At 71.6% G+C, this 190346-nt stretch carries 170 protein-coding genes, 3 tRNA genes and 2 pseudogenes (1 of these 175 running past the window's edge); 104 read left to right on the top strand and 71 right to left on the bottom strand.

Annotated elements, in window-relative coordinates; genetic code table 11:
* Positions 1–271 precede the first annotated feature (271 nt).
* The 7 genes from AB0B97_RS08865 (at position 272) to AB0B97_RS08835 (ending at position 6978) form a co-directional block, all read left to right on the top strand.
* A complete protein-coding gene (locus tag AB0B97_RS08865) occupies positions 272–1534 on the top strand; it encodes an LCP family protein (RefSeq protein ID WP_357491821.1) in 1263 nt (420 codons plus the stop codon).
* Positions 1535–1762: 228 nt separating this feature from the next.
* Positions 1763–2725 carry an LCP family protein gene (locus AB0B97_RS08860; protein WP_357492096.1) on the top strand — a complete coding sequence of 321 codons (963 nt, stop codon included), beginning with the start codon at positions 1763–1765 and terminating at the stop codon, positions 2723–2725.
* Positions 2726–2783: 58 nt separating this feature from the next.
* Entirely contained in the window at positions 2784–3119 is a 336-nt protein-coding gene (locus AB0B97_RS08855; RefSeq protein ID WP_039905019.1) for a rhodanese-like domain-containing protein, read from the top strand.
* A 10-nt stretch (positions 3120–3129) separates the two neighbouring features.
* Positions 3130–3918: a glycerophosphodiester phosphodiesterase family protein gene (locus tag AB0B97_RS08850; protein WP_234582634.1), complete on the top strand. Its 789-nt coding sequence runs from the start codon at positions 3130–3132 to the stop codon at positions 3916–3918.
* Between the two features lie 159 nt (positions 3919–4077).
* Complete coding sequence (locus AB0B97_RS08845) at positions 4078–5532, top strand: ATP-binding protein (RefSeq protein WP_357491819.1); 1455 nt, start codon at positions 4078–4080, stop codon at positions 5530–5532.
* Between the two features lie 61 nt (positions 5533–5593).
* Positions 5594–6028, top strand: coding sequence for an ATP-binding protein (locus AB0B97_RS08840; RefSeq protein WP_234582698.1), 435 nt, complete (start codon positions 5594–5596; stop codon positions 6026–6028).
* Between the two features lie 62 nt (positions 6029–6090).
* The gene (locus tag AB0B97_RS08835; RefSeq protein WP_357491817.1) at positions 6091–6978 is read left to right on the top strand and encodes a DUF5926 family protein; all 888 of its coding nucleotides are present in this window, start codon (positions 6091–6093) and stop codon (positions 6976–6978) included.
* An 18-nt stretch (positions 6979–6996) separates the two neighbouring features.
* Here the strand turns inward: AB0B97_RS08835 and AB0B97_RS08830 are convergent, their stop codons facing one another.
* Positions 6997–8214 (bottom strand): arginine deiminase, encoded by a 1218-nt coding sequence (locus AB0B97_RS08830; protein ID WP_234582637.1) that lies wholly within the window; start codon positions 8212–8214, stop codon positions 6997–6999.
* Positions 8215–8381: 167 nt separating this feature from the next.
* On the opposite strand from AB0B97_RS08830, the gene AB0B97_RS08825 reads away from it, so the two are divergent.
* The 5 genes from AB0B97_RS08825 to pheA all read left to right on the top strand — a co-directional run bounded on the left by AB0B97_RS08825 (position 8382) and on the right by pheA (position 11871).
* A complete protein-coding gene (locus AB0B97_RS08825) occupies positions 8382–9122 on the top strand; it encodes a hypothetical protein (protein WP_234582638.1) in 741 nt (246 codons plus the stop codon).
* Between the two features lie 168 nt (positions 9123–9290).
* Complete coding sequence (locus tag AB0B97_RS08820; protein ID WP_357491814.1) at positions 9291–9749, top strand: hypothetical protein; 459 nt, start codon at positions 9291–9293, stop codon at positions 9747–9749.
* 75 nt (positions 9750–9824) lie between these two features.
* Entirely contained in the window at positions 9825–10214 is a 390-nt protein-coding gene (locus tag AB0B97_RS08815; RefSeq protein WP_357491812.1) for an ACT domain-containing protein, read from the top strand.
* Positions 10215–10280: 66 nt separating this feature from the next.
* A complete protein-coding gene (locus AB0B97_RS08810; RefSeq protein ID WP_357491810.1) occupies positions 10281–10904 on the top strand; it encodes a hypothetical protein in 624 nt (207 codons plus the stop codon).
* 10 nt (positions 10905–10914) lie between these two features.
* Entirely contained in the window at positions 10915–11871 is a 957-nt protein-coding gene (gene pheA / locus AB0B97_RS08805; RefSeq protein WP_357491808.1) for a prephenate dehydratase, read from the top strand.
* Positions 11872–11944: 73 nt separating this feature from the next.
* Here pheA and AB0B97_RS08800 read toward each other — a convergent pair whose 3' ends face one another.
* From AB0B97_RS08800 to AB0B97_RS08790, 3 genes are all read right to left on the bottom strand, one after another.
* Complete coding sequence (locus AB0B97_RS08800; protein WP_234582643.1) at positions 11945–12667, bottom strand: AIM24 family protein; 723 nt, start codon at positions 12665–12667, stop codon at positions 11945–11947.
* A gap of 194 nt (positions 12668–12861) precedes the next feature.
* Positions 12862–13209, bottom strand: a complete 348-nt coding sequence (locus tag AB0B97_RS08795) for a metallopeptidase family protein (protein WP_234582699.1) — start codon at positions 13207–13209, stop codon at positions 12862–12864.
* 196 nt (positions 13210–13405) lie between these two features.
* The gene (locus tag AB0B97_RS08790; RefSeq protein WP_007453754.1) at positions 13406–13837 is read right to left on the bottom strand and encodes an OsmC family protein; all 432 of its coding nucleotides are present in this window, start codon (positions 13835–13837) and stop codon (positions 13406–13408) included.
* Positions 13838–14011: 174 nt separating this feature from the next.
* On the opposite strand from AB0B97_RS08790, the gene AB0B97_RS08785 reads away from it, so the two are divergent.
* The 3 genes from AB0B97_RS08785 to AB0B97_RS08775 all read left to right on the top strand — a co-directional run bounded on the left by AB0B97_RS08785 (position 14012) and on the right by AB0B97_RS08775 (position 16630).
* Positions 14012–14737, top strand: coding sequence for a hypothetical protein (locus tag AB0B97_RS08785; RefSeq protein ID WP_357491806.1), 726 nt, complete (start codon positions 14012–14014; stop codon positions 14735–14737).
* Positions 14738–14996: 259 nt separating this feature from the next.
* On the top strand, positions 14997–15818 hold the full coding sequence (locus AB0B97_RS08780) for an HAD family hydrolase (RefSeq protein WP_357491804.1): 822 nt from the start codon (positions 14997–14999) through the stop codon (positions 15816–15818).
* Positions 15818–16630, top strand: coding sequence for an HAD family hydrolase (locus AB0B97_RS08775; protein WP_357491802.1), 813 nt, complete (start codon positions 15818–15820; stop codon positions 16628–16630). Before AB0B97_RS08780 ends, AB0B97_RS08775 begins: the two co-directional genes overlap by 1 nt.
* A 9-nt stretch (positions 16631–16639) precedes the next feature.
* On the opposite strand, the gene AB0B97_RS08770 is transcribed toward AB0B97_RS08775, so the two are convergent.
* Positions 16640–17242, bottom strand: coding sequence for a bacterial proteasome activator family protein (locus AB0B97_RS08770; protein ID WP_234582647.1), 603 nt, complete (start codon positions 17240–17242; stop codon positions 16640–16642).
* 84 nt (positions 17243–17326) lie between these two features.
* On the opposite strand from AB0B97_RS08770, the gene AB0B97_RS08765 reads away from it, so the two are divergent.
* Together AB0B97_RS08765 and AB0B97_RS08760 are read left to right on the top strand one after the other, a co-directional pair.
* Positions 17327–18124: an alpha/beta hydrolase gene (locus AB0B97_RS08765; RefSeq protein ID WP_357491800.1), complete on the top strand. Its 798-nt coding sequence runs from the start codon at positions 17327–17329 to the stop codon at positions 18122–18124.
* 79 nt (positions 18125–18203) lie between these two features.
* Positions 18204–19391 (top strand): ABC transporter substrate-binding protein, encoded by a 1188-nt coding sequence (locus tag AB0B97_RS08760; protein WP_357491798.1) that lies wholly within the window; start codon positions 18204–18206, stop codon positions 19389–19391.
* Between the two features lie 75 nt (positions 19392–19466).
* On the opposite strand, the gene ddaH is transcribed toward AB0B97_RS08760, so the two are convergent.
* A complete protein-coding gene (gene ddaH, locus AB0B97_RS08755; protein ID WP_357491796.1) occupies positions 19467–20300 on the bottom strand; it encodes a dimethylargininase in 834 nt (277 codons plus the stop codon).
* A 59-nt stretch (positions 20301–20359) separates the two neighbouring features.
* Here ddaH and AB0B97_RS08750 point away from each other — a divergent pair, with 59 nt between their 5' ends.
* Positions 20360–20821 carry an Lrp/AsnC family transcriptional regulator gene (locus AB0B97_RS08750; RefSeq protein WP_234582651.1) on the top strand — a complete coding sequence of 154 codons (462 nt, stop codon included), beginning with the start codon at positions 20360–20362 and terminating at the stop codon, positions 20819–20821.
* Between the two features lie 60 nt (positions 20822–20881).
* A complete protein-coding gene (locus tag AB0B97_RS08745; protein ID WP_357491794.1) occupies positions 20882–21838 on the top strand; it encodes a zinc-binding dehydrogenase in 957 nt (318 codons plus the stop codon).
* Here the strand turns inward: AB0B97_RS08745 and AB0B97_RS08740 are convergent.
* The 3 genes from AB0B97_RS08740 to AB0B97_RS08730 all read right to left on the bottom strand — a co-directional run bounded on the left by AB0B97_RS08740 (position 21835) and on the right by AB0B97_RS08730 (position 23931).
* Positions 21835–22938, bottom strand: coding sequence for a YbjN domain-containing protein (locus AB0B97_RS08740; protein ID WP_234582653.1), 1104 nt, complete (start codon positions 22936–22938; stop codon positions 21835–21837). The two genes, AB0B97_RS08745 and AB0B97_RS08740, sit on opposite strands and share 4 nt — an antisense overlap.
* Positions 22939–23068: 130 nt before the next feature.
* Positions 23069–23332 carry a DUF6457 domain-containing protein gene (locus tag AB0B97_RS08735; protein ID WP_234582654.1) on the bottom strand — a complete coding sequence of 88 codons (264 nt, stop codon included), beginning with the start codon at positions 23330–23332 and terminating at the stop codon, positions 23069–23071.
* Positions 23329–23931, bottom strand: a complete 603-nt coding sequence (locus tag AB0B97_RS08730) for an NTP transferase domain-containing protein (protein ID WP_357491792.1) — start codon at positions 23929–23931, stop codon at positions 23329–23331. The genes AB0B97_RS08735 and AB0B97_RS08730 overlap by 4 nt, the downstream gene beginning before the upstream one ends.
* A gap of 288 nt (positions 23932–24219) precedes the next feature.
* Here AB0B97_RS08730 and fdhD point away from each other — a divergent pair, with 288 nt between their 5' ends.
* Positions 24220–25086 (top strand): formate dehydrogenase accessory sulfurtransferase FdhD, encoded by an 867-nt coding sequence (gene fdhD / locus AB0B97_RS08725; RefSeq protein WP_357491790.1) that lies wholly within the window; start codon positions 24220–24222, stop codon positions 25084–25086.
* A gap of 129 nt (positions 25087–25215) precedes the next feature.
* On the opposite strand, the gene AB0B97_RS08720 is transcribed toward fdhD, so the two are convergent.
* Complete coding sequence (locus tag AB0B97_RS08720) at positions 25216–26262, bottom strand: DUF4192 domain-containing protein (protein ID WP_357491788.1); 1047 nt, start codon at positions 26260–26262, stop codon at positions 25216–25218.
* Between the two features lie 152 nt (positions 26263–26414).
* Here AB0B97_RS08720 and AB0B97_RS08715 point away from each other — a divergent pair, with 152 nt between their 5' ends.
* The 5 genes from AB0B97_RS08715 (at position 26415) to AB0B97_RS08695 (ending at position 33117) form a co-directional block, all read left to right on the top strand.
* A complete protein-coding gene (locus AB0B97_RS08715) occupies positions 26415–27329 on the top strand; it encodes a fructosamine kinase family protein (protein ID WP_357491786.1) in 915 nt (304 codons plus the stop codon).
* A complete protein-coding gene (gene moaA, locus AB0B97_RS08710) occupies positions 27326–28339 on the top strand; it encodes a GTP 3',8-cyclase MoaA (protein WP_357491784.1) in 1014 nt (337 codons plus the stop codon). The genes AB0B97_RS08715 and moaA overlap by 4 nt, the downstream gene beginning before the upstream one ends.
* A 3-nt stretch (positions 28340–28342) precedes the next feature.
* Entirely contained in the window at positions 28343–28597 is a 255-nt protein-coding gene (locus AB0B97_RS08705) for a MoaD/ThiS family protein (RefSeq protein ID WP_234582666.1), read from the top strand.
* A gap of 13 nt (positions 28598–28610) precedes the next feature.
* Positions 28611–29861 (top strand): metallophosphoesterase, encoded by a 1251-nt coding sequence (locus AB0B97_RS08700; RefSeq protein WP_357491782.1) that lies wholly within the window; start codon positions 28611–28613, stop codon positions 29859–29861.
* Between the two features lie 61 nt (positions 29862–29922).
* Complete coding sequence (locus AB0B97_RS08695; protein ID WP_357491780.1) at positions 29923–33117, top strand: UvrD-helicase domain-containing protein; 3195 nt, start codon at positions 29923–29925, stop codon at positions 33115–33117.
* Between the two features lie 33 nt (positions 33118–33150).
* On the opposite strand, the gene AB0B97_RS08690 is transcribed toward AB0B97_RS08695, so the two are convergent.
* Together AB0B97_RS08690 and AB0B97_RS08685 are read right to left on the bottom strand one after the other, a co-directional pair.
* Positions 33151–33786 carry a prepilin peptidase gene (locus AB0B97_RS08690; RefSeq protein WP_357491778.1) on the bottom strand — a complete coding sequence of 212 codons (636 nt, stop codon included), beginning with the start codon at positions 33784–33786 and terminating at the stop codon, positions 33151–33153.
* Between the two features lie 109 nt (positions 33787–33895).
* Positions 33896–34873, bottom strand: coding sequence for an EamA family transporter (locus AB0B97_RS08685; RefSeq protein WP_357491776.1), 978 nt, complete (start codon positions 34871–34873; stop codon positions 33896–33898).
* Positions 34874–35362: 489 nt separating this feature from the next.
* On the opposite strand from AB0B97_RS08685, the pseudogene AB0B97_RS08680 reads away from it, so the two are divergent.
* From AB0B97_RS08680 to AB0B97_RS08670, 3 genes and pseudogenes are all read left to right on the top strand, one after another.
* Positions 35363–35833: pseudogene (locus AB0B97_RS08680) on the top strand (flagellar basal body protein FliL); the annotation flags it as partial.
* A gap of 324 nt (positions 35834–36157) precedes the next feature.
* Positions 36158–36613: a hypothetical protein gene (locus AB0B97_RS08675; RefSeq protein WP_357492093.1), complete on the top strand. Its 456-nt coding sequence runs from the start codon at positions 36158–36160 to the stop codon at positions 36611–36613.
* A gap of 133 nt (positions 36614–36746) precedes the next feature.
* Complete coding sequence (locus AB0B97_RS08670) at positions 36747–37988, top strand: ATP-binding protein (RefSeq protein ID WP_357491774.1); 1242 nt, start codon at positions 36747–36749, stop codon at positions 37986–37988.
* A gap of 21 nt (positions 37989–38009) precedes the next feature.
* Here the strand turns inward: AB0B97_RS08670 and AB0B97_RS08665 are convergent, their stop codons facing one another.
* Positions 38010–38558 (bottom strand): N-acetyltransferase, encoded by a 549-nt coding sequence (locus tag AB0B97_RS08665; RefSeq protein ID WP_357491772.1) that lies wholly within the window; start codon positions 38556–38558, stop codon positions 38010–38012.
* Positions 38559–38692: 134 nt separating this feature from the next.
* Here AB0B97_RS08665 and AB0B97_RS08660 point away from each other — a divergent pair, with 134 nt between their 5' ends.
* Together AB0B97_RS08660 and AB0B97_RS08655 are read left to right on the top strand one after the other, a co-directional pair.
* On the top strand, positions 38693–39238 hold the full coding sequence (locus AB0B97_RS08660) for a DoxX family protein (RefSeq protein ID WP_234582674.1): 546 nt from the start codon (positions 38693–38695) through the stop codon (positions 39236–39238).
* 215 nt (positions 39239–39453) lie between these two features.
* Entirely contained in the window at positions 39454–40899 is a 1446-nt protein-coding gene (locus AB0B97_RS08655) for a glycosyltransferase 87 family protein (protein ID WP_357491769.1), read from the top strand.
* Positions 40900–40903: 4 nt separating this feature from the next.
* Here the strand turns inward: AB0B97_RS08655 and AB0B97_RS08650 are convergent, their stop codons facing one another.
* The 5 genes from AB0B97_RS08650 to AB0B97_RS08630 all read right to left on the bottom strand — a co-directional run bounded on the left by AB0B97_RS08650 (position 40904) and on the right by AB0B97_RS08630 (position 46971).
* A complete protein-coding gene (locus AB0B97_RS08650; protein WP_357491767.1) occupies positions 40904–41332 on the bottom strand; it encodes a molybdenum cofactor biosynthesis protein MoaE in 429 nt (142 codons plus the stop codon).
* Complete coding sequence (locus AB0B97_RS08645) at positions 41329–42585, bottom strand: molybdopterin molybdotransferase MoeA (RefSeq protein WP_357491765.1); 1257 nt, start codon at positions 42583–42585, stop codon at positions 41329–41331. The genes AB0B97_RS08650 and AB0B97_RS08645 overlap by 4 nt, the downstream gene beginning before the upstream one ends.
* 74 nt (positions 42586–42659) lie before the next feature.
* A complete protein-coding gene (locus tag AB0B97_RS08640; RefSeq protein ID WP_357491763.1) occupies positions 42660–43130 on the bottom strand; it encodes a MogA/MoaB family molybdenum cofactor biosynthesis protein in 471 nt (156 codons plus the stop codon).
* Entirely contained in the window at positions 43127–43618 is a 492-nt protein-coding gene (moaC, locus tag AB0B97_RS08635; RefSeq protein WP_234582679.1) for a cyclic pyranopterin monophosphate synthase MoaC, read from the bottom strand. Before moaC ends, AB0B97_RS08640 begins: the two co-directional genes overlap by 4 nt.
* A 260-nt stretch (positions 43619–43878) precedes the next feature.
* Positions 43879–46971 (bottom strand): BTAD domain-containing putative transcriptional regulator, encoded by a 3093-nt coding sequence (locus AB0B97_RS08630; protein ID WP_357491761.1) that lies wholly within the window; start codon positions 46969–46971, stop codon positions 43879–43881.
* A gap of 532 nt (positions 46972–47503) precedes the next feature.
* On the opposite strand from AB0B97_RS08630, the gene AB0B97_RS08625 reads away from it, so the two are divergent.
* From AB0B97_RS08625 to AB0B97_RS08605, 5 genes are all read left to right on the top strand, one after another.
* On the top strand, positions 47504–50032 hold the full coding sequence (locus AB0B97_RS08625; protein WP_357491759.1) for a bifunctional diguanylate cyclase/phosphodiesterase: 2529 nt from the start codon (positions 47504–47506) through the stop codon (positions 50030–50032).
* A gap of 99 nt (positions 50033–50131) precedes the next feature.
* A complete protein-coding gene (locus AB0B97_RS08620) occupies positions 50132–51472 on the top strand; it encodes a glycosyltransferase 87 family protein (protein ID WP_357491757.1) in 1341 nt (446 codons plus the stop codon).
* Positions 51473–51513: 41 nt separating this feature from the next.
* Positions 51514–52146 carry a phosphoribosyltransferase family protein gene (locus AB0B97_RS08615; RefSeq protein WP_357491755.1) on the top strand — a complete coding sequence of 211 codons (633 nt, stop codon included), beginning with the start codon at positions 51514–51516 and terminating at the stop codon, positions 52144–52146.
* A gap of 22 nt (positions 52147–52168) precedes the next feature.
* Positions 52169–52552 carry a zf-TFIIB domain-containing protein gene (locus AB0B97_RS08610; RefSeq protein ID WP_234582683.1) on the top strand — a complete coding sequence of 128 codons (384 nt, stop codon included), beginning with the start codon at positions 52169–52171 and terminating at the stop codon, positions 52550–52552.
* Positions 52553–52664: 112 nt separating this feature from the next.
* Complete coding sequence (locus AB0B97_RS08605) at positions 52665–53342, top strand: maleylpyruvate isomerase N-terminal domain-containing protein (protein WP_234582684.1); 678 nt, start codon at positions 52665–52667, stop codon at positions 53340–53342.
* 16 nt (positions 53343–53358) lie between these two features.
* Here AB0B97_RS08605 and AB0B97_RS08600 read toward each other — a convergent pair whose 3' ends face one another.
* Positions 53359–57576 carry a replicative DNA helicase gene (locus AB0B97_RS08600; RefSeq protein ID WP_357491753.1) on the bottom strand — a complete coding sequence of 1406 codons (4218 nt, stop codon included), beginning with the start codon at positions 57574–57576 and terminating at the stop codon, positions 53359–53361.
* Positions 57577–57857: 281 nt separating this feature from the next.
* Here AB0B97_RS08600 and AB0B97_RS08595 point away from each other — a divergent pair, with 281 nt between their 5' ends.
* Positions 57858–59384 (top strand): hypothetical protein, encoded by a 1527-nt coding sequence (locus AB0B97_RS08595; protein WP_357491751.1) that lies wholly within the window; start codon positions 57858–57860, stop codon positions 59382–59384.
* 81 nt (positions 59385–59465) lie between these two features.
* On the opposite strand, the gene rplI is transcribed toward AB0B97_RS08595, so the two are convergent.
* The 4 genes from rplI to rpsF form a co-directional block, all read right to left on the bottom strand.
* Positions 59466–59912, bottom strand: coding sequence for a 50S ribosomal protein L9 (rplI, locus tag AB0B97_RS08590; protein WP_007453817.1), 447 nt, complete (start codon positions 59910–59912; stop codon positions 59466–59468).
* A gap of 14 nt (positions 59913–59926) precedes the next feature.
* Complete coding sequence (gene rpsR / locus AB0B97_RS08585; protein ID WP_007073789.1) at positions 59927–60166, bottom strand: 30S ribosomal protein S18; 240 nt, start codon at positions 60164–60166, stop codon at positions 59927–59929.
* A gap of 41 nt (positions 60167–60207) precedes the next feature.
* Positions 60208–60741, bottom strand: coding sequence for a single-stranded DNA-binding protein (locus AB0B97_RS08580; protein WP_234582687.1), 534 nt, complete (start codon positions 60739–60741; stop codon positions 60208–60210).
* A 90-nt stretch (positions 60742–60831) separates the two neighbouring features.
* Positions 60832–61122, bottom strand: a complete 291-nt coding sequence (gene rpsF, locus AB0B97_RS08575) for a 30S ribosomal protein S6 (protein WP_007453836.1) — start codon at positions 61120–61122, stop codon at positions 60832–60834.
* Between the two features lie 640 nt (positions 61123–61762).
* Between rpsF and AB0B97_RS08570 the strand changes: the two genes are divergently transcribed.
* Positions 61763–62554 (top strand): deoxyribonuclease IV, encoded by a 792-nt coding sequence (locus AB0B97_RS08570; protein WP_357491749.1) that lies wholly within the window; start codon positions 61763–61765, stop codon positions 62552–62554.
* Complete coding sequence (locus AB0B97_RS08565) at positions 62551–64842, top strand: hypothetical protein (protein ID WP_357491747.1); 2292 nt, start codon at positions 62551–62553, stop codon at positions 64840–64842. The genes AB0B97_RS08570 and AB0B97_RS08565 overlap by 4 nt, the downstream gene beginning before the upstream one ends.
* Before the next feature lie 7 nt (positions 64843–64849).
* Here AB0B97_RS08565 and AB0B97_RS08560 read toward each other — a convergent pair whose 3' ends face one another.
* The 3 genes from AB0B97_RS08560 to AB0B97_RS08550 all read right to left on the bottom strand — a co-directional run bounded on the left by AB0B97_RS08560 (position 64850) and on the right by AB0B97_RS08550 (position 70140).
* On the bottom strand, positions 64850–66358 hold the full coding sequence (locus AB0B97_RS08560; protein WP_357491745.1) for a glycosyltransferase 87 family protein: 1509 nt from the start codon (positions 66356–66358) through the stop codon (positions 64850–64852).
* Positions 66359–66586: 228 nt separating this feature from the next.
* Positions 66587–69487: a transglycosylase domain-containing protein gene (locus AB0B97_RS08555; RefSeq protein WP_357491743.1), complete on the bottom strand. Its 2901-nt coding sequence runs from the start codon at positions 69485–69487 to the stop codon at positions 66587–66589.
* A gap of 197 nt (positions 69488–69684) precedes the next feature.
* On the bottom strand, positions 69685–70140 hold the full coding sequence (locus AB0B97_RS08550) for a DUF5318 domain-containing protein (RefSeq protein WP_357491741.1): 456 nt from the start codon (positions 70138–70140) through the stop codon (positions 69685–69687).
* Positions 70141–70315: 175 nt separating this feature from the next.
* On the opposite strand from AB0B97_RS08550, the gene AB0B97_RS08545 reads away from it, so the two are divergent.
* The gene (locus tag AB0B97_RS08545; RefSeq protein ID WP_074315526.1) at positions 70316–70954 is read left to right on the top strand and encodes a PadR family transcriptional regulator; all 639 of its coding nucleotides are present in this window, start codon (positions 70316–70318) and stop codon (positions 70952–70954) included.
* Positions 70955–70977: 23 nt separating this feature from the next.
* A complete protein-coding gene (locus AB0B97_RS08540; protein ID WP_234588668.1) occupies positions 70978–72057 on the top strand; it encodes an inositol-3-phosphate synthase in 1080 nt (359 codons plus the stop codon).
* Between the two features lie 166 nt (positions 72058–72223).
* On the opposite strand, the gene AB0B97_RS08535 is transcribed toward AB0B97_RS08540, so the two are convergent.
* On the bottom strand, positions 72224–72703 hold the full coding sequence (locus AB0B97_RS08535) for a methylated-DNA--[protein]-cysteine S-methyltransferase (protein WP_357491738.1): 480 nt from the start codon (positions 72701–72703) through the stop codon (positions 72224–72226).
* Between the two features lie 40 nt (positions 72704–72743).
* Positions 72744–73166 carry a hypothetical protein gene (locus AB0B97_RS08530; RefSeq protein ID WP_357491736.1) on the bottom strand — a complete coding sequence of 141 codons (423 nt, stop codon included), beginning with the start codon at positions 73164–73166 and terminating at the stop codon, positions 72744–72746.
* A gap of 86 nt (positions 73167–73252) precedes the next feature.
* Between AB0B97_RS08530 and AB0B97_RS08525 the strand changes: the two genes are divergently transcribed.
* Both AB0B97_RS08525 and AB0B97_RS08520 read left to right on the top strand, forming a co-directional pair.
* Complete coding sequence (locus AB0B97_RS08525; protein WP_357492091.1) at positions 73253–73774, top strand: hypothetical protein; 522 nt, start codon at positions 73253–73255, stop codon at positions 73772–73774.
* Positions 73775–73802: 28 nt separating this feature from the next.
* Entirely contained in the window at positions 73803–75350 is a 1548-nt protein-coding gene (locus AB0B97_RS08520) for an SPFH domain-containing protein (protein WP_234588674.1), read from the top strand.
* 143 nt (positions 75351–75493) lie between these two features.
* On the opposite strand, the gene AB0B97_RS08515 is transcribed toward AB0B97_RS08520, so the two are convergent.
* A complete protein-coding gene (locus AB0B97_RS08515; protein WP_357491733.1) occupies positions 75494–77542 on the bottom strand; it encodes a S8 family serine peptidase in 2049 nt (682 codons plus the stop codon).
* Positions 77543–77750: 208 nt separating this feature from the next.
* Complete coding sequence (locus AB0B97_RS08510) at positions 77751–79208, bottom strand: CCA tRNA nucleotidyltransferase (protein ID WP_234588678.1); 1458 nt, start codon at positions 79206–79208, stop codon at positions 77751–77753.
* Positions 79209–79334: 126 nt separating this feature from the next.
* Here AB0B97_RS08510 and murJ point away from each other — a divergent pair, with 126 nt between their 5' ends.
* From murJ to AB0B97_RS08475, 7 genes are all read left to right on the top strand, one after another.
* Positions 79335–81092, top strand: coding sequence for a murein biosynthesis integral membrane protein MurJ (gene murJ / locus AB0B97_RS08505; RefSeq protein WP_357491731.1), 1758 nt, complete (start codon positions 79335–79337; stop codon positions 81090–81092).
* A 446-nt stretch (positions 81093–81538) separates the two neighbouring features.
* Complete coding sequence (locus AB0B97_RS08500) at positions 81539–83146, top strand: protein kinase family protein (RefSeq protein ID WP_357491729.1); 1608 nt, start codon at positions 81539–81541, stop codon at positions 83144–83146.
* A gap of 43 nt (positions 83147–83189) precedes the next feature.
* On the top strand, positions 83190–83894 hold the full coding sequence (gene sigM, locus AB0B97_RS08495) for an RNA polymerase sigma factor SigM (protein WP_357491727.1): 705 nt from the start codon (positions 83190–83192) through the stop codon (positions 83892–83894).
* Complete coding sequence (locus tag AB0B97_RS08490; RefSeq protein WP_357491725.1) at positions 83891–84880, top strand: hypothetical protein; 990 nt, start codon at positions 83891–83893, stop codon at positions 84878–84880. The genes sigM and AB0B97_RS08490 overlap by 4 nt, the downstream gene beginning before the upstream one ends.
* 182 nt (positions 84881–85062) lie before the next feature.
* Complete coding sequence (trxB, locus tag AB0B97_RS08485; protein ID WP_234588684.1) at positions 85063–86013, top strand: thioredoxin-disulfide reductase; 951 nt, start codon at positions 85063–85065, stop codon at positions 86011–86013.
* 31 nt (positions 86014–86044) lie between these two features.
* Positions 86045–86368 (top strand): thioredoxin, encoded by a 324-nt coding sequence (trxA, locus tag AB0B97_RS08480; protein WP_007453873.1) that lies wholly within the window; start codon positions 86045–86047, stop codon positions 86366–86368.
* 170 nt (positions 86369–86538) lie between these two features.
* A complete protein-coding gene (locus AB0B97_RS08475; RefSeq protein WP_234588685.1) occupies positions 86539–87702 on the top strand; it encodes an N-acetylmuramoyl-L-alanine amidase in 1164 nt (387 codons plus the stop codon).
* Between the two features lie 13 nt (positions 87703–87715).
* Here AB0B97_RS08475 and AB0B97_RS08470 read toward each other — a convergent pair whose 3' ends face one another.
* The gene (locus AB0B97_RS08470) at positions 87716–88381 is read right to left on the bottom strand and encodes a GNAT family N-acetyltransferase (protein ID WP_234588686.1); all 666 of its coding nucleotides are present in this window, start codon (positions 88379–88381) and stop codon (positions 87716–87718) included.
* 283 nt (positions 88382–88664) lie between these two features.
* Between AB0B97_RS08470 and AB0B97_RS08465 the strand changes: the two genes are divergently transcribed.
* Both AB0B97_RS08465 and AB0B97_RS08460 read left to right on the top strand, forming a co-directional pair.
* Positions 88665–89978, top strand: coding sequence for a PLP-dependent aminotransferase family protein (locus tag AB0B97_RS08465; RefSeq protein ID WP_234588687.1), 1314 nt, complete (start codon positions 88665–88667; stop codon positions 89976–89978).
* A gap of 7 nt (positions 89979–89985) precedes the next feature.
* Complete coding sequence (locus AB0B97_RS08460; RefSeq protein ID WP_234588688.1) at positions 89986–90987, top strand: D-alanine--D-alanine ligase; 1002 nt, start codon at positions 89986–89988, stop codon at positions 90985–90987.
* Positions 90988–91078: 91 nt separating this feature from the next.
* Here the strand turns inward: AB0B97_RS08460 and AB0B97_RS08455 are convergent, their stop codons facing one another.
* The 9 genes from AB0B97_RS08455 to rpmH form a co-directional block, all read right to left on the bottom strand.
* A complete protein-coding gene (locus tag AB0B97_RS08455) occupies positions 91079–92086 on the bottom strand; it encodes a hypothetical protein (RefSeq protein WP_357491721.1) in 1008 nt (335 codons plus the stop codon).
* Between the two features lie 1469 nt (positions 92087–93555).
* Entirely contained in the window at positions 93556–94587 is a 1032-nt protein-coding gene (locus AB0B97_RS08450) for a ParB/RepB/Spo0J family partition protein (RefSeq protein WP_357491719.1), read from the bottom strand.
* A gap of 27 nt (positions 94588–94614) precedes the next feature.
* The gene (locus tag AB0B97_RS08445) at positions 94615–95934 is read right to left on the bottom strand and encodes an AAA family ATPase (protein ID WP_357491717.1); all 1320 of its coding nucleotides are present in this window, start codon (positions 95932–95934) and stop codon (positions 94615–94617) included.
* A gap of 255 nt (positions 95935–96189) precedes the next feature.
* A complete protein-coding gene (gene rsmG, locus AB0B97_RS08440) occupies positions 96190–96900 on the bottom strand; it encodes a 16S rRNA (guanine(527)-N(7))-methyltransferase RsmG (RefSeq protein WP_357492089.1) in 711 nt (236 codons plus the stop codon).
* A gap of 203 nt (positions 96901–97103) precedes the next feature.
* Positions 97104–97718, bottom strand: coding sequence for a R3H domain-containing nucleic acid-binding protein (locus AB0B97_RS08435; RefSeq protein ID WP_357491715.1), 615 nt, complete (start codon positions 97716–97718; stop codon positions 97104–97106).
* A gap of 213 nt (positions 97719–97931) precedes the next feature.
* On the bottom strand, positions 97932–98918 hold the full coding sequence (gene yidC / locus AB0B97_RS08430) for a membrane protein insertase YidC (protein WP_357491713.1): 987 nt from the start codon (positions 98916–98918) through the stop codon (positions 97932–97934).
* Positions 98915–99208: a membrane protein insertion efficiency factor YidD gene (yidD, locus tag AB0B97_RS08425; RefSeq protein ID WP_007453899.1), complete on the bottom strand. Its 294-nt coding sequence runs from the start codon at positions 99206–99208 to the stop codon at positions 98915–98917. Before yidD ends, yidC begins: the two co-directional genes overlap by 4 nt.
* On the bottom strand, positions 99205–99621 hold the full coding sequence (gene rnpA / locus AB0B97_RS08420) for a ribonuclease P protein component (protein ID WP_357491711.1): 417 nt from the start codon (positions 99619–99621) through the stop codon (positions 99205–99207). Before rnpA ends, yidD begins: the two co-directional genes overlap by 4 nt.
* A 34-nt stretch (positions 99622–99655) precedes the next feature.
* Positions 99656–99793: a 50S ribosomal protein L34 gene (rpmH, locus tag AB0B97_RS08415; protein ID WP_007453904.1), complete on the bottom strand. Its 138-nt coding sequence runs from the start codon at positions 99791–99793 to the stop codon at positions 99656–99658.
* A 630-nt stretch (positions 99794–100423) separates the two neighbouring features.
* Between rpmH and dnaA the strand changes: the two genes are divergently transcribed.
* The 5 genes from dnaA to AB0B97_RS08390 all read left to right on the top strand — a co-directional run bounded on the left by dnaA (position 100424) and on the right by AB0B97_RS08390 (position 106945).
* Positions 100424–102271 (top strand): chromosomal replication initiator protein DnaA, encoded by a 1848-nt coding sequence (gene dnaA / locus AB0B97_RS08410; RefSeq protein WP_357491709.1) that lies wholly within the window; start codon positions 100424–100426, stop codon positions 102269–102271.
* A gap of 795 nt (positions 102272–103066) precedes the next feature.
* A complete protein-coding gene (gene dnaN / locus AB0B97_RS08405) occupies positions 103067–104200 on the top strand; it encodes a DNA polymerase III subunit beta (RefSeq protein ID WP_234588696.1) in 1134 nt (377 codons plus the stop codon).
* Positions 104201–104240: 40 nt separating this feature from the next.
* Positions 104241–105113 (top strand): phosphogluconate dehydrogenase (NAD(+)-dependent, decarboxylating), encoded by an 873-nt coding sequence (gnd, locus tag AB0B97_RS08400; protein ID WP_357491707.1) that lies wholly within the window; start codon positions 104241–104243, stop codon positions 105111–105113.
* A 16-nt stretch (positions 105114–105129) separates the two neighbouring features.
* Positions 105130–106263, top strand: a complete 1134-nt coding sequence (recF, locus tag AB0B97_RS08395) for a DNA replication/repair protein RecF (protein WP_357491705.1) — start codon at positions 105130–105132, stop codon at positions 106261–106263.
* On the top strand, positions 106253–106945 hold the full coding sequence (locus AB0B97_RS08390; protein WP_357491703.1) for a DciA family protein: 693 nt from the start codon (positions 106253–106255) through the stop codon (positions 106943–106945). Before recF ends, AB0B97_RS08390 begins: the two co-directional genes overlap by 11 nt.
* A gap of 9 nt (positions 106946–106954) precedes the next feature.
* Here AB0B97_RS08390 and AB0B97_RS08385 read toward each other — a convergent pair whose 3' ends face one another.
* Positions 106955–107182, bottom strand: a complete 228-nt coding sequence (locus AB0B97_RS08385; RefSeq protein WP_234584447.1) for a hypothetical protein — start codon at positions 107180–107182, stop codon at positions 106955–106957.
* Between the two features lie 89 nt (positions 107183–107271).
* On the opposite strand from AB0B97_RS08385, the gene AB0B97_RS08380 reads away from it, so the two are divergent.
* Entirely contained in the window at positions 107272–107772 is a 501-nt protein-coding gene (locus AB0B97_RS08380; RefSeq protein WP_357491701.1) for a MarR family transcriptional regulator, read from the top strand.
* Here the strand turns inward: AB0B97_RS08380 and AB0B97_RS08375 are convergent.
* On the bottom strand, positions 107757–108311 hold the full coding sequence (locus tag AB0B97_RS08375) for a hypothetical protein (RefSeq protein WP_234584449.1): 555 nt from the start codon (positions 108309–108311) through the stop codon (positions 107757–107759). The genes AB0B97_RS08380 and AB0B97_RS08375 overlap by 16 nt on opposite strands.
* Before the next feature lie 521 nt (positions 108312–108832).
* On the opposite strand from AB0B97_RS08375, the gene gyrB reads away from it, so the two are divergent.
* The 6 genes from gyrB to AB0B97_RS08345 all read left to right on the top strand — a co-directional run bounded on the left by gyrB (position 108833) and on the right by AB0B97_RS08345 (position 114854).
* Positions 108833–110776, top strand: coding sequence for a DNA topoisomerase (ATP-hydrolyzing) subunit B (gene gyrB / locus AB0B97_RS08370; protein WP_234584450.1), 1944 nt, complete (start codon positions 108833–108835; stop codon positions 110774–110776).
* Positions 110777–110906: 130 nt separating this feature from the next.
* Positions 110907–113429: a DNA gyrase subunit A gene (gyrA, locus tag AB0B97_RS08365; RefSeq protein WP_234584451.1), complete on the top strand. Its 2523-nt coding sequence runs from the start codon at positions 110907–110909 to the stop codon at positions 113427–113429.
* A 4-nt stretch (positions 113430–113433) separates the two neighbouring features.
* Complete coding sequence (locus AB0B97_RS08360; RefSeq protein WP_234584452.1) at positions 113434–114339, top strand: DUF3566 domain-containing protein; 906 nt, start codon at positions 113434–113436, stop codon at positions 114337–114339.
* Positions 114340–114491: 152 nt separating this feature from the next.
* Positions 114492–114565, top strand: a tRNA-Ile gene (locus tag AB0B97_RS08355).
* 42 nt (positions 114566–114607) lie between these two features.
* On the top strand, positions 114608–114736 hold the full coding sequence (locus tag AB0B97_RS08350) for a DLW-39 family protein (protein WP_007453934.1): 129 nt from the start codon (positions 114608–114610) through the stop codon (positions 114734–114736).
* A 42-nt stretch (positions 114737–114778) separates the two neighbouring features.
* Positions 114779–114854 (top strand) — tRNA-Ala (locus AB0B97_RS08345).
* Here the strand turns inward: AB0B97_RS08345 and AB0B97_RS08340 are convergent.
* The 3 genes from AB0B97_RS08340 to AB0B97_RS08330 all read right to left on the bottom strand — a co-directional run bounded on the left by AB0B97_RS08340 (position 114825) and on the right by AB0B97_RS08330 (position 116665).
* Positions 114825–115124, bottom strand: a complete 300-nt coding sequence (locus tag AB0B97_RS08340) for a tyrosine-type recombinase/integrase (protein ID WP_357491697.1) — start codon at positions 115122–115124, stop codon at positions 114825–114827. The genes AB0B97_RS08345 and AB0B97_RS08340 overlap by 30 nt on opposite strands.
* Positions 115125–115152: 28 nt before the next feature.
* A complete protein-coding gene (locus AB0B97_RS08335) occupies positions 115153–115812 on the bottom strand; it encodes a hypothetical protein (RefSeq protein WP_357491695.1) in 660 nt (219 codons plus the stop codon).
* 124 nt (positions 115813–115936) lie between these two features.
* Entirely contained in the window at positions 115937–116665 is a 729-nt protein-coding gene (locus AB0B97_RS08330) for an LPXTG cell wall anchor domain-containing protein (RefSeq protein ID WP_357491693.1), read from the bottom strand.
* Between the two features lie 114 nt (positions 116666–116779).
* Between AB0B97_RS08330 and AB0B97_RS08325 the strand changes: the two genes are divergently transcribed.
* Positions 116780–117109, top strand: a complete 330-nt coding sequence (locus AB0B97_RS08325) for a hypothetical protein (RefSeq protein ID WP_357491691.1) — start codon at positions 116780–116782, stop codon at positions 117107–117109.
* Positions 117110–117147: 38 nt separating this feature from the next.
* Positions 117148–117456: a hypothetical protein gene (locus AB0B97_RS08320; RefSeq protein ID WP_357491689.1), complete on the top strand. Its 309-nt coding sequence runs from the start codon at positions 117148–117150 to the stop codon at positions 117454–117456.
* A gap of 12 nt (positions 117457–117468) precedes the next feature.
* On the opposite strand, the gene AB0B97_RS08315 is transcribed toward AB0B97_RS08320, so the two are convergent.
* The 3 genes from AB0B97_RS08315 to AB0B97_RS08305 are packed head-to-tail and all read right to left on the bottom strand — an operon-like array spanning position 117469 to position 123292.
* Entirely contained in the window at positions 117469–117927 is a 459-nt protein-coding gene (locus AB0B97_RS08315) for a hypothetical protein (protein ID WP_357491687.1), read from the bottom strand.
* A 9-nt stretch (positions 117928–117936) separates the two neighbouring features.
* Positions 117937–118773, bottom strand: a complete 837-nt coding sequence (locus AB0B97_RS08310; protein ID WP_357491685.1) for an MBL fold metallo-hydrolase — start codon at positions 118771–118773, stop codon at positions 117937–117939.
* A gap of 49 nt (positions 118774–118822) precedes the next feature.
* Positions 118823–123292, bottom strand: coding sequence for an HAD-IC family P-type ATPase (locus AB0B97_RS08305; RefSeq protein ID WP_357491683.1), 4470 nt, complete (start codon positions 123290–123292; stop codon positions 118823–118825).
* Positions 123293–123454: 162 nt separating this feature from the next.
* Here AB0B97_RS08305 and AB0B97_RS08300 point away from each other — a divergent pair.
* The 6 genes and pseudogenes from AB0B97_RS08300 (at position 123455) to AB0B97_RS08275 (ending at position 127632) form a co-directional block, all read left to right on the top strand.
* Positions 123455–123771, top strand: a pseudogene (locus tag AB0B97_RS08300) (hypothetical protein).
* Positions 123772–123829: 58 nt separating this feature from the next.
* Entirely contained in the window at positions 123830–125218 is a 1389-nt protein-coding gene (locus AB0B97_RS08295; RefSeq protein WP_357491681.1) for an MFS transporter, read from the top strand.
* Between the two features lie 52 nt (positions 125219–125270).
* Positions 125271–125924, top strand: coding sequence for a GAP family protein (locus AB0B97_RS08290; protein ID WP_357491679.1), 654 nt, complete (start codon positions 125271–125273; stop codon positions 125922–125924).
* A 64-nt stretch (positions 125925–125988) separates the two neighbouring features.
* On the top strand, positions 125989–126768 hold the full coding sequence (locus AB0B97_RS08285) for an NAD(P)H-binding protein (RefSeq protein WP_357491677.1): 780 nt from the start codon (positions 125989–125991) through the stop codon (positions 126766–126768).
* A gap of 37 nt (positions 126769–126805) precedes the next feature.
* A complete protein-coding gene (locus AB0B97_RS08280; RefSeq protein WP_234584465.1) occupies positions 126806–127000 on the top strand; it encodes a hypothetical protein in 195 nt (64 codons plus the stop codon).
* Between the two features lie 83 nt (positions 127001–127083).
* The gene (locus AB0B97_RS08275; RefSeq protein ID WP_234584466.1) at positions 127084–127632 is read left to right on the top strand and encodes a YbaK/EbsC family protein; all 549 of its coding nucleotides are present in this window, start codon (positions 127084–127086) and stop codon (positions 127630–127632) included.
* A gap of 52 nt (positions 127633–127684) precedes the next feature.
* On the opposite strand, the gene AB0B97_RS08270 is transcribed toward AB0B97_RS08275, so the two are convergent.
* From AB0B97_RS08270 to AB0B97_RS08245, 6 genes are read right to left on the bottom strand one after another with little or no spacing between them, the layout of a single operon-like run.
* Positions 127685–128320, bottom strand: coding sequence for a DsbA family oxidoreductase (locus AB0B97_RS08270; RefSeq protein WP_357491674.1), 636 nt, complete (start codon positions 128318–128320; stop codon positions 127685–127687).
* A 20-nt stretch (positions 128321–128340) separates the two neighbouring features.
* Positions 128341–128769: a SufE family protein gene (locus AB0B97_RS08265; RefSeq protein ID WP_234584468.1), complete on the bottom strand. Its 429-nt coding sequence runs from the start codon at positions 128767–128769 to the stop codon at positions 128341–128343.
* Positions 128770–128794: 25 nt separating this feature from the next.
* The gene (locus AB0B97_RS08260) at positions 128795–129220 is read right to left on the bottom strand and encodes a CBS domain-containing protein (RefSeq protein ID WP_357492087.1); all 426 of its coding nucleotides are present in this window, start codon (positions 129218–129220) and stop codon (positions 128795–128797) included.
* Between the two features lie 57 nt (positions 129221–129277).
* Complete coding sequence (locus tag AB0B97_RS08255; protein WP_357491672.1) at positions 129278–131047, bottom strand: proline--tRNA ligase; 1770 nt, start codon at positions 131045–131047, stop codon at positions 129278–129280.
* Positions 131048–131100: 53 nt separating this feature from the next.
* Positions 131101–132279: a hypothetical protein gene (locus tag AB0B97_RS08250; protein ID WP_357491670.1), complete on the bottom strand. Its 1179-nt coding sequence runs from the start codon at positions 132277–132279 to the stop codon at positions 131101–131103.
* Positions 132165–133304, bottom strand: coding sequence for a transporter substrate-binding domain-containing protein (locus AB0B97_RS08245; protein ID WP_357491668.1), 1140 nt, complete (start codon positions 133302–133304; stop codon positions 132165–132167). Before AB0B97_RS08245 ends, AB0B97_RS08250 begins: the two co-directional genes overlap by 115 nt.
* 238 nt (positions 133305–133542) lie before the next feature.
* On the opposite strand from AB0B97_RS08245, the gene AB0B97_RS08240 reads away from it, so the two are divergent.
* From AB0B97_RS08240 to AB0B97_RS08225, 4 genes are all read left to right on the top strand, one after another.
* Positions 133543–134310: an SGNH/GDSL hydrolase family protein gene (locus AB0B97_RS08240; protein ID WP_234584472.1), complete on the top strand. Its 768-nt coding sequence runs from the start codon at positions 133543–133545 to the stop codon at positions 134308–134310.
* 2 nt (positions 134311–134312) lie between these two features.
* Positions 134313–134759: a hypothetical protein gene (locus tag AB0B97_RS08235; protein WP_357491665.1), complete on the top strand. Its 447-nt coding sequence runs from the start codon at positions 134313–134315 to the stop codon at positions 134757–134759.
* Positions 134760–134957: 198 nt separating this feature from the next.
* Positions 134958–137015 carry a hypothetical protein gene (locus tag AB0B97_RS08230; RefSeq protein ID WP_357491663.1) on the top strand — a complete coding sequence of 686 codons (2058 nt, stop codon included), beginning with the start codon at positions 134958–134960 and terminating at the stop codon, positions 137013–137015.
* Positions 137016–137130: 115 nt separating this feature from the next.
* Positions 137131–138033 carry a sulfurtransferase gene (locus tag AB0B97_RS08225; RefSeq protein ID WP_234584475.1) on the top strand — a complete coding sequence of 301 codons (903 nt, stop codon included), beginning with the start codon at positions 137131–137133 and terminating at the stop codon, positions 138031–138033.
* A 49-nt stretch (positions 138034–138082) separates the two neighbouring features.
* On the opposite strand, the gene AB0B97_RS08220 is transcribed toward AB0B97_RS08225, so the two are convergent.
* From AB0B97_RS08220 to AB0B97_RS08210, 3 genes are all read right to left on the bottom strand, one after another.
* Positions 138083–139264, bottom strand: coding sequence for a hypothetical protein (locus tag AB0B97_RS08220; RefSeq protein WP_357491661.1), 1182 nt, complete (start codon positions 139262–139264; stop codon positions 138083–138085).
* Entirely contained in the window at positions 139261–139818 is a 558-nt protein-coding gene (locus AB0B97_RS08215) for a SigE family RNA polymerase sigma factor (RefSeq protein WP_234584477.1), read from the bottom strand. Before AB0B97_RS08215 ends, AB0B97_RS08220 begins: the two co-directional genes overlap by 4 nt.
* Positions 139819–139886: 68 nt before the next feature.
* Complete coding sequence (locus tag AB0B97_RS08210; RefSeq protein ID WP_234584478.1) at positions 139887–140468, bottom strand: TetR family transcriptional regulator; 582 nt, start codon at positions 140466–140468, stop codon at positions 139887–139889.
* Positions 140469–140575: 107 nt separating this feature from the next.
* On the opposite strand from AB0B97_RS08210, the gene AB0B97_RS08205 reads away from it, so the two are divergent.
* Entirely contained in the window at positions 140576–141733 is a 1158-nt protein-coding gene (locus AB0B97_RS08205) for an FAD-dependent oxidoreductase (protein WP_357491658.1), read from the top strand.
* Positions 141734–141750: 17 nt separating this feature from the next.
* Here AB0B97_RS08205 and AB0B97_RS08200 read toward each other — a convergent pair whose 3' ends face one another.
* Positions 141751–143007 (bottom strand): MFS transporter, encoded by a 1257-nt coding sequence (locus AB0B97_RS08200; protein ID WP_357491656.1) that lies wholly within the window; start codon positions 143005–143007, stop codon positions 141751–141753.
* Positions 143008–143128: 121 nt separating this feature from the next.
* On the opposite strand from AB0B97_RS08200, the gene AB0B97_RS08195 reads away from it, so the two are divergent.
* The 5 genes from AB0B97_RS08195 (at position 143129) to AB0B97_RS08175 (ending at position 151125) form a co-directional block, all read left to right on the top strand.
* A complete protein-coding gene (locus AB0B97_RS08195; protein ID WP_357491654.1) occupies positions 143129–144916 on the top strand; it encodes an HSP90 family protein in 1788 nt (595 codons plus the stop codon).
* 2 nt (positions 144917–144918) lie between these two features.
* Positions 144919–147804, top strand: a complete 2886-nt coding sequence (locus tag AB0B97_RS08190) for a hypothetical protein (protein ID WP_357491652.1) — start codon at positions 144919–144921, stop codon at positions 147802–147804.
* Positions 147805–147919: 115 nt separating this feature from the next.
* Positions 147920–148519, top strand: coding sequence for a TetR/AcrR family transcriptional regulator (locus AB0B97_RS08185; protein WP_357491650.1), 600 nt, complete (start codon positions 147920–147922; stop codon positions 148517–148519).
* 142 nt (positions 148520–148661) lie between these two features.
* Positions 148662–149999 carry a biotin carboxylase N-terminal domain-containing protein gene (locus tag AB0B97_RS08180; protein ID WP_357491648.1) on the top strand — a complete coding sequence of 446 codons (1338 nt, stop codon included), beginning with the start codon at positions 148662–148664 and terminating at the stop codon, positions 149997–149999.
* 205 nt (positions 150000–150204) lie between these two features.
* The gene (locus AB0B97_RS08175; protein ID WP_357491646.1) at positions 150205–151125 is read left to right on the top strand and encodes a hydroxymethylglutaryl-CoA lyase; all 921 of its coding nucleotides are present in this window, start codon (positions 150205–150207) and stop codon (positions 151123–151125) included.
* Between the two features lie 54 nt (positions 151126–151179).
* Here the strand turns inward: AB0B97_RS08175 and AB0B97_RS08170 are convergent, their stop codons facing one another.
* Positions 151180–151752, bottom strand: coding sequence for a snapalysin family zinc-dependent metalloprotease (locus tag AB0B97_RS08170; protein ID WP_357491644.1), 573 nt, complete (start codon positions 151750–151752; stop codon positions 151180–151182).
* 162 nt (positions 151753–151914) lie between these two features.
* On the opposite strand from AB0B97_RS08170, the gene AB0B97_RS08165 reads away from it, so the two are divergent.
* The 3 genes from AB0B97_RS08165 to AB0B97_RS08155 all read left to right on the top strand — a co-directional run bounded on the left by AB0B97_RS08165 (position 151915) and on the right by AB0B97_RS08155 (position 157510).
* Positions 151915–153447 (top strand): acyl-CoA carboxylase subunit beta, encoded by a 1533-nt coding sequence (locus AB0B97_RS08165; RefSeq protein WP_357491642.1) that lies wholly within the window; start codon positions 151915–151917, stop codon positions 153445–153447.
* A 77-nt stretch (positions 153448–153524) separates the two neighbouring features.
* A complete protein-coding gene (locus AB0B97_RS08160; protein WP_357491640.1) occupies positions 153525–154673 on the top strand; it encodes an acyl-CoA dehydrogenase family protein in 1149 nt (382 codons plus the stop codon).
* Positions 154674–154819: 146 nt separating this feature from the next.
* Complete coding sequence (locus tag AB0B97_RS08155) at positions 154820–157510, top strand: helix-turn-helix domain-containing protein (RefSeq protein ID WP_357491638.1); 2691 nt, start codon at positions 154820–154822, stop codon at positions 157508–157510.
* Positions 157511–157939: 429 nt separating this feature from the next.
* Here the strand turns inward: AB0B97_RS08155 and AB0B97_RS08150 are convergent, their stop codons facing one another.
* Complete coding sequence (locus AB0B97_RS08150; protein ID WP_357491636.1) at positions 157940–158446, bottom strand: MarR family transcriptional regulator; 507 nt, start codon at positions 158444–158446, stop codon at positions 157940–157942.
* Positions 158447–158545: 99 nt separating this feature from the next.
* On the opposite strand from AB0B97_RS08150, the gene AB0B97_RS08145 reads away from it, so the two are divergent.
* The gene (locus tag AB0B97_RS08145; RefSeq protein ID WP_357491634.1) at positions 158546–159127 is read left to right on the top strand and encodes a YceI family protein; all 582 of its coding nucleotides are present in this window, start codon (positions 158546–158548) and stop codon (positions 159125–159127) included.
* Between the two features lie 285 nt (positions 159128–159412).
* On the top strand, positions 159413–160891 hold the full coding sequence (locus AB0B97_RS08140; protein ID WP_357491632.1) for a glutamate--cysteine ligase: 1479 nt from the start codon (positions 159413–159415) through the stop codon (positions 160889–160891).
* A 45-nt stretch (positions 160892–160936) separates the two neighbouring features.
* Here AB0B97_RS08140 and AB0B97_RS08135 read toward each other — a convergent pair whose 3' ends face one another.
* Complete coding sequence (locus AB0B97_RS08135) at positions 160937–162472, bottom strand: hypothetical protein (RefSeq protein ID WP_357491630.1); 1536 nt, start codon at positions 162470–162472, stop codon at positions 160937–160939.
* Positions 162473–162594: 122 nt separating this feature from the next.
* Between AB0B97_RS08135 and AB0B97_RS08130 the strand changes: the two genes are divergently transcribed.
* Both AB0B97_RS08130 and AB0B97_RS08125 read left to right on the top strand, forming a co-directional pair.
* Positions 162595–163293, top strand: a complete 699-nt coding sequence (locus AB0B97_RS08130; RefSeq protein ID WP_357491628.1) for a PASTA domain-containing protein — start codon at positions 162595–162597, stop codon at positions 163291–163293.
* A gap of 165 nt (positions 163294–163458) precedes the next feature.
* A complete protein-coding gene (locus AB0B97_RS08125; RefSeq protein ID WP_357491626.1) occupies positions 163459–164286 on the top strand; it encodes a PASTA domain-containing protein in 828 nt (275 codons plus the stop codon).
* A 7-nt stretch (positions 164287–164293) separates the two neighbouring features.
* Here AB0B97_RS08125 and AB0B97_RS08120 read toward each other — a convergent pair whose 3' ends face one another.
* Entirely contained in the window at positions 164294–164734 is a 441-nt protein-coding gene (locus tag AB0B97_RS08120) for a hypothetical protein (protein WP_357491624.1), read from the bottom strand.
* Between the two features lie 96 nt (positions 164735–164830).
* Positions 164831–165115 (bottom strand): hypothetical protein, encoded by a 285-nt coding sequence (locus tag AB0B97_RS08115; RefSeq protein WP_234584496.1) that lies wholly within the window; start codon positions 165113–165115, stop codon positions 164831–164833.
* Between the two features lie 626 nt (positions 165116–165741).
* Between AB0B97_RS08115 and AB0B97_RS08110 the strand changes: the two genes are divergently transcribed.
* From AB0B97_RS08110 to AB0B97_RS08100, 3 genes are all read left to right on the top strand, one after another.
* Complete coding sequence (locus AB0B97_RS08110) at positions 165742–166617, top strand: helix-turn-helix transcriptional regulator (protein ID WP_234584497.1); 876 nt, start codon at positions 165742–165744, stop codon at positions 166615–166617.
* The gene (locus tag AB0B97_RS08105) at positions 166587–166808 is read left to right on the top strand and encodes a DUF397 domain-containing protein (protein WP_007454112.1); all 222 of its coding nucleotides are present in this window, start codon (positions 166587–166589) and stop codon (positions 166806–166808) included. The genes AB0B97_RS08110 and AB0B97_RS08105 overlap by 31 nt, the downstream gene beginning before the upstream one ends.
* A gap of 211 nt (positions 166809–167019) precedes the next feature.
* A complete protein-coding gene (locus AB0B97_RS08100; protein ID WP_234584498.1) occupies positions 167020–167421 on the top strand; it encodes a hypothetical protein in 402 nt (133 codons plus the stop codon).
* Here AB0B97_RS08100 and AB0B97_RS08095 read toward each other — a convergent pair.
* Complete coding sequence (locus tag AB0B97_RS08095; RefSeq protein ID WP_357491621.1) at positions 167389–167988, bottom strand: hypothetical protein; 600 nt, start codon at positions 167986–167988, stop codon at positions 167389–167391. The genes AB0B97_RS08100 and AB0B97_RS08095 overlap by 33 nt on opposite strands.
* A gap of 216 nt (positions 167989–168204) precedes the next feature.
* On the opposite strand from AB0B97_RS08095, the gene AB0B97_RS08090 reads away from it, so the two are divergent.
* A complete protein-coding gene (locus tag AB0B97_RS08090) occupies positions 168205–169761 on the top strand; it encodes a S8 family serine peptidase (protein WP_234584500.1) in 1557 nt (518 codons plus the stop codon).
* Positions 169762–169829: 68 nt separating this feature from the next.
* Here the strand turns inward: AB0B97_RS08090 and AB0B97_RS08085 are convergent, their stop codons facing one another.
* The 3 genes from AB0B97_RS08085 to AB0B97_RS08075 all read right to left on the bottom strand — a co-directional run bounded on the left by AB0B97_RS08085 (position 169830) and on the right by AB0B97_RS08075 (position 171899).
* A complete protein-coding gene (locus AB0B97_RS08085) occupies positions 169830–170651 on the bottom strand; it encodes a WecB/TagA/CpsF family glycosyltransferase (RefSeq protein ID WP_357491618.1) in 822 nt (273 codons plus the stop codon).
* The gene (locus tag AB0B97_RS08080) at positions 170633–171748 is read right to left on the bottom strand and encodes an NAD-dependent epimerase/dehydratase family protein (protein WP_357491616.1); all 1116 of its coding nucleotides are present in this window, start codon (positions 171746–171748) and stop codon (positions 170633–170635) included. The genes AB0B97_RS08085 and AB0B97_RS08080 overlap by 19 nt, the downstream gene beginning before the upstream one ends.
* Positions 171749–171813: 65 nt before the next feature.
* Positions 171814–171899 (bottom strand) — tRNA-Leu (locus AB0B97_RS08075).
* 207 nt (positions 171900–172106) lie between these two features.
* Here AB0B97_RS08075 and AB0B97_RS08070 point away from each other — a divergent pair.
* Genes AB0B97_RS08070 through AB0B97_RS08035 form a run of 8 tightly spaced genes read left to right on the top strand, consistent with a single transcriptional unit; the run spans position 172107 to position 181832 of the window.
* Positions 172107–172895, top strand: coding sequence for a DUF3662 and FHA domain-containing protein (locus tag AB0B97_RS08070; protein ID WP_007454122.1), 789 nt, complete (start codon positions 172107–172109; stop codon positions 172893–172895).
* A gap of 6 nt (positions 172896–172901) precedes the next feature.
* Positions 172902–173387, top strand: a complete 486-nt coding sequence (locus AB0B97_RS08065) for an FHA domain-containing protein (RefSeq protein ID WP_007454124.1) — start codon at positions 172902–172904, stop codon at positions 173385–173387.
* On the top strand, positions 173384–174850 hold the full coding sequence (locus AB0B97_RS08060) for a protein phosphatase 2C domain-containing protein (protein WP_357491614.1): 1467 nt from the start codon (positions 173384–173386) through the stop codon (positions 174848–174850). Before AB0B97_RS08065 ends, AB0B97_RS08060 begins: the two co-directional genes overlap by 4 nt.
* A 30-nt stretch (positions 174851–174880) precedes the next feature.
* Positions 174881–176371, top strand: coding sequence for an FtsW/RodA/SpoVE family cell cycle protein (locus AB0B97_RS08055; RefSeq protein ID WP_234584504.1), 1491 nt, complete (start codon positions 174881–174883; stop codon positions 176369–176371).
* On the top strand, positions 176368–177873 hold the full coding sequence (locus AB0B97_RS08050) for a penicillin-binding transpeptidase domain-containing protein (protein ID WP_357491611.1): 1506 nt from the start codon (positions 176368–176370) through the stop codon (positions 177871–177873). The genes AB0B97_RS08055 and AB0B97_RS08050 overlap by 4 nt, the downstream gene beginning before the upstream one ends.
* A gap of 1 nt (position 177874) precedes the next feature.
* Positions 177875–179290 carry a protein kinase gene (locus AB0B97_RS08045; RefSeq protein WP_357491609.1) on the top strand — a complete coding sequence of 472 codons (1416 nt, stop codon included), beginning with the start codon at positions 177875–177877 and terminating at the stop codon, positions 179288–179290.
* Positions 179287–181110: a Stk1 family PASTA domain-containing Ser/Thr kinase gene (gene pknB / locus AB0B97_RS08040; protein ID WP_357491607.1), complete on the top strand. Its 1824-nt coding sequence runs from the start codon at positions 179287–179289 to the stop codon at positions 181108–181110. Before AB0B97_RS08045 ends, pknB begins: the two co-directional genes overlap by 4 nt.
* A gap of 14 nt (positions 181111–181124) precedes the next feature.
* Complete coding sequence (locus AB0B97_RS08035) at positions 181125–181832, top strand: ElyC/SanA/YdcF family protein (RefSeq protein ID WP_357491605.1); 708 nt, start codon at positions 181125–181127, stop codon at positions 181830–181832.
* Between the two features lie 15 nt (positions 181833–181847).
* On the opposite strand, the gene AB0B97_RS08030 is transcribed toward AB0B97_RS08035, so the two are convergent.
* Genes AB0B97_RS08030 through AB0B97_RS08015 form a run of 4 tightly spaced genes read right to left on the bottom strand, consistent with a single transcriptional unit; the run spans position 181848 to position 185215 of the window.
* The gene (locus AB0B97_RS08030) at positions 181848–182498 is read right to left on the bottom strand and encodes an aminodeoxychorismate/anthranilate synthase component II (RefSeq protein WP_357491603.1); all 651 of its coding nucleotides are present in this window, start codon (positions 182496–182498) and stop codon (positions 181848–181850) included.
* A gap of 2 nt (positions 182499–182500) precedes the next feature.
* The gene (locus AB0B97_RS08025; RefSeq protein WP_234591570.1) at positions 182501–182794 is read right to left on the bottom strand and encodes a hypothetical protein; all 294 of its coding nucleotides are present in this window, start codon (positions 182792–182794) and stop codon (positions 182501–182503) included.
* A gap of 4 nt (positions 182795–182798) precedes the next feature.
* Positions 182799–184415, bottom strand: a complete 1617-nt coding sequence (locus AB0B97_RS08020) for a class E sortase (protein ID WP_357491601.1) — start codon at positions 184413–184415, stop codon at positions 182799–182801.
* The gene (locus AB0B97_RS08015; protein ID WP_234588926.1) at positions 184412–185215 is read right to left on the bottom strand and encodes a DUF881 domain-containing protein; all 804 of its coding nucleotides are present in this window, start codon (positions 185213–185215) and stop codon (positions 184412–184414) included. The genes AB0B97_RS08020 and AB0B97_RS08015 overlap by 4 nt, the downstream gene beginning before the upstream one ends.
* A 222-nt stretch (positions 185216–185437) precedes the next feature.
* Here AB0B97_RS08015 and AB0B97_RS08010 point away from each other — a divergent pair, with 222 nt between their 5' ends.
* The 4 genes from AB0B97_RS08010 to AB0B97_RS07995 form a co-directional block, all read left to right on the top strand.
* Complete coding sequence (locus tag AB0B97_RS08010) at positions 185438–185701, top strand: cell division protein CrgA (protein WP_007454145.1); 264 nt, start codon at positions 185438–185440, stop codon at positions 185699–185701.
* Positions 185702–186012: 311 nt separating this feature from the next.
* Positions 186013–188211, top strand: coding sequence for a (Fe-S)-binding protein (locus tag AB0B97_RS08005; protein ID WP_357491599.1), 2199 nt, complete (start codon positions 186013–186015; stop codon positions 188209–188211).
* A 108-nt stretch (positions 188212–188319) separates the two neighbouring features.
* Positions 188320–189642: a hemolysin family protein gene (locus tag AB0B97_RS08000; RefSeq protein WP_357491597.1), complete on the top strand. Its 1323-nt coding sequence runs from the start codon at positions 188320–188322 to the stop codon at positions 189640–189642.
* A protein-coding gene (locus AB0B97_RS07995; protein WP_357491595.1) for a hemolysin family protein crosses the window boundary here: on the top strand, positions 189635–190346 show its 5' portion. 290 nt of this gene lie beyond the right edge of the window; 712 of the gene's 1002 nt are visible here — the first part of the coding sequence; its start codon is at positions 189635–189637; the stop codon falls past the right edge of the window. The genes AB0B97_RS08000 and AB0B97_RS07995 overlap by 8 nt, the downstream gene beginning before the upstream one ends.

Below are 190346 nucleotides of genomic sequence, written 5' to 3'. Positions count from 1 at the left end.
GTACCTGGCCTTGTCGGCCGTCACTATGGGGTTCTGGTTAAAGTCTAACCCGCCTAAGAACTCCGATGGGGGCTGTGCGCTGGGGTGGACCGCGTCGCCGGCGACGCGGTCCACCCGGAGCCGAGAGGGCCTCGCCTTTACGGTCATCACGTGGCGCCGATCGCCCGGTTGACAACGCCCGGCGACCGAGTCGAGCCCAGATGAACTCGCAAACTCGAATTGATGTACGTACAGTAGGGCCGCCCCCTCCTGATCACGAGCTGGAGCACGCATGCCGGTTCAGGCCAGCCGTCGCCCTTCGTCCCCCGGAGCCGCAGCCCCGAGCGGCCGGATCGCCGCGTCCATTCCCGCGCAGCCGGGCCCTTCAGGTGGAGGGCCGGGCGGTCGCCCGCCGGGCGGCGGCGGCAACGGCCGGACGGGCGGCAAGGGGCCGGCGAAGAAGCGGCCCAAGCGCAAGGATCCGCTCTGGGCCCGACTGACCGTGATCTTCGGTGCGGTGCTGATGCTCAGCAGCGGAGTGGCGATCGTCGGCAGCAAGGTGCTGATCGGCCAGGCGACCGGGGACATCGCCCAACGCAACCTGCTCGGTGATGCCGGCAAGACCGACGCGGAGGGCGGCGCGAGCCTCGACGGCCCGATCGACATGCTGCTGCTCGGCGTGGACGCGCGCGAGCGGTGGGCCGCCGACGACGTCCGCTCGGACAGCATCATCATCCTGCACATCCCGGCCTCGCACGACCAGGCGTACCTGATCTCGATCCCCCGGGACACCGAGGCGCAGATCCCGCCCTTCAAGAAGAGCGGCTTCGCCGGTGGCACCGACAAGATCAATGCCGCGTTCCAGGCCGGCGCCCGCAACGGCGGCGGCTGGGAGGGCGGCGCCCAGTTGATGGCGCAGACGATCAAGCGCCTCACCGGGGTCAGCTTCGACGGCGCGGCGATCATCAACTTCGGTGGCTTCAAGAACGTCATCGACACCCTGGGCACCGTGAAGATCTGCGTGAGTCACGAGGTCAAGTCGAAGCACATGTCGTTCGTCGACGGCAAGCCGATGTGGAACGCCGACGCCAAGAAGACCGGCAAGCAGATGACCCCGGTGGTGCACAAGAAGGGCTGCCAGGAGATGGAGGGCTGGGCCGCCCTCGACTACGCGCGGCAGCGCTACGGGCTCCCCGGCGGCGACTACGACCGTCAGCAGAACCAGCAGCAACTGATCAAGGCGATGGCGCGCAAGGCCACCGACGGCGGCATGCTGACCAACCCGGCCAAGCTGAACCAGTTGATCAAGGCGGCCGGCAAGGCGTTCGTCCTGGACACCGGCGGCGTGCCGATCGAGAACTTCATCTTCACCATGCGTGGGGTCACCGCGAACGAGCTGACGATGTTGAAGACCAACAACGGCAGCTTCAACGGCAACAGCAACAACCGCGAGGCGTTGAACGAGGAAACAATGCAGATGTTCGAGGCGGTCAAGCAGGACAAGCTCGCCGAGTTCGTCTTCTCCCACCCCGAGGTGATCTCCGGCCGCAAGTGACGGCCGCCGCGTCGCCTGAGGCGGCCGCCGCCTCAGGCCGCGCCGTCACCCGAGGCTGTGTCGCTTGAAGTCGCGGAAAGCCCGGCAACCGGTCCGCTACCGACCGTAGCCTGACGTGAGCAGGTTTCACGTATCGGCTGCGGGGAGGCGGTCACGTCCAGGTGGGGGCGGAACGCAGCGGACCGGGCACGCCCGGCCGCGCCCCGCCGCACCCGCTGGTCACGCGTCCTGCTCGGCGTCGGCCTGGCCCTCGTCCTGCTGGCCGGGCTCGCCCTCATCGGGCTCAAGACGCTGACCCACCGGTACGACCGGACGGTGACCAAGGAACAGCTGCTCGACGCCGACGCCCGCACCGACCGGACCGACCTGGACGGGCCGCTCAACTACCTGCTCATCGGCACCGACCGACGTGCCGGCAGCAGCGAACCGGACCAGCGCTCGGACACCATCCTCATCGTGCACGTGCCCGCCGGACGGCGGGAGGCGTACCTGGTCTCCATCCCGCGTGACCTGCTGGTCTCCATCCCACCCGCGAACGGCTTCGGCGGCGGTCCAGACAAGATCAATGCGGCGTACGAGCACGGCGGCGGCGGGCAGGCCGGCACCCGACTGCTCTCCGTCACCCTGAACCGGCTCACCGGCATCCGCTTCGACGGCGCCGCCCTGATCGACTTCTCCGGCTTCCGGAAGGTGATCGACCTCCTCGGCGGGGTGCAGATGTGCGTGGACACCGAGGTCCGCTCGATCCACACCAACCGCGTCTTCCCCACCGGCTGCCAGCGGATGGACGGGGCGCAGGCGTTGGACTACGTGCGGCAGCGCTACGACCTGCCCAACGGCGACTTCGACAGGCAGCACCACCAGCAGCAGCTCTTGAAGGCGATGCTGGACAGCGCCGGCAACGCCGACCTGCGCAACAACCCCGTCAAACTGGACCAGGTGCTCCGCGCGGTCGGCGGCTCGTTGACCGTCGACACCAACGGCGTACCCCTGGAGGACCTGCTCCTCGCGCTCCGCGCGCTGCCGCCCGACGGGATGCACGGCGTCCAGGTGCCGTCGTCACCGCAGACCATCGACCAGGTCTCGTACGTGGTGCTCGACAACGGCGGCAACGGGCTCTTCGAGGCCGTCCGGGGGACCCGCGTACCGGCCTGGGCGCAGGCCAACCCGCGCTGGGTGACCCGGTTGTGACCGTACCGACGGCCGGTTCGGTGCCGATCCGGCCCGCGAGGATCTAGTGTTGCTTCCTGTGTTCGGACCCCAGGTTCCCACCGTGCCCGTGACCGAGATCGCCGACGACACCTACCTGCTCGACGTGCGGGAGGCCGACGAATGGGCGGCCGGCCACGCACCCACCGCCCACCACCTGCCGATGATGGAGCTGCCGGCGCGGCTGGCCGAGGTGCCCACCGACCGGGACGTGGCAGTCATCTGCCGCTCCGGTGGCCGTTCCGCCCAGGTCGTCGCCTACCTGGTCAACAACGGCTGGGAGCAGGTGCGGAACGCCGACGGCGGGATGCGCCAGTGGGCAGCGGTCGGCCGTCCGGTGGTCGACGCGAACGGGCAGCCCGGCCAGGTCATCTGAGGCGGCCGGAATGGGCGGGCCTCTGGTCTTCGCGCACCGCGGCGCCTCGTACGACCTTCCGGAGCACACCCTCGCCGCGTATCTGCGCGCCCTCGACGAGGGTGCCGACGGGCTGGAGTGCGACGTCCGGCTGACCCGGGACGGGCACCTGGTCTGCGTGCACGACCGGCGACTGGACCGCACCAGCAACGGCCGTGGTCTGGTCAGCGCGCGTACGCTCGCCGAGCTGGACGCGCTGGACTTCGGGTCCTGGCATCCGGGCAGCGCGCCGAGCGGCGACCTGCCGCCGGACGAGTCGCACACCCGGCTGTTGACGCTGGCCCGGCTGCTCGACGCGGTGCTCGCCGCCGGGCGGCCGGTCCGGCTGCTGGTGGAGACGAAACACCCGTCCCGCTACGGCTCGAACGTGGAGCGGCGGCTGGTCGACCTGCTGCGGCGGTACGGGCTGGCCGACCCTGCGCCGGACGACCCGGTCCAGGTCACCGTCATGTCGTTCTCCCCGCTGGCGGTGCGACGGGTCCGGGAGCTGGCCCCCGCGCTGCCCACGGTGCTGTTGCTGGAGGTGCTGCCGCCCTGGCTGCGGCTGGGCCGGCTGCCGTTCGGCACCCGCATCGCCGGGCCGGGCATCGGCCTGGTCCGGGCCCGACCGCGCCTGCTGCCCGCGCTGCGCGCCGCCGGCAACCAGGTGTACGTCTGGACGGTCAACGAGCCGGCCGACCTGGAGCTGGTGCTGGCCGAGGAGGTGGACGGGATCATCACCGACCGACCAGCGCACGTCCTGGCCCGCCGGGACCGCTGAACGGCCCTCGACGCCGAGCTGGCCGTTCAGCGTGCCGACCCCCGGCAGCGCCGGCACCTTACGCCTGCGCGACAACGCCGAGCTGGCCGTTCAGCGCGCCGACCGCCTGCGCGAGAACCGGGGGTGCCGAAAGCCGGACCGGCGGGGCAGACTCGGCACATGCCGGAGCGTATCGATTTCCCCGCTCTCCTCGCCGGCCAGGCCGCCGTGATCGAGATGATCAATTCTGGGGACGCGGGCCTACCGGTCCTCACCCAGCTCCTTCTGGTGACCCAACCGGCGCTCGGCGCGACCGGAATGGCGTTCGTCGAGTTCGGCCCGACCGGCGGCCGGGTGATCGCGGCCACCGGCGCGGCGGAGTGGGCGCTCGGCCGACCGCTCGCGGTGGACGACCCGGACACCGTCTGCCTTCTCTCCGGGCCACGGGTGAGCCAGGTCCGGGTGACCGAGCTCAACGGCAAGCTCGCCGCCGAGCTGGCCGGCAGCGGGTTGCGCCGGATGGTGGTGTCCCGGGCCGAGATCGGCGGTCACACCGTCGGCAGCCTGCACGCCCTCTACCCGGGCGACGACGACCCGGGCGCCGAGCAGCAGGGGGTGCTCGCCTACCTCGCCTCGTGCATCGCGCACATGTACGGCGACCAGAGCGGACTGCCGGTGCACGGCGACGGGCCGGTGGTGGCGGCGCTCGCCGACGGGTTGGCGGTGGTCGACCGCGACGGCCACGTCCGGCTCTGGAACCCGGCCGCCGCCCAGGTCACCGGCCGGACAGCGGAGCAGGCGCTGAGCGGCCCGCTGCCGTTCCCGTTGCCGCCCTCCGGCCAGGTCCGTGACCACCGGCTGCCGGACGGACGCTGGCTGCGCATCACCTCCGGCGACCTGCCCGGCCCGGGCGCGCTGCGGGTGGTCACCTTCCGCGACATCACCGACCAGCAGCGCCGCGATCACGACCGGGAGCTGTTCGTCGCGGTCACCAGCCACGAGCTGCGTACGCCGGTCACCGTCATCAAGGGGTACGCGGACACCCTCACCGACCACTGGGAGTCGCTGACCGAGGGCGACCGGCGACAGGCCGCCCGGGTGATCGGGCAGCGCGCCAACGAGCTGGCCCGCCTGGTGGACCGACTGCTCTCCTCGGCGGCCGAGGCGGGGCCGGGGGACGACCCACCGACCCCGTTCGACCTCGGTGAGGCGTTGCGCGCAGCCACCGTGGACCTGCCGGCGGATCTGCGGCACCGGCTGACGCTGCGCATCCCGGCCGACCTGCCCAAGGCGCTCGGCCACCGGCCCAGCCTGGCCACCGTGCTGACCGAGCTGGCGACCAACGCCGGCAAGTACTCACCGCCGGGCTCCCCCATCGAGATCACCGCCGGGGTGGACGGCCAGTTGGTCGCGTTCCGGGTCAAAGACCGGGGCATCGGCATCCGGCCGGAGCACGTGGAGCGGGCGTTCGACAGGTTCTGGCAGGGCGAGTCCGGCGACCGGCGCGGCTACCCGGGAGCGGGGCTCGGCCTCTATCTCGTCCGCCGGATCGTTGAACAACAGAATGGATGGGTATCCCTACGTCCGAGGACCGACGGCGGTACGGTCGCAGAGGTGCGGCTACCGCGCGGTTGACCGACGGTGGCGCGACGTGGAGGCGACGGTGGCAGCGGCAGTGAGGGATCGGGCGTGGTGCGTGGTGGTTCCCCACCACCCCGCCGGCGCACGGCTGGCACGACACCGGCTCGCCGGCGACCTGGCTGACGTCGTGGCCCCGGCGCTTCTCGCGGATCTGATCGCGGTGCTCGCCGAGCTGGTGGGCAACTCGGTCCGGCACGCCCGACCGCTGCCCGGCGGCGTGGTCCGGGTGGCGTGGCGGCTGCGGCCCTCGGCCGAGGGCCCCCGGATCCAGTTGCGGGTGACCGACGGCGGCGCGGGCACCAGCCCGCGGATCCGCACGGCCAACCCGGACGCCGCGGACGGGCGGGGTCTGCACATCGTGGCCGGCCTGGCGACCCGCTGGGGCGTCGAGCGGGACGGCATGGGCCAGCGCGTGTGGGCGGAGTTCGATCCACCCCGCACCTCGCGGCCCACCGCGCCCCCGCGTTCCGGCCTGGTGACGGCCGGCTGACATCGTCGGGCCGGGTGGGTCCGGCCCACGGTGGGACCGGCGGGGCCTTAGGCTGTGACGCCGTGAGCAAGCGTCGAAAGAGCCAGCGAACCGCCGCCGACACCGCGCCCCGGAAGGACAAGGTGCGCGACGTCTTCGTGCCGCGACCGTTCGAGGGGCTGGCCGACGAGGTCGAGTGGATCGCGCTGCGCGAGTTGGTGCCCGCCGCGTCCGCGCCGCTGCGGCTGGCGCCGGCCCTCGTCGAGGAATTCGGGGAGCGGTCGGTCACGCTCGCCACGGTGCTGCCGATGGCCGCGCCCGCGGTGAGCAAGCCGGACGGCCGGGTGCTCATCGGTCTGCAACGCCACCAGCAGTCCGGCGACGTCTCCCGGGACCTGGCCGAGGCGCTGCTCTGCGCGCTGCGGGCCGAGCCGGGCGGCCAGGTGTCCGTACCACCGCTGCCCGGTCCCGGGCCGCGTCTGCAGGACATCCTGGTGGACGGCCCGCTGGAGGTCACCATGCACGACGGGTTCGAGTTCTGGCTCGACCCCGGCGCGACCGACGACCCGAGCGTCCAGGCGTCGCTGGAGCGGGCGAACGCCGCCATCTACCCGACCGTGCGGATGACCGTCGCGAAGGCCGCGTACTGGTGCCGGGTCCCGGAGAAGTCGCACGTGCGCTGGGTGCTGCCGGACGACGAGGACGCCGCCCTGGACGCGCTGGCCCGCCTCGGCGCGGCCGGCACGCTGACGCTCGGCGAGCAGACCAAGTTCGCCGGGATGTTCCGCGCGCACGGCCGGCTGGTGCCGGTGTGGGACCTGCCCGAGGAGGCTCCGGCCGCCGAGTGGGAGGACCCGGTCGCGCAGTTCGCCAAGCGGTACGCCGAGGCGCTCGCCACCACCGAACCGCTGGACGCCGCCGGCCGGCGGGCCCGCCAGGGGCTGCTCGGCCGCCAACTCACCCTGCGCTGATCCCGGCTCGCTGCCCGTTCACCCGTTGACGGGCAGCGGGTCGCGGACGATCGGGCAGGACATGCAGCGCGGGCCTCCCCGGCCGGAGCCCAGCTCCGAGCCGGCGATCGGGATGACCTCGATGCCGGCCCGCTCCAACTGCGCGTTGGTCTCGGTGTTGCGCTCGTAGCCGACGCAGAGCCGGGGTGCCAGGGCGAGGGTGTTGTTGCCGTCGTCCCACTGCTCGCGTTCCGCGGTGACCGGGTCCAGGCCGGTGTCGATGACCCGGAGCTGGTCCAGGTCCATCGCGTCGGCGGCGGCCCGCAGGAAGGGCGCCGGGCCGTCCACGCGCGGGTCCTCGCCGTCCGCGCCGGCGATCACGGTGTACGCCGAGAGCGTGCTGGCGATGTTCGGGTACATCAGCACCGCGTCGGCGTCGACCATCGTGCACACGGTGTCCAGGTGCATGGTGGCGCGCTTCTGCGCGATCGGCACCACCAGGATGGTGTGGGCCAGCCCGGCGGCGAAGACCTGCCGGCCGAGGCGTTCGGCGCCGGCCGGGGTGGTCCGCTCGCCCACCCCGACCGCCAGGACGCCGGGTGCGAGCAGCAGGACGTCCCCGCCCTCCAGGTGCTCCAGGTTGGGGCGGTAGACGAACTGGGTGCCGGCGAAGCGTGGATGGTGGCGGTAGATGGCGTCGGTCAGGGTGGTCTCCCGGCGTCGGGCCGGCATGGCCAGGCTGGTGACGCCGACCCGGTCGCCGATCCACAGCGACGAGTCCCGGGTGAACAGCAGGTTCGGCAGCGGGTCGATGACGAAGTCGTGCCGGTCCATCAGGGTGTAGACCAGGCCGCCCGGCCGCTCCGAGCTGATCCGCAGTTCCTCGTGGGCGAGCCCGGCGGTGAGCACGTCGGCCAACGCGACCGGGTCCAGATAGGCGAGGTGGTCGGCGACCCGGGCGCGGAGCGTGTCGCCGAGGCGACGGGAGCGCAGCACCTCCTCGGTCAACTCGGCGCGGGCGTCCTCGACGGCCAGCGTCTCGGCCAGCAGGGTGGCCAGGTAGAGCACTTCGACCCCGCGCTCGCGCAGCGCGGCGGCGAACGCGTCGTGCTCCTCCTGGGCGCGGCCGACCCAGGGGATCGCGTCGAACAGGAGCGAGTCGTTGTTGCGGGGGGTGAGCCGGGCCAGTTCCGGGCCGGGCCGGTGCAGCAGCACGGTGCCGAGCCGGCCGACTTCACTGTCGACGTAGTGGGTCACCCCCGCAGCGTAGGGCAGGGTTTGGCGGCATCCGAGAAAAGAACTGTGGATGAATATGGCATTCATCCACAGTCACTCCGGCGCTCCGGCTTGCCGAACACCCACAGTGGCAACGTAGGGTAGTGAGGACATAACTTCGAGGGACCTTTTGCCGGAGGTCGACGACGATGACTGTCTTTCCCGCACGACGAGCCGTACCGACCGCCAGGGCACTGCCGCCCATCGCGGTGCCCCACCCCCGCGTCGAGTCGCCCGGGGCTCTGGAGCCGGTCCGTCCCACACCGCTCGAATGGGCCCGCCGCCGCCGTGCCGAGCGGGGCGCCCGTCGACTGGAGGCGGCCGGAGCACGAGCGCTCGGCCAGCTCGACCATCTCGGGCCGGCCTGGCACGTCATCGAGTGGCCCCGCACCGACGTGGCGGACGTCCTGCTCGACCGCACCCAGGACGACCGCGCCGGGTTCCTCGCCATCGGGCCGAGCGGCCTGTTCGCGGTGACCATCGCCGACCACGGCCGGGCCCGGGTGCTCGTCGCCGGGGACGTCGTGCAGATCAACGGCAAGCGGCCTCCGTACGTCACCGAGGCCCGGCGGGACGCCAGGCGGGCCAGCAAGGCCCTCTCTGACGCGGTGGGGCTGACCATCCCGGTGACGCCGGTGCTGACCTTCGTGGGCTCCGGCGTGATCAGCGTCTACGGCCTTCCGAAGGACTGTCTGATGGCCACCCACCGAGAGCTGGATCGGCTCCTCGTGGCCGGTGGCAGCCGGATAAGCCCGGCCACGGCCGAGAAGCTGTCCCGGGTGGCACAGCACCCGAGCACCTGGCTGAACGGCACGTACCGTCCATCGGCCGACTACCGGTGGTACGACGAGGGCCGAACGGCCGCTGACAAGCCGGCCCACCGCCGGTAACGTCACCGGCGACGCCACGCGGCCCCGGTCCCCCACCTACCCCACCGGCTCCCGCGCCGTCGCCGGCCGCCCCGGTTCGAGCTGTGCGGTTCGGTGACCTGGTGCGCTCGGTGATTCCGTCGGCGACCGGCTAGCGTGGACAGTCCGTCGGTGGACATAGGAGGCGCGGTGGCCCACGTCGAACTCTCGCTCTCGGAAGTGTTCGTGCCGTCGGCGCGGGCCTCGACAGAGCTGGGGTCCGACAATGTCGGCCAGTGGTCCTCGACGGTCGGCCGGGCCGATGAGCCCTGCCTGCTGATCGACGCCGACACCCGGGTCGTGGCCATCTCCACCGCCGGCTGTGAGCTGCTCTGTCTGGGTGACCCGGCCGGCCTGATCGGGCGACCGCTGCTCGACGGCGGGCTGCGCCTGCTGGATTTCACCGCCAACCGGGGCGAGCTGACCGAGGCCGAGATCGACAAGATCCCGCCCCTGCTGGCGCTCTCCTCCGGCCGCCTCGCCCGTGGGCTGCTGCGGGTGCAGGCCGCCTCGGCGGACAGCTCCGACGCGACGGTCGACGCAATCTCCACCCCGATCCTCACCGACGGCGCCGTGGCCGGCTCGCTCACCTTCTTCTCAGAGGTCTGACCTGCGGCGCAATGTGTCGTTCGCCGCACGCGCCGATGGCGGGACGGTCCCACACCCACGCCGTAAGGTGCCTTCATGCTCAATATCGATCTGCTGCCGGGGGAGTACGCCGTGTGCCGGTTGAGTGCCGGCACCGTCCTGCCGGCCGCACTGTCGAGTGAGCTGGGCCGCGCCGACGTGGTCACGGTGAGCTGGACCGCCGACGGGATCTCGGTGATCTGCCCTACCGACCGGGTGCCCGCCAAGGCAGTGGTGGAGACCACCTGGCGTTGCCTGCGCGTCGTCGGCCCGCCGGGCGTGGACGGCACCGGCACACTGGCGGCGCTGGTCGACCCGCTCGCCGCGGCCCGGGTCAGCGTGGTCACGTTCTCCACCTTCGACACCGACTACGTGCTGGTGCCGACCGTCCGGTTGACCGAGGGCAGGGCCGCCCTGGAGCGTGCCGGGCACCGCGTCCTCGGCTGAGCTTCACCCGGCCGACCACTCGCCCTACGATGGGCTCGGCCACCCCGGCCGCAACGACGTTTCCCGATGTCCGAGGATCGGCCCGTGCCGTTCACCCCGCCCCGCCACCCGGCTCCCCCGACCCGGGCGACAACCGCCATCACGTCCGTGGCGGTTCGTGCGCTGCCAGTGGCCGGGGCCCTGCTGGCGCTCCTGGCCATCGGGGCGCTGGCCGGCTGCGGCGCCCCTCCCGAGCTGCACGACCCGGCCGGGCTGCCCACCGGCGCCGGCACCCCGACGGCACCCTCCTCGACCGGCGTCCCGACGGGCACGCCGTCCACCGTGCCAAGCGCCCCACCGGCCGTGACCCCGTCGGCCAGCCGGGAACCGGGCCTGGTCGCGACGGCCTGCCGGAACGGTCCGACCGGGCAGCGGGTGGTGCAACTGCTGAAAGGCCGGGCCTCGGTGCTCCCGGACAACGTGCGGGTCCGGGTCCGCACCGGGCCGCTGTGCGCCGCCGACTGGCAGTACACGGTGCTGGAGGTGACCGGGCACGAGGAACTTCAGGTTGTCACCCGGGGTCGGCCCGCCGCCCCGGAGCTGGTCACCGCCGGCACCGACGTGTGCACCATCGAGGTCCGCGCCACCGGGCCGGCCGGGATCCGTACGCTCGCCTGCGATGACGATCCGGCGGCCCGGCCGGGTGCGTAGTCTGGTCGACATGCCCGGAACACCGCCCACGCGTTTCGTCTACCTCGGCCCGGAGGGCACCTTCGCCGAGCAGGCCCTGCGCACCGTTCCCGCCGCCGAGCGTGGCACCCGGACTCCGGCCCGCAGCGTCGGTGAGGCACTGGACAGCGTCCGGGCCTCGGATGCCGACGCGGCGCTGGTGCCGCTGGAGAACTCGATCGGCGGGGCGGTCGGCGTCACCCTGGACGAGATGGCCGAGGGCGATCCGCTGGTGATCACCCGGGAGGTGATCCTGCCGGTCGAGTTCGTGCTCGCCGCGCGAGCCGGCACCGCGCTGTCGGCGATCCGCACGGTCGCGGCGCACCCGCAGGCGTCCACCCAGTGCCGGGGCTGGCTGCGTGACCACGTCCCCGACGCCGTGGTCGTCGACGTGCTCTCCAACGGCGCGGCTGCCGCCGGCGCGGGTTCCGGCGAGTACGACGCGGCGATCTGCGCGCCGATCGGGGCGGCCCGACACCGACTCGCCCTGCTCGCCGACAAGATCGCCGACCACCCCGACGCCGTGACCCGTTTCGTCCTGGTCTCCCGCCCCGGGACGCCCCCACCGCCGACCGGCGACGACCTCACCTCGCTGGCCGTCTACATCGCCCACGACCGGGTCGGCGCGCTGCTGTCGGTGCTGATGGAGCTGGCCGTCCGCGGCGTCAACCTGACCCGGATCGAGTCCCGCCCGACCGGCGAGGCCCTGGGCCGGTACGTCTTCTTCCTCGACTGCACGGGCCACGTGGCCGACGTACGCCTGGGCGAGGCGTTGCAGGGGCTGCGCCGGGTGTGCGCCGACGTCCGCTTCCTGGGGTCGTACCCCCGGCATCGCTGGGTCGACGCGGCGGGCGAGCGGCAGGTGCCCGCGCCGGCAGGCCTCTCGGACGTCGACTACGCCGACGCGGCAGCCTGGCTGGCCCGGCTGCGCACCGGCGAGTTGAGCTGACCGGCCGAGCAGGCGCGCAACACGCGTACGGGCGCCCCGGTGCGACCGGGAGCGCCCGTACCCGCGTCGGTGGTCAGCTCAGCAGACCGCCGAGCAGACCGCCCTCCTGCTGCTGCTGACCGCTGCCCATGACCGGGGGCTCCTCGGACGGCTGCACCACCACGAAGCCCTGACCGGCGAAGCTCATCGTGAACGACTCGCCGGTGCGCCGGCCCAGCAGCGTGCCGAGACCCAGCTGCTCAGCCCGGTGGTAGCCGGTCTGGAGGTTGGCCGACCAGCAGACGGCGGCCTGCGGGTCGACGTACGTCGGGGCGTCCACGTTGAGGACCACCGGGGTGCCCTTGGTCGTGATGGCGATCCGGCCGTAACCGCTGAACACGCAGTTGAACAGGCCGGACGAGGAGGCCATGCCGGCGCCGCCGACCATCCTGATGTCGTACTGGAGGGTCGAGTCGAAGGCCAGCACGCTGGAACCGTTGATGGAGAGCGCGTCGCCCGGCTCCAGGTCGATGATGTGCACGTCCTTGGCCAGCTCGGCGAGGAAGACGTCACCCTGGCCGGTGACCTTCATCAGCGGGACGCCCTCGCCGGTGAGCTTCTGCTTGAGGAACTTGCCGAGCCCACCCGAGCCCAGCGCCTGGAACTGCACGTTGCCCTGGTAGGCGACCATCGACCCGACCCGGGCCATCGCCTCGCCGTTGAGCTCGATCTTCAACATCTTGGAGTTCTGTAGCCGCATGCCGGCCTGCGCGGACTCCTTCTCCAGATTCTCCGCCGAGAACAGCTCGCTGCGCATGAAAGGTGCCTCCTGAAACGGTCGCGGTAGCTGCACCGACGGTAGGCGACCAGGGCAACCAGGGGCCATCGGCCGAGCGGCGTGCCGCGCTCGGGCGTGGCGGTGAGCAGCGGCCGGTCGCCGTGTGCGGCCAGGGAATCGCCGTGTGCGCCGGGGGTCGCCGTGTGCGGCCGGCGTCGCGGTTAACGCCGGGGTCAGCCCCAGCCCAGCGCGTGCAGTCGCGCGTCGTCGATGCCGAAGTGGTGGGCGATTTCGTGCACCACTGTCACCGCGACCTCGTCGACGACGTCCTCGTCGCTGTCGCAGATCCGCAGGATCGGACGGCGGTAGATGAAGATCCGGTCCGGCAGCACGCCGGAGTAGTCCCAGCCCCGATCGGTCAGCGCGTGCCCCTCGTAGAGGCCGAGCAGGTCGGGGTCGGTGTGCGGTGGGTCGTCCTCGACCAGGATCACCACGTTGCTCATCAGGCCGAGCAGTTCCTCGGGAACTTCGTCGAGGGCGTCAGCCACCAGCTCCTCGAAGCGCTCGCGAGTCATGTCCACCGGCACGGCGTCCATTCTGCCCGACGTCGCACCGGTCGGCCGGCTCACGCTCGGCCACGGCCAGGGCCGCGCTCGGCCACCCAGGCCGGGGCCGCGCTCGGCTGGCCCAGGCCGGGGCCGCGCGTTCACGAAAGAGAGCGGCCGCCCGGGAGCCGGGCGAGGCCCCTTCCGTGAACGTGCGGCGTACGTCGCTGGGTCAGGAAGCCAGGCGAGCGGTGAGGGTGATCTCGGCGCCCGGCGAGAGCAGCCGGGAGATCGGGCAGTTGGCCTTGGCGGCCTCGGCGAGCTTCTGGAACTCCGCCTCGTCGACCCCGGGCACCTGGCCGACGGTCTCCAGGTCGATCCGGGTCACGCTCATCCCGGCGTCGGTCTTGTCCAGGTGGACCTTGGCGGTGGTCTCGACCGAGGTGGGCGTCGAGCCGGCGTCGGCGAGGGCCTTCGAGAACGCCATCGAGAAGCAGCCCGCGTGCGCGGCGGCGATCAGCTCCTCGGGGTTGGTGCCCTCACCCTCCTCGAAGCGCGACTTGAAGGAGTAGTTGCCGGACAGGCCGCCCTTACCGGTGCGGACGGTGCCGGAACCCTCGGTGAGATTGCCCTGCCATTGTGCGGAAGCGGTACGGATAGGCATGAGGAGAACGCTAGCCGAAACGTGCCTCCCGAGCGACCGACCGGCACCGACGCCTGCCGTGCGATCCCCGTCACCCTGGCGGGAGGCGCGACGCGGGCGGCTTCGGCAACGGCACCAGCGCGGCCCTCTGTGCCATGATTCGACGCAGGCCCGCGACCGGCGGAAGGATGGCCGATGTCCGAGGAGCTGCCCATCCCACGGCAGGGCGACCCGTCCGACGGGTCGGCCGTGATCGAGTTCGGTGGCGACGAGCCCGCCACTGGAAGCCGCCGCCTCGGCTGGTCCCTGGCGGGTATCACCCGGGACCCCCGTCTGCCCCTGCTGCTCGCGGGGCTCGGCGCGGTGGCGGGGGTGGCCTCGCTGCTCGGCGAGTGGCTGGTGATGACCCTGCCGAACGGCGGCCCGGTCGGTTCCACCTCGATCGACGTGCCCGCCGGCGTGTCCGACATCGGCGGCTTCGGCATCGGCTACCTGGTCGGTCTGCTCGGGCTGGTCTGCACCGTGGCGCTGGCGCTGCGGGGCACGGCGGCCGTCCGGCCGAACGCCCGACTGGTCGGGTTCACCCTGAGCGGGGCGCTGCTGGCACTGCTGGTCGCGGCGACGGCGACGCTCGACGACCCCGGTCAGCGCAACTTCTTCTACGAGTCGGAGGACAACTTCCGGGTCGAGTACGGTCGCGGCCTGGTGATGGCGTTCGTGGCCTGCGTGCTGCTCGCCGCGGCCCTGCGGCTGGCCCCGAACACGCCGGCGGAGGACGACGGTTCCGCGTCCACGAGGGGACAGGGCTGGCACCGTCGGCACCTCGCCCCGGTCGAGAGGGAGGACGGCCCGCCCGCCCCGGCCGACCTGACCGTGACCGCAGCGCCCCCCTTCGCCCGCCCCCAACACCCCACCCCCTAACCCCTGACCCTGCACGAACCCCTCCCAACCGCGCCGATCTTGCACTTTCTGTCGGGACAGAAGGTGCATTGCACCGCAGATCGGCGACCGAAAGTGCAAGATCGCCGGGGGCTGGGGGGCGGGGCTGGTGTTGGTGCCCGATTCGCCTGGAAGACATGGTTCGGGCCCGTTTCCCGAGGTACGGTTGCTGCCCGCCGTCACGCCGGGCCTCGCTTTCCTGGCCAGGGCAGGTGCGACGGCGGCGGGCGAAGGAGGAACGATGACCCGCCCAGGACTGCCCAAGCTGATCGCGACCGACCTCGACGGAACGCTGGTCCGCAGCGATGACACAGTCTCCGCGTACACCCATGGGGTGCTCGACCGGGTGCGGGCCGCCGGCATTCCGGTGGTCGGCGCGACCGGCCGCGGCCCCCGACTGACCGAGCTGACCCGCAACGACATCCGGGCCGCCGACTTCCTGGTGATGGCCGGCGGTGGACGGGTGGTCGACCAGAGCGACCCGACCGGTCCGGTGGTGCTGCGCGACGAGCGGCTGCCCGCCGAGGTGCTGGCCCGGCTGCTCGCCGACCTGGAGGCCGAGGTCGGTCCGCTGACCGTGATGGTCGAGGCGTCCGACGAGCACGACGCCCCCCTCTGGGGCGACTACCACGAGAGCTGGCCCTACCAGGACCGGTTCGAGGCGCGCAGCCGCGCCGAGTGCCTCTCCTGCGACGTGATCAAGGCGTTCGCCCGCACGGCCGACCACCACGTCGACGAGCTGCTCGCGGTGGCCCGCCGGATCGTCCCGCCGCAGGTCGCCACGCTCACCCAGGCCGGGCTCGGGTTCATCGAGATCTGCCCGCCCGGCGTGGACAAGGCGACCGGGCTGACCGTGGTGGCGCAGAGCCTGGGGGTCGACCCCGCGGAGGTCCTGGTCTTCGGCGACATGCCCAACGACCTGCCGATGTTCGAGTGGGCCGGCTGGTCCCGGGTCGCGGTGGCCAACGCGCACCCGACGCTGCGGGCCGCCGCCGACGAGGTGACCCTGCGCAACGACGACGACGGGGTGGCGGTGTACCTGGACCGGCTACTGTCCCGGTGATGCGAGACACCCCTGCGCTTGTCGCCACCGACATCGACGGCACGCTGATCCGCGACGACCGCACGCTCAGCCCGCGCACCGCCGACGTGCTCGCGCGGATCACCGCGCGAGGCACGCCTGTCGTCCTGGTCACCGGCCGTCCGGTCCGCTGGCTGAAGATGGTGTACGACCAGCTGGCCGCTCCGCTGCCGGCGGTGTGCGCCAACGGCGCCGTCGTCTATGACCCGGTACGCGACGAGGTGCTGCGCGCCGATCCGCTCGCGCCGCAGCACCTGGCGGAGGTGGCCGAGCGGCTACGCGCCGAGGTGCCCGACATCAGCTTCGCGGTGGAGATCCTGGACAGCCGGGAGATGCGGCACGAGGCGCACTACCCGCTGCGCTGGGACGCCGACCACGACCGGATCCGCCCGGTCGAGACGCCGGAGGAGCTGCTCTCGCTTCCTGCCGTGAAGCTGCTCGCCCGAGCCGGGGAGCAGGACCCGGACACGTTCGTCGAGCTGATCGGCGCGGCGGTGGCGGGGCTGGCCGAGGCCACGCACTCGTCGTACTCGGGCCTGGTGGAGATCTCCGCGGCCGGGGTGACCAAGGCGGCCGGGCTCGACTGGTACTGCGACCGGCTCGGTGTGGCCGCGGCGGACGTGCTGGCCTTCGGCGACATGCCGAACGACGTGCCGATGCTGAGCTGGGCGGGGCGCGGTGTGGCGGTGGCCAACGCGCACCCCGCCGTCCTCGCGGTCGCCGACGAGGTGACCGGGGCGAACTCCGAGGACGGCGTGGCGGCGTACCTGGAGAAGGTCTTCGGGGTGGACTGACCGGCCAGGTCAGAGGTACTGGCCGGTGTTGTGGCCCTCACCGCCGCCCGGCTGGCCGATGCCCGGCATCCCGGGCACCACGCCGCCGGGGCCGCTGGGCAGCGCCTGCCGCCCGCCGCGCATCTGCTCCAGCTGGACCCGCGCGGCCATCTGCTGGGCGACCAGGGCCGCCTGGATGCCGTGGAACAGGCCCTCCAGCCAGCCGACGAGCTGGGCGTGCGCGATGCGCAGCTCGCTCTCGCTCGGGGCCTTGTCCTCGGTGAAGGGCAGCGAGATCCGCTCCAGCTCGTCGCGCAGCTCGGGGGCCAGACCCTCCTTGAGCTCGACGATGGACCGCTCGTGGATCTCGCGCATGCGGTGCCGGCTGGCGTCGTCCAGCGGGGCCGCCTTGACCTCCTCCAGCAACTGCTTGATCATGCTGCCGATCCGCATCACCTTGGCCGGCTGCTCTACCAGGCGGGTCGGGTCCTCGCCCTGGCCCTCGTCGGTCTGCATGGTGCCGATCGGCCGGCCGTCCGGACCGACCACCACCACGGTGCCGGAGTGGCCGGAGTCGTCGGGGCCGGGCTGGTCGTTCTGCTCAGCGGAGCGCGCTTCGGTCATGGGGTCCATCTTTACCCAGTGGGCGCGGCCCATGCCGCCCGGGACCGACTCCCAGGGCCGAACCACCCGGGCGGGGCGCGCTACGGTCGCGCCATGCCTGCCGACCCACGCGCCGTGCTGACCCGGCCCGCGCCCGAGCCGGACCTGACGGTGGCGTACGGCGACCACCCGGACCAGGTGGCCGACCTGCGCCGCCCGGCCGGGGTCGGCCCGGCCCGGCCCCTGGTCGTCGTGGTGCACGGCGGTTTCTGGCGGGCCGAGTACGACCGCCGGCACACCGGCCCGCTGGCCGCCGCGCTCGCCGCCGAGGGCTACCCGGTGGCGCAGGTTGAATACCGGCGTACGGGGCAGCCGGGCGGCGGCTGGCCGGGCACGTTCACCGACGCGCTGGCCGGCATCGCGGCCCTGCCGGGGCTGGCCACCGAGGCGCTGCCCGGTCGGGTCAGTGGGGCCGCGCCGATCCTCATCGGTCACTCCGCCGGTGGCCACCTGGCGCTGTACGCGGCGGCCACCGCGCCGTCGACGGTGAGCGGGGTGCTCGCCCTGGCCCCGGTGGCCGATCTCGCGGCAGCGCACCGGCTGGATCTGGACTCGGGTGCGGTGGCGGCGCTGCTCGGCGGCGGCCCACACGACTTCCCGGACCGGTACGCGGCGGGCGATCCACGATCGTTGGTACCGATACGAACACGCACGGTAGTCGTACACGGCTCTGCGGACCTGCAGGTGCCGGTGGCGATGAGCCAGGACTTCGTCGCGGCGGCTCGTGCCGCAGGATCCGATATTTCCCTTGTCGAGCTGCCCGGATGTGAGCATTTCGGGCTGATCGACCCGGAGTCTGCGGCGTGGCCCCGGGTGCTCGCTGTGTTGCGGTCCCTGCACGATGATCACTAGCCATTGACGCAGCGTCGCGGAGCAGGTAGAACGCCGGAGGGGCGATGTTCTGCCCTGCAACGCTCCTGGAAGGAACTCGGTGTCGCAGATGAATCGCAGGCGGGCGCTCCAACTGTTGGGCGCGCTCGGAACGGCCGGGTTCGCCGCCGCGTGCGGCTCCGACACCGACGGCAAGCCGGCCGCCGCCAAGAGCCCGATCAGGATCGGTCTGATCGCACCGAAGGCCGGCGGCTTCAAGTCCATCGGCGACGACATCACCAACGGCTTCCAGCTCTTCCTCGACCTGCACGGTCAGCAACTGGGCGGGCATCCGGTCGAGCTGCTGACCGCCGACGAGGGTGACAACGCCAAGACCGGCAAGGCCGCCGTCGACCAACTGCTCAAGCAGAACGTGCTGGCGCTCACCGGCGTGGTCAACTCGGCGGTGATGGTCGGCATCCGCGACACCGTGGAGGAGGCCCGGGTCCCGCTCATCGGCTCGAACGCCTCGCCGAGCAGCCTGCAGAGCGTCGTCTACATCTGGCGTACCTCGTACGTGCTGGACGAGGCCGGCCGGGCGCTGGGCCGTTACCTGCGCGACCAGCTACCGACGAACGGCCGGATCGCGATCATCGTGCCGGAGAACGTGGGCAGCCCGGACGTGGTGCGGGGCTTCCGGCAGGAGTTCGGCACCTCCGACGCGCGCATCGCCGACCCGGTGACCTACACCAGCCCGACCACGACGCCGGGCAAGGCCACCTACGTGGCGGACATCGAGAAGGCGCTGCGCAAGAAGCCGACCGCCGTCTTCTGCTTCTTCGCCGGCTCGGCCGCCGTGGAATTCATCAAGCAACTGCGCGACCAGTTCACCGGGCCCGTCTACGCGCCCGGCTTCCTCACCGAGGGCACCGTGCTGGAGAGCCTGGACCGGGACGCGCTGGGCATCCAGACCGCGCTGAACTACTCGGCCGACCTGAACAACACGTCGAACCGCGTCTTCGCCTCCGCCTACCGCAAGAAGCACCAGACCACGCCGACCACCTACGCGATGGCGTCGTACGACGCGGCGCAGGTGCTCGACCAGGCGATCCAGCTGACCGGCGGGTCGCCCACCCCGCAGCAGGTCAACCTGGCGCTCGGCAAGATCGGCCAGATCGACAGCCCGCGCGGCATCTGGCAGTTCAACCAGCCGCGTACCCCGCAGCAGAAGTGGTACCTGCGCGAGGTCCAGCGCGACGGTCAGGTCATGTCGAACGTGCTGATCAACGAGTTGGCCACGCTCGGCTGAACGCCCACCAGAAGCAACAGCAGGGGCCGGTCTCCGACGGGAGGCCGGCCCCTGCCGTACGCGGCAGTGTTCGGGTCAGTGCCGCAGTTCGGCGATGCAGCACTTCACGCTGCCGCCGCCCTTCTTCAGCTCGGCCAAATCGACCGGCACCGGGTTGTAGCCGGCGGCCTTGAGCTTGCCGGCCAGCCGGGTGGCCTCGCTGTTGAGCACCACGTTCGCGCCGTCGCTGACCAGGTTCAGTCCGAAGGCCATCGCGTCCTCGTCGTCGGCGATCACCGCGTCCGGGAAGAGCTGGGTGAGCACCCGCTGACTGGCCGCGGAGAACGCGCCCGGGAAGTAGACGACGTTCGTGTCGTCGAGAGCGGCGAGCGCCACGTCCAGGTGGTAGAAGCGGGGGTCGATCAGGCGCAGCGACACGACCGGCCGGCCCAGCGCCTCCTGCGCCTCGGCGTGCGCCGGGATCTCGGTGCGGAAACCGTGCCCGGCCAGGATGAGCCCGCCGTGCGCCTCCGGCACGTACGCGAAGTCACCCTCACCCTCGTTGGTCTCGCTCGGCGCGACGAACCGCCAGCCCTGCTCCTCGTAGAACGCGTGGTGCGCGGCGGCCTCGCCGGCCCGCTGCTCGTGCTTGAACCGTGCCCCGTAGACGCTGCCGTCGACCACGAAGGCGCCGTTGGCGGCGTACACCATGTCGGGCAGGCCGGGCTCCGGCGTGAGCAGGTGCACCTCGTGGCCGAGGCCGACCAGCGTCTCGCGCAGGCGGTCCCACTGTTTGACGGCCAGTTCCCGGTCCACGGAAGTGGTCACGTCCATCCACGGATTGATCGCGTACTCGACCGCGAAGTGCTCGGGCGAGCACAAGAGATATGTCCGCTTTCGCGAGACTCGCTGCTGGTTCACGGTCACCAAGAGTAGGTACCGTTGAACTTTGGTAACAGCCACAACCATTGCTTCCCAGAGGCGGAACGTTGCAGATAGACGCCGTTGACCAGCGGATCATTGCGTTGCTCGTCGCCGACGCCCGCGCGTCGTACGCCGACATCGGCACCCGGGTGTCACTCTCCGCCCCCGCGGTCAAGCGCCGGGTGGACCGACTGCGCGCCACGGGGGTGATCAGGGGATTCACCGCCGTCGTGGACCCGGCGGCCGTCGGCTGGACCACCGAGGCGTTCGTCGAGCTGTTCTGCGCCGGTCGGACCACCCCGGCGCAGATCGGCGTGGCCGTCCGCCGGCACCCGGAGGTGGTCGGCGCGTACACCGTCTCCGGCGAGGCGGACGCGCTGGTGCACCTGCGGGCCGCCGACATCGCCCACCTGGAGACGGCGCTGGAACGGCTGCGCGCCGAGTCCTTCGTGACGTCCACCCGCAGCACCATCGTGCTGTCCCGGCTGGTCGAGTCCCCCGGCGTCGGGCCGTCCACCGGGGCTTGACCTCAAGCGCGGTTCAGGTGTTGGACTCGTGGCGGCCTGGCACGACACGAGGGGGACTCCATGCGGGCGATCTGGTTACGTGAATTCGGCGGTCCCGAGGTGCTGACGCCCGGGCCGGCGCCGGACCCGACGCCCGGCCCCGGCCAGGTGCTGATCGACGTCGCGCACGCGAACATCACCTTCATCGAGACGCAGCTACGCTCCGGTCGACCCGGGCCGTACCAGGTCACCCCACCGCTGATCCCCGGCAACGGCGTCGGTGGGGTGATCGCCGCAGTCGGGTCGGACGTCGACCCGGCGCTGACCGGGCGCCGGGTCGTCAGCGCCACCGGTGGCTCCGGCGGGTACGCCGAACGGGCGGTGGTGGACGCGTCCGCGCCCTTCGAGGTGCCGACCGGGCTGGCGCTCGACGACGCGGTGGCCCTGCTGGCCGACGGACGGACCGCCACCCTGCTGGTCGAGGCGGCCGGCGTCCAACCCGGCGACCGGGTGCTGGTGGAGGCGGCGGCGGGCGGCGTGGGCAGCCTGCTCGTGCAGCTCGCGGCGCGCGCCGGCGCACGGGTGATCGGTGTGGCCGGCGGCGCACGCAAGGTGGACCTGCTGCCCGGCCTCGGCGCCGACCTGGCGATCGACTACCGCCTCCCAGGCTGGGCCGACCAGGTCCGGCACACGATGGGTGGAGTCGACGTGGTGTTCGACGGCGTCGGCGGGCCGACCGCCCGGACGGCGTTCGAACTGCTGGACCCGGGTGGCCGGATGGTCAGCTTCGGGTTGGCCAGCGGTTCGTGGTCGCCGGTCTCGGCCAAGGACGCCGCAGCCCACCAGATCACGCTGGTCCGCACCGACGTGCCGCCCGCACGCATGCGGGCGTACACCGATCAGGCGCTCGCGGACGCGGCGGCCGGCCAGCTCCGGCCGCTGATCGGCCAGCGCTTTCCGCTGGAACGCGCCGCCGACGCGCACGCCGCCATCGAGGCGCGCGCGACGGTCGGCAAGACCCTGCTGGACGTGCTCTAGAGGTACATGCCGGTGCGGTGCTCCGACTCGTCGCGCCGGACCGGCTTGTCGCCCTCACCGAAGAACCGCTTGCCACCGAACTCGCCGTGCAGGCGGTCGTCCAGCTCGTCGGCGAGGCCGGTCATCACCTGCACCGCCAGCATGAGGTGGGTGGCCTGGAAGTTGCGGCCGAAGACCGGGATGGACGCCCAGACCGTGTCGTCGGCGCAGTAGAGGCGACCGATCGGCATCCGGTTGGTCAGCTCCGACAGCTTGACGTAGAGCCGTTCGGTCGGCTCGACCTCGGTGAGCACCGGCGAGAAGACGTCCACCAGGGATGGATCGTCCCGCACCCGCACGAAGACCATCGCCGAGCCGGCCCGGATGGTGATGTCGCCGTCCGAGTCGATCTGCAACCGCTCGGCGTCGGACTTCAGCATCGTCGACACGACGGTACGGACGCGATCCGCCAGATCGAGCACGTCGTCCCGCTCGACCTGCGCGGCGGCCGCCTCGGCCAACGCCTCCTGGAGGTCACCCTCGACGTCGGCGTCCGGCCCGAACTCGCTGCGCGCGGTGCCCAGCGGCCCCACAGTCAACGGCTCACCCTCGGCGTCGTGCACCAGGTAGACGAGGAAGGCCGGGTGCGGGGCGCCGTACACGTCGCGCAGCGTGCGGGACAGCAACGGGGCGATCCGACCGGCCTCCGCCGTCGTACCGTCCAGCCCGAACGAGCCGCCGGAGCCGGCCACCACCCCGGGCGGGGACCAGCCCAGCGCCACCATGTCCGCCACCGCGGCACGGTCCAGCCGGAAGCCCTGCGGCAGGGCGGCGTTGCCGACGGCCCGAGCGGAGAGCCCGCCGTCGCCGGTCACGTCGACGCTGATCGAGTAGACGGCGTCCCCCGTACCGGAGGCGGTGGGGTCGAGGGTCAGTTCGAGGTGCGCGCCGGCGGGCAACTCCCGCAGCCGCACGGCGAGCATCCGGGCGAACTCCCGCCACGCCTCCGTCACCTTGGCGCGCAGGTCGGTGGTGCTGGGCTCGTCGAGCAGGATCGACTCCGCCGGCTCGGATGTGCCGTCGGGCTCACCGTCCGGCGCCGAGGGGTGGTCAGCCGTCATGATCGCCTCCGTCCGTCCCGATCACCCTACCCACGCCGTCCGGGCGTCGAATCAGCCCGGACCGGGATCGGACACCACAGTCCTCGCGTCGTGGAGACGGCCTGGTCGCGGGGGCGCGGCGGTGGGCGGGTCAGGAGGTGGGGTCGTCGGGATCGGCGCCCAACCGGACCGGCCAGTCGGCCGCGAGAGCGCTGAGCCGGGCCGCGGCGTCCGCCGGGTCGGCACCCCTGCCGACAGCCAGTCCGAGCAGGTACGCGGTGACCGGCGCCCCCGGCCGCAACACCTGGTGGGCGACATCGCGGGCCAGGTCCAGCACCGCCGACACGGGCACCTCGGTCGGGTCCAGACCCACCTCGGCACAGGCTGCCGTGACCCAGTCGTCCAGCACCGTCATCGCACCCACTCCTCCGCCCGGCGTACGTCCTCGTCAGTGTCGCAGTCGAACCAGGGCGGCGGACCGTCACCGGCCCACGGCACCTCCCCGACGGCGAGACCGGCCAGCAGCGCCCGTACCGGAGCACCCGCCAGGTTGCCGCCCCGCTCGGCGGCCAGCCGGTTCAGCCCGGCCCGCAGCGCGGCGGCACGCCACACCCCGCAGAGCGACTGCCGCCGGCCGTCCGCATCGACGAAGCACACCCCCTCGACCGATCGCTCCCGGTCGAGGTGGGTCAGCAGGTCGCCGATCGCGGCGCGGGTGAGCAGTGGGAGGTCTGCGGCGAGCAGCGCGACAAGCGTCGTGCCGGGATCGAGCAGTGCCAGCCCCGCCGCCGTCGCGGCGACCGGCCCGCCGCCGGGCGGGTCCTCCCGGGTGACCTGCACCCCGTCCGCGACACCGTCACCCGGGCCGACCAGCACGCGCGGCGCGGCATCGTCCACGGCGGCCAGCACCCGGTCACGCATCGACCGGCCACCGACCGGGAGCGCGGGCTTGTCCACCCCGCCCATCCGTCGGGCGGCCCCACCCGCGAGCACCACGGCGGCGTACGTCCCCATCCGGTCACGGTATCCGGGCCGGGTGCCCGGTGCCGGCGCGCGCTGCCCGGTGCTCCGGTGGCGGCGCGCGCTCCGCGATGCTGGTTGGCCGGTCACGGTGCCCAGCGGGGCCTTGCCGGTGGCCGGTGCCCGGCGGAGCCTCGCCGGTGGCCGGTGCCCGGTGCCCGGTGGCCGGTGGCCGGTGCCCGGCGGGGCCCTGCCGGGTGCCTGATGACCGCCGGGGCCCTGCCGGGTGCCTGATGACGGGCGGCCGTGCGGGTGTGCCGGGCCGGGGTGCAGGATGGCGGGATGGGACGGGCGACTGACCGACGGGGCGTACTGCGGATCGACCTGGACGCGGCGGCCGAGGGGCGGGCGGCCGTCCGCCGGCCGGACACCCTGGCCGTGGAGGAGCCGCTGGAGATCCGGGTCGGCGCGGCCGGCCCGGGCCGGCGAAAGCCGCTCGCCGTCACCATGCGCACCCCCGGCGACGACCTGGACCTGGCGATCGGGTTTCTGCTGACCGAGGGGCTGATCCGCTCGACCGACGATGTGCTGACCGCCCAGCTCTGCGCGGGCGCGGAGACGCCGAACACGTACAACGTGGTGGACGTGGTGCTCGCCCCCGGCGTGCCGGAACCGACCACCGATCCATCCCGGAACTTCTACACGACCAGTTCCTGCGGGGTGTGCGGCAAGGCGAGCATCGACGCGATCCGGACGCGGTCGCTGTTCGACGTCACGGCGGACCCGCTCACCGTGCCGGCCGCGCTCCTCGCCGAACTGCCCGACCGGCTGCGGGCCGCCCAGCGCGGTTTCGACCGCACCGGCGGGCTGCATGCGGCGGGCCTGTTCAGCCCCGCCGGGGAGCTGGTGGTGCTCCGCGAGGACGTGGGCCGGCACAACGCCGTGGACAAGGTGATCGGCTGGGCCGTGCGGGAACGCCGGCTGCCGTTGACCGGGCACCTGCTGCTGGTGTCCGGCCGGGCCAGCTTCGAGCTGACCCAGAAGGCGTGGATGGCGGGCCTGCCGCTGCTGGCCGCGGTGTCCGCGCCGAGCACCCTCGCCGTCGAGCTGGCCGAGGAGGCGGGCATGACGCTTGTCGGCTTCCTGCGCGGCCGAACCATGAATGTCTACGCCGGCCCGCAGCGGATCACTGTCGACCAGCCGGCCTGACGCGGCGATGATCCACACCACATCGCCGATGTTGGGCCATCCAGACGTCCAGACACCCCCACGTCGCCGACCTGCAGTCGATCACCTCTCACGGGGGGCCTTTGCTGGTGGGGACCGGTCGCGCGCGGGTCAGCGGCGACCACGTCGGTTCCGCTTGTGGGGGCGGACCACCCCCGGCATCCCGACCGACGGCCAGCCGTCCAGCTCGGAAGGCGGCACACCGCGTCGGAGCAGGTCGTCCAGGAGCACTGCCAGCGAGTAGTCGGGGTGCAGGCTCAGCGTGCGCTCCAGCGCGACGGCCGCCAGCGCCCCCTGCCCCGCCCGCCAGGCCGCGAAGGCCAGCAGCGCGCCCGGCGCGGCGGTCAGCTCCGGCTCGGCCCGGCGGAACACGTCGGTCCAGAGGGCGATGTCCCGGTCACGACCGTCGGTGCGCTCCCAGGCGTGATCGCGCACCGGCAGGTGACTCAGCAGCATGCTCAACCAGGCCACCTCGTCGTCGTCGAGACGCTCACCGCGCCGCTGCCGGCGTTGCGCCTCGCGGACCGCCGCCACCCCGGCGGTACGCAGCGCCCGCCCGCCGAGCAGGTCACTGGCGGGTGCCTGCTCGACCAGCTCGACCAGTCGCCGTTCCGCCCGCACGGTGGCCGCGTGCAGCGCGTCGCGGGCCGGGCCGTCCACCGGCGACACCTGCGCCACGAGGGCCGCCCGGTCGGGGAGGGCGACCTGACCGGCGAACACGGCCGACGCGGTCACCGGGTTGGCCGTCGGGTCGTAGCGCCGGCCCTCGGGTGGGCAACAGTCGGCCTCGGTGCACAGGTACGACCACCACCGGCCGTCGGTCACCCGCAGCGCGTCGAGCACGTCCACTCGGGCGCCGGTCAGGGCGGCGCGTACGGCGTCCACGCTCGGCGTCACCCGGTCGGGTGGTCCGTAGCCCACGACGGTGGCCGCGTCGGCGCCCTGTCGAGAGATCACTCCGGCCAGGTGTCGGGCACGGTCGACCGCGTCCGTGGACGGTTCGGGCAGGTCGGCGCGGGCGGCGAAGATGATCTGCCGGCCGCGCAGCGCGACCGCGACCACGCTGTCGGCGGGATGGAAGCCGAGCAGGTACGGCACGGCGGCGATCAGGTCGGCGGGCGAGCGGACGGAGAGCTTCGCGCGTTCGGTCGAGGTCATGCAGGAAGGCTGCGTCCGGCCTGCGGAGGCTTCCAGACCCTGTGGATGACACGCAGCTTATCCACAGTTACCGAACGTATTGCCGCAGGTGGACGCGTTCTGATGTGCGCACACGACACCGCCGTGTCATGGGCGGCGGCTACCGTGCGCTGATGGACCTGGCGTACCTGCGCGCTCATCCGGCACACCTGCCGACGTTCCGGACCCATCAGCGACTCCGCGAGACGCCGGTCGCCGGGGGAGACATCTGCGCCGCCGCCCGCCTCACCCTGGACGACGGTCACTCGGTCTTCGCCAAGTCCTGGCCGGAGCGGGCCGACCGGCCGGTGCCCGAGGGCTTCTTCGCCGCCGAGGCCGCCGGGCTGCGCTGGCTGCGGGAGGCCGACGCGATAGGCGTACCCGAGGTGATCGTGGCGTTGCCCGACCTGCTGGCGCTCGACTGGGTGGAGCCCGGCGAGCCGACGCCGGCGGCTGCCGAACGCCTCGGTCGGGAGCTGGCGGCCCTGCACCGGGCCGGCGCACCGACCTTCGGTGCGGAGTGGACCGGCTTCATCGGGGCGCTCGGGCAGGACAACACGCCCGACGACGGTCCCTGGTCGACGTGGTTCGCACGACGCCGGCTCGCCCCCTACCTGCGGCTGTCGGTCGACGGCGGTGCGCTCAGCAGCGCCGACGCCGCGCTGGTCGAGCAGGTGATCGGCCGGGTCGACGAGTTCGGCGGGGACGAGCCGCCCTCCCGCATCCACGGCGACCTGTGGCCGGGCAACGTGCTGTGGGGCGTCGACGAGCGGGCCTGGCTGATCGACCCGGCGGCGCACGGCGGGCACCGCGAGACCGACCTCGCCCAACTGGCGCTGTTCGGCGGCGTCGCGCACACCGATCGGGTGCTTGCCGCCTACCGGGAGAGCTGGCCGCTGGCCGACGGTTGGCGCGACCGGGTGCCGCTGCACCAGCTGCACCTGCTGCTCGTGCACACCGCGCTGTTCGGCGCGGGTTACCGCGATGCGGTCATCGAACTCGCCCGAGCCGCCCTGGGCAGCGTCGAGCGCGCTACGGTCGACCGGTGAGTGTCGCCCCACGAACCGACGGCGTCCTCGTCGACCGGTACGGCCGGGTCGCACGGGATCTGCGCGTGTCCCTCACCGACAAGTGCAACCTGCGGTGTACGTACTGCATGCCGGCCGAGGGGCTGCCCTGGTTGGCCGGGCCGGAGCTGCTCACCGACGAGGAGATCATCCGGCTGGTCCGGGTGGCCGTCGAGCGGCTCGGTGTGACCGAGGTGCGGTTCACCGGTGGGGAGCCGCTGATCCGGCCCGGGCTGCTCGGCATCGTGGCAGCGGTCGCCGCGCTCGACCCCCGCCCACGGGTCTCGCTCACCACGAACGGCATCGGCCTGGACCGGTTGGCGCCCGCGCTGCGTACGGCCGGCCTCGACCGGGTGAACGTCTCGCTGGACACGCTGGACCCGGCCCGGTTCACCCAGCTCACCCGCCGTCCCCGCCTCGACGCGGTGCTGGCGGGGCTCGCCGGGGCGGCAGCCGCCGGGCTCAACCCCGTGAAGATCAACTCTGTGTTGATGCGCGGTGTCAACGAGGACGAGGCGCCGGCCCTGCTCCGCTTCGCGCTCGACCACGGCTACCAGCTGCGGATCATCGAGCAGATGCCGCTGGACGCGCAGCACGGCTGGGACCGCAGCACGATGGTCACCGCCGAGGAGATCCTGACCTCCCTGCGTACCCGTTTCGATCTCAGCCCTGACCCGGCCGAACGCGGCGCGGCACCGGCGGAGACCTGGCTGGTCGACGGCGGCCCGGCCCGGGTCGGCGTGATCGCCAGCGTGACCCGGCCCTTCTGCGGCGACTGCGACCGCACCCGGCTGACAGCTGACGGCCAGATCCGCGCCTGCCTGTTCGCCACCGAGGAATCCGACCTGCGGGCGGCGCTGCGCGACGGCGCGACCGACGACGAGGTGGCACAGCGGTGGCGCACCGCGATGTGGGGCAAGCGCGCCGGGCACGGCATCGACGACCCCACCTTCCTCCAGCCGACCCGGCCGATGTCCGCGATCGGGGGCTGACCCGTGCAGCCGAGACCGCTGACCGTCCGCTACTTCGCCGGCGCGCGCGCCGCAGCCGGCCGCGCCGAGGAGGTCACCGCCGCAGGCCGGTCACTCGACGACCTCACCACCGAGCTGGCCCAGCGCCACGGTGACCGGCTCGCCGCCGTGCTGCGGGTGGCCAGTTTCCTCGTGGACGGCGTCGCCTGTCATGATCGTCGGGCACCCCTGCCGGGCGGGGCCACGATCGATGTCCTGCCCCCGTTCGCGGGCGGCTGAGGGGGGCGCACACATGTTGGCGGTTCTGGGGTTCATGGGCGTCCTGGCGCTGGTCACCGGCCTGATCCATCTCTACCTCTGGAAGCGTCTCATCCGGGACACCACCACGCCGGGTCGCTGGCGGCGGGTCGGCGGGATCGTCGCCCTGGTGCTGGCGGTGCTCGTGCCGGCCACCCTCGTCGGCACGCAGGCCGGCCTGTACTGGCTCGCCTGGCCCGGCTACCTGTGGCTCGCGGTGATGTTCTACCTGCTGGTCACGCTCGTCGTGCTGGAAGTGCCGATGCTTGTCGTCCGGATGGTGCTGCGCCGCCGGGTGACCGCCGCCGAGCCGACCACCGCCGCGCCCGAGCCGGTTCTCGTCGGGGCCGCCGGGCCCGCCGATCCGCCGGCCACCGGCGCCGTCGCGGCACCGGACCACGACCCGGCCCGCCGTCTGCTGCTGGCCCGCGGAGCCGCCATCTTCGCCGGCCTCACCGCCACCGGCATCACGGGGTACGGCGTCCGCACGGCACTCGGCCCGCCCCAACTCGACCGGGTGCAGATCCCCCTGCGCAAACTCCCGCGCAGCATGGACGGCCTGCGCATCGCCACCGTCTCGGACATCCACCTCGGCCCGCTGCGCGGGCGGGCGCACACCGAGCGGATCGTCGCCGCGATCAACCGTCTCGACGCGGACCTGGTCGCGGTCGTCGGTGACCTGGTCGACGGCTCGGTCGCCGAACTGGGGCCGGCCGCCGCGCCGCTTCGCGACCTGCGCTCCCGGTACGGCAACTTCTTCGTCACCGGCAACCATGAGTACTACTCCGGCGTGGAGGAGTGGGTCCAGGAGGTGGACCGTCTCGGCCTACGGGTGCTGCAGAACCGTCGACAGGAGATCCAGGCCCGGGGCGGTGTGCTCGACCTGGCCGGCGTGAACGACCTGAACGCGGACCCGGCGGGCACCGGCCTCGCCGCCGGTCCGGACTTCGCCGCCGCCCTCGGTGACCGCGATCCGAGCCGCCCGGTCGTCCTGCTCGCCCACCAGCCCCTCGCCGCGAAGCAGGCGGCCAGCTACGGCGTCGACCTGCAGCTCTCCGGGCACACCCACGGCGGGCAGGTGGTGCCGTTCAACCTGGTCGTCAAGCTTCAGCAGCCGGTGGTCAGCGGCCTCGGCGAGGTCGACGGCACGAAGGTCTACGTGACCAACGGCGCCGGTTTCTGGGGCCCGCCGGTGCGGGTGGGCGCCAAGCCGCAGATCAGCCTCGTGGAGCTGCGCTCGGCATAGCGGACGTCACGTCCGCGCGTGGCGGAAGGCGGGCCGCGCGGCGGGCGTGACAGGATGCGGCGTGCCCCCGTTCAGCGCCGTACCCCCCGGTGGCCGTTCGCCCTTCGTCGCGGACCTGCACATCCACTCGAAGTATTCGCGCGCGTGCAGCCGTGACCTGACGTTGCCGACCCTCGGCTGGTGGGCGCGGCGCAAGGGCATCGCCCTGCTCGGCACCGGCGACTTCACCCACCCCGCCTGGTACGACCACCTGACCGAGACGCTGCGCCCGGCCGAGCCCGGGCTCTACCGGCTCGCCCCGGAGGCGGAGCGCGACATCGCCCGCCGGCTGCCGCCGCGACTCGCCGGCACTAGCGACGCCGACGCGGTCCGGTTCATGCTGAGCGTGGAGATCTCCACCATCTACAAGCGGGACGACCGGACCCGCAAGGTGCACCACCTCATCTACCTTCCCGATCTGGAAGCGGTGGCCCGGTTCAACACCGCGCTCGGCCGGATCGGCAACCTCGGCTCCGACGGCCGACCGATCCTCGGCCTGGACTCGCGGGATCTGCTGGAGATCACCCTGGAGGCGAGCCCGGACGGTTATCTCGTCCCGGCGCACATCTGGACGCCGTGGTTCTCCGCGCTCGGCTCGAAGTCCGGCTTCGACGCGATCGCCGACTGTTACGCCGACCTGGCCGAGCACATCTTCGCCGTGGAGACCGGCCTCTCGTCCGACCCGGCGATGAACTGGCGCGTCGGCAGCCTGGACGGCTACCAACTGGTCTCCAACTCGGACGCGCACTCGCCGCCGGCCCTGGGCCGGGAGGCCACCGTGCTGACCGCCGAGCGGGACTACTTCGCCGTCCGGGAGGCGCTGCGCACCGGTGACGGCCTGGCCGGCACCATCGAGTTCTTCCCGGAGGAGGGCAAGTACCACGCGGACGGGCACCGGCTCTGCGGGGTCAACTGGTCCCCGGAGCGGACCCGGGCCGCCGGAGGGCTCTGCCCCGAGTGCGGCAAGCCGCTCACCGTGGGCGTGCTCAGCCGCATCGAGGAGCTGGCCGACCGACCCGACGGGCACCGCCCGGCGCACGCCCGGGACGTCACCCACCTGGTGCCGCTCGCCGAGATCCTTGGTGAGATCAACAAGGTGGGCGCCCGGTCGAAGAAGGTCGAGGGGAAACTCAACGAGCTGCTCGCCGCGCTCGGCCCCGAGTTGGAGATCCTGACCACGACGCCGTTGTCCGACATCGCGCAGGCCGGCGGCGACGTGCTCGCGGAGGGCATCGGGCGGCTGCGGCGTGGCGACGTACGCCGGGTGCCGGGTTACGACGGCGAGTACGGCGTGATCACCCTGTTCGACCCGGCGGAGCTGGGCACGGGCGCGGGCACGGCACAGGAGACGCTGTTCGACGTTCCCGTGCCGGCGCAGCGGCGACCCGCGGAGCCGGCGGCCAGGGCCACGGCCAAGCGCCCGGCGGCGGCCAAGGCGGAACCGAAGCGCAAGCCGGCCCCGGCGCCCGCGCCGCCGATCGCGTCGCCACCGTCACCGCACGAGCCGTTCGAGCCGATGCTCTCCGGCATGGAGGAGGTCGGCACCGGCCTGCTGGACCGGCTGGACGCCATGCAAAGGGTGGCGGCATCCGCGCCCGGCGGGCCACTGCTCATCGTGGCCGGTCCGGGCACCGGCAAGACCCGGACGCTGACCCACCGGATCGCGTACCTGTGCGCGGAGCTGAACGTCTTTCCCGAGCACTGCCTCGCGATCACGTTCACCCGACGGGCGGCCGAGGAGCTGCGGCACCGCCTCGACGGTCTGCTCGGCCCGGTCGCCGAGGACGTCACCGTGGGCACGTTCCACGCGCTGGGGTTGACCATCCTGCGGGAGAACGCCGACGCGGCGGGCCTGCCGGCCGGGTTCCGGATCGCCGACGACGCCGAGCGGGCGGCGGCGCGGTCGGAGGCCGGCGACGATGCCGTCGGCTACACGGCGCTGCTGCGCAAGCAGGACCTGGTCGACCTGGACGAGCTGGTGAGCCTCCCGGTGGAGCTGCTGCGGGCCGACCGGAAGCTGGTCGAGCGGTACCGGGACCGCTGGCGGTGGATCTTCGTCGACGAGTACCAGGACGTCGACGAGGTGCAGTACGAGCTGCTGCGCCTGCTCAGCCCCGCCGACGGCAACCTCTGCGCGATCGGTGACCCGGATCAGGCGATCTACTCGTTCCGGGGTGCCGACGTCGGCTACTTCCTGCGCTTCTCCGAGGACTTCACGGACGCCCGGCTGGTCCGGCTCAACCGCAACTACCGCTCGTCCGCGCCCATCCTGGCCGCCGCCGTGCAGGCCATCGCGCCGTCCTCGCTGGTGCGGGGCCGGCGGCTGGACCCGGCCCGACTCGACCCGGAAGCCCCACTGGTCGGGCGGTACCCGGCGGCGTCGGTTGCCGAGGAGGCCGACTTCGTGGTGCGTACCGTCGACGAGCTGGTCGGCGGCCTGTCCCACCGTTCGCTGGACTCGGGCCGGATCGACGGCCGGACCACCTCGCTCTCGTTCTCCGACATCGCCGTGCTGTACCGCACCGACGCGCAGGCCGCCCCGATCGTGGACGCCCTGACCCGGGCCAACATCCCGGTGCAGAAGCGCTCGCACGACCGGCTGCGGGACCGGCCCGGCGTGGCGGCCATCGCCCGCGAGCTGCGGCACGCCGACGGGTTGGCCGGCTCGCTGGCCGCCCGGGTGCGCCTGGCCGGCCAGGTGGTCGCCGAGCGTTTCGCGGTGCCCACCCTGGACGGCGCCGGCAGCACGGTCCGCCCCGACGACGTCCGCTCGGCGGTGGACCTGCTGACCCCACTGGCCCGCCGCTGCGGCGACGACCTGGAGGCGTTCCTGTCGCAGTTGGCCACCGGCGCGGAGGTGGACGCGCTCGACCCGCGTGCCGAGGCGGTCACCCTGCTCACCCTGCACGCCGCGAAGGGCCTGGAGTTCCCGGTGGTCTTCCTGGTCGGCGTCGAGGACGGGCTGCTGCCGCTGCGCTGGCCGGGCTCGACGCCCGACGAGGACGCGGTAGCCGAGGAACGTCGGCTCTTCTTCGTCGGCCTGACTCGGGCGCAGGACCGGCTGTACGTCAGCCACGCCGCCCGAAGGACGCGGCACGGCACCGAACGTGACTGCGCACCCTCGCCGTTCCTGGGCACGATCGACCCGGGCCTGTTCGAGCGGTTCGGCGAAACCGAGCCGCGCCGCCCGAAGGACCGCCAGCTCCGGTTGATCTGAGCGAGCCACCGCACGCGCGACAGTGACCTGGGGTCAGCTCACGAGCGCGGCCAGCCACGTGCCCGCCAGCAGGGCCGGGCCCAGGGGCAGCAGGGTTTCGCGGCGGACCTTGCGCGCCGCCAGCAGGCCGAGGACCAGGGTCCCGTGCAGCAGATGTGGCAGGAGCAGCCCGGTGAGCAGGGCGTCGCGGCCCAGCCAGCCCAGTGGCAACCCGAGGACGGCGGCGAGTTTCACGTCCCCGAAGCCGAGCCGGGATCCCGGCAGCAGGGCCAGCAGCACGTGCGCCGCGCCGGAAACCGCCGCACCGACAAGCGCGCCGACCAACCGCCCGGGAGTGCCGGCCAGCAGGGCCGCGCCGGTCAGGCCACCGAGGGCCAGCAGGCCGGCCGCCGCGACCATCGGGTCGGGTAACCGCAGACAGGCCAGGTCGACCACGGCCAGCACCAACCCCACCGCCGCCACCGCGAGGAGGACCGGCAGCGCCGGATCGTCACCCTGGGCGACGGCGAGCCCCAGGAACACCGCGGCCGCCAACGGCGGACCGAGCCAGGCCCGCGCGTCGCGTCGAGGCCGCGCCGGCAGGGTCGTGAAGCGCCGGGCCACCGGGGGTACGACGAGTCCGACCACCCCACCGACCAACGCCACCCCCACCAGCACCGCTGCCGACATCTGCCGGACGCTACCGGCGGTCGCCCGTCCGCGCCGTCCCCGATCGCGGTTCCGCGCCTGTCCGGCGCGAGCGTTCCGGGCCCGTCCGACCCGGGCGTTCCGCGCCCGTTCAGCGCGAGCGTTCCGCGCCCGTCCGGCGGGGACGTTCCGTGCTCACCACAAGCGCCACCCCGGCGACGATGACCGCCCCGCCGAGCAGCACCCGCGGGGTGATCGGCTCGGCCACCAGCAGCGCCCCGAGCGCCACCGCGACCGCAGGGTTCACGTACGCGTACGTCGAGACCAGCGAGATCGGCGCGTTCTGCAGCAGCCAGACGTACGCGGTGAAGGCCACCAGCGAGCCGGCCACCATGAGGTAGCCCAACGCCAGCCAGGACCGGGTGCTGACCGCCGCCGGGTGGAACTCGCTCAGCTCGCCCCGGCCGGCGGCGACAACTGCCAGCGCCACCGCGCCGGCCACCATCTGGTACACGGTGCCGACGAACGGGTCGGCGGGCACCCCGATCCGTCCGGACAGGAACGACCCGACCGACCACGCGACGGCTCCCGCCACCACCGTCAGCGCGCCGACCAGCGGCACCGCGTCCGCGCTGCCGGCGGGCAGCACCAGCAGGACCAGGCCGACGAAGCCGAACGTGACCCCCGCGAACGTCCAGACTCCAGGCCGGTCGCCGGTGGCGGAGCGCAGCAGGACCACGAGCAGCGGCACGGTCGCCACCAGCAGCGCCGCGATTCCGGACGGCACCGCCACCCCGGGCGGCCCGGACTCGGCGAGCACCACCAGGCCGTTGCCACCGGCGAGCAGGAGCACACCGACAAGCGCGGCGGAGCCGAGCTCCCGACGCCGTACGCGAAGCGCGCCCGGCCCTCGGCGCAACCGCAGCACCACCGCGAGCACCAGGCCGGCGACGGCGAACCGCAGGGCGGCCGACAGCAGCGGCGGCATCGTCTCCACCGCGACCCGGATGGCCAGATAGGTCGAACCCCACAGCAGGTAGACCACGATCAACGCGGTCCAGACCAGGGTGGGCGCGGCGGCGGCGCGGCGGCCGGGCAGGGCGGCGGCGCTCGGTGAAGATGAGCTCATCGGTGGACCACGCTACGGTGACCTCGGAGTCGGCGTCGCGCATTGGTGGCCGGCCTCTCACCACTCGTGCAGGAGGGCGGCATGACGAACTACGGACCACCGGGTGAGGGCTTCCGAGGCCCGTGGCGTGGGCAACGGCCCGACGAGACGCCCGGCCGGCCGCCGCAGCAGCCCTACCCGTCCGGCCCGGAGCCCTACCCGCCGACGGTTCAGTCCTACCCGCCCGCCCCTGCGGAGCGCCCCGGGTCCTACGGCGACGGTCCGTACGGCGGCGAACCGGCGAGGCCCTACGGTGGCGGCCCCTCGTACGGCGGCGAGCGCGGGGCACCGTACGGGGCTGAGCCGTCCGGTGCGCCCTACGGCGGCGGACGGTACGGCGGGGAGACCGAGACGCCGTACGGTGGCGCGTACCGGCCGGCCGAGGCGCATCCCCCGTACGGCGGGGAGCCGTACCGGCCCGACGACGGCCCGTACGGCGGTGACCCCGCACCCGTCCCGCCCCGACGCGGCAGAGGGCCGCTGATCGCTGTGGTGGCCGTCGTGGTGGTGCTGGCGCTGGCCGGTGGCGGCGCGTACTGGTTTCTCGGCCGGTCCGATGACCCTGCCGCTCCGGTGGCCGCGCCGACCGGTTCGGCAGGTGTCGGGGCGCCGAGCGCGGCCGGGACCGAGCCGGCCGAGCCGGTGCCGAGCGCTGCCGCGCCGGAGTCGTCGGCCGACCCGCGGTTCGTCAAGGTCGGCCAGTGTGTGCGCAACGACGGAACGGCCGGCGGCAAGCCCAAGCTGCTGATCAGCGGCTGCGCGGCGAAGTCGTACGAGGTGCTGCGCCGGATCGACGGCGCGACCAGTGGCGAACGCGACGCCGAGGCGAAGTGCGCCAAGGTCGAGGGCTACACCAACTGGTACTTCTTCGACAGCGAGCTGGACACCCTCGACTTCGTCCTCTGCCTGAAGCAGCGCTGACCACCCACCCCTGGGGATGAGATGACGACCAACGGACCATCGGGTGCCGGGCAGCCGGACGACCCGTACCAACGCCCGCCGATCTGGCCCGACGGCCCGTCCCCGGTCGACCCGACCGTCCCCCAGTGGGGCCCGCCGCCACCGCAGTGGGACGCGCCGCCACCGCAGCCACCGCAGTGGGGCCCGCCACCGCAGCCGACGCAGTGGGGTCCGCCGCCGCAGCCCTCGGAGTGGGACGCACCGCCGGGGCCGTTCCCACCCGCCGGGCCCGGCCCCGGCCAGCCGGCGGCGCCGTGGCCTGCGCAGGCGCCCGGCGGGTACCCGATGCCGCCCGCCCCGCCGGCGAAGAGGAACGGCGGCAAGATCGCCCTCATCGTCGCGCTGGTGGTCCTGCTCGTGGTCTGCCCGTGCCTCGGCCTCTTCGGCTGGGCGGCGTTGAAGGCCGCCGACAGCGACAGCGACTCTGCCGCGCCAGCTCCGTCGCTGAGCGTCCCCGTCGTCCCGCCGGGTCTGCCCAGCGACGCCCCGAGCCCCGTCCTGCCGTCCCCGGACGAGGAGGAGTTCGCCAAGGGGGACTGCGTGGTCAACGACGGCAGCGAGGACGACGCGGACCTGCGCAAGGTGCCGTGCGGCCCGAACACCTACCAGGTGCTGCTGCGTATCCCGGCGACCACTGACGGGGACCGGTGCGCGACGCTCGCGCCGCAGGCGACCGCGAACTACGTGCACGACAACGCGATCGACGTGTTCGATTACGTGCTCTGCCTGAAGAAGCGGTAATCCTCACGGAAACTAGGGCTGTCTAGCGTGGAGGCTAGACAGCCCTAGTTTTGTCTCGATGGTCGCAACACGCCGGTAGCCTCATCTATCCATATCTAGCTTCGCAGCTAGAGGGCCCGATATTCTGCGATGCGTGGATCCGGTCCGCAATCCGTACGCTCCCGGCGCCGGGCAGCGCCCGCCCGAACTCGCCGGGCGGGGGCGGGAGCTGGACGTCTTCGACATCGTGCTGGAACGCATCGCCCGCGGGCGTCCCGAACGCAGCCTCATGCTCACCGGCCTGCGCGGCGTCGGTAAGACGGTCCTGCTCAACACCCTGCGTTCCCAGGCGATCAACCGACTCTGGGGCAGCGGCAAGATCGAGGCCCGGCCAGACCAGTCACTGCGCCGGCCGGTCGCCGCCGCGTTGCACATGGCGATCCGCGAACTCGCCCCCCGGCACCGCGCTCCGGACCGGATCGACGCCTTCCTCGGGGTGCTCAAGGCGTTCGCCCAGCGGTCCACACCGACCGGCCGCGCCGGGGCACCGTCGAAGCTGCGCGACCGGTGGCAACCCGGCATCGATGTGCCCGCCGCCAGTGGCCGGGCCGACTCCGGCGACATCGAGATCGACCTGGTCGAACTGTTCACCGACGCCGCCGCCGTGGCCAGTGACGTGGGCACCGGCGTCGCGCTCTTCATCGACGAGATGCAGGACCTCGGCCCGGAGGACGTCTCCGCGCTCTGCGCCGCCTGCCACGAGCTGTCCCAGATCGGCGCCCCGCTGATCGTCGTCGGCGCCGGGCTGCCGCACCTGCCGGCCGTGCTGAGCGCCGCGAAGTCGTACTCGGAACGGCTCTTCCGCTACCAGCGCATCGACCGGCTCGATCGGATCGCCGCCGACCAGGCGCTCTGCGCGCCGGCCGAACGCGAGGAGGTGGAGTACGAGCAGAAGGCGCTCGACCTGCTCTACGAGAAGTCCGGTGGCTACCCGTACTTCGTCCAGGCGTACGGGAAGGCGACCTGGGATCATGCGCCACGGTCGCCGATCACCGCCGCCGACGTCCGGGTCGCCGCCCCCGAGGCCGAGGCCGAGCTGGCGGTCGGCTTCTTCGGCTCCCGGTTCGAGCGGGCCACGCCGGCCGAGCGCGAGTACATGCGGGCGATGGCCACGCTGTCCCTGGTGGAGGGCGAGTCCGGTGCCGCGCCCCGCGACGACATGGACGCCGCGGTGCCCACCTCCGAGATCGCCCGCGCTCTCGGCCGGAAACCGGCCAGCCTGTCCCCGGCCCGCGACGCGCTGATCAAGAAGGGGCTCATCTACTCCGGTGAACGGGGCACGGTGGCCTTCACCGTTCCGCACTTCGGCCGGTACCTGCGCACCCAGCCAACCTGACCGCCGCGCCCGCAGAGGCGTTCAGACCCTCGACCAGGGTGCCGGGAAGACCACCTCGCCGCGCGGCGGCGGACCCTCCTCACTGGTGGACGGCGGCAGCACCAGCGCCTGCCAGGGCTCCCCGAGCCCGGCCCACGGGCTGGTGAGGCCCAGCTCCGCGGCCGGCCCGAAGCCGAAGCGGCGATAGAAGGCCGGGGCACCGAGGACCACGACCACCCGCTCGCTCAGCTCGGTGGCGGCGTCCAGAGCGGCCTGCACCACGGCGCTGCCGTGCCCGACCCGCTGCCGGTGCGGTGCGACCGCCACCGGCCCGAGCGCCAGGGCGGGCGCGACGGCACCGCGATCGGGTCGCACCCGCACCCGGGTGAGCAGCGAGTATCCGACCACCTCGCCGCCGTACTCGGCAACCATTGCCAGCTCGGGCAGCCAGGCGTCGGTGCCGCGCAGGTCATCGACCAGCCCCACCTCCGGCGGCGTCTGCACCTCCGGGCGGGCGAACGCCGAGGCCAGCACCCGACGCACCGGGCCGGCGTCGGCCGGGCCTTCGGGGCGGAGCCGCAGCGTCGTCACCCGCGCGACGTTACCCGTGACGGCCTGTCCATCAGCGATGGTCGCTCGAATCGGCGTGGCGTACGTGCACACCGACCGATCCGGATCCGGCGGTTGCCGGGGTAGCAAACGCCCCGACGGGGTATGACTGATCCATGACGCCCGTACGCTCCCTCGCCCGCGCCATGCTGAGCGGCATCTTCGTGGTCAGCGGGTACCGCAACTTCCGCAACCCCCACCGGCTCGCGGAGACCGCCAAGCCGGTCACCGACCGGGTCGCGCCGCTCCTGCAGAAGGCGCACCCGAACTTCCCCACCGAGACCGAGACGTTGATCCGCCTCAACGCGGCGGTGCAGGTCGGTGCCGGGCTGATGCTGGCCACCGGGCGGTTCAGCCGGCCCGCCGCGCTGGTCCTCGCCGGGACGCTGGTGCCGGTGACCCTCGCCGGGCACCCGTTCTGGAACAACGACGACCCGATCGCCAAGAACAACAACGAGATACACACCCTGAAGAATCTCGGGCTCTTCGGCGGCCTCCTGCTCGCCGCCGCCGACACCGGTGGCAAGCCGGGAATCCGCTGGCGTACGGGTCACCGCATCGGCCACTCTCGACGTTCCATGCAGCGCGCCGTCCGCACCGCCCGCCGCGAGGCCCGGATCGCCGTCCGGTCCGCGGCCACCGCGCGTCGACTCCCCGGCTGACCTGCCTCGATCTGCGTCGGTGTCACCCCCACCCCCCGCTAAGGCCACGAATTACCTGAACCACCCGGTAGGCGTTAACGCGGTGGAAATGTCAAAAACATGTGTGGGATCGGACACGGTCGCATAACGCGGGAGGCACTGACGTGAGGCGCCGTTCTAGGCTCCGTGCAGGACCTGGACGGGTAGGACGACCTTGGTACGGGGGTGGCCACGCCATGCCGACGACTGTCGGTAGACGGGCGGACCGCCTCGCCCCAGTTCAACGCATGACGCGGGGGATCGATCGCAGGAACGTCGTACGGGGCGCCATCGTGGCCGCCGTCGCCTATGCCGCATGGCTCGCCATCGGTGAGTTCGGGCGACCGTACAACTTCTTCGACATGAAGATCTACCACGGTGCGGTGGTGTGGTGGGCGAGCGGTCATGAGCTCTACGAGTTCATCGCGCCCGGCACCACGCTCGGCTTCACCTACCCACCGTTCGCCGGGCTCGTCATGCTGCCCATGGCGCAGCTGCCGATCGACGCGGCGGGGATGGTCAACGCCCTCGCCAGCATCGCGGCGCTGACGCTGGTGCTGGCCGGCCTGCTACGCCCCATCGTGGACCGGCTGGCCTGGCCACTGTGGTTCACCGTGGCGCTGGCGGTGCCGCTCGCGCTCGCCATCGAGCCCAGCCGGGAGACGCTCGGCTACGGCCAGGTCAACCTCCTGCTGTTCGCACTGATCATGGCGGATCTGATCGGGCTGCGGTGGCGCTCGCGCCGAGGCACCCACTACGCCGCGACCGACGGCCCGCTGCTGCGCTTCCTCTACGGTGGCGCCTGGGCGGGCGCCGGCATCGGCCTGGCCACGGCGGTGAAGCTCACCCCCGCGCTGTTCATCGCCTACCTGCTGATCACCCGCCAGTGGCGGGTGGCGGCCACCGCGATCGGCACCACTATCGGCGTGACGATCGGGACCTTCGCGATCGTCGGCGACGAGTCGCGGACGTACTTCGGCAGCGTGCTCTGGCAGACCGAACGGGTCGGCGCCGCCGACATGACGCCGAACCAGTCGCTCGCCGGCCTGCTGGCCCGGCTGTACGACTCGATCGAGACCCCCGGGCTGCTCTGGCTCGCCTTCTCGGTGCTGATCCTGGCGGTGGGTCTGTCCCGGGCCGCCAGCTCCCGCGCCGACGGTGACGAGCTGACCGCGTTCACGCTGGTCGGCCTGACCGCCAACGTGATCAGCCCGATCTCCTGGACGCACCACCTCGTCTGGGTGATCCCGGCGATCATCGTGCTGGCCGACGCCGCCATCCGTCGACGGGAGGCGAGCAGGGGTCTGGGGCAGCGCACCGGTCAGGGCGCGGCGTTCGGTGGCCTGAGCGGGCTCAACGGTCTTCGCCCGCCGATCTGGTATCCGACGCTTACCGGGTTCCGGCACGGTGTCGCCGCCCTCGGCCTCTACCTGCTCTTCCTGATCTCCCCCATCTGGCCGTACGAGCACCAACTGCCGGAGGTGTCGCACTACCAGGACGGCTTGTTCGGGGCGCTGATGGAGAACTCGCTGGCCCTCGCGCTGATCGTGCTGGTCGCGGCGCTGCCCTGGCGGCCCGGCGCCGAGCCGGCGTTCTACGGCGAACGGCTCGCCCGAGCCGTGGCGGTCAACGGCCGCCGCTGAGCGGTCAGGGGCAGTTGACCCATTCCTCGGTGCCGTCGGCGAAGACCTGCCGTTTCCAGATCGGCAGCCGGGCCTTGGCCTCGTCGACGAGCCGGGCGCAGGCCGCGAAGGCCGCGGCGCGGTGCGCGGTGCTCACCGCGGCGACCAGCGCCACGTCACCGATGGCCAGCGGCCCGACGCGGTGCGAGACGGCCACCGCGTAGACGTCGGGGTCGGCGGCGATCTCGGCGGCCACCTCGCGCAGCACCTGCGCGGCGCTCGGGTGCCCCTCGTACTCCAGGCTCACCACCGGACGCCCGTGGTCGTGGTCGCGGACGACGCCCTGGAACGAGACGACCGCGCCGGCCCGGCGCTCGGCGACCGCCGCCTCGTGCGCGGCGAGGTCGAGGGGCTGGTCGGTGACCTCGACGACGGTGATCGCCGGCGCGGTCACGACGCCCGCTCCCCGGGCAGCAGTGGCAACGGCACGATCGGCACCCGATCGCCCTGCGCACCGTTGGTGCCCGGTCGGATGACGGCGAACCCGTCAGCGCCCGCGAGACCGCGCAGCATCGCCGACCCGACGTGCCGCACCGGGTGCGCGGTGCCGGCCGCCCGGTCCAGGCGGACCAGCGCCAGATGGGTGTGGTCGCCGCGCCCGGGCACCGCCTCGGCCAGTGTGGCGTGGAGCAACACCGGCATCGAACGACCCTGGAGCCCGGCGAGCAGCGGCGCGACCAGGGACACCAGCGCGACGATTGCGGACTGCGGGTTGCCCGGCAGGCCGGCGACGAACCGGACCCGTCCGTCGTGATCGGCCAGCCGGGCCAGCAGCATCGGGAAACCGGGCCGGACCGCCACCGTGTTGACCACGTAGTCGGCGCCCAGCGCCTCCAGGGTCGGATGCAGGTGGTCGACCGGGCCGTGCATCGTGCCACCTGTGGTGCAGACCAGGTCGGCGTTGGTCAGCGCCGCGCGCACCGCCGCCACGTGCGCGGGCAGCGTGTCGGCCACCGGGCCCACCACGTCCGAGGGGCGGACGTGGCAGCCGTAGCGACGTAGCCACGCGGGCACCGCCGGGCCCAGCGCGTCGCGCACCCGGCCCGCACCAGGCGGGCCGGCCGTGAGCAACTCGTCACCGAAGACCAGCAGCGCGGCACGCGGCGCCCGCCGGACCCGCAGCGTGTCGTGCCCGCAGGAGGCGGCCAGGCCGATCACCGCCGGGTCGACAGGCGTGCCGACCGGCAGAAGCTCCTCATCGGCGTACGCCTCCTCGCCCGGCTGCCGCCACTCCGGCGTTGGCCGGGGCGTGCCGCTGACCAGGCCGTCCGTGACGGTGGACTCCTCGATGCGCAGCACGGCGGAGGCGCCCTCGGGGACCATGGCCCCGGTCGCGATCTCGACTGTCGTGCCGTCCTCGGTGAGTGGCGCGGGGGTGTTGCCGGCCAGCACACGCCCGACGACGCGCCACGGCCCGCCGCCGCGCACCGCCCAGCCGTCCACGCTGGAGGTGGGAAACGCGGGCAGGTCGGTGCGGGTGGTCAACGGCTCGGCCAGGGTCAGCCCGTCGGTGTCGACCAGCGGTCGGGCGACGGCGGGCAGCGCGGCGGCCAGACCGACCGCGTACACCCGGGACCGCGCCTCCTCCCACCCTGCCGGTGGGGGCGCGACGACCCGGTCCGCGGTTGGTGCGGCTTTCGTGCTCACCGACCGAGCCTATCGGGGCGGACCGACGTCCGTCGGGCCTGGGCGCGGACGGGCGGTGGGCGCCGGCGGACCGATCAGTGGTCGCCGCCGCGAAGTTGGTCGACGGCGTGGCCGAGGATCGGCCCGAGCACTGCCAACCCGTCCCGGGCGCCGCCGGTCGAGCCGGGCAGGTTGACCACCAGCATCCGGCCGGCCACCCCGGCCAGGCCCCGGGACAGGGCCGAGGTGGGCACCCGCTCGCGACTGTGCGACCGGATCGCCTCGGCGATGCCGGGGATCTCGCAGTCCAGCAGAGCGCGGGTCACGTCCGGCGTCCGGTCGGACGGGGTGATCCCGGTGCCGCCGCTGGTCAGCACCACGTCGACGCCGTCGTTGAGGGCGGCCCGCAGGGCGGCGCCGACCGGTTCGCCGTCGGGCACCACGACCGGCTCGTCGACCTGACAGCCCAACTCGCGCAGACCCGAGACGAGCAGCGGGCCGCTGGTGTCGGCGTAGACACCGGCGGCGGCCCGGTTGGACGCGACGATCACCCGGGCCCGGATCACGGCCGGTCCTCCGGCCGGATCCACTCGCCGGTCTTGCCGCCCTCCTTGCGCAGCACCCGGACCGCCTCGACCGACGCCGCCGGATCAACTGCCTTGACCATGTCGATCAGGGCCAGGCCGGCGACCGCGACAGCGGTGAGCGCCTCCATCTCGACGCCCGTCCGGTCCGCCGTGCGGGCGGTGGCGGTGATCTCCACCGTGTCCGCGGTCAACCGCAGGTCGACTGTGACACCGTGCAGGGCGATCGGGTGGCAGAGCGGGATCAGATCCGGAGTGCGCTTGGCCCCCATGATGCCGGCGAGCCGACCGACCGCCAGCGCGTCACCCTTGGGCAACCCGTCGCGGTGCAGCAGGTCGACAACCTCGGGCGTGGTGCGCAGACGGCCCGCCGCGACGGCCACCCGGCCCGTCACCGGCTTGGCGGAGACATCGACCATGCGGGCCGCGCCGGCACGGTCGACGTGGCTGAGCTGCGCGGGTTCGGTCACGGCCGTGAGCCTATCGGTGCGGTACGACGCATCGGCGTTCGGAAGGGGCGGCGGCCCGGCACCCGCCGGGTGCGACAGCGCTCAACCGGACCGCGCCCCTGCCTCGCTGGACCCGCCGCCGAGGTCGCTGGGGGGACCTGACGGCGGGCGCGTGTCGACGACCCGGTTCTGCCCACGGGCAGAACCTCCCCCGTTCGTCGATACGCTCGAAAAGCTACCGGGCCCGGCGATAAGAAATCGATAAGCGACGTTCGCCCAGGTCAACGCCCCACGTCGGCGAGGGCTGAACCCAGTTCGGTGAGGCGGCGCTCGACATCGAGGCGCTCCGGTACGCCCATCCGGCGGAAGATCGCCAACGCCCGCTCCCAGTGCCGCCGAGCCTCGGCCGGGTCGACGGCACTGAAATGCTCCGCCAGGCCCGCCAACGCACGCCCCTGCTCGTGCGGGTGGGCGATCCGCGTCGCCAACCGCAGGGCCTCGCGGTGCATCTCGGCCGCCTCGCGGTCAAGCCCGCGTGCCCGCAGCGTCCGGCCCAACTCGTTCAACGCCGCAGCCTCGATGTGCCGCTCGCCCGAACCGACCGCGAGGGCCCGCCCCATCTCATGCTCCTGCTGGGCCTCCGCCAAACGACCAAGACCGCGGTAGGCGATGCCGAGGTCGAGGCGTACCTCTGCCTCGCCGTATCGGTGGCCGGTGCGGTCGCGAAGCGCCAGCGAGGCCCTGAGGATCCTGATCGCCTGATGGAGGTCTCCCATCCGGGTGCGTACCGCTCCGATATGGCTGAGAGCGTTGAGGACGTGGAACTCGCTCGAGTTGGTTCGGGCCCAGGCCAGGTGACGCCGGTGTATCCATAACGCCTCTTCGTAACGACCCAGTGACGTGAGGGCTATGCCGACATTCGGTAACGCGTTCGGAGCTCCTGCGTTGCCGTAGCCCCGGTAGTCACGCAGCTGTTCCATACCGAGTGCCACTGCCTCGCTCAGATTGCCGCTCCAGTAGTGGACCGGGGCGAGATTGGCCTGGTAGCGAGCCGTGTTCAGCACGTCCCGGGATTCCTTGGAAAGCTCGACCGCGCGGGTCAGGTGTTTCAGGGCTTCCCGGTTGTCACCGGTCCGGACGTAGGCGGAGGCCAGGTAGTTCTGCATCAGCGCCGTCGACTCGACGTTGCCCGTCGCCTCTGCCGCTGCCAGCCCCTGCTGGTGGGTCGTGATGATGTCCTCGAAGTATCCGCGGATGTAGCAGAACCGCCACAGGGCGCGAGCCAGCCGCCAGGCGTGCTCGTAGAAGCCCGACTCATGCGCCGACGCCACCATCGTCACCAGGTCCGCCCGCTCGGCCTCCAACCACTCGACGCTCGGCTCGCCAAGAGCCTCCAGCAGTTCAGGCCTGCCGAATGGAAGGTGACTGACCTGGCTTCCGATGACGACGGGCTCGATGATCTCAGCAATCCGCAGAGCCGCCGCCAGGGTGAAGTCGAGCAGTTGGGCCAGGGCCGACCGGCGGTCCCGCGCCGAATCGACGTACAGGCACAGCTCGACGGAGTATTGACGCATCAGGTCGTGCAATCCGTACTGCCGGGAGTTCAGATCCTCCACCAGGTGCCTGTCGGTGAGGTCGTCGAGAGCCGCGTGGGCTTCCGCCACCGTCAGCCCGGTCAGTGCCGCGACCGCCGTTGGGCTGAACCGGCTACCGGGGTACAGACCCAGAAAGCGGAAGACCCGCTTGGTCGACTCGGGGAGAGGTTCGTAGGAGGCGGCGAACGCGCCGGTGACTGTGCTGTTCTCCCCGGCCAGATGGAGGAGAACCGACGCCGCGCCGGCCATCTGTGCCGCGAGATCCGCCAACCGCCAACCACGTCGGTGCGCCAGCCGGGCGCCGGCCAGCCGAATCGCCAGAGGAAGATGGCCGCACCGTCGGACCACCTCGACCGCTGCTTCCGGCTCGGCGTCGACCCGCTCCCGCCCCACACTCAAGGCCAACAGGTCGACGCCCTCCCGAGACGACATGACCGGCAGGGACTGCGACGCGCCGAGGTCCGGGTGGGTGAGTCGGCGTCGAGACGTCACCAGCACGACGGCGGTGGGCTCGATCGGCAGAAGGGGCAGGATCTGGTCGCTGCTGGCGGCGTTGTCCAGAATGATCACCGACCTTCGGCGGGCCAGCTCGCGTCGCCAGAGTTCCGTCCTGTCGTCGAGGTCAACCGGCACCCGCTCGGGCGGCACCCCAAGCTGGCGGAGGAGGACGACAAGAGCCGACGCCGGTCCAACCAGGTCTTTCTCGCCATGCCCCCGCAGGTCGACGTACAGACGGGCATCCGGGTACCGGTCGCTCAGCCGGCGGGCCAGGTGCACGGCGAGTGTTGTCTTGCCGCTGCCGGCCATTCCGTCGATGACGTGCACGGCCGGGACGCGCTCCTCGACACGCCGTGTCTCCGCCAACAGCCTGGCCACGACGGCGTCCCGACCAACGAAGTCGGTGACCGAACGAGGCAAATGATCCACCACTGGGGGCAACTGCTTCGTCGTCGAGTCACCCGCCGGTGCCGGTGCGGACACAGCGCGGCGCCCAACCGCGCCTTTGCTCGGGCCGGGGACGTCGGGTACCGGGCTCGGCGCCTCGGCGAGGATCCTGCGCCGCAACTTTTCCAGGCTGGCCCCCGGGCTCACTCCCAACTCCGTCATCAGATGCCTGCGAATCTCGTCATACGCGACGAGCGCCTCCGCGTTGTCACCGCGCTCGTGCAGGGCCCGCATGAGAAGGAGGTATGTCGGCTCTCGGAGCGGATGAAGTGCAGTCACCGCCCGCAGTGACGGAATCGCGAGGTCATCCCGCCCGGATCGCAGATGAACCTCGGCGAGGAGTTCCACGGCCAGAAGACGCTCCTCCTCCGCAGCGACGGTTCGAGCCGTCAGGACGGGCCCAAGCGGGACGCCGGCGAGCATGGGACCCTGCCACCGCGCCAGTGCGCGGCCCAACAGTTCCGATGCACGCGAGAGGTCGCCAGCACCCAGAGCGTCCCGGCCAGCGCAAAGCTCGTCCTGGAAGCGGAAGACGTCGATCACATCCGGCCGCAAGGCGAGTCGATAGCCGTTGCCCTGCCGCACGAGAGTCGCGTCCGCGAGCGCTAACGTCTCGAACTCCCGGCGAAGATTGGCCGCATAGGTCCGCACATTCGCCACAGCGGAACGCGGAGGACGATCGGCCCACAGCTCGTCTATGAGGCTGGCCAACGTCACCAACTGGCCTGGCCGGACCGCGAGCATCGCGAAGATTACCCGTTGTTTGGGCGTGCCCAGGTGCAACTTGTGGTCGGCAAGCAGCACCTCCAGGCCACCCAGCAGGTTGATCTCCACCGGCCCTCCGAATTCGCGTCTATCGGTGTCTAGCTGATCACACTGGGGAAGGTTAACGGTGGTCAGAATGCAGGCCAATCCTCCAACGAGACACCTCAAATCCACACCGACCAGACGACGGAGCGCAGATTCTGTCCAACCGGATTGATCGGAGCCCAAACTGACGGATGAGGCTGGACGCGCACCGTCGCCAGACTGTGGGGGGACGGAGCAATGCCGATAGCCTCTCAGCAGCGCGCGCGCAAGCTGCGGATCACCAGTGCAGCACGACCGCGCTCCGCTCAGGTGGCATGGACAGACCGTCACAAAGGCCGCCGGCTTGGCTAATGTTGCGTATACCGACATTTATCGCTACTAAAACTGCCTAACTCCTCTTAGGCTCCCATCACAAGAACGGATCCGGAATACGGAAACGGCCGGACGAGTGGAGGGAGCATGCAATGCGCGGCAGCGACTGGATGTGACAGCGAGGTGGCACCACGCGGTAAGCTCCCGTCGTCAACACGTAACTGTCGGCGACGACAGGAGCTTCATGAGCCGGGTGTCACCGCAGAATCCCAGGACGGATCGACGGCTTTCGCTGCTCGTTGGTCTCGTCGTCGCAATGGCAATCGTTCCCACAGGCCTCGCTGGCACCGACGTGTTGACCCGTCCACCCGCCTCGGTAGGCGACGGGGCGACGATCGTGGCGCTGATCTTCATGACTGCGCTTGGCACGATCGTCATGGCACCCATCCGAATCCGCTCGACCACACATGCCATCACCTGGGTCGAGACGGCGGTCGTCATAGGACTCGCCGTAGCGCCGCCCTCCTGGGTGGTGCTGGCAACGGGGGCCGGCGTCGGTGTGGCGTCAGCCATCATGAAGCTGCCGATGATCAAGGCGGCCTTCGGAGTCAGCAAGAACATTTTGGTGGCCGGCGGGGCGAGTGTCGCCGCACTGGCCGTTGACTGGCAGTGGCCCTCGGCCAGCGTGGTCGATCTGGCCACCCTCCTCGGTGCGATCTACCTGGTAGCGGCACTCCTCGACGACCTGCTCGCAATCCCGGTGATCGCGCTGGCCACCGGGACACCTGTCTCCCGTCAGTTCTTGAACAACCTCGACCTGCGGATCGCCGGCTTCGGCGTGCGGTTCATCGTGGCTGTCTGCACGCTACTCATCCTTCGCGAAGACCCCCGACTACTGCTTGCCGTCCCCCCACTGATGTTGAGCCTGCACCTGGCCTACTCCGCGCGCATCCGAGGCCGCACCGAGCAGCAGGCGTGGCAGCGGCTCGCCCGCACCACCGACGCGCTCAACGTGGTCGACCTGGACGACGTGCTCACCACCGCCGTCACCCAGGCCGCCGAGTTGTTCTCCGCCGACGAGGTCGAGATCGAGCTGCGCGACGGCGGTCGCACCGTTCGGGGCGGCACCGGCGGCATCGCCTTCGACGGGCCGACCGGCACGCCCACCGACGTGGACGGCACCGTCGTGCCCACCCCGCTGGAGGGCCACGACCGCTCCGTCGACGTCGGCATCCTGCGCCTGCGCTTCCGTGGGCCGGTGCAGCTCTCCGAGCGGGAGCAGTACACGCTGCGCACCTTCGCCTCGGCGCTGTGCACGGCGGTCCGCAACGCCCAGGCGTACGCCGAGCTGGCCCGTGTCGCCGACGAGCACGCGTACGCCGCCACCCACGACGCGCTCACCGACCTCGCCAACCGACGGCACCTGCTCGACCAGGGCACCGAGCATCTGAGTGCCCGGCACGCGGACGGGGTGACCGCACTGGTGTTGATCGACCTCAACCACTTCAAGGAGGTCAACGACACCCTCGGCCACGCCGCCGGCGACCAGGTGCTGGTCCAGGTCGCCGACCGGCTGCGACGCGCCGCCGCCTCCAGCGATCTGGTGGCACGCCTCGGCGGGGACGAGTTCGCCGTACTCCTGCGTGGGCTACCGGCCCCCGCGGTGGCCGCGCACCGGGCCGAGACGCTGCTCGCCGCCCTGCACGAGCCGTTCGAGCTGGACGGCATGCGCATCAGCGTCGAGGCCAGCGGCGGGATCTCCGTCGCCCCGGCCAGTGGCGGCATGGCCGAGCTGCTGCGCCGCGCGGACGTCGCGATGTACCAGGCGAAACGAGCCGGCCAGCGGATCTCCACGTACGCCCCGACCCGGGACACCGCAGACCTGAACCGCCTCACCCTCGGCGGCGACCTGCCCCGGGCCGTCGCCGACCACGAGTTCATCGTCAACTTCCAGCCGATCGTGGACCTCGGCACCGGCGAGGTGACCAGCGCGGAGGCACTGGCCCGCTGGCACCACCCCACCCACGGGCTGATCGATCCGCTGCGCTTCCTGGAGGCGGTGGAGCGTTCGGGAATGCTGCCGGCCTTCGCCGAGGCGATCCTCGACCAGGCACTGATCGCCGCGGCCAACTGGCGCGACGCCGGCTTCGACGTACCGGTCGCGGTCAACGTGTCGCCGCGCAGCCTGCTCGACGCACGCTTCCCCGGCTCGGTGCTGGCCCGACTGCGTGCCCACGACCTTCCGCCGGACCGGCTGGTGCTGGAGCTGACCGAGACGTTGACACTCAGCCAGCTCGACGTGGTCGACCGGGTGCTCAGCCGGCTACGCGACGAGGGCGTGCGGTTGGCGCTTGACGACTTCGGCACCGGCTACTCCTCACTCTCCCTGCTCTCCCGGATCCCGGTGCACGAGCTGAAGATCGACCGCAGCTTCGTGACGACCATGGAGAGCTCGGCCGAGGCCGCGGCAGTCATCCGCTCCACCCTCGACCTGGGCCGCAGCCTCGACCTGGCGGTGGTGGCCGAGGGCGTGGAGAGCGAGCCGCAGCGACGTGCCCTCTGGGAGTTGGGCTGCGTGGCCGGCCAGGGCCACCTGTTCGCCCGGCCGATGCCCGCCGGCACCCTGCTCGCCGCGTTGCAGCGCGGGTCGGGCGGCCAACCCGGCACTCTGGCGCCACCGCTGCACGACACCGGCGCGGTGATCCGGCTGAGCCAGACCCGCCGCCAGGGCGGGCGTTCCCGCCCCGACCGCCTTCCGCACCTGCCCGCCTGAGCGGGGCACGGGCACGACATGCCGCCGCCGGTGTGACCGGCGCCGGCCGGAACCCCGCGGACAATCGGGTGAGCAGCGAGGTCTGCCAGACTGGCGCTCGTGATCGCCGACGCCCCGAGCGCCAGCCGCAACCGCTGGCGGACGTTCGACACCGCCGCCGGCGGGCTCGCCCTCGACCTGGGCCTCTACGCCGTGTCGGCCGTCTTCGCGGCGATCACCGCGCTCACGTCGACCCTGCTGCCACACCGCGCCTGGGGTGCGGTCGCCGCCGTCGGCTACCTGGTCGCGACGCTCGCGGTGATCGTTCAACTCCTTTTGCGTCGACGCGACCCGGCGACCCGACTGGCCAGCCTGCCGACCCGCTGGGCGGTGACCGGTCTCGTGTGGGCGAGCACCGCGCTGCTACCCGCGCTCTGGCAGAGCGTCGAGCGGGCCACCGGACGCGCCGACCGCGCGCAGGAGGAGGTGCTGGTCGTCGAGCAGGCCGGCACCCGCCTACTGGAGCACGGCACGCCGTACCTCGGCCGAGACGCGATCGCCGCCCTGCCGGCCGGTGAACAACTGCTCGGATACACGCCGTACCAACCGGGCATGGCGCTGTTCGGCCTGCCCCGGGCACTCGCCGACACCTGGTGGACCGACGCCCGGGTGTGGTTCGCGGTGGGCACGGCGCTGGCGCTCGCCCTGGCCGTGGCCGCCCTGCGCGCCGCACGCGGCACCGCCGGCGGTCCTCTCGTCGGGGCGCACCCGTCCGACGCCGCGCTGCTGCGGGGCGTGCAGGCCGCCACCGTCCTGCCGATCTGCGCGCTCACCCTCGCCACCGGCGGCGACGACATGCCCGTACTCGCGCTCTGCCTGCTGGCCCTCGCCCTCGCCGCCGCCGGTCGGCCCGGCCGGGCCGGCCTCGCGGTCGGACTGGCGGGCGCGCTGAAGCTGTTCGCCTGGCCGATCGCCCTGGTCCTGATCGTCTGGGGTCTGACCAGGCGAGCCGGCGCCCGCGTCGCGGCCGGCGCGATCGGGTTGCCCGTCGCCGCCCTGCTCCCCGCCCTGCTGGTCGACCGCGACGCGCTGACCGAGAACGTGCTGCGCTTCCCGCTCGGGCACGGCCTGGTCACCAGCCCGGCGCAGTCTCCGTTCCCCGGTCAACTGATCGCCGCCACGCTCCCCGGTGGCCGGCTGATCGCCGCCGCCCTGCTGATCGCGGCCGGCGTGGCCATCGCCGTCCGACTCGCGCGCCGCCCGCCGGACACGGCCGCCGCCACCGCGCTGATCTGCGGGTACGGACTCCTCGCCGCAATCGCTCTGATGCCGTCCACCCGATTCGGGTACCTGCTGTACCCGCTGGCCCTGCTCACCTGGGCTCCCGCCCTGCGCAACCCGGCCACCGCACCGACCACCCCGGCGCCCGATCCCGTGCCCGGTCGGGCCACATCGGTCTAACCGGCGGGCGAAACGCCGCCACACGGCGTACACCTGAAGACATGACCACCTACCGCGACCGCGCCGAGGCGGGCCGGGTGCTCGCCGAGCGGCTCACCGCCCTCGTCGGCGAACCGGACACGGTAGTCCTCGGCCTCGTCCGCGGCGGCGTACCGGTGGCCCGCGTCGTCGCCGAACGGCTCGGCGCCCCCCTCGACGTGCTGGTCGTCCGCAAGCTCGGCATGCCCTGGGCCCGGGAGGTCGCCTTCGGGGCGCTCGGCCCGGGCGGGGTGCAGGTGCTCAACGACGCGATGGCCAGCCGTCTCAGCAGCGACGACATCGCCGAGGTCAGCGGCCGCGAACAGGTCGAGTTGGAGCGCCGCGAGCGGCTCTACCGGGGCGGTCGTCCACCGCTGGACCTCACCGGCCGCGTCGCCGTGATCGTCGACGACGGTCTGGCCACCGGCGCGACCGCCCGCGCGGCAGTCGAGGTCGTCCGCCGGCTCGGCGCCCGCCGGGTGGTGGTGGCCGTGCCGGTCGGCGCGCAGGAGGCGTACGAGCTTCTGGCTGCCGAGGCCGACCAGGTCGTCTGCGCGCAGCGCCCTTCGGATTTCGGCGCGGTGAGCGTCTACTACGACGACTTCCACGAGGTCTCCGACGACGAGGTCACCGACGCGCTCACAGCAACCGCTTAGCTCGACCAGGTACCGTCGGGTGATGAATAGCCTCACCTGTCCCAAGTGTCACGGCGAAATGCGTCAATACGAGCGCAGCGGTGTCGTCATCGACCAGTGCGGGGAGTGCCGGGGCATCTTCCTCGACCGCGGCGAGTTGGAGAAGCTGTTCGAGGCAGAGGCCAACTGGAGCCGCCAGCAGGCCGGCGGCCCGCCGCCGCAGCCCGTTCAGCAGCCGGGCGGCTACCCGCCGCCGCACGCCCCGGCGCAGCACCAGCCCGGCTACGGCGCGGTTCCCCCGCCGCCGCCCCCGCCGCCCGTTCACGGCTACCCGCCGGCGCCTGCCTACGGTCAGCAGCACCAGGGCTACCACGGGCACTACCGGCACAAGAAGCGCAAGGGCTTCCTCGACGAGATGTTCGGCTGAGCCCGACCGTCATCCCAGGTGACGGGCCTCTGGGTCACGGCTGTGACTCAGAGGCACGTCACCCGTGGCCCGTAGGTTGGCGGCCAGGGTGCGTTCTGCGAGGCTGCATCGCATGACCGAGATCCGGCCGGACGAGGCTCTCGCCCAGGCGTACGACGGCATCACGGCGGTGGTCGACGGCCTGGACGACGCGCACCTGCAACGAGCGACCCGCTGCCAGGGCTGGCTCGTCGCGGACCTGCTGCTGCACGTGCTCGGCGACGCCCAGCGGGCCCTCGTGGCCCTGGCCAGCCCCGTCGACGGTCCCGCCGACGTGGACGACGTGTCCTACTGGCGCGGCTTCCCGGGCGGCGATGACCAGGCCGCCCGGCACGCCTGGTGGGTGCGCCGGTCGGCGTCCGCCTTCGACCTGCCGATCGGCATCGTCCGCCTCTGGAAGGAGACCGCGCCGGCGGCGGTCCGCGCCGCCGCGTCGGCGGACCCCGAGGGGTACGTCACCACGCAGGGGCACGTGCTCCGCGTACCGGATCTCCTGGCCACCCTGACCACCGAGGCCGTGGTGCACCACCTGGATCTGACGCCGGAGCTGCCGGAAGCGCCGCCACCCGGCCCACTGGCGGTACGGGTCGCCGTCTCCACGATGGACGGCCTGTTGAGCGACGACGCGGTCCGCCCCGCCGGATGGGACGACAACGAGTTTCTCCTGAAGGCCACCGGCAGGATCCCGCTCACCGACCGGGACCGACTGGAGTTGGGTGAGGCGGCGGGCTGGTTCCCCCTGCTCGGGTGACCGATGCGGGTGTCGCTCAGCCGATGGCCATGTCGACGAAGCGGGACAGGTGCAACTGAGCCGCGACCGTCACCGTGTCGGTTGGCCCATTCCGATGCTTGGCAACAATAAAATCCGCCTCTCCCGCCCGCGGCGACTCCTTGTCGTAGTAGTCGTCGCGGTGCAGCAGGATGACAACATCGGCATCCTGCTCGATCGAGTTGTGGGTGGCGATGCCGTTGGCGATGAAGTTGTGCTTCTCAAGCACGGTCGCGTCGAACACCTCCTGCTCACCGATCGACTCGATGGACACGATCGAGTCCCAGAAGATGTCGTTGGTGGCGTGTAGGTCCAGGTCCGCCGCGTCGAGAACGCCAGCAATGGCCGCCAGCCGGGAGCGGCTGGGGGCACGCTTCCAGAGGGTGCTGCCGCAGAATTGGGTACCGATGGCCTTCGCAAACTCGCGGTGGGACATCCCCTGCTCGACCAGGATCTCCTTGACCCTGGCCCACACCTCGCGCGGCACCGTGTCGACGTTTGTGTTGCTGTCCATCGCCTCCAACGAGGCAAGGAGAGCGGCACAACCCTCCGACCGCTGCCCGTGGACGCCAATCTCGCGCAGGAACCTCAACTGGTCGTCGCGGCCGGATATGTCGAGTGTGTACTGCGGACAATGACCCGCTACTGGAACGTCCTTCAGCCGGGCTGTGATGCCGTACCTCAGGAGCAGTCGAGAGATGTCCTCAAGCATTCGTCGGCTCGTGGACGCAAAGTAGACGCGTCCGCCGCGACCTGACTTGTTGACGGTCGCCGACCCGTCCGTCGACCACAGGTGGCGCAGGAATGTAGTGATCTGCTCCTTCGGTAGGCTGAAGAGAGGCGGGGGGAGGAATTTCTCGTGTGATCTGAGGCCGAAGAGCCCCAAGCTGTCCAGCCACTCCGCGATCGGGTTACGTCGACCACGCGCCAGTCGGTAAGGAGCGGGCAGGCGAAGCGTGGTCACTCTGGCCGCCGGGTAGTCGTCACGCACGGCGCTGATCCCGAAATGCTTCGCCGCGTCCGTCACCGCCTGGAGGTTCAGCTCATCGCAACTCGCGTAACGGATCGGCTGCCGGCGCACGAAGGAACCATCGCCGAGGAGATGCGCCAACATGACGACCTCGGCCTCGTCCCACGGCCGGACGGCCATGGGAGGCGGCAGGTGTCGCGGCGTAGCGATGCGGTCTCCCGGCGAGAGTTCGCCCAGGGGCACCCATCCGGTGAATGCTAGGAACGGGTGGTTGGCTGTGGCGTCAATTCGCTTGCCCGAAGCGAGGGTCAAACGGAAGACCTCGCGGGTGCCACTAGGAAAGACGTGGGTCATGGTGCGCGGGGTGTAGCGAAGGCCCTCATCCAGTGCCCAGACCGGGATGTCCTTCGCGCTGTTGGCGAGCAGCTCACCGAGCGTGATCTCGCTGTTGTCGTCCGCCCGTATCAGCCGGGTATCAGCCGTGAGACACCCAGATTCCCGCAAATCAGACAATTGGGGGCGCTTGTCGGTGCGCTGCTCGGGGCCACGGTTCAGCTGACTCACCGCGATGACCGGGCACTCGACCTCCTTGGCGAGCAGCTTCAGGCCACGGGAAAGGTCCGCGACCTCCTGCTGCCGGCTCTCGGTGCGCTTCGGCGAGGTCATCAGCTGGAGATAGTCGACGACGATCATCTTGAGGTCGTGTCGCTGCTTGAGCCGGCGAGCCTTCGCCCGAATCTCCATGAGGTTCATGCTCGGGGTGTCGTCGACGAACAGCGGCGCCTCACTGATCTCACCCATGCACCGGGCCAGCTTGGTCCAGTCGTCGTCGGAGAGCTGCCCGCTGCGCAGCACGTGCAGCGGCACTCGCGCCTCGGCCGAGAGCAGTCGCATGACGATCTCGACCTTGCTCATTTCGAGCGAGAAGATGGCGGCGGCCTGGTTAGCACGAATAGCAGCATTTCGGGCAAAGTCCATACTTGCCGTGCTGTTGTGGGTGGGAATCATCGCCCGGCTGGCCAGGTAGAGATGCTCGGGGTTGTCGACCGTGACGCACCGGACCGGCACACTCGGCACCTGACGTACGTCAACGATGTACCGCGAGGTCGTCCGGACGTCGGAGGTGCTCCGGCGACGTTCGACGTGCGCGTCCTGCTTGCGCTTGAGCCGGAAGACGACGTCGGGGGTGGAGAAGTTCAACGTGTACGCGATCGACGACTCGTTTGTGCGGCCGCGCACCTGCTTGGCGTTGACCGTGCAGCGGTAGCCGAGGCTGACGATGAGTTCGCGTACGTCCTCCGCCAGTCGCTTCGAGGTCGACGTGTACTGCAGGTTACCGGTGGGGGCGACGGTGCCGTCGGTGTCCATCAGGCCAGCCAGCAGCGCCCGGCGCTGCGCCTCGGAAGCGCGTAGGTAGGTATCAGGGATGTGTTTGTCCGCCGCTACCCCGATCTGACGCAGCAGCCCGAGGAAGGAACCGTTGCGGTGCCGGCAGTCCGCACACTTCCTGGTCGCCGGATTTTCACGCAACGCCCTGGTGGATACGCCGCAGTCCACGCAGACGCCGTGCGGCTGAGCAACCGGCGTGGGCCTCAGCAGGATGCTGTAGACCATCGGCCCGCTGGGCCGCACGGCGAAGCCATCCGACTCGACGTGCGTGATCATGTCCGGATCTGCGGTGGTGAAGCGGCTGGCGCCGGTGTGCCCGTCCCCGAGCCATGCCCCCAACGTGTAGGGCGGAACCAGCAGATCGCGTTCCGGGAGTTGGAGGGGGGCGCAGTTCTGTACGGCATGGTTGAGCCGTCGGTCGGCGGTGTCAGTACGCAGCGTGGCCGCGATCTCGGCAGTGGTGACGACGCCATCATGGTCGACCCGGCTGCCTGCGTTGACCTCCCGCTCAGCCCGTTCGAGAAGCGCTGTCACCAGCGGACTGGCCGGGTAGGCGGGCGCAGTCCAGTTCCTCGTCTTGCCGTTGCGGACGATCGGGCGGCTGATCCGGCCGGTCGACCCGACCTGACGCGCGACGGTGTGCAGGACGTGCCGGAACTCCGGCCCGACCTGCTCGAGCGTGTCGAAAAGGGTGATCGGCTGGTTTCCCGCGGCGCCGAGCGTCTCGCGGGCCGCACGCAGGTTGGTCAGCGACGATTCGGGCCAGTGCCGCGTCCGCCGCGCCGGGCTCTGGCGACGGCTCGCTCGGGTGGTCGTCTTCCACAGGTGCTCCGCGTCCGCCACGATGACGGTGCCGTCGGAGAACTCCACCTCATAGCAGGGACGGTCGTGCATCACGTCGAAGGCGCGTGTGACAGTGGTCGGGGAGCCGTCCGCCGCCAGTAGTTGATCGCCCGCCTTGACCTCACCCATCGTGGTCCAGCCGTCAGGGGTCGGCAGAGGGGTGTCGAGCGCGAGCGCCTTGCCCAAACCCGGCCTGCCGGCCACGATGATCAATTGGCCGGCGTGCAGGCCGTTGAGCAGCCGGTCCAGGTCGGTGAAGCCGGTCGGCACACCGGTCATCATTCCGCCCTGCGCACCCACCGCCTCGATCTCGTCGAGCGTCGGCTGGAGCATGTCGGCCAGGATCGCGAAGTCCTCGCTGACCCGCCGTTCGGTGACGTCGTAGACCGCCTGCTGCGCGAGGTCCACGACATCGTCGACGTCGCGGCTGCCGCCGCTGGCGGTGCCGTAGCCGAGTTGCACGATCTTGGTGCCGGCCTCGACGAGCCGGCGCAGCACCGCCCGCTCGCTGACGATCCGCGCGTAGTAGGCGGCGTTCGCGGCGGTGGGCACGCTCGCGATGAGGGTGTGCAGGTAGGGCGCCCCGCCGACACGGACGAGGTCGCCGGAGTCGGCGAGTGCCGCCGCAACGGTGATCGAGTCGGCCGGCTCACCCCGGCCGTAGATGTCCAGGATGATGTCGAAGATGGTGGCGTGCACCGGCCGGTAGAAGTCGTTGGTCTTGAGGATCTCGACGACGTCGGCGATGGCGTCCTTGGAGAGCAGCATGCCGCCGAGGACGCACTGCTCGGCGGCGACGTCCTGGGGCGGGGTCTTGTCGAACTGGCCGTCCCGCTGCACGGGCGGCTGGCCGCCGCCGGGCCGTGACTCCGCCCGCCTGTCGTCGGTGACCGACACGGGTCCCCCCTCCACTGCGTCGGATCCGGTCCCAGCTCTACCGCCGGGGTACGACAGTTCCCTCCGACCAGGCCGGTCGATCGGGGGCCATCGCGCCGGCGGTCGAGGGCCAACCATACGGACCCCGAGGTCAGCGACTCAACAAGCCCGGTGGACGAGCCTCGGGACAACCTGTGGACACCGGTGGACGAGCATGTGCGCAGGGTGTGCACATGCTGTGGACAACGGTTGGGGAATTCTCGGCCACAAGGCTCTGAGCTGCTGAAACGCAGTCCCCAGCCTGTGGAGGAGAATATTTCGGTCGGTTCTGTGACACGATCTTCCCGTACTATCTCCAGCGAACGGCTACACCTGGACAGCGGATTACGCTTTCGGTTCAGAAGGGTCACACTCCGGCCGTGAGTTACCGGGACTGGGGACGCGGGGAGGGCAGCCCGCGCGAGCGCCCGCCGACCGCCTCGTGGGGTGAGCCCATGCTGCCCGCTCCGGTCGCCCCGTACGACGAGGACGCGCGCTATCGCACCTCCAGTCGGCGGCGCGCGCTGGACCGTGGGCAGGATGAGCCGGTCGACGCCTACCTGCCGCGGTGGGCGCTGGAGTCGGGGGTTCGGCACGCCGACGGCGGTGGCCGACACGCCGCGCCCGACGAGGACGAGCCCGACGTCGAGGTCGAGCGTCCGAGTTCCGGGGGCGGCTGGCGAAGCCCCGAGACGGGCGCCCCACGGCGTGCCATCGAGACGGGTTGGCGTGCGCAGCCTGCGATCGGCGCGGGTCCCGATTCGGACCACACCCGGGAGTGGACGCTCGACCGACCGCAGGACGGGGGGTACGCCGGCCGCCGGCGTGCCGACGCGGCGGGCGAGGAGCCGGTCTCCGGCGCGGTCCCGGACCGTCGTCCCCGCCGTGCGCCCGCCGGCCGTCCCCAGGTGATCTGGTCCGGTGGGGATCTGGAGTCCGATCCGGCCGACGGGACGTCCCGTCCGGAGCCGAGCCGGCCGACACGGCGCAGCCGACGGGCGGCGGAGGAGTCCTGGACACGTCCGGCGGTGGATCCGTGGGAACGCGGGTCGGAGCGGGCGGCGGAGCCGGACCCGCCGTACGCGCCAGCCGTGGATCCGTGGGACGCGTCGGGTGTGCACGCGTGGCCGCCGGCCGGGCCGGACGGCACCGACCTGAGCGAGCAGTGGTCGCAGGCGGAGAGCATCGGTGGCTGGGAGCGGTCGGACCGCACCGGCCAGTGGGAACGATCGGCGGTCGAGGACGACCAGTGGGACCGGACGCTCCCACCCCGTTCCGACCGCTTCACGGCCGCCGAGGGGTGGCCGAGCCGGGACAACGGTTTCTGGTCCGGCACGCGGTTGTCCGGGGACGATCCGCGCTGGATGGACACGACGACGTCGGCGCCCCGGTCGCCTGTGGTCGGTTACACCGCTCCACGACCGCGCACTGCTCCCGTACCCCCTGAGGACGCCCGGCGTCGGCCGCCGGTCGGCGCGGCGTCGGTCCGACGGCGGGTGGAGTCCGTGGCGACCGGCGGTTGGGCGCGTCGTCTGGAGGACGACCTGCTCGACCCGGATCCCGGCGGGTCCGTCCGGCCTCTGCTCTACACCGCCGCCTGTTACCTGGTGCCGGCGGTGCTGATCTTCCTGTGGTTGCTGACGTTGGACGGGCAGGCGCCGGCGGGGTGTGTCACCGACATCAGCGGGGGTGGCTGCGACTCCGCCCGGTCACGGGCGTTGGAGTCGCTGCTGGCCGGCTCGCCGCGCTTCGGGTTGGCGCTGGTGAGCAGTCTGGTGGTGGCGGCCCTGCTGCGGCGGGTGGGCACGACGTGGCGGTCGGCCACCATCGCGCTGGCAGCCGCGGTTGTCGGCGGTGGCCTCTCCACGGTGCTGATCAGCGCGGTGACCGGTCAACCGATCGGCTGACGGCGAGCCGTCACACGAGGGCATGCGCGAGGGCCCGCACCGATCGCTCGGTGCGGGCCCTCGTCGTGGTGCAGCTGGTCGTCAGCCCTGAACGACGTTCAGGTTGAACGACGCGGTGACCTCGGGGTGCAGCTTGATCTTCACCGGGTAGGTGCCGGTCGACTTGATGTGACCGGGCACCTCCAGCCGGCGACGGTCGAGGACCGGGCCGCCGGCGCCCTTGACGGCGTCGACGATCTCGGCCGAGGTGACCGAGCCGAAGAGCCGACCGCCGTCGCCGGCGCGGGCCTTCAGGTTGACCTTGAGACCCTCAAGCTGGCCCTTGACCTCGTTCGCGTGGTCGAGGTCGCGGATCTCGCGGGCCGAACGGGCCCGCTTGATGACCGTGACCTGCTTTTCCGCGCCCTTGGTCCAGGCGATCGCGAAGCCCTGCGGCAGCAGGTAGTTACGGCCGAAGCCGTCCTTGACCTCGACGATGTCGCCCGGGGCACCGAGGCCGGACACTTCCTGAGTCAGGATGATCTTCATATCGGTGCCTCCTCTCAGCGGGCCGTTGCGGTGTACGGCAGGAGCGCCATCTCGCGGGCGTTCTTGACCGCGCGGGCGATCTGCCGCTGCTGCTGCGAGGTCACGCCGGTGACCCGCCGAGCGCGGATCTTGCCGCGGTCGGAGATGAACTTGCGCAGCAGCGCCGTGTCCTTGTAATCGATATAGGTGATCCCGTCCTTGTCGAGCGGGTTCACCTTCTTCTTCGGCTTGCGAAGTGCCGCAGCCTTGGCCATTGACCTTGCTCCTGGTTTGCGATCGCGGGCGCTCGGCGCCATTAGAACGGAGGCTCCTCGTCGAAGTTGCCGCCCGAACCGGCACGCGCGGGAGAAGGTGCGGCCGAAGCCCAGGGGTCGTCGAAGTTGCCTCCGCCGCCACCCTGGCCACCACCGCCGCCACCACCGAAGCCGCCGCCACCGCCACCGGAGCGGGACATCTTCTGCACCTTCGCCGTGGCGTAGCGCAGCGACGGGCCGATCTCGTCGACCTCAAGCTCGATGACGGTGCGCTTCTCGCCCTCGCGGGTCTCGTACGACCGCTGACGCAGCCGACCCGAGACGATCACGCGGGCGCCCCGCTGCAGCGACTCGGCGACGTGCTCCGCCGCCTGACGCCACACGGTGCAAGCCAGGAAGAGCGGCTCGCCGTCCTTCCACTCATTGGTGGTCTTGTCCATGAAACGGGGCGTCGAAGCGACCCGGAACTTGGCGACCGCCGCACCGGACGGGGTGAACCGCAACTCGGGGTCATCGGTCAGGTTGCCGATGACCGTGATGGTGGTGTCTCCTGCCATGACCATCTCCTCGCGCACTCAGCGTCTCGTCGTACAGGCTCGCAGAGCCGTACGACAGAGTCGCGGAGGCTGATCCGGGCGAACCGGGTTGAATGCCGGACTGAATGCTTAGCGCATCTCCGGCCGGATGACCTTGGTGCGCAGCACGGACTCGTTCAGCCGGAGCTGACGGTCCAGCTCGGCCACGGCAGCAGGCGTGGCCTGCAGGTCGACGACGGCGTAGATGCCCTCGGCCTTTTTGTTGATCTCGAACGCGAGGCGCCTGCGGCCCCACACGTCCGTCTTCTCAACCGAGCCACCCGCGGTCCGAATCACGTTCAGGTACGTGTCGAGCGACGGGGCGACGGTGCGTTCCTCGAGGCTGGGGTCGAGGATCACCATGATCTCGTAATGACGCAAGACGTGCTCACCTCCTGTGGGCTAAGCGGCCACGGTCCTTCCGTGGCAGGAGGTCGTGCGTCGCTGCCCGCACGTGCCGGGGGAACCCGGCCGGACGCGGACAACCTGACCAGGATACCCGGTCTGGACGATCATGCCCGGGGTGGTCGGGCCAGTGCCCCGGACATGCCGACGGGGGCCCGCCACCCGACCGTCACTGGTCGGTGGCGAGCCCCCGTCAACGAGGCCGCGGAGCGTCCCGTCCGCATTCCTTGGGTGGGACCTGGGGAGGAACGACCACACCGATGAGGTTGGACCGAAGACGCCCCGCGGAGCTTTATCGTGTTGTTATCTGACGATACAACGGCTCTTGTCCCTTGTCGGGGCAAAAGGCAGAATTTTCCGAGATTCTGCGTCGGCGGAGATCTGGTACGTCGAGGGGTCGCCCCCACGGCGCCGGGCCGCGCCGCGGGGATGACCTCGCTCCGGGGCCAACGAGCGCCGACTGCCATGCGCGGCGAACCGCCACGCGCAGCCCCGGGCCCTGCTCGCCGGGTTCCAACCCATCAACGATCGTCGACCGGCCGGGGTGACGCGACGAGCGACGACACCGCACCGGCCGTCGCCGCAGCCGTCGGGGTCGCGACGTAGGCTCGCTGCCATGCGTATCGGAGCCCACGTCGATTCGACCGACCCGCTGGCGGAGGCGACCGCCCGGTCCGCCGACGCCGTGCAGTTCTTCCTCTCCGACCCGCAGGGATGGAAGGCACCCAAGCCGCGGGAGGATGCCGAGCAGCTGCGCGCGGCCGAGGTCGACCTCTACGTGCACGCCCCCTACGTCATCAACGTGGCGACCCTCAACAACCGCATCCGGATCCCCAGCCGCAAGCTGCTGCTCGGGCACGCGACCGCGGCGGCCGAGATCGGCGCCAAGGGCCTGATCGTCCACGGCGGGCACGTCAACGCCGGGGACGACCTGGCGGTCGGCTTCGACAACTGGCGCAAGACCTTCGCGTACGCGGCCGACTCCGGCGGCTTCGGCGTCCCGGTCCTCATCGAGAACACCGCCGGCGGCGACAACGCCTGCGCCCGCCGGCTGGACGCGCTGGCCCGGCTCTGGGACGCCATCGGCGACCACGAGGTCGGCTTCTGCCTCGACACGTGCCACGCGTACGCCGGTGGCGAGGAGTTGCTCGGTCTGGTCGACCGGGTGAAGGCGATCACCGGCCGGATCGATCTGGTGCACGCCAACAACTCCAAGGGCGCGTTCAACTCCGGCCAGGACCGGCACGACAACCTGGACGGCGGGACGATCGACCCGGAGCTGGTGGTGGCCGTGATCCGGGCCGCCGGTGCGCCGGTGGTCGTCGAGACCCCGGGCGGCGTGTCCGGTCAGGCGGCCGACATCGACTTCCTTCGCCAGCAGCTCGGGACGGAGCGCCCGGCCGCATGACCACCGGACAGCCCGGGAACCCCCGGCCCACTCCGACCGACGACGCGCCGAGCCCATCGGCGCCGACGCACGTCGGGGCCCCGCCCGCCCCGCCGTCTCCCGCCAGCGCCACGTCCCGGTCCGACGCGACCGCCGGCACCGACGCGGCCAGCCCGCCCCGCGCCGATGACACGCCTGTCGCCACCGCCGGGGCCGAGGGGGACGCCGCCCCGAACGGCCGGGCAGAACGCGACGCCACGAAGGACGGCATCGTCAAGGTCGGCGGCAGGAAGTCCGCCGCGAAGGGCCGCCGCGCGAAGAACGGCGCGGCCAAGGACACCGCGGCCAAGGACATCGCGGCCAAGGACGTCGCCGTCAAGGACGCCGCGGCCAAGGACGCCGCCGTCAAGGACGCCGCGGCCAAGGACGCCGCCGTCAAGGACGCCGCGGCCAAGGATGTCGATGAAGCCGAGGGTACGAAGGCGGACGACGCCGAAGCTCCGCGCAAGGCCGACGGTGACGCGAAGCCGGTTGAGGCCGAACGCTGGGAGGCGTTCGCCTCGGCGCCGGAGCCGCGGCCCAGCCGACTCAGCCGAGCCGCCCGCGCCGTCGGCCGGTTCCTGGTCCACGAGTGGACCCTGGCGACCCTCGCCTCGCTGACGCTGGCCGTGCTGATGACCTGGCCGACGCTGCGCTACCCGCGCTACACCCTGCCGCAGGACACCTGGGATCCGAGCCTGCAAGCCTGGCAGATGGCCTGGTCCGGGCACATCCTGCTGGCCGACCCGGCGCGACTGTGGCAGTCCAACACGTTCTTCCCGGAGCTGTGGAGCTTCGCGTTCTCCGACACGCTGCTCGGCTATGCCCCGGCCGGGATGCTCGGCAGTGGTCCCCAGGACGCGGTGCTGCGCTACAACATCATGTTCGTGCTGGCGCATGCGCTCGCCACGCTCGGCGCGTACGCGCTGGCCCGGCAGCTCGGCGCCGGTCGGATCGGCGCCGCCGTCGCCGGGGTCGCCTACACCTACGCGCCGTGGCTGCTGGCCCAGGCCGGGCACCTGCACGTGCTCTCCAACGGTGGCATCCCGCTGGCGCTCGCGATGCTCGCGCGGGGGCACGGCTGGTCGCTGCGGCACGGCTACCGGCCGGAGCGGCGGCATGACGGCTGGGTGTACGCCGGCTGGCTGGTGGCGGCCTGGCAGGTCAGCCTCGGCTTCGGCATCGGCCTGCCGTTCGCGTACTTCCTGGCCGCCGCGGTGCTCGTCGTCGCGGTGCTGTTCGGAGTTCGCCGGCTGAGGTCCGGTCGGGCGCTGCCGTTCGGCCGCCGACTCCTCGTGGCCGACATGGTGGGTGGGTTGTTCTTCGCCGGGGTGGGCGTGCTGATGGCGTCCCCGTACTTCATGGTGACCGAACTGCACCCGTACGCCGAGCGGACGATCCGCGACATCAGCATCTTCTCGCCGCCGGCGTCCGGCTTCGTGACCGCACCTGCCGAATCACGGATCTGGGGTGGGTTGCACGAGGGCGCCCGTGCGGCGCTGCCGTGGCATCCCGAGATGACGCTGCTGCCGGGCTTCGTGCTCTACGCGCTGGCCGCCGGTGGGCTGTTCTTCTCGGTCTGGCGGCTACGGCACCGGTTGCTGTTGCTCGTCGGGGTGCTGGTGACGATGGCCTTCGCGATGGGCACCCGCTTCTTCGACGGCACGTTCACCTACGTGCCGCTCTTCGAGCACGCACCGGGCTGGAACGCGCTGCGTACCCCGGGCCGGTTGATGCTGTGGACCACGTTGCTGCTCGCGTTGCTCGCGGCGGGCGCGGTGACCGCCCTCACCGACCGGGTCCGTGAGCTGGCCGCGCAGCGGATCCCGTCCTGGCCGGGGCCGTGGCTGCGGATGGCCACCCTGCTGCCGCTGCTGCTGGTCACACTCGAGGGCCTGAACGCCACCCCGCATCCGGTGGTGCCGACCGAGCCGGCGGCGATGCGCTCGGCTGAGGGACCGATGCTGGTGCTGCCCAGCAACCAGAGCATCGACCAGCACGTGATGCTCTGGTCGACCGACGGGTTTCCGGACGTGGTGAACGGCGGCAGCGGTTTCACGCCTCGGCAGCTCGACGACGTCCGGCGGATCAGCCAGTCGTTCCCCGACCAGAAGAGCGTCGACTACCTGCGGACGTTCGGCGTGCGCACGGTGGTGCTGCTCCGCAGCCAGGTGCCCGGCACCCCGTGGGAGATCACCATCGACGCACCTGTCGAGTCGCTCGACATCACGCGTCAGGACGTCGGCGACGCCGTCGTCTATCGACTCTGACGCTCTCTCACGTGGTGATGGCCGGCTCCGGTTCGGGTTCGGTGGGCGTTGCTCGGCGGCGCCAGCGGTCCAGCCAGGGTGCGTCCGGTGCGCCGTCGAGCACGCCGCCGTCGGGGTCGTCGGCGTAGGTGGCCCGTACGGCGTCCTGCTCGGGGTGCATGATCTCCCGGATGACCAGCACGCACAGGGTCACCACTGTCGCCAGCCGCAGCGTCGAGGCCAGCACGAACACGCCCTCCGGGAAGACCGGGCGGCTGGTCGCCGCGCCGAGCAGCTCACCGTAGAAGGCGACGAAGTAGCAGACCTCGGCGAGCTGCCAGGCCAGGAAGGCCCCCCACTTCGGGCGGGCCAGCACCACCAGCGGCAGCATCCAGAGCACGAACTGCTGGGACCAGACCTTGCTGAAGATGAGGAACGCGGCGACCACCAGGAAGGCGAGTTGGGCGAGCCGGGGCCGGCGCGGCGCCCGCAGCGCCAGCACGGCCACGCCGAGGCAGGCCAGCCCGAAGAGGGCGTACGAGATGGTGTTGAGGGCGGGGATGTTGGCGTTCAACCATTCGAACGGGCCCTGCTGGCCGGGGTCGTTGCCGACCTTGCCGTCGAGATAACGCCCGATGTACCAGAGTGTGCCCCAGTCGATCGGCCGGGTGGTGTTCAGCTCGAAGAACCGGCCCCAGTTGTCGGGGTTGGCCCGGAAGGCGGGCAGGTTCACGAGCACCACGGCCACCGCAGCCGTACCGAGCGCGGTGAGCGCGGCGCGGAGCCGGTTGGCTCGCAGCGCCAGGACGAGGATCGGCCCCAGCAGGAACAGCGGCCAGAGTTTCGCCGCGCCGGCCAGGCCGAGCAGGACGCCGGCCACCGCTGGTCGTCGTCGGGCCCAGGCCAGCAGACCGAACGCCGCCAACCCGATGGCGAGCAGGTCCCAGTTGACGGTGGCGGTGAGCACCAGGGCCGGGGCGAGTGCGAACAACGCGGCGTCCCAGGGTCGTCGGCGCCGCAATGCCAGGATCACCGCCACTGTGGCAATGGCGAGGGCACCGAGCACCAGCGCGTTGAGGTTGTAGAACCACTGGCCCTGGTTGATGCTCGGGTCGCCGTCGCCGATGGCGTGCACCGGAAGGCCCAGCGCCCCCATGAAGTAGCCGGTCAGCACCGGGTATTCCACCGGGTGGTCCCGGTAGGGCACCTTGCCCTCGTTGAGACCCTCGGCGTAGTAGAGGGCGAGGACGTCGGTGTAGCAGAACCGCGTGTACTGGACGTTCTTCTGCCAGGCGCCGTCCTGGCACGGGGATTTCTGCACCCAGTGCAACGCGAGCGTGAGGCAGGCCAGCGCCAGGACGATCCGGACGACGGTCCAGAACCGACGCTCGTGGCCGGCTGGCCGGTCCAGTGCCGTCGCGTGGTCGCCGAGCGGCCCACCGATGGCGCCGGAAAGGCCGCGGACGAACCCGTCGGAGCGGGACGGGTGGTCGGTGGTGCCGGCGTCGTCGATGCCGGGCGTCGACTGGGTGCTCATAAAAAGGCATCCTGCCGTACGACGGGGGGTGCGTGGAACACGCACGTCACAGTCTGGTTCGCCATGACCCATCGACGTCGGAAGCTGTGAGCGTCCGCACGCCGCACCTGAGGGACCGAATCTGGGTGACCTTCGGACGTGCCGTCGCGGGCAGCTTCGCGTACGGAAAACGCCGCCGCCGACCGGACGGGTTCGTCCAGCCGGCGGCGGCGTCGTGCGTGGTGCGGGTCAGTCCCGCGTGGTGGGTGTCAGCCCGGGCAGCAGCCCACCACCGTTTCCGCCATTCCCGGGACCGCCGGGGCCGCCCGGACCGCCGGGGCCGTTGCCGCCGGTGTTGCCGTCGGTACGCGGGCAGAACGGGTTGGTCAGCGGGTCACAGGTCGGTCCGCCCGGCCCACCGGGTTGACCGGGCCCACCCGGCTGGTCCGGGGGCGGCGGCGGAGGTGCTGCCTCACCGTTGCCGGAGTTCGGGTCGCCGATGTTCGCCGCGGCCGGGAAGTCGAGCTTGTCCTTGCCCTTCAGCGCCTCGTTCATGTACCGCTCCCAGATGTCACCCGGGAGGTTTCCACCACTGACCTTGCGCTTGTCCTTGAGGATGAGTGGCTTGCGGTCCTTCACGTTGCCCACCCAGACCGCGGTGGCCAACTGCGGCGTGTAGCCGATCATCCAGGCGTCGCCGTTGTCGGAGCTGTCGCCCTTGAGTTCCCAGGTACCGGTCTTGGAGGCAGCCTTGCGGCCGTCATCGAGCCGGTGGTTGACCGCAGCCGGGTAGTCCTTCAACACCGACGTGACGTCGGCGACCACGTCCTTGTCGATCCGGCGCTTCGAATCGAGCTTCTCGCTGGACACCTTGTCCCACTTGCCGGTGTTCGGGTTCTGCTTCTCCACCGAGTAGAGGAAGTGCGCCTTGTTGTAGACGCCGCCGTTGGCGAAGGTGGCGACGCCGTTGGCGTGGTCCAGCACGGTGATCGGGTACTGGCCGTAGCCGACCACGTTGAAGAACGGGTTGGGCGTGATGTCCTTCGGGTCGGCCTTCGTCAGGTCGTACGCCTTGGCCGGGTTGGTGTCCGTGCGCCACATGGTGGTGACGCCGGCCTGCTTGGCCATGTCGACGACCTTGTCGGCGCCGATCTCCTGGGTGACGTAGTAGAACGGCACGTTCAGCGACTTGAGCGTCGACACCCTGAGCGTGCAGGAGTTGTGGCAGCTCGGGTCATCCGTACCAGCGTTGCTGACCTTGAACTTGGTGCCCTCCGGGGTGAACGCCTTGCCCTTCCACCGGGACTCGAGTGCCTTTCCGGCCTTGAGCGCGGCCGCGAGGGTATAGATCTTGAAGCTCGAGCCTGGTGAGTGGCCGCCGCTGATCGCCCCGTTGGAGTCGGTGTTCTTGCCGGCGTAGTCGGTGCCGGTGCCGTTGTCGCCGCCGTAGTAGGCGACCACCCGCCCGTTCTCCGGATCAACCGAGACCACCGCGGCCATGAGGTTGGACGGCTGATCGCTCAGTTCGGAGCCCTTGGTCTTGCGCTGGGCCGTCTCGACCGCCGCCGCCTGCATCTTGGTGTCGATGGTGGTGCGAATCCGGTAACCACCGGCCATCAACGCCTGCGTGCACAGGGGCTTGGCCTCCGTCACCTGCTCGTCCTTGTCGACGCAGATGCCCTTGTCCCGCATCTCGTCCCGGACGTAGTTGATGACGTTGCCGTACGGCGTGTCGACGCCGTAGTCGAGCCCGACGCCGCCCTTCTTCGGGCTCTTGATGCTCTTCAACGGATATTCGGTGGGCCGCTCGGCCGCACTCAGCCAGCCCTCCTTGACCATGCCGTCGATCACGTAGTTCCAGCGGTCCTGGGCGTCCGTCGGGTTGATCGCCGGGTCGTAGCCCTGGTGCGTCGCGCTGGGCTCCGGTTGCTTGATCAGGGCGGCGAGCACCGCGCCTTCGGCCGGAGTCAGCTTCGACACCGACTTGCCGAAGTAGGTCTGCGCCGCCGCCTCGATGCCGTAGGCGCCGCGGCCGAAGTAGATGACGTTCAGGTAGTGCTGCATGATCTGCGGCTTGGTGTACTCGTCGTTGAGCTTGGAGGCGAAGATCGCCTCCTTGACCTTCCGGCCGTAGGTGTCGTCCTTGAGGTTCTCGATCGCGTTGCGGGCGTACTGCTGCGTGATCGTCGAGGCGCCCTGCTTATCACCGCCGGAGACGTTGTTCCATGCGGCCCGGACGATGCCCTTGTAGTCCACACCGGAGTGCCGGTAGAAGTTGCGGTCCTCGGCGGCCGCGACCGCGTGCTGCACGTACTCCGGGATCTGCTCGATCGTGACCAGCGTGCGGTTCTGGGTACCGACCTTGGCGATGATCGTCTTGTTGTCGAACGCGTAGAGGGTGGTCGCCTGCGGCGGAGTGATCTCGTCTGGCATGACCACGTTCGTCGAGTAGTAGGTGAACCCGACCACGCCGACACCGGCGAGCATGATGAAGACGGCGAACCCGGCGATCAGCAGGTTCATCCGCTTGCGCTTCTTGGCCTTGGCCGCTGCGGCGGGGTCGCCCGCACCACGGCCGCCTCGCCCACCTCGGCCCGGCCCGTTCGGCCCACCAGGACCACCGGGGCCGCCCGGTCCACCGGATACCGGCGAGACGCTCGCCCGAGCGACCGCGGCGCGGCCACCCACCGACGCTGAACCGACGCTGGCCCGGCCCGCCGAGGCGGCGCCGACGGCGGCGGTGCCGACCCGCGCCCGGCCCGCGGGTGCGCCCGGCGCCGGGGAAACCGGCACGGAGGCGCGGCCCGCGCCGGCACGTCCGGCAGCCGCACCCGGCGCCGGCGACACGGGCACCGAGGCTCGGCCGCCGCCGCCCGGCGTGGCCGAACCCACCGACGCGGATCCGGCCGCGGCACCGCCACGTGGCGGCACGGACGCCGAACCACCCACCGACGCGCGACCACCGGCGGCCGGCGGTGTCACAGAGGCACGACCGGGGGGCGCCGCAGGCTCCGAGGCGGACCAGCCGCCTGCCCGGGAGTCACCTCCGGGCCGGCGGTACGCGTCGTCCGCGCCCGGTCCGGGGTCGCCGTTCGGGCCCGGGTACTGGGCCCGCCCGCGCGCAGAACTGGGATCGCCGTACGAGTTCATTCCTCACACCCTGCCGGTCGCGGTGGGGCGCGACTGCGCCGCCACCGGGTTGCCGTGAGTTGTTTCACCCGGGACGCCGGCACGGGGGTGCCGGCTCGCCAAGGTCATTGCCGTATCAATGGGGCCAATCGGACCAACGAGTGGTCGACCGTCCCGGGCGATGTGCACGGCCCCGGAGCCGGTCGAACCAACTGAGATCACCGTTGCGCCTCTCGCCTCCGCCGACCCACGTTCCCGGCGCCCGCCGCGTCCTGCTCGCTGCCGCCAGCACCGTCGCCATCACCCGTGAGACCGTCCCGGCCGAGCAGGTACTGCTCGACGAGATGGTTCCAGTCACAGCCGAGGCACACCTCCACCACGAAGACCTGGAACTCACGTAGCGTCATCGCCAGCACGGGCAGCTCGGCCAGTGTCCGGGCCTGTCCGGCGGACTGCTTGAGTTCGTCCCCGTAAATGTAGTGGACGAGAGTCAGATTCTCGCTGCGACAGATGGGGCATCGACGGTCGGTCGGTTCACCGTGGAACCGGGCAGCGTTCTTCAGGTACGGCGACGCGTCGCACACGTCGTACGTGCCGACCCGGCCGGCCAGGAGCTCACGCAGCACTGCTCGCTTCTGAAGCGAGTAGTCGACGACCTGGCGCTGCGTACGCATGCGGAGAAGGGTACGCGGTCCGGCTCGACGAGGCGACCACGGTAACGATCCGTGACGGAAGGACCCCGGAACGGGGGTTTGCCCTGGCCCACGCGACCCGCTAACGTGCGATGTATCGGTCCGATACATCGCGGCGGTTACCGCTCCGCGCCGGAGGGTAAAGAGAGGGTGGCCCGTGCTCGAATTCGCCATCCTCGGCCTCCTGCAGGAGTCTCCGATGCACGGCTATGAGCTGCGCAAGGAGCTGACCGCCAAACTCGGCGCGATCCGGGCGGCGATCAGCTACGGCTCGCTCTATCCCACGCTACGCAGGCTCCAGGCGGCGGGATGGATCACCGAAGCTGCTGAGACGCCCGCCACCGCCGAGGAGGTTCCCGCGCTGACCAGCCGACGAGGTCGGGTGGTCTACAAAATCACCGCGGAAGGCAAGGAACGCTTCGCCCAGCTGATCGCACAGGCCGGGCCCGAGACGTACGACGACACGGGCTTCGGGGTGCACTTCGCGTTCTTCGCCCGGACCGACCAGGCGACCCGACTCCGCATTCTGGAGGGTCGCCGCCGCAAGATCGAGGAGCGTCGCGAAGGGCTTCGTGACGTGCTGGGCCGGGCGGCCGAGCGCCTCGACGCTTACACGCTGGAACTGCAGCGCCACGGTCTTGATGCCTGTGAGCGCGAGGTCCGCTGGCTGGAGGAGCTCATCGCCAACGAGCGCTCCGGCCGAGCCCCGACGGTCCCGAACATCGGGACAGCCGGCGGCCGACGAGAAGACAACAGCCCGCCTCCGCCTGGAGAGACCAGGAAAGAGCGGCCGTGACAGAAAAGAAGGAGGCAGACGCTATGGGCTCCGTCCGCGTCGCCATCGTCGGTGTGGGTAACTGCGCCTCGTCCCTGGTTCAGGGCGTCGAGTACTACCGGAACGCCAACCCGAACGACCGCGTCCCGGGTCTCATGCACGTCGCCTTCGGCGACTACCACGTCAACGCCGTGGAGTTCGTCGCGGCATTCGACGTGGACGCCAAGAAGGTGGGCATGGACCTCGCGGAGGCGATCGTCGCCAGCGAGAACAACACCATCAAGCTCTGCGACGTGCCGCCGACCGGCGTCACCGTGCAGCGCGGCCCGACCTTCGACGGTCTGGGCCAGTACTACCGCGAGATCGTCGAGGAGTCGGACGCCACCCCGGTCGACGTGGCGCAGGCGCTGCGCGACGCGCAGGTCGACGTCGTCGTCTGCTACCTCCCGGTCGGCTCCGAGCAGGCCGCCAAGTTCTACGCCCAGGCCGCGATCGACGCCGGCTGCGCGTTCGTCAACGCCCTGCCGGTCTTCATCGCCTCCGACCCGGAGTGGGCCCAGAAGTTCACCGACGCCGGCCTGCCGATCGTCGGTGACGACATCAAGAGCCAGGTCGGCGCCACCATCGTGCACCGCGCCCTCGCGAAGCTCTTCGAGGACCGCGGCGTCGAGCTGCTGCGCACGTACCAGCTCAACTTCGGCGGCAACATGGACTTCATGAACATGCTGGAGCGCAAGCGGCTCGTCTCGAAGAAGATCTCGAAGACCCAGTCGGTCACCTCGCAGATCCCGCACGAGATGAGCAAGAGCGACGTGCACATCGGCCCGTCGGACCACGTGCCGTGGCTGGACGACCGCAAGTGGGCGTACATCCGCCTCGAGGGTCGCTCGTTCGGTGACACCCCGCTCAACGCCGAGCTCAAGCTCGAGGTGTGGGACTCGCCGAACTCGGCAGGCGTCATCATCGACGCCGTGCGCGCCGCGAAGATCGCCCTGGACCGGAAGATCGGCGGCCCGATCCTGTCGGCCTCGTCGTACTTCATGAAGTCCCCGCCGGTGCAGTACGCCGACCACGACGCCCACCAGGCCGTCGAGGAGTTCATCGCCGGCGAGGTCGAGCGCTGACCCGCTGAGCACCAGCACGGCCGAGGGGCCGGGTCCTGTCGGACCCGGCCCCTCGCCGCGTCTGGCACCGCAGTGCGGCGATCGGTGGCGGCTCGGCAGCATGGTGCTCGGCGTGTCGAACTGCTCAGCAGCCAACGATCAGCCGATGGACCTGCGAGCGACGCCGTCAGGACCAGGCGTGGCGCAGCGCGACGCTCGCCTCCAGCTCCAACAGCGTGACCTTGCGGGGCAGGCCTCCGCCGAAGCCGACAAGCTTGCCGCCCGCGCCGACGATCCGATGACAGGGCACGATCACCGGGATCGGGTTGCGGTTGCAGGCCACCCCCACCGCCCGCGCCGCACCGGGATCGCCGACCAGCCGCGCCACCTCGCCGTACGTCAGCGTCTCGCCGTACGGGATGCGCGTCATCTCCCGCCACACCGCCCGCTCGAACTCGGAGCCGCGCGGCATCGACACCGGGGCGGTGAAAGCGGTGAGCTCACCCGCGAAGTACGCCCGCAGTTCGGTCATCACCTGCCGGGACAACGCGTCGCCGGGCTCGTCGGCCGCCGCCCCGACCCGCCCGAAGGCCGCGCCACAGACGTTCGTGCCGTCGGTGGCCACGGAGAACTCGCCGATCGGTGAGTCGAGCACGGTCCAGCGCATCCACCCATTCTCCCCGACCCGTACGTCGCTACCCCTCCGGCTACCAGCGTCGGGTCGAACGCCATTCCTCGGCGGCCCGGACGGCTTCTTTCGCCGCGGCCCGTTCTGCCTGTGCCCGGTCGCGGTCGCGGAAACCCAGATAGAGCTTGCGGCCGGCGTAGATGGGGAGCAGCACAGCCCCGTAGAAAAGCACGACAGTTTCGTCGTTCGAGCTGAGCAGGTAGTAGGCGTAGTAGCCGGCGAGAGCACCACCGATGCCGGCCAGTACCCGATCGACCCGGGATGTGGTGGCGAACGAGGTGACCGCGACGCCCAGCAGCGCGACTGCGGTCAACGCCAGGCTGACGATGTAGAAGACGACCACGATGTTCGGGAGGGTCGGGTCGGCCACGGGCAGGTCCTCTCGATGCGCGTTGACCGGGACGATCTGCCGGCGGCGGAGAAGATAACGCGCCCGAGCCATCCGGCGCTGCCCTGTTTTCGATCAGCTCGGGAAAGATTCATCTCCGCGTCGAGCGCGACCGTTGAACCTTGCACCACGTCGATACCGTGCGGGTCGTGGCCACGGGGACGCTCATCTTTCTGATCATCGGTGGGGCGGGTGTCGGCGTGCTGGCACTCGCCCTGCTCGGCAGCGAACTGCTGCACTTCGGGCACGCCGACGTGGACGGGCCGATCTCCACCGAGACGGTCGCCGGGTTCGCCGGCGCTTTCGGGTTCGGCGGGGCGATCGTCAACGAGCTGCTCGGCGCGCGTACCCCCGCGCTGATCGCGGGTGCGGCGGCCGGCGGCCTGCTCGCGGCCGTGCCCACGGCGTGGCTGGCGTCGCGGCTCAGTCGGGCGGCGCGCAACATGCGCACCGACCCCACCCCCACCCGTGACGACCTGGTCGGCGCGCTCGGCCTGGTCGTCACTCCGGTGCCAGCCAACGGGTACGGCGAGGTCCGCATTCGCCTCGCCGGCCAACCGGTCAAGCTCAGCGCCCGCGCGGACCAGCCGATCCCGATCGGTGCCCAGGTCTTCGTCGTGCAGGCGCTCAGCGAGACCAGCGTGCACGTAGAAACCTACTGACCTCCCCCTCATAGACGGGACTCCTCATATGGCCCTACTCATCGCCATCGGTGGTGCGGTTCTCCTCGCGCTCGTCCTGGTGTTCTTCGTTCTCTCCCGGATCAAGGTGGCCGGACCGAACGAGGCGTTCATCGTCACCGGCCGCAAGGGCCGTACCACGCAGACCGCCGACGGTGCCCGGTCGACCGACAATTCCGGGCAGAAGGTGGTGCTGGGCGCCTCGGTCTTCGTGCTGCCGGTGGTGCAGAAGCTCCAGTCGCTCGACCTGTCCAGCCGGCGGATCGACGTCGGCATCCGGGGCGCGGTCAGCAAGCAGGGCATCCGCGCCGACCTGCACGGGGTGGCGATCGTCAAGGTCGGCGGGACCGAGGACGCGATCCGGGCAGCCGCGCAGCGGTTCCTGCACCAGCAGGACGAGATCGACAACTTCACCCGGGAGGTGCTGGCCGGCGCGCTGCGCTCGATCGTCGGCCGGCTCACCGTCGAGGAGGTCATCCGGGACCGAGCGGCGTTCGCCAGCGCGGTGGCCGAGGAGGCCGAGCACTCGATGACCAACCAGGGTCTCGTGCTGGACACCTTCCAGCTGCAGGACATCCTCGCCGAGGGTTCGTACCTCCAGGACCTGGGGCGACCCGAGGCGGCCCGGGTGCTCAAGGACGCGGCGATCGCCGAGGCGCGGGCCCGCCAGCAGGCCGAGCAGGAGCGGCTGCTCGCCGAGGAGGCCATCGCGGAGGCGAACCGGAACCTGGCCCTCAAGCAGGCAGGCATCCAGGCGGAGATCGATGCGGCGAAGGCCAAGTCGGCCGCAGCCGGGCCGCTCGCCCAGGCCGAGCGGGACCAGGCGATCCTCTCCGAGCAGCAGAAGGTCGCGGAGCGCAACGCCGAACTCAAGCAGCGTCAGCTGGACACCGAGGTGCGCAAGCCGGCCGACGCCGCCCGGTACAAGGTGGAGCAGGAGGCCGAGGCGGCCCGCAACGCGGCGGTGCTGAGCGCCGACGCGCAGCGCCAGGCCGTCATCGCCGCCGCGCAGGCCTCCGCCGAGCAGGCACGGCTCACCGGTGAGGGCGAGCGCGCCCGGCGGGCCGCGCTCGCCGAGGCGAACGCGATCGAGGGCGCCAAGGAGGGTGAGGCCGAGCAGCGGCGGCGCTCCGCGATCGCGGAGGCGGTCGAGCGGGAGGGTACGGCCGAGGCCGCGGCCATCCAGGCGCGAGGCCAGGCCGAGGCCGACGCGATGGCCCGCAAGGCCGAGGCTTTCGCTGCGTACGGCGAGGCCGCGGTGCTGGACCTCCTGGTCAAGGTGCTGCCGCAGGTCGTCGAGGCGGCGAGCGCTCCGATCGGGGCGATCGACAAGATGACAGTCATCTCCACCGACGGCGCGTCGTCGCTGACGAAGTCGGTGGCCGGCAACGTCGCCCAGGGACTTCAGCTCGGCAGCGACCTGACCGGGATCGACCTGGCCGGTCTGCTGGGCCGACTCGGCGCCCGTGCCGACGACGACGCCGCTCGCGCCGCCGATTCGGCGACGCGGGGCGGAACGCCGACGGCGGGTAACGCGGTCGTCCCGAGCACCCGCTGATCGGACTCCATCGTCCGGTAAGCAGTGACGCCGCCGAGCCGAACGGTTCGGCGGCGTCAGGCAGGCCACGGCTGGGCCAGCCAAACGCCGGTCGGTCCGCTGGACCCAGCGGACCGACCGGCGTCGGTAGAGAGGGCTGTTGGTCAGGCGAGCCCGATGGTGAACTTCTCCCAGGGCCCGAGCCCGTAGGTGGGGCTGGACCAGTCGATGTTCCGGTTCGCGATGAGCGGCTTGCCACCGCCGCTCTCGGCCGTCACGGCCTTGTCATTGACGTACGCACCGAAATGGACCGTTCCGTCGGCGTTGTGGTCGATGACGTAGAAGACGGTCGAGTCGGTGATCGCCGTGCCACTTGCGAGCAACGGGTTGGCCCCGGCGGCCACGTACTTGTTGTTGACCAGCGCCCGCAGCGCGTAGTACTGGTATCCGAGGTCGACCAGCTCGTACTTCTCCCATGCACCCGGTGCGGTGGCGCGGGCGATGAGCGGCTTGGTCCCGCCATTCTCCGCGGTGACGAACTTGCCGTTCGCTGACGCCTTGAGGCTGATCACCGGGTTCGGCGACTCCAGGTCGAACTTCTCCCAGGCACCGATGGTCGTGCCACGGGCGATCAGCGGCTTGGTGCCTGCGGACTCCGCGGTAACGAACTTGCCGTTGACCTGCGCCTTGAGGCTGACGCTGCCGTCGGTGTTGTTGAGCAGCTGGAACTTCTCCCAGGCCCCGATGGCCGTGCCACGGGCGATCAGCGGCTTGGTGCCTGCGGACTCCGCGGTGACGAACTTGCCGTTGACCTTCGCCTTCAGGGCGACAAGCCCACTGCCGGCAGCGACGAGGTCGAACTTCTCCCACGCCCCGAGGACGGCGCCGCGCGCGACAAGCGGCTTGGTGCCAGCGGACTCCGCGGTCACCAGGCTGTCGTTGGTCCGGGCCCGCAGGCCGACGTCGCTGCGGGTCGTCACCGCCGGTCCGACGTAGAGCAGCCGGTCCAGGGAACCCGTCGTGCCGAGCACGGCCCCCGAGATACCGCTGGTCACGATGTAGTCCCGTACCTGGGCCGGGGTCGAGGTGGGGCTGACGGCCAGCCGCAGTGCCGCAGCGCCGGCCACATGTGGCGACGCCATGGAGGTGCCGTCGCCGACCAGGGATGCGGTAGGGCTGGCGATACCCGCCGAGGTGATGCCCACGCCCGGGGCGAACGTGTCAAGGCACGAACCCCAGTTCGAGAAGGTCGCGCGCATGTCGATCCGGTCCGTCGCGCCCACCGTGATCGCCGTCGGCAACGCGCTCGGTGAGTAGTTGCAGGCGTCGTCGTAGCTGTTGCCGGCGGCGACCGCGTAGGTGATCCCGGAGGCGATGGAGGTGGCCACCGCCTGCTCCATGGCCGGGTCACGGCCGAAGACGGTCCCGAGACTCATGTTGGCGACGGCTGGCTTGACGGCGTTGGCCGTCACCCAGTCGATCCCGGCCAGGATCGTCTCGGTGTCACCCTTGCCCGAACAGTCGAGCACCCGTACCGCCACCAATTTGACATCCTTGGCGACGCCGTAGGTGCTGCCGCCGAGGGTGCCGGCGACGTGTGTGCCGTGACCCTCGCAGTCCTCGGCGACCGTGTCGTCGTCGACGGCGTCGTAGCCGTACGAGGCCCGGGTCCCGAAATCCTGGTGGTCGATCTTGATGCCCGTGTCGATCACGTACGCGGTGACGCCGCTCGCCGACGCGGAAGGGTAGCTGTACGTCTTGTTCAGTGCCGGCGTGACCTGGTCGATCCGGTCCAGACCCCACGACGGCGGGTTGGTCTGCGTACCACTCGCCCGGTAACGCCGCACCGGCTGGACCGACGCCACGTCCTCGTCTGCCGCCAACCGCTTCGCCTGCGTCGCGCTCAGCTGGGCGGAGTAGCCCCGCAGAGTGCGGGTGAAGACCTGCCGGACCGCCCCGCCGTTGTTTCGCGACAGTGCGGTCGCCGCCGCGCGGGTCTGCGCAGGGGTTGCCTTGGTGTCCTTCAACACGACGATGTAGCGACCGGGCACGACCGCGTCCGCCTGGTCATTCGGCGAATCGGCCGGGGTACGCGGAGCGGAGGGAAGCTGCGCCCCACCCGGCTCGGCCATCGCCGGCACGGTGGTGAGGACGGACGTCAAAGTTGTCACTGAGGCGAGCACCAGGCCCACCGCCGCCGTTCGGTATGTCACGCCACGGCTGAAAATCACATGTACTCCCCGTAAGCAGACCAGCGCCCACCCACGATGGATCATCGATGAGGCCCGCAATCCTGCGGCGCCTGACAGGCGCTGGTGAATGTTGCACCATCGTCTATGAGCGCCAATGCTGAGGCTTCATCCGTTCGGTGGACAACATTGGATATTCACCCGGCCCGCCGTCTCCGGAGTCCTTACCGGACTACCGAATACCCTGTTCGTTGGCCCAGCGCAGCAGCTCCGCCTCGGCGGCGTCGCGGTCCAGCGGGCCGTGCTCCAGACGCTGTTCCTTGAGGTGCTTCCAGGCCCGCCCCACGACCGGCCCCGGCGGTACGCCGAGCAGCTCCATGATCGCGTTGCCGTCCAGGTCGGGACGCACCCGGGCCAGGTCCTCCTCGGCGGCGATCCGGGCGATCCGGTCCTCCAACGCGTCGTAGTCGGCGGCGAGCTGCGCGGCCTTACGACGGTTGCGGGTGGTGCAGTCCGAGCGGGTCAGCTTGTGCAGCCGGGGCAGCAGGTCGCCGGCGTCGGCGACGTAGCGGCGCACCGCCGAGTCGGTCCACTCGCCCCGCCCGTACCCGTAGAAACGCAGGTGCAGCGCAACAAGCGCGGTCACCTTCGCGGTGATCTCCTTGGGGTAGCGCAGGGCCTTCATCCGGGCCTTGGTCAGCCGCGCGCCCACCACCTCGTGGTGGTGGAAGCTGACCCGACCGTCGGACCCGACGGCCTTGGTGGCCGGCTTGCCCACGTCGTGCATGAGGGCGGCCATCCGCAGGATGAAGTCGCAGCCCTCCTCCTCGAAGGAGACCGCGTTCTCGACGACCGTCAGCGTGTGCTCGTACACGTCCTTGTGCTGGGCGTGCTCGTCGATCTCCAGCTTCAGGCCCGTCAGTTCCGGCAGGAACCGCTCGGCCAGCCCGGTGTCGACAAGCAGCCGCAGCCCGGTGATCGGGTCGGCGCCGCAGAGCAGCTTGGTGAACTCGTCCCGCACCCGCTCGGCGGTGATCCGGTCCAGGTCGGCGGCCATCCCGGTCATCGCCGCGTGCACGTCCGGGTGGACGGCGAAGCGCAGTTGGGCGGCGAACCGGGCCGCGCGCAGCATCCGCAGCGGGTCGTCACCGAACGACTCACGCGGGGTGCTCGGCGTACGGATGACCTTGGCCGAGAGGTCGTCCAGCCCGCCGTGCGGGTCGGTGAAGCGGTGCTCCGGCAGGCTGACGGCCATCGCGTTGATGGTGAAGTCACGCCGCTTCAGGTCCTCGTCGAGGCTGGTGCCGTACACCACCACCGGGTTGCGGCTGACCTGGTCGTACGACTCGGCCCGGAAGGTGGTGATCTCCAGCCGGAGGCCGTCGCGCTGAGCGCCGATGGTGCCGAACTCCCGGCCGGTCTCCCAGATCGACTCGGCCCAGCCCTTGATGATCCGCAACGTCTCGTCGGGGTGGGCGTCGGTGCAGAAATCCAGGTCGTCGCCGAGCCGGCCGAGCAGGGCGTCGCGGACCGAACCGCCCACCAGGTGCAGCTCGTGACCAGCGCGAACGAAGCGGCGGCCCAACTCGTCGGCGACCGGCGAGACCCGGAGTAGTTCGGCGACGGCGTTGCGCTGCGCGGCGGTGAGTTCGCGGCGGTCGGCGGCGTGAGGAGCGGAGGCTTCGGACATGGGATCGCCAGCTTATCGGGCCTGGGTGTGATCCGATCCGCCGGGCGCGGGTAACGGGCAGGGGTTGACTATGGTCTGTGACGTGCGGGTCGGCGCCCGGCTCGACGTACCCCTGGGAGGCTGGAGATGAGCGGCGGGCTCTACCGCAGCGCGAACGCCGCGCGGGACGGCGGTGCGGGAGCCAACGTCCGCCCCTCCGACGGCGCCACGTTCATTTCGGCCGAACCACTGAACCAGCCGGCCATGGAGTCGACCGCCCCGCCGCAGGAGCAGGTGGGCGAGGCGAGCGCGGCGGCCAACAGCGCGGTGATGGCGGTCGGCAGCCTGGTCAGCCGGGGTACGGGCTTCCTGCGCACGCTCGCGTTGACCGCCGCGCTGGGCGGCGCGCTGGTCGGTGACGCGTACACGACCGCGCAGATCCTGCCCGGGATGGTGTACGAGTTCCTGCTCGGCGGCATCCTCACCAGTGTCCTGATCCCGGTTCTGGTGCGCCGGCGCAAGGTCGACAGCGACGGCGGCCAGGCGTACGCCCAGCGGTTGCTGACCCTCGCGGTGCTGGCCCTGGCCGCGGCGGCGCTGGTGGCGGTGGCCTTCGCCTCCGTGCTGACCTCGCTCTACGCCAGTAAGAAGACCGGAGCCGACTTCCGGGATCTGGTCACGGCGCTGTCCTACCTGATGTTGCCGATGATCTTCTTCACCGGCCTCAGCGCGCTGATCAGCGCGGTACTCAACACCCGGGGGCACTTCGCCGCCCCGATGTGGGCGCCGATCCTGAACAACATCGTGGTGATCGCCACGGCGGGCCTCTACATCACGATCTTCGGCGCGACGATCGTCAAGCCGGACGAGATGACCACCGGCCGGATCCTGCTGATCGGCGGCGGCACCCTGCTCGGTGTCGCCATCCAGGCCGCCGGGCTGCTGCCAGCTCTGCGCAAGGTCGGTTTCCGCTGGAAGCTCCGGTTCGACTTCCGCACCCTCGGGCTGCGTGAGCTGGGCCGCCTCGGCGGCTGGATGTTCTGCTACGTCGCGGTCAGCCAGGTCGGCCTGATCGTGCTGTTCAACCTGCTGAACCGGGCCGGTAAGGAGAACGCCGCCGGCCCACTGATCTACAACAACGTGTTCCTGCTGCTGATGATGGCGCACGGCATCATCGCCGTCTCGATCATCACGGCGCTGATGCCCCGGATGAGCGCGGCGGCGGCCGACGGCCGGTACGCCGACGTCGCCGCCGACCTGTCCCGCGGCACCCGAACCGTCTCGGCGGTGCTCGCCCCGATCGCGGTCTGCTACGCGGTGCTGGCCACCCCGCTGGCCGTGACGCTGTTCCGCTACGGCGCGTTCACCGACGAGAACGCCGCGGACACCTCACTGGTGCTGCTGCTCGCGGCGCTGGCGCTGGTGCCGTTCGCGATCAGTCAGCTCTTCACCTTCGCCTTCTACGCCCTGCCGGACACCCGCACCCCGGCGCTGATCAACATTCCGGTGGTGGCGCTGCGCATCGGGGTGCAGGTGGTGCTCTACGTCGCCTTCGCCGCACACTTCGCGGCGGCCGGGATGATGATCGGTAACGCCGTGTCCTACCTGGCGGCGGCGTTCGCCTCCGCCTGGCTGCTGCGGCCCCGGGTCGGCCGGATCGGGATGGGCGCCATCCTGCGTACCCTCGGCCGGGTCGTCGTGGCCGCGTTGGGCTCCGCCCTGGTCGGCCTGCTGGTGGTGAGCCTGCTGCCCGGGGGCGACACGCCGAGCTGGATGCAGGCCGTGGTCCAACTCGTCATCGGTGGCGCGGTGATCGGCGGGACGTACCTCGGTCTCGCCACGGTGCTGCGGATCGGGGAGATCACCGAGGTCGTCGGCATGGTCCGCCGCCGCCTCGGTCGCTGAGCGCAAGGAGACGGGCAACCGAGAGTCACAGCCACACGGAACGTGACAGCGGATCACCAGGCTGGGGACGCACCTGTGGATAACTCCGCGATTCGCCGGTCAGCAACCGGATCGGCCTGTGGATAACCAGCCGTACGGCTGAGCGTGGTCGCCCGATCGGCGGGAACAGGCGGTTGGCGGAGGGCACCACGCCAGGTCCAGCCCCAACGTCGGTCACTTGCGGTGAAGCCGTAGATTGGCTAGTACATGTGCCAGCAACGTGGCTGACAACGGTCGTAACCGGACGACTTCCCCGACTTCCGGCACCCCGCCGGGTACGGCAAGAAGATGACATGTCGGGGAGACGGGCAACCCGGGTAAGGTCGCTCTCGACGGGTACGGCAGGCGCCGACGCTGCGCGTCGACACCGGTTGGCCGGTTCCTTCGACGGCAGAGCGGGAAGCCACATGCCCAGCAGTGCGGGTCCATCGATCGACACGATCACCGAGGGAGGACGGGTGACCCAGGTCGGCGAGGGTCAGGAGGCGGACGAGAGCGCTCCTCCGGTCATGACCTTCGGTGCTCCCACGGCCGGTGAAATTCTCGCCGAGCGTTACGAGCTGGTCGAGCACATCAACAACGACAGCGCGGGTCGGCTGGTCTGGCGCGGGGTCGACGTCATCCTGCGCCGCCCCGTCGCGGTGGTGCTGCGCTACCCGGGTGGCGACTCCGCCACCGAGATGCTCCAGGCCGCCGTCGCGGCGAGCCGGGTCATCCACCCCAACCTGGTCGGCGTCTACGACGCCATCGACGAGGCCGAGCGGGCGTACGTGGTCCGTGAGTGGGTGGACGGTCAGTCGTTGCGCGACCTGGCCGCCGACGGTCCGTTGGACCCGGCACGGGCCACCGCGATCGGCAACGCCGTCGCCAGCGCGCTCGCCGCGGTGCACGCCACCGGAATGGTGCACGGCAACGTCCACCCCGGCACCGTCATGATCAGCGACGAGGGTCGCGTGGTCCTGGCCGACGCGCGCACCGACGGCGACGACAGCCAGGAGAGTGACATCCGGGCGGTCGGCGGCGTCCTCTACTTCGCACTGACCGGTCACTGGCCGCACGCCGAGGCACCGCTGCGCGGCGCCACCGCCGGCCATGGTCGGGCCGCCATCCCGGACGCGGTCCGGGACGCCGGAGGCACCCTCGCGGCACCCCGCCAGGTTCGGGCCGGGGTGCCCGCGTACCTGGACGACCTGACCATGGATCTGCTCGACGCCGAGATCGCGCCGCCGTCGTCCGACGTGCTGGCGGCCGAGTTGGCCCGGCTGGACGTGCCCACCGAGGAGGAGCACTACCTCGACAACGGTGGGCCACTGCGCTTCGCCGCCGACACCGAGGACGAGCCGTCGCCGCTGGCCGCGGCCGGTGGTCGCAAGGTCGCCATCGGCATCGCCGGCCTGCTGGCGGTCGCCCTGGTCGGTCTGCTCATCGGGATCAGCGCGCTCGGCGACGGCGACAAGGACCCGCAGAACACCGCCGGGCCCACGCCCACCGCCAGCGCTCCGGCCGGCGACGCCACCCCGGCGGCCGCCACGGTCCGCAACCTCGGCGTGCAGGGCATCCGGATCATCGACCCGGACAGCAGCAAGCGCGACGAACTCGGCGGCGCCGACAAGATCATCGACGGTGACAACGACAAGGGTTGGGAGACCGACCGCTACCCGAACGCCACGTACGGGAACCTCAAGGCCGGCATGGGTGTCTGGCTGGACCTGGGCTCGCCGCACACGGTGAAGTCGGTGCAGGCCGTGCTCTCCGGTCGAGGCGCCACCGCGAAGCTGCTCGCCGGCACGACCACCTACCCGTCGACCTCCGGCGGCGACAAGCAGATGGTGGCGAACTACAAGACCGAGATCGGTGTCCTGAAGGAGCACGACGGCACCACGATGACCTTCAACGGCTTCAACGCCGACCAGAAGTACCGCTACCTGCTGCTCTGGTTCACCGAGCTGCCGGCCATCGGCGACGAGGACGGCTTCCGGCTCGGCGTGCAGGAGATTACGGTCCAGGGTTCGTGATCCGGCCAGCACGACCCGGGCACCGCATCCGCTGGACGTGGTGATGGACGGGCGCGACGCGGCAACGGACCTCGAGCTGCTGCGCGCCCACGTCGCCGGTGACCGGGACGCCTTCGCGGTGCTGTTCCACAGGCACCGCGACCGGCTCTGGGCGGTGGCCCTGCGGACGCTCGGCGACCGCGAGGAGGCCGCCGACGCCCTCCAGGACGCCCTTCTGTCGGCACACCGGGCGGCTGGCCGTTTCCGTGGCGACTCCGCAGTCACCACGTGGCTGCACCGCATCGTGGTGAACGCCTGCCTGGACCGGATCCGACGCCGGCAGGCGCACCCCACCGTGCCACTACCCGACGGCAACCGGTCCGGCGACGGATCCGGCACCGGCTGTGTCGAGCCGGCCGCGCCCGCACAGGACCACGACACGGCGCTTGTCGTCCGCGCCGCGCTCGCCGCGCTGCCGATCGAGCAGCGGGCCGCCCTGGTGCTGGTGGACGTGCAGGGTTACCCGGTGGCCGAGGTGGCCCGCATCCTCGGTGTCGCCGAGGGGACTGTGAAGAGCCGCTGCGCGCGGGGGCGGGCACGGTTGGCGGTGCTGCTCGGGCACCTGCGGCCGGCGACGCCGTCGCAGCCGACCCCGGCCGGACGGAACGCGGACGTGCCCGGCGTCACGCCGGGGAACCCGCGCCCGGCCGAGGGCGTCGGATCAGGGTCGGTTCGGTACCGGCAGGACGCCAACCAGGAGGACGCGTGACGAACGAGGGGTTCAGGGAGGTCGACACCGACCTGCTCGCTGACTACCTCGGCGGCGCGTTGGACGGCACACCACAGCAGGCCCGGATCGCCCGGCTGGTCGACACGGAGCCGGCGTGGGCAGAGGCGTACGCGCTGCTTGCTCCCGCGGTGACGCAGGTCCGCGCCGAGCTGGCCCGCTGGGCCGAGCCCTCCCCGGAGCTGCCCCCGGCCGTCGCCGAACGGATCTCCGCCGCGCTGGCCGCGGCCGACACCCCGACTGACGACGCCCCGGCCACCCTCGGCGGCGCCACCGGCTCGCCCGAGCTGACTGCTCCCGCGACGCCGGTCAGTGTCCCGGCGCAGGGCGGCCGTCGCCCCGGCGGCCCGTCGCCGACCGAGTCGGGGCGCGGCAGAGCCACCGGCCCGGGTCGCCGGCACCGCCGCTGGGCTCGGACCGTCACTCCGGTGGCCGCCGCGGCTGTCGCTGTCGTCGCTGTCGGTCTGGGCCTTGCGCAACTGTCGACGAACACCACGGACAGCGGCGCCATGGACCGCCCGGCCGCCGCACCAGGTGCGGCAGCGGCCGGGGCGGCCCGCACCTCCGGGCCCGCGCTGCACAGCGGAACCGACTACACCCCGCAGACTCTCGGCCAGACGGCGACCACACGGCCGTCGCCGCTGCTGGGGAACGGCAGCGACGGCCGCAGCGAGCAGCAGGGGGTGGACGCCGAAGGGGGTCGACGGCCGGCCCCTGACGGATCGGACCAGCTGGCCCGGCTGAGCGGCGAGGCGGCGTTGACCGGCTGCCTGTCGGCCGTGGCGGCGGAGCACGGCTCGGCCCCGCTGGTCGTCGAGGTGATCGACTACGCACGGTTCCAGGGCGAGCAGGCGCTGGTCATCCGGTTCACCGACGCGACGGGGGTCCGTTGGGCGTGGGTGAGCGGCCCCGAGTGTGGTGTACCCGGGTCCGGCTCGGACAGCCGGTATTCGTCGCGGGTAGGGTGAATCCGCGGTCATCGGTGCGATGTGCGTCCACGTGACGTGACCCACCGGATGCCCGGCTCGGGAATCCCCGCTTCGTACGATGACGTTCTGGAAGTCAGCTGCCGGCACCCCCCAGGCGTCGGCACTCGGATCAGCATCGGTGCGCGCGCCGACGCCGAACACACACAACTCGGGAGACGGCAGTGGACGAGGTCCGCAACCTGATCATCATCGGCTCCGGCCCGGCCGGTTACACGGCGGCGGTCTATGCGGCGCGCGCCAACCTGAAGCCGCTGATCATTGAGGGCGTGCAGTCCGGTGGCGCGCTGATGACCACTACCGAGGTGGAAAACTTCCCGGGCTTCGCCGACGGCATCCTCGGCCCCGAGCTGATGGACAACATGCGCAAGCAGGCCGAGCGGTTCGGCGCCGAGTTCCTCACCGACGACGTGACCCGGGTGGAGCTGGTCGACACCGGCGACGCCGGCTCCGGCGCGGTGAGCACCGTGTGGGTCGGCGAGACCGCCTACCGGGCCCGCTCCGTCATCCTCTCCACCGGTTCGGCCTGGCGTCCGCTGGGTGTGCCGGGTGAGCAGGAATACCTCGGCCACGGTGTCTCCTCGTGCGCCACCTGTGACGGCTTCTTCTTCCGCAACCAGCACATCGTCGTCGTCGGCGGTGGTGACTCGGCGATGGAGGAGGCCAGCTTCCTCACCCGCTTCGCCGACTCGGTCACCATCATCCACCGGCGGGACTCGTTCCGGGCCAGCAAGATCATGGCCGACCGGGCGCTGAGCAACGACAAGATCAAGGTCGAGTGGAACAGCACGGTCGAAGAGGTCCTGGGCGCCGACGGCAAGGTCACCGGCGTACGGGTCCGCAACGTGCACACCGGCGAGACCAAGGTGCTCGACGTGACAGGCGTGTTCGTGGCCATCGGTCACGACCCGCGCAGTGAGCTCTTCCAGGGCCAGGTCGAGCTGGACGACGAGGGTTACGTGAAGGTCCAGGCGCCCGGCACCCGGACGAGCGTGCCCGGCGTCTTCGCCGCCGGTGACGTGGTCGACCACACCTACCGCCAGGCGATCACCGCGGCCGGCACCGGCTGTGCCGCCGCGCTCGACGCCGAGCGGTTCATCGCGACGCTCAGCTGAAACAGGAAACACATCCCGGAGGAGGGCAATAGTGGGAAATACCAAGGCGGTCACGGACGCGAGCTTCGTCGCTGACGTGCTGCAGGCCGACAAGCCGGTGCTGGTGGACTTCTGGGCCGAGTGGTGCGGGCCGTGCCGCAAGGTGTCGCCGCTGCTCGAGGAGATCGCGGGCGAGATGGGCGACCAGGTCACCATCGTCAAGCTCAACATCGACGAGAACCCGGAGACCGCCCGGGCCTACCGGGTCATGTCGGTGCCGACCCTCACCGTCTTCAAGAACGGCCAGCCCGTGCAGTCGATCGCCGGCGCCAAGCCGAAGGGCGAGCTGGTCCGGCTCATCGAGTCGGCCCTCTGATCCGCCCAGGCACCACCGAACCCCGTACCCGCTCGTCGGGTGCGGGGTTCGCTGTCTCCCCGGTCGGCACGGACGGAGTTTTTCCAGGCCGAGCCACCTGGCCGCCCCGGAGCGCATAACCTCAAGCCGGGGCCGCCCGGCCAGCCAGATTCGTGCAGAGGGGGTCGTGCGTGCGTCCGATCCGAGCCGGAGACCGGGGACCCGCGGTCACGGAGATCCGTACCATCCTCACCGGCCTCGACCTGCTCGCCGCCGCCGGTCCGCACACCGACGAATTCGACCTGGACACCGAGCGCGCGGTCCGGGCGTTCCAGCAGTCCCGTGGGCTCAGCGTGGACGGCCGGGTCGGCTCGGAGACCTGGGGCGCGTTGGACGCCGCACGCTGGCGGCTCGGCGCCCGCACCCTCTACCACGCGATCCCCGAGCCGCTCACCGGCGAGGACGTCCGGTCGCTGCAGGAACGACTGCTGGAGATGGGGTACGACGTCGGCCGCGCCGACGCCATCTACGGCATCCGGACCTCCCGTGCGGTGGCCCAGTTCCAGCGCGAGGTCGGGCTCACCCCCGACGGCTCCTGCGGGCCGCACACCATGGACGCGCTGCGCCGGATCGGTCGCAAGGTCGTCGGCGGCCGCCCCCAGTGGTTGCGCGAGTCCGACGCGATCCGCCAGTCCGGGCCGGCGCTGGTCGGCAAGACGGTGGTCATCGACCCCGGCCACGGTGGCACCGATCCGGGCATGGTGGTGCCGGACGGGCCGCTGCGCTGGACGGAGGCGGACCTCGTACACGACCTGGCGAGCCGGTTGGAGGGGCGGCTCGCCGCGTCCGGGGTGCGGGTTCAGCTCACCCGCGGTCCCGCGCCCGACAAGTGCCTGCCGGACACCGACCGGGCGCTGCTGGCGAATTCGCTCGGCGCCGACGTCTTCATCTCGCTGCACCTGGACGGGCACGCCAACCCGGACGCGGAAGGGGTGGCGACCTACCACTACGGCACCGACAACGGGGTGACGTCGGCGACAGGTGAGCGGCTGGCCGGGTTGGTGCAGCGGGAGATCGTGGCGCGGACCGGGCTGCGGGACTGCCGTACGCACGCCAAGGCGTGGGACCTGCTGCGGCTGACGCGGATGCCGGCGGTCCGGGTCGAGGTCGGCTACCTCACCTCGCCCGTGGACCGCGCCCGGCTCGTCGACCCCCGCTTTCGGGACCGGGTGGTGGAGGCGATCGTGGCCGCGGTGCAGCGGATGTACTACCCGATCGAACGGGACGTGCCGACCGGCTCCCTCGACGTCAGCGAGCTGCGCGCGGTGGTGACCGCCGGCACGGTGGTCGACTGACGACCGTGCCGCGTCAGCCGCTGGTGGAGCGGGTGGCCGGGGCGGGCCGGACCGGCCGGAGCAGGGTCTCCGGGCTCATCGACCCGAGCAGCTTCTCCAGCGCGTACTCGACGTCGGACTTCCAGCTCAGGGCCGTACGCAGTTCGAGGCGCAGTCGGGGGAACCGGGGATGCGGACGTACCGTCTTGAAGCCGACGGAGAGGAAGAAGTCGGCCGGCGCCACGCACCCGCCCGCCGGATCGTCCGCGTCACCGAACTTGGCGTCCCCGAACGCCTCGATCGCCTTGATCCCCCGCTTGGTCAGGTCCCGGGCGACGCCCTGCACCAGCATGCGACCCAACCCGCCGCCGGCGAACGCGGCGACCACGTTGGCGGTCATCAACAGGGCGGCGTCGGCGGAGACCGGCGACGTCGGGAAGGCCATCGAGCGGGGCACGTAGGCGGGCGGGGCGTACATCACGAAGCCCGCCGGCATGCCGTCGACGTACGCGAGCTTGCCGCAGGAGCCCCACTCCAGCAGGGTCTGGGAGACCCACGCCTCCTTCTCCAGGCCCGGGTCGCCGGCGGCGCAGGCCCGATCGGCCGAGACCGGATCCAGCTCCCAGTAGACGCACTGGCGGCAGGGGCGCGGAAGGTCCTCCAGCGTGTCGAGGGTCAGGCTGACCAGACGTCGCGACATATGGCGCATCCCCACAATAGGCTCGGTCGTGAGGCCGGCATGGAACGACAGTGCCGCCTTCCTGCCCCCGACGAGCGATCGTACGCCGCCGATCGACCGGACGGGAGGGGACGCGCAAATGCCCACCACACCGGGGACGTCCGCCATGTGGTCGATCCGTCCCGGCACGGCGGCAGCCTGGTCACGGCCGACTAGGATCGACAATCGGTGTCCCGTCGCCATGGTCAGGAGCGTGCGGGGTACCCGGGGCGGGAGCCACCCGAGCAGCGATCGAGGTGAGGTCATGACCGGCACGACACTCGACGACTACACCGACCGGTACGCCCGGCGGGTACGCGGGATGACCGCCTCCGAGATCCGAGCACTCTTCGCGGTGGCCAGTCGACCCGAGGTCGTCTCCCTTGCCGGTGGCGCCCCGTACATCGCCGCGCTGCCGCTCGACGCGGTCGGCGAGATGCTGGGCCGCCTCGGCTCCGAGCACGGGGTGACCACCCTGCAGTACGGCATCGGGCAGGGCACCCTGGAGCTGCGCGAGCGGATCTGCGAGGTCATGTCGCTCTCCGGGATCGACGCCGCGTGCGGTGCCTCACCGGAGGACGTGGTGGTCACGGTGGGCGGGCAGCAGGCGCTCGACCTGGTGGCCCGACTCTTCCTCGACCCCGGTGACGTGGTGCTCGCGGAGGGCCCGACGTACGTCGGCGCCCTCGGGGTGTTCCAGGCCGCCCAGGCGCAGGTGGTGCACGTGCCGATGGACGCCGACGGGCTGATCCCCGAGGCGTTGGAGACGGCGATCGCCGACCTCGCGCGTACCGGCCGGCGGGTCAAGTTCCTCTACACCATCCCCACCTACCAGAACCCGGCCGGCGTGACGCTCAGCGAGGAGCGCCGGGAACGCGTGCTCGACATCTGCGAGCGCGCCGGCCTGCTCGTGATCGAGGACGATCCGTACGGCCAGCTGGGTTTCGAGGGTGAGGCCCCGGCGCCGCTGCGGGCCCGGCGGCGCGACGGTGTCTTCTACCTCAGCACCTTCTCCAAGACGTTCGCTCCCGGCCTGCGGGTCGGTTGGATCCTGGCGCCCCACGCGGTCCGCGACAAGCTGGTCATCGCGAGCGAGGCGCAGATCCTCTGCCCCAGCGGCTACGCGCAGGCCGCCGTGGCCACCTACCTCGGCACCATGCCGTGGCGGCAACAGCTCAAGGTCTACCGCGAGGTCTACCGCGAACGCCGCGACGCGCTGCTCGACGCGCTGGCCGATCTGATGCCCGAGGGCACCAGCTGGACGACCCCGGCCGGTGGCCTCTTCGTGTGGGCCACCCTGCCGGAGGGGCTCGATTCGAAGGCGATGATGCCGCGCGCCATCGCCGCCCGGGTCGCCTACGTGCCCGGCACCGGCTTCTACGCCGACGGCACGGGCACCGGCGCCATGCGGCTGAACTTCAGCTTCCCGCCCCCGGAGCGGATCCGCGAAGGCGTCCGCCGACTCGCCGGCGTCATGGAGCAGGAGATCGCGACGCGCCGTGTCTTCGGCGCCGTGGGCGGTGCCGCCGGCCGTCGGGGCCGGCCCGGCTCCGACGTGCCGGGTCCCGACTTGGCATGATGCCGGCATGGGTACGACCGCTGCCGAGCGCTTCTCCGTGACCGATTCCGCCGTCGCGGCCGACCTGCGTGTGCTGGTGCTCGCCGGCGGGCTCTCCTACGAACGGGACGTGTCGCTGCGCTCCGGTCGTCGGGTGCTCGACGCTCTGCGTGCCGTAGGCGTCGAGGCCGAGCTGCGGGATGCCGACGTGGCACTCCTGCCCGCCCTCGCGGCCGACCCACCGGACGCGGTAGTGATCGCCCTGCACGGCGCCACCGGGGAGGACGGCTCGCTGCGGGGGGTGCTGGACCTGTGCGGCATCCCGTACGTCGGCTGTGACGCCCGGGCCTCCCGACTCGCCTGGGACAAGCCCTCCGCGAAAGCGGTCCTGCGCGAGGCAGGCATCCCCACTCCCGACTGGGTGGCCCTGCCGCACGACCGCTTCTCCGAACTGGGGGCGGTCGCCGTGCTGGACCGGATCGCCGACCGGCTCGGTCTTCCGCTCATGGTCAAGCCGACGCAGGGCGGCTCCGGTCTGGGCGCCGCGGTGGTCCGGGACGCCGCGTCACTTCCGGCAGCGATGGTCGGTTGCTTCGCGTACGACTCGACGGCCCTGGTGGAGCGGTACGTGCCCGGCATGGACGTGGCGGTCTCCGTGATCGACCTCGGGGACGGCCCGCAGGCGCTGCCGCCGGTGGAGATCGTGCCGCGCAACGGCGTGTACGACTACGCCGCCCGCTACACCGCCGGTCGAACCACGTGGCACGCTCCGGCCCGGCTGGAGCCGGAGGTGGCCGCGTCGGTGGCCGAGGTCGCTCTCGCCGCGCACACCGCGCTCGGTCTGCGGGACCTGTCCCGGGTCGACGTGATCGTGGACGCCGCCGGCCAGCCGCACGTGCTGGAGGTCAACGTCTCGCCCGGCATGACGGAGACGTCGCTGCTGCCGCTGGCCGTCCAGGCCGCCGGCCTGGACTTCGGCCGCCTCCTGGGTTCGCTGGTGACCCGGGCCGCCGCCCGTCTCACGGCCTGACCCCACCCTCGACCCGTCGCACGGCCCGTAGCCGTGGGTCGGCGGGTGTCCTACGCGCGGACCTCTCGCCGACCCACTGCCGAACCGACGGTCAGCGCGTCGTGCGCACGTCGGGTGGGATGCGCCCGTCGTCGGTGACGATGGTGGGGGCGCTGCGCGGAGCCGGGATGACCGGGCGGTGCTCATGGCCTGCTAACTCGGGGGCCGTCTCGGGATCGGCCACGGCCTCGGCTGCCGGACTGTCGGAGGGCGTCGACGCGGCAGTGGACGCCGCCTCGACGTCGGTCGCCGGCTCGTCGGAGGGCATGGCTCCCCGGTTGGCGTCCAGGACCGGGGCCTTCGGGCCGCCGCCCACGTCCCCGCCAGCGCCGGGGGCGGAGGCATCGGCGGCGTCGGGGCTGCCTTCGACTGCTGGTTCCGGAATCTCCTCGGCCGCCTCGATGACCGACACGGTCTCCTCCTGGGCGGCTGCGGCATGGGCCGCCGCCGCGGCGGACTGGGCCAGCAGGCTCGACGGCGCCTGCCACTGGATGCGAGGCGGCTCGGCCAACGGCCGGCCACCGAACTCGGCGAGCCAGGCAGCGACGAGCGCCAGATTTTCCCGCCACTGCTCCTCGGAGATCGGCGGCAGGATCGAATCCCACAGGGACAGGAAGGTCCCCCGCAACTGAAGCCGGCCGTACGGTCGAGCGAGGAACCACATGTGCAGGTGGGCGGAGCCGTCGCCCCATCGGTTGACGTGCACCCGCGCCACGCCGTCCAACGACCGGATGGCCCGCTCAAGACGTACCGTCATCACGCCCAGCTCGGCGGCGAGCAGATTCGGCAGGTCACCCAGGTCGAGGTGGGTCCGCGATTCCAGGATGAGCACCATCGGCAGGCCGGTCGGCCGGTCCATGGCGCGGACCCGCCATCGCTCTCCCACCCAGATGTAGGCGTCGTCCGGCGCGTTGCAGGCGGTGCATTCCCGGAGGCCCTCGCCCTTGCGTGGCGGTTCGACCGGGACCGGGTCGTCGAGCTGCTTCACGCGAAGGTCGCCCTCGAAGGGGAACGAGGGCCACTGGGTGAAGTCCGGGACTGAGGGAGGGGTGTCGTGCACGACGCTGACCCTAACCGAGTCTGGGACCGCTGTCCCTACCTGTTCGACAGGTCCCGACCCTTCCGATCAGTGCTCTTCGTCAATCGCTGCTCCCGTCGGCACCGACCGCCAGAGCGATATCCACAGGCTGCCGAGATCGCGAACACAGGCCGTCATCCACAGGCTGGCACCCGCTTTCACGCGGGGTTTCACGTGAAACGAGGGGTACCTGTGGACAACGGGTGTGGATAACTTTTCCGCCCCTCAGTCGTTGCTGGCGCACCCCGTCGTCACCATCTTGATGAAGGGGTGTCGGAGTGGTCTCGCTCGGAGGGACGGGGGCCTCGGCGGCGTGCCCGTGGCCTCGCGGACGGTGCCGAGCGGTTGCCGTTTCACGTGAAACGGGATCGGTCTGAAGCGATCCTGCGGCGAACGCCCTTCCGGGCAGACGAACAGATGCCCCACTGCGCCCCTCTCAGTGAGCCGCTGCCGCGCCGAAGACCGAGAAGGGTGCCTCGGGTCAACCTACTGCTCCGCGAGCGCTCTCGTCGCTCGTGGAGGTCATCAGCCCTCCGGGCTGGCCCCTCACGGGTTCCGCGCACCGACGGTGTGCCGGTTCCGCGCGCTCAGCCGCAGGCGATTCGACGCTGCCCCTCGCTGACACGGGAGCGGGCGGGCCCCCGTCGACCTCGCAACGGTCGAGCCCTCGTGGCCGTGGAGCAGACGTCAGCGCTCACTCCCGCGACCTCGCGGGCGTGGGCTCCTACTGACATTCGCGGCCGGCCCACGTTGGTTCCGCCGAGTCGGCACTCGGCTTCCGGCCTCACGACTCCTGCGGTTCCAGGACCACGCTGTCACGCCGCGAAGATCGCCTGAGCCTCTCGGCAAACCGCGCCGGCCAAGCGTCGTCTGCTCCCCGATGCGCTCCAACAGGTCCAGAGCCTCACCGAGGACCTACCTTCCCGGCCGCTGGTCCGGATACCGCGCCGCCGAGACCTCACCATCACGAAGCAGTTGTGGGCACCGGTATCGCCAGGTGCCGGCCATCCCGGTCTTGCGCTGGACACCGCGCCGCCAAGGTGCCCAGCCTCCCGGCCCAAGCCCAGGGGCGCCGCGCCGGGTGTCCGCCATCCCGGCCGAAGCCCAGGGGCCCGCGCTGTGGTGTTCGCCATGCCGGCCAGGTCTGGGCACTGCCCCGCCGACGTGCCGACCGTCCCGGCCTCGGTCTGGAGCATCGCGCCGCCGACGACATCGGCCATCCCGGCCTACCGAACCCCTCATCAGCCGCACCGAGACGGCACCGTTCGTGCCCCGCCGCCCGGCACGGCGCCGGCGTCCCAGCCGAACGCCGAAGCCGGGTGGGCCCGGCCAGTCGAGAGGAGCGGTTCCTGGCCGCTGGATGAGCGATGCCGTTTCACGTGAAACGAGGACGGATGCGGAACGGCCGCGCACCCCGAGGGGAAGCGCGGCCGTGGGTGGAGACGGGAGGCTCAGTCCTCCGTCTCCTCCTCCTGCGGAACGCCGATGATGCCGACGATCCGCTCCAGGTCGTCCACCGTGGCGAACTCGATCGTGATCTTGCCCTTGCTCCGGCCGATGTCCACCTTCACCCGGGTGTCGAAGCGGTCCGACAGCCGATCGGCGAGATCCGACAGCGCGGGCGCGTGCGGCTTCGGACGCCGCTTGGCAGCTTGGCCCTTCGCGGGGCCGTCGTTCAGGGTGAGGGCCACGATCTCCTCGGTCGCCCGTACGGACAGCCCTTCGGCCACGATCCGCAACGCCAACTGCTCCTGGGCCTCCGAGTCGTCGAGGCTCAACAGCGCGCGGGCGTGACCGGCGGACAGGATGCCCGCGGCAACCCGACGCTGCACCTGGGCCGGCAGGTTCAGGAGCCGGATGGTGTTGGAGATCTGCGGCCGGCTGCGGCCGATCCGGCGGGCCAACTCCTCGTGGGTGGCACCGAACTCCTCCAGCAGCTGCTGGTACGCGGCGGCCTCTTCCAACGGGTTCAGGTTGGCCCGATGGATGTTCTCCAGCAGCGCGTCGCGGAGCATCGCGTCGTCACGGGTGTCCCGGACGATCGCCGGAATGTTCTCCCGGCCCACCGCCTGGGCGGCCCGCCAACGGCGCTCACCCATCACCAACTCGTACTTCTCGTCGTCGAGCTGGCGCACGACGATCGGCTGGAGGAAGCCGACCTCCTGGATCGAGGTCTTCAGTTCCTCCAGCGCCTCCTCGTCGAAGACCTGGCGGGGCTGCTTCGGGTTCGGCACGATCGCGTCGACCGGGATCTCCGCGAACCGGGCACCCGGAACGGGACTGAGCGTGGACTCGGGCTGCTGGACGGCCGGCACGACGGAAGCCGCCGACTGGGACCCAACTGTCGCCCCGTCGTCGACGTCGACGTCAACGTGCCCGTTCTCCGGTTCGGCCGTCACAGTGCCGGCGGCACCCGGCACCGGCCCGGTCGGGATGAGCGCCCCCAGGCCCCGTCCCAGACCACCCCGAGGACGGTTCTTCATGCCACGCCTCCCAGCGACTTGTCCCCACTACGCATTCCGGCCCACCGGCTCCTTGACGCCCCGCTCGGCGATCTCCTGGGCAGCCTCGAAGTAGCTCGTGGCGCCCCGCGAACCGGGATCGTAGGTCATCACCGACTGGCCGTAGCTGGGTGCCTCGGAGACCCGCACGTTGCGGGGGATGACCGCTTGGAGGACCTTGTCGCCGAAGTGGTTCCGGACGTCCTGCTCGACCGCGTCCGCGAGGCGGGTACGCCTGTCGTACATGGTCAGCAGGATGGTGGACACGTCGAGCTTCGGGTTGAGGTGTTGCCGCACCAGGTTGATGTTGTTGATCAGCTGGTTGAGCCCTTCCAGGGCGTAGTACTCGCACTGGATCGGGATCAGCACCTCCTGCGCGGCGACCAGGGCGTTGACCGTGAGCAGGCCGAGCGACGGCGGGCAGTCGATGAAGACGTAGTCGAACTGGCCCGGGTAGGCGGCGATCGCGCGGTCGAGGCGCGACTCCCGCGCCACCACCGACACCAGCTCGATCTCCGCGCCGGCGAGGTCGATCGTGGCCGGTACGCACCACAGGTTGGGGATGCCCTCGACCGCCTGCGCCACCTCGGAGAGTGGCACGCTGTTGATCAGACAGTCGTACACGTCGGGGATGCCGGTGTGGTGCGGCACGTTGAGGCCCGTCGAGGCGTTGCCCTGCGGATCGAGGTCGACCACGAGCACCCGGTTGCCGTGCAGGGCGAGCGCCACCGCGAGGTTGACAGTGGTCGTGGTCTTACCCACGCCGCCCTTCTGGTTGGCGACGCACATGACCCGGGTCCGGTCCGGTCGAGGCATGGTCACCTCGCCACTGGGATTCAGGATCTGCACGGCGCGCATCGCCTCCATAGCCAACGGTGGGTCATCCTCTTCGCGCGTCGGGGTTTCACGTGAAACGTACGTGGGGTCGGCCGCTACCGCGGCCAGCGACTCGGTCGACGCGACCGGTACGTCCGGGACCACCGGTGCCGCATCGCGTGCCGCCGCGGCGGTCGGCTGGTGCGGCACCGCCGGCTCGAAGCGAACCGCCGCAGCCGTGTTCCGCCGGCCGAGCGGCTGTCGCACCTCGGCCGCGTTGACCGGTCGGCTGGGTCCGTCCGATGCTCGACGACCAGCCGTCGGCTCGGGAGTCTCCAGCCCGGCGGGATGAACCGCCGGGTCGTCCCGCGATGCCAGCGGATCGCTGTCCGCCGGAGGGGTGGACGCCCCGGTGGCACCGGGCGACCAGCTGGGGTAGTCGGTTTCACGTGAAACAGGGTCGCTGGTTGACCCGGTCACGCGTGGATCGTCGTACCTGCCGTCGTCATGCACCTGTCATCCCTGCCCGCTTCGGATGGTCGGTCCGCGCCCCGGTCAACTTGGCCACACCCGCGCTCGCACCCCGGAGCGTACGGCCCCTCGGGAGCGGTCGGAGTCCGCGACGTCCGTCGGCCGCTCCACATTATCGACGCGCGGTCAGCCTACGGCGGACGGGCGTGGCCGGTCCACGTCGGGTTCTCATTCCCTCGTCCATCCGTACCGGTACAACGAGGCAACCCTCCGACCGGACGCCCGATGGCGCGATGGTCAGCGGCGTCGGGCTCGCCCGCCCCGGGAGCGCTTGCTGGCGGCCGGGCGGGCCGGACCGACCATCCGCTCGCGGACGATCTCCACCACGGTCGTGGGCGGGTCGATCACGCCGACCCCACAGAGGTGTACGGCGGCTTCCCCGCCACCGAGCCGCGCCACGACGTCGGCGTGCTCCTCGACCTCGGCGGCGGCGGACGATCCCTTGAGTGCCAGCAGCCGCCCGCCGCGCACGGCGAGCGGGAGGCACCAGGTCGCCAGCCGGTCCAGCGGTGCGACCGCGCGGGCCGTCACCACGTCGCCGCTGATCGGCTCCCGGCCACTCGATCCGCTGGCGGCTTCGTCGGCCCGGCCACGAAACACCCGTACCGACCGGGTCAGGCCGAGCCGTTCGACGACCTCGATCAGGAACGACGTCCGCCGAGCCAGCGGCTCGATCAGAGTGACCGTCAGGTCGGGGCGTGCGATGGCCAGCACCAGACCGGGCAGACCGGCGCCGGAGCCCACGTCGAGCACGCTCGCTCCGGTCGGAATGCGCTCGACCACCGCGGCGCAGTTGAGAAGATGACGGTCCCAGATCCGGGGCGCCTCGCGCGGGCCGATCAGACCGCGGACCACGCCGTCGGTGGCCAGGATTTCGGCGTACGCGGCGGCCAGGTCGAGCCGGTCACCGAAGAGAGTCAGTGCGGCAGGTGCCAGCTCGGGCGGCAGCGCGACGTCCGACGGCGACGGTGTGCCCTCGGTCGAGGCAGCCGCCGGTGGCGGACCGTCAACGGGGACAGCTGAGGACGGGTCGTAGCCCGTCGGGTCGGTGTCGGTGCCGGGGGCGGCACGCCGGACAGCGGACGGCCCGGACGGCGTGCCGCCCGGGCCGGTCACGGTGTCAGCCGTGGTGTCGTCGTGGGTCAACGGAGTCAGTCCGCCGGCCGTACGACGATGCGACGGTTGGGCTCGACGCCCTCCGACTCGCTCTCCACGCCGGCCATGGCGTTGACGACGTCGTGGACGCACTTGCGCTCGAACGCGGACATCGCCTCCAGGCGCACCGGCTCGCCGTACTCCTTGACCTTCTCGACGGCGTTCTTGGCGACGGCGGCGAGTTCCTTACGGCGGTTCGCCCGGTAGCCGCCGACGTCGAGCAGCAGGCGGCTCGGCGTACCGGTCTGCCGGAAGATGGCGAGCCGGGTCAGCTCCTGGAGCGCCTCCAGGGTGGCGCCGCGCTGGCCGACCAGGTTCTGCAGTCGGGCACCGACGACCTCGACCACCGGACGGCCGCCAGCGACCAGCTCATCGATGTCGCCGTCGTAGTCGAGGATGTCGAGCAGCCCTTCGACGTAGTCGGCCGCGATCTCGCTCTGCCGGAACAGGTCGGACTCGCCCACGGACTTCTTCTCACGGCCACCGGCGGTGGCCTCGGTCTCGTCGCCGTCGACCTCGTCGGCCTCGGTGTCGTCGCCGTCCACCGCGAGCGTCGCGGTCTCCTCCTCGTCCAGGGACTGCTCGGCGCGGGGGATGCTGGTCTCGGTCACGGTCTCATCTCCGTACTCGCTCGGCCGGACCGTCGGGTCCGCTGGTTTCCCGGGGCCGGCGGGAGGTCGCCGGTGCCCACGGGCACGTCTGTACGGGCAGTGTCGCCCGTGACCGCGGCCTGCGCGGTCGGTTCCGCCCGGCGCCGGCCGTACGGCGGCTGCGCGGTGCGGGGTCGGGCCGCCGTCGGTTGCCCGACGGCGGCCCTACGGGGGTCAGCCCTGCCGCTTGGCCGGGCGGCTCTTCTTCGGGTTGGCCGGCTTGGCGCCCGGCTTCGGGCCCGCCACCTTCGGGGCGGTCGCCTTGACCGGGGCCACCGGGGCGGCCTTGCCGCGACCGAACAGGCCGCCCGACTTGGCGGGCTGCACCGGCCCGCGAGTGGCGGCGGGAGCGGCTGCCTTCTTGGCGGTCACCGGCGGCGGGAACTTCCGCAGCACCCACTGCTGCTGACCGAGCGTGAAGAGGTTGTTCGTGACCCAGTAGATGATGACGCCGATCGGGAAGATCGAGCCGGAGATCAACAGCGACGCGGGGATGCCGTAGAGCATCAGTCGCTGGATCATCCGCTGCTGCGGGTCCTCGGCCCAACCGGTCTTGAGGATCATCTGGCGGCTGGTCAGGTAGGTGGTGGCGATCATGACCAGGACCAGGACACCGGCGATGATCTTGACCGTGGTGCCGTTGGCGCCGAGACGAGCCAGCTCGTCGGCGCTGGAGCCGAACTTGCCGGCGATCGGGGCGGTGAAGAGCTTGGCGTTCGACGCGCTGTCGAACTGGTCGACAGTCCAGCCGTAGAGCGTCTTGCTCTGCTTGGCCGGGTCGAGGCGGCGCAGCACGTGGAAGAGGCCGAGGAAGACGGGGATCTGGAGGAACATCGGAAGGCAGCCCATGAGCGGGTTGGCCTTTTCCTTCCGGTACAGCTCCATCATCTCTTTCTGGAGCGTCTCCCGGTCACCCTTGTGCTTCTCCTGCAGCTCCTTGACCTTGGGCTGCAGCGCCTGCATCGCCCGCTGGGACTTGATCTGCTTGACGAAGACCGGGAACAGGATCACCCGGACGGAGACCACCAGGAAGACGATGGCCAGGATCCAGGCGAAGTTGGTGCCGATCACCGCGTCGACGGGCACCCCGATGGCGTCCCAGGCGGAGTGCCAGGTCAGCAGGATCCACGAAATCGCGTAGTAGATCCAGTCGAGACTCAATTCGGTGCTCCAGTCACATCGGCACGGCGGCGACCGCCCGGCTCCGGCACCGGGTCATGTCCACCAGGGTGGAAGGGGTGGCAGCGCAACAGCCGCCGGACCGCCAGCGCGGCTCCCCGGAGCGCGCCGTGCCGGGCCACCGCCTCCTGGGCGTACGCACTGCACGACGGGTAGAACCGACAGCGGGCCGGCAGTGCCGGACTTATCCACCGACGGTACGCGATGATGGGCGCGATCAGCACCCTGGCACCGGTTGACGTCGGGCGCGTGGCGGTCGGGTCGGTGCTCACCGGGACCGCCTCTCCCGGGGCGTCCGGGCGACCGCGATGGCGGAGTCCAGGTCCGTGGCGAGCCGGGGGTACGAGGCGTCAGCCGCGGCGGGAAGCGCCCGGACGACAAGGGTGCTGCCGGCGGGCAGCGCGCCGAGCCGCTCCCGGACCAACGCCCGCAGTCGACGCCGGACCTTGTTACGGACCACCGCGTTGCCGACGGCCTTGGACACGACGAAGCCGGCGCGGGCCGGCGCGGAGGGCTGCTCCGCAACGGTGTCCCGCGCCGGCTCCGGCGAGGTCGTTGTGCTGGTCCCGGTGGTCGACGGCATGGTCAGGTGGACCACGATCGCGCCTCGGCCGACGCGTCGGCCACCGCGAACCGCTGCGGCGAAGTCAGTGCTACGCCGCAGTCGCTGTGCGGCGGCCAGCACGACTGCCCACGTCCCCCGGACCAGCCCGGTCGGCTCAGGCCGACAGGGTGGTGCGACCCTTGGCGCGGCGGCTCGAGAGGATGGCACGGCCGGCACGGGTGCGCATGCGCAGCCGGAAGCCGTGGGTCTTCGCGCGCCGGCGGTTGTTCGGCTGGTAGGTGCGCTTGCTCACGTCAGGCTCTCCGTTTTCGTACGCGCCCCGCGCGACGGGATCGCCGGGGTCGTGGGGTGGTCCAGGCCACCTCGACGGTGGCCACCGATCGGTGCTGCCCTGCGGAGCCGAACCTCGGAGGTGCGGGGATGCGACCGCGGACAGCAAGCACCCATCACCCTAGCAGAGGACGAGAGAGCAGCCGCTCCAGCCTACGCAGGGGTGCAATGACCGTCAAACACCCACAGCGGGGGACATCGGGACGCGCCCGGGACCGAAGGGGCGCTTTTCGCTGATGCCGACAAGGCCGCTGCCGCGTCGCCGGTTGATGGGGCAGGGACAACGCTGTTACCGTGCCCGATTGCGGTGAGCGTCGGAAGCTCCGGTCGTCGCGCGCAGGCAAGACCGGACACGCTGGTGAATCGTTCGGCACGGTGAACCCGCTTCAGCGCACGTCCAGGCAGGGGGCAGGTCCCACCCGCGCCCGGCGGGCGACCACAATCGGTCGGTACACAGGCTGTGGATAACCTGTGGACGACCGCTGGTCAGCTGTCCGGGTGGGTGTTGTTCCACCCGCGCACGCGGCGGGCCCGGGACGGCCGGCTGGCAGACAGCGGCGGCCGGGAGCAGAGGCGAGGGGGTGGCACGACGGTGGCCGGTACGACCGACCTTGCCGCGGTGTGGTTGGCGGCGACCGACGAGCTCGCCGACGAGATCATCTCCGCCCAGCAGCGCGCCTACCTCCGGCTGACCCGGCTCCGGGCGATCGTCGAGGACACCGCGCTGCTCTCCGTACCGGACGCGTTCACCCGGGACGTGATCGAGTCGCGGCTCCGCCCGGCGATCACCGAGGCGCTGACCCGCCGGCTCGGCCGGCCGATCCAGGTGGCCGTGACGGTGCGGGTGGCCGAGGACGCCACCGGACGCCCGGCCGGCACCGTCTACCGCAGCACTCCCGAGCCGGGTCTGCTCGACGTCGAGGACCCGCCGTCCGCCCCGCTCGGCGACGAGTACACCGGACGGCCCGCAGCCGACGAGTACAGCGGACGGCCCGCCGCCGACGACGCCATCGGTGAGCAGCAGCGCCCGCCGGCGACCGCCGTACCGCCGCAGCCGGCGGGCCCGCCTCCCGCTCCGGCCGTCGACGGGCACCGGTCCGGCCTGATCCCCGCCAGTCGGGACGGGCAGGAGGCCCTCTTCAGCGCGGCCTTCGTCGAGCCGATGCGGTCGCCCCGACCGGCACCCGAGCGGCGTGGGTACGACGAGCAGGCCGCCCGCCTCGACCCGCCCGGCCCGGACACCCGGCCGTACGAGCCCCGCTACCGCGAGGACGCCGCGTCCCCCCGGGACCAGCACGTGATCCGTTCGCTGCCCCGTGACGGTGCGACGGACAGCGGTCCGGGCCGCAGTGGGATGGAACACCGCGCGGGCGGCCGCGACGACCGCCGCCTGCCCGGCGCCGACACCGGCGGCAACCGGCTGAACCCGAAGTACATGTTCGAGACGTTCGTCATCGGCTCGTCCAACCGGTTCGCCCACGCGGCGAGCGTGGCGGTGGCCGAGTCGCCGGCGAAGGCGTACAACCCGCTGTTCATCTACGGCAGCTCGGGGTTGGGCAAGACGCACCTGCTGCACGCGATCGGGCACTACGCCACGACGCTCGGCAACGCCCGGTCGGTGCGGTACGTCTCGACCGAGGAATTCACCAACGACTTCATCAACTCGCTGCGGGACGACAAGACCAGCGCGTTCCAGCGGCGCTACCGCGACGTCGACATCCTGCTGATCGACGACATCCAGTTCCTGGAGAACCGCGAGCGTACGCAGGAGGAGTTCTTCCACACCTTCAACACCCTGCACAACGCCAACAAGCAGATCGTCATCACCTCGGACCGGTCGCCGAAGCAGTTGGCGACGCTGGAGGACCGGCTGCGGACCCGCTTCGAGTGGGGCCTGCTCGCGGACATCCAGCCACCGGATCTGGAGACGCGCATCGCGATCCTGCAGAAGAAGGCGGCGCAGGAGCGGCTGTACGCCCCGCCGGACGTGCTGGAGTTCATCGCCTCGCGGGTGTCGAACTCGATCCGGGAGTTGGAGGGCGCGCTGATCCGGGTGACCGCCTTCGCCAGCCTGACCCGGTCGACGGTCGAGCTGTCCCTGGCCGAGGAGGTGCTGCGGGACTTCATCCCGGACGGCGCCGGCCCGGAGATCACCGCGGACCAGATCATGGTCTCCACTGCCGACTACTTCGGGGTGAGCCTGGAGGACCTGCGTGGCCAGTCCCGCTCCCGGGTGCTGGTGAACGCTCGCCAGGTGGCCATGTACCTGTGTCGGGAGCTGACCGAGTTGTCGTTGCCCCGGATCGGGCAGGCGTTCGGCGGCCGGGACCACACCACAGTCATGCACGCGGACCGCAAGATCCGCCAGCAGATGGCCGAGCGGCGTTCGCTCTACAACCAGATCGCCGAGCTGACCAACCGGATCAAGCAGAACACCTGAGGGGTACGCCCGCACGACGCGGCGGACACGCCCGGCCGGATCTCCGGCCGGGCGTTCTTTTTCGTCTCCGGCGGGCCTCGGGTGACCTCCCGGGGCGGCTTCGGCTTGACCCTCGACATGGTGCAGGCCACAGGATCGACGCCGTGACCACCTGGATACTCACTCGTTGTCCACAGCTCGTTGTCCACCGTCGGTGGATAACTACGGTCCGTCCTCCGCCAGTTACCCACAGGCTGTGGAGAAACCCTGTGTACGACGCTGTGGACGGCTGGGGACAACGACGTCGTTGTCCACCGATGATCGTCGACCTGTGTACGAGCTGTTGAAGGTTCTGGGGACAACAGCAATGGTGATCTTCCCGGTCGTCCACAGGCATGGGGAGAAAGTCGGTGGATTACCGGTGGACAACCGGTGGACAACGGTGGACAACCAGCCGTCGTCGCCGGGCTGTGGACACACGAGGCAGTTGTACCCCCGGTTCTCCACAGCCAACTCACCGGTGGATAACCTGTCTGAGCTGCGCAGACCCGAGTTCTCCACAGTTTGCACAGGTGCGATGAAGACGATGGGTTATCTCTTCTAAGAGAACAAAAACCAATCATCACCGTTGGGCTTTCTGTGGATCGGGCCGAACGCTGCCGGACAGGCCGGTCAGCATCGACACGATCCACGGGGTCGGGCGCACAGCCGATGTCCCCGCGCCCTAAGGTGCGATGGACACCCGCACGGTCGGGCGGGACGGTAGGCAGCGGTCGGCATGAGAGAGTTGTCGCTGACGTCGACGCGGAGGCATTGATGAAGTTCCGAGTGGAGCGCGACGCGCTCGCCGAGGCCGTGGCGTGGACCGCGAAGAGCCTGCCGAACCGGCCATCCGTACCGGTGCTCGCCGGGGTGATGCTCCGCGTCACCGACGGCAACCTGCGGGTCTCCGGTTTCGACTACGAGGTCTCCAGCCAGGTGACCGTCGAGGTGCAGGGTGACGCCGACGGCGCCGCGCTGGTCTCCGGCCGCCTGCTCGCCGAGATCACCAAGGCGCTGCCGGCCAAGCCGGTCGACATCGCCGCGGTCGGCGCCCACCTCGAGCTGGTCTGCGGCAGCGCCCGGTTCACCCTGCCCACCATGCCGGTGGAGGACTACCCGGCCCTGCCCGAGATGCCGCAGAGCGCCGGCACCGTCGACGCCGCGGCGTTCGCCACGGCGGTCTCCCAGGTGGCCATCGCCGCCGGTCGGGACGAGACGCTGCCGATGATGACCGGCGTCCGCGTCGAGCTCTCCGGCAGCACGCTGTCGATGCTCGCCACCGACAGGTACCGGCTGGCGCTGCGCGAGATCCAGTGGCGGCCCGACGACCCCGACGTGAGCATCAACGCCCTGGTGCCGGCCCGCACCCTGAACGACACCGCCAAGGCGCTCGGCCCGCTGGGTGGCGAGGTCACCCTCGCGCTCGCTCAGGGCGCGGCGGGTGAGGGCATGGTCGGCCTCGCCGGCGGCACCCGTCGCACCACCAGCCGTCTGCTCGACGGCGCGAACTACCCGCCGGTGCGCTCGCTCTTCCCGGCCACCCACAACGCCGAGGCCCGGGTGTCGGTCAGCACCCTGATCGAGGTCGTCAAGCGGGTCGCCCTGGTGGCCGAGCGCACCACTCCGGTGCTGCTCAGCTTCAGCGCCGACGGGCTGGTGGTCGAGGCTGGCGGCTCCGAGGAGGCGCGGGCGAGCGAGGCGATGGAGGCCACCTTCACCGGTGACGCGCTGACCATCGGCTTCAACCCGCAGTACCTCATCGACGGCCTGGCGAACCTGGGTTCGCAGACCGCCGTGCTGTCGTTCGTCGACGCCTTCAAACCCGCGGTGATCTCACCCGCCGGCGAGGATGGCGAGGCCATTCCGGGGTATCGGTACCTCATCATGCCGATCCGCGTGTCTCGCTGATCGCGCCAAGCAACACCCAGATCCACGGAGGTAGGAACAGATGCAGCTCGGCCTGGTAGGACTCGGCCGGATGGGCGGCAACATGCGCGAGCGGTTGCGGGCTGCCGGCCACGAGGTGGTCGGATTCGATCACAACCCGCAGCTGAGCGACGCGGCAAGCCTCGCCGAGCTGGCGCAGAAGCTGGAATCGCCGCGGGCGGTCTGGGTCATGGTGCCCGCCGGCGTCACCGACGCCACGATCGACGAACTCGCCGGGGTGCTCGGCGACGGCGACATCATCATCGACGGCGGCAACTCCCGCTTCAGCGACGACGCTCCCCGGGCCGAGCGGTTGAACGAGCGCGGCATCGGCTACGTGGACGTCGGCGTCTCCGGTGGCGTCTGGGGCCGGCAGAACGGCTACGGGCTGATGGTCGGCGGCGCGCAGGAGCACGTCGACCGGCTCATGCCGATCTTCGAGGCGCTCAAGCCGGAGGGCGAGTTCGGTTTCGTGCACGCCGGCCCGGTCGGTGCCGGGCACTACTCGAAGATGGTGCACAACGGCATCGAGTACGGCCTCATGCACGCCTACGCCGAGGGCTACGAGCTGTTGCACGCCTCCGAGTTGGTGACCAACGTCCCGGGCGTGTTCAAGTCCTGGCGCGAGGGCACCGTGGTCCGCTCCTGGCTGCTCGACCTGCTGGACCGGGCCCTCGACGAGGATCCGGAGCTGGCCGACCTGAGCGGCTACACGGAGGACACCGGCGAGGGTCGCTGGACCGTCGACGAGGCGGTCCGGCTCGCCGTCCCGCTGAACGTCATCACCGCCGCCCTGTTCGCCCGGTTCGCCTCCCGGCAGGACGACTCGCCCGCCATGAAGGCCGTCTCCGCGCTGCGCCAGCAGTTCGGTGGCCACGCCGTCCACAAGCGCTGAGCGGTATCCACACCCTGTGTACGTCCACCGGCTGGAACTGGTCGACTTCCGCTCGTACGAGCGGGTCGCCGTCGACCTCCAGCCGGGGGCGAACGTCCTGATCGGCGCCAACGGCGTCGGCAAGACCAACCTCGTCGAGGCGCTCGGCTACGTGGCGACCCTGGATTCGCACCGGGTCGCCACGGACGCGCCGCTGGTCCGGATGGGCGCCACCTCGGCGGTGATCCGCTGCGCGGTGGTCCACGACGGTCGCGAACTCCTCGTCGAGCTGGAGATCGTGCCGGGCCGGGCCAACCGGGCGCGGCTGGGTCGCTCCCCGGCTCGGCGGGCCCGGGACGTTCTCGGCGCCCTGCGGCTGGTGCTCTTCGCGCCGGAGGACCTGGAGCTGGTCCGTGGCGACCCGGCCGAGCGCCGCCGCTACCTGGACGACCTCCTGGTCAACCGGCAGCCCCGCTACGCGGGCGTACGGGCCGACTACGAGCGGGTCGTCAAGCAGCGCAACGCTCTGCTGCGCACCGCGTACCTCGCCCGCAAGACCGGTGGCTCCCGGGGCGGTGACCTCGGCACCCTCGCCGTCTGGGACACCCACCTGGCCCAGCACGGCGCGGAGCTGCTCGCCGGGCGGCTGGAGCTGGTCGCCGCGCTCACCCCGCACGTCGCGAAGGCGTACGACGCGGTGGCCGCCGGGCGGGGCGCGGCAGGTATCGCCTACCGGCCGTCGATCGAGCTGGCCGAGCCGACCACCGACCGGGCCGCGTTGGCCGAGGCGCTGACCACCGCGCTCGCCGCCTCACGGACCGCGGAGATCGAACGGGGGACCACCCTCGTCGGGCCGCACCGCGACGAGCTGGCCCTGTCTCTCGGGCCGCTCCCCGCCAAGGGGTACGCCAGCCACGGCGAGTCCTGGTCCTTCGCGCTCGCGCTGCGGCTGGCCGGGTACGACCTGCTGCGCGCCGACGGTATCGAGCCGGTCCTGGTGCTCGATGACGTCTTCGCCGAGCTGGACAGCGGGCGGCGGGAGCGGCTGGCGGAGCTGGTCGGCGGGGCGAGTCAGCTGCTGGTCACCTGCGCCGTGGACGACGACGTGCCGGCCGCGCTGCGCGGCACCCGCTATCAGGTAGGCGAGGGGACGGTACGCCGTGTCGGATGAACCGGACGCCAGGCGGTCAGGCGCCAACCGCACCGGCAGCGGCCGGCCGGCCGGTGACGCCGCGAGCGCGCGTACCGCGAGGTCGGGAGCGACCGGAGGCGGTGCCGGCGGCCCGGACGCGGCCGGAAGCGGCGCGGCCGGTGTCGACGGCGGCGGGCCGGCGGACGGTGCGACGGGACCGGAGTTGGCCCGGGCGGTGCTCGACGCCGCGCTGTCGCGCCGGCAGGCGGCGGCGCGCACCCGGCGTGCCCCCGGCGGCGCGGGCGCCGACGGTGCCGGCGGCTCGGGGCGGCGGCTGCGTGGCTACTCCGGCCCCGGCCCTGACCCGCGCGACCCGCAACCCCTCGGTGCGGTGCTGAATCGGCTGGTCAAGGCGCGCGGCTGGCAGCAGCCCGCGGCCGAGGCCACCGTGTTCGGTGCCTGGGAGCGGGTGGTCGGTGCCGAGGTTGCCCAGCACAGCCGACCGGTCAAGCTGGAGAACGGCGAACTGACAGTGGAGGCGCGCTCGACGGCCTGGGCGACCCAGCTGCGGCTGCTCGCCGGCTCGCTGCTCAAGCAGATCGCCCAGGAGGTCGGTCACAACGTGGTGCGCAAGCTGCACATCCACGGCCCGGCCGCGCCGTCCTGGCAGAAGGGGCCGCGCCGGGTGCGCGGTCGGGGGCCGCGCGACACGTACGGCTGAGCGGCCCGCTCAGCGCCGCCGGTCGGCTTCGCGGGCCGCCCGCTTACGTTCGCGCTGCTCCTGGGTGTAGCGCTTGCGCTCGGCCAGGTCGCGTTTCCACGCCTCGCGGGCCTCGGCCGAGCCACCCTGCACGGCGCCCGCGACCCCGTCGGCCGGGCCGGCGAGGTTCCGGAACGTCCACCGCATCAGGCGACCACCCTCGCCCGGGGTCCTGTTCGCCGCGCCGTTCTCGCTCATCGCAGTCCTTCCACGCCGTCAGTTGCCACACCAATGATTGGTACACCAACGATCGCTAGAATAATCAGCATGCAGTCAGCGAGCAACCGATGAGCGGACAGCCGGAGGGCGTCGACCCGTTGGCGCTGGAACAACAGGTCTGCTTCGCCCTGTCGGTCGCCGCACGCAGCGTGGTGGCCGTCTACCGGCCGCTGCTGGAACCGATGGGGCTGACCCACCCGCAGTACCTGGTGATGCTGGCGCTGTGGCAGCACGCGCCGCTGTCCGGCCGCGACCTCAGCCGCCTGCTGCAGCTCGACCCGGGCACCCTGTCACCCCTGCTCAAGCGGCTCGAAGCAGCCGGTTACCTGCGCCGGGAGCGCGACGCCGCCGACGAGCGCAGCCTCGCCGTCACCCTCACCGCCAGCGGCGCGGCGCTGCGCGCCCAGGCCGAACGGATCCCGGCCGCGATCGTGCAACGCCTCGGGCTGCCCGTCGAGGACCTGCGGCATCTGCACGCGGTGCTCACACAGGTGATCGCGGCGGCGAACCGGCCCGCCGGCGACCCGGCCGCCCCGCCGAGCGGGACGGCCGCTCAGGCGTCGGCGTAGACGGCGAAGCCGCGCTCGGCGCAGCGGCGGTAGAACGCCGCCAGCACGCCCAGCTCCGCGCAGGTGAAGTTCCACTGCGGCGGATCACCGCGCTCGTCGCGCAGCGCGTCGAGTCGGGTCTCCAGCCAGCGCAGCTGCTGCTCGGCCAACCGGCCGTCGCCGAGCAGCGCCCGCAGGACCGTACTCACCGAGTCGAAGGTGACCGTCTCGCCGTACTCCCGGTGGCCGGCCACGAACCGCTCGATGCCGCCGGCGATCCAGGCGCAGCCGTCCGGGTCGATCACCGGATCCTCGTCCTCGGCGGCGGCGTCTGTGGCGTACAACACACCTTCGAGGCCGAGCAGGAGATCCACCAGCTCGGTGTACGCGGTCGCCCGGACGGTGCCGGTCTTCGCGATCAGCTCGGCCAGCGCCGCCGTCGGCGCGGAGATCCGCGGCAGGTCGACGATCTCGCCGAAGTCGACGAACTCGGCCGGCGCCACCGGATCGTAGAAGCGGCCGGTCCGCGGCCAGTGCACCGCGACGTTGTCCAGCCCCATCTGTCACCTCTTAATGAGCACGTGTCGGGTCGATCGGGTCGATCGTCCCGGTTCCGGCCGGTAAAGATCAAGGCCGCTTCCGGGGCGCCGCAAACGTACGGCACGGACGATCGGGCCGCGACCCCCGACCCGCCCGAGCGCGGGTCAACCCGTTCGGGGGCGGCGCGTCCGAACGGAGCCTGGCGTGTGGGGGGAGTCGCGGGTAACGGGGTTCTGCCGGCTACGGACATCTCAGCCGCCTCGTTGAGGGTGCCGAGTGGTGGTTCTGTCCTCCGCGCACAGTAGGATTGACAGCGAGACGAAGACCCGGTGCGGGGCGAGGGACGGGGCCGGTGGCCCAGGTTCATTCTCCACTCCGGGTCGAGCCGATCGCGATCCGCGGGCAACCGCGGCGACCGGCGCGTTCGACCCGCTGTCCGGAGGTCTCCGGCGCCGGTCCGCGCGCCGACGTCGCGTCCTGTCCGCCGAACCCGCGCCCGACGCGCCCTCCCGGCGCCGACGACGCGAGAAAGTGGCCGAGGGTGGCAGCGCAGGACAAGCAGGAGTACGGCGCAGAGTCGATCACCGTTCTCGAGGGGCTGGAGGCGGTCCGCAAGCGGCCCGGTATGTACATCGGGTCCACCGGCGAACGCGGTCTGCACCACCTCGTCTGGGAGGTCGTCGACAACGCGGTCGACGAGGCGCTGGCCGGATACTGCGACACCATCGACGTGGTGCTGCTCGCCGACGGCGGCGTCCGGGTCACCGACAACGGCCGAGGCTTCCCCGTCGACCTCCACCCGAAGCTCAAGAAGCCGGGTGTCGAGGTCGCGTTGACCATCCTGCACGCGGGTGGCAAGTTCGACGGCAAGGCGTACGCGGTCTCCGGCGGTCTGCACGGCGTCGGTGTCTCGGTGGTGAATGCGCTCTCCACCAAGATGTTCGTCGAGATCCACAAGTCCGGCTCCGTGTGGCGGCAGCACTACACCAACTCCAAGCCGAGCCCGCTGGAGAAGGGCGAGGCCACCGATCGCACCGGCTCGGCGGTCTCCTTCTGGCCCGACCCCGACGTCTTCGAGACCGTCGACTTCGACTTCCAGACCATCTACCGGCGCCTGCAGGAGATGGCCTTCCTCAACCGCGCCCTGCGCATTCACCTTCTCGACGAGCGGGTGGCCGAGGAGGACGGCCGGCAGCGCGAGGTCACCTTCTACTACGAGGGCGGCATCGCGGACTTCGTCCGGCACCTCAACGCCTCGAAGAGCCCGATCCACAAGACAGTGGTCGAGTTCGAGGCCGAAGAGGAGGGCATGTCCCTCGAGATCGCCATGCAGTGGAACGAGTCGTACGGCGAGTCGGTCTACACCTTCGCCAACACGATCAACACCCACGAGGGCGGCACCCACGAGGAGGGCTTCCGGTCCGCGCTGACCAGCGTGGTCAACCGGTACGGCACCGACAAGAAGCTGCTCAAGGGCGACGAGAAGCTCTCCGGCGAGGACATCCGGGAAGGGCTCGCGGCGATCATCTCGGTCAAGCTGGCCAACCCGCAGTTCGAGGGCCAGACCAAGACCAAGCTGGGCAACACCCCGGTGAAGAGCTTCGTGCAGCGGGTCTGCAACGACCGGCTCGTCGACTGGTTCGACCGCAACCCGGCCGAAGCCAAGATGATCATTACGAAGGCGTCCCAGGCGGCCCGTGCCCGGATCGCCGCGCAGCAGGCGCGCAAGCTGGCCCGGCGCAAGTCGCTGCTGGAGTCCGGCTCGATGCCGGGCAAGCTGGCCGACTGCCAGTCCACCGACCCGCGCGAGTCCGAGGTCTTCATCGTCGAGGGCGACTCGGCCGGTGGTTCGGCCAAGCAGGGCCGCGACCCGCGGACCCAGGCGATCCTGCCGATCCGGGGCAAGATCCTCAACGTGGAGAAGGCCCGGATCGACCGGGTTCTGAAGAACAACGAGGTCCAGGCGCTGATCACCGCGCTGGGCACCGGCATCCACGACGACTTCGACATGGAGAAGCTGCGCTACCACAAGGTGGTGCTGATGGCCGACGCGGACGTCGACGGCCAGCACATCCAGACGCTGCTGCTCACCCTGCTGTTCCGCTTCATGCGTCCGCTGGTCGAGATGGGGCACGTCTACCTGGCCGCCCCGCCGCTCTACAAGATCAAGTGGAACAAGCGGGGCGACGACGCGCAGTACGCGTACTCCGACCGCGAGCGGGACGGGCTCATCGCGCTGCGCCAGCAGAAGAAGCCGAACGCCAAGCCGGACGACATCCAGCGCTTCAAGGGCCTCGGCGAGATGAACTATCCCGAGCTGTGGGAAACCACGATGAACCCGGCGACGCGTACCCTGCGTCAGGTCACGCTCGACGACGCCGCAACCGCGGACGAGTTGTTCAGCGTCCTGATGGGTGAGGACGTCGAAGCGCGCCGGTCGTTCATCCAGCGCAACGCCAAGGACGTGCGGTTCCTGGATATCTGACGGGCCTCGGCGGGCCGGTCGGGCACCACCCGGCCGGCCCGCCGGTCCACAGAGTTATCCACAGGTTGGTCGGTATCCACAGCCGTTATCCACAGCACGAAAACGACTCTGAGTCTGATAAGGGTATACAGTGACCGATTCCCCCGAGTCCACACCGAACGAGCCCGAGGTTCCCGCCGAGGCACTCGCCGCCGTGGTCGCGCACGACCGGATCGAGCCGGTCGGGCTCGAGGTGGAGATGCAGCGCTCCTACCTCGACTACGCGATGAGCGTGATCGTCGGGCGCGCGCTGCCGGACGTCCGGGACGGGCTCAAGCCGGTCCACCGCAAGATCCTCTACGCCATGTTCGACTCCGGCTACCGGCCGGACCGCGGCTACGTGAAGTGCTCCCGGGTCGTCGGCGACGTGATGGGTCAGTTCCACCCGCACGGCGACTCGGCGATCTACGACGCGCTGGTCCGGATGGCGCAGCCCTGGTCGCTGCGCTACCCGCTGGTCGACGGCAATGGCAACTTCGGCTCGCCGGGTAACGACCCGGCCGCCGCCATGCGATACACGGAGTGCAAGCTCGACCCCCTCGCCATGGAGATGCTGCGGGACATCGACGAGGACACCGTCGACCTGCAGGACAACTACGACGGCCGGGCCAAGGAGCCCACGATCCTGCCGTCGCGGATCCCCAACCTCCTGGTGAACGGCTCCGAGGGCATCGCGGTCGGCATGGCCACCAAGATCCCCCCGCACAACCTGCGGGAGATCGGCGCGGCGGTGCAGTGGTGCCTGGAGCACCCCGAGGAGGACGAGGAGACCACCCTCGAAGCCCTGCTCGGCATCGTCAAGGGCCCGGACTTCCCGACCCACGGCCTGATCGTCGGCACGACCGCCATCCAGGACGCGTACCGCACGGGTCGTGGCTCGATCCGGATGCGCGCCGTGGTGGAGGTCGAGGAGGACAAGCGGGGCCGGCCCTGCCTGGTCGTCAGCGAGCTGCCCTACCAGGTCAACCCGGACAACCTGGCCGAGCGGATCGCCGAGCTGATCAAGGAGGGCAAGCTCGCCGGCATCGCCGACATCCGCGACGAGTCCTCCGGGCGTACCGGCATGCGGATCGTGCTGGTGCTCAAGCGCGACGCGGTCGCCAAGGTGGTGCTGAACAACCTCTACAAGCACACCCAGCTCCAGGAGACCTTCGGCGCCAACATGCTGGCGCTCGTCGACGGTGTGCCGCGCACGCTCAACCTGGCCCAGTTCATCCGCTACTACGTCGAGCACCAGATCGACGTGATCCGCCGGCGGACGGCGTTCCGGCTGCGCAAGGCCGAGGAGCGGGCGCACATCCTGCGCGGTCTGGCCAAGGCGCTGGACGCCCTGGACGAGGTGATCGCGCTGATCCGGCGGTCGCCGACGGTGGACGACGCCCGGCAGGGCCTGATCCGGCTGCTGGAGATCGACGAGATCCAGGCGACCGCGATCCTGGACATGCAGCTGCGCCGCCTGGCTGCCCTGGAGCGGCAGCGGATCGTCGACGACCTGACCAAGCTCGAGATCGAGATCGCCGACCTCAAGGACATCCTGGCCAAGCCGGAGCGGCAGCGCCGGATCGTCTCGGAGGAGCTGGGCGAGATCGTCGCCAAATGGGGCGACGAGCGGCGTACGCAGATCATCCCGTTCGACGGCGAGGTCTCGATGGAGGACCTCATCGCCCGGGAGGACGTGGTCGTCACGATCACCCGGACGGGGTACGCCAAGCGGACCAAGGTCGATCTGTACCGCTCGCAGCGGCGCGGCGGCAAGGGCGTCAGCGGCGCCACGCTGCGGCAGGACGACATCGTCAGCCACTTCTTCGTATGCTCCACGCACGACTGGATCCTGTTCTTCACGAACAAGGGCCGGGTGTACCGGGCCAAGGCATACGAGTTGCCGGAGGCCAGTAGGGTAGCCAAGGGCCAACACGTGGCCAATCTGCTCGCCTTCCTACCCGACGAGCAGATCGCGCAGATCATCGAAATCCCGAACTACCAGGTAGCCCCCTATCTGGTACTGGCCACGAAGAACGGCCTGGTGAAGAAGACGCGGCTCGAGGAGTTCGACTCCAACCGTTCCGGCGGAATCATCGCGATCAACCTGCGCGATGAGGACGAGCTGGTCGGTGCTGCGCTGGTGGCGCCGGAGAACGACCTGCTGCTGGTCTCCAAGAAGGCGCAGGCGATCCGGTTCAACGCCTCCGACGAGGCGTTGCGGCCAATGGGCCGGGCCACCTCGGGCGTGATCGGCATGCGCTTCACGGACGACGACGTCCTGCTCGCCATGGAGGTCGTTCGGGACGGCTTGGACGTCCTGGTGGCCACGAACGGGGGATACGCGAAACGTACCCCGATCGAGGAATACCCGGTGCAGGGCCGGGGAGGTAAGGGCGTGCTGACTGCGAAGATCACCGAACGGCGCGGTGGTCTGGTCGGTGCCGTGGTGATCGACCCAGACGACGAGTTGTTCGCGATCACCAGCAACGGTGGTGTCATCCGGACTCCGGTGAAGCCTGTACGCCGTACGCGTGACCGGAACACAATGGGGGTCAAGCTGATGGACCTCCCGGACGGCGTGACTATCGTGGCGATTGCTCGCAATGCCGACGAGCCTGACGAACAGGACTAGTTGAATGACGGAGACACAGGCGAAGTCGGGGAACACGGGGACCTCGGCCAACCCGGTCGACGAGGAGGCCGCCAAGGGCGGCACACCAGCGACCGGCCGCGCGGCCGTGGGCCGGGCCACGGTTCCCGCCGACGCGCCTGCCCCGAAATTCACCCGGGCTCCCGGCATGACACCTCCGCCGGAGCAGACCGGCGAGGACGGGGGATCGGGCGACGCCAAGGCCGAGACGTCGCCTGTCGAGGCACCGACGTCCGCCGGGGTGGCCCCTGCGGCGGCCGCACCGACCCCGGGTCGTCCGACGACCACCCAGCCGACCAACACGCGGCCCGGTCAGGCGACGTCGACCGGGGCCACCGGCACCCAGCCGCGGATCACGCCGGGCATGACCCAGCCGGACTCGGGGCGTACGGCCGCTGGCGGTCGCCCCGCGAGCGGTGGTGGCCTGCCGCCGGGGATCGGCAACGCGTCGGCCGTCGGTGCCGCTCGCGTCGGTGAGGCGGTACGCGCCGCGCGTACCTCGGTCAGTTCGGCGGCGTCCCGCGGTCCGCGTCGGGCCCGGCTGAACCTCAAGCGGATCGACCCCTGGTCCGTGATGAAGTTCGCGTTCGCCGTCTCGGTGGTGCTGTTCATCGTCGTGGTGGTCGCCACGTCGGTGCTCTACCTGGCGCTGGACGCGATGGGTGTGTTCCAGAGCGTCAACGACAGCCTCAGCGACCTGGTCAACGCGGGCGGTGGGCAGAGCACCAGCGGGTTCCAGATCACCGCCAAGGGCGTGATCCTCAGCTCGGCGCTGATCGGCCTGGTCAACGTGGTGCTGTTCACCGCGCTGGCCACGCTGGGAGCGTTCGTCTACAACGTCTGCGCCGACCTGGTCGGCGGGATCGAGCTGACGCTCGCCGAGCGGGACTGAGTGTGACCGGGGCGCCGGGGCACCGCAAAATGCGGTCGCTCCGGCGCCCCGTACTCGGGTAGTTTTTGCAGGCGGCGACGGCCCGGCTCGCAGGTTCGGACCCCGATTTGGGGCCGGCAGAGCGGATGGGTTAATCTTGCTCGTCGCAACGCGGGGCTATAGCTCAGTCGGTTAGAGCGCAGAGCTGATAACTCTGAGGTCGATGGTTCGATTCCATCTAGCCCCACCGCACATCGTCCGACGCTAGTCGAGCGCGAGGGGTCGCCCCATGTTCAAGAAGCTGCTGATCCTGGCCGGCGTCGTCGGCGTGGCTGCCGTCGTCTTCAACAAGGTCAAGGCCGCCAACGACGAGCGTGCCCTGTGGCACGAGGCGACCACCGCACCCGACCTGCGCTGACGTCCGACCGGCGGTGAGCGACGCATCGCCGCCGCCGCTCACGGGGCCCTAGCTCAACTGGCAGAGCACTGCCTTTGCAAGGCAGGGGTTAGGGGTTCGAGTCCCCTGGGCTCCACCAGCACTTTCCTTGGTTGATCTCGGGTCCGAGTACAGCCAAGCCGTCACGCCGTCCCCTCCTCGCCCAGCACCCGGTCGATGGCGAGGCAGCCTGACGAGCCCGCGCCGGCAGAACGTGGCCGTAGCTGTCGGCAGTCATCCGAATCGCGGAGTGCCCGAGCAGCTCCATCACCATCCGCAGCTCCTCGCCCTGGTCGAGCAGGAACGTGGCGAACGCGTCCCGCAGGTCCTGCAGGTGCAGCCAGTCGCAACTGGTGCAGCCGAGGCTCAAGTCGCCACCGAATCCTTAGCTGTCGCCCTCAAGCAACGCCGCCGCGTAGGCCCCACTCATCAAGCCCTGAGTAGATCCGTGCGGTGCGACCCGCAGGGAAGGAAAGGCACTGCGCTTCCCCTGTGTAGATCGCCACCAGCGAGTCAGTGCCCCGCCACCAGGTGTCCGCCAGCCCCATGACCTCTCGCACCGGCTCGTGGTCCTCCAACGCGATGTCATCCACCTCATCGCCGTTGACCTTCGTGATTTGCTTCGCCCAGCTGGCTGCATGGTCAGCCAATGCAAGAGACTCCACCCAACCTTCGATCGAGGCATGTAGAGGAACCCAATCCCCTGCGTGAATCCCGAACTCGCCGGCAGGTCCGATCATGAAGGCATACGGAACGGCTGTCCGCTGTGTGCCAGCTTCAAACCGCCATCCCTCAGTTATCGACCCTTCCGGCGTATGGGCACCGAGGTACCTGGGGCCGCCGTCGTACTGCGGGGCTGGAGGCAAGACCAGACCACCCCAGCGCTCTTGATACACCGCCACCCGGTCGACCTCTGTCGAAGGAATCCCCAGCGCAACCCATCGCTCCCGGCACTGCTCGACCTGCAGGCAGTCGACCTTGACGCCGTTCGCGCGGATGAAGGACCGGGCCCGTAGCGTCAGGCCCTCGGGCACATCGTTGTAGAGATTCAGATTCACCGGGCCGACCCTACTCAGGGTGTCCGGTCAAGAGGATCAACGGACGACACCAACGGCGCTGTAACGCCCTTCAACGCAACGCGCCCGGCCTGACGAGGTGTCGGACCGGGCGCGTCAGACCGGGCTACGCCACGAAGCGGGCGCGGCGCCGGCGTGCGGCCACGAAGCCCACACCGCCGACGAGCAGGAGCGCACCGCCGATGCCGGCGATGGTCGCGGTGTCGGCGCCGGTCAGGGGCAGTCCACCGCCCTCGCCGCCACCAGCGACCGGGCTGGTGGAGGTGGCCGCGGTCGGCGGGACGGTCGACGTCGCGCTCGGCGTCGCGGTGGGCTGCGTCGTCGGCGTCGTCGTCGGCGTCGGGGTGGGCTGGGACGCGCAGTCGAGCGCACGTGCGGCGTACACGCCCTCGTTCAGGTAGGCCAGGAAGGCGTCGACGGATCCGTCGTCGAGCGTCGTCTGCGCGGCCTTTTTCACGTTGGGACCGGCGCCGGTCATCGTCTGCCCCACCTTGATCCGCAGATCCACCTCCCAGATGTTCTGCACGTCCTTCTTGAGGAAGGCGCGCAGGTCGTCCGAGGCGCCGTCCAGCCGCTTCTGAACGGCGTCAGGCAGGGTGGTCAGGGATTCCTTCTTCGCCGTGGCCTGGATCTGGTTGGCCAGCACGCGGAGCTGGGTGTCGGTGGCGGTGTCCAGGTCAACGGTGAACAGCTCGCGGATGTCCTTGAACGTCTTGCGCTCGACCGTTTGGCAGCTCTCGTTGAGGCCGGGCGTAACGCTCTGCGCCACCGCAGGTGCCGCCGGGACCATGAAGGCCAGCGCTATCGCAACGCCGGCCGGGATCTTCCATCGCATGTGGATCTTCCTCCCCGCTGTAGATCAAAGCCCGGAGATACTACCGTCGTGGGTGGATCGGCAGGACCCCGAGAAGCTCGCGTTTACCTGGATCGGCGGCGGGGATCCGCGATCGTGCGGATTGACGTGGACGACCCGAATTCAGCCGAGAACTTCTGGGATGGGATGCGGGAAGCGGCCGCTGCCGCTACGCGGCACCAGGACCGCGACCTCTTCGAGGCGATCATCAAGATCGGCCGGGCGGCCCTGGCTCAGGGTGTCGAACTGGTGCCGTCGAGCGGGTTCTTTCTCCTGTGCCCAGTGTGTGCTGCCCTGTCGGGCCAACGCTGCATAAACGTTCCAGGCCACCCCCTGGACGACAGCAGGCTCCACCCGGAGCGCGTCGAGTTGGCCGAGAAGGCTATGCGAGGAGAGGTGCCGCTTCCCAGACCGCTTCGGTATTGACCTGTCGGGTCGCACATCGGGCTTGCCATGATCCGCGGATGGATGAGCAACCAACTCCCGTCACCGTGCACATCTACTGTCGGGTCGAGGTGGTCGTCACCGACCCGGCAGCGGTTACCGGTCGTGCCGTCGCCGAATTGCGGGGAGCCGACATCGACTGGTCCCAGGAGGAGGGCGACGTCGAGTCGGCGGCCGAGGAACTGCGGTCGGACCTCGTCACCTCGTTGGCGGGCGTGGTGGACATCAGCCGACTCGGTGACGGCATACCGGGGGTGGAGTTTCGTGGCGGTCTCTGTTGGGCCGAGCAGGGGCCGGCCCGGGACCCGTTCCGTGCCGAAGAGCGGTGACTGTCGCATCAGTCAGGAGCGGTAGCGCCGCCGGCGGGACAGCCGCTGGAAGCGCGGACCGGCCCAGAGCCAGAGGAGCGACACCGTCAACCCGATGGCCCCCATGGCGACGATCACGTTTCGGGGCATCTCGGTGTTGACCGGCTTCGGCATGCACCTGGCCGGCGTGTAGTCGACGGTCAGTCGCTCGTCCAGCGGCGGCAGCCGTCGGTCCGGGAACGACCGCTCGTAGATGCCGCAGGTGGTGGGACCGTCGACCGGATTGACGCGTAGCAGCACGTAGGGGCCGTCAGCGGTCTGGGCCGGTTCCACCGCGATCACCGTCGCCGGCAGCAGCACGCCGACCGGTGGGGGCGGCTCGCGGTCGTCCGTGACACCGAGCAGAATCAGCAAGCTGCACGGCAGCAGCAGCGCGAGCGGCAAACTGGGCCAGGCCTTCGGGCGGGTTCCGTTGGCCAGGAGCGACGGCATGGCGTCAGGCTAGTCAGCGAGATCAATCTCGTCGGAACGACCTTCGACGGGAGTCGGGGTGAGCGACGCGGTCTCGCCGCGCGCGATGGTGCGTACCTGCTTGACCCAGCCCCGGCGGCGGGCCTCGTCGACGAAGTGCGCCAGCGGGGAGCGGAAGACCCGGTAGTCGTCGTAGTGGATCGGCACCGTCAGCTTCGGGCGGATCAGCTCCACCAGGTCGGCGCCCTGGCGGGCGTCCATGGTGAGCAGGATTCCGGCGACCTTCGTGCCACCGAGGTGGATCAGCATCGCGTCGATGTCCGGATAGCGCTCAGGGATGTCGGTGAGCAGCGGACGGTTGAGCGTGTCGCCGGTGACGTACAGCCGGAACCCGCGCCGCCCGTCGCGTTCCACGTCGATCATCGTGCCCATCACGTCGGGCAGCAGCCGGTCCAGCGGGCCGGGGCCGTGCTTGCCGGGCATCGAGGTCAGCCGCACTGTCGTACCGTCGCGGTGCAGCTCTCGTGACGACCAGGTCGGCAGGCCCTCGGCGGCGTGGAAGCCCCAGCGGCGCAGTTTGCGTTCGGCGGCGGGCGTGGTGACGATGGGCAGCTCCCGGTCCAGCTCCCGGCGGGCCACCCGGTCGAAGTGGTCGCCGTGCAGGTGGGACAGGACCACGGCGTCCAGGTGGGGAAGCTGGGCGATCCGCAGCGCCGGGTCCGTGCGTCGGCGCGACCACAGACCCTTTCCGAGGTACGCCCGCTGGCCGCGGTGCAGGAAGTTCGGATCGGTCAGCAGGGTGAACCCGCCGATCCGCAGCACAGTCGTCGCGGTGCCGATGAACGTCACCTGTGGATGCTCGGCCATCATGCCCACCTCCCCCGGCTCCGATACCCCAGCCGGCCGCGCTCAAGCGTCAGCCGTCCGTGGCCGTCTCCTCGGCCCCGGAGGCGGGCTGCGCGAGGTCGGGTCGTGCCGACGGAAGGTGCTCCACCAGTCTGGTGAGCGCGCCGTTGGCGAAGGTGGCACCGAGCGCCGATCCGGCGCCGATGGTCCAGCCGACCGGGCCCAGCGGCGTGCAGCCGAAGAACTGGCTCACCCCCGGCGTCTGCACCACCACGACCAGCACTCCCAGCGACGCCGCCGTGGACGCCAGCACGGCGGGGCTGGTGCCGCCGGCCAGGATGGTCTGGCCGAGCTGGGTGCCGACGAGCGAGACGAGGGCGACAGTTCCGGCCCGGCGCTGGCGGCCCGTGTACCGGGCCAACGTCCAGCCGACTGTCGCGCCCAGCGTGGTGGACGCCGCGCGGAGCCCGATCTCCCGGCTGAGGGACGCACCGAGCGACGCGTCCGGGCCCTCCCGGAGCAGAGCGTCGGTGCGGTCCGAGGCGGGTGGGCGGACCGCGATGGCCAGCGCCGGCGCCAGGTCGGTGAGCAGGTTGACCAGCAGCAGTTGCCGGCCGGTGAGGGCGGAACGGCCGGTCACGGCGGCGCTGAGCACGCTGAACGCGATCTCGCCGAGGTTGCCGCCGACGAGGATGCTCAGCGCGTGGCGGACCGACGACCACATCGCGCGACCCTCGACGAGGGTGGCGATGATGGTCTCCAACCGGTCGTCGGTGACCACCAGGTCGGCGGCGGCGCGCGCTGCCGGCGTGCCGCGTTGGCCGAGGGCGATGCCGACGTCGGCCAACCGGATCGCCGGGGCGTCGTTGGCACCGTCACCGGTCATCGCCACGGTCCGCCCGCACTTCTGCAACGCCTGGATGATGCGCACCTTGTGCGCCGGGGTGCAGCGGGCCACGACGTCGGTGTTGGCCAGCCGCTCGGCGAGCGCGTCGTCGTCCAACTGGTCGAGTTCGGTGGCGGTGACCACCCGCTGCTCGTCGTGTTCGCTGATGGTGGCGGCGATCGCCTCGGCGGTGGCCGGGTGGTCACCGGTGATCATGATGGTGTGGACCCCGGCCTGCCGGATCCGGCGTACCGCGGGGGCCGCGCTCTCCCGGACCCCGTCCGCGAGGGCCAGGAACCCTACGAAGGTCAGACCCCGGACGTCGGAGTCGGTGATGTGCGCGGCGTCCACCTGGCACTCCGCGACGGCGAGGATCCGGTGCCCCGCCCCGGCCCGGTCGGCCAGCAGGCGGTGCAGTTCCGCGCGACCGGCGTCGTCCAGAGGCTCCTGCCGGCCGTCGACACGCCGCGTCGCGCAGCGTGGCAAGACCGTCTCCGGGGCGCCCTTGACGCTCAGCAGCAGGCGACCCCCGGTCTCACCGATGCTCGCGTGGTAGCCGCGCGACGGTTCGAACGGCAGCCCGCCGGCAGCCCGCCAGCCAGCGGCGCCGGTCTGCTCCACCACGTGAGCCGTGGCGGCGCCCCGCCGGACCGCCCGGTCGGTCTGCAACGCCAGGTCCTCCGGATTGGCCGCGGCGGGCGTGGCCCGCAGCGCCGTGGCGAGGGTCAGTCGGAGCCGGTCGTCGAGCCGGTCCACCGGGGCGTACCGGTCGCCGACGCCGTCGCCGACCCCGGCGAGCAGCAACTTGCCCTCGGTGAGGGTGCCGGTCTTGTCGAAGCAGAGCACGTCCACCCGACCCAACGCCTCGATCGTGCGTGGGTTGCGGACCAACGCGCCGTGCTCGGCCAGCCGCCGGGCGGCGGCCAGCTGCGCGGCACTGACCAGGAACGGCAGGCCCTCCGGCACCGACGCGACGGCGAGGTTCGCGGCGGTCGCCGCCGTTTCGGCAAGTGGTACGCCCCGGAGCAGCCCCGCACCGGCCACGGCGATCGCCGAACCCGCCGCCAACGGAATGGCGCTGCTGGTCAACGAGCCGAGCCGGGCCTCCACCCCGCTGGTCGGGGGCGCCTGCCGGATCAGCGCCAGGCTGCGTCCGGACTCGGTGTCCACGCCTGTCGCCACCACCACGGCGGTTCCGTGGCCGGCGGCGACGGTGGTGCCGTCGTACAGCATCGAGTGCCGGTCGGCGATGGCCGCGGCGACGACCGCCCGGCTGCTCTTGGCGACCGGCAGCGACTCGCCCGTCAACGACGACTCGTCCGCCTCCAGCCCCACCGATTCGAGCACCCGGCAGTCGGCCGGCACCGCGTCTCCCGGTTCGAGGCTGATGACGTCTCCGAGGACGAGGTCCTCGGCTGCGACGACCCGCTCGGCGCCGTCGCGGCGGACCCGCGCGGTCACCGCCGAACGGGACAGCAGCTCCGCCAACGATCGTTCGGTGTTGCGTTCGTGCACCGCCCCGATCAGGGCCGACCCGCCGACGACGCTGCCCACCAGCGCTGCGTCGACAAGCGAGCCGAACGACGCGGAGAGCACCGCCCCGGCGGCCAGGACGGGGGTGAGCGGGTTCGACAGCTCGTCCAGGAACGCCCGCAGCAGGCCACCGCCGGCGGGTGGGTTGCCGCCGCCAGCCCCTTGGCCGTCGTGTCGGCGCTGCGCCTCCGCGCTGGTCAGCCCGTCCGGCGTGGTGCCCAGGCGGTCGAGCACGGTCCGGACCGGCATCAGGTGCCAGGCGGTCGCCACCGGCGCCGGCGTGTCCGACCGGTCGGGCAGCCGGTGGGCCCGCCAGACCCCGTTCGCGAAGGCCAACCCGGCCGCGCCGTTGACCGCGACAAGCGTCCGGAAGGGAAGATCGGCAGGTGGGGCGGTGAACGCGCCCAGTGCCCCGAGCCCGGTGCCCGCCATGGAGAGCCGGATGTTCTGCTGCGTCATCCGCCGAGCCGCCCCGGTCGCCTCGATCATCAGGGACACCATCCGCAGGTCGCTGCCGACCAGCAGGTGCGCCCCCCACGGCGGCAGGTCGTCCGGAGCGGACATCCCCAGCCCGCAGTCGGACGCGCCGAGCGCCGCGCGGTCCCCGGACACCAGCATCACGACCGCCCCGTCGCGCTGCAACGCGCGTACGGAGTCGGCCAGCCGATCCCCGCCGGGCAGCAGCGCGTCGGCGAAGCCGTACCGCTGCTCGTCGCCGCCGGCCACGATCAGCTTCAGGCCGGCGTGGCGGGCAGCGGCCGGCAGGCCGTCGACACCCGGCGCGGGTTCGGGTTCGACCCGCAGCAGCGCCGTGAACCGACCGGAGTGGGTGAGCCCCAGCAGTTGCCCGCCGGCCGTGCGCAGCCGCTCGCCGTCCGGCACGTCGCCGGGACCGCCCGCCTGGAGTTGGTCCAGTGGTGCCAGCCGCCAGCCGTCCCGCTCCTGTGCACCTGTCGGGTCGCTCGGATCGAACAGCGCGAACGCCCGCTCCGCCACCTCGTCGACGTCCGCGTCGGCCGCCGGGGCGAGGTCGGCGAGTACGCCCCGCTCCGAGCCGAGCACCGCGGCGTCCAGCACCAGCGTGTCGATCCGGTCCAGTTCCCGCAGCACGCTTCGGTCCATCGCGATCACCCCGCGCCGGGCGAGGACCCGGCCGAGCTGTGCCGCGTACCCCTCCCGTCCGCTGCCCGGGGCCTTGGGCAGCGCGGACAGGCCGAGCGCGGTGGCTCGCTTGCGTCCGGCGAGCGGTGTCGCCGCCACGCCGGCGGCCACGCCAGCGGCCAACATCCGGTTGATGTAGCGCTCAGCCGGGCCGTCCGGTTTCGGACGAGGACGTTCAGCCGCCGGCCACCGAGCGATGGCGCGCTCGGGGTCGCCGGTCAGCTGCGGCTCGGCCTTCTCCCACGCGGCGAGTTGGGCCCGCGCCTCACCCCACTGCACCAACCGTTGGGCACCGTCGAGAACGATCCCCGTCCAACGGCCGGTCAGGCCCTGCGCCACCGCCTCGGCCAGCGGAAAGATGATGTCGGCGCGGGGGTCGGAGCGCAGCCGCCTGCCCACGAACGCGTGCAGCTTCGGTTGCAGGTCCGCGGCCGTCAGCAGACCGGCGATCTCGGCGGGCATCGGCGCGAACGGCAGGAGCCGGGTGGCCGCCGAGATGGTCAGGCCCAGTGCGTCCGAGGCGAGGCCGCCCAGGGTGCGCGGAGTGCGCGGCCCCTCCTCCGGCGGATGCGGGGGCGGGATCTCCGGATCCGGTTCGTGGTCGCAGGTTCCCTCGATCTGCCCGATCGTGGCGATGAGGTCCCGCAATTTTGGTTCGGGGGCCTGCACGGCCACCACCACCCGGCCGGACGGGGCGTTCACCCGGGCCCAGGCCACCCCGGGCAACCGTTCCAGCGCGGCCTCCACCTGCCGGGCCAACCGGTCGCCACCGTCCTGGCAGACGCCGTGCACCTCGATGTGGTGCCGGCCGGGGCGGGACCAGACCCGCCGCCGGGTCAGCCCGACGGTCCGGGCCAGCCGGGTCGCCGCCGACCCGAAGTTCCGGGACGCCTCCCCGACCAGGTGCGGCACGCCGATGGACGGCAGGAGGCGGCCGGCGGCGCGACCAGCCGCCGTCATCGAGGCGTACGGCCGGACGGACGCCGACCCGACTCTCCGTTGTCGCTGCTGGTGCCGTCGGTCATCTCGTCCTCCCACCGCCTCGCGTCCGGCGGCCTGGCTTCCCGACCTGCCGTCCGTTATGCCCCTTCGAGCACCGGAACTTTGCGGGCCGGGCCGCGCATGGACGGGGTGGGTGGTGGAACCCGACAGCCATCACCGGACACGGGGAGGCCGGAATGAGCACCTTCACGCGACACCTCAACGGTTCACGCGAGAACATTCGGATGTATCGCCGCCGGGTCGCTCTGCCAATGCTGGGTGAGATGGCGGTGCCACCACCGGACAAGATCGCCTACTACGCCGGGCTCGGCGTGCTGGCCGCGTTGCAGGTGATCGAATGGCCGCTCGCCGTGGTGGTCACCGCCGGGCATCTCCTGGCGGACCAGCACCTGTCGGGACTGGTACGCGGCGTCGGAAGGGCATTCCAGGACGCCTGACGAGAGCCGGGTCACCGCCGGTTGACATGAATCCGGGTTGAGGTCGCAGGCTCGGTGCATGTCGAGCCGAACCGTCACCCCCGTTCCGATCCCCGCCGGGCTGTTCGCACCCCGGCTGCGGGCGATGACGGTGGGCAGCGTCGCGCTGGTGTCGCTGCTGGCGTTCGAGGCGTTGGCGGTCGGCACGGCCATGCCGACGGTCGCGCGCAGCCTGGACGGGCTGGCGCTGTACGGGATCGCGTTCGGTGGCCCGTTCGCCGCAGGTGTGCTGGCCATGGTGGTTTCCGGGATCTGGTGTGACGCACGGGGGCCCAGCGGGCCGATGTGGCACGGCGTCGGCTGGTTCGTGGTCGGGCTGCTGATCGCCGGGACCGCGCCGATGATGACGGCGCTGGTGGTCGGACGGGTCGTGCAGGGGTTCGGCTCCGGGTTGCTCTCGGTGGCGCTCTACGTGATCGTCGGGCAGGCGTACCCCGAGGAGTTGCATCGGCGCATCTTCGCCGCGTTCGCCGCGGCGTGGGTCGTACCGTCGCTGGTCGGGCCGGCGTTGGCCGGCCTGATCGTCGAGTACCTGGGCTGGCGGTGGGTCTTTCTCGTGGTGCCGGCGGTGGCCGTGCCGGCGGTGTTGCTGATCCATCCGGGCCTGCGGTCGCTCGACCGGACCGTGCCGACCCGGCCGCCGGCCGGCGCGATGGCCCGCATCGGCTGGGCCTGTGGGGCGGGCGCGAGCGCCGCACTGCTGCACATCGGGGGTCAGCAGCGTGGCGTGGTGGCCCTGGCGGTGATCGCGCTCGCCCTGGCCGGCCTGCTGGTCTGCGCTCCGCGCCTGCTGCCGCCGGGGTTCCTGCGGGCAGCCCGCGGGCTGCCCACGGTGATCGGTCTGCGCGGGCTGGCGTCGGCGGCGTTCGTCGGCGCCGAGGTGGTCATCCCGTTGATGCTCTCCCGGGAGCGGGGGTTGTCGCCGACCGCCGCCGGGCTCGTCCTCACGGTGGGCGCCCTGGCCTGGTCGGTGGGCTCCTGGGTGCAGGGCCGTTTCCCCGTGCCGGCCTCCCGGGCCAGCTTCCCCCGCGTCGGGTTGTGCTGCATCACGGCCGGCACCGCGACTGTGGCGTTGGCCGTACGGCCGGAGCTGCCGGTGGCCGTCGCCGTGCTGGGCTGGGCGGTGGCGGGGCTCGGTATGGGGCTGCTGTACCCGTCGTTGTCGGTGCTCACCCTGGAGCTGTCCGCGCCCGGCGAGCAGGGGCGCAACAGCTCGTCGCTGCAACTGGGCGACTCGCTCTTCGCGGCGACCGTGCTGGCGCTCACCGGTGCCGTCCTGGCCGCCGGGAGTGCGCCCGGACCGGCCAGCTACGTGGTGACCCTGGTGGTGGCGGCCGGTCTGGCGCTTGTCGGCGCGCTGCTGGCGGGTCGCGTGGTGGTGGGCGGGGCCACCCGGCCGGGCGGGTGATCGGCTGAGGATCCGCCATGGCGGTACCGGGCGGGCGCGAGGATGGCAGGCGATGAACTTCCTGACCGTCCTGCCGCTGGCCGTGGTGATGGTCGCCGGGACCCAACTGGTCGTGGCGGTCTTCCTCGCCTCGTCCGACCGGCCCCGGGCCGCGTCGCTGGGCTTCCTCGCCGGCGCGGGCCTGGTGGTCGCCGCCGGGGTGACCGTGAGCTGGTTGTTGACCCGGTTGCTGGGCGGGTTGGCGACCGACGCCAGCGCGGCCGCCAGCAGGATCGATCGCGGTCCGGTCATCGATCTGGTGGTGCTCGCGCTGCTGGTGAGCCTGGCCCTGGTGGTCTGGCTGCGCCGTAACCGGTCCGGGCCGCCGCGCTGGCTGGGCAGCGTGGGCCATGCCGATCCGCGCTGGGCCTCGCGGATGGGTGCCCTGCTCTTCGTGGTGACACCCACCGACGACCTCACCATGGCGACGGTCGGCGCGACAGTGGCCCGACACAACCTCCCCTGGTGGCACCTGGTGCCGTTCGTGCTGCTCACCGTGTTCCTGCTCGCGGTGCCGCTGCTGGCGTTGGTGCTGCTCGGGCAGAAGGCGGCGCGCGTGCTGGCCCGGATGCGGAAGTGGGCCGAGGGGCACTCCTGGATCGTCAACGAGATCGTGATCGCGTTCTTCGCGCTGCTGACCGTGCTGGACCTGATCCGTTCGAAGTGAGCCGTCACGTGTGGCGTCGCGCGGCCGTCATCAGCACGACGGGTCCGCGGAACAGGAGGGGACGATGAGGGTTCTGGTCACCGGGGCGGGTGGTCGACTCGGGAGCCACGTGCTGGCGCGGCTGAGCGACGACGGGATGAGCGTCCGGGCCAGCAGCCGCCGGCCGCGTACCGGCTCGGACGTGGAGTGGGTCGTGGCCGATCTGGCCAGCGGTGCCGGGGTGGCCGAGGCGGTGACCGGCGTGGACGCGGTGCTGCATCTGGCGTCCTCGCCCCGGGGGCGTACCTACCAGGTGGACGTGCTGGGCACCCGTCGGCTGGTGGTCGCTGCCGGCGCGGCCGGCGTGGGGCATCTGGTCCACATCTCGATCGTCGGGGTGGACCATGTGCCGTTCCCGTACTACCGGCACAAGCTGGCAGCCGAGCAGGTGGTCGCCGCCGGCCCGGTGCCGTGGTCGGTGCTGCGCGCCACCCAGTTTCCCCAGTTCCTCGACGATCTGCTGACCACCAGCGCGCGGCTGGGCCCGGTGGTCGGCGACCGTGCGGTGCTCGCCCAGCCGGTCGACCCGGGTGAGGTGGCCGCCCGGCTCGCGGCCCGGCTGACCGCCGGCCCGCTCGGGGGTATCGAGGAGTTCGGTGGGCCGCAGGTGCTCCGCTTCGACGAGGCCGTCCGTGCCTGGCGGGAGGCACGCGGGTCACGCCGACCCCTGCTGCCGGTACGGATTCCCGGCCGGCTCGGCCGCGAGCTGCGCGCCGGTGGACTGGTCACCGAGGCGCTGCCTCGCGGTGTGCGTACCTGGGCCGATCACCTCGCGGACACGTACGGGGGAACCGAGCGGAGATGAGAGGGATGCCGGTTCACGTTCGTCTTACGGTGACGCCATGTTCGTTGTCGTCACCACGGTGATCCTCTACGTCTTCGGTTTCGTCTTCCTCTACGGCGTGATCCGGCTGGGTGTCCGGCACGCGCTGGAGGACTTGGAGCTGCAGCGGGCCCGAGCCCGACGCGAGGAGGAGTTGGCGGCCGCCCGCGACCGTTCCTTCCTGCGCGACAACGCCTTCCTCGCCGGCAGTTGAGTCGCGACGTGGAGGTGGCGTCGCGGGACGGCTCGGGAGTCGGCGGGCGGTCCGGCGGTACGGGTGCGAGGATCGCACCCGTGATGGGAACGCTGAAGACCGAACCGGCCCGTGCCCGCCTCGATCTGCTCGCCGCGCCGGTGGCGGAGGCCATCGCCCAGTGGCCGGCCAGCGCGCCGGTGGACGTGGACGACGTGCTGGTCGCGCCGATCGACGCCGACCTCGCCGACACGGCGGCGTTCTGCGAGGCGTACGAGGTGGGGCTGGACGTGTCGGCCAACTGCGTGGTGGTGGCCGGTAAGCGCGAGGGCGTGGTCCGCTACGCGGCGTGCATCGTGCTGGCCACCACCCGGGCCGACGTGAACGGCGTGGCCCGGCGGGCGCTGGACGTGCGCAAGGCGAGCTTCGCTCCGATGACCGACGCGGTCGAGTTGACCGGCATGGAGTACGGCGGCATCACCCCGATCGGGCTGCCGGCCCAGTGGCCGATCCTCGTGGACGCGCGGGTGATCGCAACCCCGCACGTGATCATCGGGTCCGGCGTACGGCACAGCAAGATCGCGCTGCCGGGCCCGGCGCTGGGCGCGCTTCCCGGCGCGCAGGTGGTCGAGGGCCTGGCCAGACCTGCCTGACCAGGCACCGACATCGATACCGTTGCACGTGAAACATCGCTCCGGTCGATGTCTACGGCGCGGCGGCCTCCCGCTGCTCGACCTCGGCCAGCGCGGCGAGGAGCGTGGACGTCTCCTGTGCGCCGCTGACCGCGTACTTTCCGGCAAGCACGAACGTCGGGACGCTCGTGATGCCCAGGTCGCGGGCGGCGGCCAGCTCGGCGGCGAGTTCGGCGGTCCCCTCGTCGGAGTCGAGGAAGCGTCGGGCGTCGGCCGCGTCCAGGCCGATCCCGCCGGCGACAGTGGCCAGCGCCTCCCGCGAACCGAGGTCGACGCCCTCGGTGAAGTGCGCCCGGTAGAGGGCGTCCACCATCTCGGCCGCCCGGCCGTGCTCGGTGGCGTAGGCCACCAGCCGGTGGGCGTCGAAGGTGTTCGCGGCCACCGCACGGTCGTAGTCCAGCCGCAGCCCGTCACCCGCCGCGGCCTGGGTCACCCGCGCGACCATCTGCCGGGCACGCTCCGGGCCGCCGAACTTGTCGCCAAGCGCGTCGAGGATCGGGCGGGGCTCGGGAACCGGCGACGGGTCGAGTTGGAACGGCCGGTACCGGACGGTCACCTCGCCCTCGTAGCGGGCGAGCGCCTCATCCAGTCGGCGCTTGCCGAGGTAGCACCACGGGCAGACGACGTCGGCGTAGATCTCGATCTCCATGATCGGTGCCAACTGCCCGCTCAGTCGAGTTGTTCCCGGACCTGCCGCTTGAGCCGGCCCAGGATCGCCGTGCCGCCACGCACCCGCAGCGGGCTGATCGCCTGCGCCAGGCCCATCCGCTGATAGAGGTCGTCCGGCACGGCCAACACCTCCTCGGCGCTCGCGCCGGCCAGACCCTCGGCGAGGATCCCGGCGAACGCCCGGGTGGTGGGCGCCTCGGGCGGGCAGTCGAAGAGGGTCTCGACGGTCCCGTCCGGCGTCACCCGGGCGCGCAGAAAGAACGCGGTCTGGCACTCGGGCACCTGCTCCATGCCCTCGTGCCCGGCGGCGTCGGCGGGCAGCGGCGGGATGACGTCGGCGTACTCCAGCAGCATCTCCAGCACCAGGTCGCGTGGCGCGGCAGCGAACTCGTCGACGATCTCGGCCAGTCGGGCCGGCATGTCAGCCATGTGTCGAGGCTACCGCCGGCGATTTCTAAACCGTCGGTGACTGTTCGCTGATCTCACTCAGGGCGCTGGTCGGATCGAGCTGCATGGCCAGGTCACCGAGCGAGACGATCCCCACCAGCTTGCGGTCGCTGTCGCAGACCAGCACCCGACGGATGCCCCGGTCCCGCATGAGGGCCGCGGCCTCACCCGCCGTGCAGTGCTGCTCGATCATGACCACCTCGCGGGTGACGATCGAGCCGATGGTGGTGGCCGCCGGCGAGCTGTTCTCGGCCACCGCCCGCACCACGATGTCCCGGTCGGTGAGCATGCCGGCGAGGGTCGCGCCATCGGTGACGACCACGTCGCCGATGTCCGCCTCCTTCATCACCCTGGCCGCCTCGTCCAGGGTGGTCTCTGCCGACAGGTACACGACCTGCTTGGTCATCACATCGCTGACCCGGTAAGCGGTCATGAGGTCCTCCGAAGACGTATCCACCCGATCCCCTTGCACTACCCCGTGACGCGGTGGCTACACCAGGTTCGCACGCTCGCGGCGAGCCTCGTCGACGATCCGCTCCACCACGGCGTCCACCGGCAGCTCCGCGCGCCCGTTTCCGGCCCGCTCGCGCAACTCCACGTACCCGTCGGCAAGTCGGCGCCCGACCACTACGGTGCGGGGGATGCCGATCAGCTCCGCGTCGGTGAACTTCACCCCGGCCGAGACGTGCGTCCGGTCGTCGACAAGCACCCGCAGGCCGGCGGCGGCCAGGCGCCCGCCGAGGTCCAGCGCCGCGTCGAGCTGCGGGCCCTTGCCGGCGACCACCAGGTGTACGTCACACGGGGCGACCGCCGCCGGCCAGATGAGTCCCCGCTCGTCGTGGTGCTGCTCGGCGATGGCCGCGACCGCTCGGGAGATCCCGATGCCGTAGCAGCCCATGGTCGGCCGCACCGGCTTGCCGGCCGGGCCGAGCACGTCGACCGCGAACGCGTCGGTGTACCGGCGACCGAGTTGGAAGATGTGCCCGATCTCGATACCCCGCCGGATGGTCAGCTCGCCGTCGCCGCAGGCGGGGCACGGGTCACCGGCGCGCACCTCGGCCGCCTCGACAGTGCCGTCGGGCGTGAAGTCCCGCCCGCAGACCACACCCGTCGCGTGTCGACCCGGCTCGTTCGCCCCGGTCAGCCACGCGGAGCCGGTCACCACGCGAGGATCGACCAGGTAACGGATGCCCAGCTTGCCGAGCATCTGCGGCCCGATGTACCCGCGCACCAGCTCCGGATGCTCGGCCCACTCCTCGAAGACCGCCACCTGGGCCGGCTCCAGCGCGGCACCCAGCCGCTTCAGGTCGACCTCCCGGTCACCGGGCAGCCCGACCACCAGGGGTTCGGTCCGCTCGGCGCCCGGCTGACGCACTGTCAACACGACGTTCTTCAGGGTGTCGGCGGCGGTCCAGTCATCGCGGTCCCCGAGCCGGCGGCTGTTCGCCAGCTCGACCAGGCTGGCGATGGTCGCGGTCTCCGGGGTGTCGTGCACCTCGGCCGCGGGCGCGCTGGTGGGGTCGCCGGCGGCGGGTGCCCGGGTGACGACGGCCTCGGTGTTCGCCGCGTAGTCGCAGGCGGTGCAGCCGACGTACGTGTCCTCACCGACCGGGGTCGCGGCCAGGAACTCCTCCGACGCCGAGCCGCCCATCGCACCGGACATCGCGTGCACCACGGTGTGCTCCAGGCCCAGCCGGTCGAAGATCCGCTGGTACGCCGCCCGGTGCCGGGCGTACGCGTCCCGCAGCCCCGCCTCGTCCAGGTCGAAGGAGTACGCGTCCTTCATCAGGAACTCCCGGCCGCGCAGCACACCGGCCCGGGGCCGCGCCTCGTCGCGGAACTTCGTCTGCACCTGGAACAGCGTCACCGGGAAATGCCGGTACGAGGTGAACACGTCCTTGACCAGCAGCGCCGCCATCTCCTCGTGGGTGGGCGCCAGCAGGTGCTCGGCGCCGCGCCGGTCGGCCAGGGTGAAGAGGAGGTCGCCGTACTCCGTCCACCGGCCGCTGGTCCGGTACGGCTCGGCGGGCAGCAGAGCCGGGAAGTGCACCTCCTGGTCTCCGATCGCGGTCAGTTCGGCGCGTACGACGTCGGTGATCCGGTCCAGCACCAGCTTGCCCAGCGGCAGCCACGTGTAGCCGCCCGGCGCGGCGCGACGGAGGTAACCGGCGCGCAGCAGCAGCCGATGGCTCGGCACCTCCGCGTCGGCCGGATCCTCGCGCAGGGTCCGCAGCAACAGAGTCGACATGCGTAGCAGCATTCGCGCAGCCTAAGACCGCCGGTCCCGCTGCGGCGATCCAATTCGGTGGTGGGTCACGTGTCGCCGGGAAGGCGGCCCTCGCAGCGGACGTCCGGGTCGGCCACCGGACGCCGGGGCATCATCCAGTTCAGCGCGGTCTCCTCCACCGGCCAGCCCCGCACCGACACCAGGCTGTACGGAACGGCCGCGGGCTGGGGGCAGAGGACCTGCGACTCGACCCACCCATTCGGCAGGAACCGCACGGTGGCCGTCCGGTCCAGCACGATCGTCGACGTGTCGGTCACCGTGATGAGCGCGCCGAGCACCACCTTCCGGCCGCCGTCGGCCTTCGGCGGGCCGTCCCCACCGGCCAGGCTCGCCGTACCGCCGCCCGTCGCAGCAGCGCCCGGGGTTGCCGAGGCCGGGACGTCCGGGGCTGTCGAGGTCGACTGCTTCGGGACCACCTCGACCGCGGCGGTGGGCAGCAGCGGCACCCGGAGGAAGACCGCGCCCATCACCACCGGGAGCACGGCGGCGACCGTGAACGCCAGACCGTGGGTCAGCGTCGGGGCGATCCAGCCGGGGATCGGGCCGGTGAGCAGCACGGTGGCGGCGGGCGGCACCGCCAGCAGCGCGGCCGTGGCAATCTCGCCATCCTGGTACGCCGTCCAGATGGCCGGGCCCAGCACGGTGTACGCCAGAACCGCCGCGGCCAGCGGCAGGGCCACGCTTACCAGCAGGACCCGGGTCGGCTGGTCAGGATGCAGGTAGCGGGTGCGCAGCGCGAGCAGCCAGAGGCCGAGCATCAGCAGTGACGGCAGGAAGCGGAGCTGCCAGGTGAGCGCCCCCAGCGCGACCGCCGCGCTGATCACCCAACCGGGGGTACGTGCCGTCCCGGAGGCCAGTAGTGACCGTTCCGGGTCGAACCGGTCCGGAGCGCTGAGCCGGAGCAGCCGACCGAGGACACCGAAGGTGAGCACGACCACGGGGAACGCCCACACCAGGGCGATCAGCAGGGCACTGAGCAGGCCGAGCGGACTGACGTACTGGACCAGCAGCAGCATCGTGGACATGTCCTGTTGGCTGAGCTGCCACAGCCGCAGCACCAGGAGCAGGACGGGGAAGGTGGGAAGGAGGGTCAGCAGCCACTGCTGCGCCTGCCGCGCCCCCGCCATCCGGCGCGGGCGGACTGCCTTGGCGGAGCTGGTGGTGAGCCGGGGTACGCCGGGGGCGGTAGCGCGATCCTCTCCCACGGCCACTGTCGCACCTCCACCTTCCTCGGATCGGGTTGCTGCTGTTCCGCGACCGGCTGCGGGAGGTTGTATCCCTGCTGCCAACGGAGGTTGGCGTTGTACGCGTTCTCCCAGGCCGAGTCGTTCTCGTCGTTGGCCGACTTGTAGAGCGCGAGGTCGACCAGGTCGAGCAGCGCCTGGTTGGGGCCGGTGTTGATGCCCCACCGCTCCTGGGGCGACGAGCCGATGTCCCAGTGCCGCAGCGGTTTGACGTTCTTGAGGGTCACCGGGAAGTGTTGACCGTCGTCGTCCGGCTGATCGCCGGTGACGAAGCCGGCGAGGATCGCCGCGTCGGTGGTGACGGCCTGCACCTTGCCGTCGTACAGCTCCTGGATGCATTCGCTGATCCGGTTTCGACCCACCGGGGAGGCGCCGGCCTCGGCGAGGCGCTGGATGGACGTCGACGTGGTCAGCGAGCAGACCGTCAGCCCACGCAGATCCTCCAGGCTGCTCACCTGCTTCTGGTAGCTCTTCAACGTCACCACCGACTGCTCGGTGTTCAGGTAGGGGGCCGAGAAGACGGCGCCCTCCTCCCTGCGCTTGTCGTTGATGCTGTACGAGGCGATGACCAGGTCGACGATGACGAACCCCTCGCCGTCCTGGGCCTGTCGACGGGCCCGGTCCTCGCTCTCGATCGGCACGAAACGCACCTGGGAGTGGTCGAACCCGAGGTAGCTCGCGATCATGTACGCGATGTCGACGTCGAAGCCCTTCCAGACGTTGTTCGTAAGGCGCTGCGAGATGCCCGGCTGGTCGTCCTTCACGCCGATGACGAGCTGCTGCTTGCCCTTGAGGTGGGCGTCCTCCAGCAGCTCGTCCCGGGTCGGTGGGCCCGCCGCGAGGACGATCGGGACCAGGGCGGCGGCCAGGACGGCCAACGCGACGATCAGCCCGACGAGTCGGATCTGACGGGTCCGTACAGTGCGCGGCGACACGGGTGCCGCCGGGGCTGGCCCGGCGGGGCTCGGCTCGCTTGCCTGACTCACCTGGGCCCTCCCCACTGCGCGGTCCGGTGACCGGCCCCTCATTGTGGGGCCTCAATGCGAGCCACGGCACTCCACCACCAGCCGGATAGCCGACACGCCGCCCGGCGTCGCGGGTGATTGTCGAAACTGGTCCGCTGACGCATGACGTCCGCCACCTCGGCCGGTCGGGGCACCGGCCGCCGTGCCTCCGGTGACAGACTGGTCGCCGCAGGCAACGGGTGGCGTGAGGGGGGCGCGGGTGCGCTGGCGCAGTTTTGTCGCGGTCGGGGACAGCTTCACCGAAGGTATGGACGACGCGTACCCGGACGGCACCTACCGGGGCTGGGCGGATCTGGTGGCGACCCGTCTCGCCGCCGAGGCGGGCCCCGACTTCCGGTACGCGAACCTGGCCATCCGGGGCCGGCTCTTCCCCAGCGTGGTGGCCGAGCAGGTGCCCTCGGCGGTGGCGATGAAGCCCGACCTCATCAGCTTCGCGGCCGGCGGCAACGACGTGCTGCGCCGCACCTTCGACCCGGACACGTTGGTCTCCCGCTTCGACGAGGTCGTCCGGCAGCTGCGCTCGGGTGGCGCGGACGTGCTGCTCTTCCGGTTCGCGGACGTGATGGCGCGGCTGCCCGGTCAGCGTCTCGTCGCCCCCCGGGTGGAGCTGCTCAACCAGGCGGTCGGTGAGACCGCCGAGCGGCACGGCGCGATCCTGGTCGACCTGTACGCCGACAACACGTTCCTCAACCCGATGCTCTGGAGCACCGACCGGCTGCACCTCTCCGCGGCGGGGCACCGGCGGGTCGCCGGGCAGGTGCTGAACGCGCTCGGGGTGGGCTGCGACGAGGAGTGGCTGATGGTCCCGCCGCACCCGGCGCCGTCGCCGTGGCTGGCCGCCCGCGCGGCCGACCTGCGCTGGGCCGGGCAGCACCTGGCCCCGTGGATCAGGCGGCGACTCACCGGCCGGTCGTCCGGCGACACGGTGACGGCGAAGCGTCCGCTGCTCGGCCCGCTCGTCGACTGAACGTGCGCACTCTGCACACCGCGCCGCTGCTGCGGCGTACCCCCGACGGCGAACCGGTGCCGGGCCAGGCCGTGCTGGTCGGCGGCGACCGCGTCGAGGCCGTCGGTCCGCTGGCCGAGCTGAGCGAGACGTACGCGGGGGTGCGGGTACGCCGATGGCCCGGCGTACTGGGTCCGGGCCTGCTCCACGACGGCCCGCTGCCGGCGGCGCCCACCCCACGCGAACGGGTGTACGCGTTGCTGCGTATCGGGGTGACGGCGGTGCTGGCCGAGCATCTGGCCGACCCGGTGCTGCGGGCCGCCGTCGACCGGAGCGACCTGCTGGTGCTGCCCGCCGCCGTGGCACCGACGCTGCGTCCGGGCGGGCGGGCCGACCTGGCGGTCCACGACGCCAACGGCGCCTGCCTGGTGACCGTGGTCGCCGGTCGGATCGCGCACCGTCGCGCCTGAACGGACCGTTGTAACTCCTCTGTGGAGGCCGTTCATCGAATCGGGTTCGCCCGATGTCCCCCGTCCCCGATAGCATCCGCTGCCCCCGCTGATCGGAAGGCGGGGACATCGGGGAAAGGTGGATGGGGGATGGCCCTCATGCGCAGCACGACGACATCCGGAAGACCGGTCCGAGCCCTGCTGGCCACAGCGCTGTCCATGACTGTCGCTGGCGGGATGCTCACGCTCACGGCCACGCCGGCCGCGGCCTACGACATGCGGTACGAGAAGAACACCTCGTGGGCCTACACGGACGCGCACCGGCCCACGAAGATCACCATCGACCAGGCCGGCGACGTGCCGGTCGGGTCCTGGAAGGACGCCCAGGGGCGCAAGCACACGGCCCGCGCCTACTTCACGTTCGACATCTCCCGCTACCGGGGGGCGGAGATCGAGTCGGCCGTGTTCTCCGTCAAGGAGACCTCGGTCATCGATTGCACCAAGCGGCCGGCGGTGGAGCTGTGGCGCACCGCGGCGTACACCGCCACGTCGAGTTGGGCGAAGCCGCCGGTCGAGGTGGCGAAGCTGCACACGACCACGCTGCCGGCCGAGGCCGGCTGCCCGGCGCCGTACGTGGAGTGGAACGCGGTCGAAGGGTTGCGGCAGGCGGTGGCCGAGGGCGCTTCGACGCTCACCCTGGCGCTCCGGTTGCCGGCCGGGGCGGAGGCCAATCCCGCGTTGGGTCGCCGCTACGCCAGTGCGGCAGGCATCTCCATCGACTTCAACTACCCGCCGGGCGTGCCGACCGAGCAGCAGACCTCCGGCACTCCGTGCACGACTGCCGAGCCCTACCAGTTCCAGCGAAGCGGTGATCTTGCGCTTTCGGCGATCCTGCACGACCAGGACAAGAACGCCTCCGGTGGCACCGACATGCTGACGACCACCTTCGCGCTCTGGCCGGTCGACGAGCCGTCGGCCCGGGTCGAGCGGATTGGAAACGGTCGGGACGGCGAGCGGGCCAACGTCATCTTCGACCGCGACACCCTGACGCACGACCGTGTGTACGCCTGGCAGGTGCGGGCGGCGGACAGCCGGGCAACCGGTGGGTGGAGCGGCCTCTGCTACTTCCGTACCGACTTCCAGGGCCCGGCGACCGCGCCGATCGTCTCCTCCACCGACTTCCCCGCCGACGGGAGCTGGCATCCGGCGCTGCCCGGCCAGTTCACCTTCGACGCCGGTGCGGCGGCGGACGCGGTCGGCTTCCGGTACCGGCTCGACGGAGGCGTCGAGGGGACGGTGTCGGCGGATCGCCCCGGCGGCACGGCCACGGTCACCATCACCCCGGACGCGGGGCCCAGCAGCCTCACGGTGGTGAGCGTGGACGCGGCCGGAAACCGTTCGCCCGAGTCCCGCTACGAGTTCCGGGCCAGCGACGTCGCGCCGACCGTCACCGGCAACCTGACCGCGATCGGCGTGCCGACCACGTTCACCGTCGCGCCGCAGATGCCCGGGGTGGTCAGCTACCGCTTCAACCTGGACGGCGACCCGGAGCAGACGGTGCAGGCCGAGGCCGACGGCACCGCCACGCTTACCGTCACCGCGACCCGGGCCGGCAACCGCACCCTCTCGGTGACCAGCGTCACCGCCGACGGCGTAACCGCGACGGCGACGCGAACCTTCCGGCTGAGCACCGCTCCGACGATCTCCGCGACGGTCTACGAGCAGGGCGGCACCAGCGGAGGTCAGGGTGTTCCCGGGATCTTCACCTTCACCCCGCGTCAGCCCGACGTGGTCAGCTACCGCTACCGCTTCGGCACCGTGACCAGCACCGTGGCCGCCGCAGCCGACGGGACCGCGTCGGTGACCTGGACGCCGACCAAGCCGGGCTTCACCTCCCTCACGGTGTGGAGCGTCAATCGGGACGGAGTCCAGTCGGACTCGACCAGCTTCGTCTTCTTCGTGCGTGACCTGCTGCCGGTGATCCAGGGTTTCCTCTACGACCCCGGCTACCCCGCCGGTGGCCCGGGTCAGCCGGGTGACTTCTGGATCAGCTCGGAGGTGCCCGGCACGACCGAGTTCCGGTACCGCTTCGACGACGGCCCCGACCAGGGGATCGCCACCGACGTCAATGGCAGCGCCATCGTCACCTGGACCCCCGAGCAGGCCGGCACGCACACCCTGAGCGTTCGCAGCCTCTTCGCCGACGGGACGGCGTCCCCGGAACGGACGTACACCTTCCTGGTCGCCGACGCCCCGGAGACCACGTCGAAGCACTGACCGAGACGCGCTGGGAGACGTACGTCCCAGTGGCCCGGCCCACCATCCCGTGCCCGGTGGTGGGCCGGGCCCGTTACAGCGGTCGCGGGCGGCGATCCGGCGTACCTTGGGGATCATGTCTGTGCCGAACGATCCTGATCCCCGCCTCCAGTCGTACGCCGACCCGCAGCGGTTGGTCACCACCGACTGGTTGGCCGAGCACCTGGGCGACGAGGGCCTCGTCGTGGTCGAGTCCGACGAGGACGTCCTGCTCTACGAATCCGGTCACATTCCCGGTGCCGTCAAGGTCGACTGGCACCTCGACCTGAACGACCAGGTCACCCGGGACTACCTCGACGCCACGAGCTTCGCCGAGATGTGTGCCGCGAAGGGCATCGGCCGGGGCGACACGGTGGTCTTCTACGGCGACAACTTCAACTGGTGGGCCGCGTACGCCCTCTGGGTGTTCTCGCTCTTCGGCCACGCGGACGTGCGCCTGCTCGACGGCGGCCGGCAGAAGTGGATCGCCGAAGGGCGCGAGGTGACCCGCGACAAGCCGGCCCGGCCCCGCGCCGACTACCCCGTGCCGCTGCGGGACGACGCGCCGCTGCGGGCGTTCCGCGAGCAGGTCATGGCGCACATCGCCGTGGGGCGGCCGCTTGTCGACGTCCGCTCCCCGGGCGAGTACACGGGCGAGATGCTGCACATGCCCGACTACCCGCAGGAGGGCGCACTGCGCGGCGGGCACATCCCGGGCGCGGTCAGCAAGCCGTGGAAGTCCGCCGCGAATGAGGACGGCACGTTCAAGTCCGCCGACGAGCTGAAGGCCATCTACGCCGACCAGCTCGGGCTGAGCCCGGACGACGACGTGATCGCGTACTGCCGCATCGGCGAGCGGTCCAGCCACACCTGGTTCGTGCTGCGGCACCTGCTGGGCTACCCGCAGGTCCGCAACTACGACGGCTCGTGGACGGAGTGGGGCAACCTGGTCCGGGCACCCGTCGTCAAGGGCGACCAGCCCGGCGGCATCGCCGCCTGAGCGTCGCGCGGGAGCTGGCCGGCTGAGCGTTCGACCCGTTCGACGGCCCTCAGCCGGCCAGCGCCAACACGCCGCGCAGGTCCCGGATGACCCCGGTGATCTCGCCGGTCTCCGGGTCCCACCGCGCGAGGGCGGCCGGTTCCAGGCGGAGCAGCACCGCGCCCTTGTTGTCCCAGCCCAGCACCGGGCAGCAGCCCTTGCCACGCTCCCGACCGAGGTCGAGCAGATGGGTCACCTCGCCGGTACGGGAGTCCAGCACGGCCACCCCCTCGGCGCCGTCGATCTCGTTGCTGGTGATCCACGCGGCGCTCGCCAACCGGCCGCCGTGCAGCCAACCCCGGCCGTAGAACTCGTTGACCTGGTACGGCGGGGGCAGCGCGTCGTGGGTGATCCGTTGTTCGGAGCGGATCGTGGCCTCGCGGGCGCTCCGACTCCGCAGCGTCAGGCCACCCCGTTCGCCGGTCAGCTCGATCAGCGCCGCCTCGCGGCCGGCCTCCGGGTCGGGTGCCACCACGTCCCAGGCCGACACGTCGATGGTGCCCGCCGCCTCGGTGTCGCGCTCCACCGCGTACGTCCGGTTGTCGCCGCCGACCAGCACCCGGTCGTGCGCCCAGACCACCAGCTCCAGGTAGCCGTCGAGCGGGATCCGGCGTACGCCCGCAGTGGTGAGATCCACCATGATCAGCTCATTGGTCTGCGCGAAGGCCGCCCACCGGCCGTCCGGCGACAGGACTCCCGGCTTCACGGCGGTCGCCTCGTTGCCGCCGGCGTCCCGGGTGGGGGCCAGCGTCACCACGTCGAGACCGCGCACGACACCGTCGTCACCGAGGATCCGGACCGGGCCGTCCGCGCGGTTCTCCTCGTCCACGGGCTGGAACAGCGCCAGCGCCCGCTGGACCGGTCGCTCGGACAGCGGCACGGTCGCCGGGCCGCTCAGCCGGTTCAGCGGATCGGGTGGGAACGTCAGCTCGGCCGGCGGACGCTGCACGGGATCGGCATGGGTGGGCTCGACACTCGGCGCCACCGTGTGGTTCAGGGGCGGATCGGGGGACGGTTGGCGGACGGCCATCGTGCCACCGCCGAGCAGCGCCACGGCCAGGACGGCCGCGCCGAGCACCCGTCGGGTACGACGCGTGCGCCGCGCCCGGTCCCAGCCGGCCGTCGCGGGCCTGCTGGGCAGCACGTCCTCCACGCTCACGGCGAACAGTCGGCGCAGATCCTGCTCGTTCACTGGTTCACCTCCAGGCCGGCGGTCGGGTCGTCGGAGCGGGTCGCGCCCCGGCTCGGTCGGCCATCTCCGGTGAGATCGGGGGCGACCTCGCGGAGCCGGCGCAGCGCCATGTGGCACTGGCTCTTCACGGTGCCGACGGTCACCCCGAGCGCCTCCGCGGTGGCGACCTCGGTCAGGTCCTCGTAGTAGCGCAGCACCAGCACGGCCCGCTGCCGGGGCGGCAGCAGCCCCAGCGCGTCGTGCAGGGTGAGCCGCAGCGCGCCGTCCCGGTCGGGGGCCACCTGCTCCGGCGGTGCGGCGCTGAGCCATTCCCGGCGTCGACGCCGCCACCACGACACCGCGTCGCGGTAGAGGATGGCCCGCACATACGCGGCGGGATCACCGTCGCGGACCGAGGGCCAGCGCAGCGCCAGCTTCAGCAGGGCGTCCTGGAGAAGGTCCTCGGCCTGGTGCCGGTTGCCACAGATCAGGAAGGCCGCACGCAGCAGACGGTGCTGGTTGCTCTCCACGAAGGCGAGGTAGCCGTCGCGGCCGTCGTTCGCCGTCGATCCCATCCGCACCCCTTCCGGCCGCCATGGTGCGCGTCACCCGACAGACGCATGGGGAGGGGGAAAAGGTTGGGTCAGGTCTGCGGCAGCCCGGTCAGGTAGCGCTGGAGGGTCGGCGCGATCCAGGAGACCAGCTCCTCGGGCTCGGCGTCCACCATCGGTGGGAGCCGGACGACGTAGCGGGTGAAGGCGAGGCCCAGGATCTGGCTCGCCACCAGGCCGGCACGTCGGGCGGTCAGCGCCGGGTCGGTGCCGAAGGCGGCCACTGCCGCGGTGAGCTGGTCGGCGAAGATGCCGCGCATCCGTTCGGCAGCGCCCGGGTTGGTGCTGGCGGCCCGCAGCAGCGCCACAAGCGTCTCGTCGCCCTCCCACCGGACGAGGAAGTGCCGCACCAGCACCTCGCCGAGCTGCTCGGGCGACACGGCGGTCAGGTCGGGCAGACGGAGGTCGAACTCGGCCGCCGCCGCGAACAGGCCCTCCTTGCTGCCGTAGTACCGCATGACCATCGACGGGTCGATCCGGGCGTCGGCGGCGATGGCCCGGATCGTGGCGCGCTCGTATCCGTCGGCGGCGAACCGCTCGCGGGCGGCGCGCAGGATCGCCGCGCGGGTGGCGTCCGAGCGGCGCGGCTGGGTCGGGTGGGCGGGCGCGGTCATGCCAACGACCGTATGCCAACGGCTGTTGACACACAACGACAGTGGTCCTAGCGTTGCCAACAACCGTTTGCCAACACCCGTTGGCAACAGTCGTCGCGGAGGTGGCCATGCTCCCCACGAGCACCGACGTCCTGGTGGTGGGTGCCGGCCCCACCGGCCTCGCCGCCGCACTGACGCTGGCCCGGCGCGGGGTCGACGTGACAGTGCTGGACCAGCAGGCCGAACCGCCACAGACGTCTCGCGCGGCAGTCGTGCACGCGTACACCCTGGAGGTGCTGGACCGGATCGGCGTCGCGGCGCCACTGGTGGCCCAGGGGGTGCGTGCGCCGCGTTTCACGGTCCGCGACCGGGACCGGACGCTGCTGTCGGTGCCGTTCCACCGGCTGCCGTCCCGGTTCCCCTACGCGCTGCTGATCTCCCAGGCGGTCACCGAGGCCGTGCTCGTCGGGCAGTTGGCCGACCTCGGCGTCCGGGTACGACGGCCGTGCCGGCTGACCGACCTGAGCGTGACCGCCACCGGGGTGCTCGCGCGGGTCGACGGCACCGACCTGCGCGCCCGGTACGTGGTCGGCGCGGACGGCCTGCACAGCACCGTCCGGCAGGCGGCCGGCATCGGCTTCGCCGGCCCCAGCGACGAGGAGTCCTTCGTGCTCGCCGACGTACGGGTCGACAGCGCGCTGCCCCGCGACGAGGCCGCGCTGTTCCTCGCCCGCCCCGGGCCGCTGGTCTGGGCGCCACTGCCGGGCGGCGTGGTCCGGCTGGTCGCCGCCGTGCCGACAGCACCGCCCGAGCCGGACGCGGCGTACCTCCAGGCGCTGCTCGACGAGCGCGGTCCGACCCGCCGGCCCGATCGGGTGACCGAGGTGCTGTGGGGTTCCCGGTTCCGGGTGCACCACCGGATCGCCGACACCTTCCGGGCCGGGCCGGTGCTGCTGGCCGGGGACGCCGGCCACGTGCACAGCCCCGCCGGCGGGCAGGGCATGAACCTCGGCATCTGCGATGCGGTGGCCCTCGGCACGGCCCTTGCCGAGGTGCTCGCCGGTGGCCCGGAGACGCTGCTCGACGACTACACCGCGCGGCAGCGCCCGATGGCCGAGGACGTGGTGAGTTTCGCCGCCGGGCTGACCCGGCTGGCCACCACCTCCCCGGCCCGCCGACCGGCCCGAGACGCGCTGCTCCGGCTGCTCGGGGCCGTACCCCCGGTCCGGCAGCGGATCGCGCTGCGCCTGTCCGGGCTGTCCCACGCCGAACGCCGCGCGGGCTGAGGTGCACGACGTGCTGCTCAGCGCGACGGCTGGGGTGCTGTGCTGTCGTCGGTGGGGGCGACGACCGGCGGTGCCGACGCGACCGGCCGGAGCGTCCGCCACGCCACCAGCGTGACAAGCGCGAACGTGCCGGCCGCGGCGCCCGCCACCGGCACCGTCCCGTACGCGGCGGCGGCCAGGCCGGCGAGCGCCGCGCCGACGGGTGCGGTGAGCAACCCGACCATCCGCTGCGCGGCACCGACCCGACCGAGCAGCCCGCGCGGCACGTGCCGCTGCCCGTACGACGCCGACAGGCTGTTCCACACGACAGTGCCGGCGGCGAAGACGGCCAGGGCGATCCCGCCCGACACCGGTTGCCGGGCCAGCGCGAACACGACAAGCGCGACGGTCTGCACGGCGAGCACCAACCGCAGCGCGGGCACCGTACCGAGCCGGGCGGCGAGCCGTCCCGCGGCGAGCGCCCCGCCCACGCCGCCGAGAACGGCACCCGCAGCGAACAGTCCGTATCCGGCCGGCGGCACGCGCAGCACGTCCAACGCGTAGAGCACCATCACCGCCATGAGACCGCTGATCGCCAGGTTGCTCGCGGCGGCCAGCAGGGTGACCCGCCACAGTGTCCGGTCGCCGCGCAGCCACCGCACACCCTCGGCGATCTCGCTCCACACCGACAGGCGTCGGACAGCCGACCCCGTGCTCACGGCGGACGTCGGAGTGAGGGCCAGCACGAGCAGGGCTGCCACCGCGAAGGTGACCGCGTCCAGAGCGAACGGCAGGGCGGGGGCTGCGGCGAAGAGGACGCCGGCGGCCGGCGCACCGAGGAAACCGCCGGCCACCGCGCTCCCCGCCTGGAGCCGTCCGTTCGCCCGGGGCAGCGCGGCCGGCGACACGACGGTGGGCAGCAGCGCGAACGAGGCCGAGTCGAAGAGGGAGCCCAGCGCGGCGAGGAGGAACGCGGCCGCCAGCAGCGTCACGACGGTCGCCCGGTCCAGGACGACCGCCACGGCCAGCGCCGCCACCACCGCCGCGCGTACGCCGTCGATGCAGGCCATCGTCCGCCGGCGGTCCCAGCGGTCCGCGTACACGCCGCCGAGCAGACCGAAGAGCAGCGGGGGCAGCTGCCCGGCCACGGTGACCGCCGCGATGATCCGAGGGTCCCGGGTCACGGTGGCGGCCAGCAGGGCCAGAGCCGGCGTACGCAGTGCGTCCCCGAACCGGGACGAGACCGCGGCGGACCAGAGCAGCCGGAAGTCCCGGCCCAGAGCGGAGGAGGTCATGCCGCCGAACGTGCCCTCTCGACCGGGTCGAGGGTCAAGCCGCCGGGCGAAAGGGGGACGCGAGCCGTCGGTGATCATCGGTACGGTGGGCGCCGGCATCGGGACCGGGGAGAACTCAGGCGTGGACCACACTTTCCAGGTCGACCTGCGTGGCGTGGTCGACCTGCTCAGCCATCACCTCTACGGCAGCCCACGGGTCTACGTCCGTGAGCTGCTCCAGAACGCCGTCGACGCGATCACCGCCCGGCGTACGACCGATCCGGACGCGCCGGCGCTGGTCCGCATCGAACCACCGGAGATCACCGGCGACGGCACCCTGCGGGTGCACGACACCGGCATCGGGCTGACCGAGGCGCAGGTGCACGAGCTGCTGGCCACCATCGGTCGCAGCTCCAAGCGCGACGAACTGGGCTTCTCCCGGCACGAGTTCCTCGGCCAGTTCGGCATCGGCCTGCTCTCCTGCTTCCTCGTCGCCGACGAGATCCAGGTGCTCACCCGGCACGGCGACAACCCCACGGTCCGGTGGACCGGGTACGCCGACGGCCGCTACGCCGTGACCGTGGCCCCGCCGGAGGCCGCCCGCGTCGAGCCGGGCACCACTGTCACGCTGGTGCCCCGCCGCGACGCCGACCAGTGGTTCGCCACCCCGACCGTCACCGACCTGGCGCGGCTCTTCGGCTCGCTGCTGCCGGTCACCGTCCGGGTCGGCGACACGGTCACGACCACCGGCGAACCCCCGTGGGCGAGCGCGCCGGGGGCACCGCTCGACCGCGCGGCGCTGATCAGGTACGCCCGGGAGACGCTCGGCGTGGAGCCGTTCGACGTGCTGCCGCTGGCCGTGCCGGAGGCGGGGCTGACCGGTGTCGCAGTCATCCTGCCCACCCCGGTGAACCCGGCGGCCCGGGCCGGGCACCGCGTCTACCTCAAGCGGATGCTGCTCACCGAGAACGCCGACAGCCTGCTGCCGGACTGGGCGTTCTTCGCGCACTGCGTCATCGACGCGACCGAGCTGCGCCCGACGGCCAGCCGCGAAGCTCTCTACGAGGACACCCTCCTGACCGCGACCCGGGAAGCGCTCGGCGACCAGGTACGCGGCTGGCTGGTCCGGCTGGCGCGGCACGACCCGCACCGGCTGGCCGAGTTCCTCCAGGTGCACCACCTCGGCGTGAAGGCGCTGGCGCTGCACGACGACGAGATGCTGCGGCTCGTCGACAGGTGGTGGCCGATGGACACCAACGTCGGCACGCTCACGCTCGCCGAGTTCCGGGAACGCCACGGGGTGGTCCGCTACGCGGCCAGCCTCGACGAGTTCCGCCAACTCGCCGCGGTGGCCGCCGCACAGGACCTGGCGGTGGTGAACGCCGGCTACACGTACGACACCGAGCTGATCGAGCGGCTGCCGGCGGTGGACCGGTCGGTGCTGATCGAACGGCTGGAGCCGAGCGACCTCACCACCCGGTTCGAGGCCCTCGACCCGCCTGTCGAACTGGCGCTGCGGCCGTTCCTCACCGCCGCGCAGCGGGCCGTCGAGCGGTCCGGCTGCGAGGTGGTCATTCGGGCGTACGACCCGGTTTCGCTGCCCGCGCTGTACCTGGTCAGCCGGTCGGCGGCGTTCAACGACCAGCTCGCCGCCAGCCGCGACCGCGCCGACGAGCTGTGGGGCGGAGTGCTCGACGCGCTCGCCGCCACCGCCCCACCGGACCGCCCGCAACTGGTGCTCAACCACCGCAACCCGCTGGTCCGGCGGGTCACGATGCTCGGCGACCCGGAGCTGGTCGGCCTCGCCATCGAGGCGCTGTACGGGCAGGCGCTGCTGCTCGGCCACCATCCGATCCGCGCGGCCGACGCCGCGCTGCTGAACGATTCCTTCCTCGGCCTGCTCGGCCGGGCCGTGCCGGGACGGGAGTGACAATGAGCGACGAGGACCTGTGGCGGGTGCTGCGTGGCATCGCCGACATGCCGTACGGGGCGGGGCAGATCGCCGCGCTGGAGCAACTGCTGCGTCGGGTCGACGCCGCCGACGACCGGCACCTCGCCTTCGTCACCCGCATGCAGGCCACCACCGGGTACGTCTACGGCGGTGAGCCGGCGAAGTCGTTCGTGACCTTCTCCTGGTGCCTGTCCGAGTTCGACCGCGACCCGCAGCCCTACCACCAGCGCCACCTGCACCAGTTGCTGTGGCACTTCAAGTACATGGTGTCCGGCCTGCTGAAGTTCCCCGAGGTGCCGCTGGACCGCACGTACGCGGTGCTCGACGACATGGAGCGCCGTTATCGCGCCGGCGGGCACAGTCTCCAGACCGTCCACAAGCACCGGTTCCGGGTCGCCGACCACGTGGGCGACGCCGAGGCCGCCGCGCACTGGTACCGGCTCTGGCAGACCACGCCCCGCGACGAGCTGTCCGACTGCGCCGGCTGTGACCCGACGAGCCAGGTGGGCTACCTCGCCGACACCGGGCGGGACGCCGAGGCCGTGGCACTTGCCGAGCCGGTGCTCGCCGGCAGACTTACCTGCACCGAGCAGCCGCAGGCGATCCTCACGGCGCTCCTTCTGCCCTTCCTGCGTACCGGTCGCGGTGAGTCGGCCCGCGACGCGCACCGGGAGGCGTACCGCAAGCTGCGCGGCAACCTCGCCGACCTGTGGGACATCGGCGACCACATCGAGTTCTGCACGCTGACCGGCAACGAGGCGCGGGCGGTCGAGCTGGTCGAGCGGCACCTGGACTGGCTGGACCGGCCACCGTCGCCGGCAGCCGCCATGCACTTCGCGGCGACCGCCGCCGCCGCGCTGCGTCAGGCGGGTGCGGCGACGGTGTACCGCCGGGCCGCCGAGGGCCGGCCAGCCGCCGAGGTGCCCGCGCCCACGCTTGCCGACGAGTTGGCCGCTACCGCGACCGGGCTGGCCGCCCGCTTCGACACCCGCAACGGCACCACCCACCAGTCGGAGTGGATCGCCCGCCGGCTCGCCGTACGGCCCGGCGGCGAGCACCTGCCGCTCTCCGCGAGCGTCCGCCGCCGTCCGGCCCGCCCGACCGGGGACGAACCGACAGTCGCTCCCGGTGCGGCCGCGTCCGCGCCCGCCGACCGACCTGCCCGGGAGCGGGACGGCGCGGCCACCGCCGCCCTGCCCGCCGACGCCGACGCCGACGGGTTGCTGACCCTCGCCGAGGAGAGCTGGGGCCGACACGACCGGGCCACGTTCCGGGCGGCGCTGGCCGCGTGCGACGAGCGGTTCGGCACCACCGACCTGCCGGCGCGCACGGTCGCGCACCGGCTGGCGTTGCGGGCCGCCGAGCGCGGCGACGAGGACGACATCGAGGGCGCGGTCGAGCTGAACCGCGAGGCGCTGGACCTGTACCGCTCGGCGGGTGAGGAGGTGCCCGCCCAGGTGGTCGCCGGGCGGCTCGGCGTGCTGCTGACCAGCACCGACGAGCACGCCGAGGAGGGGCTCGCGCTGGTCCGGGAGGCCGCCGAGGTGCTGGACCGGCTCGGTGACGCCCGGCAGCGGGCCGCGGCGCACGACCGGCTCGCGTTGGCGCTGCTGCACCAGCAACGGTGGGCGGACGCCCTGGCGGCGCTGGACCGGGCACCCGCCGACGCGGGTGGCGACCGGCACCTGGCGGCTCGGATGGCGCTGCACCGGGCGCACCTGCTGGAGCAGTCCGACCGCGTCGACGAGGCCCGCGCCGCCGCCGAGGAGGCCCGCGGCATCGGTCGCGAGCTGGCCATCGGCGAACTGCTCACGGCGGCCTGCCTGGCGTGGGCGCGGACTGTCGACGACCCGGCCGACGCGGTGGCCGCCTGCGACGAGGCGCTGCGTGTGGCGCCGGCGGACGCGGAGCTGCCCGTGCGGGTCGCCCGCGCGCGGGCGCTGCTCTCCGCCGGTCGGGCCGCCGACGCGGTGGACGATTTCGTCGAGGCGGTGACGCTCTGCGTGGAGCGCGGCGCCGAGGGGGACGCGTTCCTGCGCTGGGAACTGGCGAACGCGTACCGGGTGGTGGGCCGACTCGCCGAGGCGGCCGAGGTCGCCGAGGAGGCAGTGCTCGGCCTGGACCGGCTGGGCGCTCAGGCGGAGGCCGACCGCTGCCGGCACCTGCTGGCCGGCGTGTACGCCGGGCTCGGCGAGATCGATCCGGCACTGGCCCTGCTGGAGCAGTTGTCCACCAACCTGGACGGCCCGGACAACCTCCCGCACCGGGCACAGGTGCTGGAGGAGGCCGGCGGGATCCTCTACGACGCCGACCGGGATGCGGTTGCCGCCGAGCGGTTCGCCGCCGCCGCCACGGCGTACCGGCTGGCCGACCTGCCGTTGGACGAGCTGCGTGCCCGTCGGCGGGAGGCGTACGCCTGGTTCTGGTCCGACGACCGACCGGCGGCGGTGCGTGCCGTCGAGGTGATGGACGGGTTGGCGGCCGCGGTGGCCGGGCAGCCGGAGCCGGAGCCACCGGTGATCTACGAGCTGGCGATGGCGGCCGAGGCCGGTGCGCGGGTGCTGGTCGGCGAGGGGCGGCCGGACGAGGCGTTGGACCGGCTCGCGGGTGTGCCGGACCGGCTGCGGTCGATCGAGGCGTTCGGCGAGGCGGCGCAGGTCGAGGTCCTCGTCGGTGAGCTGCTGCTGCGCCTGGACCGGCCGGCCGAGGCGGAGCCGCTGCTGCGCCGCGTACTCGGTGGGCTCCCGGCCGGCTCGCGACCGGTCCGCCAGACGGCCTGGCTGCTGGCCCGCGCCCTGGACCTGCTGGACCGACAGGCGGACGCCGCAGCGCTGCGCGCGGAGCACGACCTCGACCCGGACGAGTGACCTCTGCGCCGACCGGTCGGCCCCGCCCGAGCGGGTGCCGGCCGGTGGCGTGGCGCGCGCAACCGACCGGTAACCGCCGCCCCACCGCGGTCAGCTCGCGGTCTACGCTTGCCCGGTGACGGTGGAGCAGCAGGCACGGGGTGCGGCGGGTGCGGGCCGGCGCCGGTCCCGCAAGGACGAGATCCTGGAGATCGCGGTCGGTCTGTTCGCCGCCCGTGGCTATCACGGCGTGTCGATGGACGACATCGGTGCGGCAGCCGGGGTGACCGGCCCCGCGCTCTACCACCACTTCGCCGGCAAGGAGGCGATGCTGGCCGCGGCGCTGATCCCGGTGAGCGACGGGTTGTTGGCCGGCGGTCGGGAACGCGCCGCCGGGCATCCGGACGACCCGCGGGGCGTGTTGGAGTCGCTGATCGACTTCCACGTCGAGTTCGCGCTGGCCAACCCGGCGGTGATCGCGCTGCACCTGCACGAGCTGGACCGCCTGCCGGAGGAGCCGCGACGACGGATCCGCCGCCTGCAGCGGATGTACGTCGAGGAGTGGGTGACGGTGCTGACCGCGCTGCACCCGGGCATGCCCGACGGTGAGGCGCGGGTGTTGGCGCACGCCGCGTTCGGCCTGATGAACTCGACCCCGTTCCTGGGCGGCGAGGTGGACCGACGGCGTCGCGCCGAGCTGCTGCGCGGCGCGACCCTGGCCGCGCTGCTCGCCTGAGCCCGACCGCGCTGCGGCTCTGATCCCGGTCGCGCTGCGGCTCTGAGCCCCGCCGCGCTGCGCGTCTGAGCCCCGGCTCGTCAGGAGTGGGCCGGTCGTGGTTCCCTGGCATCGTCCCAACATCCGGACGCCGGGAGGAAACATGATCGAGTCACTGCTGGTCGCCAATCGGGGCGAGATCGCCCGCCGGGTCATCCGGACCGCCAAGCGGCTCGGCATCCGCGCGATCGCGGTGTACTCGGAGGCCGACGCCGACCTGCCCTTCGTCGCCGAGGCGGACGAGGCCGTCCTCATCGGCCCGCCGAACCCGGCCCAGAGCTACCGCAACGTCGAGGCGATCCTCGCCGCCGCGAAGTCGACAGGCGCGCAGGCCATCCACCCGGGCTACGGGTTCCTGTCGGAGAACGCCGACTTCGCCCGTACCGTCGAGGCGAGCGGCCTGATCTGGGTCGGGCCCGGCGCGGACGCGATCGCCGCGATGGGCGACAAGATCAACGCTCGGAACCTGATGGCGGCGGCCGGCGTCCCGGTCGCGCCCGGCACCACCGACCCGGCCGCCGACCTGGACGCGGCGGTGACGGCCGCCGCCGAGATCGGCTACCCGGTGATGGTCAAGGCCGCGGCCGGCGGCGGGGGCATGGGCATGGGGGTGGCCGTCGACGAGGCCGCGCTGCGCACCGAGTACGACAAGGTGCGCGCGTTCGCCGAGCGGATGTTCGGCGACGGTTCGGTGTTGATCGAGCGGTACTTCCCCCGGGTGCGCCACGTCGAGGTGCAGATCCTCGGCCTGGCCGACGGTCGGGTGGTGGCGCTCGGCGAGCGGGAGTGCTCGGTGCAGCGGCGCAACCAGAAGCTGGTCGAGGAGTCGCCGTCCCCGGCGGTCTCACCTGAGCTGCGCGCACGCCTGCTGGCGGCGGCCGTGCGGGCCGGTGAGGCGGTGAACTACCGCAACGCCGGCACTGTCGAGTGTCTGCTCGATCCGAGCACCGGTGAGTTCTTCTTCCTGGAGATGAACACGCGGCTTCAGGTGGAGCACCCGGTGACCGAGTACGTCTACGGCGTCGACCTGGTGGAGGAGCAGCTGCGGGTGGCTGCCGGCCTGGCGCCGATGTTCGACCCGGACGCGCTCGCGCCGAGTGGGCACGCCATCGAGCTGCGGATCAACGCCGAGGACCCGAAGCGTTTCCTGCCCGGCCCCGGCAAGGTCACGACCTGGGTGGAGCCCACCGGCGAGGGCATCCGGGTGGACTCCGGCTACACCGAGGGCAACACCGTCACCCCGTTCTACGACAGCCTGCTGGCCAAGCTGATCATCAGTGGTGCCAGTCGTGACGAGGTGATCGCCCGCGCGCGGGACGCTGTCGCCGGGTTCCAGATCGTCGGCCCGAAGAACAACCTGCCCTTCTTCGCCGAGTTGCTGGAGAACGACGAGTTCCTCTCCGGCGCCTACGACACGGCGATCGTCTCCCGGATGCGCTGAGCCCTCGCCGGTCGCCGGCCGTCGCGCTGTCGTCCTCCGGCGGCGCGGCGGCACTGGCATCCGCGTCCTTTGCTCTGCTTACCTGGAGGCAACAGAGGATGTCCGGATACCGGACGATCGGTGTTGCGTCAGTTGAAGCAGTGCAAAGGGCGCGCGTGGCACCCCGACCCTCCGTACCGATCCGACGTCACAGCGAGGTGACCGAATGAGCCAGTTGCCAGATTCCGTCTCGATTCGTGAGGTCGGGCCGCGGGACGGGCTGCAGAACGAGGAGCCGATCCCCGCCGACGCCAAGGTGCGGCTGCTCGACGCGCTCTCCGGCACCGGCGTACGTCGGATCGAGGCGGTGTCGTTCGTGCACCCGAAGGCGATCCCGCAGATGGCCGACGCCGACGAGGTGTGGCGGCGGGCCACGAAGGCCGCCGGGGTGCGCTACTCGGCGCTGGTGCCGAACACCCGGGGCGCGCAGCGGGCCCTGGCCGCCGGGTTCACCGAGATCGAGGTGGTGGTGTCGGCCAGCGACACGCACAACCGGCGCAACGTCAACCGCTCGACCGACGAGTCGTTGGACGACATCGCCGAGCTGATCGACCTCCTGCACGGGGCGTCCGCACGGGTCGAGGTGATCGTGGCGACCAGCTTCGGGTGCCCGTACGAGGGGGACATCGACCCGCGGCGGGTCGCCGGCATCGTCGACCGCGTGGTCCGCGACGGCGCGGACCGGGTGGCGTTCGGCGACACGACCGGCATGGCCACCCCGCGTCGGGTCCGTGAGCTGCTGACCGCGGTACGCGACCGCAACGCGCACGTGCCGGTGCTGCTGCACTTCCACAACACCCGGGGTACGGCGCTGGCCAACCTGCTGACCGCGCTGGAGCTGGGGGTGACCGAGTTCGACGCCAGCGTCGGCGGCCTGGGCGGCTGCCCGTACGCCCCGGGGGCCAGCGGCAACCTCGCCACCGAGGAGGCCGTGCACATGCTGCACGACATGGGCATCGACACCGGCATCGACCTGGCTGCCCTGATCGAGGTGGCCGAGCTGGCCGAGGAGCTGCTCGGCAAGAAGCTCCCGTCCGGTGTGCTGCGGGCCGGGCCGCGTACCCGGCTGACGCCGATGCCGGGCTGAGGACGCGACGAAGGGGCCGGCGAACACGCCGGCCCCTTCACCGTGCCAGGTCGGTCAGCTCACCGGGGTGAGCACGCTCGGCCAGCTGTCGCGGAAGATGTCCGCGCTGCGGCCGGTGCTGCGCTCGGTGGCGCTGAGGGTGCCGGCGAAGAGGTTGCTCACCCGGTTCGCCTCGGCGCTGCTCGGGTACGGGTTGGTGCAGCTGGTGCCGGCGCTGCCGCCGGACATCAGGATCGAGCAGTTGCCGTTGTAGTTGTCCGGCAGGCCGAGGATGTGCCCGATCTCGTGGGTCATGATCCGCAGCGGGCTGTACTGCGCCGCCTGCTGGGTGTCGATGTAGACCCGGCCGTTGCCGAGGCTGGTCCGCTGGGCGTAGGAGCCGCCGCCGGTGATCTGGTAGATCCGCAGGTTGGAGCCGCAGTTCGCGGAGAGCGTCAGGTTCGTGGTGGCGTTGTTCCAGATCGAGGCGGCCTGGCTGGCAGTGCCGGCGTAGGCGCCCGCCTGGCTGGTGTTGTAGCAGATGGTCATCGCGGCGGACGCGGGCGCGGGGTTGGCGACCGTGATGCCGAGGGTGGCAACTGCCGTCGCGACAAACGCGACAGCGAGCCGACCGAGTCGTGAGGTCATCGCTGACTCCTATCCGAGAGGGGTGCCAGGAGCCTATCCACAGAGATTAATAGATTTCAATGTTTCGTTCGAAGAAGCGTCGCTCGGTCAGCGGGTCGCCGGGAGGTGCGCGAATGCGATAGCCTAACGATCGTTCAGGTCAACACGGGCGAGGGAGTCGGCGTGACGCTCGACGGTGAGGCGCTGGAGCAACTGCGCAAGCGGGCCCGGTCCGGCGGCGCGGAGAAGTACCACGCGGCCAACGAGGCCAAGGGCAAGCTCTTCGCCCGCGAACGCGTCGCGCTGCTGGTCGACGAGGGTTCGTTCGTCGAGGACGGCCTCTACGCGAACGCGCTCGCCGACGGGCTCCCCGCCGACGGCGTGGTCACCGGCACCGCGACGATCGACGGTCGGCAGGTCTGCCTGATGGCCAACGACTCCACGGTCAAGGCCGGCAGCTGGGGCGCCCGGACCGTCGAGAAGATCATCCGGATCATCGAGCGGGCGTACGGCGCCGGCGTGCCGATGGTCTACCTGGTCGACTCCGCCGGCGCCCGGATCACCGACCAGGTCGACCTCTTCCCCGGCCGACGCGGCGCCGGCAAGATCTTCTGGAACCAGGTCCGCGCCTCCGGCTCGATCCCGCAGGTCTGCGCGCTGTTCGGGCCGAGCGCCGCCGGTGGGGCGTACATTCCGGCGTTCTGCGACGTAGTGGCAATGGTCGACGGCAACGCCAGCATGTACCTCGGCTCCGACCGCATGGTCGAGATGGTCACCGGGGAGAAGACCACCCTGGAGGCGATGGGCGGGGCCAAGGTGCACACCGCCGAGTCCGGCGTCGGGCACTTCCTCTGCAAGACCGAGGCCGACGCGCTCGACGTGGTCAGGACCTACCTGTCGTATCTGCCGGCGAACTGGACCCAGGCGCCGCCGGCCGCGCCGGCCGTCGCCGCGCCCGCGAAGGCCGACCTGGCCGCGCTCGTGCCGGCCAGCGAGCGGCAGGCGTTCGACATGCGGCGGTACGTCAAGGGCCTGCTCGACGAGGGTTCCTTCTTCGAGATCCAGGCGCTGTGGGCCAAGGAGCTGACCATCGGGTTCGGCCGCCTCGACGGCCAGGTCGTCGGCGTGCTCGGCAACAACTCGATGTTCAAGGGCGGCGTGCTCTTCGTCGACTCGGCCGACAAGGCGACCCGGTTCGTGCAGCTCTGCGACGCGTTCAACGTGCCGCTGCTCTTCCTCAGCGACGTACCCGGCTTCATGGTCGGCAGCGCCGTGGAGAAGCAGGGCATCATCCGGCACGGCGCCAAGATGATCACCGCGATCTCCGAGGCGACGGTCCCGAAGATCTGCGTGGTGGTCCGCAAGGCGTACGGCGCTGGGCTCTACGCGATGGCCGGCCCCGGCTTCGAGCCGGACGCGACGATCGCGCTGCCCACCGCGAAGATCGCGGTGATGGGCGCCGAGGCCGCCGTGAACGCCGTCTACGCCAACAAGATCGCGGCGATCGGGGACCCGGACGAGCGGGCCGCCTTCGTGGCCGCCAAGCGGGCCGAGTACGAGCAGGACATCGACGTCGTCCGGCTCGCCAGCGAGCTGGTGGTCGACGCCATCGTCGAGCCGCACGACCTGCGTGGCGAGCTGGTCCGCCGCTTCGCCGCCGCACGTACGAAGGACCGGCACTTCTCCCGGCGTCGGCACGGCGTCACCCCGGTCTGACCCCCGCCCCACCCCCCACAGCGATCCGCCCTGCGGCGTCACGAGCGCCGGGGCGGCCGTCCCCACAGGAGGATGAGATGGACTTCCGGCTCACCGACGAGCAAACGGCGCTGCGGGAGAGCGTGCGGGACTTCGCCCGCGAGGTGGTCGCCCCGGTCATCGCCGAGCACTACGAGCAGCACACCTTCCCGTACGAGGTGATCCGGCAGATGGGCAAGATGGGCCTGTTCGGCCTGCCCTTCGGCGAGGAGCACGGCGGGATGGGCGGCGACTACTTCGCGCTCTGTCTGGTCCTGGAGGAGCTGGCCCGGGTCGACTCCAGCGTCGCCATCACGCTGGAGGCGGCGGTCTCGCTCGGCGCGATGCCGATCTACCGCTTCGGCACCGACGAGCAGAAGGCCACCTGGCTGCCGAAGCTGCTCAGCGGCGAGGCGCTGGCGGGCTTCGGGCTCACCGAGCCGGGCACCGGCTCCGACGCCGCAGGCACCCAGACGCGCGCCGTGCTGGACGGCGACGAGTGGGTGATCAACGGGTCGAAGGCGTTCATCACCAACTCGGGGACCGACATCACGGCCCTGGTCACCGTCACCGCCGTGACCGGCACGAACGCGGACGGCTCCAAGGAGCTGTCGACGATCATCGTGCCCACCGGCACGCCCGGATTCACTGTGGCCCCGGGTTACTCCAAGGTCGGGTGGACCGCCTCCGACACCCACGAGTTGACCTTCGACGACTGTCGGGTGCCCGCGGCCAACCTCCTCGGCGCGCGCGGCCGAGGGTTCGCCCAGTTCCTGCGGATCCTCGACGAGGGCCGGATCGCGATCGCCGCGCTGGCCGTCGGCCTCGCCCAGGGCTGCGTCGACGAGTCGATCAAGTACGCGCAGGAGCGGCAGGCGTTCGGCCGCCCGATCGGCACCAACCAGGCCATCCAGTTCAAGATCGCCGACATGGAGCTGAAGGCGCACACCGCCCGGCTGGCCTACTACGACGCCGCCGCCCGGATGCTGGCCGGCGAGCCGTTCAAGCGGCAGGCCGCCATCGCGAAGCTGCACGCCAGCACCATCGCTGTGGACAACGCCCGCGAGGCCACCCAGATCCACGGCGGCTACGGCTTCATGAACGAGTACCCGGTCGCCCGGTTCTGGCGGGACTCCAAGATCCTGGAGATCGGTGAGGGCACGAGCGAGGTTCAGCGCATGATCATCGCGCGCGACCTGGGTCTCTGAGCCCGGCCCGGCACCGGCCTGCTGGCTGACGTCGGCCTGCCGTCGCGGGCCGGCCAGCCGTTCGGCTGTCGGATTTCGGCGAGCGGACGTCGGCAGACCGACGTTCGACTGCCGATGGTCGGAGTCGATCCGTACTCTTCGTGGCCATGACTCCGGAGCATGATCGGTCGCGGAGCCCGGCCGGTCGTACCAGGCTGCCGGAGCTGCTCCGTGCGCACCGGCGCGCGGCCGGCCTGACGCAGGCGGAGCTGGCGTCCCGCGCCGGGGTCGGCGTGCGGACGGTGCGGGACCTGGAGCGCGGCCGATCGGTCCGGCCGCAGCGCACCACCGTCGAGTTGCTGGCCACGGCGTTGGAGCTGGCCGGCGGGACCCGCGCGGCGTTCCTGGCCACGGCCCGTGGCGCTGCCGGCGGTGAACCCCGGCCGGACGTCATCTCGGGCACGCCCGGGGTTGGTGCCGGTGGCACGTCGACAGCCGGAGCCGCCCGGGCCGGCGCTCCGGTGGCCCTCCCACCACCTGTCGCCCTGATCGGCCGCGACCGCGACGTCACCGAGCTGGCCGGAATGCTGACCGCGGAACGCGGCCCCCGACTGGTGAGCCTGGTGGGGCTGGCCGGTGTCGGCAAGACCGCGCTCGCGCTCGCCGTTGCCCACGCAGCGGCCCGCGCCCATCCGGGCGGTGTGGCCGGCGTGCTGGTCGGCGAGGGCTCGGACGGACCGGACGTGCTCGCCGCCACGATGACCGTCCTCGGCGCGGCCCGGCTGCCGGAACTCGTCGCCCGGCTCGCCGGCCGGCCGGCGCTGCTGGTCATGGACGCGGTCGAGCGCGCTCCCGGCCCGGTGGCCGAGACGCTGCACCGGCTGGGCGTCGTGCTGCCGTCGTTGCGGGTGCTGGTCACCGGACGGCACCCGGTCGGGCTGCCCGGCGAACGGGTGTGGCCTGTCGCGCCGCTCGAGGTGCCGCCGCCGGACGCCGAGCACTCCGGACCGGCCACGCTCGGCTCGTGGCCGGCGGTCGCCCTGTTCACCGCGCGGCTCGCCCAGGTCCGTCGGGAGCCGCCGACTCCGGACGAGCTGCCGGCGTTGGCCGCACTGGTCCGTCGGCTGGGCGGCCTCCCGCTGGCCATCGAGCTGATGGCCGCCCGGGGCCGGCTGCTCGACCTCACCGAACTGCTCGACCGGTACGGCGATCGCGTGCTCGATCTGACCACCTCGGCCGACCCGGCGGCCCGTACCAGCTGGGACGGGCCGGAGGCGGCCACCCGCCGTCCGTATGCCACCGATGCGACCCGGGCGGCGGTGGCGGTGACCCTGCGGGACGCGGTGGCGACCAGCTACCGGCTGCTCGCGCCGGATGAGCGCGACGCGCTGCGGCGGCTCGCCATGTTCGGCAACCGCTGGTCGGTGGAGCTGGCCGAGGAGATGCTCGTCGACGAGGCCGACCGGGACGGCACTGTCGCCATCGATCCGGTCCCACTGCTGGACCGCCTCGTCGAGCTCGGTCTGCTGAGCGTTCGCGGCACCGGGCCGTTCCGGTTCCGCCTGCTCGACGCGGTCCGCGACTTCGCCATCGAGCAGGCCGTGGGTGGTGGTGAGCTGGCCTGCGTACGACGTCGGCATGCGGAGGTGGTCGCTCGCCTCGTGGCGCGGACGGCCTCCGAGCTGGCCGGCCCCCGGATGCTCGACGCGGTGCACCGGCTCGACGAGGTGAGCAGCGACATCAGTACGGCCCTGGCCCACGCGGCCAGCGACGACCCGCTGACCGCGCTCCGTCTGGCGGCCTGCCTGCCCCGCTGGTGGCGCTTCCGGGGGCGCGATGTCGCCGGGCGGCAGTGGCTGCGGCGGTTGCTGGCCGACCCGCGAACCGCTGACGCGGACCCGATCCTGCGCGGCTGGGCCAGCCTCGGGGTGGCCCGGCTCGCTGCCGAGCACGGTGCCGAGGCCGACGAGTTGCCGACGGCGCGGGCCGCGTTGGAGACGTTCCGACAGGCCGGCGACGTGACCGGCGAGCTGGAGGCGCGCAGCGTTCTCGGCGCACTGCTGACCACCGTCGGGGAGCACGCCGAGGCCCGGGAGCAGGCCGAGGCGGTGCTCCGGCTCGCCGCCCGCAACGGGCGGACCCGGGACCTGGCGGTGGCGCAGAACAGCCTCGCCTGGCACGAGATCCGGATCGGTGACCTGGGCGCGGCACGTCGTCGGCTGGCTGCCGTGGACCGGCTCGCCGCCGAGGGTGGTGAGCAGCGGTTCCGGGTGCTGGCCTGGGCCAACCGGGCCGAGGTGTCCCGCCTGGAGGGCCGGTACGCCGACGCCGTCGACCAGGGCCGGCGCGCGGCGGCGGCCCTGTTCGAGTTGGGTGACCCGGGGCATCGACGGCGGGTGCTCGGGACTGTCGGCCTGGCGCTCGCGCAGGACGGGCGTGCCGTGGAGGCGACCGAGGTGCTCACGGAGCTGCGCGCGGGGGCCGCCGAGGCGACGGTTGTCGTGCCGGGTCAGCAGTGGGTGGAGCGGATCGGACTCCCGCGACCGCGCTCGGACGACACCGTGTTGTCCTGGGGCGGCCCGGAGGCGGGAATCTGTGCGTTGATCGAGGGCAACCTGGCACTGCACCGGGGCGACCGGGAACTGGCGGCGGAGTGGTTCACCGCAGCTGTCGAGGCCGGTCACGATCGGCGGGACGTCGTGGAGGCGCTGGTGGGCCTCGCCGCGAGCACCGCGGACCCGGCTGTCCTCGATCGCCTCGACCGGGTCTGCGAGGAGAGCGGCATCCGACTGCTGCCGCAGGAGTCCGGGCTGCTCTATGCGCTGATGGCCGCGCGGGGCGGGTCCGCCGAGCGCTAGTGCGGCACCCGTCGGCGGCCGGCCCGACGGAGAGTGGCGCGAGCGAAGAGCCCCCTTGGTGCTACCCCTCGCTGTTCGCCCGCGCCGTCACCCCCCGGTGATTCCCCGGTGGACGAAAGCCTGCCACCGCTGCCGGGGCAGAAGGTGCTCTTCAAGAAGTTTGTCCCGTCTGCAACGTCAGTTCTGCCGGTCTTTCTGCCGGTACTCCCGGCCCTTGCCGTACCCGCCGCCGATCGCCCGGACGTCGCCCCGACCGGGCTCCGCCGTCGCCGGCAACGCGGCTCGGAGCTACCGACAATGCGGCTCGGAGCTGCCGACAACGCGGCTCGACCACCGCCGACGGCGCGGCTCGGCGCCGCGGACAACAACCGGATGAACGCCGCCGGGCAGGCCGGGTCGCCACGATGCGCCAGGCCCGGGCGTCAGCGGTCAGGCCGGGTCGCTGTCGTCCGCGGCGGCGATGTCCTGATCGGTGCTGCCGGCGGTGGCACCGGGATGGACGGCGTCCCGCACGCGGCGCAGGCCGTCGAGCAGTGCCGCCAGCGCCTCGGGGTCGAGCTGGCCGGTGAACCACTGCTCGATGATCCGCAGATGGCCGGGCAGCGTCTCGTCGAGTCGCTGCATGCCGGACGCGGTGACCACCGCGTACGAACTGCGGCGATCGTTCGGGCAGGCTCGGCGGGTGAGCAGCCCGTCGCGTTCCATCCGGTCCACCACACGGGTCACCCCGCTGGTGGACAGCGACGTCTGCGCGGCGAGGTCGGTCATCCGCAGCTGGTTGCCCGGCGAGCGGGCCAGTCGGGTGATCACCTCGAACTCGACCACGGAGAGGTCGTGCTCCTCTAGTTGGGCGGCGAACCGGGCCGAGAGCCCGGCGTGGACCTCGTAGAGGAGGCCAACCGCGGTGATCCGGGGGTCGTCGAACACGTTGGTCACTCGTTAACCCTACCAGTACTTGACAGAGGGAATGTTGTTGCGGTTATATTTGCTCAAGCAGTCGTTGGGCTACTAAACAATCTCCTGGAGGACAGCAGCATGACCAGCAGCACCGATGCGGTTACCCGCGACTGGGACGGCCTCACCATCCCGACGGCCGGCACCTACGTGCTGGACGCGGCGCACAAGCGGGTCGGCTTCGTCGCCCGGCACATGATGGTGAGCAAGGTCCGCGGTGAGTTCAACGAGGCGACCGCCACCATCACCGTTGCCGAGGACCCGCTGCAGTCCTCGGTCGTCGCCACCATCCAGGGTGCCAGCATCGACACGACCCAGGGCGACCGGGACGCGCACCTGCGCAGCCCCGAGTTCCTGGACGTCGAGAAGTACCCGACCCTGGAGTTCCGCAGCACCGGCGTCAAGTCCCGCCGCGGCAACGAGTTCGTGCTCACCGGTGAGCTGACCATCAAGGACGTCACCCGTCCGGTGGAGCTGGAGGTCGAGTTCGAGGGCGTGGGCCGCAGCCCGTTCGGCCAGGACATCTTCGGCTTCTCCGCGAGCACCGAGATCGACCGCGAGGAGTTCGGCCTGACCTGGAACGTCACCCTGGAGACCGGTGGCGTGCTGGTCGGCAAGAAGATCAAGATCGAGATCGAGGGCGAGGCCGTCCGTCAGGCCTGATCCCACTGATCACCGGTACGCCGGGCCCGCGCCGCACGTCGGCGCGGGCCCGGCGTCGTCCGTACCCAGCGCGTGTGAATTGTCACGACTTGTTGGCACCGTCACGGGGTCCGGCGCGGCAGCGACGGGGTAGAGATGGCGCCACGAGCGCATCCGCTCCGGCCGGCGTCGGGTCATCGTCGTCGGCCTCTGGCCCTGGCCAGGCGAGCGCTCTTAACGTGGATGGTTCACAATGCGCTTTCCGGGACGGCAGGATCCCGACCGCGCCGGTTGTCGGGAGGACACATGGGCAGGGACGTCTCGCAGGGCGCCTTCACCCCGGAGGACCGCGTCCGCTACCGGCAGAAGGTCCGACGGTGCCTGGACGTCTTCGCCCTGATGCTCGACGACTTCGGCTTCGACGCGGACCGGCCGATGACCGGCCTGGAGATCGAGTTGAACCTGGTCGACTCGCGAGCCGAGCCGGCGATGCGCAACGAGGAGATCCTCGCCGACATCGCCGATCCGCTGTTCCAGACCGAGTTGGGGCAGTTCAACCTGGAGTTGAACGCCGAGCCCCGACTGATCGAGGGCACCGGTTTCGCCGACTACGAACACGACCTGCGCAGCAGCCTCACCCGGGCCGACGAGCGCGCGGCCAAGTCCGACGCGAAGATTGTCCTGGTCGGCATCCTGCCCACCCTCACCGAGGGTCACCTGGTCGAGGACAATCTCTCCACCAACGAGCGCTACCGGGTGCTCAACGACCAGATCGTCGGTGCCCGGGGCGAGGCCATCGAACTCGACATCCGTGGCGTCGAGCAGTTGCGGACCCACACCGACTCGATCGCCCCCGAGGCGGCCTGCACGAGCCTCCAGTTCCACATCCAGGTCGCGCCGGACAGCTTCGCCGACTACTGGAACGCGTCCCAGGCCATCGCCGGGGTGCAGGTCGCGGTCGGAGCGAACTCGCCCTTCCTGTACGGCCGTCAACTCTGGGCCGAAACCCGGATCGCCCTGTTCAAGCAGGCCACCGACACCCGCCCGGAAGAGCTCAAGGCTCAGGGCGTACGTCCCCGGGTCTGGTTCGGCGAGCGGTGGATCACCTCGATCTTCGACCTGTTCGAGGAGAACGTCAGGTACTTCCCGCCGCTGCTGCCGATCTGCGAGGACGAGGACCCGGTGGAGGTGCTGCACGCCGGCGGAGTGCCCAAACTGGGCGAGCTGCGGCTGCACAACGGCACCGTCTACCGCTGGAACCGCCCGGTCTACGACATCATGAACGACCGCCCCCACCTGCGGGTGGAGAACCGTGTGCTGCCCGCCGGTCCGACGGTCGTGGACATGCTGGCCAACGCGGCCTTCTACTTCGGGCTGGTCCGCGGCCTGGCCGAGGCGGACCGCCCGATCTGGAGTCAGCTCACGTTCAGCTCGGCCGAGGAGAACTTCCACGCGGCGGCCCGACGTGGTCTGGACGCCGTGCTGCACTGGCCCCGGTTCGGTGACGTGCCGGTCACCAAGCTGGTGCTGGAGCAGCTGCTGCCCGTCGCCGCGACCGGCCTGGACGGGTTCGGCGTCGACCCGGCACAGCGGGACCGGCTTCTCGGCATCATCGAACAGCGCTGTCGTACCGGCCGTAACGGCGCCGTCTGGCAGACCGAGACGGTCTGGGCGGCCGAGCGCCACCGGGGCATGGACCGCAGCGCCGCCCTGCACCACATGGTGCAGCGCTACGCGGAACTCCAGCGCACCAACGAGCCAGTCCACACCTGGCCCGTCAACTGACCCTCCCCTCCACCCGCCCGGAGCGCAGCGGGGTGAGACCCAGGGTCAGGTGGTGGGGCGGCGGGGTGGGCGTGCTCGGTGGGGGGTCGGGGCGTCGGTGGGGGCTGCGGCGTCCGGGGCGGGGCGTGGGGCGGGGACGCGGGGCGGGGTGGTGGTCGCGTCGTCCGGCTGGGTCTCCGGCGTGGCCGGTGCCGCGGCGGTCCTGCCTCGCCGGGTTGCCGTACCGGTCGCGGCGTCGCTCACCGAGCGGGCACGACGTCCCGGCCGGGTGCCGCCCGCCCCGCCCTCTTCAGTGGCCGTGGGTGTCGGGCTAGAGGTCCTGTCGAGCCCCGCGCCCCGGCTGGAATCCGCCGGAGAGGTCGACGCCGATTCGAGTGGGCCGGCCGCAGGAGCCGACGTCGGTCTGCGTTGTCCGGTCGACCCGGTCGGCGTCGGTTCCGGTTGGTCGGCCGCCGTGGTCGACGCCCGTTCGGGCTCCTCGGCCGGAGCGGTCGGTCGTCGGTTGGCAGCACGTCGGCGGCCAACCCGTTCCGCGAGTCGGGCGGCCAGGATCGAACCGCCGACGCCGGCGATCACCGCGTACGGGGCGATGAGCTGGGTGGAGAACTGTGCGGGCCCCGGGGTCGCCCAACGTGGCACGGTGGTCAGGTAGGCGAGCGCGACGAGCAGCGGGCCGGCCGCGCCGGAGGCGGCCGCGCCGATCCGGTGCCCGCCCGACCGCGCGGCGCCCCGAGCGGCCAGGGCACCGATCACAAGCGCGGGTACGAGCGCCAGCAGCGCACCGGGCCAGTAGAGCTGGCCTCCGATCCAGTACCGCGCGTGGTCCGGGTCGAGCTGCCACGTGCCGAGCTGAGCGCCGGTGAGCCCGCGCCCGACGCGTACTCCGTCGATGACCGACACCACCGCGAGCAGCCAGAGCCAGGCGGCCGTCGCGGTGACGTTCAACGCGGCGGCGCGGGAGCGCAGCGCCCAGAGCGCGACGAACACGCCGATCAGGATGCCGAGCACCGCGTGCAGAGCGGCGATCCGCTGTGGCGCGTCGGTGTCGGCGCCCACGGCGACCCGGGCCGGTACGGCGACCAGCAGCACGGTGACCAGTCCACCGAGACCGGCGCCGAGCGCGAGGGACAGCCTGCGGAACAGGCCGCCTCGCTCGTCGGGCAGCGTGTCGGCCACCGGCGCGGATCGATCGACCCCCGAGGTCGGCTGGGCCCGTGCCACGTCGGTGTCCTCGACCCCGGTCGGCGAGCCCTCCTCGAGTGCCGCCGGCTGTGGTGGGGCCGCCTCGGTCGCCGGGGCGGGTGCCGTCGGCCCGGCGACGGCGGTCGGCTGGTCACCAACCTGGGGTACGGCACGCTGGTGCAGTCGCTGCGCGCAGACCGCGCCGAGCACCGTCGAGCTGGCGGCGAGCCAGGTGGCCCAGGCCAGGCCATCGGCCCAGGCCGTGTCGTTGGCCCCGGCGTCGGTGGGCGTCCAGGTGATGACGCCGAGCCCGTAGCCGAAGCCGAGCTGCGCGGCGCCCGCGCCGGCAGCGACCCCGATCGCCGTCACGATCGATACTCCCCAGCCCCGTCTGGCCATGCCGGGCAGCGTAACGTCCCGTCGTCGGTGCGGCGAGTCGCAGTGACCCGCCGGTACGGACCGTCGGCACAACGTGATGGGCGGCGAACGGTACGGTCGCCGGTGATGAGGCGGTGGGCGGTATGACGGACGCGAACACGGGTCGGCAGGATTCCGCCGGCGGCCAGGCCGGCGGCGGAAGCCGGGCCAGCGTGCTGCTCGGTGGCGGGCTGGTCGCGGTGCTGCTGGCGGTGGTCGGTGCGACAGGTGGCTGGCTGCTGGCCGGCGAGGATGACGAATCTCCGGTGAACCCGCAGGCGGTGGCCACCACGGCCGGTACGCCGACCGACCGGCCCACCTCGTCCCGGCCGACCACCGGCCGGACCACGCCGTCCGCCCCACGGACGACCGCCGCCACGACGAAGGGGACCGGGCTGACCGTGCCACCGGTGGTCGGCACCGACTTCGTGCAGGCACGCGAGATGCTGCGTAAGCAGCGGTTGGGCTGGCGTCTGGTCTTCGGCGGTGGCACCGGCCGCACGGTGGAGAGCGCCTCGCCGGCCGTGGGCACCGAGGTGACCCGGGGCACCACAGTTCAGTTGCAGGTGGCCGGTCCGGCCCCCGCCGCCGAGGTGCCGGACGTGGTCGGCGACGACTGCGCCGAGGCGGCCGACGAACTGGTCGAGGAGGGGCTCTACCCGCGTTACCGCAGTGGGCGTAGCGGGAAGGTCAGCCAGCAGGAGCCGGCCGAGGACGGCCCGGCCCGCTGGAACGACGAGGTGAGCATCTGGTGCGGGGCGGCGGCCCCGCCGAGCCAGCCGACCGTGAAGCCCACCCTCTGACCCGTACCGCTGAGCGCGGCGACCCACCCCGGCCTGGCCCGTCGGCACCACCTGACCTGACCGCGGCGCGCGGTTCGCGCCACCGATACCGGCCGATGTCGACGTGGGCGGTTAGGTTGACGGTCGAGGGCCACGGCGCCCGCCCGGTTCGGGAAAGGACGTGCGATGAGCGACGACCGCCAGGAGCCGCCCGCCGGGGAGCCCGAGGACGACCGCACGCGCCCCCTGCCGCCCTCCGGCGGCAGCCGTCCGCAGCCGCCGGACCGCCCCGCGTCGCCCGACGAGACGATGCCGATCGACCGGGCCGCTTCGGGTGGTCGTGGTGGGTCGCCGGACGAGACGATGCCTATCGACCGGGCCGCCTCGGGGCCGTCGGGCGATCGGACGGCGCGGATGCCGCTGGAACGGTCGACGACGCCGCCGTGGTCCGGGCGGGCCGAGGTGCGCGCGCCCCGACCAGCCGAACCGGCCCCGGACTGGTACGTCGAGGAGCAGGGTGGCCGGCGTTGGTGGCTGCCGATCCTCTGGGGCGTACTCGCTCTGCTGCTCGCCGGGTTGCTCGGGGCGGCTCTGTGGGTGGTGCTCAACGCCCGGGACGACGACCCCGACAACCCGGCGACGCCCTCCGTCCCGCCAACCAGTGCCACCGCCGCGCCGAGCAGCAGCGCCCCGACCTCGGCGGCGCCCAGCAGCGCGACGCCGAGCAGCCCGGCGGCCACCACCGAGGAGGCGCAGATACCGGTGCCGCCGCTGACCGGCCTGACGCAGACCACCGCCGAAGGGCTGCTGGACCGGCTCGGCCTGAGCTACCGGGTGGTGTACCGCCCGTCCCAACTGCCGCCGGGGACCGTGGTCGGCACCGATCCGGAGGCCGGCGCGACGGTAGGTGCCGACGAGGAGGTGCTACTGGTGATCTCCCAGGCGCGACCCTCGACCCCAACCAGCCCGACCAGGCCGACCAGCTCGAGTCCGACGGTGACGACAACGCCGTGACGGTTGTTCACCACATCCGGCGGCGGGTGCCGACGAGGCCGAGGCCGGCGAGCGAGATGGTGAGGCCGAAGATTCCGGACCAGAACAGCGAGCGGCGGACGTCCGTGGCGGCGTGCCCGGCGGGCGCTGCCTCGGTGAGTTCCTGCTGTCCGTCGGACTGACCACCCGCGCCGGCCCCGGCTGCCGGGCCGGGCGTGTCGGCCGCTCCGACGCGTCCGTCGGGGGCGTCGGCGCTGATCCAGCCGGGTTCGTCGGTCGGCGGGTCGGAGTCGACCACAGTGATCTCCGGAGCCGGCACCGGAACGGCCAGCCGGGTGGACGACAACGCCGGGTCGCGGACCAGGACCACCATGGTGGTCACTGCGCCGAGGAGAGCGAGTAGTCCGAGAGCGTAGGTGATACTCCAGCGGTGGTGCCGCCGCACGGCGGGCTGATTGACCATGACCATCCCAGGCTCAGGGTCCTGGACGTGCGGTGAAACATGCCGGGGTGGGCGTACCAATTCTATGGCGACGGCACGCCTACCCGCGGCGGTTCGCGCTGGTCAGCCGACTCTGACCGGCGTACGAGAGACAGGGCGTCGGGTCCGTACGGTGTGCGGGCGGGGCTCCGGTGCGGCCTGCACCTGTTGCAGCCCTTCCCGCTGTACGAAGATCGACCGGCGGCTGACGGCGTCGCCGGCGGCGTTGAGCTCGTAGCCGTCGAGCCAGAGCCAACCGTCGTAGGTCGGCCAGTCGAGCACCCGGATCACCCGGAACATGATCGGCCTGAGGAACTGGACACTCGCCGCGCGAGTCACGTGCAGAACGTCACCGGAGCGGGGAAGCACATGGGCTCCTGGGGAGGGAGAGCCGGCGTGGTGCCGGCGGGGTGACTGGTCTGGGATGTCTCGGCCCGGTGACGGGATCGCGCCTCGTGGACCGGTTGGTGCGTGATGGTGGCCGGGCCGTACCCGCTGGTGGCGTGCCGCCACCCGACCATCACCTGACTGCTTCCGGGAACCGCGCCCACCGCCGCAGTCAGCTGGCTTGCAGCGGTGGGGTCATCACCCCGGCGCAGGTCTGGGTGGCGCCGGCCGGGCCCGCGTGCCGCCCGGCCGTCCGGGGTCGGTGGGGTCACCACACCCGGAGAGCGGACGGAGACGCTGAGTGATCCGTGCCATACGGACAGACTGCATCAGCGACGTGCTTCATGCAAGTTGCACGTCGACTTTTGCCGATACGTGAGTCCGCCACGCAAAGCGGCGCTTGAAGCCATCCGCGTACGGACGGCACACTGAGGGCCGGTTTCGCCCGTCGCGGCCGGCCGATGACCGGCACCACCCCTCGTCGCGAACGCTCGCCGGTCGACGGTCGCGCCCCCGGTGAGCGGCAGCCAGTGGCGCGTCGACCGGAGGTAGCCCGAGAGTGGGGTCGAGCAACCAGCGGCGAGGACCAGAAACACCGAGGCCGCGCAATGAGTGAGCGGCGCAGCCCGACGATCCGACGGCGGCGGCTCGGTGCCGAGCTGCGCCGGCAGCGGGAGTCGGCCGGCATCACCATCGAGGTTGTCGCCGAGCAGTTGGAGTGCTCGGCGTCCAAGGTCTCCCGGATCGAGACGGGGCACACCACGGCCACCCCGCGCGACGTGCGGGACATGTTGAGGATCTACGGCGTCGTGGGTGCCGAGAGCGACGAGCTCGTCCAGATCGCCCGGGAGGCGCGGCAGAAGGGCTGGTGGCACCCGTACAGCACGGTGCTGGTCGGTGCGTACGTCGGGCTGGAGGCGGCGGCGAGTTCGATCCGGGCGTACGAACAGCAGGTCGTGCCGGGCCTGTTGGAGACCGAGGAGTACGCCGGGGCGATGATCCGGGCCGCCCGTCCGGACTTCACCGCCGATCAGGTACATCAGAGGGTGCGTGTCCGACTGGGCCGTCAGTCGTTGTTGACGCAGGACGATCCGGTCGATCTGTGGGTGGTGCTCGATGAGGCGGTGGTAAGTCGGCCGGTGGGCGGGGACGAGGTGATGCGCGGCCAACTCAGGAGGTTGGTCGAGGTGGCCGAGTTGCCGAACGTGACGCTCCAGATCCTCCCTTTCGAGGTGGGTGCGCACGCCGGCATGGACGGGACCTTCACGATCCTCAGTTTTCCCGAGCCCGGTGATCCGGATGTCGTGTACGCGGAGAACGCCACGGGTGGGCTCTTCCTCGAGAAGAGCGACGAACTGCAGAAGTACAGCTTCATCTTCGATCACATCCGCGCTGCGGCCATTCGTCCAGAGGAGTCCGTCGCACACATCGCAAAACTGGCAGAGGAGCCGAAATGGCGACCAAGGGGTTCCCCGTGGACCTGACGCAGGCGACGTGGTTCAAGAGCTCGAAGAGCGGGCCGAACTGCGACAACTGTGTGGAGGTGGCGTACGTGACCGGGGCGGTCGGGGTGCGGGACTCGAAGGACAAGGCCGGCCCGGCCCTGGTCTTCGCTCCCGGCGACTGGCACGCCTTCGTCGCCGGCACCAGGGATGGTGTGTTGGGCTCGGTCTGACCGAGTGAGCAGTCGAGTCCCCGTCCGGTCCCGACCGGACGGGGACTCGCCGTGTCCCGGAGCGCCGCCGACCCGGGGTCGACCCGCCGGCTCAGCGATGTTCCGCCGGGATTCCCGTCGCCACAGCGGGTCCGCCTCGTTGAACCCGTCGGTACGGCGCTGGTCGACGACCCGCCGCACCGACCCGCACCCGAGCGAGGTAGGCGAGACGATGACGACGATCGGTTCAGAGAACCTCACCAACGGTCCGGGCAAGCCGGAACGGTTCGGTGGCAAGTACCGCGGGGCGCGTCGGGACACCGTACTGACCGAGGTGGTCTCGACCGACCAGGATCTGAACGGGCGGGAGGCGGCGAACCCGGAGGCGGCCGACGCGCCGCTCTCGCTGCCCTCACTGGACCCGAATCCGCTGGTCGAGCCGTCGTTCCCGCCGACCGGCTGGCCGATGGAGCCGACCGGTTCGCTGGCCGACCACCCGCTGCTGCGCGGCCTGCTGCTGGAACTGCCGCCGAAGGGCAGCATCCCGCCGCCGGGCTGGCTGGACCGCTGGTTCGAGGCGACCCGCGCGATCCTCGAACTGCTATACGTGCAGGGGTCCGGCCGCTCGCGCTGACCGGGGTGCGGCGGGCTGAGCCCGCTCGGTGAGCCGGCTGTGCCGCAGCGCGTGCCGGACACCGATCGCCGCCACGGCGAGCGCGCCGACGGTGATCGCCGGCCCGGTGACCCCGGGCTCGGCGCCGAGGTCCGCGCCGACCGCCGCGATCACCGCCGGCACCGTCGCGAGGGCGGTCACCTGCAACGGCAAACCGATGAGCGGGTGTGCCGCGGCGGCGCGCAGCCCGTGCGGGGCGGGTGTACCGGGTGCGGTGTCGAACGCGCCGGCCCCGGCCCACAGGCGACGGATCCGTCGTACGGAGCAGACGGCCACCACGAGCGCCGGCCCGGTGGCGAGGGTGAGCCCGGCGCCGGCCCGGTCGAACGGCGTGGTGCCGGCGCTCAGCAGCCCGCCGACGGACACGGCCGCGACCAGCGCCACGCCCGCCAGCGCGAGCGCCAGCAACCATCCGGTACGCCGACGAAGCGCACGCGCGTCGCGCAGCCGGGGCAGTCGATCGGCCAGGACCCCGGCGGCCAGCCAGACGGCGGCGACCGGCAACAGGATGGTGAGCTGACTCTCCATGTCGGAGAGTCTTTCCCGTCCCCGAGCGCGGCGAATCCGGGCCGGACCCCCGTTGGCCCCGGAAGCCGGCCCGTAGGGGACATCCCATCGACGTGATGGACGTTTCGACATGTTTATCTGCCGGGGCCGTCGATCTACTCTCGGCTTGATCGGCAAGTGTCGATCAGTGTGGTACCGGTGGTCGCGCTTCGACGCCGGTCGGAGGGAGGTAGGGAGATGGGTCTTCCACGCAGGTCCGTACTGGTCGGGGTGACCGCCGCGACCGTACTGGCCGTCGGCACCCCGGCCCTGGCCGCCGAGCCCGTCGGCGTCGTCCGGGAGGCCGGTGGAGCCACCGCCGTGCCGGACAGCTACATCGTCGTCCTCAAGGACACCGCCGTGGCCCCCAGCCGGGTAGGTGACACCGCACAGCGGCTGACCGGCCGGCACGGCGGAAGGGTGGCCCGCACCTACGGCACGGCGCTGCGTGGCTTCGAGGTCACCGTCAGCGCGGGCGCGGCGGCACGGATCGCCGCCGACCCGGCCGTCGCGTACGTCGAGCAGAACCACACCGTGTCGATCTCCGGAACGCAGGCCAACCCGCCCTCCTGGGGCCTGGACCGCATCGACCAGCGCAACCTGCCGCTGGACAGCTCCTACACCTACCCGAACACGGCGAGCAACGTGCACGCCTACATCATCGACACCGGCATCCGCTTCACCCACAACGACTTCGGCGGCCGGGCCACCTCCGGCTACGACGCGGTGGACGGCGGGTCGGCCGACGACTGCAACGGGCACGGCACGCACGTCGCCGGCACCGTCGGCGGATCCTCGTACGGGGTGGCCAAGGGCGTCCAGCTGGTAGGCGTACGGGTGCTGAACTGCTCCGGCAGTGGCACCAACGCCGGCGTGATCGCCGGTGTCGACTGGGTCACCCAGAACGCGATCAAGCCGGCGGTGGCGAACATGAGCCTCGGCGGTGGCGCGAACAGCTCGCTGGACACCGCCGTCCGCAACTCGATCGCGTCAGGTGTCACGTACGGCCTCGCCGCCGGGAACGACAACGGCGCGAACGCCTGCAACACCTCGCCGGGGCGTACCGCGGAGGCGATCACGGTCGGCTCGACGACCAGCTCGGACGCCCGGTCGTCGTTCTCCAACGTCGGCACCTGCCTGGACATCTTCGCGCCGGGGTCGTCGATCACCTCGGCCTGGTACACGAGCAACACCGCGACCAACACGATCAGCGGCACCTCGATGGCCACGCCGCACGTGGTCGGCGCGGCGGCGCTGCTGGCCAGCGCCAACCCGAGCTGGAGCCCGCAGCAGATCCGCGACCAGATGGTGGCCAACGCGACCCCGAACGTGGTGGGCAACCCCGGCTCCGGCTCGCCGAACCGGCTGCTCTACGTGGGCAGCGGCGGCACCACCCCGCCGCCCACCGGCTGCACCGGCACCAACGGCACCGACGTGTCGATCCCGGACGCCGGTGCGGCGGTGACCAGCTCGATCACGATCGCGGGCTGCGGGCGCAACGCCTCGTCGGCCTCCACCGTGGCGGTGAACATCGTGCACACGTACCGCGGTGATCTGGTCATCGACCTGCTCGCCCCGGACGGCAGCGCGTACCGGCTGAAGAACAGCAGCACCTCGGACAGCGCCGACAACGTGAACACCACGTACACGGCCAACGTGTCAGGTGAGGCCGCCGACGGCACCTGGCGACTTCAGGTGCGCGACACCTACTCGGCCGACACCGGCTACATCAACAGCTGGACCCTGACCGTCTGAGCGGTCTTTCACGGGCGAGGCCCCACCCGGCTGTCCGGGTGGGGCCTCGTGTCGTACGGGATCGGGGGTCAGACCGCGAAGGTCGCCGGCCGTTCGGTGGCCGGGGCCGGCGGGCGGGCCTTCCACAGACCGGTCTTCTGACCGGCGAGCCGGGTCAGGTAGGCGGGGTTGAGGATCACGTAGCGGCGCCAGAGTCGTTTCGGCTCCAGACCGAGCCGCCAGAACCACTCCAGACCGGCGCGCTGCATCCACGGCGGAGGCTGCCGCAGCAGCCCGGCGTGGTAGTCGAAGGCCGCGCCGACCGCCATCAGCGGCATGTCGAGCAGCGGGCGCATGGCGTACGTGAAGACCTCCTGGCGCGGGCAGCCGAGCCCGACCAGGACGAGCCGGGCACCACTGGACCGGATCCGGTCGGCGATCTCGGCGTCCTCGCCCGGCTGGACCGTGCGGAACTTCGACGGCTCCACACCGGCGATCTTCAGCGCGGGGAACATCCGCTCCAGCGCCGGAATCAGCTTGGCCAACGTCTCCTCGGTCGAGCCGTACAGGTAGACCGGCAGCCCCTCGTCGGCGAAGCGGGAGAGCACGTGCAGGGTGAGCGTCGGCCCGTAGACGCGGTCGGTGAGCCCGGCGTGGTGCAGCAGGTTGAGCGCCCAGCGCACCGGCTGTCCGTCCGGGGTGACCACGTCGAAGGAGTTGAGCCGGGCATTGTGCGCGGGGTCCAGCACACCTGTCATCACGCCGTGCACGGCCAGCGCGGTGAGCGCGAGTGGCCGACGCTCGTGCGCCGCGGTCACCACCGCGTCGGTGGCCGTGGCGTAGTCGGTGGCGTCGACGAGGACGCCGAGCACGTTGCGCTTGGTCCTGGCCGTCACGACTGTGGCACCCACTTGTCCACGTTGGCCTCGTAGATTTCCCGCAGGATCATCGGCACGTCGTACGTGATCTTCCACTCCGGGTACTGCTCCTCGAACCGGGCCATGCTGCTCACGTACCACTGGTGGTCGCCGGTGCGGTTCTGCTCGACGTAGTTGATCTGCGCCTCGCGGCCGGTGATCTCCTGGGCGATCGCGAACGCCTCGATGTGCGAGGTGTTCGAGTGCCGGCCGCCGCCGAGGTTGTAGACCTCGGCGGAGCGGGGCGACCGGAAGAACGCCTCGAACGCGGTCAGCACGTCGTGCGAGTGGATCGCGTCGCGGACCATCTTGCCCTTGTAGCCGAACAGGTTGTACGTCCGGCCCTCCATCACGCAGCGCATCAGGTAGGCCAGGAACCCGTGCAGTTCGGCGGCCGAGTGGGCGGGGCCGGTCAGGGTGCCGCCCCGGAAACAGGCGGTCTTCATGTCGAAGTAGCGGCCGTACTCCTGCACCATCACGTCCGCGGCGACCTTGGAGGCGCCGAAGACCGAGTGCAGCGAGTGGTCGATCGACATCTCCTCGGTGATGCCCTGGTACCAGCGGTGGTCCTCGGGCAGCTCGTACCGGGTCTCCAGCTCGATCAGCGGCAGGCTGTTGGGCCGGTCGCCGTAGACCTTGTTGGTCGAGCAGTGGATGAACGGCGCGTCGATCGCGTGACGGCGGGTGTTCTCCAGGATGTTGAGCGTGCCACCGGCGTTCACGTCGAAGTCCGTGTACGGCTCCTTGGCCGCCCAGTCGTGGCTCGGCTGGGCCGCGCTGTGGATCACCACGGCGATGTCCGACCCGTACTTCTTGAACACCTGCTCCAGGCCGTCCCGGTCCCGGATGTCCACCGCGAAGTGGGTGTAGGAGTTACCCAGGTCACGGGCGAGCCGTTCCAGGCTCCACGAGGTGGAGCCGTCCTCGCCGAAGAAGTACCGGCGCATGTCGTTGTCGATGCCGACGACGTCCAGACCGAGGCCGGCGAAGTGCCGGACCGCCTCGGAGCCGATCAGACCGCCCGACCCGGTCACCAACGCGACACTCACACGCCACTCCTGGTCCATCGGAGGCAGAAACCATCGGAGCATAGCGTGACGTCCGGCCCGCCCCGATATGACGGAAGGGCCCCGCATTTCGCGGAGCCCTCGTCTTTTGGTGGGGATGGGGGGAGTTGAACCCCCACGCCCTTTCGGGCACACGGACCTGAACCGTGCGCGTCTGCCATTCCGCCACATCCCCGTGGCACGACCCGGGACACTGTAACCGCCCCGGACCCGCTGTCTCCAACAGGCCCCGGGAATACTACGCTGTCCCAGACGCTCGCCACGAGCGGTTACCGTTCGTGGCGGACGAAAGATTAGCACGGCGGTCCCGGTCCTTCCGAACGGGCCGGGAGCAGCCGGCCGAGCGGCGTGTGAGCTGCGCGCGCGCCGGCCGGATACCATCATGTCCTCGGGACCCGAGGAGGAGCCGGTGAGCGTGCTGCAACGCTTCGAGAAGCGTCTGGAAGGCCTGGTCGAGGGGGCCTTCGCCAAGGTCTTCAAAGGGGTGGTCCACCCCGTGGAGATCCTCAACGCCATGCAGCGGGAGGCCGAGGCGCACAAGGCGATCCTGGCCGGTGGGCGCACGTTGGTGCCCAACCGCTACGTGATCGATCTCTCGCCGTTCGACCACAGTCGTCTGGCGCCGTACGCCGCCGCGCTGGCCCAGGAGCTGGCCCAGTCGCAGGCGGAGTTCATCGGCGAGCAGGCCTGGACGGTCTACGGCGACGTGATCGTCGAGATCGAGCGGGGCGAGGGCCTGGACACGGGGATGTTCCGGGTCACCGCCGAGGTCTACACCGGCGGCGAGGTCGCCCCCGTGTCGGCGCCCGGCTACGACGCCGGCCCGCCCGCCTACCCCGCGTACGACCAGGGTGGCGGCTACGGCCCGCCGCCCGGGCACGGTGGCGGCCGCAACGTGCGGCTGGTCTCCGGTGACGGCCGCACCTACCCGCTCCAGATGGGGTCGACGGTGATCGGTCGCGGCGACCAGGCGAACCTGCGCCTGCCCGACGTCGGCATCTCCCGGCGACACGCCCGGCTGGATTTCGATGGCGGCCAGGTTGTGCTGACCGATCTGGGGTCCACCAACGGCACCATGGTCAACGGGCAGCGGGTCTCCGCCGTCGCCCTCAACCCGGGTGACATGGTCCAGCTCGGCACCACGACGCTGACCTTCCGCGTGGACGGCTGAGCCGCCTTGCCGGCACTGGTCATCACCGTTGCCCGGTTCGGGTTCCTGATCCTGCTGTGGATCTTCGTGTTCACGGTGGTCGGCGTGATCCGTCGGGATCTCTTCGCGGGGGCCCGGTCCGGTCGCCTGGTGGCGGCACCACGCGCGGTTGGCGCCTCGACGGGGCAGGCGGCCAAACCGGCGAAGGTGAAGCGGGGCAGGGCGGCCCACCAGTTGGTGGTCACCGCAGGTCAACTGGCCGGCACCCGCATCACCCTCGGTGAAGCGCAGATCACCATCGGTCGGGCCGAGGACTCCACCCTGGTCATCACCGACGACTACGCCTCGGCGCGGCACGCGAGACTCGTGCCGCGCGAGGGCCAGTGGTTCGTCGAGGACCTCGGCTCGACTAACGGCACGTACCTAGATCGCGCTAAGGTCACCGGACCAACCCCCGTACCCCTCGGCGTGCCGATCCGGATCGGCCGCACTTCCCTCGAATTACGGCCATGACTCTGACCCTGCGCTATGCGGCCCACAGCGACCGCGGTCTGATCCGTGACGGCAATCAAGACTCCGTCTACGCCGGGCCGCGGCTACTCGCCGTTGCCGACGGCATGGGCGGCATGGCCGCCGGTGACGTCGCCAGCAACATCGTCATCGGTGCCATGGCGCCGCTCGACGAGGACGTCCCAGGGGACGCTCTCGTCGACGCGTTGCGTTCGGCCGTGGGCACCGCCAACCAACAGCTCCGCGACACGGTGGACGCCAACCCGCAGTTGGAGGGGATGGGCACCACGCTGACGGCGACCCTCTTCTCCGGCAGCAAGCTGGGGATGGTCCACATCGGCGACTCGCGGGCCTATCTGCTGCGCAATGGTGAGTTCGCCCAGATCACCAAGGACGACACGTACGTCCAGATGCTCGTCGACGAGGGCCGGATCAGCGCCGAGGAGGCCAGCAGCCACCCGCAGCGGTCCCTGCTGACCCGGGCCCTGGATGGCCGGGACATCGACCCGGAGTACTCGGTGCGCCAGGTGCTGCCCGGCGACCGTTACCTGATCTGCAGCGACGGCCTCTCCGGCGTGGTGAGCGCCGAGACCATCGGCGAGACCCTGCGGGAGTACACCGATCCGCAGCAGTGCGTCGAGCGGCTGGTGCAGCTCGCGCTGCGCGGCGGCGGTCCGGACAACATCACCGTGATCATCGCCGACGCCACCGACCACGACATCGTCGAGGCCACCCCGATCGTCGGCGGCGCTGCCGCCCGGGACCGGGGCATGGCCACCTCCGCCGACGACTCGACCCCGGCCGCCCGGGCCTCGGCGCTCTCCGCGCCGCGTCCCGCCGCGCCGGAGGAGCCCAACGCGTCGGACGACGAGCCGGAGCGCCCGAAGCGCCGGCCGGTGCGGACCGCCGCGATGGCGCTGGCCCTGCTGGTCATCGTCGGTGGCGCGGCCTTCGGCGGCTGGACGTACACCCAACGCCAGTACTACGTGGGCGCCACCGACGAGGGGCAGGTCGCCGTCTTCCGTGGCATCCAGGGGCAGATCGCCGGGATGGACCTCTCGACGGTGCACCGCACCAGCGGCACCCGGTTGGACGACCTGACCGTCGCCGCTCAGGACACGGTCAAGGTGGGCATCCGGGCCAAGAACGAGCCGGACGCCGAGCGTCAGCTCGCCGAGCTGACCAGCGACACCCCGACCAACCCCAACCTGAAGCCGATCTGCCCGTCCGACACGGGCGCGGTGACCGGCACGCCGACGCCCACTCCGCCCCCGACCCCTCCCGCGACGTCGCCGACGCCGAACACCAGCCCCAGCACCGGCGCGTCCGTGAACGGGGTCGTCAGCGCGAGCCCGACCAACGCGGCCACCGCCGGCGGCACCGATCCGACCACCGCACCCGACGCCACGCCCTCGGACTCGGCCACGCCGGCGCTCGACCCGGCCGGCTGCCGGTCTCCCGAGTGAGCGTCGGCTGAGATCCCAAGGACTCCACCCGTGACCGTAGCGGCCACACCGGCACCCTCGCCCGCCACCACGGGCGGGGATTCCGGCGTACGCCTGGCCCGGTCCCGACGCAACGCCGAGCTGTCCCTGCTGCTGCTGGCCATGGTGCTGGTGGCCGCGTACATGGCGACCGTCGAGGCGAACCTTCTGGACACGGTCACCCCGGACTTCTGGATGCCCGCCGCCGCCCTCGGCGCGGTCTTCCTCGGCCTGCACCTGGTCATCCGGTTCCTCGCCCCGTTCGCCGACCCGGCTCTGCTGCCGGCGGTGGCCCTGCTCAACGGTCTCGGGGTGGGCTTCCTGCGCCGGATCGACCTGGGCGAGGCCGCCCCGGTCGACCGGGAGGACCTGGCCACGTTCGCCGGCATCGGCGGCCGGCAGCTCGCGTGGACGCTCGCCTCGGTGATCCTCGCCGCGGGCCTGCTCGCCATCATGCGCGACCACCGTTCGGTCTCGCGGTACGCGTACACCCTGGGGCTTGCCGGCATCGTGCTGGTGATGCTCCCGGCGGTGCTGCCCAGCAGCATCTCCGAGATCAACGGCGCCAAGCTGTGGATCCGGGTCGGCGGCTTCTCGCTCCAGCCGGGTGAGTTCGCCAAGCTGGCGCTGCTGGTCTTCTTCGCCTACTACCTGGTGCGCAAGCGTGAGGTGCTCTCGCTGGCCAGCCGGCGGTTCCTCGGCATCGACTTCCCGCGTGGTCGGGATCTCGGGCCGGTGGTCGTGGTCTGGCTGATCAGCCTCCTGGTGCTGGTCTTCGAGAAGGACCTGGGCACCTCGCTGCTCTACTTCGGCATGTTCGTGGTGACGCTCTACATCGCCACCGAACGGGTCAGTTGGCTGCTGATCGGCCTCATCCTCTTCTTCGGCGGCGCCTACCTCGCGTACGTCCTCGGGTCGACGGTCGGCGGGCCGTTCGCCAACTTCTACCTGCGGGCCGAGATCTGGCTGGACCCGTTCGCCGATCCGCACGTCAAGGGCTACCAGCTCGTCCAGGGTCTGCTGGCCCTCGGTACGGGCGGGCTCTTCGGCGCCGGGCCGGGTGGCGGTCAGCCGGACATCCTGCCCGAGGTGCAGAACGACTTCATCTTCGCCGGCATCGGTGAGGAGATCGGCCTGTTCGGCCTGTCCGCGTTGCTGGTGGTCTACCTGCTGATCGTGGAGCGGGGCCTGCGCGCCGCGCTCGCCGTGCGTGACTCGTTCGGCAAGCTGCTCGCCGGTGGCCTCGCCTTCACCCTGGGCCTGCAGGTCTTCGTGATCGTCGGCGGCATCAGCAAGCTCATCCCGCTGACCGGCCAGACCACCCCGTTCCTGTCCGCCGGTGGGTCGTCGCTGATGGCGAACTGGCTGCTCATCGCGGTGCTGTTGCGGGTCTCCGACGGGGCCCGGCGACCGGTGACGGGCGGCGCCGGCAAGGCGAGCCGGCCCGCGGGCGGCCCGCCCGAGCAGTTGCACGGTGCTCCCACGGAGGTGATCAAGCCGTGAACGCACCCCTGCGCCGTGTCGGCATCGTCGTCATGGTCCTGTTCGGTCTGCTCTTCGCGAACCTCAACTGGATCCAGGCGTACAAGGCCGACGACTACCGCACCAGTGACTACAACGGCCGGGTCCAGGTCGCCGACTACAAGCGCAAGCGCGGCAACATCGAGGCCGGCGGAACGGCGGTGGCCACCAGCAAGGAGACCACCGGCAAGCTGAAGTTCCAGCGCACCTACCCGGGTGGGGCCAAGTACGCGCACGTGCTCGGCTACAAGCCGGTCAACCTGGCCGACACCGGCATCGAGCAGGTGGAGAACGACTTCCTGGCCGGCACCAGCGACCAGTTGATCGGCGACCGGTTCAAGGACATGTTCACCGGCGACGAGACCGGTGGCGGCAACGTGCTCCTCACGCTGTCGAAGCGGGCGCAGGACGTGGCGTACGACCAGATGCGCAACAACCAGGTGGACGCCAAGCGCGGCGCGGCGATCGCCATCGACCCGCGGACCGGTGCGGTGCAGGCCCTGGTATCCATGCCCAGCTTCGACCCGAACCCGCTGGTCAGCCACAACACGAACGAAGCCGCAGCGGAGATCAACAAGCTGGAGCAGAACCCGGACGGCCCGCTGAAGAACCGGGCCCTCTCCGAGACGCTCCCCCCGGGCTCCACCTTCAAGATCGTGGTCGCCGCGGCGGCGCTGGAGAACGGGGTCACCAAGTCGACCCCGATCCCGGCCGGCTCCAGCTACACCCCGCCCACCTCCGGCAGCCCGATCCGCAACGCCGCCGCGTCGATCTGCCCCAAGCCGCAGGTCACCCTGCTGGAGGCGGTCACCAAGTCGTGCAACACCGGCTTCGCGCAGCTCGGTGTGCGGCTCGGCGCCGACAAGGTCAAGGAGAAGGCCCGGCAGTTCGGCTTCGAGCAGGAGGACCTCACGGTCGGGCAGCTCGGCGAGGGCGGTCTGCGGACGGCGGCCAGCCGAACCGGCGACATGCTGAACCCGGACGGCAGCACCGACCCGGCCGCGCTGGCTCAATCGTCGATCGGCCAGAACAACGTCCGGATGACGCCGCTGCAGGGCGCGATGATCGCCGGGTCGGTCGCCAACGGTGGCAGCCAGATGCGGCCGTACCTGGTCCGGCAGCTCCTCGCCCCGGACCGGACCACCAGCTACTACACCGCGAAGCCGCGGGAGCTGCGTCAGCCGGTCAGTGGCCCGGTCGCCAGCGACCTGCGCGAGATGATGGTCAGCGTGGTGCAGAAGGGCACCGGCCAGAAGGCGGCGATCAGCGGCTACACCGTCGGTGGCAAGACGGGCACGGCGCAGTCCGCCCCGGACCGCCCCGACCACGGTTGGTTCATCGGCTTCGCGCTGGACAAGAACGGCAACCCGGTCTCCGCGGTGTGTGTCGTGCTGGAGCAGGCCGGCAGCGGCGGCAGCGCCGAGGCGGCCCGGATCGGCGGCCAGATCATGAAGGCCGCCATCAACGACCCCGGGGGCCGCTGACATGCTCAGCCCCGGCGTCCAGCTCGGCAACCGCTACCGCCTCGACGAGCGGATCGCCAGCGGCGGCATGGGTGACGTCTGGCGCGGCACCGACCAGGTGCTCGGCCGGACGGTAGCGGTCAAGAGCCTGCTCCCCGCGCTGCTCGACGACCCCGACTTCGCCGAGCGGTTCCGGGGCGAGGCCCGGACCATGGCGACCATCAACCACCCCGGCGTGGTGGACGTCTACGACTTCGGCAACGACCAGCAGATCGCCTTCCTGGTCATGGAGTACGTCGAGGGCGACGCCCTGTCGTCCACGCTGAGCCGGGTCGGTCGACTCACCCCGGCCCGGACGATGGCGCTTGTCGCGCAGGCCGCCGACGCGCTGCACGCCGCGCACGAGAAGGGCATCGTGCACCGCGACGTGAAGCCGGGCAACCTGCTGGTCCGGCCGAACGGCACGCTGGTGCTGACCGACTTCGGCATCGCCCGCTCCGACATCGTCGGCCAGCTCACCGCCGCCGGCTCGGTGCTCGGCACCGCCTCGTACATCTCACCGGAGCAGGCCACCGGTCAGGTGGCCACTCCGGCGTCCGACGTGTACGCGCTCGGCGTGGTCGCCTACCAGTGCCTCGCCGGGCGGCGACCGTTCGAGGGCGACAACCCGCTCGACATCGCCATGCGGCACGTGCGGGAAACACCCCGGCCGCTGCCGTCCGACATCCCACCGCAGGTCCGGGCCGTCGTCGAGCGGGCGTTGGCCAAGGACCCGGCCGCCCGCTGGCCGAGCGCCGCCGCTCTCGCCGGGGTGGCCCGTCAGCTCAAGGCCGCGCTGTCCCAGCAGGCCCGGGCCGGCGGTCACACCGGCCCGGTCTCCGGTGCGCCGTCCTCACCCGCGGCTCCCGGTCGGGCCCAGGTGCCGCAGGCGCAGCAGCTCCGCCCGCCGAACGCCCCGCACCGGCAGCCTCCCGTCGGGCAGCGGCCCACCACTGTCGCGCCGGCCCAGCAGCCCCGTCCCACAGCTGTCGCACCGGCCGTACCGCACGCGCGCCCGCCGGTCGCCGCTGCCGGCTACCCGCGCGGCGCCGCGGCGGTGCCGCCGACACCGACCCGGCAGGAACACCCACCGGCGTACGCCCGGCAGGCCGGCTCGGGGCTGCCGGCGTCCGAGCCCCGCCGGTCCCGACCCGGGATGGTGCTCCTCGCCGTCCTGCTGGCCTTACTGGTCCTGCTCTGCTCCGGCGTGATTTCCTACAACCTGCGGAAGCAGTCGCAGAACGGTGCCACCGGGACGCCAGCTTCACAGACCGTGACGTCCGGCGCGCTGCGGCTCGACGAACGCGACGATGCGACCCGGACGTCGTACCGTCGTGAGGTACGACTCCGGCCGGGTGACGGCGGGACGACGACGAGCGAAGGACGACAGACGCGATGACAGCGCAGGCCCGCCTGCTCGGTGGCAGGTACCAGGTCGGCGAGCTGCTCGGCTATGGCGGCATGGCCGAGGTGCACCGCGGTCGCGACCTCCGGCTCGGTCGGGACGTCGCGATCAAGATGCTCCGCACCGACCTCGCCCGGGACGCGACGTTCCAGATGCGCTTCCGCCGGGAGGCGCAGAACGCCGCATCGCTCAACCACCCGGCGATCGTGGCGGTCTACGACACCGGCGAGGAGACCGCGCCGACCGGCGAGACACTGCCCTTCATCGTCATGGAGTTCGTCAACGGACGGACGTTGAAGGAGGTCCTCGGCGCCGAGGGCCGCCTGCAGCCCCGCCGTGCGCTGGAGATCTGCGCCGACATGTGTGCGGCGTTGGAGTTCAGCCACCGGCACGGCATCATCCACCGGGACATCAAGCCGGGCAACGTCATGCTCACCCAGACCGGCCAGGTCAAGGTGATGGACTTCGGCATCGCCCGGGCGCTGGCCAGCGGCGCGACCACCATGACGCAGACCAGCGCGGTGATCGGCACGGCCCAGTACCTGTCGCCCGAGCAGGCGCGCGGCGAGGCCGTGGACGCCCGCTCCGATGTGTACGCGGCCGGCTGCGTCCTCTTCGAGCTGGTCTGCGGGCACCCGCCGTTCGTCGGGGACAGCCCGGTCAGCGTCGCGTACCAGCACGTGCGGGAGACTCCGCCGACCCCGAGCGACATCAACCCGGACGTCACCCCGGCGGTCGACGCGATAGTGCTCAAGGCGCTGTCGAAGAACCCGCTGAACCGCTACCAGAGCGCCGGCGAGATGCGGGCCGATCTGTTGCGCGCCGCCGCCGGCCGTCCGGTGCTGGCCACTCCGGTGTTGCGCGAGGCCGAGACGGTGGCGATGGCCCCGGCCGGCGGCGGTGCCGGCTACGCGCCCGCCGCCGCCGGGCAGCAGACCCGGCAGATCCCCGCCCGGGTCGGCGATCCGCGCCAGCGCAAGGCGTCCTCCTGGCTGATCGCCCTGTTCAGCGCGGTCGGCGTGCTGGCGGTGATCGCCCTGGTCGCCGCCCTGCTGTGGAGTCAGCAGCAGGACAAGGACCTGAAGGCGGTGCCCACCCTCGCCGGCAAGGCCCAGGCCGCGGCGTTCACCGAGATCCAGAATGCGGGCTTCCAGCCGGTGGCGGGCGATCCGATCCTGGCCAACGACTGCACGAAGGGCACCGTCGCCAAGCAGGATCCCGCACCGGGTGCCCGGCTGAAGGAGGGCAGCCGGGTGACCGTCCAGATCTGCGATGGCAAACCGGATGTCAAGATCCCTCCGGGTCTGGTCAACTCGCAGTTCGAGAACGTCAAGGACCAGCTCGAAGCTCAAGGGCTGGTGGTCGAGGAGAAGCAGGTCGACAACCCGGCGCAGAAGGGCATCGTCGTCAAGGTCACCCCTCCGTCGGGGACCACTGTCGCCCAGGACAGCAAGGTCACCGTCGAGGTCTCCCGGGGCAACGTCGACAAGGTCCCCAACGTCGTCAACTCGACCAAGGACGATGCCGCCGCCGAGCTTCGCTCGGCGGGTTACGAGGTCAAGTTCCGCGACGGCGACGAGGTTCCGGCCGATCAGGCCGGACGCGTCCAGTCGCAGAGCCCGAAGGGCGGCACCGAGCTGGCCCAGGGCAGGACGGTGACCCTGGAGATCAGCATCCCGGAGAAGGTCGAGGAGACGCCCAGCCCGCCGGTGACGCCGACGCCGACGCCGAGCGGCACGCCGACCACGCCGGGCACCGGTGGTGGCTCCGGTCAGCCGATCTTCCCGCCGCCGGTCCGGCTTCCCGAGGAGTAGCAGTCCGCGCCTGGGTGCGGAGCCTCCGGCAGGGCTCCGCCGTCGATCGTCCGAGGACGGGCCGGTGGCGTCGGCATCTGCTGCGCGGGATCGCGGTGGTCGTGGTCCTGCTCGTCCTGAGCAGCGTCCCCTGGCTGTGGACGACGTTCGGAGCGCACGGGCACACGTACGGCGAAGCGGACGCTCCCGCTGCCGACGTCGTGATCGTCCTGGGTACGGCGGTGACGGCGGACGGGCGGCAGCCGGGCGAACGGCTCGCCGGCCGCCTGGAGACCGCCGCCGAGCTGGTGCGTACCGGGCGGGCCCGGGTGGTGCTGGTCTCCGGCGACGGGGGTGGCGCGTCCGGCGACGAGCCGACGGTGATGACCGCGTATCTGACCGAGACGCTCGGCGTGGACCCGCGGCGGGTGGTGGCGGACCCGTTCGGCCTGGACACGTACGACAGCTGCATCCGCGCGAAAGACGTGTACGGCGTCCAGCGGGCTCTGGTCGTGACGCAGTCCTACCACCTGTCCCGGGCGGTGACGCTCTGTCGGCACCTCGGTCTCGACGTCGACGGGGTCACCGCACGATGCGACGGCTGCGGGCCGGGCCTGCTCGCCCGCAAGGCCGTCCGTGACTACTTCGCCAGTGGCAAGGCCGCCTGGGACGCGGTGCGCGGCCGACCCCCCGCGGTCCGGTCGTCGGAGAACCCCGCCGTGCGGGACGCCCTGAGCAGCTGACCGGCCGGTGCCGGTCTACGCGGTGGCGAAGGCGGCGAGTCGCCGGGCGTCGACCTCGGCGGCCAGCGCAGGGGCACGCTCCAGCGCCTCCGGGTGGCCGCAACCGGCCAGCCAGTTGGCGAGCATCAGGTGGCCGCCCTCGGTGAGCACCGACTCCGGGTGGAACTGCACGCCCTCGATGGGCAGCGTCCGGTGCCGCATCGCCATCACCACACCGGAGCCGGTCCAGCCGGTGACCTCCAGCTCGTCGGGCAGTGTCTCAGGGAGCACGGCGAGCGAGTGGTAGCGGGTGGCGGTGAAGGGGTCGGGTAGGCCGGCGAGCACGCCTACCGAGTGGTGCCGCACCTCGGAGGTCTTGCCGTGCAGCAGCTCCGGGGCCCGCGTCACGGTCGCCCCGAAGGCCTCGCCGATGGCCTGATGGCCGAGGCAGACGCCGAAGATCGGCAGCTCGCCCGCGTACTTCCGGATGACGTCCAGGCAGATGCCGGCCCGGTCGGGGCTGCCCGGTCCGGGTGAGAGCAGAATCCCGGCCGCGCCCACCGGGCCGACCTCGGCGACGTCGATCTCGTCGTTGCGGCGGACGTCGCACTCCACGCCGAGCTGGCCCAGGTACTGGACCAGGTTGAAGACGAACGAGTCGTAGTTGTCGATCACCAGGACGCGCATGGTCACCTGCTCGGAGTGGACGGCGCGGGATTGTTCCGGTCGGTGTCGTACGGCAGCTCGTGCTCGTCACCAGCCGGAGCGTCTCCGGTCACCGCGTCTCCGCCGCCCGGCTCGCCCGGCTCCCCGGGAACGCCGGAGTCCTGGGTGACCTGCACGTCGTCGAAGGGCAGCAGCGGCTCCGCCCACGGGAAGGCCACGTACCAGAGCAGGGCCACCGTGGCGGCCGCGAGCAGCACCGAACCGATCAGCTTGCCGGCCAGGCCGAACGGGAGCTTGCGCCAGATGAAGGCGTACATCCGGTCAGCCTCCCAGCTCCGCCGGGCGGCCCGCCGACTTGGACACGATGTAGTCCAGCTCGGCATGGATGATCAGGCGCTGGTAGTTGTCCCACTTGGGGTTGCAGGTGGTCAGCGTGAGCATCCGTTTGGTCGGCCGCTTGTTCGGCTCGCCGGGCACCGGGGCCACGACCTCGACCTGGGTCGGCTTGACGATGCGGGTCTGCGACACCCGGTAGACGTACCAGTCGGTCTTGCTCTCGACCACGATCGGGTCGCCGTCGTTCAGCTCGTCCAGCCGCCAGAAGGTGGCCCGGTTACGGTGGCCGGCGACGGAGAAGTTGCCGACCTGACCGGGCAGCGCGCTGGTCGGGTAGTGGCCCGGGGCGTACCGGATGTCGGCCTGGGTGACGCCCTCGACCACCACCCAGTTCTTGTCGAGTTTGGGGATGTAGAGGCCCGCGATCGGCTTGCCGTGCACGGGCGGGGACGGCTTGACGCTCGGAGTGGCCGACGGGGCGACCGTGGGGTCGTCGTTGGGACCCCACACCTGGGCAAGCTGGTTGCTGAGGTCGTGCTGGTGGGCGTCGACGGCGGCGGACTTGCCCCACACCTCGTAGCCGGCGAAGAGCAGCACCACCAGGCCGAAGGTGATCAGGACCTCGCCGGTGGCCCGGATGCCGCTGCGCACGCGGGAGGCGAGCGTCGGGCGGGTGAGCTCCGAGTAGACGCTCTTGTAGCCCTCGCCGGTCTGGTGCGGCCGGAGTTGGACCACCCGCTCGCCCCGACGGGGTCGGGGAGGCTCGCCGGCGCTGTCGTCCGCGCCGGCCGGCTCATCCGGCGTCGCCGTACGGGGGACGGCGCCCATCAGCGCCGTGGAGTCCATGGCCGGCGGTCGGGGTGCCGGCCCGGACGGGACGGCGGGGATGACAGCTGTGGCGTTCGGGTCGGCGGGGCGGCCCGGCCCGGCGGGAGAGACCGGGGCGCCCGCCGCGCTGCTCGGGCGTGCGGAGCCCGACCCGACCTTCGGGATGAACGCGGTAGGCGCGTCGCCGCCGGCCTGGGTGGCGCCGCCGGGAGGAGTCGGGGCGCCGGCCGGGCCGCTGGCTGTCGCCGGGCGGGTCGGCACGGCGCCGGGGGCCGGGACGCGCGTGGGGTCGGTGCCCGGGGCGGCCGGCCGAACCGGCCCCTGCATGGGGGGTGCGGTCGGTCGGCCGGGAGCGGCGGCGGAGGGCTGGCCGGACCCGCCGTGCGGAGCTGAGCCGGTCGCCGCGGCACCGGGCCAGGGCGGCGGTGCCGCCGGGCTCGGGTGCTGCGCAGCGCGCTGCGGGTCGGGCCGGCCGGCGCTGGGCGCGACCGGGTGGTCGGCGCGCGGACCGGAGCCGGGACGGACCGGCGCTACGAGGCCGTCGGCCGGGGGTGGGCCAGCGGCGCTCGGCGGCTCGGGAGCTGCCGCCGGACGCGGTGCCCGTGGCCGGCTGGGCAGCACGGGCTCGGGCCAGTTGCCGGTCCGGGACCGTCCCGACGTCGGCTCGGGCTGCTCCGGCGTCGGCTCAGGTCGGTCGACCTTGGGCAGGAAGGCGGTCGGGTCGTCCGCCTGGTCCCGGTGTCGCCCGTCGCGGCGGTCTTCCGGGCTGCTCACCTGGGCACCGTCGCCGAGCGCAGCGCGGTCGAGTCCTCGAAGGCCTTGATGGTCACCGTGGAGACGGACTCCTTGTAGCCGAGTTGATAGTCGTCGACTGCGTCCTTGAACAACCGGACTCCCTCAGAGCTGGCGAGGGCCTGCTGGAGGGCAGCGGGATCGCCGATTGCTACGATCTTGAACGGTGGGGAGTACACCCGCCCATGGAGCAGCAGGGTGTTACCGACGCAGCGTACCGCGCTGGTTGCGAGCACGCGGACGTTCATGATTGACATGGCCTCCGCTCCACCCGCCCAGAGCGCGTTGACCACGGCCTGTACGTCGCCCTGGTGCACGACCAGGTCGTCGTTGGTGGCGTCGGAGTGTGCCTCGTCGTCGTGCTGGGGCGCGTCGTTCAGCTCGACTGTCACGGCAGTGCCGGTGACGGCGGTGAACCCGGCCGCCTTGAGGCTGCCCTGGGCGCGGGCCTGCTGGGCCTTGATCGGGGCGTCCGAGCCGGCAAGCGTGTCGGTGCGTTGCTGGACCTCGTCGCGCAGGGTGGCAGCGCGGCGTTCGCTCGCCTCGACCTGCTGCTCGCGCTCCTCGATGAGCTGGTTGAGCTGGGGCCGCCGGTCCTCACGGAGAGCGGTGCCGCCCGCCGTGGTCGCGGTGGTGGTGAAGAGCAGCCCCGCCGCGGCGGCGATCAGGGGCACCCCGATCGACCAGCCTGGTCGCCGTTGGCGTGGCCGCCGGGGCAGCAGCCCGGCGACGGCCCGTCGGAGGGCCTTCTGCCAGGAGGCGGCGCCGGATGTGTACTCCACCGAGCGTTCCTTCCGCGTGTCGGGGATCGGTTCGTGCCGGCCGGGCCGGTGATGCGAACAGTCCCGCCCTTTTCGGTCACTCCATGTACCTGCCTGACCCCATTCGTGGTCCAGGCGGCCGTTCCGGACTACGCTAGCTGTCGAACATTATTGGCCATGAACCGTCGCCTCCGCGTCCGGTTGTCAGGCCGGACGAGGTCGTCACCCCCTCTGGAGAGCGCCGTGCCCAAGTCTCAGGTCCGCAAGAAGAAGGTGTACACCCCGCCGACGGACGTCCGTCCGACGACGACGGCGGCGTCGCGCAAGCCTAGCCCGGTGTGGCTGCCGATCACCGCTGTCGCCCTGATCGTCGCGGGCATCGGCTGGCTGGTCGTCTACTACCTCTCCGAGCAGGAGTACCCGGTCGCCTCGTGGCAGTACTGGAACCTCGCGGTCGGCTTCGGTGCGATGGTCGCGTCGCTGGTGCTGCTCTCGCGCTGGCGCTGAGCCTCTCCGGCTGTCGACTGGGCCTGGCCCGGGGCGTCGCCGCGACGAAGGATCCAGGTCACCCGCCACGCCCCTGCCCGGCGGGACCGGGCCGGGCACCCTATGGTGTCCGCAGGCAGCGTGGCCTACTGCGAGATGACTCACGTTACCGCTGGGTAACCTTGCGCGTAGGCTGCACTGCATGACCGAGCGGAGCGAGGTCATCGACCGGTCCGGTCGCAGGTGTGCAAGCGGCGCGACGCCGGCTTCGTCCTGCTCCGGTCCCGGTTGCTGAACCGCTCGACAGGCAGCAGACCGGGGAGGCCAACTCGATGGGCAGCGTCCAGATCGTCACCACGATCCTCGCGGCCGGCATCACCGCCGTGGCGGTGTGGCTGGCGGTGCGCGCGGTCATGAAGATGACGGCCGTCATCCGGCTGGGGCAACCCGCTCCGGAGCGGTTCGCCGACAAGGGCGCCCGCACGAAGACGATGCTGGTGGAGACCGCTGGTCACACCCGCATGCTCAAGTGGGGCGTGGTGGGTGCCGCGCACTGGTTCGTGATGGTCGGCTTCATCGTGCTGTCGCTGCTGGTGCTCGAGGCGTACTTCGAGGTGGTCACCCCGACCGGCGGCCTGCCGATCATCGGGCACTGGACGATCTTCGGGTTGGCCACCGAGATCATCACCGTGCTGGGCCTGGTCGGCATCCTGGTGCTGATGGCGATCCGGCTGCGCAACCGGCCGAACCGGCTGGGCGGGCGGTCCCGGTTCACCGGCTCGACCATGTGGCAGGGCTACTTCGTCGAGTGGATCGTGCTGCTGGTCCTGATCTTCGGCCTGCTGATCCGCGGCTTCAAGGTCGCCACCGACCACTTCGAGTACCCGTTCTGGGCCACCCCGGTCAGCCACGCGGTCGGCGCGGTGCTGCCCGACTGGTCGGACGGGGCGAGCATCGCCGCGCTCATCAAGATCGCCATTTCGATGACCTGGCTGATCGTCATCTCCCTGAACGTCACAATGGGTGTCGCCTGGCACCGGTTCCTGGCGTTCCCCAACATCTTCTTCAAGCGCGAGCCGACCAAGCCGGCCGGTTCCGGCCTCGGCGCGCTGCGCCCGATGACGAGCCAGGGCAAGCCGCTCGACTTCGAGGAGGCGGACCCGGAGAAGGACCAGTTCGGCGTCGCCCACGTCGAGCAGTTCACCTGGAAGGGCCTGCTGGACTTCAGCACCTGCACCGAGTGCGGTCGCTGCCAGTCGCAGTGCCCGGCCTGGAACACCGGCAAGCCGCTGTCGCCCAAGCTGCTCGTGCTGAGCCTGCGCGACCACGCGTACGCCAAGGCGCCCTACCTGCTCGCCGGTGGCGGCAAGGACCTGACCGGCGAGGAGAAGGCCACCCAGGCGCAGCTCGCCCACCTGGACGTGCTGTCGCTGGCCGAGGCCGACAAGCCGTTGATCGGCACCGCCGAGGAGGGCGGTGTCATCGACCCGGACGTGCTCTGGTCGTGCACCACCTGCGGCGCCTGCGTCGAGCAGTGCCCGGTGGACATCGAGCACGTCGACCACATCGTCGACATGCGCCGTTACCAGGTGCTGATCGAGTCGAGCTTCCCCTCCGAGGCCGGCGTGATGCTGCGCAACCTGGAGAACAAGGGCAACCCGTGGGGCGCCCCGCAGAACACCCGCGAGGACTGGACCAAGGGCCTGGACTTCGAGGTCCCCCGGGTCGGCGAGGTGGACGACTTCGAGTACCTGTTCTGGGTCGGCTGCGCCGGCGCGTTCGAGGACCGGGCCAAGAAGACCACCCGGGCCGTGGCCACGCTGCTCAACGAGGCCGGCGTGAAGTTCGCGATCCTCGGTGAGGGCGAGACCTGCTCCGGCGACCCGGCGCGACGGATCGGCAACGAGTTCGTCTTCCAGATGCTCGCCCAGCAGAACGTGGAGACGCTCAACGAGGCGTTCGAGGGCCGGGAGAAGGCCAAGCGCAAGATCGTCGCGACCTGTCCGCACTGCTTCAACACCCTGGGCAACGAGTACGGCCAGCTCGGCGGCGAGTTCGAGGTGGTCCACCACACCCAGCTGCTGGCCCACCTGGTGTCCACCGGCAAGCTGACGCCGGTGCAGCCCGTCGACGGCGGCGTGACGTACCACGACCCCTGCTACCTGGGCCGGCACAACCGGATCTTCGCGGCCCCTCGCGAGGTCCTCGGCGACGCCATCGAGGGCGAGATCACCGAGATGCCGCGCAACAGTGAGCGCTCCTTCTGCTGCGGCGCCGGCGGCGCCCGCATGTGGATGGAGGAGAAGATCGGCAAGCGGATCAACGTGGACCGGGTCGAGGAGGCCATGGCCACCGGGGCGAAGACCGTCGCCGTCGGCTGCCCGTTCTGCTCGACGATGCTCAACGACGGGGTCAACGGCAAGGGTGCCGGCGAACAGGTCGAGGTGATCGACGTGGCGAGCGTGCTGCTGCGCTCGGTCAAGCCGGAGCAGCCGCGGGGCGACAAGGAGTCCGCGCCGGTCGCCGGCTGAGACGCGTACAACCGGGATCTGAACATCGACGGCGGTGGCCCCTCCGGGGGCCGCCGCCGTCGTGCAAGAATCTCGCCGAGGTGAGGCGACATCGACGGCCTGCTCTTGATGACGCTGTTGCCCCTGGTCGGCTTCATAGCCCTGACCGCGGGCAACGCGTTCTTCGTCGCGGCCGAGTTCGCCCTGGTCACGGTCGACCGGGCGGAGATCGACCGCCGGGCCGCCGCCGGCGACCAGGCCGCCCTGACGGTCCGCACCGCGCTGCGTGAGCTGTCCTTCCAGCTCTCCGGGGCGCAGCTCGGCATCACCATCACCGCGCTGCTCACCGGCTACCTGGCCGAGCCCGCCCTGGCCCGGATCTTCACCCCGCTGCTACGACCGGTCGCCGGGGACAGCACCGAGCGTTTCACCCCGTTCCTGGCGCTGGCCCTGGCCACGCTCATCTCCATGCTCTTCGGCGAGCTGGTGCCCAAGAACGCGGCGCTCGCCCAACCGATGCCCGCCGCGCTGGCCACCGCCGGGCCGATGCACACCTTCTCCCGGACGTTCGGCTGGGTGATCCGGGGCCTGAACGGTTCGGCGAACCGCCTCGTCCGGGCGCTCGGCGTGGAGCCGCAGGAGGAGCTGGCCAGCGCCCGCTCGCCGGAGGAGCTGGGCCTGCTGGCCGCCATCTCGGCCCGCGCGGGCGCGCTGCCCCCGGACACGGCGATGCTGCTGCGCCGCACCATCCGGTTCGGCGACAAACGGGCGGCCGAGGCGATGACCCCGCGGGTCGACGTGGTGGCGCTGCGTGCCACCGCCACCGTGGCCGAGCTGCTCGAGGAGTCCCGGCGGACCGGACGGACCCGCTTTCCGGTGTACGAGGAGACCCTGGACCTGGTCACCGGTGTGGCCGGCGTGCCGGACGCGCTGGGCGTGCCGCTGGCCGCGCGGGCGTCGACGATCGTCGGATCGGTGGCCCGGGAGCCGGTGTACGTGCCGGAGAGCCTGGACCTGGACGGCGTGCTGGCGGCGTTGAAGGCGGCCGGGGCCGACCTGGCCATCGTGGTCGACGAGTACGGCGGCACGGACGGCGTGGTCACGATCGAGGACCTGGTCGAGGAGCTGGTCGGGGAGATCGCCGACGAGTTCGACCCGGCAAGTGTGGACGACACCGGGCCGGTCGAGCTGACCGTGCCGGGTGGGGAGCGCACGGTGCTGGTGGACGGGGTGCTGCGCTCCGACGAGCTGGCCGAGCAGACAGGCTTCCGGCTGCCCGAGGGGCCGTACGAGACGTTGGCCGGCTTCCTCATGGCGCAACTGGGGCACATCCCGCTGGCGGGCGAGACAGTCGACGCGGACGGCTGGGAGTTCACAGTGGTGGAGGTGGAGCGGCACCGGATCGAGCAGGTCCGGGTGCTGCGCCCGGCGGAGCCGGACGCCGATGACTGAGCTGCTGGTGACAGTGCTGCTGCTGCTCGGCAACGGGTTCTTCGTGGGCAGCGAGTTCGCGCTGATCGCGTCGCGGCGGACGGTGATCGAGCCGCTGGCCGCCAGCTCGAAGCGGGCCCGCTGGGCGCTGTCGGCGATGAACCAGATCCCGCTGATGATCGCTGGCGCGCAGCTCGGCATCACGGTCTGCTCGCTGGGCCTGGGGGCGATCGCCGAGCCGGCGCTGGCTCATCTGCTGGAGTCACCGTTCCACGCCGTCGGCCTGCCCGAGCGCGCGGTGCATCCGGTGGCGTTCGTGCTGGCGCTCGGCGTCGTCGTCTTCCTGCACACGGTGGTCGGCGAGATGGTGCCGAAGAACATCACGCTGGCTGGTCCGGAGGTCTCCGCGCTCTGGCTGGGCCCGGCCATGCTGGCCTTCTGCGTGGCCACCAAGCCGTTGCTGCTGGCGATGAAGTGGGCGGCCCGCCGGGTGCTGGCGTTCTGGCGGATCGAGGCGACCGAGGCCGTGAAGACGGTGTTCACCGCCGAGGAGTTGGCCGGGCTGGTGTCGCAGGCGCGTACCGAAGGGCTGCTCGACGCCGAGGAGCACGCCCGCATCACCGGGGCCCTGGCCCTGCACACCCGGACGGCGGCGGACGCGTTGCAGCCGTGGTCGACGGTGGTCACGGTGGCCGAGGACGTCTCCCCGGCGTCGCTGGAGGTGC

This window comes from Micromonospora sp. NPDC049004 (assembly GCF_040649315.1).
GTDB lineage: Bacteria > Actinomycetota > Actinomycetes > Mycobacteriales > Micromonosporaceae > Micromonospora.
This window is presented reverse-complemented; position numbering and strand designations above follow the sequence as displayed.

Excerpts from the sequence above, each read along its gene's own strand:
- AB0B97_RS08865 (WP_357491821.1), top strand. The coding sequence starts at position 272 with ATGCCGGTTCAGGCCAGCCGTCGCCCTTCGTCCCCCGGAGCCGCAGCC.
- AB0B97_RS08850 (WP_234582634.1), top strand. The coding sequence starts at position 3,130 with ATGGGCGGGCCTCTGGTCTTCGCGCACCGCGGCGCCTCGTACGACCTT.
- AB0B97_RS08845 (WP_357491819.1), top strand. The coding sequence starts at position 4,078 with ATGCCGGAGCGTATCGATTTCCCCGCTCTCCTCGCCGGCCAGGCCGCC.
- AB0B97_RS08825 (WP_234582638.1), top strand. The coding sequence starts at position 8,382 with ATGACTGTCTTTCCCGCACGACGAGCCGTACCGACCGCCAGGGCACTG.
- AB0B97_RS08815 (WP_357491812.1), top strand. The coding sequence starts at position 9,825 with ATGCTCAATATCGATCTGCTGCCGGGGGAGTACGCCGTGTGCCGGTTG.
- AB0B97_RS08810 (WP_357491810.1), top strand. The coding sequence starts at position 10,281 with ATGTCCGAGGATCGGCCCGTGCCGTTCACCCCGCCCCGCCACCCGGCT.
- pheA (WP_357491808.1), top strand. The coding sequence starts at position 10,915 with ATGCCCGGAACACCGCCCACGCGTTTCGTCTACCTCGGCCCGGAGGGC.
- AB0B97_RS08800 (WP_234582643.1), bottom strand. The coding sequence starts at position 12,667 with ATGCGCAGCGAGCTGTTCTCGGCGGAGAATCTGGAGAAGGAGTCCGCG.
- AB0B97_RS08790 (WP_007453754.1), bottom strand. The coding sequence starts at position 13,837 with ATGCCTATCCGTACCGCTTCCGCACAATGGCAGGGCAATCTCACCGAG.
- AB0B97_RS08785 (WP_357491806.1), top strand. The coding sequence starts at position 14,012 with ATGTCCGAGGAGCTGCCCATCCCACGGCAGGGCGACCCGTCCGACGGG.
- AB0B97_RS08780 (WP_357491804.1), top strand. The coding sequence starts at position 14,997 with ATGACCCGCCCAGGACTGCCCAAGCTGATCGCGACCGACCTCGACGGA.
- AB0B97_RS08775 (WP_357491802.1), top strand. The coding sequence starts at position 15,818 with ATGCGAGACACCCCTGCGCTTGTCGCCACCGACATCGACGGCACGCTG.
- AB0B97_RS08770 (WP_234582647.1), bottom strand. The coding sequence starts at position 17,242 with ATGGACCCCATGACCGAAGCGCGCTCCGCTGAGCAGAACGACCAGCCC.
- AB0B97_RS08765 (WP_357491800.1), top strand. The coding sequence starts at position 17,327 with ATGCCTGCCGACCCACGCGCCGTGCTGACCCGGCCCGCGCCCGAGCCG.
- AB0B97_RS08745 (WP_357491794.1), top strand. The coding sequence starts at position 20,882 with ATGCGGGCGATCTGGTTACGTGAATTCGGCGGTCCCGAGGTGCTGACG.
- AB0B97_RS08740 (WP_234582653.1), bottom strand. The coding sequence starts at position 22,938 with ATGACGGCTGACCACCCCTCGGCGCCGGACGGTGAGCCCGACGGCACA.
- AB0B97_RS08735 (WP_234582654.1), bottom strand. The coding sequence starts at position 23,332 with ATGACGGTGCTGGACGACTGGGTCACGGCAGCCTGTGCCGAGGTGGGT.
- AB0B97_RS08730 (WP_357491792.1), bottom strand. The coding sequence starts at position 23,931 with ATGGGGACGTACGCCGCCGTGGTGCTCGCGGGTGGGGCCGCCCGACGG.
- fdhD (WP_357491790.1), top strand. The coding sequence starts at position 24,220 with ATGGGACGGGCGACTGACCGACGGGGCGTACTGCGGATCGACCTGGAC.
- AB0B97_RS08720 (WP_357491788.1), bottom strand. The coding sequence starts at position 26,262 with ATGACCTCGACCGAACGCGCGAAGCTCTCCGTCCGCTCGCCCGCCGAC.
- AB0B97_RS08715 (WP_357491786.1), top strand. The coding sequence starts at position 26,415 with ATGGACCTGGCGTACCTGCGCGCTCATCCGGCACACCTGCCGACGTTC.
- AB0B97_RS08700 (WP_357491782.1), top strand. The coding sequence starts at position 28,611 with ATGTTGGCGGTTCTGGGGTTCATGGGCGTCCTGGCGCTGGTCACCGGC.
- AB0B97_RS08690 (WP_357491778.1), bottom strand. The coding sequence starts at position 33,786 with ATGTCGGCAGCGGTGCTGGTGGGGGTGGCGTTGGTCGGTGGGGTGGTC.
- AB0B97_RS08685 (WP_357491776.1), bottom strand. The coding sequence starts at position 34,873 with ATGAGCTCATCTTCACCGAGCGCCGCCGCCCTGCCCGGCCGCCGCGCC.
- AB0B97_RS08675 (WP_357492093.1), top strand. The coding sequence starts at position 36,158 with ATGCCGCCCGCCCCGCCGGCGAAGAGGAACGGCGGCAAGATCGCCCTC.
- AB0B97_RS08660 (WP_234582674.1), top strand. The coding sequence starts at position 38,693 with ATGACGCCCGTACGCTCCCTCGCCCGCGCCATGCTGAGCGGCATCTTC.
- AB0B97_RS08655 (WP_357491769.1), top strand. The coding sequence starts at position 39,454 with ATGCCGACGACTGTCGGTAGACGGGCGGACCGCCTCGCCCCAGTTCAA.
- AB0B97_RS08625 (WP_357491759.1), top strand. The coding sequence starts at position 47,504 with ATGAGCCGGGTGTCACCGCAGAATCCCAGGACGGATCGACGGCTTTCG.
- AB0B97_RS08615 (WP_357491755.1), top strand. The coding sequence starts at position 51,514 with ATGACCACCTACCGCGACCGCGCCGAGGCGGGCCGGGTGCTCGCCGAG.
- AB0B97_RS08610 (WP_234582683.1), top strand. The coding sequence starts at position 52,169 with ATGAATAGCCTCACCTGTCCCAAGTGTCACGGCGAAATGCGTCAATAC.
- AB0B97_RS08605 (WP_234582684.1), top strand. The coding sequence starts at position 52,665 with ATGACCGAGATCCGGCCGGACGAGGCTCTCGCCCAGGCGTACGACGGC.
- AB0B97_RS08600 (WP_357491753.1), bottom strand. The coding sequence starts at position 57,576 with ATGGTTGGCCCTCGACCGCCGGCGCGATGGCCCCCGATCGACCGGCCT.
- rplI (WP_007453817.1), bottom strand. The coding sequence starts at position 59,912 with ATGAAGATCATCCTGACTCAGGAAGTGTCCGGCCTCGGTGCCCCGGGC.
- rpsR (WP_007073789.1), bottom strand. The coding sequence starts at position 60,166 with ATGGCCAAGGCTGCGGCACTTCGCAAGCCGAAGAAGAAGGTGAACCCG.
- AB0B97_RS08570 (WP_357491749.1), top strand. The coding sequence starts at position 61,763 with ATGCGTATCGGAGCCCACGTCGATTCGACCGACCCGCTGGCGGAGGCG.
- AB0B97_RS08565 (WP_357491747.1), top strand. The coding sequence starts at position 62,551 with ATGACCACCGGACAGCCCGGGAACCCCCGGCCCACTCCGACCGACGAC.
- AB0B97_RS08560 (WP_357491745.1), bottom strand. The coding sequence starts at position 66,358 with ATGAGCACCCAGTCGACGCCCGGCATCGACGACGCCGGCACCACCGAC.
- AB0B97_RS08555 (WP_357491743.1), bottom strand. The coding sequence starts at position 69,487 with ATGAACTCGTACGGCGATCCCAGTTCTGCGCGCGGGCGGGCCCAGTAC.
- AB0B97_RS08550 (WP_357491741.1), bottom strand. The coding sequence starts at position 70,140 with ATGCGTACGCAGCGCCAGGTCGTCGACTACTCGCTTCAGAAGCGAGCA.
- AB0B97_RS08540 (WP_234588668.1), top strand. The coding sequence starts at position 70,978 with ATGGGCTCCGTCCGCGTCGCCATCGTCGGTGTGGGTAACTGCGCCTCG.
- AB0B97_RS08535 (WP_357491738.1), bottom strand. The coding sequence starts at position 72,703 with ATGCGCTGGACCGTGCTCGACTCACCGATCGGCGAGTTCTCCGTGGCC.
- AB0B97_RS08530 (WP_357491736.1), bottom strand. The coding sequence starts at position 73,166 with ATGGCTCGGGCGCGTTATCTTCTCCGCCGCCGGCAGATCGTCCCGGTC.
- AB0B97_RS08520 (WP_234588674.1), top strand. The coding sequence starts at position 73,803 with ATGGCCCTACTCATCGCCATCGGTGGTGCGGTTCTCCTCGCGCTCGTC.
- AB0B97_RS08510 (WP_234588678.1), bottom strand. The coding sequence starts at position 79,208 with ATGTCCGAAGCCTCCGCTCCTCACGCCGCCGACCGCCGCGAACTCACC.
- murJ (WP_357491731.1), top strand. The coding sequence starts at position 79,335 with ATGAGCGGCGGGCTCTACCGCAGCGCGAACGCCGCGCGGGACGGCGGT.
- AB0B97_RS08500 (WP_357491729.1), top strand. The coding sequence starts at position 81,539 with ATGCCCAGCAGTGCGGGTCCATCGATCGACACGATCACCGAGGGAGGA.
- sigM (WP_357491727.1), top strand. The coding sequence starts at position 83,190 with ATGGACGGGCGCGACGCGGCAACGGACCTCGAGCTGCTGCGCGCCCAC.
- AB0B97_RS08470 (WP_234588686.1), bottom strand. The coding sequence starts at position 88,381 with ATGTCGCGACGTCTGGTCAGCCTGACCCTCGACACGCTGGAGGACCTT.
- AB0B97_RS08465 (WP_234588687.1), top strand. The coding sequence starts at position 88,665 with ATGACCGGCACGACACTCGACGACTACACCGACCGGTACGCCCGGCGG.
- AB0B97_RS08460 (WP_234588688.1), top strand. The coding sequence starts at position 89,986 with ATGGGTACGACCGCTGCCGAGCGCTTCTCCGTGACCGATTCCGCCGTC.
- AB0B97_RS08450 (WP_357491719.1), bottom strand. The coding sequence starts at position 94,587 with ATGAAGAACCGTCCTCGGGGTGGTCTGGGACGGGGCCTGGGGGCGCTC.
- dnaN (WP_234588696.1), top strand. The coding sequence starts at position 103,067 with ATGAAGTTCCGAGTGGAGCGCGACGCGCTCGCCGAGGCCGTGGCGTGG.
- gnd (WP_357491707.1), top strand. The coding sequence starts at position 104,241 with ATGCAGCTCGGCCTGGTAGGACTCGGCCGGATGGGCGGCAACATGCGC.
- AB0B97_RS08385 (WP_234584447.1), bottom strand. The coding sequence starts at position 107,182 with ATGAGCGAGAACGGCGCGGCGAACAGGACCCCGGGCGAGGGTGGTCGC.
- AB0B97_RS08380 (WP_357491701.1), top strand. The coding sequence starts at position 107,272 with ATGAGCGGACAGCCGGAGGGCGTCGACCCGTTGGCGCTGGAACAACAG.
- AB0B97_RS08375 (WP_234584449.1), bottom strand. The coding sequence starts at position 108,311 with ATGGGGCTGGACAACGTCGCGGTGCACTGGCCGCGGACCGGCCGCTTC.
- AB0B97_RS08360 (WP_234584452.1), top strand. The coding sequence starts at position 113,434 with ATGACGGAGACACAGGCGAAGTCGGGGAACACGGGGACCTCGGCCAAC.
- AB0B97_RS08350 (WP_007453934.1), top strand. The coding sequence starts at position 114,608 with ATGTTCAAGAAGCTGCTGATCCTGGCCGGCGTCGTCGGCGTGGCTGCC.
- AB0B97_RS08330 (WP_357491693.1), bottom strand. The coding sequence starts at position 116,665 with ATGCGATGGAAGATCCCGGCCGGCGTTGCGATAGCGCTGGCCTTCATG.
- AB0B97_RS08320 (WP_357491689.1), top strand. The coding sequence starts at position 117,148 with ATGGATGAGCAACCAACTCCCGTCACCGTGCACATCTACTGTCGGGTC.
- AB0B97_RS08315 (WP_357491687.1), bottom strand. The coding sequence starts at position 117,927 with ATGCCGTCGCTCCTGGCCAACGGAACCCGCCCGAAGGCCTGGCCCAGT.
- AB0B97_RS08310 (WP_357491685.1), bottom strand. The coding sequence starts at position 118,773 with ATGGCCGAGCATCCACAGGTGACGTTCATCGGCACCGCGACGACTGTG.
- AB0B97_RS08305 (WP_357491683.1), bottom strand. The coding sequence starts at position 123,292 with ATGACGGCGGCTGGTCGCGCCGCCGGCCGCCTCCTGCCGTCCATCGGC.
- AB0B97_RS08295 (WP_357491681.1), top strand. The coding sequence starts at position 123,830 with ATGTCGAGCCGAACCGTCACCCCCGTTCCGATCCCCGCCGGGCTGTTC.
- AB0B97_RS08290 (WP_357491679.1), top strand. The coding sequence starts at position 125,271 with ATGAACTTCCTGACCGTCCTGCCGCTGGCCGTGGTGATGGTCGCCGGG.
- AB0B97_RS08285 (WP_357491677.1), top strand. The coding sequence starts at position 125,989 with ATGAGGGTTCTGGTCACCGGGGCGGGTGGTCGACTCGGGAGCCACGTG.
- AB0B97_RS08280 (WP_234584465.1), top strand. The coding sequence starts at position 126,806 with ATGTTCGTTGTCGTCACCACGGTGATCCTCTACGTCTTCGGTTTCGTC.
- AB0B97_RS08275 (WP_234584466.1), top strand. The coding sequence starts at position 127,084 with ATGGGAACGCTGAAGACCGAACCGGCCCGTGCCCGCCTCGATCTGCTC.
- AB0B97_RS08270 (WP_357491674.1), bottom strand. The coding sequence starts at position 128,320 with ATGGAGATCGAGATCTACGCCGACGTCGTCTGCCCGTGGTGCTACCTC.
- AB0B97_RS08265 (WP_234584468.1), bottom strand. The coding sequence starts at position 128,769 with ATGGCTGACATGCCGGCCCGACTGGCCGAGATCGTCGACGAGTTCGCT.
- AB0B97_RS08260 (WP_357492087.1), bottom strand. The coding sequence starts at position 129,220 with ATGACCGCTTACCGGGTCAGCGATGTGATGACCAAGCAGGTCGTGTAC.
- AB0B97_RS08255 (WP_357491672.1), bottom strand. The coding sequence starts at position 131,047 with ATGCTGCTACGCATGTCGACTCTGTTGCTGCGGACCCTGCGCGAGGAT.
- AB0B97_RS08230 (WP_357491663.1), top strand. The coding sequence starts at position 134,958 with ATGACTGTCGCTGGCGGGATGCTCACGCTCACGGCCACGCCGGCCGCG.
- AB0B97_RS08225 (WP_234584475.1), top strand. The coding sequence starts at position 137,131 with ATGTCTGTGCCGAACGATCCTGATCCCCGCCTCCAGTCGTACGCCGAC.
- AB0B97_RS08215 (WP_234584477.1), bottom strand. The coding sequence starts at position 139,818 with ATGGGATCGACGGCGAACGACGGCCGCGACGGCTACCTCGCCTTCGTG.
- AB0B97_RS08210 (WP_234584478.1), bottom strand. The coding sequence starts at position 140,468 with ATGACCGCGCCCGCCCACCCGACCCAGCCGCGCCGCTCGGACGCCACC.
- AB0B97_RS08205 (WP_357491658.1), top strand. The coding sequence starts at position 140,576 with ATGCTCCCCACGAGCACCGACGTCCTGGTGGTGGGTGCCGGCCCCACC.
- AB0B97_RS08200 (WP_357491656.1), bottom strand. The coding sequence starts at position 143,007 with ATGACCTCCTCCGCTCTGGGCCGGGACTTCCGGCTGCTCTGGTCCGCC.
- AB0B97_RS08190 (WP_357491652.1), top strand. The coding sequence starts at position 144,919 with ATGAGCGACGAGGACCTGTGGCGGGTGCTGCGTGGCATCGCCGACATG.
- AB0B97_RS08180 (WP_357491648.1), top strand. The coding sequence starts at position 148,662 with ATGATCGAGTCACTGCTGGTCGCCAATCGGGGCGAGATCGCCCGCCGG.
- AB0B97_RS08175 (WP_357491646.1), top strand. The coding sequence starts at position 150,205 with ATGAGCCAGTTGCCAGATTCCGTCTCGATTCGTGAGGTCGGGCCGCGG.
- AB0B97_RS08170 (WP_357491644.1), bottom strand. The coding sequence starts at position 151,752 with ATGACCTCACGACTCGGTCGGCTCGCTGTCGCGTTTGTCGCGACGGCA.
- AB0B97_RS08160 (WP_357491640.1), top strand. The coding sequence starts at position 153,525 with ATGGACTTCCGGCTCACCGACGAGCAAACGGCGCTGCGGGAGAGCGTG.
- AB0B97_RS08155 (WP_357491638.1), top strand. The coding sequence starts at position 154,820 with ATGACTCCGGAGCATGATCGGTCGCGGAGCCCGGCCGGTCGTACCAGG.
- AB0B97_RS08145 (WP_357491634.1), top strand. The coding sequence starts at position 158,546 with ATGACCAGCAGCACCGATGCGGTTACCCGCGACTGGGACGGCCTCACC.
- AB0B97_RS08140 (WP_357491632.1), top strand. The coding sequence starts at position 159,413 with ATGGGCAGGGACGTCTCGCAGGGCGCCTTCACCCCGGAGGACCGCGTC.
- AB0B97_RS08135 (WP_357491630.1), bottom strand. The coding sequence starts at position 162,472 with ATGGCCAGACGGGGCTGGGGAGTATCGATCGTGACGGCGATCGGGGTC.
- AB0B97_RS08130 (WP_357491628.1), top strand. The coding sequence starts at position 162,595 with ATGACGGACGCGAACACGGGTCGGCAGGATTCCGCCGGCGGCCAGGCC.
- AB0B97_RS08125 (WP_357491626.1), top strand. The coding sequence starts at position 163,459 with ATGAGCGACGACCGCCAGGAGCCGCCCGCCGGGGAGCCCGAGGACGAC.
- AB0B97_RS08120 (WP_357491624.1), bottom strand. The coding sequence starts at position 164,734 with ATGGTCATGGTCAATCAGCCCGCCGTGCGGCGGCACCACCGCTGGAGT.
- AB0B97_RS08110 (WP_234584497.1), top strand. The coding sequence starts at position 165,742 with ATGAGTGAGCGGCGCAGCCCGACGATCCGACGGCGGCGGCTCGGTGCC.
- AB0B97_RS08105 (WP_007454112.1), top strand. The coding sequence starts at position 166,587 with ATGGCGACCAAGGGGTTCCCCGTGGACCTGACGCAGGCGACGTGGTTC.
- AB0B97_RS08100 (WP_234584498.1), top strand. The coding sequence starts at position 167,020 with ATGACGACGATCGGTTCAGAGAACCTCACCAACGGTCCGGGCAAGCCG.
- AB0B97_RS08095 (WP_357491621.1), bottom strand. The coding sequence starts at position 167,988 with ATGGAGAGTCAGCTCACCATCCTGTTGCCGGTCGCCGCCGTCTGGCTG.
- AB0B97_RS08090 (WP_234584500.1), top strand. The coding sequence starts at position 168,205 with ATGGGTCTTCCACGCAGGTCCGTACTGGTCGGGGTGACCGCCGCGACC.
- AB0B97_RS08080 (WP_357491616.1), bottom strand. The coding sequence starts at position 171,748 with ATGCTCCGATGGTTTCTGCCTCCGATGGACCAGGAGTGGCGTGTGAGT.
- AB0B97_RS08070 (WP_007454122.1), top strand. The coding sequence starts at position 172,107 with ATGTCCTCGGGACCCGAGGAGGAGCCGGTGAGCGTGCTGCAACGCTTC.
- AB0B97_RS08060 (WP_357491614.1), top strand. The coding sequence starts at position 173,384 with ATGACTCTGACCCTGCGCTATGCGGCCCACAGCGACCGCGGTCTGATC.
- AB0B97_RS08045 (WP_357491609.1), top strand. The coding sequence starts at position 177,875 with ATGCTCAGCCCCGGCGTCCAGCTCGGCAACCGCTACCGCCTCGACGAG.
- pknB (WP_357491607.1), top strand. The coding sequence starts at position 179,287 with ATGACAGCGCAGGCCCGCCTGCTCGGTGGCAGGTACCAGGTCGGCGAG.
- AB0B97_RS08030 (WP_357491603.1), bottom strand. The coding sequence starts at position 182,498 with ATGCGCGTCCTGGTGATCGACAACTACGACTCGTTCGTCTTCAACCTG.
- AB0B97_RS08025 (WP_234591570.1), bottom strand. The coding sequence starts at position 182,794 with ATGTACGCCTTCATCTGGCGCAAGCTCCCGTTCGGCCTGGCCGGCAAG.
- AB0B97_RS08005 (WP_357491599.1), top strand. The coding sequence starts at position 186,013 with ATGGGCAGCGTCCAGATCGTCACCACGATCCTCGCGGCCGGCATCACC.
- AB0B97_RS08000 (WP_357491597.1), top strand. The coding sequence starts at position 188,320 with ATGACGCTGTTGCCCCTGGTCGGCTTCATAGCCCTGACCGCGGGCAAC.